The organism is Streptomyces lacaronensis (assembly GCF_047337785.1).
Classification (GTDB): Bacteria; Actinomycetota; Actinomycetes; order Streptomycetales; family Streptomycetaceae; genus Streptomyces; species Streptomyces lycopersici.
Window position 1 is genome coordinate 10589318 of the sequence record NZ_JBLHDK010000003.1, and the last position, 228224, is coordinate 10817541.

Sequence of the window (228224 nt, forward strand, 5' to 3'; positions counted from 1 at the left end):
GTGCTGCGCCTGGCGCGCGAGGGGTACGACGTGGCCTTCTGCCACGCCTCACCCGATCCGGAGCCCGGCGCACTGCTGGCGAAGGAGGTCGAGGAGCTGGGCCGGCGGGCGATGGCCCTGCGGACCGATGTCTCGGACGCGGACGAGGTGCGCCGGTTCATGGTCGCCGTCCAGGAGGAGTTCGGCCCCATCGACGTCACGGTCACCTCCGCGGGCATCGTCCGCGACAATCCGCTGCTGCTCATGAAGGACGAGGAGTGGCACCAGGTCCTGGACACCAACCTCGACGGCACCTACCACGTGTGCCGCGCGGCCGTCTTCGAGATGATGAAGCGCCGACGGGGCTGCATCGTGAACATCTCCTCGGTCGCCGGAGTGCACGGACACCCCACCCAGACCAATTACTCGGCCTCCAAGGCCGGGATCATCGGGTTCACCAAGGCGCTGGCCAAGGAGGTCGGCAGGTACGGCATCCGCGCCAACGTGGTGGCACCCGGATTCATCGAGACCGACATGACCGCCGCGCTGGCCGACAGCGCCCGCGCGGACGCCGCGAAGAAGATCCCGCTGCAGCGCTTCGGACGCCCCGAAGAGGTCGCGGACATGGTCGCGTACCTGGCCTCGGCCGAGTACGTGACCGGAAGCGTGCTGCAGATCGACGGCGGCATCGTCATCTGAGGAAAGGCCGGCCATGCCCCGGAGGGACCGTACGCCCCGCTTCTACTTCTCCCTGCGCAGCCCGTACTCCTGGCTCGCCTACCGCCAACTGCGCGATGAACACCCGGAGGTGGCCGACGCCATCACCTGGCGGCCCTTCTGGGAGCCGGACGCCCGCAGCCTGCTGATGCTGGAAAAGGCGGGCGGCGGCTTCCCGTACGTCGGCATGTCCCGGGCCAAGCACCTCTACATCCTCCAGGACGTGCGCCGGCTGTGCTCCGAGCGCGGGCTCCAGCCCGCGTGGCCGGTCGACCGGGACCCGGTGTGGGAGGTCCCGCATCTGGCCCATCTCGCCGCGGTGGACGAGGGGAAGGGCCCGGAGTTCGTCGAACGCGTCTACCGGGCCCGCTGGGAGGAGGGCAGGGACATCTGCGCGCCCGCCACCATCGCGGAGGTGGCCGCCGAACTGGGGCTGCCCGAGGACCGCCTGGCGGGCGCCGCGGACGACGACGAACTGCGCGAACGCGGGGTCGAGGCGCTGCTGCGGGTCGACGCGGACGGCGTGTTCGGCGTGCCGTTCTTCATCCACGGCTTCCACAAGTTCTGGGGTGTGGACCGGCTCGCCCCGTTCATCGCGTCGGTGACGGGCGCCGCGCCGGGGCGGCCGGCCACCGGACTGCCCGACGCCGGACCGTCGGACACCGCACCGTCCGCCGCGGCGCCGGGCCGGGGCGGAGACCAGGGGCACGCGGGCGGCTGCGGCTGACCGCGACCCGACGATCGGCGAAGAGGAACCGATGAAGGAACAGAACCTTGGCTCGGCGGCGGCGGTCCACTACTGGGCCCGGACCACCAGGGACACCACCGCCATCGTGTACGAGTCCACCCGGATCAGCTACGGGACGCTGTCCGCCCGGGTGCGATCGCTGGCGGCGGCCCTGTCCGACGGCGGGGTGCGCACGGGCGACCGGATCGCCTTCCTGGGGCGCAACGGCCCGGTGCTGCTGGAGGCGGCGCTGGCCGCGGCCCACCTCGGAGCGGTCTTCGTGCCGCTCAACGTCCGGCTGGCCGGAAGCGAGGTGGCGTACCTCCTCGGCGACTGCCGCCCCCACACCCTCATCGCCGAGGACGCCAACCGGCCCCTGATCGACGGCATCGCGGACACCGTGCCCGTCCAGCGGTTCCTGCTCGCCGGCAGTGGCCCGGCCGCTTCCGGGGCGCACCCTCGCTGGGAACCACTGCCGATGCCGGAGGTGGCGGAGGCTGTGGAGCCGCCGGAAACCGCGGACGCCGCGCCCCCGGTCGCGGTCCGGCCCACCGACCCCGCGGTCATCATGTACACCTCCGGCACCACAGGGCGGCCCAAGGGCGCGGTGCTCACTCACGGAAACCTGTGGTGGAACCACCTCAACACCGCCGCCGTGATCCGCACCCGGCTGGGCGACCCCACCCTGGTGCTCGCGCCCATGTTCCACATCGCCGGGCTCAGTGGCTTCACCCTGGGCTCCCTCTGTCACGGCGGCACCCTGGTGATCCGGCGTTCCTTCTCTCCCGAGCAGTGCCTGGAGGATCTGGTCGAGCACCGGGTGGCCAATCTCATCGCGGTGCCGACGATGTTCGCGGCCATCGCCGCGACGGCCGGTTTCCCGCGCGCCGACCTCTCCGCGCTGCGCGCCGCGATCGTCGGCGGGGCCCCGGTGCCCCCCACTCTGGTCCGCGACTACCTTGCCCATGGCATCCCCCTGCACCAGGCGTGGGGGATGACCGAGACCGCGCCGCTGGCCAGCCATCTGCCGACCGAGCTGGTGGCCGCCCACCCCGACGCGGCCGGATTCCCGCTGCCCCACACCGAGATACGGCTGGTGGATCCGGCCACCGGCGGTGTGGTCACCGAACCGGAGGCGGCCGCGGAGGTCTGCGTCCGGGGGCCCAATGTCTTCGCGGGCTACTGGAACAACCCGGAGGCGACCGGGCGGGTACTGGACGACGCCGGATGGTTCCGGTCCGGGGACATCGGCCGCGTCGACAAGAACGGTCTGCTGTTCATCGTGGACCGGCTCAAGGACGTCATCATCAGCGGCGGGGAGAACATCTACCCCGCCGAACTGGAGCGGCATCTGGCCGAATACCCGGGCGTGCGCGAGGCGGCCGTGGTGGGGGTGGAGCATCCGCGGTGGGGCGAGAGCCCGGTGGCGGTGCTGTGTCAGGAAGGGGACGGCCGGGCCACCCTGGAGGAGATCCGGGCGTTCATCGGGCAACGGCTGGCCCGGTACAAGCTCCCCACGGCCGTTCACCATCTCGACGTACTGCCCCGGAATGGCAGCGGAAAGGTGGACAAAGCAGCCTTGCGCGCACGGGTCATCGATGGCCGGCGGTCATGACACCCCCCTGACGCGCCGCTGGAACCCCACTCTGCCCGAACACGCGTAAAACACCCCTGGCCACGTAGGTGAATCGGCCCGTGTGGCGTGCATGTAAGCAAAGTGAAAGCGCGTGAAAAGTACCGAGACGTAGACTCCTCGGCACGTGCCCGGAGTTGCCTGAGTCCGGGTGTAAGAGATGTTGGCACGGGGGTTCCACATTGATAGGAAATACGGGCGGAGTTCCGCCCTTGGCGGACACGTTGACGATCGATCCGCTGGAAACGGGGACGCGGCGGGCCGCCGCGATCCAGCGGCTGGACACCGAACTTCTGGTAGCAGCCGCCACGGCCTTGGCCGACCAGGCCACAAGTAGTGTGAACGTCACGATTCCCAGCGATCGACGAGGTTTGTCGGAATTCGGTCCGGCGCTCCACGTCATGGCGAGGGCCGTGCGCCCGGAGGTCGAATTCCGGGTTCTCTTCTCCTCTCGCACTTTCGACGTCGAGGTCCTGCACCGGCTGACCATGGAGCGGGAGAACGTCGCTGTCCGAATTGCCGAGAGTCCACTGCAGGGCGTGGCGATGGCCGACTTCCGCGGCGCGTTGCTGTGGTCGCCGATCGCCCTCAAGGACGGAAGTGTGGCGCTTTTCGACAAATCCGCGGAGATCGGCGCACTGGGATCTCTCTTCCTCGGTGCGTGGGGAAGTGCGATACCGCTCGCCGAATTCCTGAAGCGGCGGGAGCTGGTCCGGCACGAGGACCAGCGGCAAGTCCTGGGGCATCTGCGGGACGGGCACACGGACCGGGTCGCGGCGCAGAAGATGGGCATCTCCTACCGCACCTATCGCCGCCGGGTCGCGGAGATCCTGGAGGGGCTGGGTGCGGAGTCCCGCTTCCAGGCCGGGGTACGGGCCAGCGAGCTCGGGCTGCTGTCGCCCCTGGAGGACGCCCAATGACGGCTCTTCCTCTTCCCGCCGCCCCGATTCCCATCGGCTCTCCTCCGCGGCCGCCCGCCTCATCGCTGAGCCGGGGCCCCGGCCCGGCCGAGGACGCCCGGGCGATCGTGCGCGAGGCCGGGCAGCATGTGTCCATCATCCTCGCGTTGCCCCGAGGGACGCAGCGCGAGGTGCTGCGGTCCCTCCTCCCGGTCCTCCTGGACCAGGCGAAACCGGACGTTCGGGTGCGGATCCTGTGCACCCGCCACACCTATGACCGTCATCTGCTGCACACCATCGGCGGCGACGGCGGCGGGCCGGAGGTGAGACTGGCCCGTCTCGATCCGATCGAGGCGGTCATGGCGGACGGCCGTACGGCCCTGGCCAATCCGCGGGCGGAAACCGGCTCGCAGATCTTCACCACCCAGGAGGTGCTGCCCGTCCAGGCGTTGCACACGCTGTTCAACTCCATCTGGAAGAAGTCGGCCCCGCTCTCGGCGCGGCCCGACTTCAGCGACCGCCGCCGCACCCGGCTGGTCGCCGAGATCCTCGGGATGCTGCGCGTCGGAGCCACCGACGAGGTCGCCGCCCGGGCACTGTCCATCTCCGTGCGGACCTACCGCAGACATGTCGCGGACATCATGGAACGGCTCGACGCGCGGTCGCGCTTCGAGGCCGGGCTGCTCGCCGCCGAGCTGGACATGCTTCCGCCTCCGGTGGAGGGACACTGACGGACCGCACCCGGCCGGTACCACCGGCCGGGTGCGCCATGGCCCCGGGCGTTCGGTGACGCGGCGCTCGGTGCCCGCCTCGACGCTCACCCGGACCGGCACGACGCGCACCGCCTCGAAGGCGTAGGCGGGTCCCGCCCGTCGCTCGCGGAAACGGGCCGTGCCGCCCGGATGGCGCGCGGTCCGCCGGGCGTGTCGTGACGCCGGTACGGGGCACTGAGAGACGATGGGCGTTCCCCGGGCGGCCACGGGAGCGGGCGGCCACGGGAGCGGGCGGAAGGGAGGGCCGCATGGGCCAGCGGGGCAGCATCACGGACGTACGACGGCGGATTCCCCGCACCGACGCGGTCCTGGGTGACCCACGCCTGATCGAGGCGGCACACCGGCTGGGATCCGGGGCGGTGAAGGCGGCCGTGCGGCAGGCCCAGGAGCGGGCGCGGGCCGGTGCCGTCGCGCCGGACGAGGTGGCGGACACGGCGGTGGCCCTGCTGCCCCGCACGGCCGGTGGACTGCGGCCGGTCATCAACGCCACCGGGGTGGTGCTGCACACCAACCTCGGCCGGGCGCCGCTGTCGGCGGCGGCCCGGCGGGCGGTGCACGAGGCCGCAGGGCCCACGGACGTCGAGCTGGATCTGCGCACCGGGGTCCGGGCCCGCCGCGGGCGGACCGCGCTGGCCGCGCTGCGCGAGCGGGTGCCGTCGGCCGCCGCCGCACATGTGGTGAACAACGGCGCGGCGGCGCTGGCCCTGGTGGCGACGGCGCTCGCCGCCGGGAAGGAGATCGTCATCAGCCGGGGCGAAATGGTGGAGATCGGGGACGGCTTCCGCCTGCCGGACCTGCTGGTGTCCACCGGAGCCCGGCTGCGCGAGGTGGGAACCACCAACCGCACCTCCGTCGCCGACTACGCCGCCGCGATCGGCCCGGAGACGGCCTTCGTACTGAAGGTGCACCCCTCCAACTTCCGCGTCACGGGCTTCACCCGAGCCGCCGGGACCGGGGAACTGGCGGCCCTCGGCGTTCCGGTGGTCGTCGACATCGGTTCCGGGCTGCTCGCCCCCCACCCTCTGCTGCCCGACGAGCCCGATGCCGAGACCCGGCTCCGGGCCGGAGCGTCCCTGGTCACCGCCAGCGGCGACAAGCTGCTCGGCGGACCGCAGTGCGGACTGCTGCTCGGACAGGAGGAGCTGGTGCGCACCGTGTCCCGGCATCCGCTCGCCCGTGCGCTGCGCGTGGACAAGCTGACGCTGGCCGCGTTGGAGGCGACGCTGACCGGGCCCGAGACCCCGACCGCCGTGGCGCTGGCCGCCGACCCGGCGGGGCTCCGCCACCGTGCCGAGCGGCTCGCCTCCGCCCTGGGCGTCGACGGCATCGATGTGCGGGCCGTCGAGAGCGTCGCGTCGGTGGGCGGTGGCGGCGCGCCCGGGGTGCCGCTGGCCAGCGCCGCGCTGTCGCTGCCCGAGCGGTACGCCGCGGCCCTGCGGACCGGTCCGGTCCCCGTGGTGGGGCGGCTCGAGGCGGGCCGGTGCCTGCTCGACCTGCGCGCGGTACCGCGGGAGGACGACGAGCGGCTGGCCGATGCCGTGCGGTCGGTCAGCGGTCCGGCCGCCATGGATCCGGCCACGGAGAGGTAGGGCCATGCGGGTACTGGCCACCGCCGGGCACGTCGACCACGGCAAGTCGGCGCTGGTACGGGCGCTGACCGGGATGGAGCCCGACCGTTTCGAGGAGGAGCGGCGCCGCGGCCTGACCCTCGACCTCGGGTTCGTCTGGACCCGCCTGGACCCGGACGGAAACCCGGACGGCGAAGGCCCGGAGGGAGACCCGGCTGGAAGCCCGGACGGAGACGGCGGCTCCGGCGGCGAGCACCTCGCCTTCGTGGACGTACCAGGACACGAGCGCTTCGTCGCCACCATGCTGGCCGGTGTCGGGCCCGTGCCCGCCGTTCTGTTCGTGGTCGCCGCGGACCAGGGCTGGCAGCCGCAGTCGCAGGAGCACCTGGAGATCCTGGACGCGCTCGGGGTGCGGCACGCCGTGCTCGCGGTGAGCCGCGGTGACCTGGCCGACCCCGAGCCGGTGCGGGCGGACGCCGTCGAGCGCATGGCGGCCACGTCCCTGGGCACCGTGCCGTCCGTCGCGGTGAGCGCGGTGACCGGCGCGGGGCTTGCCGAACTGCGCCGGGAACTGGCCCGGTTGGGCCGCTCGCTGCCCGTTCCGCCCGCCGGTGCGGACGTACGGCTGTGGCTGGACCGCGCCTTCACCGTGCGCGGTCAGGGCACGGTCGTCACCGGCACCCTGGCGGCGGGCACCCTGCGCGCCGGTGACCGGCTGGTGGCGGGGGACGGCGAAACCGCGCTGCGGGTGCGCGGGCTCCAGTGCCTGCGGGAGGACCGGTCCGAGGTCAGCGGGGTGGCGCGGGTGGCGGTCAATGTGCACGGCGCGCCCGACGGCGTGCTGGGCCGGGGGCAGGTACTGCTGACGCCCGACCGCTGGCTGCTCACCGGCCTGATCGACGTCCGGGTCCGCGGAGTACCGGCGCGGGACCTGCCCCGGACGGTCACCCTGCACATCGGCACCGCCGCCGTGCCCGTGACCATCCGCCCGCTGGGCGAGGACACGGCCAGGCTCACCCTGCCCCGGGAGCTGCCGCTGCGGGTGGGCGACCGGGCGGTCCTGCGGGAACCGGGCGGGCGGCGCCCGCCGTGCGCGGTGACCGTCCTGGACGTACGGCCGCCCCGGCTCACCCGGCGAGGCGCGGCCCGGGCGAGGGCGGCCGAGCTGGCGGACATGACCGGCGCGCCCGACGCCGCGGCGGAACTGCGGCGGCGCGGGCTCGTCCGCCGCTCGGAGCTGGCGGCCATGGGGCTGCCCGCCCCCACCGCGCCGGTGGCCGGGGACTGGCTGGCCGACGCGGCCCACTGGGCCGCGCTGCGGGACCGCCTGGAGGCCGAGGTCGAACGCCATGCGGCGCGCCACCCGCTGGAGCCCGGTCTGCCCCCGGAGGCGGCTCGCCGCCTGCTCGGCCTGCCCGACCGGTCGCTGGTCGACGCCCTCGCCGCGGCCTCGGAGAAGGTGCGCGGCCGTCAGGGGCGGCTGTACGGCGGCGCGGACGTCCGGCCCACCCTGCCGCCACGCGTCCAGGCGGCCGTGGACGACGTACGTCGAGATCTGTTGCGGACACCGTTCCGCGCCCCCGAGGCCGACCGGCTGACCGAACTGGGGCTGACGCGCCGGACGGTCGCCGCCGCCGTCGCGGCGGGCGCGCTGCTGCGGGTCGGCGACGGCATCCTGCTGCTTCCGGGCGCGGACATCCGGGCCGCGGCCGTGCTCCGCGGCCTTCCGCAGCCGTTCACGCTCAGCCAGGCGCGCCGGGCCCTCGACACGACACGCCGGGTGGCCGTACCGCTGCTGGAGTACCTCGACGCCCAGGGGCTCACCGAACGCGTGGACGACCGGCACCGGCGCTGCCGGGCCGGTACGGAGAGCGGAGGCGGACGGGAATCGAACCCGCCTGCCCGAGATCCTCGGGCACCTCGGTTTTGAAGACCGGGAGGGCCACCAGGCACCCACACGCCTCCCTCGCCCGCTCAAGGCTACCCGCCGCCGACCACCGACGACCGAGAGGACCGGCATGACCGCGACCCGCGAAACACCCGTACGGCTCACCCAGTTCGCCCACGGCGGCGGCTGCGCCTGCAAGATTCCGCCCGGTGAACTGGAGGACGTGCTCAGCGGACTGGCCGGGCCGACGCCGGCCGCGAGCGACAGCCCGCTGCTCGTCGGGCTGGCCACCGGCGACGACGCCGCGGTGGTCGCCCTGCCCGCCCCGGCCGGCGGCCCGGCCCAGGCGGTGGTGTCCACCGCGGACTTCTTCACCCCCGTCGTGGACGACCCGTACGACTGGGGGCGCATCGCCGCGGCCAACGCCCTGTCGGACGTGTACGCGATGGGCGGCCGACCGGTGCTCGCCGTCAACCTCCTGGCCTGGCCGCGCGATGTCCTGCCGTTCGACCTGGCCCGCGAGGTGCTGCGCGGCGGGCTCGACATCGCCGCCGAGGCGGGCTGCCACGTGGGCGGTGGGCACAGCGTGGACGATCCCGAGCCCAAGTACGGCATGGCCGTCACCGGCCTCGCCGATCCGGCGCGCCTGCTGCGCAACGACGCGGGACGGCCGGGCATGCCGCTGTCGCTGACCAAGCCCCTCGGCCTGGGGGTGCTGAACAACCGCCACAAGGCCACCGGCGAACGGTTCGAGCAGGCGGTGGCCACGATGGTGGCGCTCAACCGGGACGCGTCGGCCGCGGCCCTGGAGGTCGGTGCCACCTGCGCCACCGACATCACCGGCTTCGGCCTCCTCGGCCATCTGCACAAGCTGGCGCGGGCCTCGGACGTGACCGCGGTGGTCGACACCGCCGCCGTGCCGTACCTCGACGGGGCACGGGAGGCGGTCCGGGACGGGTACGTCAGCGGCGGCACCCGGCGGAACCTGGAGTGGGTGGCGCCGTTCACCGACTTCGGGGACACCGCCACCGGCACCAGGCTGCTCCTGGCCGACGCCCAGACCTCCGGCGGGCTGCTCGTGGCGGGCGAGGTGCCCGGAGCGCCGGTGGTGGGAGAACTGGTCCCGAAGCGGGAGCACTCCCTCGTCCTGAGGTGAGACGTCCTCGGGCGAGACTGTCCTCAGGCGATCTCCGTGGTGGCTCAGAGTTCCGTGCCGGTGTGTTCGTCGATGCCCGCCCGCGTCCGGTACGCCCGCACCAGCTCCACGGCGGCCGGACCCCTCGGCCGGCGGCCCGGCCGGATGTCGACGGCGAACGCCTTCGTCTCCTGGATGTGGGTGTTGGGGTCGAGGGACATGTGCAGCAGCTCGTTCGCCGCGTCTCCCGTGCTGTAGCCGTTCGGCCCCCAGTGGTAGGGCAGGCCGACCTGGTGCAGGGTGCGCCCGTGCACCGTCAGGGGCGCTACGCGCTCGGTGACCAGGACCCGCGCCTCGATCACCCCGCGGGCGCTGACGACCGTCGCCCAGCCGGTGTGCTCGAGGCCGCGTTCGGCGGCGAGTTCGGGGGAGACCTCGCAGAAGAACTCCGGCTGGAGCTCCGCCAGGTAGGGCTGCCAGCGGGACATGCCGCCCGCGGTGTGGTGTTCGGTGAGCCGGTAGGTGGTGGCGACGAACGGGAACACCTCCGAGCCGGGCTCGCCGCCGCCCGGCTGGTAGCGGTTGTCCGGGCGTGACGGCATCAGGTGCCGTACCGGATTGCGCCATTGGGCGTACAGCAGGTTGGGGAAGGGCGAGTCCTGCGGCTCGTAGTGGGTGGGCAAGGGGCCGTCGGTGAGGCCCGACGGCACGTACAGCCACGCCTTGCCGTCGGCCTGCATGATGAACGGGTCCGTCCCCGACAGCGCCGCTCCGGCCGTCGCGTCCGGCGGCGGCCGGTGGGAGGGCGCCTTGTCGGGGACGAAGTCGGGCACGTCATGGCCGGTCCACCGGGCCCGCTCCTCGTCCCACCACACCAGGGCCTTGCGTTCGCTCCACGGCCTGCCGTCCGGGTCGGCCGAGGCCCGGTTGTAGAGGATGCGGCGGTTGGCGGGCCAGGCCCAGCCCCACTCGGCCGCCACCCAGTTCTGCCGTGTCCCGGGCTTGCGGCGGGCGGCCTGGTTGACGCCGTCGGCGTGGACGCCGCAGTAGATCCAGCAGCCGCAGGACGTGGAGCCGTCCCCGGCCAGCTGCTCGTAGGACGAGAGCGGGTGGCCCTCGGCGTCATGGCCGTTGATCTCGGCGAGGACCGCCTCCGCCTCCGGTTCGGCGTGCTCGCCCCTGGTGGGGTAGTCCCAGGTCAGATCGAGCACCGGCCGGTCCATCGGATCGGCCGACCCGGCCAGCTTCGCCCGGATCCTCCGGCCCAGGTGGTACATGAACCACAGATCGCTGCGCGCCTCGCCGGGCGGTTCGACGGCTTGGTGGTGCCACTGCAACAGCCGCTGGGTGTTGGTGAAGCTGCCGTCCTTCTCGGTGTGCGCGGCGGCCGGCAGGAAGAACACCTCGGTGGCGATGTCCTCGGTGCGCAGCTCGCCGGTCTCGATCTCCGGGCCGTCCTTCCACCAGGTGGCGGACTCGATGAGGGAGAAGTCACGGACCACCAGCCAGTCCAGGTTGGCCATGCCCAGCCGCTGCATCTTGGTGTTGGCCGAGCCCACGGCGGGGTTCTCGCCCATCAGGAAGTAGCCCTTGCAGACCCCGTCCACCTGGGCCATGACCGTCTCGTAGGTGGAGTGGGAGCCGGTCAGCCGCGGCAGGTAGTCGAAGCAGAAGTCGTTCTCCGGCCGCGCGGCCTCGCCCCAGTAGGACTTGAGCAGGCTGACCAGGTAGGACCGCATGTTCCCCCAGTAGCCCTTGCGGGCCGCTTCGACCTGCACGAAGGTGTCGAGATCCTGCATCTGGTGGGCGTGCGGCATCGGGATGTAGCCGGGCAGCAGGTTGAACAGGGTGGGGATGTCCGTCGAGCCCTGGATGGAGGCGTGCCCCCGCAGGGCGAGGATGCCGCCGCCGGGCCGGCCGATGTTGCCGAGCAGGCTCTGCAGGACGGAGGCCGCGCGGATGTACTGCACGCCGACCGTGTGCTGGGTCCAGCCGACGGCGTAGGCGAAGGCGGTGGTGCGGTCGCGTCCGGAGTTCTCCGTGACGAGCTCGCACACCTCGCGGAAGAGTTCCTGCGGGACGCCGCAGATCTTCTCCACCATCTCGGGCGTGTAGCGGGCGTAGTGCCGCTTGAGCACCTGGAAGACGCAGCGGGGATGGCTGAGCGTCTCGTCCCGCTCGGGCTCGCCCTCGCCGACCTCGGCGCCACCGGCACCGTGCGCCTCACCGCGCGCGGCCTCCGTCACCGACCGTCCGCCGCCGGTGCGCTTGTCGTACTCCGCGTCGCGCTCACCGGAGGCCGCCTGCACCTCCATGCCCTCGTACTGCCAGCTGCCGTTGTCGTAGGCGCGGGTTTCGGGGTCGAGGCCGGAGAAGACGCCGTCGAGGTCCTCGGTGTCCCGGAAGTCCTCGCGCAGCACGACGGGGCCGTTGGTGTACGCCACCACATAGTCGCGGAAGTACGCGTCGTTCCGCAGGACGTGGTTGATGATCCCGCCGAGGAAGGCGATGTCCGAGCCCGCGCGCAGCGGCACGTGCAGATCGGCGAGCGCGCTGGTGCGGGTGAAGCGCGGGTCGACGTGGATCACCTTCGCGCCACGGGCCTTGGCCTCCATCACCCACTGGAACCCGACCGGATGGCACTCGGCCATGTTCGAGCCCTGGATGACGACGCAGTCGGAGTTCTGGAGGTCCTGCTGGAAGGTGGTCGCGCCGCCGCGGCCGAACGAGGTTCCCAGACCGGGAACGGTGGAGGAGTGTCAAACCCGCGCCTGGTTCTCGATCTGCACGGCGCCCAGGGCGGTGAACAACTTCTTGATCAGGTAGTTCTCTTCGTTGTCGAGCGTGGCCCCGCCCAGACTGGCGAAGCCGAGCGTGCGCCGGGTGCGGGTCTCGTCGACCTCCCACTGCCAGCCCGCCCGGCGCGCCTCGATCACCCGATCGGCGATCATGTCCATGGCCGTGTCGAGGTCCAGGCGCTCCCACGCGGTGCCGTGCGGGCGCCGGTAGAGCACGTGGTGCTCGCGGGCGCCGCCGGTGGTGAGCTGGAGACTGGCCGAGCCCTTGGGGCACAGCCGGCCGCGGGAGACGGGGGAGTCGGGGTCGCCCTCGATCTGGGTGACGCGGCCGTCCTCCACATAGACGTTCTGGCCACACCCCACCGCGCAGTACGGACAGATCGACTTCACCACCCGCTCCGCCGAGGCGGTCCTGGCGGTGGGCCGCGCACCGGCGCTCATGGCGGCGGACCCGCGGCCCAGCGGGTCCGTCCCCGTGAGCTGGCGGTAGACCGGCCAGGAGGCGATCCATGTGCGTACGCCCATGTCGTCTGCCCTTCCGTGCCCTTGCGGTGGCGCTCGGCGCCCTGTCGGGTACCCGGTTTTCCCTCTCCCTCACCCGGGCATTCCTACCGGCGGTGTGCCCGCTCGCGGACCGCTGGGTCTGCCCGTAATGTCCACTTGGCCTCGGTCTGGATAGTACGACGGGAGTGATCGGATGGCTATCGGGAGCGGTGATCCCCATGGCCGCTGACGGCCGCCCGGGTGTCCTCGTCTTCGACGTCAACGAGACACTCACCGACATGACCCCGCTCGCCGCGCGCCTGGAGGACATCGGTCTGCCCGGCCATCTGCTGCCGGTGTGGTTCGCCGGTGTCCTGCGCGACGGCATCGCCCTGTCCCTCGCGGGCGGTCGCGCGACGTTCGCCGAGGTCGCCGGGGACGTCCTGCGCACACTCATCGCCCGGCACGAGCCCGGGGGAGCGGACCCGGCGGCGGCCGTGGACCACGTGCTCAGCGGCCTGCCGGAGCTGCCCGTCCAGCCGGATGTCCCCGAGGGCGTACGGGCGCTGCACGCGGCCGGACACCGCCTGGTCACCCTGACGAACGGCTCGGCGGACACCACGCGTGCGGTACTGGACCGGGCCGGGTGCGCCGACTGCTTCGAGGCCCACCTGGATGTCCAGGGCGCCGGCGGCCAGTGGAAGCCCGCTCCCGCCGCGTACGCGTACGCGCTGCGTGCGGTCGGCGTGCCGGCCGGCGCGGCGACGATGGTGGCGGTGCACCCGTGGGACATCGACGGCGCCGCCCGTGCCGGTCTCTCCACCGTCTGGCTGCGGCGCGCTCCGGTCCCCTACCCGTCGGCGGCGCGGCCCGCCGACCGGCAGGCGACCGGGGTCGCGGATCTGGCCCGGCGCCTGGGAACCGCCCCGCCCGGCTGACCCGCGAAAGGGCGTTGCGGGAGCCGGACAGCGGGTACGGCGGGGAGTGGCGCTCCCCGGGTGCTCGCCGCCAGGGTTCTGCGGACCAGCCGGCCGCGCAGGTCGGCCGGTTCCGGCCCCTCTTCCGGATCTCGTGGATACGATTTCGGGAAGGCCGAGTTGGGGGAGTGCTGGATGGAACCGTTGACGGGCATGGTGCTCTCAACCGTCGGTACGGTCGCTTCGGGCGCGCTGTCCGGGGCAGGCGGCGAGATGGGCAGACGGACCTCCGAAAGGCTCTACGGACTGCTGAGGCGAGCGCGTGCCGAGGACGCGGGGCCCACCGCCGACCCGGATGGGTGCGACGGGCACCACCTCACCCTGCCCATGAGCGAGTCGGAGCAGACCGCGGCCGCGCAGCGCCTTCTGGACGTCGCCCGCAGGTCACCCGAGTTCGCCCGCGAGGTGAGGGAGTGGGTGCGGGAGGCATCGTGGCTGGCCCCCCGCGCCGTGCCTGCCGTGGCGGACGACGCCTCCCGCCCCCAGATGCTGCCACCGGCCACCGCGGCGTTCACGGACCGGGAGGACGTGATCGCCGAGATCACGGCCCTGCTGGACGAGGCGGGCCGCCCGCCGGGTGCTCCAACGGTGGTCGCCCTCACCGGGCCCGGCGGCATGGGCAAGACCGCCACCGCCGTCCGGTGCGCCTACGAGCTGCGCGATCGATTCCCCGATGGGGTCCTCTTCGTCGATCTGGCCGGTGCGTCCGCCGGCACGGCGCTGTCGCCTTCCGATGTGCTGGCCCGGTTCCTGGAGCGGCTCGGGGTGCCACCGGCCATGGTGCCGGGTGATGAAGCACGCCAACGGGACCTGTATCGCGACTGCACGGCCGACCGGCGCCTGATCATCGTGCTGGACAACGTCCATGACGACGCACAGGCCATCGCGCTGCTGCCGGCCGCCCCGGAATGCCTCGTGATCGTGACGAGCCGGCACCGGCCGGGCCGGCTGGTGGCCGACCATGGGGCTCACCCGCTCACCTTGCGGCCGCTGTCCACCGTCGACTCCGTCCGTTTGCTGCGGCGCCTTGCCGAGCGCGGCCGGTCGGCGGCCGCCGACGCGGTCGTGCAGACGGTGGCGGAGGCCACCGGCGGGGTCCCGCTCGCGCTGTGCACCACGGGCGCCAGTCTCGCCGTCCGCGAACATCTGACCTGGGAACGCGCGGCGCGGCAACTATCCGACCGGATCCACGGCCCCGACCAGGGACACGCCGCCATGCATGACGCGGAGCACCATGCCTCGGGCGCACCCGTCGACCCTGTCCGGCTGGTGCAGGAGGTCACGTACGGTGAACTGACGCCCGAGTGCGCCGCGTTCTACCGCGCGATCGCCGTGTGGGCCTGGCCGACCGTGACCGTCCTGTGTGCCGCGCACTGTGCCGATGTCCCGGTGGACCGGGCGCGGGAGATGCTGGAGGAGCTCGCCCGGGTCCACCTGCTGGAGGAAGTCGACGAGGAACGCTACCGCTTCCACGACCTGACGCGGGCCCACGCGCGTGGGCGGGCGATCGAGGAAGACGGGCACGGCCGCATGGCCGCCGCCGTGCGACGGACGACCGTCGCGCACCTACGGTTCGCGGCGGAGGCCGACTTCCGGGTGATGCCGCTGCGTTGGCGGCTCGGCCCTGCCTATCGGGGGCTCCGTCTGCCGGAAGAGCGCGATCCGGCGGACGGCAAACGCGCGCTGGCAAGCCTGCGCCGCGAGCGTGAGAATCTCGCGGCCGTCATCCATGCCGCCGCGCACCACGGCTTCGACGACCTCGTCTGGCAACTGTGCGAGGCGATGTGGGGGCTGCATCTGCTCCTTGGATTCCACGCGCAGTGGATCGACACACACCTGCTCGGGGTCGACGCGGCCCGGCGCAGCGCGGCGGACTTCGGTGACCCGCGCGCCCAGGGTCGGATGCTGACGCAACTCGCCTTCGGCTACATGGGCCTCGGCCGGGGCGACGATGCCGCGACGGCGCTCGCACGGGCCGCGGCGGCGGACCGCGACTGCGGGCACCACCGCGGACAGGCGACCGCCGTCGAGGCGCTGGGGCTCCTCCACCGCAAGCAGTGGGAGTACGCGGAGGCCCAGGAGTGCTTCGAGGAGGCACAGCGGATTCTCGGGCGCATCCCGGAGGGCGGCGACGGCTGGAAGGACGTGCCCCGCGCCACGGCCATCCTCGAACACCACATAGGCCGCACCCAGGCCCTGCAGCGAGACGTCGCCCCCGCCTTCGCCCGGCTGAACAACGCGCTGGCACTGTTCCGCCGACTACCCGGCGGCGACCCGTACAACGAGGGCCGCGTCTACATGAGTCCGGGCGAGGCGCACCTGGACGCGGGAGACACGGATCTGGCGCTCGTCTGCCTGGACCAGGCCGTCAAGGTCATGGAGACGGCGGGGGCGGGGCTGCAACTGGCCGACGCCACCGAACTGCGGGCCCGCTGTCATCGCCTCGCCGGCCGTCCCGGCCAGGAGGCGGAGGAATTGCGCACCGCCGCTGCGTACTACGAGGACAACGGCGACCGGGCCGGTCAGGACAGGGTCCGGGCGCGGCTGGGCGAACTCGGGGCATGACGTCCCGGAATACGGCGCGGGGACGGGTCACGCCGAAGGCGTCCTGACGCGTTCGATGGTGACCCGGTGTGCCGTGGAGCCGGTGCGTACGGTGAGCACAGGAGCGGCCTGCTCCAGCGTCCGCCCGCTCACGATCCAGGCGTAGAGAGCCGAGGCGTAGGCGGCCGGATCGCACAGGTCGGGTCGTCCGTCCGGACCGGCGGCGGCGGACAGCCGCACCAGTTCCCCGGTGCGGGTGCCCACGACGCAGCGGTCCGGGCCGTCGATGTAGGCGGCGAGCCCGCAGTGCGGATACCACGCGAGCGCTTCCGAGGTCCAGGCGCCGGCCGGTCCGAGCCGAGGGTCGTCGTGGGCCGCGTGCCGGACGACGATGTCCGCGATCCGCAGCCGCCCGCTCTCCCGTGTCTCCTCGTCGACCACCGTATGGACGCTGTCGTCCTCGTGCGTCAGGCTCTCGTACGGGTCGGGCTCGTCGCCGGCGACGCAGTGGCGCACCACTCCGACCTCCGGTGGATCGGTCGTGACCGTCCGCGTGAGCACGCGGACCGGCACGGTCCGGTGGGCGGGCAGGTAGGGCGGCAGCGGCAGTGGGTCCAGCAGGGCAGAGCGGCCTTCGGGCTCCGAGGCGCCCATGAGGTCGTAGAACAGGCGCCGAAGGAGCGCGGCCGACTCTCCCGGCGACGAACTGGCCTGCTCCGCCAGCTCCTTGTACCGGTTCCGTTCGTGGCACTGGATGGCCCGGTCGATCTGTGCGCGCAGGCTTTCGCCGCGTACCAGGAGCGGGGCGGTCCGCCCGAGGGCGGCGACCGGGGAGAGCGGGTCCAGATCCTCCTGGGGAAACGCGCCGAGGAGGACGGGTCTGCCGATGGACGCCGCGTAGTACGTGACGCTGGAATGATCGCCCAGGACGCAGTCGGCCGCGATCAGCGCCTGTCTCCATCCGTCGAGTGGCGGGATCGCCTCCAGACCGGCCCGGCGAGCGGTGTCGAGCCAGGCGCGGACCTGTCCGGGACCATGGCCGTGCCAGATGTTCGGATGCAGGACGGCGGTGATCCGGTACTCGTCGGCCGGCAGTTCCGTGGCCAGGCTGGACAACAGCCAAGGCAGCACATCGTCCGTGTCCGCCCCGCCGGCCGCCGCCCCTCCGGTTCCTCCGGCCTCGGCACCGCCACCGAACAGCGAACGCGTCGCCCAGGTCGAGCTGACGACGATCAGCCGCTGCCCCGGTCCCACGCCCAGGGCCCGGCGGAAGCGGTCACGCTGAGGAAGAGCGGCGAGGATGCGGTCGAAACACGGATCCCCCGCGAGCACGGCGGTGGGAACGACCTCCGGGCAGGAGGTACGCAGCCGCTCCACCTGCTCGGGGTGCGACAGGACGGTGGCGGTTGCCAGCGGACTCCCGTCCTCCAGCAGCCATTCCGGCGACAGCCCGAAGACCGGCGTTGGGCGTTGGGCGTTGGGCGTTCGGCGTTCGGCGTTCGGCGTTCGGCGTTCGGCGTTCGGCGTTGCCAACCTCTTATTGTAGCCGATCCCGTGCGACAATACGGCCAATTTCGCCTGTATTTGACTCAGTTCACCGCCATAGCTCGCGGCCACCGCCAAGTCGAACGTCGTGTCCTTGGCCTGCGTCCAGGGGAGTATCGGCAGCCCTGCCCCCGCCAAGAGCTCGGGCACCCCGGCCAGGAACGGGGAAGACCCGGTGCATGTGGCGAACAGCTGCACACGGATATCGTCGTGGAACAGGGGAAGCACATCCAACAGGCGTGTCGCAGACGTCACGTTGTGTACGACGAGCAAGACCCGTCGGCAGCCCGCACGAGTGACCCACCGCCCGGCGTCCTCGCCCACTGGTACCCGCACCCGTGCCGCCGCCCCACCCGTCACCACCGTTGGCCCGTTTCCCCTTGACTGGATCGAATCCGCCTCACCTGGCGTTTGGCCAGATGCTATCCAGACGTCACAGGGCTCGAACACAGTGCATAGCGATCGGAGGGCAGGCTCGCTCTCTCACTTCCGCCCGCGGTTCAGTTCCCTGCGCGCCGTACGGCCAGTGCGCATGCGACGGCCCCGGCGGCCGCTCCGGCGGCCGCCAGCAGCCCGTGGTGCTGGGAGGCCCACAGCTGGACGCTGTGGGTCGTTGCCTGGTCGTCGAAGGCCCCGTGCGTTCCGTGGTCGCGGCCGTCGGTGTCGTCGGCGGGGGCCCAGAGGTTCGTCGGCTGGTCCGGGTCGCGCGGCCGGTCCGTCTGCTGGGAGGAGTAGCCGGTGCGGGCGAGGTACCGGTCGAGCAGCCCCGCGGCGAACTTGTTCCCGATCAGTGTCGCGGCGGTCGAGCCACTCACCCAGTACTCACGTCGTCTCGGGTGATCGGCTGCGTACAGGATCCCCTTCGCGGCGACGTCCGGCTGGTAGATCGGCGGCATGGGCTGGGGGTGCCGGGGCAGCCGGGAGAGCACCCAGCTGAACTGGGGCGTGTTGACGCCGGGCAGGTGCACCATGGTGACCCGTACCCGGCTGTGATCGTGCAGGAGCTCGCAGCGCAGGGATTCGTGGAAGCCCTGGATGGCGTGTTTGGCCGCGCAGTAGGCGGCCTGCAGGGGGATGCCGCGATGAGCGAGGGCGGAGCCGACCTGCACGATGGTGCCGCGGTCCCTGGGCACCATGCGGCGCAGGGCCGCCTGGGTGCCATGGACGAATCCCAGGTACGTCACGCGGGTGACCCGCTCGAACTCTTCCGCCTCGATCTCCTGGACGGGTGCGAAGACCGTGGTGAAGGCGGCGTTCACCCAGACGTCGATCGGCCCCAGTTCCTGTTCCACCCGAGTGGCCGCGGCGTCGACGGCCGCGGCGTCGGAGACGTCGACGCTGATGGGCAGCGCATGGCCACCGGCCGACCGCACCTCGTCCGCGGCCGCTTCCAGCCCGCGAGCGCCCCGTGCCAGCAGGGCGACCGCGGCGCCCCGGGCGGCGAAGGCGTGAGCGGTCGCGCGGCCGATGCCGGCACTGGCACCGGTCACGACGACGATCTGACGCCCGTGAGCCCCCGGCCGTTCGCCCGATTCGTTCACCGTGCCCGTGCCCGTGCCCGTGCCCCGGCCCTGCCCTCCGTCATCCCGGGAGAAACGGCCAGGTACAGCCCGGCCAGGAGGGTCGGCACCGCCACGGCCCGGGCCTGTGGAGCCGTGGCCGCCCGCTCGTAGCGGGCCCTGAGGTCCATCAGCTCAGGGAGTTCTTCGACGCGGGAGCCATGAGTGGTCATGGTGACGAACCTCCTTTCGACGACACCTGCACCGGGTTGCCCACGGCGAGGGGGCTCAATCATCGTGGCTGTGCCCAAAGCGGGAAGAGGAGGTGATCGCCCGGCCGGGACCGCCCCCGTACGGCATGCTCGCCGGGCTTCTCCTGCTGATCGCGGCGCCGCCCTGGTGGGGCCGCGCGGCGAGATGGTGTGGCTGTGCGCACCCCGTTGGAACAGCGACGCGGTGTTCTCGACCCTGATCGGCGGACCGGGGGAGTACCTCCTGGGTCCCGAGGACCACCGGAACGTCTGGCCCCGGAGCCCACTGGGCCCGGCCGGAACTGGTCGCCGAGATCGCTTTCACGGAGTGGACCCGCGACGGACGCCTGCGCCATCCCCGCTGCAAGGGTGCCCGCCGCACGGCTGTCCCGCTCCGCGGTGAGGGCCGGTGCTCCCCCAGATGGTGCGACCACGGCGGGAGTGGCTGCCACTCTGCTGCGTGGGACAGATCGTGGATTGCAAGGTCAGTAAGTCGGATAGCCTGAGAAAATGTTGACCGAAGTCACCGCGATCCGGTACGTCACGCCCTTGCGTGAGGGCGGATCGCTGCCGGGCATCGTCGAGGCCGACGATTTGGGCACCTACGTCATGAAGTTCACCGGCGCCGGGCAGGGCCGCAAGACCCTCGTCGCCGAGGTCGTCTGTGGTCAGCTGGGCCGCCGGCTGGGGCTGCGGGTGCCGGATCTGGTGCGGATCCAGCTGGACCCGGTGATCGGTCTGAGCGAACCGGACCAGGAGGTGCAGGAGCTGCTCAAGGCCAGTGGCGGGCTCAACCTGGGCATGGACTACCTCCCCGGGTCGCTCGGCTTCGATCCGCTCGCCTTCGAGGTGGGCGCGGAGGAGGCCGGGCGGGTCGTGTGGTTCGACGCGCTCATCGGCAATGTGGACCGCTCCTGGCGCAACCCCAACATGCTGGTGTGGCACGGGCGGTTGTGGCTCATCGACCACGGCGCCACGATGATCTGGCACCACGGCTGGCGCGGGCTGGACAAGGCCGCCACCAAGCCGTACGACGCCTCCGACCACGTCCTCGCGCCGTTCGCACCGGACGTCGCCGCGGCCGGCCGGGCCCTGGCGCCGCGGATCACCGAGGAGCTGCTCACCGAGGTGGTGGCGGACGTCCCCGACGAATGGCTGACCGACGAGCCGGGCTTCGACGGCCCGGACGCGGTGCGCCGCGCCTATGTCGAGGTGCTGCTGGAGCGGGCGGCCACGGTGGGGCAGAGGATCACGCTCGGGGAGCGCGCCGGTGAGGGGCCGTCCAAGGCCCCCGAGTGGCTGCGGGTGTGGGTCGACGGAAAGGCGTCGCAGTGAGCGGGTTCCACAACGGCCGGGATGTCTTCGAATACGCCGTGCTGCGGGTCGTGCCCCGGGTCGAGCGGGGTGAGCAGATCAACGCGGGTGTGGTCGTCTACTGCCGCGCCACCTCCTTCGTGGCGGCCCGGATCCATCTGGACGAGGACCGGCTGCGCGCCCTGGACCCCTCGGCGGACGTGCCCGCGGTACGGGCCGCGCTGCGCGCGGTCGAGTGTGTCTGCTGTGGGGGAGAACGGGCCGGTCAGGCGGCCGGGGAGGACGCGGGACGGCGCTTCCGCTGGCTCGTGGCGCCGCGCTCCACGGTCGTCCAGCCGGGGCCGGTGCACACGGGTCTGACGGCGGACGCGGAGGCGGAGGTCGAGCGGTTGCTCGACCTGCTGGTGCGGTGACGCATCGGCTCAAAGCGCGCGGAGGTGAGCGAGCACATACGGGTGGTCGTTGACAGGCGGTGGCGGGCCTCATAGCGTCTCGTGCGCAGGAGAGACTAAGCGGTTGCTCACTCCCGGGGCCGGGACGGTGAGCCGCCATCGATGCGAGGAGAACCCGCATGTCCACCACCGAGCAGCGCGTTGCCATCGTGACCGGCGCGGCCCGCGGCATCGGCGCGGCGACCGCCGTGCGCCTGGCCGAGGAGGGCCGCGTCGTCGCCGTGCTCGACCTCGACGAGGGGGCCTGTGCGGCCACCGTGGAGAAGATCACCGAGGCGGGCGGCAAGGCCATCGCCGTGGGCTGCGATGTGTCGGACGCCGAGCAGGTCGAGGCCGCCGTCGCGCGTGTCGCCGAGGAGCTCGGCGCGCCGACGATCCTCGTCAACAACGCGGGTGTGCTCCGCGACAATCTGCTGTTCAAGATGAGCGAGTCCGACTGGGACACCGTGCTGAACGTGCATCTGCGGGGCGCGTTCCTGATGTCGCGCGCCTGCCAGAAGCACATGGTGGACGCGGGCTTCGGCCGGATCGTCAACCTCTCCAGCAGCTCGGCGCTGGGCAACCGCGGCCAGGTCAACTACTCCGCGGCCAAGGCCGGAATGCAGGGCTTCACCAAGACCCTCGCCATCGAGCTCGGCAAGTTCGGCGTCACCGCCAACGCCGTGGCGCCCGGCTTCATCGCCACCGACATGACCGCCGCGACCGCCGAGCGCGTCGGCATGGGCTTCGAGGACTTCCAGAAGGCGGCCGCGAGCCAGATCCCGGTGCAGCGCGTCGGGGAGCCCGCCGACATCGCCAACGCGATCGCCTTCTTCACCGGCGAGGCGGCCGGTTTCGTCTCCGGCCAGGTCATGTACGTGGCCGGCGGCCCGCTCAACTGATCAGGAGTCACGCACCACATGACCGCGCAGATAGAGGAGAGCGGCAAGGCCGCGCTCATCACCGGGGCGAGCCGGGGGATCGGCTACGCCATAGCCGAGGCGATGGTGGCCCGTGGCGACAAGGTGTGCATCACCGGGCGCAACGAGGACGCGCTCAAGGAGGCCGTGGAGCGGCTCGGGGCCGACCGTGCGATCTACGTCGCCGGGAAGGCCCATGACCAGGCGCACCAGGCGGCCGCCGTCGAGCGGACGATGGAGGCGTTCGGCCGGGTCGACCACCTGGTGAACAACGCCGGCACCAACCCGGTCTACTCGCCCATCGCCGATCTCGACCTCGATGTGCTCCGTAAGGTCTTCGAGACCAATGTCGTCTCGGCACTGGGTTTCGCCCAGCGGACCTGGAAGGCCTGGCAGCAGGAGAACGGCGGCACCATCGTCAACATCGCCTCGCTCGCCGGGATGTCGTCCTCGCCGTTCATCGCGGCGTACGGCGTCAGCAAGGCCGCCATGATCAACCTCACGGTGCAGCTCGCCCAGGAGTTCGCCCCGCGGGTGCGGGTCAACGCCATCTCCCCGGCGGTGGTGAAGACCAAGTTCGCCACCGCCCTGTACGAGGGGCGGGAGGACGAGGCCGCGGCGGCCTACCCGCTGAAGCGGCTCGGCGTGCCGGAGGACATCGGGGGCGCGGCCGCGTTCCTCACCTCCGACCAGTCGGCGTGGGTCACCGGCCAGACGCTCGTGGTGGACGGCGGCATCCTCCTGGGCGCCGGGCTCGGCTGACCAGCGCCCGGTCCGGGGCCGCGCCGCCCTGGTCCGGCCCGCGCCGCTGGGGCGGCCCGGGCGCGTGTGAGGCGTTGTCAGTGGCCGCCGGTAGGTTCTGTGCCCGTAAGACGGAAACACCGACCGGAGGTTGAAGACGTGCCCTATGTGCTGCCCGAGTCCTGGCGCGGGGTCCTCGGCGAGGAGCTGGAGAAGCCCTATTTCAAGGAGCTCACCGAGTTCGTCGAGGAGGAGCGGGCCAAGGGGCCGGTGTACCCACCGCGCGAGGAGGTGTTCGCCGCTCTGGAGGCCACGCCGTTCGACCAGGTGAAGGTGCTCGTCCTCGGGCAGGACCCGTACCACGGCGAGGGCCAGGGCCACGGTCTGTGCTTCTCGGTGCGGCCGGGCGTCAAAACCCCGCCGTCGCTGCGGAACATCTTCAAGGAGATGAAGGACGAGCTCGGCCACCCGGTGCCCGACAACGGCTATCTGATGCCCTGGGCCGAGCAGGGTGTGCTGCTGCTCAACGCGGTACTGACGGTCCGGGGCGGCGAGGCCAACTCCCACAAGAGCAAGGGGTGGGAGAAGTTCACCGACGCGGTGATCCGCGCGGTGGCCTCGCGCCCCGATCCGGCCGTCTTCGTGCTCTGGGGGAACTACGCCCAGAAGAAGCTGCCGCTCATCGACGCGTCGCGGCACGCGGTGGTGAAGGGGGCGCACCCGTCCCCGCTGTCGGCGAAGAAGTTCTTCGGGTCGCGCCCCTTCACCCAGATCGACGAGGCGGTCAAGGCCCAGGGCCACACCCCGATCGACTGGCGGATCCCGGACCTCGGCGCCTGACCGGACCCTAGAGCGTGTAGTCGAAGCTGTAGGGGATCTCGGACTCCCCCTGGACGGCGGAGAAGGTGCCCGATCCGGTGAGCCCGGTCAGCTCGCCGGTGCCGGATCCGGGCACCACCTCGAAGGTGCAGCGGACGGTGGCGTCCGCGCCCCAGCTGCCGTGCTGCACCACGACGAAGCTGCCCGCACGCCCGTCCAGGGTGCCGGTCAGCAGCTCGTAGCCGCAGCAGACGCCGGTCTTGTCGGACAGATAGGTGATGGCGTACTGACAGCTGGTCCGCGGTGCCTCGATGCCGCCCGAGAAGGCGTTCGTGACCACGGCCCGGGCCAGCTTGGCGCCGCCCTCGGCGCCCTCGGTCTCATCCAGGGCGCTCTCCTGCCAGTCGGCGTAGGTGAAGTGGCCGGTGGTGTGCGTGGTCATGAGGGGTCCTTTCCGGGGCCGGGATCGGCTGCGAACGCCACTCTGGCCGCCGTACCTGACATCTTCTGTCAGGTACGGCGCCCACAATGGACCGCATGCGCGCCGACCGCCTTCTCTCACTGCTCCTGCTGCTGCAGAACCGGGGCCGGATGACCGCGCCCGAGCTCGCCGCCGAGCTGGAGGTCTCGGTGCGCACCGTCTACCGCGATGTGGAGGCGCTGAGCGCCTCCGGGGTGCCGGTCTACGCCGACCGGGGCCCGGCCGGGGGCTTTCGGCTGCTCGACGGCTACCGCACCCGGCTGACCGGGTTCACCGGCGACGAGGCCGACTCGCTCTTCCTCGCCGGGATGCCGGGCCCGGCCGCCGAGCTGGGGCTGGGCGCCGACCTCACCACGGCCCAGCTCAAGCTGCGGGCCGCGCTCCCGGCCGAGCTGGGGGAGCGGTCCCGGCGGATCCAGGAGCGCTTCCACCTCGACGCGCCGGGCTGGTTCCGGGACGCCGAGCCGGTGCCCCATCTGGCGGCGGCCGCCGAGGCCGTATGGGAGCGGCGCGTCCTGCGGGTGCACTACCGCCGCTGGCGCGGCGAGGTGCGGCGCGAGCTGTGCCCGCTGGGCCTCGTCCTCAAGGGCGGCATCTGGTACCTGGTGGCGAGGGTCGAGGATTCCGTACGCAGCTACCGGGTGTCGCGGATCCTCGACGCCGAGGTGCTGGAGGAGGTCTTCGAGCGGCCCGCCGGATTCGACCTCGCCGCCTCCTGGGCGGAGTCGTCCCGTCGGCTGGAGTCCATGCGCTTCCAGGGCGAGGCCGAACTTCTGCTCTCCGAGCGCGGGGCGAAGCTGCTCCCGATGCAGTTCGGGGCGGTGGGCGCGGAGGCGGTGGCCACGGCGGGCCCGCCCGACGACCAGGGGCGACGGCGTGTCGTCCTCCCCGTGGAGTCGCTCCCGGTCGCGGTCCACGACATGCTGCGGCTGGGCACCGACGCCGAGGTGCTGGGCCCGCCCGAGCTGCGGGCGGCCGTCGCCCGCGCCGTCGCCGAACTGGTCCGCCGCTACGGCGCGCCGGGCGATACCCCAGATGCCCCGCCGCGCCACGACACGCCGGGCGGCGCCGGTGCGAGCGGCTAGGGTCTGTCGTCAAAGGGGCGCCCGGCCGCGAGCAGGGGGCACCTCCCAGCGGTAGCTGGGGGAGTCTGGTGCCGGTCGATCGCAAGGCGGAGCGTCGCCCTCGTACCGGGCGTACTCGGGTGATGCGACAACGCGGCGAGCGGCCGTGCCAGGCGTCGGGAGCAGGGCGCCCCCTTTGACGACAGACCCTGGCGTCGTCCGAAAGACGGGAGGCGGCGATGGCGGAAGCGCGGCAGCAGGCGCCGGAGGGCGATGTCGTACTGACCCGGATCGGGCAGGCGGTCATGCTGCACCGGGGCGGCGACCGGGAGGAGGCGCGCAATCGCCTCGCCGCGCTGTGGCGGGAGATCGAACGGGACGGCGCCCCGTTCCACCGCTGCGCCCTCGCCCACTATCTGGCCGACACCCAGGACGACCCGCTCGACGAGCTGATCTGGGACCTGCGGGCGCTCGCCGCCGCCGACGGACTCACCGGAGCCCTGGCGCCGCGGGCGTTCCTGCCCTCCCTCCACCTCAATGTGGCCGCGGGGCATCTGAAGCTGGGCCAGGAGGAGGCGGCCCGGGGTCAGCTGGCACTGGCACGCGAGGCCGCCGGCGCACTCGGCGAGGATCCGTACGGCGACGGGGTGCGGGCGGCCATCCTGCGGCTGACGCTGGTCCTGGAGGGCGCCGTCGAGGACTGAAGGTCCGGCTAAGCCGCCTCCGCCAGCTCCTCCCAGCGGTCGGCGAGCGCCTTCAGCTCGACGACGAACCGTTCACGTTCCGCCTCGTCGAAGGACTCCAGGAGGATCTTGTCGAGCCTGCGCGCCCGGTGGTTCGCCTCCTGAAGGGCCTCTTTGCCCGCGTCCGTCAGATAGAGCAGTTTGCGGCGGCCGTCGGCGGCCGCGGTCTTCCGGGCGAGCAGACCACGGTTCTCCAGCCGGCGAGCCACATCGGCCATGGTGGAGGTGTCCAGGGCGACGGCGGCGGCCATGGAACGCTGGTCCTGGCCGGGATGGGCTTCCACGGTCTGCAGCACCGCGAACTGAGGGCCGGTGAGGACTGGGTCCACCTCCCGTGCCCACACGGCGAGATACGCCTGGTAGAGACGGCGGACCTGATAGCCGGGCGCGGCTGTCAGGGCAGTGGGGGCCTCCGGCCCGGTTTGGGCGGGCGGGGTGGGATCAGTCATAGAACCTACTTAAGCACGCACGGTTGACGCCGAGGGACATCGGGGGCGGACGCCGGCGCCGCTCCCGGCAGGGCGGAAGACCTGGCCGCCGAGCAGACTTCCGGCGTCGGGCACGACGGGCGGCAGCCCGAGCTCCGTCAGGATGCGGAACGCGGTGGAGGTGGCCGCCGACAGCACGGGCAGCCCCGCCTCGTCTTCTACGGGCTGGATCGACGCCAGCGACGGCATCTGCACGCAGGCCGACAGCACCAGCGCGTCGGCCCGGCTCAGGTTCAGGCGGCGCCAGTGGTGGCGTAGATCGGCGGGGTCCAGACGGGCCACCGCCAGATTGTCCGGGACTTCGAGGCTGAGCGCGTCGACCACCTCGATCCCGGCGTCCTCGATGTAGTCGACCACCTTGGCGGTGAGCTCCTTCATATACGGCGTGATGATCGCGACCCGGCGGGCGCCGAGCGCCTCGACGCCGCTGAGCAGGGCGCCGGCGCTGGAGACCACGGGCGCCCGGGATCCCTCGGCCCGCAGCGCGGAGGTGATGCCGGCCTCCGCCACACAGTGGTGTCCCGGCCCCTGCGCCATGATGGCGACCAGGCAGGCGGTGGCGACGACGTCGGGCCGCGCGTCGGCCAGTTCCAGGGCGGCCCGCTGGGTCTGCGCGTTCATATCGCGCAGCTCGTCCGGGGTGACGTGCTTCATCCGCATCCGGCTGCTGTGGAAGACGAAGCGGTCGTCGGCCGCGATGGAGTGCCGCGCGTTGAGCATCCGGGGAAGCTCGGTCTCCATCGTCAGATTGGAGCTGGGCACGATCAGCCCGATGTGATGGTCTGCCATGGGGGTGTTCCTCCGAAACGGGGCAGCGGGCACCGGTCAGGCGGCCGGGGAGAGGATGGTCCGCAGCGCCTCGCGGAGCGTCGCGGTGGCGATTGCCGGGGCGTCCCAGAAGATCATGTGGCCGGCGCCGGGAATCTTGTGCAGTGGCGCCGGCGGGTTGCTCTCGGCGGCCTCCCGCGCTCCCTCCGCCGTCACGACGGGACTGTCGGCTCCGTAGAGCAGGTGGGCCGGTCCGGACACCCGGGGCCACCAGTCGAAGAAGTCCTCGTGTTCGAAGCCGTGGTGCGTGGCCACGATGGCCTCCTCGGCGCAACTGGACAGCCAGCGGGCCCGCAGTTCCTGTTCCCGCCGCGGCCAGGTGGGCCAGGAGACGGCCACCTCGTCGGCGTCCGTTCCGCGCCGGGCCTCGGAGAGTTGCCGCAGGAACACCTCCCGGGGGGTGGGGTAGGGGCCGCGATCCGGGCCGCTCATCGGCGGATCGGCCAGCACGGTGCCGCGCAGGGGCACCTTGGCGCGCACCGCGACGGCCGTCGCGATCCGCGCGCCCATCGAGTGGCCCAGGAGCAGCGGATGGTCGAGGCCGAGGTGGGTGATGAGGGCTTCGGTGTCCTCGGCGTACTCCTCGAGCCCGTAGCCGTCGCCCTCGTCGGACAGACCCCGGCCGCGTACGTCCAGTACCACCGGCCTGACCAGGTCGGTCAGTTCGCGGGCCACGAAGTCCATGGTGACCGCGGGACTGGTGATACCGGGCAGGACGACCAGCGGCGGCAGGTCGCCGCCGTAGTCGAGGGCGTGCAGCCGCACCCCTCCGGAGCGCGCCCACCGGCTCGTGGCCGGCACATCGGCCAGATCGGCGAGCGCGCTCTGCAGGACCGAACGCGGTGTCATGTGCTGTCTCCTCGTCGATGGGAACGCCGGGCCGCTCGGGGCGCCGCCGGGGCGGGAACGGAGGTGATGTAGCCGACGGCGTCCTCGAGGGTGACGACGTCGCCGTACTTGGCCTGGATGTCGAAGAGCGCCGCGTCCGCCGGCCCCTCGGCCCGGTCGCCCACGCAGGCACGGGGCACCAGCACCGGGAAGCCCGACTGGACGGCGTCGACCGCGGTGGCCCGCACACAGCCGCTCGTGGTGGCGCCGCACACCACGACAGTGTCGCGGCCCAGGCCGGTCAGGGTCGCGGCGAGGCTCGTGCCGAAGAAGGCCGAGGCCCCCTTCTTCACCACCAGCTGATCGTGTCCCGGCCGCATGGGCAGCCGCGGGTCGATGGCCACGGCATCGCTGCCCTCGACCAAGGCGCGCAGACCGGGAGCCTTGCGCAGCCAGGCGACCGCGTCACCGGACGCCTCGGCCTCGGTGTAGGCGATCGCGGTGAAGATCACCGGCACATCCGCGGGCCGGGCCGCCTCGATCAGGCGCGTGGTGGCGGCCACGACCTCGGAGAGATCGGCACCCGAGGGATACGAGTCCTCGGTGAAACCCCGGGTCAGGTCCACCACGACGATCGCCGGACGGCTGCCGCGCCGCACCGCGGCACCGAAGCCGGCCCGCTGGTAGGTGCGGTTGGTGGTGAGGCCGTACAGTCCGCCGCTCATCGGCGCCTCCCCAGCAGCCAGCCCTGAGAGAGCCCGAACAGGAACGCGGCCGCGACCGGGCCGTACTTCTTCAGCAGCGGGCCCGCGATCAGCACCATTCCGTTGAGCTCACCGGGCACCTCGGCGGGCGCGCCTGCCGCGGGACTGGACGCGGCGGGCGCCGCGCCGGAGGCGGGGGACGCCTCCGCGCCGTCCTGCTGAAGGAGGAGGTTGCCGAGGTTCTGGGCGAACTGCTGGAGGATCCTGTCGGACACGGCCCCGATGGCTCCCTTGCCGAACTGGGCGATCTTGCCCCGGATCACCAGGTCGGTGGAGAGGTTCAGCTGGGCGCCGTCCTCGGCCGGGACGACCTCCAGGGAGACCTCGGCCTCGGCGTCGCCGCTGCCGTGGGTGTCGGCGCCGCTGGCGTGGACACGCAGCCTCCGCTTCTCGGCGTCGACCTCCAGGAAGCGCACGGTGCCGGCGTAGGCGGCCGAGATCGGGCCCACCTTGATCTTCACCGCGCCACGCCAGGCGTCGCCGTCACGGCCTTCGAGAGCGGCGCCGGGCATACAGGACGCCACCCTTTGGACGTCGCCGAGCAGCGCGAACACCGCGTCGGGCCCGGCTTGGACGGAGACGGTATTGATCAGTTGCATGAGTCCTCCTCGGCGCCCATGGCCCGCTGGGAGCGCCGGGCGGTCGCGCAGGCGTCGATCGCCTCGACGATGGTCTGGTAGCCGGTGCACCGGCACAGGTTCGCGGCGACGACCTCCCGGATGTCCTCCTTGGTCGCCTCCGGCCGCTCCGCGAGGAAGCCCTGGGCCAGCATCAGGAAGCCGGGGGTGCAGAAGCCGCACTGCAGGCCGTGGTGGGCGGTGAAGGCCCGCTGGAGATCGCTGAGCTCGCCGGTGCCGGAGTCGGCGAGGGATTCGACGGTGGTGATCCGCGCTCCCTCCGCCTGGGCGGCGAACATCAGACAGGCCCGGACCGGGAGCCCGTCGACGAGCACGGTGCAGGCGCCGCAGATCCCGTGCTCGCAGCCGACGTGGGTGCCGGTCAGCCGCAGATCGTGGCGGAGCACATCCACCAGGGTGCGGCGCGGCGCCGTGATCACCTCGTAGGACGTGCCGTTGACGTCGAGCGTGATGAGCTGGACGTCGTCGCCGAGGCCGGTGGTGTCGTTCATGGTGTCTGCTCCGGTGTGCGGGGGGTCAGGGCACGGTGGACCGTCTCCGGGGTGATGGGCGTGTTGTCCAGTTCGACGCCGGTGGGCCGCAGTGCGTCGTTGACGGCGTTGAGTACGGCGGCGGGGGCCCCGATGGTGCCGCCCTCGCCGGCGCCCTTGGCTCCCGTCGCGGTGAAGGCGCAAGGGGTCTCCAGATGGTGGATCACCACCTCCGGGATCTCATGGGCGGTGGGCACCTTGTAGTCCATGAAGCTGGTGGCCGACGGTTCGCCCTGGGCGTCGTAGGTGATCTGCTCGAAGAGCGCCCCCGAGATGCCCTGCGCGATGCCGCCCCGGCACTGCCCCTCCACCACCTGCGGATTGACGGCGACGCCGCAGTCCTCGACGCAGAAGTAGGCGAGGATTTCCACCTGCCCGGTCCCCCCGTGCAGTTCCACCACCACCCCGTGGGTGGCATTGGAGAAGGTGCCGTCGTTGTGGACGTCGAAGACGGCGGTGGCGGTGAGGCCCGGGTCGATGTCCTTGGGCAGCAGATGTGCCTTGAGATAGGCGGTGTCGGCCAGGTGCTCGTAGGTGAGTGCGACATCCGGGTCGTCGCGTCGGCGGACCCGGCCCCGGTCCAGTTCGGTCTCCTCCGGGGGGATGCCCCACTCGTCGGCGGCGATGGCGCGAAGCTTGTCGCCGAGCTTGCCCGCCGCCAGACGTACGGCACTGCCGCCGACCGCGATCGAGCGGCTGGCGAAGGTGCCCCAGCCGTAGGTGATGCGGTCGGTGTCGCCCTGGTGAAGTTTGACCTTGGCGATGTCGAGGCCGAGCGTATCCGCGACGATCTGCGCCATGGTCGTCTCATGGCTCTGCCCGTGGCTGATGGTGCCGGTGGTGGCGGTGACCGCGCCGCTGGTGTCCATGCGGACCTCGGCGAGGTCGAACCCGGGCACGACCTCCATCTTGCGTTGGGCGAAGGCGGCGGAGCCGTAGCCGGTGCGCTCGCTGAAGCAGCTGTAGCCGATCCCGATGTGCCGGCCCTCGGCCGTGGCCGCGGCCTGCCGGTCGTACCAGCCCGCCTCGTGCACTGCCCGCTCGCACAGGTCGAGGGATTCCAGATAGGAGCCGGGGTCGTAGGTGATGTTGTTGACGCCGGTGTACGGGAAGTCGGTGATGACGTTGCGGCGCCGGATCTCCACCGGGTCCAGGCGCAGTTCGCGGGCGGCGCGCTCCATGAGCCGCTCGATGGCCATGACGTAACTCGGGCGGCTCACGCCCCGGTAGGGGGCGGTGGGCGCCTTGTTGGTGGTGATCGCCCGGCCGCGCACCCGGTAGGCGGGGACCTTGTAGACGCCGGGCATCTCGGCGGAGGCCATCAGCGGCTCGATACCGGCGGTGAACGGATAGCAGGAGTAGGCGCCCATGTCGCACACCACGTCCGCGTCGAGGCCGAGGATCCGGCCGTCGGTGTCGAAGGCGGCGCGTGCGGTGTAGTGCTGTTCCCGGGCGAGGAACGAGGCGGACAGGGCGTCCTTGCGGTCCTCGATCCACTTGACGGGCCGGCCGAGCCGCAGCGCGGCCGCCGCGGTGGCGATCTCCTCGCGGCCGACCACGCACTTGAGGCCGAAACCGCCACCCATGTCCGGGACGATCACGCGCACCGCGCGCTCGTCCAGCCGCAGGCAGCGGGAGGCCACGGTCCGCACCTGATGCGGGGTCTGGGTGCAGGTGTGCAGCACGAGCTGCTCCTCCCGGGCGTCCCACTGCGCCACCGCGCCACGCGTCTCCAGCGGCAGGGCGTTCTGCCGGCCGGTTCGCACATCGACGTGGACCACGCAGGGAGCCTGGTCGAAGGTCTCGTCGATCCCCTCGGTGGCGAACAGGCCGACGTCGACCAGGGTGTTGTCGGCGGCCTCCGCATGCACCCGCGGAGCGCCTGGGGCAAGGGCCTGTTCCTCGCGGGTGATGGGCGGGAGGGGCGCGTACGTCACCTTGGCGGCCTCCAGGCCGTCCTCGGCGAGGTAGGGGTCGCGGGCGACGACCACGGCGACGGGCTCGCCGACATAGCGGACCCGGTCGCGGGCGAGGACGGGCATGGCGGTCGGTACGAACTCCGAGAGCGGGCGGTCGAGTTGGGCGGTGATGTCACCCAGCTCCAGGTCGGCGGCGGTGAACGCGGCGACGACACCCGGGAGCTGACGCACTCGCGCCAGATCGATCTCGGTGATCGTCCCATGAGCGACCGTGCTGCGGACGAACTGCGCGTGCAGCATGCCGGGCAGCTCGATGTCGTCGACGAAACGGCCACGTCCGGACAGCAGCCGGGGATCCTCCCGGCGCGCCACCGACCTGCCGACCAGCCGGTCGTCCCTGGCGGACGTCATCGTGACATCGCCTCCTCACAGGCTCGCTCGATCAGATCGCGGATGAGGTGCTTGCGGTAGTCGCCGCTGCCGTGTCCGTCACTCGGCGGATCCACGGCGGAGGCCGCCGCCTCCGCGCAGTCCCGGAACGAGCCGCCGGCCGCCAGCACGGCCTCCGCCTCGGGCACGCGTACCGGCATCGCGGCGACACCGCCCAGAGCCACCCGGCCGCCGCGGACGTCCTCGCCGTCGGCCGCCAGATCGACCGCGGCGGAGACGATGGCGAAGTCCCCACGACGCTCGGCGAACTCGGTGAGCGCCGCGTGCGGCGCGGGGCGGGGGAAGACGATCTCCACGAGGATCTCGTCGGGGTCCAGGGCGGTGGTGTAGTAGCCGAAGAAGAACTCACCGGCCGGGATGCGACGCCGCCCGCGCGGGCCGTGGGCCACGAATGCGGCGTCGAGCAGCACGGCCAGCAGACACCACTCGGCGGTCGAGTCGGCGTGCGCGATACTGCCGCCCACGGTGCCGCGGGTCCGGATCGGCAGATGGCCGATCCATCGCATGGCGTCGCGGATGACCTCGAAACCCGCCCCGAGCCGGTCCGCGGGCGCGGTCTCCACCGTGTGATGGGTGGTGAGCGCCCCGATGTGCAGCCCGCCGTCGGCCTCGACCCCGAGGTGGTCGAGTTCGCGCAGGCCGGCGATGTCGACCAGGTGCCCCGGGCGGGCCAGCCGGAAGTTCATCATCGCGACCAGGCTCTGGCCGCCGGCGATGACCTTGGCTTCGTCGGACAGTTCGGCCAGGAGTGCCGTGGCGCCCTCGACGTCGCGCGCTCGGTGGTACTGGAAGGGAGCGGGCTTCATGTTTCTCCTGTCGTTTTCGAAGGCCGGTCCGGGCGGTCCGGTTCCGCCCGGGCGGTCCGGTCGGGCGGGCTATCCCTCAGCGCACCGGCTGACCGACGGCCGGCTCCGGGGACGCGGGGGCGGGCACCGCGGTCGGGTCGTCCTCGTCGAGGTCGCGTCCCTTTGTCTCGGGCGCAGCGAACGCCGTCCAGACGACGGCCCCCAGGACGGCCGCGGCCAGCACCCCGAAGGTCAGCGGCAGCCCCAGCAGCGGCCACATCACCGAGCCGAACAGCATCGGGGCGAAGCCGGTGAGCGCCCGGCTGAACGAGGACGCCCAGCCGAAACCGCTGGCCCGCAGCGTTGTCGGGTAGAGCTCGGAGGCGTAGGCGTACATGGCGGGGATGGTCAGCTGCATCAGGAAGCCGAAGACGCCGATGGCCACGATGGAACCCGTCGGCATGCGCATCACCAGCGCGAACACCACCAGTGCGAGCGAGGCGACCGGGGCCGAGACCCCTATGAGCCACTTCCGGCCGACCGCGTCCACCAGCACCGTGGAGGTCAGGACGCCGACGATGCCGACCGCGCTCATCAGCGTGGTGCTCATGAAGGCGGCCGTGTCGCCGAGGCCCTCCTCCTTGAGGATGGACGGCAGCCAGCTCAGGGCCGCGTAGTACACCAGCATGACGGTGGCGAACAGCAGCCAGGCGGCGGAGGTGATGCGCGGGCTGAACTTCCTGACCGCGCGCAGCTGTTCGAGCGCGGCGCGGGGGCCGTACCCGCCGGCCTCGGGCACCGGGGCGGGAATGACGTACGGCTCGACGGGCGCACCCGTGCGGGCGACCAGATCGTCGATGACGGCCCGCGCCTCGGCCTCCCTGCCCTTCTTGCTGAGGTAGACGGGCGACTCCGGCACACCCCTCCGCACCCAGAACAGCAGCAGCGCCGGAACGCTCATCACGCTGAGCATCCACCGCCAGTTGCCTTCGAGGGACAGCATGGCCGTCGAGACCAGACCGCACAGGGTCACGCCGATCGGCCACCAGGCGTCCAGCGCGGTCAGTACGCGTCCGCGGTACTTCGTCGGGGAGAACTCCGCCACCAGGGCGTAGTCGACGGGAACACAACCGCCCAGTCCGACACCCGCGATGAAGCGCAGGGCGAGGAAGATCCCGTAGTTCGGGGCCAGGGCACCGGCCACCGAGAACACCGCGAAGATCAGCAAGGTGACGCTGAAGGACTTCTTGCGTCCGATGCGGTCGGCGATCGCGCCCCAGGTCACCGCGCCCACGGCCATGCCCACCAGGTTGGCGGTGGCCACCAGACCTCGCTGGGAGAGGGAGAGGTGGAAGTGGTCGCCCAACAGCGGCATCAGGAAGCCGTTGAGGGCGATGTCATAGGCGTCGAAGAGGTAGCCGAGGCCGCCGATGATGAAGATCCTGCCCTGGACCCCCCATCTCCATGGGAGGTCCTGGACGATGTGGTCGCCTGTTTTCACTGTCGCTCCACGGGGTGTTCGGGGATGTGCCCGCGCGGGGCGACACCGAGGTGGATGAGCGGGAAGCGGCCCCGAAGGGGGCGGGTGATGAGCGGGAGAGGGAGGGGAGGGTCCGGTCAGCGGGCGAAGCGGTAGTCGAAGGCGCCCAGGTCCGGGTCGTCGAGCGGGCTGCCGCTCCACAGCCAGTGGTAGGAGACGTCGGATTCGCCGTCGAAGCCGCGCCGCAGCAGGGCGTCCCTGGCCTCCTGCTGCGGGCCGTCGGGATAGTGGTAGAAGGTCTTGTTCTGCAGTGAGGCGTCCTGGACCATGCCGGCGTGCTTGGCTCGCCGGTCCACGTAGCGTCGTAGCGCGCCCTCGACGCCGTCGGCGTTGACACGGCCCAGTTCCTCGGCCAGTACGGCGGCGTCCTCCATGGCCTGGGAGGCGCCCTGGGCCTGGTAGGGCAGCATGGCGTGGCAGGCGTCGCCCAGGAGGGCCATCCGGCCGTCCATCCAGACCGGGTCGCGCCGGCGGTGGTAGAGGGCGAAGGAGAGCACGTCCTCCTTGGCCTTGGACAGCATCGCCGCCACCCGATCGTCCCAGCCCTCGTAGGCGTTCACCAGGTCTTCCGCGGTGGCCGAGCCGGTCCATTTCTCGGCGATCTCGTCCGTGCACGGGACGCAGCCGACGACGTTGAGGTACTCGCCGCCACGGATCATGTAGTGGACCAGGTGCCGGTCGGGGCCGTACCAGATGGTGCTCTGGAAGCGGTCCATCAAGAAGCGCGTGGCCGGGTCGGCGGCGATGAGGTCGCCGGGGACGAGGGCCCGGAAGGCCATCTCGCCGGAGAACAGCAGGGTGTCCGGGAGGCCCATGAGGTCACGGACCCGGGAACGGATGCCGTCGGCGCCGATCAGCACGTCGGCCTCGAAGCGCCGGCCGTCATCGGTCACGGCCGCGGGGCGGCGGGGGTCGCTACGGTCCAGTGCGCCGACCCGGCTGGAGGTGTGCAGTGCGACCACCGGGCCTGGGCCGGTCGGATCGACGCAGGCATCGGTGAGGACACCGTGCAGATCGGCCCGGTGGTAGTGCCAGTACGGCGCGTTGTACTGCTGCTTGCAGTGGTCACCGAGCTGGGTCAGCCCGATGACGCTGCCGTCCTTCCACCGGCGCCGCACCTGGTCCTGGGGCTCGGTGCGGATGGCCTCCAGTTGCCTGCGCAGCCCCAGCCCGAGCAGGACCCGGCTCGCGTTGGGCGCTGTTTGGATACCCGCGCCGATCTCGCCGAACCGCGGTGCCTGCTCCAGCACGGTCACGTGATGCCCGCGCTGCCGCAGCGACAGCGCGGCGGTCATTCCGCCGAGCCCGCCGCCGACGATGACGACGTCGAGGGATTGGGTGGATGCCATCTTCTCTCCAGATGCAGGTGCGGCGGCGGGATCAGTAGTCGACGAGCCGGCCCGCGGTGACGACGTCCTGGTCGTCGACGGAGACGGTGCAGCCGCGCATGGCGATGTCGACGTGCGCGTACGATTCGCGCTCGAGTACGGGGTGAGGTCCGGTGGACCACAGGAAGTTCCCGGCGAACGCCCGCGCGTCCATGCCCATCAGCTCTTCCTTGCCGTACAGGGCGGTGGCGAACCAGTCGGCGGTGCGCATCAGGCCCCAGCCCATATGGGACAGGCTGCGTCCCCATTCGTCGTCCGCGTCGTCGAAGAAGGTGTTCAGCAGGTGGGCCTCGGCGCCACCGGACACCTTCTCGATGTTTCCGCCCGCGATCTCCAGAGTGACCGGCTGACGTACGTACTCCTTGAACGGCAGCAGGATGTCGCCCTCGGAGAGCACGATCCGGCCCTCGGAGAACCGCGGCCAGCACAGGACCATGGTGCTCGGCCAGTGGTCCCAGCGGCCCGGGTCGTCGGCGAAGCCCACCTGGAACTCCGGCTTGGCGCCCGGCAGTTCGACGGTCAGGTCGGTGCCGGCCTCGGAGGTCACCCGCATGACGGACGCGCTCTTCAGCAGGTTGACGCCCTTGACCACTTCCGCCTTGTCCTCCGGCTTGGGCAGATTGCGGACGAGTACGTCGGGGGCGTCGCACACGAAGAGGATGCGGGTGCCCGTCCGCATGATCTCCTGCTGGAGCGGGGCGTGGATGAAGCCCTCCCGGGTGAGGTCCACGACGAGGTCGGCGGCCTTGAGCAGGTCCTGCGCGGCGGTGTCGCCGAGCACCGCGCTCAGGCCGGGTCCGGCACCGGTGCGGGTGCTGTCCGAAGGCGACGGATTGCCGCCGGGGACGGTGGCGGCGATGACATGCGCGCCGCAGGCTTTGGCCGCGCCGAAGGCGGCCGCCACGTAGTCGCCTCGGCTGGTGGGCTCGGACAGGACGACGACGTGCTCATCGGGCTTGAGCTTGCACAGCTTCAGCTCCTGGGTGAACGCGTCGAGCAGGTCAACGGAGGTGAGGTCGAGCATGTCTCGCTCCTGGGGAGGGGGAAGGTGGCAGACGGCGATCGCACGGTCCGGGCAGGCGTAGGGGTATAGATCCAGCCATGCGGCCAGGTGGCTTCATGGGGAGACGCGGGTCTCACGGACGCCGCCGACGCAATTAATCCGAACGCGTACGATCTGGGTCTGGCAAGGGGTTCGGCCGAACTTTTTTGTGATCAACCCGCCTCCCGGGGTGGCTGCGGAGGGCGGAACAACGCTGCTGACCTTGTATTTTCCCCAGGTGTCGGCCGTCTTTCCCGGCTTCACGAAGATGAACGAAAGATGGTTGCGGCTGACGCGATGCCTTGCGCCGAGAGTTCGTACGTGCTCGGATGGTTTCTGTTCACATCCGGATTGCGCGCCCCGGGCTGCCTGGCGATGGCTGGTTCTCGGCGGCGCGCCGCCTCCAAGGAGGGCTCCGATGGTCATCCCCCGCGTCCCTCGGCGCACCGTCGTCGCGATGTATGTCGCCCAGTCGCGCTACCGCACCTGCCCGGCGTCCTCGCGGGAACACATGAGGGCCGGCCGCAGGGCATCGGCCCTGCGGCCCCGTCTGAAACAGCGCCACTAGTCGCCGGTGACGCCGTCGATCCGCTCGCGGATGAGGTCGGCGTGGCCGTTGTGGCGGGCGTACTCCTCGATCATGTGGAGGTAGATCCAGCGCAGGTTGTAGTCCCCGCGGGCGGGACGGCTGACCACGTCGTCCAGGGAGCGGCCCGCGGCGGCCTCCTTGGCCTTGGCGATCTCCTCCCGCCAGATGGCGAAGGCGGCGTCCGGGGTGTCCTCGTCGGTGAGGTGGAAGTCCCCGTCCGGGTCCTCCTCGCTGTACCAGATCGGCGCTATGTCCTGCTGGGCGAGCACCCGGCGGAACCAGCTCCGCTCGACCTCGGCCATGTGCCGTACGAGGCCGAGCAGGGTCAGCCCGGACGGCGGCGCCGACGCCTCGCGCAGCTGCTTGTCGTCCAGCCCCTCGCACTTGAGGGCGAGGGTCGCGCGGTGGAAGTCCAGCCACCCCTCCAGGCTGGTACGTTCATCGGCGGTCCGGGGCGGATCGGGACGTTCTGTTGTTGTCATGGCGGTCATGATGGCGGCGCCGTCGCCCGGCCCGCCACGCGTTATTCGTCCAGCATCCCGCGCAGCAGCTCCCCGAACCCGGTGCGCAGCGCCGCGCGGTCGGGTACGGCGTCGTGGTCGGCGCCCGCGGCGCAGCTGAACATCAGCCCCTCGCACCAGGCCACCAGCGACCGCGCGTGCCGCCGGGGCTCGGTGGAGCCCAGCGCCGTCATCATCGCCTCGAGCGGCTCCCGGAAGCCGCGCCCCGTGGCGTCGTAGAACTCCCGCAGCTCGGGGCGGCGGGTCGCCTCCAGCGCGAGCTCGTAGCGGGCGATCAGCAGATCGCGCTGGGTGGTGAGCGAGCGGTGCAGGGCGAGCGCGAGCGCGTCGGCCAGCGCCGCGACCGGATCGGTTCCGTCCGGTGCCGCGCCGGCGGGGCCCGGCATCTCGTCGGGCGCCAGCACCTCCGCCTCCCGCTGGGCCAGCCGCCGGACCGCCGCCTTGAGCAGGGCGGCGCGGGTCCGGGCGTGGTTGGAGGTCGAGCCGAGCGGCAGCCCGGCCGCCTCGTCCACCGCGCGGTGCGTCAGCCCCCGCATCCCGCGCTCGGCCAGCAGCGCCAGCGCGGTGTCGGCGATCAGCTCGGCGCGGGACGCTCCGGACGCGGAGGCGGACGGGGCGGCGCCGGAAGCGGAGGCGGACGGGGCGGCACCGGAAGCGGAGGCGGGTCGATCAGCGGTCATGGGGTCAACCTAAGCCCATCCGCCACTCGCACTACGGATGTAGTAACGTAAAGGAGTACTACACCTGTAGTGTCCTTGGAGGAGTCATGCGGCAGCCCCGTGCCGTCGTCATCGGTGCCGGAGTCGGCGGGCTCACCGCCGCCGCGGCCCTGCACCGCCGCGGCTGGTCCATCACCGTCCTGGAGCGGGCCGCCCGCCTCGAGCCGGTCGGCGCCGGAATCTCGCTCGCCCCCAACTCCCAGCGCGCCCTGGACGCCATCGACCTCGGCGACGACGTGCGCGCGCTCGCCGCCTGGCAGGGCGGCGGCGGACTGCGCACCCCCGGCGGCCGCTGGCTCTCCCGGATGGACAGCGCCACGACGGCCGAGCGCTTCGGCGGCCCGCTGGTCCTCCTCCACCGGGCCACCCTCGTCGACCTGCTCGTCTCCCGGCTGCCCCAGGGCGTGGTCCGCACCGGGACCGCCGCCCGGCTGGCCGACCCCGGCGCCGCCGGCCGCCCGGCCCGGGTCACCACCGAGGACGGCGACCACGAAGCGGACCTCGTCATCGGCGCCGACGGCATCGACTCGGCCGTCCGCCGCACGCTCTTCCCGGACCACCCCGGGCCCCGCTACGCCGGATTCACCACCTGGCGTGTCGTCATCCCCGCCCCCGACCGGCCGTTCGAGCCCCATGAGACCTGGGGGAGGGGCCGGATCTGGGGCACCCAGCCGCTGAGGGACGGCCGGGTCTACGCCTACGCGGCGGCCGTCGCCCCGCCCGGCGGCCGGGCCCCGGACGACGAGCGGTCCGAACTGCTGCGGCTCTACGGCGAGTGGCACAGCCCCATTCCCGACGTCCTCGCCGCCGTCGCGCCCCAGGACGTGCTGCGCCATGACATCCGGTACATGGCCGAGCCCCTGCCCGCCTACCACCGGGGCCGGGTCGCCCTCCTCGGCGACGCCGCCCACGCGATGGCCCCCACCATGGGGCAGGGCGGCAACCAGGCCATCGAGGACGCCGTCGTCCTCGCCCACCATCTGGCCGCCGAGATCATCGACCCCTCCGCCGCGCTGGCCGCCTACACCCGAGACCGGCTGCCCCGCACGATGGACGTGGTGCGCCGCTCGGCGCGCACCGCCCGCATGATCACCCTCACCAGTGCCCCCGCCGTCGCCCTCCGCGACGCCGCGATCGCCGCCGTCGGCCGCCTCGCCCCCGGTCTTGCCCTCCGCTCCTTCGACGGCATCGCCGACTGGCGTCCGCCCACCCCCACGTATCCTGCGGGGGCACAGCGGAAGGCATGATCGGAAGAGACCGGGGAGAACACATGAGGGTCGGCTGTGTCGGGCTCGGCGACATCGCGCAGAAGGCGTATCTGCCCGTGCTGATGGCCCGCCCCGGCCTGGAGCCGCATCTCCACACCCGTACCCCCGCCACCCTCCGGCGGGTCGCCGACACCTATCGGGTCCCGGACGCCCAGCGCCACGCCGACCTGGACTCGCTGCTCGCGGCCGGGCTCGACGCGGCCTTCGTGCACGCCCCGACCGACACCCACGCCGACCTCGTCACCCGGCTGATCGAGGCCGGGGTGCCCACGTACGTGGACAAGCCGCTCGCGTACCACCTCGCCGACAGCGAGCGGCTCGCGCGGCTCGCCGAGGAGCGCGGGGTGAGCCTCATGGTCGGCTTCAACCGGCGTTACGCACCCGGCTACGCCCAGTGCCTGGACCATCCGCGCGATCTGATCCTGCTCCAGAAGAACCGCGTCGGCCTCGCCGAGGACCCGCGCACCCTGGTCCTGGACGACTTCATCCACGTGGTGGACACGCTGCGCTTCCTCGCGCCCGGGCCGGTGGACCACATCGATGTGCGCGCCAGGGTCCGCGGCGGGCTGATACACCATGTGCTGCTGCAGCTGTCCGGGGACGGGTTCACCGCGCTCGGCGTGATGAACCGGATGAGCGGCTCCGCCGAGGAGGTCCTGGAGGTCTCCGGCCAGGACACCAAGCGGCAGGTGCTCAACCTCGCCGAGGTGGTCGACCACAAGGGTCAGCCGAGCGTGCGCCGCCGGGGCGACTGGGTGCCGGTGGCGCGTCAGCGCGGGATCGAGCAGATCACCGACGCCTTCCTGGACGCGGTGCGCTCCGGGCGGCGGATCGGCGCCGAGGACGCGCTGCGCACCCATGAGCTGTGCGAACGGGTCGTCAGGGACGCCCTGGAGTCGGCTGGTCCGTCCGCTGGTCTGCCGGTCGCCCCGGCCTCCGGTCCGACGGGCGGTCCGTCCGCCGTCTGAGCGCCCGGCCCCCCTCGGCCGCGCAGAAGACGGCGAGCGCCGTCATCCCCCCGTACACCGGCCAGGGCCCGATCCGCACATACGGGCTGGTGCCCTGCCCCAGCGGCACCGTGTAGACGGTGGCCGCGCTGGTGCCGGTGGACATCCGGGGGCCCACCGGCTCGCCGCGCGGCCCGAACACCGCGCTCTCCCCGGTCAGCGTGGCGTGCACCATCGGCCGCCAGGTCTCGGCGGCCCGCAACGCGGCCAGCGAGGCGTGCTGCTCGGGCGCCCAGCTCCCCTGGAAGGTCGAGGTCGAGGACTGGACGACGAGCATCCGCGCCCCCTCCCGCGCCAGGGTCCGGCTCATGTCCGGGAACGCCGACTCGAAGCACACCAGCGGCCCGATCCGCAGGGAACCGGGGAGGTTCATCACCACCGGCTCGGTGCCCCGGTGGCGGTCCTCACCGGCCGCCTTGCCCACCGAGGTGGCCCAGCCCAGCAGCGGCCGGGCCGGGATGTACTCCCCGAAGGGGACCAGCCGCATCTTGTCGTAGCGCTGCCCCACAGGACCGTTCGGCCCGATCAGCACCGAGCTCTTGTAGATGCCGGGCATATCGCCGCGCCGCGCGTCCACGTTGACCAGCAGATCCGCGCCGACCGTCCGGGACAGCGCGGCCAGCCGCCCGCGCAGCTCCGGATGGGTGGTCAGATCCTGGGCGACGCTGCTCTCGCCCCACACCACCAGGTCGACATCGCGGCCGGCCAGCTGCCGGGTCAGCTCCGCGCTGCGCTCGAAGCGCGGCCCCGGCCCCTGGATGACCCCCGGCTGCACCACCGCGATCCGCGCCGTCCCGGGCTCCTTGGCCTGGGGCACCCAGGCCCATGCCCCGGCCGCCGCGGCGCCGCACGCGGCGAGCCCGGCCAGCGCCACCGTACGGGCCCGGGCCACCGCGATCAGCACGGTCACCGCCACATTCACCAGGACCAGCAGAAATCCGAGCAGCCAGACCCCGCCCACCGAGGCCAGCCGCAGCGCGGGCGCCACCTGCCACTGGCTCGCGCCCAGCAGCCCCCAGGGCCCGCCGAGATACTCCCAGGACCGGGCCAGCTCGGCCATCAGCCAGACGGATGGCAGCAGTACCAGCGCCGCCGCCACCCGCCCGGACCCCGGGTGGCCGTGCAGCAGCCGGTGCGTCAGCCACCCCCAGGGCACCCACAACAGCCCCAGCAGCAGTGCCAGAAGCACGATGAACACATGCAGGCTCGGCATCAGCCAGTGGTGTACCGCGAGCAGGAACCCGGCGCCGCCCAGCCACCCGTCCCGCATCGCCCGGCGGCCGGTGGGCGCCGAGCGCATCAGCAGCAACCAGGGCACCAGGGCCACATACGCCCACCACCACAGCGAGGGCGCCGGAAAGGCCAGTGCGGGCAGCGCGCCCGCCGGCAGCGCCATCGCGCCCCGCCACCACGGGGAGGCCAGCCGCCGCCCCCACAGATCCTCGCCGCCGACCGGCCTCCGCACCTCGGATGCCCCCCTCCTGTTGGCACAGGGCCAGTGTGCGGGAGTCAGCCGATCATGAACAGGGCGGGGGCGTACCGGAGCGTGCTTCATGCCGATTCCGGGAGATCGTGTTCCGGGAGGTCTCGTTCGGGGAGGTCTTGTTCGGCCCAGATGAGCTTGCCGCCCTCGGTGTAGCGGGTGCCCCAGCGGCGGGTCAGCTGGGCGACGAGGAACAGCCCCCGGCCGCCCTCGTCGGTGGTGCGGGCATGGCGCAGCCGCGGCGAGGTGCTGCTGGTGTCGGTGACCTCGCAGATCAGCACGTCGTGCCGGATCAGCCGCAGCCGGATCGGGCCGGTTCCGTGGCGGATGGCGTTGGTGACCAGCTCGCTGACGATCAGTTCCGTGGTGGTCATCAGCTCGTCAAGACCCCACTCGGCGAGCTGGCGTATCGCCAGCGAGCGTGCGCTGGCCACGACGGCCGGATCGGAGGGCAGGTCCCAGGAGACGACGTGGCCGGTGCCCAGACCGTGGGTACGGGCCAGCAGCAGGGCCACGTCGTCGGTCTGCGGGGAGGTCAGCAGGGTGTCGACGACCGTGCGGCAGAGCTCCTCCAGCGGCATTACGGCCTGGCCGAGGGCGTTGCTCAGCCGGCTGAGACCGACGTCGATGTCCTGGTCGCAGGTCTCGATGAGCCCGTCGGTGTAGAGGGCGATCAGGCTTCCGGCGGGCAGCTCCAGCTCCGCCGACTCGAACGGCAGCGACCCCAGGCCCAGCGGGGGACCGGCGGGCAGCGCGGGGAAGGTGACCTCGCCCGAGGGGTCCACGATCGCGGGGGTCGGGTGGCCCGCCCGCGCCATCGTGCACCGTCGGGTGACCGGGTCGTAGATCGCGTACAGACAGGTGGCGCCCATCACAGCGGCCGCCACGCCCTCCTGCCCGGCCTCCTCCTCGGTGAGCCGGATGACCAGGTCGTCGAGGTGGGCCAGCAGCTCCTCGGGCGGCAGGTCCATGTCGGCGAGCGTGTGCACGGCCGTCCGCAGCCGCCCCATGGTGGCCGCGGCGTTGATGCCGTGACCGACCACATCGCCGACCACCAGCGCCACCCGGGCGCCGGACAGCGGGATCACATCGAACCAGTCGCCGCCGACCCCGTTGCGCGCGTCCGTGGGCAGGTAGCGCGAGGCCACCTCGACGGCCTGGCCGCCGCTCAGGGCGTGCGGCAGCAGACTCCGCTGGAGGGCCAGCGCGGTGGCGCGCTCACGGCTGTAGCGGCTGGCGTTGTCGATGTTCACGGCGGCCCGCGCGACCAGCTCCTCGGCGAGCAGCAGATCGTCCTCCTCGAACGGATCCGGATGGTCGGAGCGGACGAACGAGGCCACGCCCAGGACGGCGCCGCGGGCGCAGATCGGGACCACGATCAACGAGCGCATCCCGAATTCGCGCACCTTCCGCGTCCGGTCCGGGTCCTCGCCGCTCCACGCTTCCAGGGCGACGTCCAGCTCCGGATCCAGCACCGCCTCTCCCTCGAGGAAGCTGCAGGCGAAGGGCGACGCCGGGGAGATGGTGATCGGATCACCGCGCGCCGCGATGGACTCGGGGCAGCCCTGGTGGATGGACGCCTGGCCGGCGCGCCGGAAGGGTGGGATGGCCCGGGGATGCCGCGCCGAGGGCTCCTCGCCGCGCAGGACGGACTCCAGCAGATCCACGGTGACGAAGTCGGCGAGCCTGGGCACCGCGAAGTCGGCCACCTCCTGCGCGGTGCGCATGACGTCCAGCGTGCTGCCGATCTGCTCGCTGGCCTCGTTGAGCAGCGCCAGCCGCTCCCGGGCCCGCCAGCGGTCGGTGACGTCGATGACCATGTGGCACACGGCCACCGGGCGGCCCTCGGCGTTGTCCAGCCGGAAGAACGAGGTCGAGTACGCGTGCTCGCGGTGGGGCTCGGCCATCGTCCAGCCCCGGTACTCGTAGTCGATCACCGGCTCGCCGGTCTTCAGCACCTCCCGCAGCTGCGCCTCGAGCGCCTCGGTGTCCAGCCCCGGCAGGCACTCCGCCATCCGGCGCCCTATCCGCTGCTCACGGGGCAGCCCGCCGTAGCGCTCCAGCGTGTCGTTGAGCCACACATACCGCAGATCCGGGCTGAGCACGGCGATCCCGACCGGCGACCGGGTGAGGAACGCCTGGAGCAGTGAGCCGCTGAGCACCCAGGTCGGGATGGAGCCCACATCGATCCCGGAGACCAGCCAGGAGACCTCGCCGTCCGGGTCGCGCATGGCGGAGATCCGCAGCCCCACCTCGATCCGGCGGCCGTCCCGGTGCCGGAGCCGGCCCAGACCGCCCCAGCCGTCGTGCTCCTGGCACCACGAGCCGATCGCCTCGGCCTCCGCCGCGTCCTCCGGCGCCGCCAGCAGCATCCTGGCCGACTGCTTCATCGCATCCGCCGCCGGATAGCCGAGAAGTCTCTCCGCCGCCGGGGTCCAGCCGATGATGGTCCCCGTGGCGTCGATCAGCGCCGAGGCCGCATCCGCCATGTCGAACGGGACATGCGTCTCGGTCGGCGCGATTCCCTGGGGGATGGCCATCGCACCCGTCCTATCCGCGGATACATTTCCCTTAATACTATGACTCCTGCGGCTCCCTGATGGTGAGCCGTGCGACCACGAGCGCGGCGCCCCGCCGATCGCGTACACCGCGCGGCCGTGCCGGTGGTGGCGCGGCAGGAACCCGGCGGGCGCGAAGCACAGCGCCGTCAGCCACACCGAGATCGGCACCCCCAGCCAGTCCAGGGTCGCGTTAAGAAGTCCGGCAAGTCCGCCGAGTACGCCTCCAGCGCGTTCCGGTTCCGGGCAGGGGAAGCTGACCCCCGGGCACGAGCGGCACGATCGCGCCCGCGCCCAGCGCAACCTCGAGGTGAGGAAGTCAAACCCTGTTGCCCCACAGGGAGCGGTCGTCGACATTGGCCCGGGTCACCAGCGGGGCGGGCAGCTGGTCCTCCAGATTGCCGCCGGGCAGCCGGACGATGGTGCTGCCGTGGCCGGTCGGCCCGGCCCTGAAGGGCTTCTTGGGGGCATGGGGTCTCCGGCATTCAGGGCGAATACCCCATATCAACACAGAACGGTCGACAAGGAGGGGAAGGCCGACCCTTGACAACCCTCCGGTGTACGCCTGAGGATCACCGCGTGAACTTGTCAGACAGCCAGACAGGTGGTTCCGGATTCGCCGCCCCGCGTCGCGTCAGCGCGATGGAAGCGGTTCTCCACCACCTCCGGGAAGCGATCGAGCGCGGCGATTACGCGGTGGGGGACAAACTCCCCTCCGAGGCCGAGCTCTGCCGACGCCTGGAGGTGAGCCGGCCGGTGCTCCGCGAGGCCCTCAGGGCCTTGCAGACCATGGGGCTGACCGCCTCACGCACCGGCAAGGGCACCTTCGTCATCTCCAGCGGTCCGGTGGAGGACCCCACCTTCGGCGACTACGCCGCGAGCGACCTGCTGGAGGTGCGCCGGCACATCGAGATCCCGGTGGCGGGCTACGCGGCCCAGCGCCGCTCCGCCGAGGACCTCGACCACCTGTCCCATCTGCTGGAGCGGATGGAGCGGGAGACCGACACCACCGCGTGGGTGGCGATGGACACGCTGTTCCATCTCGCCGTGGCCCAGGCGGCCCGGAACCCGGTCTTCCGGCGGGTCATCGAGGAGATCCGCGATGCCCTGGCCCGGCAGTCGGCATTTCTCAACGAACTCGGCGGCCGCCGCGAGCAGTCGAACCGGGAACACCGGGCGATCGTCGAGGCGCTCGCCGACGGGTCCGAACACGACGCGGTGGAGGCCATGTCCCACCACCTCGAACGCGTGGAGACCACCCTGACCTCCATCGTGCGGCCCGCTGCGGCGGACAGCCGGACGACAGCACCGACGGAAGGCGGACAGCAGGCGTGAGCGAGCAGTCCCTCCGGCAAGAAGACCGCCAACAGCACCAGGCCGGGACCCCCGCGCATGTGGACGCGGGCGACGCCGGTTACAGCAAGTCCCTCAAGGCCCGGCACGTCAACATGATCGCCATCGGCGGCGCCATCGGCACCGGCCTCTTCCTCGGCGCCGGCGGGCGGCTCAAGGACGCCGGGCCGTCGCTGGCCCTGGCGTACGCGGTCTGCGGCGTCTTCGCCTTCCTGGTCGTGCGGGCCCTGGGCGAGCTGGTGCTGCACCGGCCCTCCTCCGGCGCGTTCGTCTCCTACGCCCGTGAGTTCCTCGGCGAGAAGGGCGCCTTCGTCGCGGGCTGGATGTACTTCCTGAACTGGGCCACCACCGGGATCGCCGACATCACGGCCGTGGCGACGTACACCCACTACTGGGGGATGTTCACCGAGATTCCGCAGTGGGTGATCGCCCTGATCGCGCTCGCCGTCGTGCTCACGGTCAATCTGATCTCGGTGAAGATCTTCGGTGAGCTGGAGTTCTGGTTCGCGATCATCAAGGTCGGCGCGCTCGTCGTCTTCATGGCGATCGGCATCTTCCTGCTGGTCACCCGCGAGCAGGTGGCCGGTGGCAGCACCGGGCCCAGCCTGATCACCGAGCACGGCGGCGTCTTCCCGCATGGTGTGCTGCCGATGCTGCTGGTCATCCAGGGCGTCGTCTTCGCCTACGCCTCCGTGGAACTGGTCGGCGTGGCCGCGGGCGAGACCGAGAACCCCGAGAAGATCATGCCCAAGGCGATCAACTCCATCATGTGGCGTGTGGGCCTGTTCTACGTCGGCTCCGTGGTGCTGCTCTCGATGCTGCTGCCCTCCGGCTCCTACTCGGGCGACGAGAGCCCGTTCGTCACCGTGCTGTCCAAGATCGGCGTGCCGGCGGCCGGTGGCGTGATGAACCTCGTCGTGCTCACCGCCGCGATGTCCAGCCTCAACTCCGGGCTGTACTCCACCGGCCGGATCCTGCGCTCGATGGCGATGTCCGGCTCCGCGCCCAGGTTCACCGGCGCCATGAGCCGCACCCATGTGCCCTACGGAGGCATCCTGCTCACCTCCTTCTTCTGTGTGCTGGGCGTGGGCCTGAACTATGTGATGCCGAGCAAGGCGTTCGAGATCGTGCTCAACTTCGCCGCCATCGGCATCCTCTCGACCTGGGCCATGATCATGCTCTGTCATCTGCTGTTCTGGCGGCGCGCCCAGGCCGGCCAGATCAGCCGCCCCGGCTACCGGCTCCCCGGCTCTCCGTACACCGAGATCGTCACCCTGGGCTTCCTCGCCTCCGTACTCGTCCTGATGTGGGCGGACGGCGGCGCCAGCCGACTGACCGTCATGGCGCTTCCGGCGATCCTGGCGGTGCTGGTCATCGGCTGGTACGCGGCCCGCAGCCGGATGAAGGACCCCTCGTGAGCCCATATTGAGGAATCGTTTCTCCACGCGGCCGTACCACCCCCGGACGCCCTCTCCCTCCACCACCACCCGGAGGAATCCCACCCCGTGAACACCCCCGACCACGAGAGCACCACCATGAACACCCCCCTCGGACGGACCGACGACGCGACCCGCCGCACCCCGGCCGAGCCCCCCGCCATCCGTGAACCCCGCCATGTGCCGCTCGCCCATGTGGTGCGCGGCGGGGCCATCGAGGGCGTCCACCACGGCTCGGTCGTCGTCCTGGCCGCCGACGGCCGGGTCGCCTTCCGGGCCGGCGACATCGACGTGGCCTTCTACCCGCGCTCCGCGCTCAAGCCCGTCCAGGCCGTCGCCCTGCTGCGGGCCGGGCTGCCGCTGGACGGGGAGCTGCTGTCGCTCACCGCCGCCAGCCACTCCGGCCAGCCGCGCCATCTGGACGGCGCCCGCCGCATCCTCGACCGGGCCGGGCTCACCGAGGCCGACCTGCGCAACACCCCGGACCTGCCGTACGGCGCCGCCGAGCGCGAAGCCTGGCTGCGCGACGGCGGCGAGCCCACCCGGCTCGCCCAGAACTGCTCCGGCAAGCACGCCGCGATGCTGCTCACCGCCCAGCTGCGCGGCTGGCCGCTGAAGGACTACCTCGACCCGGCCCATCCGCTGCAACGGATGATCGCCGAGACCGTGGCGGACCTCACCGGGCAGGGCATCGCCCGGGTCTCGGTCGACGGCTGCGGCGCGCCGCTGTTCTCCGTCTCCCTGCGCGGGCTCGCGACGGCCGCCGCCCGGATCGCCTCCGGCGCCATGGACACCCCCGAGGGGCGGGTGGCGGCCGCCCTGCGCGCCCACCCGGACATGGCGTCCGGCACCGACCGGGACGTGGCCCGGCTGATGCGCGCCGTACCGGGCCTGATCGCCAAGGACGGTTTCGAGGGCGTGCAGATCGCGGCGCTGCCCGACGGCCGGGCCGTCGCCGTGAAGATCGCCGACGGCGCGGACCGCGCCCGGATGCCGGTGACCGCCGCGGCGCTGGCCCACTGCGGGATCGACCCCGGTGCCCTCGCCGAGTTCGCCACCACACCCGTGTACGGCGGCGGGGCCGCCGTCGGCGGTGTGCACCCCACCGACGTCCTGGCCCCGCCCACCGCCTGACCCCGCCCACCCTCACGATTGAACCGAGGAAGACCGCACACCATGAGCGCCACCGGCCAACGCCGCGAACACGACCTGCTCGGCGACCGCGACGTCCCCGCCGACGCCTACTGGGGCATCCACACCCTGCGCGCCGGCGAGAACTTCCCCATCACCGGCACCTCCATCTCCGCCTATCCGCACCTGATCAGCGCCCTGGCCGCCGTCAAGGAGGCCGCCGCCCGCGCCAACGAGGATCTCGGGCTGCTCACCTCGAAGAAGGCCGACGCCATCGCGGCCGCCTGCCAGGAGATACGCCGGGGCGCCCTGCACGACCAGTTCACCGTCGATGTGATCCAGGGCGGCGCCGGGACCTCGACCAACATGAACGCCAACGAGGTGATCGCCAACCGGGCGCTGGAACTCCTCGGCCACGAGAAGGGTGACTACGCCCACCTCCACCCCAACGAGGACGTCAACCTCAGCCAGTCCACCAACGACGTCTACCCGACCGCCGTCAACGTCTCCACGATCATCGCCGTCCGGGAGCTCCACACGGCCATGGAGACGCTGCGCCAGGCGTTCGCCGCCAAGGCCGAGGAGTTCCGCGACGTCCTGAAGATGGGGCGCACCCAGCTCCAGGACGCGGTGCCCATGACGCTGGGCCAGGAGTTCTCGGCGTACGCCGTGATGCTGGAGGAGGACCAGAGCCGGCTGCTGGAGGCCGCCACCCTGGTGCACGAGATCAACCTCGGCGCGACCGCCATCGGCACCGGCCTCAACGCCCCCAAGGGCTACGCCGAGGCCGCCCGCCGCCATCTCGAGGCCATCACCGGACTGCCGCTGGTCACCGCCGCCAACCTGGTGGAGGCCACACAGGACTGCGGCGCGTTCGTCCATCTGTCGGGCGTCCTCAAGCGCATCGCCGTCAAGCTCTCCAAGAGCTGCAACGACCTGCGGCTGCTCTCCTCGGGCCCGCGGGCCGGGCTCAACGAGATCAACCTGCCCCCGGTGCAGGCCGGTTCCAGCATCATGCCCGGCAAGGTCAACCCGGTGATCCCCGAGGTGGTCAACCAGGTCGCCTTCGAGGTGATCGGCAACGACGTCGCCATCACGATGGCCGCCGAGGCCGGACAGCTCCAGCTCAACGCCTTCGAGCCGATCATCCTGCACTCCCTCTCGGAGAGCGTCACCCATCTGCGCGCCGCCTGTCTGGTGCTGGCCGAGCGGTGCGTCGCGGGCATCACCGCCAACACCGAGCGGCTGCGCACCTCAGTGGAGAACTCCATCGGCCTGGTCACCGCGCTCAACCCGTACATCGGCTACGGCGCGGCCACCAGCATCGCCAAGGAGGCCCTCGCCACGGGCCGCGGCGTGGCCGAACTCGTCCTGGAGAAGGGCTTGCTGCCCGCCGACCGCCTGGCCGAGGTGCTCCGGCCGGAGGAGGTGGCCGGTCAGCCCTCAGGGCTCCGTTCGTAGTCGGACGACCCCCGGGGCCGAGCTGTGGGGGAGCAGTTCGGTGGGGTGGTCCGGGCCCGCCACGTCGATGCGGACGCTGTCGGCGATGCGGTAGGGGCGGTGTGCCAGCACCGCCCCTACGCGTCCGCGCAGCCGGGACATCGCGGCCCGTACGGTCACCGTCCGCGTGGGGTCCCCGAACAGGTCATGGGCCAGCTGGGCCGCCGTGCGCCCCTCGGGGTGCATGGCGAGCACCAGCAGCACCTCGGCCTGGCGGGCGCTGAGTTCATGGGTCCAGGTGCCCGAGGGGCCCGAGAACGTCAGGGTCCAGCGGTGCGGATGGCGCACGTCCAGCAGCAGATCGCCGCAGCCGGCCGGACCGCCCCCTTCGGAGGTGTCGCCGTCCAGCACCCGCAGCAGATGGCCGCCGGGCAGCGGCTCCACCGCGCACGCGCCGAGCGCCGGGAGCCACACCGGCCCATCGCACGGCGCCTTCGGCAGCGACAGCCGGCGCTCGCGCGGGGTCACCCCGGTGACCGCGGCGATCCAGCCGTGCTGATCGACCACCACGGCCTTGCCGTGGATCCGTGCCAGCAGCGGCGCGGCGACCGCGCGCAGGCCCTCCAGCTCCCGGCTGTGGGCGAGGCGCAGCTCGCCCTCGGCCCACCGGGCGGTCGCGGTGACCAGGGAGAGCACCGTCGGATGAGCGGTCCCAGCGGGGCCGCTGACGTCGATGACGCCCAGCAGCCGTCCGTCGCGCGGGTCGTGGACCGGGGCGGCGGCGCAGCTCCAGGTGTGGAAGGCGCTCACGAAGTGCTCCGCCGAATGCACCCGTACGGGGGACTTGACGGCGAGCGCGGTGCCGATTCCGCTGGTCCCGACGACGTCCTCGGCCCAGTGCGAACCCTCCACGAGCGCGATGCCGTCGGCCTGCCGACGCACCCCCCGATGGCCGTCGATCCACAGGATCCGGCCCTCCGCATCGGCGATGATCATGATGTGCGCGGCCGCCTCCGCCGCCTCCAGCAGCCCGTCCCGCAGGGTGGGCAGCACCTCGGCCAGCCGGGTCTGCCGCCTCCGGCGCTCCAGTTCGTCCAGGCCCAGCGGCCGTGGCGCGCGGCCGTGATCGGGGTCGAGGCCCAGGCGCAGCATCCGGTCCCAGGAGGCGCCGATCACCGGGCGGGCGGGCAGCGGAAGCCGTCCCCGGCTCAGCGCCGCCTCGCGGATCACCGCCATGAGACGGGCCGATTCGGCGGGGCTCAGCGCGGCCAGGGGACTGGCGTCGCGTGGGTGCTGGGTAGACATGGATGGCAGCCTTCAGCCTCTGCTGGGCGGGGCTTCGTTGCTCCGCGATTGTAGTGAAGAGGTGCGGCGGGGGCTGCGGTCGTGAAGCCGGGAGAGACGGCGGCGACGATATGCGAAGCCCACGGGGGCATGGCTCCTACAGGGCGGGCACGGCCAGTTCGGCCCGGATGGTCTTGCCCGTGGCGGTCTGCCGGGTGCCCCAGCTCTCGGTGAGCCGGGCCATCAGCAGCAGTCCGCGGCCGCCCTCGTCGAAGGCGCGGGCCCGGCGCGGATGCGGCGCGGTGGCGCTGCCGTCGGAGACCTCGCAGATCAGGGCCCGGTCATGGATCAGACGCGGCCTGATGGGCGGGGGCCAGCGAGCAGCGGCGGGAGACCGGGTCGTAGACCGCGTACAGACAGGTGGCGCCGACCTGCGCGTTGGTCACCCCCACGGCCTCCGCCGCGTCCACGGCCTCCCCGAGTCCGCACCCTCGTTGTCGTTCTCGCTCTCGTCCGACGGATGGTTGATCAGATCGTCCAGATGGGTGAGCAGCTCATCGGGGGCGAGATCGACGTCGGCGAGGGTGCGTACCGCCGTCCGCAGCCGCCCCATGGCCCCCGACGCCGGTACGCCATGGCCCACCACATCGCCGACGACCAGGGCGACCCGCGCGCCCGACAGCCGGATGACGTCGAACCAGTCGCCGCCCACCCCGGACCGTGAGTCGGCCGGCCGATAGCTGGAGGCGACCTTCACGGCGGCGCTCGGCGGGAGGGTGCGCGGCAGCAGACTGCGCCGGAGGGCCAGCGCGGTGTGCCGCTCGTGGGTGTACCGCCGGGCGTTGTCGACGCAGACGGCGGCCCTGGCCGTCATCTCCTCGGCGAGCAGCAGATCGTCCTGCTCGAACGGCTGGGGGCGGCGATGCCGGGAGAAGGTGGCCACGCCGAGGGTGGTGCCGCGGGCCCGCATCGGGACGGCCATCGTCGAATGGAGCCCGAACCGGCGGATCGAGCGCGGTGCGGACACCCATGTACGGGTGTCCTGGGACGAGGCGATCGCCCTCCTGGTCCTCGGCCAGGACGGCTCCGCTCCCAAGACCCCGCGGTGGGCCGAGGCGATCTGCGGCATCCCCGCCGCCCGGATCGCCGAACTCGCCCGTGAGCCGACCCGGCACCGGACCATGATCTCCCTCAGCTGGTCCCCGCAACGCGCCCACCGCGGTGAGCAGCCCCTGTGGGCGGGGATCGCCCTGGCCTGCCTGCTCGGCCAGATCGGGCTGCCCGGCGGCGGCTTCGGCCATGGGCACGGAGTCACCGCCGGCGTCGGCGCCGGCACCCGCCCGTACCGGCTGCCCACCCTCGACCAGGGCACCAACCCCGTCCCGGTGGCAACCCCTTCCACCACCACCAGGACCTGGCTCGGCTGCGCCGCGCCTTCGGCCGCCCGGACACGGTCGTCGTCCATGAGCCGTACGGGACGGCCACCGCCCGCCACGCCGATGTGGTGCTGCCCGCCACCACCACCCTGGAACGCGACGACATCGGCGGCGCGAGCCAGGACGCGGCGCTCATCGCCATGCACCGCGTCGCCGACCCGGTCGGCGAGGCCCGCGACGACAACACCACACCCTCTGCGCCGGTTTCCGCGCCGACCCCGGCGCCCGTCCGCTGGCCACCCCGAGCGGCCGCATCGAGCTGGCCTCGGCGACCATCGCCTCGTACGGCGCCGTGAGCCGGTCCGGCTGCATCCGCGGGACGCCGGGACGCCGGGGCGCTGGGACGCCGGGGTGCTGGGGCTGGGCGACGGCGATGTGGTGCGGATCCGCGGCGCCGTCGGAAGCTGCCTGGCCGGAGTGCGGATCAGCGACGCGGTACGCCCCGGGGTGGCCCAACTCGCCACCGGCGCCTGGTGGGACCCCTCGGCCCCCGAGGTGGCCACCTGCGTCCACGGCAACCCCAACGCCGTCACCCACGACATCGGCACCTCGCGGCTGACCCAGGGCTGCACCGGACAGCTCACCCGCGTCGCCCTCGAACGCCACGACGGCCCCCTGCCCCCGGTCCGCGCCCACGGGTAGCTGTCGGCGTCTGCTGGTACTCTCCCGGATCACGGCGAAACGAACAGAAGTTCTGCAAGGGGTGGGGTTTATGGCCATGGTCGTACATGGGGGACATGGCAGGGGTGCCCGTGCGGCCGGTGCCGTGCTCACCGCCGTACTGCTCTGCGGCGGCGCGGTCGGCTGCGGATCGTCCGGGGCGGACGGGAAGCCCGAGGGCAAGGCGGGGGAGAAGTCCTCGGAGCGGGTGCGGCCGGCCCCGGCGGCGGCCGTGCGCGCGGCCGCCGAGAAGAGCGAGAAGCTCACCTCGTTCCGCTACCGGATGAGCGGCCGCACCCCCGCGGACGGGCGGATCGAGGGCGAGGCGGCGATGAGCACCAAGCCGGTCGCCGTCAGCATGAAGATGCGCGCGGTCGGCCAGGGCGCCGACGCGGCGGTGGAGATCCGGATGGTCGACGGGGCGATGTACCTCGACGGGGGCAAGGAGGCCGCCGCCGGGCTGGACGGCAAGACCTGGCTCAAGCTGGACCTCGGGGCGCTGGGCGAGAAGGCCGCCGGCGCGCTCGCCGGCGGTTCGCTCTCCCGCCAGGCCGACAAGAACCCGGCCGACGAGTCGGCCTTCCTCTCCGGCGCCGACGATGTGAAGCGGGTCGGCGAGGAGACCGTCGACGGAGTGCGCACGACGCACTACCGGGGTGCCATCAGCCTCCGCCAGATGCGCGCGAGCCTGAAGGACGAGGACGCGGCGACCCGCGAGCGCCGGGAGAAGAACCTCAAGGCGTACGAGGGAATGGGGATCGACCGGCTGTCCATGGACATGTGGATCGACCCGGACGGCCACACCAAGCGGTTCCGCGTCCGAGGCGAGGGGGACAAGGGCCCGCTCGACATGACCATCACCTTCTCGGCCCTCAACGAGCCGGTCACGGTGAAGGCGCCGCCGGCGAACCAGACCATGGACCTCTCCGAGCTGGCGCGGGGGGCCGAGGGCTGACCCGGCGGGGCGGCCTCACCTGTGGGCGGCGCGGCGGGCTCAGGCACCCGGTGTGCCCGCCCCGGCCGTGAGGGCCGAGTCGTCCTCCACCCGTGCGCCGGGCAGCCGGTGCCGGGCGGCGATGAGGGCCGCGTCCACATCCCGCGTCCCGGTGGAGACGCACAGGGTGTAGGCGAGGTCGTCCATCCGCTGCCGTACCTCGGCGCCGCCCGATTCGGCGTGCAGCGTCCGCAGCGTCTCGTACTGCTCGATGAGGTTCTGAAGTACGACCGGGTGGGCCATCAGCACGGCAAGTGGTCCTTTCTCAGCCGACGGGTTGACGCCAGGCGTGTACCCCCGTGGCCGGGCGCCATGTACGTGTTCCACGTAACAGACCGCAGGGGGGATCGGACGCCGCGGGTCAGAGGTCGCGCCGCTCCAGGGGCTGGTTGGCCGGGCCCTGGAGCACCCGGCCGTCAGTGCCGAAGCGGGAGCCGTGGCAGGGGCACTCCCAGGCCCGCTCGGCGGCGTTGAACGCCACGAGACAGCCCAGATGGGTGCACCGGGCCGAGACCGCGTGAGCTGTGCCGTCCCCGTCCCGGTAGACGGCGCAGCGCCGCCCCTCCAGGCGGACCACGGCCCCGGTGCCCGGGGCGATCCGGTCGACCGAGGCGGCGCCCGGGGTGCTCAGCCGGTCGCCGACGAAATGCTTCCCGACGTGGAACTGGTGGCCGAGCAGCGCCGGGGCCTCGCGCAGCGCGGTCCCCAGCCGCCGGGGGTCGTACAGCCCGGCCCACTCCGGCCGCTCACCGCCGATGAGCGCGGTGAGCAGCCGGCCCGCCATGATGCCGCCGCTCAGGCCCCAGCCCGCGAAGCCCGTCGCGACATAGGTGTGGCGCGCGCCGGGGTGGAAGGGGCCGACCAGCGGCACGGTGTCGGTCGGGTCGTTGTCCTGGGCGGCCCAGCGGTGGGTGATCTCCACGCCGGGGAAGCGCTCCCGGGTCCAGTCCGCCAGCCGCTCGAACCGCTCGGCGGTGTCCCCGGTGCCGGGGGTGAAGCTCTCTCCGGTCACGATCAGCAGCCGCTGCCCGTCGCCGTACGGCGCGGTGCGCACCGACCGGGTGCGCTGGTCCGGGGTGATGTACGCGCCCCGCGGATCCCGGTCGGCGGGAAGGGGACCGGCCACCACGAGTTCGCGGCGCGGCGAGAGCCGGGCGAACAGCAGCGCCCGGTCGAACACCGGGTAGTGGGTGGCGATCACCACGTCCCCCGCCGTCACCACCGCCCCGCCCTCCGTGGTGACCCGGCAGGGGGCGCCCTCCTCCAGGCCGGTGGCGCGGGTGTGCTCATGGATCCGCCCGCCGCGGGCGCGCAGATCCTCGGCGAGCCCGAGGAGGTAGGTACGCGGATGGAACTGCGCCCCTCCCTCGACCCGGACCGCGCCCGCGACCGGGAAGGGCAGCCCGGTCTCCGTCACATACGAGGCGGCCAGCCCCGCCTCGCTCGCGGCGTCCGCCTCGGCGCGCATGGTGTCCGCGCGCGCCGGGTCCTCGGTGTAGGTGAAGGCCGGGACGCGCTCCAGATCGCAGTCGATACCGAGCTCGGCGGCGATCGCCACCGCCCGCTCGACGGCCTCGGACTGCGACCGCGCGTACATCCGCGCGCCCTCCGGCCCGCGGGTGTGCCGCAGCCGGTCGTAGATGAGCGAATGCAGCGCCGTGAGCTTGGCCGTGGTGTGGCCGGTGACGCCCGCGGCGATCCGGTCCGCCTCCAGCACCGCCACCCGGTGCCCGGCGCGGGCCAGCTCCCACGCGGTGCTCAGGCCCGCGATCCCGGCGCCGATCACGGCGACATCGACCTCCAGGTCCTCGGTGAGGGCCGGGTGGGCGGTGCCGGGCGGGGCGGTGTCCATCCAGTACGACTCGGGGGCGCCGGGAAGTTTCGTCATCGTCCCCGAGTGCCCACCGGCGCCCGCCTGAAGCGGATGGGGCGGGTGCGGCGGGCGAACCGGCCGCCGGCTACACCGGGCCCTCGGCCGCGATCAGCGCCGAGGCGGCCCGGGAGTGCAGCGAGTCCAGGGTGGTGAGCTGCTGCCCGGCCCGCTCCAGCAGCTCCGCGAGGCGGCCCGTCTGCAGCCGGGTGTCATGGACGGCCACCGCGAGCAGTGAGCGCCACAGCAGCGCCTTGCCCCCCACACCCATCCGGAGCGCCTCCAGCCCCACCAGCGTGTTCACCCCGGTGCGCCGCCGCGGCCGGCTGCCCGGCGTCAGCCGCGCCGTGCGCTCGGCCGCCCGCGAAGCGCGGAGCTTGCCGCGGCGGACGGGGACGTCGAGCGAGGCCATGCACCACAGCAGCGACCTGCGGTCCTGGACGAACTCCGCGGTGAGCCCCGCCAGCTCGCCGCCGTAGGCCGAGCGCCGGTGTCTGCGATGCATCCGGCGGGCCAGCCCGACCGCTGCCGTGGCGGCCACCAGATGGTCGTTGAGGTAGATCCCGAGCCACGGCGGCGCGTGGATGCCGCCGGAGCGGGTCGCGGCCGGTACAGCCATGGTCGTCCTCCCGACGCCGGGCCCCGAGCAGCGCTGTCAGGACCCCGACGGGTACCCGCCGGAAGGACTCCGAAGAGACGGCCGCCGCGGAGCCGCTGCGCGGACCGCGATCCGCCGCGAGGGGGCCCGGCCCGGGGGTGCCCCGGACCGGGCCACACCTTGGCCGGACGGGCGGAACGAGTCAACGCGGCCCCGGCGCGCGCATGGCGTGCAGCGGTCCGCGGTGCAGCGGCGTCGTGCGCCACCGCGCGGTGAAGACGCGTTCCGCGAGGGAGCAGGTGACCACCAGGTGGTGCGGGGTCTCCAGGAACGCGATGTCCACGGTCAGCGTGTCCAGGTCCGTCCAGCCCCCGCTCACCGCCGTCGGAACCGGCGCCTCCGGCCCGGCGTGCACCCGCCACCCCGCGCCGTCGAAGCCCAGGTCCAGCCGGCCCGCCCGCTCGGCCAGCGAGACGGCCCAGCCGCCGGAGCCGTCCTCGGCCACGGTGACCCCGGTCAGGGTCGGCTGGTCCGCGCAGACGCCGCCTTCGGGGGCGAACTCCGCACCCGACCAGGCGTCTGGGTCCGTGAGCGGCGCGGGCTTCGCCGCCAGCGGCGGCAGGGCGAGCCGGGACAGCCGCCGCTCCAGCGCGGCGTCCTCGTCCTCGCGGCCGGTGAGCGGCGCGTCGCCGAACGCGGGCAGCAGATGCTCCCAGACCGCGTCCAGGACGGCCTGCATCCGCTCGGTGTCCGCCGTGGTCGCGATCACCACATCGTGCTCGGGCAGCACCAGGCAGAACTGCCCGTACGCCCCGTCGCCCCGGTATCCGTGCCGGGACATCCAGAACTGGAGCCCGTACCCCCGCCGCCAGTCCGGCCCCGAGCCGCCTGCCATGGGCTCCTCGGTCGGGATCCACAGCCGGGTCGCGTCCTCGACCCAGGAGGCCGGAAGCAGCCGTTCGCCCTCCCACTCACCGCCCCCCAGATACAGCAGCCCCAGCCGGGCGATCGCGTCGGTGGCCGCGAACAGCCCGCTGAAGCCGAGGTCGCGCCCGGCCGGCACCTGGAGCCAGGCCGTCTCGCCGATGCCCAGCGGATCGAACAGACGCGGCCGCAGATACTCCGTCAGCGACTGCCCGGTCACCCGCTGGACGATCGCGGCGAGCGTGTACGTGGCGGGCTGGTTGTACGCGAAGACGGTGCCCGGCGCGCGATCCGGCGGCACCCGCAGGAAGCCGCGCACGGGCTCCTCCGGGTCCAGCCCGAACGCCCGCTCCAGCGTCTCCCCGAGGTGTCCGCTGGCCATGGACGCGACATGGCGTACGAGCATGGCGCGGCTGCCCGGGTCGGTGATCTCCGCCTCGAATTCGGGGAAGTACGAGATCACGGGAGCGTCGAGGTCCAGCAGCCCCTCGGCGGCGGCCAGCCCCGCCGCCGTGGAGGTGAAGCTCTTGCTGAGGGAGTAGAGCAGATGCGGCCGCTCGGCGGTGTACGGCGCCCACCAGCCGGAGGCGATCAGCCGGCCGTGGCGCAGGATCATCAGACTGTGCGGCTCGATGTCCGGCGCGCCCTCGATGGCGTCGAGGAAGGCGTGGACGCCCCGCGCGTCCACACCCTCGGCGGCGGGGGTGCTGGTGGGCAGCGGATGAGCACTCATCAGACGGGTCCTCGTGGGGTCAGGGATGGGCTGCGCCAACCCTCCCCGGCGCGGCGGCGGGTGTCCAGAGGGTTTTGTGCCGCTTGGCCGGGCGGAGGGCGCGGCTGTGGCGGGCAGAGGGCTCGTTGAGAGGATCGGCGGTGACGGATCGCCGGTGATCCGCGAACGCACCAGACTCCGGAAGGAACGAACACCTCGTGACCGACTCCGTGACCGATCGCGTGACCGACGACGACGCCGTGCTGACGCGCGTCGAGGGCCGCGCCGGACATCTCACCCTCAACCGGCCCCGCGCCCTCAACGCCCTCACCCATCCGATGGTGACCCGGATCGCCGAGGCCCTCACCGCCTGGGAGCGGGACCCGGCCGTAGCGGTCGTGGTGATCGACGGGGCGGGGGAGCGCGGGCTGTGCGCGGGCGGCGACATCCGCCTGATCCACCAGGACGTGACCTCGGGCGGTGGCGCGGTCTCGCGGGCGTTCTGGCGCGACGAGTACACGCTCAACCTCCGGATCGCCCGCTACCCCAAGCCCTATGTGGCCCTGATGGACGGCATCGTGATGGGCGGCGGCGTCGGGATCTCGGCCCACGGCGGTGTGCGGATCGTCACCGAGCGCTCCCGGGTGGCCATGCCCGAGACCACGATCGGCTTCGTACCGGACGTCGGCGGCACCCATCTGCTGGCCCGCGCACCGGGCGAACTGGGCACGCATCTGGCGCTCACGGGAGCGTCGGTGGGCGCCGCCGACGCCCTGCGCTGCGGGCTGGCCGACCATGTCGTCCCCTCCGGGCAGCTGCCCGCGCTGACCCGGGACCTGGCCGCGGAGCCGGTGGCGGACGTCCTGCCCCGGTATGCCGTCCAGGCTCCGGCCGGGACCCTGGACGGCCACCGGGAGTGGATCGACCAGTGCTATGCGGCGGATACCGTCGAGGAGATCGTGGACCGGCTGATGGCCGTCGGCGAACCGGCCGCCAAGGAGACCGCCGAGGCCCTCCTCGCCAAGTCGCCCACCGCGCTGAAGGTCACGCTGGCCGCCGTCCGCGGGGCCCGGGCGCTCGGCTCGCTGGAGCGGGTCATGGAGCAGGAGTACCGCGTCTCCTGCGCGGCGCTGTCCCGCCCGGACCTCATCGAGGGCATCCGCGCCCAGGTGATCGACAAGGACCGCCGCCCCCGCTGGACCCCGGCGGCCCTCGCCGAGGTCACGGACGCGGAGGTGGCCGGTTTCTTCGTGCCGCCCGCCGACGGTGATCTTCGCCTCGGCGACGCACCGTAGCCGGAGGCTCCGTCGGCGTCGATGGGCGCACCCTTCGGCGTCGACGGTTGAAATAGTGTGCCAAGCGGCACGCCCGTCGATGTCGAGGGTCTCCTCGGCGAGCCACCCCTCCTACACCGGCAACCAGCACGTGGTGGTCGCCGGGCCGGACGCCTGGAGCCGGCTGCCGCACGCCTTCGACGAACTGCTCGACCCGGTCGCCTGACCGGAACGCGGCAGCAGCGCCAACTGGCCCGTGCGATCACGAACGCGCGGGGGATGGCGCTGCTGCCCCACGTCCCGGGCTACGGGATGTCCGCCGCGTGGCAGGGGCTTCGCTTCCGGACCCGGGGTTAAGGGGCGGAGCCCCGCACCGGCTCGGTGGCGTCGGCCGCGGTGTTCAGATCGCGGTCGAGGGTTTCCGGGGACATCCGGGTGGCGACGAGGCTGACCGCCGTGACCAGCGACATATAGATGGCGACCGGTATCCAGGAGCCGGAGAACGCGGTGAGGAGCGCGCTGCAGATCAGCGGTGCGACCCCGCCGCCGATCAGCGAGGAGAACTCCCGGCCCAGCGTGACGCCCGCGTAGCGGTAGCGCTTGCCGAACAGTTCGGGGAAGTAGCTCATCTGGACGCCGACCGAGCCGTGGCAGGCCAGGATGAAGCCGATGACGATGGCCACGATGATCGCCACGTGTGAGCCGGTGTTCAGCGCGATGAAGGTCGGGGCCGGCAGCAGCACCAGCGCGGCGGCGATGGTGGAGTACACCGGGCGCCGTCCGAGGCGGTCGGAGAGCGTGCCGAAGCAGATGGCCGCGAGACCGCCGCACAGGGCCCCGATCAGCAGCACCTGGGGGACGAAGTCCTTGTCGACGCCGACGCTGGACACCAGGTAGGAGGCCATGAACACCTGGTACGTGTAGGACTGGGTGCTGACGCCGAAGTTCATGAACAGCGCCAGCAGCATGGGCTTCCGGCCGTGCTGGAAGACCTCCTTCACCGGTGAGGCGGGCCGTTCCCGCTGCTCCTTGAGTTCGGTGAAGACCGGGCTCTCGTTGAGCTTGCGGCGCAGCACCAGGGCGATCACGGTCACGAGGAGGCTGCTGCCGAAGATCAGCCGCCAGCCCCAGCTCATCAGGGCGTCGTCGGGCAGTCGTTGGGCGAGGATCCAGGCCACCGCGCCCAGGGCGGTGCCCAGCGCGGCGCCGGTCATGACGAGGGAGGACAGTCTGCCGCGGCGCCCTGGGGCCGCGGTCTCGGTGAGCAGGGTGGCGCCGCCTGACTGCTCGGCCCCGGCCCCGAACCCCTGCCCCATGCGGCAGATGAGCAGCAGGATCGGGGCGAGCAGTCCCACCTCGTTGTAGGTGGGCAGCAGTCCGATGGCGAGGGTGGAGCCGCCCATCAGGAGCAGGGTCGCCACCAGTACCCACTTGCGGCCGAGGCGGTCGCCGTAGCGGGAGAAGAAGAGCCCGCCGAGCGGGCGGGCGGCGAAGCCCACGGCGTAGGTGCTGAAGCTGGCCAGGATGCCCACGGACGGTGAGGCGTTGGGGAAGAACAGATCGCTGAAGATCAGCGCCGAGGCGGTGCCGTAGATGACGAAGTCGTACTGCTCGAGCGCGGTGCCGATGAGACCGGCCAGGGCGGCGCGGCGCACCGCGCTGGGGTCGGCGGGTGGTTCGGCGGGGGTGGAAGGGTCGGAGGGGGAGGTGGCCGGTGACGGGGGACGCGCGGTGGCGGGGGTGGGATTGCTGTCCATGATCCATGCCTCCTTGAACGGATCGACGCAGCGGAGCGGTGAAGGGGAGCAGGGGAAAGGGGACGGGGGAAGTGGAGAGATGGGGAGGTGGGGAAGGTAGGGGACGGGGTCAGCGGTGGGCGGGGGTCCGGAGGGCCCCGGCGGCGTCGGCTGCCGCGGCGGCGGGGCCGTGGCGGACGATGAGGTCGATCAGCTCGGATACCCGGGCGGCGAAGTCCGGGTGGTCTCTCAGTCCGTCGCCGAGCAGCCCGCTGTCCAGGACGGCCTCGACGAAGGACGGCCCGGAGGCGGTGGCGCTCCGCGCGGCGATGGTGGCGAGCGTCTCCCGGGCGGGGTCCGCCATCGCGGTGGCGTGGGGGCCGGGGGAGAAGCCGGGGCGCGGTGCCACGCAGCACAGGTACGCGGCGACGGTGAGCGCGAGATGGTGGGGCATGCGTCCGGCGCGCAGGTGGAACAGGGCGGGTTCGGGGACCCGTTGGCGTAGTTTGACCGAGCCGTCGGAGCCGACCTGCCGGGTGCGGTGGCCCAGGGCGGTGTTGGCCCAGCGGTCGAAGAGCTGTCCGATGTAGTGGTCGAGGTCGATGTCGGTGGGCACGGTGAGGGTCGGCAGATAGTCGTCGTGGAGCGCCGCGCGGGCGGCTTCGGCGATGAACGGCCGGGCGGTGGCGTCCGGGATGGTCTCCCGTCCGTCCAGCGCGCCGAGGTAGGCGATGAGGGAGTGGGTGCCGTTGAGCAGGCGCAGCTTCAGCAGTTCGTAGGGTTCGACGTCGTCGGTGAAGAGCGCCCCGCCGGTTTCCCAGCGCGGGCGTCCGGCGGCGAAGCGGTCCTCCATGACCCACATGCTGAAGGGTTCGGCCGGTACCGGGACGGTGTCGCGTACGCCGAGGTGGGTGGCGACGGCGTCGCGGTAGGTGTCGGTGGTGGCGGGGACGATCCGGTCGACCATGGAGCTGGGGAAGGTCACCGCGGATTCCAGCCAGGGCGTGAGGTCGTCGCGTTCGGCCGCCGGGAGGGCCTGGGTGAACTCGTGGACGAGCCGCCTGGTCTGGGTTCCGTTGCCGACGAGGTTGTCGCAGCTGAGCACGGTGACGGGCGGGCCTCCGGTGCGCATGCGGCGCTGGAGGCCGCAGACGATCTGGCCGATGGTGGTCTGTGGTGGCGTATGGCCGCGCAGGTCGGCCTGGACGGCGGGGGCGTCGAGGTCGAGGCCGCCGGTGCGGGGGGAGAAGGTGTAGCCGTGTTCGGTGACGGTCAGGGTGATGACGGCCGTGGTGGGGGCCGCGAGGGCGTGGAGGAGGTCGTCGGGCTGCTCGGTGGCCACCAGGGCGCCGGTGTGCACGGCGGGGACGGTGACGCGGGTGTCGTCGGGGGAGATCTCCACGACGGCGTAGGTCATCTCCTGGTCGCGCATGGCCCGCGCCACGGTGGCGGAGTGGCTGGCCACGCCGAGGATGCCCCAGGGGCCGTCGGTGTGGCGCAGGGCGGCGGCGGTGTGGACGGCCTGGTGGGCGCGGTGGAAGTTGCCGAGGCCCAGGTGGACGATGCCGGTTTCGGCGGGCGGGTGGGGGCGGGTGAGGGCGGCCGCGGGGGCGGTGGCGCGGCGGAGGCGGGGGAGGGTGTGGGGCATCGGTGTCACCAGTCCGTCATCGAGCCGTCGAGCCGTCGCGCGACCGGCAGATAGGCGGGTTCGTAGGGGTGGCGGGCGGCGAGTTCCTCGTCGATCTCGACGCCGATGCCGGGTGCTTCGCCGGGGTGGAGGTGGCCGTCGGTGTAGGACCAGGCGTGCCGGAACACCTCGTGGACCAGGGGTTCGTAGCCCATGTACTCCTGGATGGCGAAGTTGGGGGTGGCCAGGCCGAGGTGGAGTGAGGCGCCGAGGGCGACGGGTGAGATGTCCGAGGGGCCGTGCGGTCCGAGCCGCACCTGCCAGAGGTCGGCGAGGGTGGCGATGCGCCGCAGATGGCTGATGCCGCCCGCGTGGCTCACACAGGTGCGGATGAAGTCGATCAGCTGCTCGGTGATCAGCGTCTGGCACTCCCAGACGGTGTTGAACACCTCGCCGATGGCCAGCGGGACGGTGGTGTGGTGGCGGATGTGCCGCAGCACCTCCTGGTTCTCGGCGGGGGTGACGTCCTCCAGCCAGAAGAGGTCCGCCGGTTCCAGGGCGCGGCCGAGCCGGGCGGCCTCGCCGGGGGTGAGCCGGTGGTGGGAGTCGTGGAGCAGTTTCAGCTCGGGGCCCACGTGTTCGCGTATCCGGGTGAGGACGCGGGGGATGTGGCGGAGGTAGGCGTCGGTGTCCCAGGTCTCCTCGACGGGGGCGGCGCCCCGGCCGGCCGGTTCGTATCCGGTGCCGCTCCTGCTGACGCCGTAGACCATCTCCAGGCCGGGGACGCCGCTTTGGGCCCGTACGGCGCGGAAGCCGCGGTCCCGCCGCACCTCGATGGACTCCAGCAGTTGGGGGAGGTCCCAGCCGGTGGCGTGGGTGTAGGCGAGGATCCGGTCGCGGACCGCGCCGCCCAGCAGCTGGTAGACGGGCTGTCCGGTGGTCTTGCCCTTGATGTCCCACAGCGCGATGTCCACCGCGCCGATGGCGGTCATGGTCACCGGTCCGCGCCGCCAGTAGGCCCCGCGGTAGAGGTACTGCCAGGTGTCCTCGATGCGGGCCGGGTCGCGGCCGATCAGGAGGGGTGCGAGGTGGTCGCGGAGATAGGAGGCGACGGCGAGTTCGCGGCCGTTGAGGGTGGCGTCGCCCCAGCCGGTGACGCCGTCCGCGGTGGTGATTTTGAGGAGGACGAAGTTGCGGCCAGGGCTGGTGACGAGGACGTCGACGGCGGTGATGGTGTCGTTCGTCGTCACGAGGCCACCGCCACCACGTTGTGGAGCGGTTCGCCCGCGGCGAGCCGGCGGATGTTGGCGGTGATGTCGGCGGTGCGGTGGACGAAGGTCTGGCGGGTGAGGCCCGAGGAGTGTGGGGTCATCAGCACGTTGTCCAGCGTGTCGAAGGGGTGCTTGCCGGGGGCGGCGGTGTGCCCGTCGGCCGGGTAGCGGTACCAGACGTCGATCGCGGCGCCGCCGATGGTGCGGTCGCTCAGCGCCTCGTACAGCGCGTCCTCGTCCACGACGGGGCCACGGCCGACGTTGACCAGGACCGCGTCCGGGCGCATCCGGGACAGCTCGGCCGCGCCGATCAGCCCGGTGGTGTCCTCGGTGAGCGGCACGGAGATCACCACGGCGTCGCAGCTCTCCAGCAGGGCGTCGAGCTCCTTGACGGCCCCGGTCCACAGCAGTCCGTGGGCCGCCGCGTCCACGTCCCCGCTCCGGGTGACGGCGGCGCCCCGCGCGCCGAACGCCTGGAACAGCCGCCAGCAGCGGGCCCCGATGTGGCCGAAGCCGACGAACCCGACGGTGGCGGCGGTCAGATCCTCCGCCCAGGGGGCCCGTGGGTCATGGGCGGGGGTGTCCCAGTGTGCTTCCCGGCGCAGCGCGGTGTGCTGGCGCAGAAAGCCACGGCGCATCAGGATCGTGGCGGACACGGTGTATTCGGCGATGGCGTTCTCGTGGTGGAAGGTGTTCGCCACCTGGGTGCCCGGCGCCAGCGCGGCGATGTCGATGTTGTCCGTCCCGGCGCCGGCGGCGTGGACCAGCCGGAGCCGGGTGGCGGCCGCGGCCATGGCGGCGGTGCACCGGCCCGAGACGAGGACGTCGGCGTCCGCCATGGCGGTTTCGACCGCCTCGGTGTGCCGGGGGTCGGGCCAGTGGACGACCGTGCCGTGGGGGAGGGCGGCCTCGAACTCGGTGCGCAGCGGGGCGAGATTGGGGTCGGCGACCACCACGGTCAGGGGGTCGGCGGTCATGGGGCGTCCTTGGTGGCGGGGACGGTGGGAACGGCGGGCGTGCCGGGTGCGGTGGTCGTGGCGGGGCCGGTGGAGTCGCGCACGATGAGCTGCGTGGGCAGCCGGTGCGTACGCGGGATCTGCCGCTCGCCCGCGAGGATCTGCCCCAGCGTCTGCAGGCTGAGCGCCCCGGCACGGGCCATCGGCACGGCGACGCTGGTCAGGGACGGCTGGGAGACCTCGGCGAAGGGGATGTCGTCGAATCCGATGACGCTGAGGTCCCCGGGCACGTTCAGCCCCAGCGCCCGGGCGCCGGTCAGCACGCCGAACGCCATCAGGTCGTTGTGGGCGATGACGGCGGAGGCGCCCGAGGCCATGACGCTCGCGGCGGCGGCGGTACCGCCCGCCACCGTCTCGGACTGCCAGCCCAGCAACTCCAGGTCCAGCCCGGCGCGTTCGGTCTCGGCGCGGATGAGGTCCACGCGGTGGGCGTTGGACCAGGAGCGCCGCATGCCCTGGACGTAGGCGATCCGCCGGTGTCCGAGGGCGGCGAGGTACTCCACGGCCTGGCGCATGCCGTGGGCGGCGTCGGCGAGCACACAGTCGGTGCCGGACGTTTCGCGGTTGACCAGCACGGCGGGGGTGCGGCCGCAGATGTCGAGCACGTCGTCCGCGTCGAGCCGGGGAGAGCACACGACCAGGCCGTCCGCCCGCTCCTTCAGGTGTGCGAGGACCTCGCGCTCACGGTCCGGGTCGAGGTCGGTGTCGGCGAGGACGACGGTCTGCCTGCGGTGTCGGCACTCGCCCTGTGCGGCCTTGACGAAGGCCCCGAAGACGGGGTTGGCGATATCGGGGACGACGAGCGCGACGGTGGCGGTCTCGGCTCGGGCCGCGGTGGCGCTCTCGGCGGTGCGCGCCACGGGTGGTTCGTACCCCAGCTCCTGCGCGACGGTCAGCACCTTGCGCAGGGTCTGGGGGCCGAGCCGGCCGGGGTCGCTGAACGCCCGGGACGCCGTGGACAGCGCCACGTTGGCGCCCTTGGCGACATCGGTCAGGGTGGGGGCCATGGCAGCCCGTTACCGGTGTGACGAGGTGGGGTGGATGAACGGCATGTGGCATGGTCTTCACCGTTGCGCAACCTTGTCAATGCTTGCCAAAACATTGGCAAGGCCGGTCGGCGCCGAGGTCTTCCGTGGTCCGGCGGAGTCCTCCCCGGCTCAACGGGTGCATGCGTGCGCGTGTATGCACATAATGGCGGCATGGAGTCGCATCACCACGGACACCGGCGCCACCACCGCCGGCACCAGCTCGCGCATCTGCTGACACCGCACTCCCACGAGTCGGCGCGGAAGGTCGACTCCGCGCTGGAGTCCTCGGCCGAGGGCATGCGCGCCCTGTGGCTCTCCCTCGCCGTCCTGGGCGCCACCGCGGTCCTCCAGGCCGCGGTCGTCGTGCTGTCCGGCTCGGTGGCGCTGCTGGGCGACACCGTCCACAACGCCGCCGACGCGCTGACCGCGCTGCCGCTCGGCGTGGCGTTCGTCCTGGGGCGCCGCGCGGCGAACCGCCGGTTCACCTACGGCTACGGCCGGGCCGAGGATCTGGCCGGGATCGTCATCGTCCTGACCATCGCCGCCTCGGCGGCCCTGGCCGCGTACGAGGCCGTGGAGCGGCTGCTGGACCCGCGCGCCATGTCCCACCCGGGCGTCGTCGCGGTCGCCGCGGTCCTCGGCTTCATCGGCAACGAATGGGTGGCCCGGCACCGGATCCGGGTCGGGCGGCGGATCGGCTCGGCGGCCCTGGTCGCCGACGGGCTGCACGCACGTACCGACGGCTTCACCTCCCTGGCGGTGCTGGTGGGCGCGGGCGGCGCGGCGCTCGGCTGGCAGCGCGCGGACCCGATCGTCGGCCTGGCCATCACCGCCGCCATCCTGCTCGTCCTCAAGGACGCGGCCCGCGAGGTGTTCCGGCGGCTGATGGACTCCGTCGACCCTGCGGTGATCGACGCGGGCGAGGCCGCCCTGCGCGAGGTCCACGGAGTGCTCGGTGTGACCGAGCTCCGGATGCGCTGGATCGGCCACCGGTTGCGCGCCGAGGTCACGGTCGAGGTGGACGGCGGCCTGGACCTGCGGGCGGCGCACGATGTGGCGGTCGGGGCCGAACACGCCCTCCGCCACGCGGTGCCCCGGCTGACCGCCGCCCTGGTGCACACCGATCCGGCCCCCGGGCCGGGCGCGGAGGATCCGCATCGGCTGCTGGCCCACCACGCCGGGTGAGGAGATCCCGCCGGCGTCCTCTGCCGAGGCTCAGTCGTGCGGCGGGGCCCCGGTGACCATGTGGTCCGCGTGGTTGACGGCCTCGGTGACCAGCCGGCGCAGATGGCCGTCGTGGAGGGAGTACACCGAGCGGCGGCCCTCCTTGCGCACCTGGACCAGCCCGGCCAGCCGGAGCTTGGCCAGATGCTGGCTCACCGCCGGGCGCGCCGCCCCGCTGGCCTCGGTGAGGGTGTTGACATCGGCCTCGCCCCGGGCCAGGGACCACACCAGATGCAGCCGGGTCGGGTCGGACAGCAGCGAGAAGACATTGGCGGCCGTGGCGAACTGCGCCGCGCCGCTGGGATGCGCATGCGACCGGGTCGCAGTTGAGGAGGGTTCGCTGACCGGCATGTCCCCATCGTAGAGCGGCGGGCGAAGGGCGGACCCCGCCCGGCCCGCACGGTGTCGAGCGGGAAGACCGGCACGGTGCCGAGCGGGAAGACCGGCCGAAGCGCGGCCGGTGGCCGAAACCCGGCACCATACTGGAGCACATGCGCTACGCCGTCCCCCGCCAACTCCCGCTGGCGCGCGCCCTCGGGCCGGTCACCGGCTCACACCCGCGCCGCCGGACCGAGTACGGTCACGACACAGGCCGGGGCTGAGCGATGGGGGACACGGTGAACACTCCTGCCGGGCCGGGGGAGTTGCGGCGGCGTCTGGGGGTCTTCGACGCGGTCGTGGTCGGCCTGGGGTCGATGATCGGCGCGGGCGTCTTCGGGGCGCTGGGGCCCGCGGCGCGGGAGGCGGGGACGGGGCTGCTGCTCGGCCTGGTGGCCGCCGGGGTGGTGGCGTACTGCAACGCCACCTCCTCCGCGCGGCTGGCCGCCCGCTATCCGCGGTCCGGTGGCACCTATGTCTACGGCCGTGAGCGGCTGGGCGACTTCTGGGGGTATCTGGCCGGCTGGGGGTTCGTGGTCGGCAAGACCGCCTCCTGCGCGGCGATGGCCCTGACCGTCGGCTCCTATGTCTGGCCCGCCCAGGCACACGCGGTGGCGGTGGCGGCCGTGGTGGCGCTGACGGCGGTCGACTACGTGGGGGTGCACAAGGCCGCCTGGCTGACCCGGGCGATCGTGGCCGTCGTGCTCGCGGTCCTGGCCGCCGTGGTCGTCGCCCTCCTCACCTCCGGGGAGGCGGACGCCGCACGGCTGGAGATCGGCGGCGACGCCACCCTCGGCGGGGTGCTGCGCGCGGGCGGCCTGCTGTTCTTCGCCTTCGCCGGATACGCCCGGATCGCCACCCTCGGCGAGGAGGTCCGCGACCCGGCGCGCACCATCCCCCGCGCCATCCCCCTCGCGCTCGGCATCACCCTGGCCGTCTACGCGGCGGTCGCGATCGCCACGCTGACCGTGCTGGGCAGCGGCGGGCTGGGCGCGGCGGGCGCCCCACTGGCCGACGCCGTGCGCGCCGCCGGGCTCCCGGGGCTGTCGCCGGTGGTGCGGGCGGGCGCCGCGGTGGCCGCGCTGGGGTCGCTGCTCGCGCTCATCCTGGGTGTCTCCCGGACCACTCTGGCCATGGCCCGCGACCGGCACCTGCCGCCCGCGCTGGCCGCCGTGCACCCACGATTCGCGGTGCCGCACCGCGCCGAGCTGGCCGTGGGCGCGGTGGTGGCGGTCCTGGCGGCGACGGCGGATCTGCGCGGCGCGATCGGGTTCTCCTCGTTCGGGGTGCTGGCCTACTACGCCGTCGCCAACGCCTCCGCCTGGACCCTCACCCCCGCCGAGGGCCGCCCACCGCGGATCGTGCCGGGGCTCGGCCTGGCCGGCTGTCTGCTGCTGGCCTTCGCCCTGCCGGTCTCCTCGGTGGTCTCCGGCGCGGCGGTGCTGGCCCTGGGCGCCGCGGCCTACGGTGTGCGGCGCGCGGTGGCCGCGTAGGCGATCCGGCGCCGGTGCCGTGCGCCTGGCCCGGGAGGCGTCCCTTGCCGCCGCTCTGAGCAGGGCATATGCCGGTTTGTGAGGAAACCCACCCCGGTTGGATTCCACGTCCGGGAGATCCGTCTGTGAGCATGGGGCGTCGCTGACGTACGGCAATCCGTGTCAGCCGGGCCCCGGATACGGGCCCTCTCCGCTTCTGCCCCGTACCCGGAAACCCGCCTGCCCTTGCCATGACCACCTCCTTGCCGCCCCTCATACCCACCCCCCGCTCCCCGGAGCGGGGCACACGCACGCCGTGGCGCAGTCTGCGCCACCGCGCCATGCGGTGGTGGTCGGCGGCGAACCTGGTGTCCAATGTCGGCACCTGGATGCAGCTGACCGTGCAGAACCTGCTGGTGCTGCACATCACCGGCTCCGCCGCCACCACCGGGCTCTCCCTCTCCGTGCAGGCCGCCCCCGGGCTGCTCATGGGGCTGCTCGGCGGAGCGGCGGTGGACGCCTGGCCGCGCAAGCTCACCGCGGCCGTCAGCCAGGCGGTGCTGGGCCTCGTCGCCTTCGTCACGGCCGCCCTGGTCGCGTTTGACCTGCTCAACGTGGTCTCGCTGATGGTCCTCGCCGCGGTGACCGGTCTCGTCGCCACCGTGGACGCGCCCGCCTGCGCCCTGCTCGGCAACGATCTGGTGCCGCCCGACGACGTCCCCTCGGCGATCGCCCTGGGCTCCGTCGTCAGCAGCGCCGGCCGGCTCATCGGCGTGGCCTGCGCGGGGGTCGCGGTGGGGACGCTCGGCACCGCGTCCGCCTACGCCGCCAACGGGCTGTCGTTCCTGTGCGTCGCGGCCGTCATCCCCTTCCTGCGCCCCCACCCGGGCGCGGCCACCATCGCGGAACCGCCCGCCGCGCGCCGGGACCGGCTCTCCGGCGCCGGTGCCCGCGACGGGCTGGCCTTCTTCGTCAAGCGGCCGCGTCTGGTCGCCCTCACCGTGATCACGGCGGTGAGCGCCGTCTTCGGCCGGAACTACGGACTGACCCTGGCGGTCCTGGTCACCGGCCCGCTGGCCGGCAGCTCCGAGGACTTCGGGACCGTGGCCACCGTCCTGGCCGTGGGCGGGATCGCGGGCGCGGTCCTCGCCGGGCGGATGCAGCGGCCGTCGGTGCGGATGGTGGGCGCGCTCGCCGCCGCCGGGGCGCTGCTCCAGGCGCTGGCCGGGCTGTCGCCGGGGCTGATTCCGCTGCTGGTGCTGGTGGCCCCGATGGCGGTGGCCGAGTCGGTCTCCGACACGGCCGGTACCACGGTGCTCCAGACCGATCCGCCGGCCGGGATGCGCGGCCGGGTGCTCGGCGTGTGGCGCACCGTGCAGACGGGCTGGGGCCTGGCCGGTCCGCCCCTGCTGGGCCTGCTCATGGAGTGGGCGGGGCCGCGCGGCGCCCTGGTGGCCGGTGGGCTGATCATCGCGGCGGTCATCGGCGCGGGCACGCTGGTGCACGCCCGCCGCACCGCTTCCCGCCGCGTGCCGGCCACCGTCGTTGCCGCCGAGCCCGCCGCGGCGGAACGCGCTGCCGCGCCCGTGTCGCACGAGGACCTTTCCCCCATCGGTTGACCTGGTCGGGGAGGGGACGGGGGATGTGCCCTGGTTGCTTCCTTTCGCCGCGGGTACTGGGGTGGGGCCCCAACGCGAAGGAAGGGAGGGGCCATGGAGCGATCCGATGCCGTCGTCCCCGTCCGTACCTGGGCGCACTCCGTGGTCACCGGTGGAGCCGGATTCGTCGGTTCGCATCTGTGCGCGGCGCTTCTCGACCAGGGCACGGCCGTGACCTGTGTTGACGATTTCTGCACCGGAAACCCGGACAACGTCGCCCACCTGATGGACCGGCCCGGCTTCACCCTCCAGCACGCCGATGTCACCGAGCCGTTCGAGGTGAAGCGGCCCGCCGATCTCGTCCTGCACTTCGCTTCCCCCGCCTCCCCGGCCGACTATCTGCGGCTGCCACTGCACACCCTGGAGACCGGCAGCCTCGGCACCCGCAACGCCCTGGCCCTGGCCCGCCACCACGAGGCGCGCTTCATCCTGGCCTCCACCTCCGAGGCGTACGGCGACCCGCAGCAGCATCCGCAGAACGAGCGGTACTGGGGCAATGTCAACCCGGTCGGACCGCGCAGCGTCTACGACGAGGCCAAACGCTTCGGCGAGGCCTTGACCTGCGCCGAGGCCGGGACGAACGGCACGGACACCGGCATCGTGCGGCTGTTCAACACCTACGGACCGCGGATGCGCGGACACGACGGGCGGGCCGTGCCCACCTTCATCCGGCAGGCGCTGGCCGATGAGCCCCTCACGGTCACCGGCGACGGCAGCCAGACGCGCTCGCTCGCCTACATCGACGACACCGTGCGCGGCATCCTCGCCATGGCCGGCTCCGACCTCCTCGGACCGGTCAACATCGGCAACGCGGACGAGATCACCATGCTGGACCTCGCCCACAAGATCATCGAACTGGCCGGTTCGCGCTCCACCGTCGAGTTCATCGGCCGTCCCACCGACGACCCCGCCGTCCGCTGCCCGGACATCACCCTCGCCCGCGGCAAGCTCCAGTGGGCGCCGGTCGTCCCCGCCGACGAGGGGCTGGCCCGCACCATCGACTGGTTCCGGCGCCAGGCCGCCTGACCCGCTCCCCCAACCGTCCGCACACCCCCTTCCGCAGCGGCCCCGGGCCGCCGAAAGGTCACGCCCATGCGCATCCTCGGCATCAACGCCCTCTTCCACGACCCGGCCGCCGCCCTGGTCGTCGACGGCCGTACCGTCGCCGCCGCCGAGGAGGAGCGGTTCTCCCGGCGCAAACACGGCAAGCGACCGGTGCCGTTCTCCGCCTGGGAGCTCCCGGAGAAGGCGGCGGCCTGGTGCCTGGAGCAGGCGGGGCTGCGCCCTGAGGACCTGGACGCCGTCGCCTACTCCTTCGACCCCGCCCTCGCCCGCCCCGCCGCGTCCATGGGCCTGGACGACCCCTGGGACCACCTGCGGCTCACCTACGCCCGCGAGGCGCCCGGCTTCCTGCGCACCGCCCTGCCCGGACTGGACCCGGACGCGGTGCGGTTCGTGCCCCACCACATGGCGCACGCCGCCTCCAGCGCGCTCGCCGCGCCCGGCGCCGACACCAGCTCGGTCCTCGTCCTCGACGGACGCGGGGAGGCCACCTCCCATCTCGCGGCGCGCCGCGTCGGCGACCGGCTGGAGCCGCTCCACGGCCAGGAACTGCCCCACTCCCTGGGGCTGGTCTACGAGGAACTCACCGAGCACCTGGGCTTCCTGCGCTCCAGCGACGAGTACAAGGTGATGGCCCTCGCCTCCTACGGCACCCCGCGGATGCTGGACGAGCTGCGGCGGTATGTGTACGCCACCGGCGACGGCGGTTTCCACGCCACCGGAGTGCCCTGGGCCGAGCTGTGCCCCGCGCTGCGCCCCGGCGAGGCGTGGTCGCAGCCGCACGCCGATCTCGCGGCGAGCGCCCAGGCGTGTCTGGAGGAGACGCTGCTGGACCTGGTGCGCTGGCTGCACGGGCGCACCCATGACCGGGTGCTGACCCTGGCCGGGGGAGTGGCGCTGAACTGCGTGGCCAACTCCCGTATCGCCCGCGAGGGGCCTTATCGCCGGGTCTGGGTCCAGCCCGCCGCCGGGGACGCGGGCACCGCGCTCGGCGGCGCCCTGCACCTGTGCGCGCGGGGCGGCGACCGGCCCGAGCCGATGGCCGGGGCCGACCTCGGGCGCCGCTGGTCGGACGCCGAGCTGGAGGCGTGGCTGAAGACGGCCGCGGTGCCCTACGAACGCCCGGCCGATGTGGCCGAGACGGTGGCCGAGGCGCTCGCGGACGACGCGATCGTCGCCTGGTTCCAGGGGCGCTCCGAGTACGGGCCCCGGGCGCTCGGCCACCGCTCGCTGCTCGCCCACCCCGGCCGCTCGGGAAACCTCGAGCGGCTCAATGACGTCAAGGGGCGGGAGCAGTTCCGGCCGGTCGCCCCGATGGTGCGCGCCGAGCGCGCGGCCGAGATCTTCGACGGCCCGCTGCCCAGCCCGTACATGCTCTTCGTGCACGAGGTCGCGCCGGAGTGGCGGGACCGTATCCCGGCCGTGGTGCACGTGGACGGCACGGCCCGCATCCAGACCGTCGACTCCGCCGGCGAACCGCTGGTGGCTCGCCTGCTGAGCGCGTTCGAACGGCGCACCGGGCTGCCGGTGGTGGTCAACACCAGCCTCAACACCTCGGGCCGGCCGATGGTCGACGATCCGCGCGACGCCCTGGAGTGCTTCGGCTCGGCCCCCGTCGACCTGCTGGCGATCGGGCCGTTCGTGATCCGCCGGGGCGCCTTCTTCGCGGGCGGCCGTCCGGACACGGCCGCGCCCGAGGGGATCTGACGCGGGGTGCCGTACCGCACACGAGCCGCACCTACCCGCGCCCATCGCACACGAGCCGCACCGACCCCCGCCATGGGAGGAGCCAGGTATGACGGACACCGGAGAGCGGACCGACGGACCCGAGTACGCCGTGGTCATCCCGACGCTGGGCCGCCCCAGTCTCTCCGTGACCCTGCGGGCGCTCGCCAACGCCAAGGGTCCCGTGCCCCGGCGGGTCGTCCTCGTGGACGACCGGCCGCTGGAGGACTGCACCCCGCTGCCGGCCGACATCCCCACCGAGCTCGCACCCCTGGTGGAGATCGCGTCCGGCTGCGCCGCCGGGCCCGCCGCCGCGCGCAACATCGGCTGGCGGGCCGCCCCCGAGCCCTGGACGGTCTTTCTCGACGACGATGTGGTGCCCGGTCCCACCTGGGCGGATGACCTCGCCGCCGATCTGGCGGCGGCCGTTCCCGGCACCGGCGGGGTCCAGGCGCGGATCACCGTTCCGCTGCCCGAGGACCGCAGGCCCACCGACTGGGAGCGCAACACCGCGGGGCTGGCCTCCGCCCGCTGGATCACCGCCGACATGGCGTACCGGAGGGCCGCGCTGGCCGCGGTCGGGGGCTTCGACGAGCGGTTTCCGCGCGCCTTCCGCGAGGACGCCGACCTGGCGCTGCGGGTCATGGCAGCCGGGTGGCGGCTGGAGCGGGGATCGCGGGCCACGGTCCATCCGGTGCGCCCGGCGGACCGCTGGGTGTCGGTGCGCACCCAGGCGGGGAACGCGGACGACGTGCTGATGGCCAAGGTCCACGGCCGCGGCTGGTGGGCCCGGGCCGGCGCCCCGCGCGGCCGGCTGCCGCGCCATCTGGCCATCGCGGCGGCCGGTGCCGCCGCCCTGACCGGCGCCCTGGCGGGGCGGCGGCGGGCGGCCGCGGCGGGCGCGGCCCTGTGGCTGGCCGGGACCGCCGAATTCGCCCTGGCCCGGATCAGGCCCGGCCCGCGCACCCCGGACGAACTCGCCACGATGGCCGTGACCAGCGCCGTCATCCCGCCCGCGGCCACCGCGCACTGGCTGGCGGGGCTGGTGCGGCACCGCTCGGCCGCCGCGTTCTGGCGGTCGGCGGCCAGGCGGACCAGGACCCTCGGGCATGGGTAGCGCTTTGTCGCGTTTGGTGATTGACCGTCCGGGCTACTCGGTGCCCGTGTTCGCTACACCTGCACCAAAGGCCCCATCCGTACCGGGAGGGGTGCCGTGGCTGTTCACCCCGGGTGACCGGCCCGGCCGACCCCGCGTACCCGTCCGGCGGGGACTTCCGGGCGCGGTGCTCTTCGACCGGGACGGCACACTGATCCAGGACGTCCCCTACAACGGCGACCCCGCCCGGGTGCGGCTCATGCCGCACGCCAGGGCCGCGGTCGAGGCGGTACGGGAGTGGGGCGTCCCGGTCGGGGTGGTCAGCAACCAGTCGGGCGTGGCCCGCGGTCTGCTCACCCTCGGCGCGGTGGAGGCCGTTCGGCGGCGGGTCGAGGAACTGCTCGGACCCTTCGACATCTGGGCCGTGTGCCCCCACGGCCCCGCCGACCGCTGTGGGTGCCGCAAGCCCGCCCCCGGGCTGATCCACGCCGCGTGCGCGGCGCTGGGCACCGATCCGCGCCGGGCCGTCGTCCTCGGCGACATCGGCGCGGACCTGGCGGCGGCCCGCGCGGCGGGCGCCCGAGGCGTCCTCGTCCCCAACGCGGTGACCCGCCCGGAGGAGATCGCGGACGCCGCGCGGACCGCACCGGACCTCCTGACGGCCGTACGGGGGCTGCCCGCCGGGGCGGGAGACGCCCCATGAGCGCCCGCCACACCGGTCCGCGCACCCTCGTCGTGCGGCTCGACAGCGCGGGAGACGTGCTGCTGGCCGGGCCCGCCGTACGGGCGGTGGCCGCCGGGTCGGCGTACACCGCGATGCTGTGCGGCCCGCTCGGCGAGCCCGCCGCCCGGATGCTGCCCGGCGTCGACGAGGTGCTGGTCCATGACGCGCCCTGGGTGGGCTTCGAGGCCCCGCCGGTGCGCCGCGAGCTCATCGACGCCCTCGTGGACTGCCTGGCCGCCCGCCGCTTCGACCGCGCGCTGATCCTCTCCTCGTACCACCAGAGCCCGCTGCCCGCCGCACTGCTGCTGAAGCTGGCCGGAATCCCCTGGACCGCCGCCGACAGCGAGCACTACCCCGGCACCCTGCTGGACCTGCGCCACCGGCGCGCACCCCACCGCCACGAGGCGCGGGCCGCGCTCGACCTGGCCGAGGCGTCCGGCTTCGCCCTCCCGCCCGGCGACGGGGGCGCGCTGGCCCTGACCGCGCTGCCCGACACCGCCCCGCTCACCGGCACCGACCCCTATGTGGTGGTCCACCCCGGCGCCGCCGTGCCCGCCCGCGCCTGGAGCCCCGCGCGGGCCGCCCGGGCGGTGGCCGCGCTGGAGGAGGCGGGCCACCGCGTGGTGGTCACCGGCGGCCCGGCCGAGAAGGAGCTGACGGCCGACATCGCCGACGGCATCGCCCTCGACCTCGGCGGTCGCACCTCCTTCCCCGAACTGGCCGGAGTGCTCGCGGGCGCCGACGTGGTGGTCACCGGCAACACCGGGCCCTCCCACCTGGCCGCCGCCGTCGGCACCCCGGTCGTCTGCCTCTTCGCGCCCGTCGTACCCGCCGAGCGCTGGGCCCCCTACCGGGTGCCGCACCGGCTGCTGGGCCGCCAGGACGCGGCGTGCGCGGGCAGCCGCGCCCGGGTCTGCCCCGTGCCGGGCCACCCCTGCCTGGACTCCGTCACCGACGCCCAGGTGCTCGCCGCCGTGGCCGCGCTGCTGGCGCCGGACGGAGCCGACATGGCCGCGCCGGGTGCCGGGCGGAGCCGACGTGGCCGCGCCGGCGGTGCCGGGCGGAGCCGACGTGGCCGCGCCGGCGGCGCCGGGCGGAGCCGACGACGACCGTAAGGAGCTCGAATGAACGTCCTCCTGTGGCATGTGCACGGCTCCTGGACCACGGCCTTCGTCCAGGGCCCGCACCGCTACCTGGTCCCCGTCCTCCCCGGCCGGGGCCCGGACGGGCGCGGCCGGGCCCGCACCTACACCTGGCCCGACACGGTCACCGAGGTCACCCCGGAGGAGCTGCGGGACGCCCCCGTGGACCTGATCGTCCTCCAGCGGCCCCACGAGGCCGAGCTGGCGAGGCGCTGGCTCGGCGGCCGCCGCCCCGGGCGCGATGTGCCCGCCGTCTACCTGGAGCACAACGCGCCGGAGGGAGACGTCCCCGGCACCCGCCACCCCTGCGCCGACCGCGACGACCTCACCCTCGTCCACGTCACCCACTTCAACCGGCTCTTCTGGGACAGCGGCCGCGCCCCCACCACCGTCATCGAGCACGGCATCGTCGACCCCGGCCACCGCTACACCGGGGAGCTGACCCGCGCCGCCGTCGTCGTCAACGAACCGATCCGGCGCGGCCGCCACACCGGCACCGATCTGCTGCCCGCCCTCAGCGAGGCCGCCCCGCTGGACGTCTTCGGCATGGCGACCGAAGGCCTCGCCGACCACCTCGGCCTGCCCCCCGACCGCTGCCGCGCCCACGACCTCCCCCAGGCCGAGCTGCACACCGCCATGGCGCGCCGCCGGGTGTATCTGCACCCCGTGCGCTGGACCTCGCTCGGGCTCTCCCTCCTGGAAGCCATGCACTTGGGGCTGCCCGTCGTCGCCCTGGCCACCACCGAGGCCGTCGAGGCGGTGCCGGCCGGGGCCGGGGTGATCTCCACCCGCCCCGACGTCCTCGCCCGCGCGGCCCGCCGCTATCTGCGGGACCCCGACGCCGCCGCCGAGGACGGGGCACGGGCCCGCCGGGCGGCACTCGACGCCTACGGACTCAAACGCTTCCTCGACGACTGGGAGCGGCTGATGGAGGAGGTGACCCGATGATTCCGCGCCACGGACCGCCCGAGCACCTGGACATCGCACTCGTCTCGGAGCACGCGAGCCCGCTCGCCGTGCTCGGCGGGGTGGACGCCGGCGGCCAGAACGTCCATGTCGCCCGGCTCGCCGCGGCCCTCGCCGACCGCGGCCACCGCGTCCGCGTCTACACCCGCCGCGACGCCCCCCACCTGCCCGTGACCGTCCGCCCGCACCCGGGCGTCGAGGTGCGGCACGTCCCCGCGGGCCCCGCCCGGCGGCTGCCCAAGGACGACCTCCTGCCCTACATGCGGCGGTTCGGCGCCTATCTGGAAAGCGAATGGCGTGGCGCGCCACCCGATCTGGTGCACTCCCACTTCTGGATGTCCGGCGTCGCCTCGCTCCAGGCCACCCGCGCCCTCGGACTGCCGCTCGCGCACACCTACCACGCACTGGGCACCGTCAAGCGGCGCCACCAGAAGGACGCCGACACCAGCCCCGCCGACCGCGTCCCCTGGGAGACCGCCATCGGGGAGGGCTGCGACCGGATCGTGGCCACCTGCCGCGACGAACTCGGCGAACTGGCCGCCATGGGGCTGGACCCCGGGCGGATCACCGTCGTGCCCTGCGGAGTCGACCCGCGGCTGTTCACCCCCGCCGGGCCGACGGCGCCCCGCCCGGCCCGCCGGGCCCTGCTCGCCCAGATCGGGCGGCTCGTACCGCGCAAGGGGGCCGCCGTCTCCATCGCGGCGCTCACCCTGCTGCCGGACGCCGAACTCGTCATCGCAGGAGGACCGCCGTCCGCCCAGCTGAGCGACGACCCCGAGGCACGGCGGCTGCGTCGGCTCGCCGACCGCCTCGGCGTCGCCGACCGGGTCCGGCTCACCGGCGGACTGCCGCCGGAGCGGATGCCCGAACTGCTGCGCGCCGCCGACCTCGTGCTGTGCCCCGCCGACTACGAACCCTTCGGGATCGTCCCCCTGGAGGCCATGAGCTGCGGAACGCCCGTCGTCGCCTCCGCCGTCGGCGGACAGCGCGACACCGTCGCCGATCCCGGCACCGGCCGGCTGGTCCCGCCCCGCGACCCGGCCGCCCTCGCCGAGGCCGCCGCCGCGCTCCTCGCCCGCCCGGCGACGCGCGCGGCCTGCGGCGAGGCGGGGCGCCGGCGGGTGCTGACCCGCTACAGCTGGAACCGCGTGGCCGCCGCCACGGAGGCCGCCTACCAGGACGTCCTCACCCCGCACCCGGCACCCGTTACGGAGGCGGCATGAGCACCCGCGATCGTCCCCAGTCCCGACCCCTGCCCCGGGAAGCGGGGGTAGCGGGCACCGGCTCCCGCGCCCGTCGTCCGTCCCCAACCGGGTACGGGCCCGCGGGGACGGCCACGGCCGACCCGCTGCGCGCCGCCCACGCCCACTGCCAGTCGCTCCAGGACGCGCTGGTGGCCCTGCGCGACCAGGGTCTGGAACAGGTGGCCGAGTGGGGGCGCCACCTCGCCGCCACCCTCCCCGTCGGCGGCCGGCTGCTGGCCGCGGGCAACGGCGGCAGCGCCGCCCAGGCCCAGCACCTCACCGCCGAACTCGTCGGGCGCTATCAGCGGGAGCGGTCGGCGTACTCGGCCATCGCCCTGCACGCCGACACCTCCGCCGTCACCGCCATCGGCAACGACTACGGCTTCGAGGAGCTGTACGCCCGTCAGGTGGCCGCGCACGGCAGGCCCGGCGATGTGCTGATGCTGATGTCCACCTCCGGACGCAGCCCCAATCTGCTGGCCGCCGCCGACACCGGCCGGGCCGCCGGACTGTCTGTGTGGGCCATGACCGGCCCCCGGCCCAACCCGCTGGCCTTCCGCGCCGACGATGCCCTGTGCATCGGCTCCGGCTCCACCGCGACCGTCCAGGAGGCGCATCTGGTCGCCCTGCATCTGCTGTGCGACACCTTCGACCACGAGATCGGGGTGGTGGACGGGGCCGCGTCCGTGGACGGGGTGGTGAGGCCGTATCCGTCCTTGTGAGGGCCATGAGGGCTCCGAGGGCCACGAGGGGCCCGTGCCATGGACATCCATCCCCCGATCGGAGGTGAGAGCATGACCGCCGCCCCGCGACCGCTCGTCGTCGTCGGAGACGTCCTGCTGGACCAGGACATCGACGGCGAGGCCACCCGCCTGGCGCCGGACGCACCGGCACCCGTCGTCGATGTGGACGTGGACCGAAGCCGCCCCGGAGGAGCGGGACTCGCCGCCATGCTCGCCGCGCGCCAGGGGCGCGAGGTCGTCCTGGTCACGGCGCTGGGCGACGACACCGCGAGCCAGACCGTACGGAACGCGCTGACCCCGGGCGTGAAGCTGGTGGAGCTGCCGCTGGACGGCACTCTTCCGGTCAAGACCCGCATCCGCGCCGGGGGCCGCCCGCTGGTCCGGGTCGACCGCGGCGGCGGCACCCCCGGGAACCCCGGCCCGGACGCCCTGGCCGCGCTCCGGGACGCCCTCGCCGTGCTGGTGGCCGACTACGGCCGCGGTACGGCCGCCGCGCTGCGGCAGCAACTCGGTGCCGCCGCCCGCCGGGTGCCCCTGGTCTGGGATCCGCATCCGCGCGGTGAGCAGCCCGTGCCCGGCGCACGGCTCGCCACGCCCAGCGCCGCCGAGGCACGCGCCCTGCTCGGGTCGGCCCGCCACGCCCTGTCCGGCGACGCCGACTCGCTGCACGCGCACGGTGGCAGGGGCGCCCGCCTCGCCGAGCGCTGGCGGGCCGCGGCGGTCGCCGTGACCCTCGGCGAACGCGGCGCCGTGCTGGCCCTCCCGCACAGCGAGAACCCCATGTACATGCCCGCGCCCCACCGGGCCCAGGGCGACCCCTGCGGCGCCGGGGACTGCTTCGCCGCCACCGTGGCCGGGGCGCTGGCCGACGGGGCGCTCCCGGAGGAGGCGGTGCAGCTCGCCGTCGCCGAGGCGGCCGAGTTCGTCACGGCGGGCGGCGCCGGGAACCCCGCGCTGTGGGATCTCCCCGGCGGCCCCGGGACCCACCCCACCGAGCCCCGCCGCCCCGCCGACGCCCACGCACTGGCCGAGGCCGTCCGCGCCCGCGGCGGCACGGTCGTCGCCACCGGCGGCTGCTTCGACCTGCTGCACGCCGGACACGTCGGGCTGCTACAGAACGCCCGCCGGATCGGCGACTGCCTCATCGTCTGCGTCAACTCCGACGCCTCCGTGGGCCGCCTCAAGGGGCCCGGCAGGCCCATCAACCCGGTGGCCGACCGGATCCGCGTCCTGTCCGGACTCGGCTGTGTGGACGCCGTCGCCGTCTTCGACGAGGACACCCCCGAAACGCTGCTACGGCAGCTGCGCCCCGATGTGTGGGTCAAGGGCGGCGACTACAGCGCGGACGCCCTGCCCGAGACCGCCGTACTGCGCGACTGGGGCGGCCAGGCCCTCGTCCTGCCCTACCTGGCCGGCCGCTCCACCACCGAACTGGCCCTCCGAGCCGCCCTCGGCCCCCACACTTCCACCCAGCCCGCCACGTCACCCCTCCACCCCCGCCAATGACCGGCCGCTCTGCCGCCGACGGCCCCGGCAGGCCTGACCGCCCCGCGTTCGGGGGTTCCGGCCGCCTTGCCGGTGGCAGTCCCCGCAGTTCTGCCGCCGGTAGCCCTGCCGTCGGCAGTGCCGGGTGCTCTGCCGCCGGTAGCTCGGGCCGCCCTGCCGGTGGCAGCTCCGGTCGCCCTGCTGCCGACGGCCCTGGCAGCCCCACCGCCGACCGCCCGCGGCTGCTGGTCCTGCGGGCCCTCGGGCTCGGCGATCTGCTGACCGCCGTCCCCGCCCTGCGCGCGCTGCGGCGGGCCCATCCCGGCCACGAACTGCTGCTCGCCGCGCCCGCCCGGCAGGCCCACGCCGCGGCCGCCGCGGGAGCCGTCGACCGGGTGATCCCCACCTCGGCCCCTGGCCGGGCCGTCCCCGGCCGGATCGACTGGAGCGGGCCGCCGCCCGATGTCGCGGTGGACCTCCACGGCAACGGCCCGGCCAGCCACCGCCCGCTGTCCCGGCTGCGCCCCGCCCGGCTGCTGGCCTACGCCCATCCCCCGGAGCGGACCGCCGGGCCTCCGTGGCGCGAGGACGAGCACGAGCGGGACCGCTGGTGCCGTCTGCTCTCCTGGTACGGCATCCCTGCCGACCCCCAGGACCTGCGCATCCCCGGACCCGAGCGCCCCTCGCCCGCGCCGGGCGCCGTGGTGGTCCACCCCGGCGCGGACGCGGCGGCGCGTCGGTGGCCCGGCGCGCGGTTCGCCGCCGTGGGCGCCGCGCTGCGCGCCGCCGGCCACCGGATCGTCATCACCGCAGGCGCCGGGGAGGCCGGGCTGGCCCATGACGTGGCGCGGCGCGCCGGGCTGCCCGGGTCGGCCGTGCTGGGCGGCGACACCGACCCGCCGTTCGCCGAACTTGCGGCGCTGGTGGCGCAGGCGCGAGCGGTGATCGTCGGCGACACCGGACTGGCGCACCTGGCGACCGCCGTGGGCACACCGTCCGTCGTCCTCTTCGGCCCGGTGGCCCCCCGGCTGTGGGGCCCGCCGCCCGGCCCGCTTCACCGGACGCTCTGGCACCCGGACAACGACGCCGCCCGCCCCGGTGACGCCCACGGAAACGTCCCGGACGAGCGGCTGTTGCGGATCACGGTGCCGGAGGTCCTGGAGGCCCTCACCCGGCTCCCCGACCCCGCTCTCCGCCCCGCGCGGCCCACACTCACCGGCGCCGGAGGCTGACCTCGCACCCAACCACTGGCTGGCCCGGCGGGGCGATGTCGATCATTGACCACGGCCGCACGAAGCCGAGCGCCGTACTGCCGCCGTCACAGATGCGGCCGCGTGAGCAGACCACCGGCCCGGCCGGGGCGGGCGGGGAGCAGCTGCTGCCGCGATGTGGTCACGGCCGCCGTGGTCGCTCCGCGTCGGCGCCGGCATCGTCGGGGCCGAGCTGCGGGCCAGGGGGCCCAGCACCGGCTCCCTGCACGCACCCGTAAGGCGTTCACCGAGCGGCGGGCGACGCTCTCGGCCGGGTGCCCGCGCTCGTGACACCGCTACGGTCCCGCTGCCGTCACCGGCGCGGGCGCGGGCCTCTCGGGGTGTCCTTACGGGGGCATCCGATGGGTCTCGTCCCGTAGCCGCAGCCCGTGCTCGACCCGGGCGGGGACCACGGCCCGGTGGCGGGGGCCGAAACCGGACCACCGGTCTCGAGCCGACCATCGGCTCCGGCTCCGACTCCGGCTCCGACTCCGGCCCCGGCCCCGGCTCCGGCTCCGTCGCCGGGAACATCCGTGCCGCCGCCGTCACCGACGCGGGCGCGGGCGTCGAAGGGCCGGGCCCTTACTGGTGCCGACCCTGCTCCGCCACCGTCACTCGCGCGCGCCCAGGGCCCCCACGGTCACCCCACATAGCGCCGGGCCGTCGACACCCGCTGGGTCTCGTCCAGCAGGCGCAGCCCTCGTTCGACCCGGGCCGGGACCACGGACCGGTGGGCGAGTGTGCCGGGCAGGCCCGCCAGGGCCTGGGTGAAGGCTCGTAGGCTCGCCCGGTCGCGGGGGACCGTGCGGGCCAGGAAGAGGGTGCGGCGGGCGGCGGAGGTGAGGGGGCGGCGCTGCCAGGTGAACCACAGGGTGTTGCGCAGACCGCGCACCCGCCGGGCCGTGGCGTCGCGGGCGTTCGACGGCGCGTGGTGGATGACCGACTCGGGCGCGAACACCAGCCACCAGCCGAGGTCCGCGAGGTCGGCGGCGAGCAGCTCCTCCTCGCCGCCGAGCCACAGCCGGGGCGAGAACCCGCCCACCGAACGGAAGGCGGCGGTGCGCATGCAGGTCGCGGCGGCGAGGATGGAGCCCAGCGCGGGGCCCGGCAGCCACCGCGGGCCCGGCACCGGCGAGGAGCGCAGCTCCGCCACGATGGGGTCCTCGGTGCCCTCGGGCTCGACGAGGATCCGGGCCGTCACCGACGCCAGCCCCGGATAGCGGTCCAGCAGGTCCGCGGCCGCCGCCAGCGACCCCGGCGCCCACCAGGAGTCGTCGTCGCAGAAGGCGACGTAGGGCGTCCGCACCTGCCGTACGGCCACGTTCCGGCCCACGGCGCCGAGGTTGCGGCCCGGGCGCAACAGTGTCACCTGCGGATGGAGCCGGGCCACCGCCTCGGCGGTGCCGTCCGTGGAGCCGTTGTCGGTGACGATCACGGGCGGCCGCTCGGGCAGTTCGGCCAGCCGGTCCAGGGTGTGCAGCAGCTCGTCCCGCCGGTCGCGGGTGATGACGACGACCGTCGTACGGCCGTCGGCGGTTCCTGCGTCCTGGGCTTGGTCCCGGTCATTGGTCATGGGTGGCGGCCTGCCTCTCCTCCCGCCGGGGTTCGTCGTCCGTCTGCTGCCCGTCCACGCGCCGGGCGGCCTCCTCGACCCACGGCGGCAGCGGTCGGCGCTGCCACAGCGCGGCCGGCAGCCGGGCGAGCAGACCGCTCAGCGCGGTCCGCGCCACTGGGTCCCGCGCTGCCTCGGTGAGCAGCCCGGCGGTGCGCCGGGCGGCGAGCGGCAGCGGGCGGCGCAGCCAGCAGCAGATCAGCTCGTTGCGCCGCATCACGGCGGCGCGGTCCTTGCGTGGCGAGGGGGCCGGATGGTGGTGGGCGACCACCTCGGGGCAGTACGAGACACCCCAGCCCATCGCGGCGAGGTCATACGCGAGCAGCGTCTCCTCGCCGCCGAAGAAGATCAGCGGATGGAACCCGCCCGCCTCCAGGAAGGCGCCACGGCGCACCACGGCCCCGCAGGCGAGGAAGCCGAACACCTCGGGGCCGGGAAGGTCCCCGGCCCGGCCGGCGGGGGAGGCGGCCAGCATCGCGTTGAGCGGATCGGGCCGCTCCTCCGGGCCGACCCGCACCTGGGCCGCCAGCAGCCCCAGCCGCGGATGGCCGTTCAGCAGGGTGGCGGCCCGCGCCAGGGACCCCGGTGCCCACCAGGAGTCGTCGTCGCTGAAGGCCACGTAGGGTGTGCCGATGGCGCGTACGCCGTCGTTGCGGGCGAGCGCGCCGCGGTTGGTCCCGTGTGCCAGGACCCGCACCTGGGGAAAGCGCTCGGCGACCATGGCCCTGGTGTGATCCGTCGAGCCGTTGTCCACGACCACGACCGGTGGCCGCTCCGGCAGGGCTGTGAGGTGTTCCAGGGCGGTGGCGAGTCTCTCGGCGCGGTCGCGGGTGGCGAGGACCACACCGACGGCGGGGCCTGGCGCGTTCATGGCCACCAGGTACCCGGCGCCCCGGCCGTTAAGCGGTACGCCGACCCGCCGGGCCTTTATGCGATGCTCGACCGGGCGTCCATACCGGCGCGCCGCCGTTGAGAGTGATCTATGTCATGTTCGACACCGCCGTCCCGCGGGTACGGTGCTGACAGCTATCGCGCAAGAGGAGCGGCTCGTTTGTCCCTGGACCTGTCATCCGTCATAGCGGCGACCACGCAGTGGCTGATCAGGGCCTATCCGGCGGCCGACGGCGCGATGAACGCCGCGCTCGCAGAGGCGCAGGCGCGACAGGCCGTGACCGTCGCCGCCTGGCTGCGCTACCCGACCACCACCGACGCCGCCCTGGTGACCATGGCCGGACCGGGCGGCTCCTACCGGCTGGACTGGCTCGTGGACGCCGAGCCGTACGAGATCCGCGGCCCCGACGGCGTCTGGCGCACCTGGGTGGACGAGGTCGTGGCGAGCTGGGCGGCGGCCCTGCTCACCTGCTCCACCCTCGCGGCCGAGGCGGTGGCGGCGCTCGCCGACTGTGAGCACGCCGCCGGGTCGCCCAGGGAGTTCCGGCGGCTCACCGAGCCCGACGCCCACGACTGGCAGGCCGCGCCGCTGATGCGCCATCCGGACCTGATGGCGTGCGTCGTGGACCTGCACCGTCCCCAGCTGCTGGAACGCCTGCGGCTGCTGCGCAGCGACGACCAGACGCCCACCAGCGCGGCCTGACGGCGTCGGCACGCTACGGGCCGGCCTCACAGCGTCTGGAGCACGCCTTGCGCGTTCACGGTGACGCGCTCGCCGCGGGGGCAGTGGACCACCTCGGACGGGAAGTCCGGCTGCCGGGTCTCCTCCAGGAACGCGGAGAGCGGGGAGCTGAAGGCGGCGTAGTCGTCGTAGTGCACCGGCAGCACCCGCTCCGGCCGTACGGCCTTGACCAGACCGGCCCCCTGGAGCGCGTCCATGGTCACGATCAGCCCGCCAGGAAGCCGGGTGCCGCCCAGGTGGACCACGGCCAGATGCACATCCGGGTAGCGCCGGGCGATCTCGTGGATGCCCGGGAACAACAGCGTGTCGCCGGTGATGTACACCCGCAGCCGTGGAGCCGCCCCCGGCGCGCCGAAGTCCAGCAGGCTCCCCATCACCGGTGGCAGCAGCCGCTGCCACCGGCCCGGGGCGTGCCTGCCGGGCAGCGCGGTGATCCGGACCTGGCTGCGGTCGTTCACCAGGACATGATCGTGCCAGGTGGGCAGCCCGGTCGCCCGGCTGAACCCATGGACGCCCTGAAGCCGCCGGGAGGCGTGCGGGGTGGTGATGATGGGCAGTGAGCGGTCCAGCCGTCGGCGCGCCACCCGGTCCCAGTGGTCGCCGTGCAGATGCGAGAGCACCACGGCGTCCAGGTCGGACGGGATCTCCGAGACGGTCAGGGCGGGTTCGGACAGCCGCCGGGACATCAGCCCCTTGCCCAGATAGGCGTACTGGCCCCGGTGCAGGAAGTTGGGGTCGGTGAGCAGTGTCAGCGCGCCGTAGCGGATGAGGAGCGTGGCGTTGCCGACGAAGAGGAACTCGGCGGCGCCGTCCGGGGGAGGAGCGGGAGGAATGCGGGGAGGGGGAGGAGTCATGTTCCGGCCACCGCCTCCCGCGGCTCCGTCCGGCCGGGGCTGAACATCGTGGCGGCCGCGGCCTCGTGCGGCGACTTCAGCGTCACGCGCTGCCGCCGCGCCCGGTTCAGCAGCTCGGTCAGCCGATCGGGGGCCAGCCGGGGTTCCTCGCCGGCCGCGGCCGGCAGCGCGTGCCACACCAGCGCCCTGCCCTCCACCCCGATCCGCAGCGACTCCAGCTCGAGGACCGTGCTGAGCCCCGAGCGACGCCGCGGCCGGCCGTTGGCCTTCAGCCGCCCGGCCTTCTCGCCCGGCCGGCCCCCGCAGACCTTGTAGCGGCGGACGGGCACCTCGAGGTCGGCCATGACGGTCAGGAGCGCCTCGCGGTCCTCCACGATCTGCGCGGCGACGTCCTCCAGACCGCCGCCGAAGGGCGACTCCCGGTGCTCGCGCGCCGTCCGGCGGGCCAGTTGCATTCCGGCGGTCGCCCCGGCCAGGTGGTCGTCGAGGTAGATGCCGGGCATGCGGGGGGATGTCGATGTCCTGGGCTCGCTCATGATCGTCCTTTGGGATCCGGCACGGTCGTATCGGGCCACGCGCTCCATGGAGTGCCCAGCTCCGGCCGCCTCAACCAGCCCCGCGGCCCGTCGCCATCGCCCGCCCGCCCGCCCGGCGGGCGGACGGCGGCGCGGCCTCAGCCCTCCGGAGTCACCCGCCGCCGGTAGTGCGGGCACCGGGTGAGGTCGTCGTGCTCACAGCCGAGGACGCATTCGACGAGCGCCGGCGAGTCCCGCGCGGTGGCGATGCGGGAGCGGAGCGCCTCCGCCTCACGCCGCAGGATGTCCCGGCGGACGGCCGGCTCGGTGGCGGCGGTAAGGGCGCGGATGGCGTCCAGGCCGAGCCCGGCTTCCTTGGCGCGCACGATGACGGCCACCCTGACGAGGTCGGCCTCGTCGTAGCGCCGCCGCCCAGCGGTGTCACGCGCTGGGCGCAGCAGACCCATGGTCTCCCGGTGCCGCAGCACATGAGTGGCCGGCCCGAACCGCTGCGCGACCTGGCCGATGGCCATGGCCGCCATGGCGCCGCTTGACTTCATGTCGACATCACGTCGCGGTCTCGCGGTCAAGTCCAAGGAGAAGCACAGCGAGCGGGGCGTACGGAAAGGGGCCACCGGTGCCCTCATCGCGCGGCTGGACCGCGCCGAGCGGTCGTCCGAGGCCGAACGGTTGCGCGCCAGGACCTGCGAGCCCCTGGCGATCGAGCCGGGCGCCCGGGCCGGAGGCCGATAGCTCAGGCCCCCACGACCCCGTCCACGCCCTCGCGCAGGAAGTCCGCGTGCCCATTGTGGCGGCCGTACTCCAGCAGCACATGCACCAGCACCATCCGCAGTGACACCTCCTCGCCCCACCGGGGCTGATGGCCCGCCAGGTCGAGTGAGTCCGCCTCCCGCTCGATCCGGCGGGAGGTCTCGACCTCCGCCTCCCAGGCCGCGAACGCCTCGGCTCCGGTCGCCTCGCTCACGTCGTACGCCGCCTGGAAGTCGATCACCGGGGACCAGACCATCGGCGCGTCGTTGTCCTCGAAGACCCGCCGGAACCAGGCCCGTTCCACCTCGGCCATGTGTCGCACCAGGCCCAGCAGCGTCAGCGTCGAGGGCGGCATCGACCGCTGCCGCAACTCCTCGTCCGTCAGCCCCTCGCACTTCATGGCGAGTGTCGCCCGCTGGTAGTCGAGGAAGGTGCGCAGGGTTTCGCGCTCGTCGCCGAAGTGGGGTGGTTCCGGGCGGCTGTCGGCGGTCATGGTCGTTCGTCCTCCTCGACGGCTGGGCGGCGGGTCCTTGAGCGGCGCTGCTCGGCCTCATAGGACCACGGCCGTCGGGACCCGGCCGCACCGGGGCATGGCCGAAACGCCGGGAAGGCTCCCCGGCCCGGGGCCGTACCGGGCCGGGGAAGGCGGTCAGTCCTCGTCCTCGAAGGCGTCGCCGATCTCGTCGACCACCTCCGCGGCGACCATCCCGCCGACGACGCCGACCGCGACACCCGCCGCGACGCCTCCGACGATCGTCGCGGTGCTCGGGCCGGAGCGCCGCCCGCCGTCGTGGTGCCCATCGTGGTGGTGGTCCGCGGGCCCGTAGCCGTGACCGTGCCCGTCATGCTCACCGTGGCCGTAAGAGCCGTGGGCGCCGTACGAGCCATGCGAGCCGTAAGAGCCATAGGTGGCGCGCCGCTCGACGAGCCGGCGGATCCAGGCGTCGACCTCGGCGTTCCAGTCGCGGTGCTCGACGCCCTCATGGCCGACGGGGAAGAGCGTGAGGGCGTCCTCCCCCGAGGAGAAGAGCCCGCCGCGCTTGTCGGCCTCCAGGACGACGTCCATGCCGCCCGGGTTCGCCAGGAACGTCACCTCCAGCTCCTTGATGGCGTGGGCGTACTGGGGAGCCGGGGTGAGCTCGATCTCCTGGTAGAACGGCAGCCGCTGCCCGGTGCCGCCCACATGGCCCAGCTCCAGATCGGCGGACTTGAACCCGAACCCGAGCTGCCCCAGCGCTTCCAAAATGGCTTCCTGGACCGGCAGCGGGGCCACGGTCAGCTGGTCGAGGTCGCCCTTGTCCTTCGCGCCCGCGACCTCCAGCCCGGTGCGGACGCCGAGGATGATGCCCAGCGGCTGCCCGTACAGCTCGGTGATCGGCGTCTCCCAGGGGAGGTGGGCGGTGAACGGGAGGCTGCGGTGCTCGCCCTCGGCGAGCCGGAAGCCGCCGCCGACGGTGAAGCGGTCGAAGAAGACGACCCCCTCCCGCTCCTCGTCGCCGTGCTCGTCCTCCACCCGGGCCACGAGCTCCAGCGTGATCTGCTCGATCTCGAAGTCCGCCGTCCCGCCCCGGAGATGGACCTGACCGGTCAGCGGGCCGCCGGGGCGTACCGGGCCGGGGTCCAGCACCGTGTCCACGGTGGGCCCGCCGACACCGAGCGAGCCGAGCAGTCGTTTGAACACCATGGGGGCGTCCACTCCTTCAATGTGCGTACTGTCGCGTGTGCGTAGGGGGTTACGGATGCGTGGGGGGTTACGGGTGTGAATGGGGCTACGGGTGCGAATGGGGTTACGTGCTTCTACATGCGTGTAGAAGCATAGGGGGTGCGTGCCATGTCGAGACGGCCCATCCCGGCGCGTTGGCGGCGGAAGTCCGAAAATGATCACTCGTGGTGCCGTGCCGAGTGCCCTTCGGGCGAGGCGTCGACGCGCAAGGTGTCGGCCACCGTGTCGGCGAAGGCCCTGGCCAGCGGCGGGAGCGCGTCCCAGCGGCGTGCCGCCCAGCCGACCGGCAGCGGCGGCAGCGCGGGGATCGGGAGGAGCCGCAGCGGCCCGTCGCCCCCGGGCACCGGCAGCCCCGGCAGGGCGGGCACCACGGCACGTCCCAGGCCGAGTTCGGCCAGCAGCAGGGCCGTGTCCCAGTCGGCGACGCCGGTGTCGGAACCGGCCCGTACGCCCAGCTCGGCCAGGGCCGCGTGGAGTTGCCCGCCGGAGGTGGAGTTCGGCGGCAGCCGTACCAGGGGGATCTCGGCGAGGTCGGATGCCTCCACCCGCGACCTGGCCGCGAGCGGATCCCCGGCCCGCAGGGCGAGCACCCATGGGAGTTCGGCCACCGGCCGCTGCTCGACACCGCGCACCGGCCCGCCGAGAGTGATCCAGGCCAGATCCAGGTTGCCGGCGATGAGGGCGCCGAGACAGCCACGGCTGGAACTCTCGGTCTGGAACTCCAGGTTGACCTTCGGATAGCGACGGCGGAAGGAGACGATCGCCTCGGCCATGAAGTGCCGCACGGTGGTGCTGCCGGTGGTGATCCGCACCGAACCGCTCTCCCCGTGCACCAGGTCCCCCAGGCGGCGCAGCGCCAGATCGAGCCCGGCGATCCCGTCGGCGGCGGCCTCGCACAGAATGCGTCCCGCCGGGGTGGGCACGACCCCGCGCGCCTGGCGCTCCAGCAGGCTGACGCCGGTCTCGCGCTCCAGCCGCTTCACCCGCTGGCTCACCGCCGACTGTGTGCAGGTCAGCTCCCGGGCCACGGCGCTGAGGCTGCCGGCCCGGCACACGGCCACGAACACTCGCAGATCGTCCAGAGTCATAACCCCCAAGGTAGAGCTTGGAGTTGGCGAGCAATTCCCAGGATTGACTGGGGTGGCCGGTGGTCGCGACGATCGTCGCAGGGCTCAGGCGGCAACCCGTACGGCGCTCGCACGAGGATCCGGACCGGGTGGGGGCGCGGTGCGGGTGCCGACCTGCCAAGCACCGAAAGGACACGACCTGTGCCTGCCGCTCCCCCTCCCGCCGCCGACCGGGCCGTCACTCTCCTGCGCCGCCTCGGCGCCGCGCGCATCGCCCACCCCGGCGGCAGCACCCTCCTCGCCCACCTCCAGCGCGTACGCGCCCGGCTCGCCGCCTGGGGAGCCCGCCCCGAGCTCCAACTCGCCGGGCTGTGCCACGCGTTCTACGGCACCGACGGCTTCCCCGTCACCCTGCTGCCCCTCGGCCGCCGCGGCGAACTCGTGGCGGTGATCGGCGCGGAGGCCGAAGCCATCGTGTACCTCTACGCGAGCTGCGACCGAAAGGCCACCTGCCCGGCGCTCGGCGACACCGACGCGGTCTTCCACGACCGCTTCACCGGCCGTGCGCACACCCCCGAACCCCGGCTGCTCCGGGACTTCGCCGAGCTTTCGGCCGCCAATGAGCTCGACCGCGCCCGCCTCGACCCCGCCCTGCGGGAGCGGCGCGGCCCCGAACTCCTCGCCCTGTTCACCCGCTGCCGCCCGCTGCTCAGCCGCCCGGCCTGGCTGGACGGCCATGCGACCCTCGCGCCGTCCCCGCTCGCGCGCGACTGAAGTCCCTCGCGGCTGAAGTGCCTCGCGACTGAAGTCCCTCGCGACTGAAGTGCCTGCTCAGCGGGCGCGGCCCGCGGGCGCGGGCGTGATATCGCCGGGAGCACCGGACCGCAAAACGGCGCGCCGAACCGTTCACCTTTTCGGCTCGTTCTCGTCGTCGGCGCGCACCGGACGGGATTTTGTGATCACGAATTGCCGGAAGCGTTCGCGCACGGTAATGGCTTGGTCAACTTTGTGGAGAGGGTGAAACGATCTAGGAATTCCCCGTGAAGGAGATGACCGGATCAATGTCTTGACCGGAATCACGCCGAGCGCGGAAACTCAAACCGCACTCACGCATCAGGAGCCGCAAGCGACGTTCCGAATCCTGCGATACCGGTTTCGCGGGGGCGTGCGACCGGGGGAAGTACAAGGAGAAAATGTGTGCGCGGCGGGAAATCGGCGCGCGCGATCTTCACTTCCCCTCCTCATCTCTTGATGCGCTGAAGAGAATGGAGGGGGAATGCCGACGCCCGCGGGCTATCCCGGTGTCTACATCGAAGAGCTTCCCAGCAGTGTCCGTACCATCGCCTCGGTCACCACCTCGGTGACCGCCTTCGTGGGCCACACCCGGCGGGGCCCGCTGAACACCCCGGTCCGCGTCACCAGCTTCGCCGACTTCGAGCGCCGTTTCGGGGGCCTCACCTCGCAGAGCGCGGTCGGCTACGCGGTGCACCAGTTCTTCGGCAACGGCGGCACCGTGGCGGTCGTCGTCCGCGTGACCAAGGCCGGGACCGGCAAGGCCGCTTGCGTCACCCTCGAATCCACCGAGGGCCACAGCGAATGCCCCGTGCTGGAGGTGCACGCCAAGGAGCCCGGCCACTGGGGCTCGGGCCTGCGGCTGGCCGTCGACTACGACACCCCGTGCCCGGAGGAGACCTTCAACCTCCATGTGCTCGACGCCCGGGGCGCCTCCCGCGAGTCCTTCACCAACCTGTCCATGGACCCCGGCCACGGTCGCCACGCCGAGACCGTGATCAACGCCGGGTCCGCACTGATCCGGGTCAAGGCGGTCGGCGAGGGCCGGCCGGACCCCTCCGGTACGGTCTCCAAGCCGTTCGCGGAGGAACTCCCCGACCTCGAGGTCGAGCTGACGGTCAAGATCGGCGAGGTGGAGCGCGCGTTCACCCTCTACGACCCGGGCTGCGACGGCGAGGCCCCGTGCGACGTCACCGAGCTGGCCCTGCTCCTGGAGCGCAAGCTGCGCGCACTGCCCGACGCCCCCGGCAAGCACGCCTTCGCGGGCACCGAGGTCACCGCGTTCGGCCGCCGCCTCCAGGTCGTCGCCGGTTCCATCGACCCCGACGACGTGGTGCGCTTCCTGGGCGAATGCGCCAATGACCTGGGCCTGGAGGCATCGGTCAACCCGCCCGTCTTCCCGCTGTCCGGCGGCCAGGACGGCGCCCCGCCCGGCCCCCGCGACCTCATCGGCAGCGAGGCGGACAAGACCGGCCTCCAGGCGCTGCGCGACATCGAGGACGTCAACCTGCTGTCGCTGCCCGAGCTCGCCGGATACGAGTCCGTGGGCGACATGGTCACCGTGCTGTCGGCGGCCGACCGGCTGTGCCGGGAGCGGCGGGTCTTCCTGCTGGTCGACGCGCCCTCCGCCTGGGGCAGCGTGGACGCGGCCCGCGCCGGGATCGGCGCCTTCGAGCCGGTCCGCAGCGACCACGCCGCGCTGTACTTCCCGCAGCTGCGGCTCACCGACCCGCTCACCGGGCGGCTGCGCGCCTTCCCGCCCTCCGGGGCGCTCGCGGGCGTCATGGCCCGTACGGACGCCGAGCGCGGAGTGTGGAAGGCACCGGCCGGGACCGAGGCCCGGCTGGCCGGGGTGTACTCGCTCGCCGTCCAGCTGACCGACCGCGAGAACGGGCTGCTCAACCCGCTGGGCATCAACTGCCTGCGCACCTTCCCGGTGGTGGGCCCGCTGGTCTGGGGCGCCCGCACGCTGCGCGGCGCCGACGCGCAGAACAGCGAATGGAAGTACGTACCGGTACGGCGGCTGGCGCTGCATATCGAGGAGAGCCTGCGCCGCGGACTGCAATGGGTCGTTTTCGAACCCAATACGGAGCAGTTGTGGCAGCAGATCCGGCTGAACGCTTCCGGCTATCTCCACACGCTGTTCGAGAAGGGCGCGTTCAAGGGCGGCACTCCGCGACAGGCGTACTTCGTCAAGTGCGACAAGGACACCACGACGGACGAGGACATCGCCAACGGCATGGTGAATGTCGTGGTCGGTATTGCGCCGGTCAAGCCCGCGGAGTTCGTGATCGTCAAGATCCAGCAGATGGCCGGACAGTTCGAGATTTAGGAATGTGATGGCTGAGTTCCAGGTCAACGCCCATCGCTTCGACCCGTACAAGAACTTCAAGTTTCTGGTCCTCTGGGACGGTCGTACGGTCGCGGGCATCAGCAAGATCAGTCCGCTCAAGCGCACCACCGAGGTCGTCAAACACCGCAACGGCGGCGACCCCAGCTCACCCCGCAAGTCCCCGGGCCGGTCCGAGTTCGAGGGGATCACCCTGGAGCGCGGCGTCACCCACGACCCCGAGTTCGACCGCTGGGCCAACAAGGTCTGGCAGGTCGGCGCGGGGCTCGGCTCCGAGGTCTCGCTCGCCGACTTCCGCAAGGACATCGTCATCCAGGTCCTCAACGAGGCGGGCCAGGTGGCCGTCTCGCACAAGCTCTACCGGACCTGGCCGAGCGAGTACCAGGTGCTCGGCGAGCTGGACGCCAACGCCAACGCGGTCGCGATCCAGAGCCTGAAGCTGGAGTGCGAGGGCTGGGAGCGGGACTACGAGGTGCCGGAGCCGGAAGAGCCCTCGTTCACGCATCCCGCGTAGGCGGGGGACGACGGCGGCCATCGGGACGCGACGGCGGGCAGGTCACGGGTACGGGGAACGGCACGGTACGGGGAGCGGCACGGTACGGGGAGCGGACGGCCTGAGAGATGGGGAACACGGGGCCCGCGGAACTGCTGGCCATCTGGGAGGCGGGGCTGGCGCACCACGGCCCTGGCCGCGCCCTGCTGCTGCACCGGGCGGCCCGCCCGGAGACCGCGGCGGACGAACTGCTGGCGCTGCCGGTGGGCGAGCGCGAGGCGGATCTGTACGCCCTGCGGCGCGCGCTCTTCGGCGAGCGGATGCAGATCCGGGCCGAGTGCGGTGCGTGCGGCGAGGCCATGGAGTTCGACCTCGACGCACGCGACCTGGGCGTGCGCCCGGGGGAGCAGGACGGCCCGCTCCGGGTGGAGGAGGGCGAGTGGGCGGTCGAGCTCCGGCTGCCCACCGTCGCCGACGTGGAGGCCGCCGCGCAGGCGGCGGCCGAAGCGGGCGGGCCCTTGGGCGCGAACGGGAACCTGGACGCGGCCTCGGACTCGTACGGGAACGTGGACGCGGTCTCGGACGCGTACGGGAGCCTGGGCGCGGCGTCGGACTCGTGCGGCGGCGAGGCCGAACAGGAGCCCGCCGCCGCCCGCGCCCGCCGAGCCCTGCTCGCCCGCTGCATCGTCTCCGTGCACCGTTCGGGGCGGCCCATGACCGCCGACCGCCTCCCCGCGGCCGAACTGCCGGAGCCGGTGCAGCGTCGCCTCGCCGAGGCCGCCGAACGCGCCGACCCGGCGGCCGATGTGACGCTCAACGTCGCCTGCCCCGAATGCGGCGAGGCCACCCGGGCCGAGCTGGATATCGCCTCCTACCTCTGGGCCGAACTCGACCACTGGGCCCGGGACCTGCTCCTCGACGTCCACCTGCTCGCCACCGCATATGGCTGGAGCGAGCCTCAGATCCTGGCGCTCAGCCCACTGCGGCGCCGTTACTACCTGGAGCTCTGCGCAGATGGCTGACTACTTCGACCGGCTGCTCGCGCGGCACGCCCCCGTCCCCGTGCCCGTGTCCGGGCCGGCTGCGGGCGGCGGCGTGGGCGACCGCCCGGTCCGGGTACGGCCGCGGCTGCCCGGCCCGTACGAGCGGATCGAGGCGCTGCGGGGGGAATCGCCGCTGCCGGAGGAGCCCGCGCCCGTACGGATGTCCCCGCCCCCGGCAGCCGACCGCTACCAGGAGGTGGTCCGGCACGACCGCGAGGTAAGGACCGACCGGCACACTGTCGTACGCGCCGAGCCCACACCGTACGAGGACGTGGAGCGGCACGCCGAACTCCCGGCACAGGCACCGCTGTTGCTCCCCAGCGCACAGATCACCGCCAGCCCGCAACCGGACGCCCCCGACGCCCCTGCCGCCCGGCGGGGCGCCACGGCATCCCCGGCCCCCCACGCCACACCGGCTGCCGCCGGGCACTCGCCCGGCTTGCCGTCCGCGGGCATGCGGTCCGCGGTGGCCGCCGCGCCGCCGCCCCGCGTGGCCGACCCCGCCCTGGGCCGCGAGGCCGCACGGCTCCCCGCCGGACGGCGCCGCGCCCGGTCCGCCCAGCGCACGGTGCACGTCCAGATCGGGCGGCTGGAGGTCACCGCCGCCCCGCCCGCCGCCGACCGCACCACGGGCGCCCGCGCCGGAGCGACGGGACGGCGCGCGCCCGCGCTGAGCCTGGAGGACTACCTGGCACGCGGCGAGAGGAGGGACTGACACCATGAGCAACGGACTCGCCTTCGCGACCGTCACCCAGGCCCTCGCGCTGCTAATCGCGAACAATCTGCGGCCCGAGATCGACATCGCGGTCACGGTGGACACCCGGAGACCCCCGGCGGAGCCGCCCACCGAACCGACCATCAACATCTTCCTCTACCAGGTCACCCCGAACGCCTCGCTGCGCGCCACCGACCTGCCCACCCGCGCCTCGGACGGCACCCTGCTCAAGCGACCGGCCGCGGCCATGGATCTGCACTACCTGATCAGTGCGTACGGCGAGGAGTCCGAACTGGTCGGGCAACGCCTGATCGGCACGGTGGTGCGTATCCTGCACGAGCTCCCGATGCTGCCGAAGGACGTGATCGAGGAGGCCGCCCGGCGCTCGTACCTGACGGGCAGCGATCTGGTGGAGGCGGTGCAGCGGGTGCGCTTCACCCCGACACAGATGGACGTGGACGAGACCTCCAAGCTCTGGGGGATGCTCTACCAGACGCCGTATGTGCTGTCGGTCTGCTACCAGGGCTCGTTGGTCCTGATCGAGGGACGCGAGCGCCCGGTCCCGGCGAAGCCGGTGGAACGGCCCACGGTGCGGGTGCTGCCCTTCGGCGCCCCGGGAGCGCCGGAGCCACCCACCCTGCCGGGGGCGGAGAGCCCCGAGGAACCCGCAGAGACGGAGGCGCCGTCGGAGGCGTCGACGGAGAACGAGACTCCCTCGCCCGTCCAGCGCGCCAAGAAGCGCCCCGCCGCCGCGAAGACGGCCGCGGCCAAGACCGCTGAAGCCGCCACGACCGCCAAGGCGGCCGCCACCAAATCGGCCGCGACCAAGACCACGAAGTCCGCCGCCGCCAAGTCCGCCGCCTCGCCCGCCCGTACACGTAAAGCCACGCCCCGGCGCCGCGGCGGCCGCTCCGAGGACACGGAGAGCTGAGGCCCACGGTGGGGGAGAAGGGGGCGGACGACACCATGGGCACGAGAAACGGCCGCGCGTCGGCGGCCGACGAGGCCAGTGCGAGCGCGGACGCCATCGCGGACGCCATCGCGGCCGAGGACGGACAGGCCCTGGCCGCCGCCGTCCAGGCCGTACTGGCCCGCGTCGACGCCCACGCCCGCCGCGCCACCGCCAACGGCTCCCGCCCCGGCGCCACCCGGCCGGGCGCCACCCGCCACGATGTCGCCCGGCCCGGCGCCGCCACCACCGACGAGCCCATCGCTCCGGCCGACGACGGCCAAGGCCACGACCGCCATACGTGCCAAGGACCCACGTCCCGGACAACGACCGTGGCCGACGCCACACCGGGCCCGCCGGGCGAGCCCGAGACCGCGACCTCGGGCGGCCTCTCAGCCACCGCCGCCCGACCGCCCCACTCGCCCCGCACGGAGGACCACGAGCAAGCGATTCCCGGCCCCGCCACGCTCGACGCGCTCGTGGCCTGTTTCGGCCTCAGCGCCTTCGAGCGCCAGCTCGTCGTGCTGACGGCGGCCGCCGAGCTGGACCCCACCGCCGCCGCGCGATGTGCCGCCGCAAGCGGCGATCCGGCCCGTGCGTACCCCACCTTCTCGCTCGCCCTCGCCGCGCTCGACGAGCCGCACTGGAGCGCGCTCACCCCCGTGTCCCCGCTCCGCCGCTGGCGGCTCATAGACCTCGACGACGAGACCCGGCTCACCACCTCCCGCCTCCGGATCGACGAGCGCATCCTGCACTTCCTGGCCGGATCGCCCTACCTCGACGCCCGGCTGCACGGACTGCTGCGCCGTGCGCGACCCCCGCGGACCCTGCCCCCCTCGTACGAACGGGCGGCGGACCAGGTGGCCGCGGGCTGGAACGAGTCGCGTCCGGCGGCCCCGCTGCGGGTGGAGCTCGTCGGCGGCGACCTGACCACCCGTACCGACATCGCCGCCGAGGCCGCCCGCCGTACCGGGCTCGCGCTGTACGTCATGGCCTCGGACGACGTCCCCACCGACGCGACCGAACGCGACCGCCTCGCCCGGCTCTGGCAGCGCGAGGCCGTGCTGCTGCCCGCGGCGCTCCTGCTGGAGGTCGACGAGATGGACCGGGAACAGACCGCCGCCACGGACGCGTTCATCGACGCCGCCGCCGTGCCCCTCGTCGTCTCCAGCGAGGACCCGCGCCGGACCGGCCGCCCGCGCGGCGAGCGCGTCGCCGTGCCCGGGCTGGACGACAGCGAACAACTCGCCCTCTGGGCGGACGCCTTCGCCGACATCCCGCGGATCGAGAAGGCCCATCTGCGGTCGCTGGTCGCACAGTTCCAGCTGCCGCCGCACATCATCCGCTCCGCGGCCGCCGCCGTACGCCGTGACCTCCCCGGCACGGACACGGGCACGGACACGGGCACGGGCACGGGCACGGACTCGGGCACGGACGCACTCGACCCCGCCGAACTCGCCTGGCGCGCAGGGCTCATCGAGGCCCGCATCGGCCTGGACGAGCTGGGCCGGCGGATCGAACCCGAGGCCGCCTGGGACGACCTGGTGCTCGCCGATCACCAGGCGCGGATCCTGCGCGAGATCGTCGCCCACGTACGGCAGCGCGCCACCGTCCACCAGGAGTGGGGCTTCGCCGCGACACTCCGCCGCGGCCTGGGCGTCACCGCCCTCTTCGCGGGCGGCTCCGGCACCGGCAAGACCCTCGCAGCCGAGGTGATGGCCAAGGAGCTGGGCCTGGACCTGTTCGTCATCGACCTCTCCCAGGTGGTCAGCAAATACATCGGCGAGACCGAGAAGAACCTGCGCAAGGTCTTCGACGCCGCCGAGCGCGGAGGCGCACTGCTGCTCTTCGACGAGGCGGACGCGCTGTTCGGCAAGCGCAGCGAGGTCAAGGACAGCCACGACCGGTACGCCAACCTGGAGGTCAGCTATCTGCTGATGCGCATGGAGGCGTACCGGGGCCTGGCCATCCTCACCACCAACATGAAGAAGGCCCTCGACCCGGCCTTCATGCGCCGGATCCGTTTCGTCGTGGACTTCCCCTTCCCCGGCGAGGGCGAGCGCGCCGAGATCTGGCGCCGAGTGCTCCCCGCCCGGGCGCCGATGAAGGACATCGACCCCGAACGCCTCGCCCAACTCACCGTGGCGGGCGGCTCGATTCGCAATATCGCGCTCTCCGGGGCCTTCCTCGCCGCCGAGGAGGGCGACCGCCTCCAGATGCGCCACATGCTGGCGGCGGCGCGCACCGAGTACCAGAAGCTGGACCGTTCGCTCACACCCTCGGAGGTCACCGGATGGGTCTGAACGACCGGATGGGTCCGAACGAGCAGCCGAGCGCCATCCAGGTGGACATCGCCGAACTGGCGCTGACCGGCTTCGGCGCCGGTATCGACCCGGACCGGGTCTCGGCGGCGTTCCAGGCCGAGCTGGCCCGGCTGGTGCGGGAGCGCGGCGTACCGCTGGCGGCGACCGGGGAGGGCACGGCGATCGAGGCCCTGTCCGGCCTGCCCCCGCTCCCCGCCACCACCTCCCCGGCCCGGCTGGGCGAGGCCCTGGCCCGGGCCGTGCACGCGGGCCTGTCCGGAAGGGGGCGGGAGGCGACATGAGCAACGCACCGTCCACCACCCAGGACGACCGCGCGTCCCAGTCCGCCAAGCGCCGCAAGCGCAAGGAACGGACCGGCAAGGCCCGTGCGCCCGAACCCAAGGACATCGTCAGCGGCGCCGGACAGCCCCTCGACCCGAGCGTCCGGCGCGACCTCGAAGAACAGCTCGGCCACGACCTCGGCCAGGTCCGCCTGCACACCGACCGCGACGCGGGCCACCTCACCGAACTGCTGGGCGCGGACGCGGTGGCGGTCGGCCAGGACATCTTCTTCCGCGAGAACACCTACCGCCCCGGTACGACGGAGGGCCGCCGCCTCCTCGCCCACGAACTGCTCCACACCGTCCAGAACCCCCACGGCCTCGGCACCCTGCGCGCGGGCCGCGACCTGGGCGCGGTGAGCCTGCCCCAGGACGCGATGGAGCGCGAGGCGGAGGGCACGGCGCGGGACCTGACGCGCGGCGGGCAGCCGGACACCGAGACGGAGCCGCAGACGTCCGCGACCCCGGGCTGGCTCCGTTACGCCACGGTCGACGCCGACCGCAACCGCATGGAGAAGCTCGACCCGGCGACCCTGGTCGACCGCCTCGCGGGCAGCGTCGTCCGCTCCCTGCGCGGCGACCCCGAGGACCGCTCCAAGCGCACCCGTATGCAACTGGCGCGGATGCCGGACGAGGTGCAGGACGCCGTCCTCGACCGGCTGGAGACCAGGCTCCTGAGCTCGGAGCACGAGCGGGTGCTCGACTTCGTCGACGAGATCGAGGCGGACGACAACCTGGAGCGGGAGTCGCTGGCCGCCCCGGACGTCGAGCCGGACCCGGTCGAGGAGTTGCTGTTCGAGCGCGAGACCCAGCGGCGGGGGGCGGCGGAGCGCCGCGAGGAGGAGCAGCGCCCGGCGCCCGCGCCGGGTCCGGAGAAGGACGAGCCCGCGGGGGAGGGCGCGCCGGGCAGTACACCGCGGAACGGCGGAGGCGCGCCCGGGAAGGAGGGCCGGGGAGGGAGCCCGGAGCAGCGGCCGGGCGCCGACGCGGGACGCGAGGGCGGAAGCCCTTCGTCGGGTGGGAAGTCCGGCGGTTCGGCGTCAGCGACTGCCCCGCGGTCCCAGCAGCCGTCGTCGTCCTCGGCCTCGGGCGGGAAGTCCGGAGGCGGGCAGCAGGATGGCGAGAAGAAGGCCGAGAGCCCCGGGAAGGGCAAGGAGGGGGAGGGGAAGGAAGGGCAGGAGCAGCAGGGCGTCGCGACGCCGAGCAAGGAGGAGTCGGCGGCCAAGAACCGTCCGGGCGCGGTCGATTCGCTCGTGGCGGGTCAGCAGCTGAAGCAGCAGGACAAGCGGGGCGCGGACAAGCCCACCGGTTCGCCGACGGCTTCGGGTGCGGACACCCAGTCGCCCGGCGTGTTCTCCACGCTCGACGGCGTACGCGCCCAGGATCTCGACGGTCCGGAGGAGCGGGCCGAGGAGGACCCGTTCGGCTCCGGCAGTGAGTCGGAGGTCGAGGTCGGGGGCGCGGAGAAGAGCGCCTGGGACATCAAGCTCCAGCCGGAGGACTTCCTGCCGGAGCAGGATCTCGACGTGTCCGGCGTATCGACCGCGGATACGCTCGACCCCGCATCGTCCGCCGACGCCCCTGTCCCGTCCTTCCCCGCCCCTCCGCTGACCAAGGCCGACAAGGTGCAGGCCGAGCGGGACGCGGAGGACGCCGAGGACGAGGCGGAGGAGGCCGAACCCGAGGAGGACGCCGCCGACTCGGCCGCCGACGCCGAGCCCTCGGCGGAGGCGGACGACGGCGCCGCGGCCACGGGCGACGGGCCTGACGGTCTCGCGGTGGAGCAGGCCGCCGAGAGCCGACCGGGACCGGCCGGGACACGCGATCCGAAGAGCGGCGCCGACCCCAAGGACGGGCCCGTCGTCGCCCAGACGACGGTGCAGGAGGCCGCGGGCAGGTCCGAGGACGGCGGCGAAGCCACGGAACAGGCCGCGAAGGAGGAGAAGGGCACCTCAGCGGCGGGTGACGCGTCCGGCGGTGCGCAGGACAAGGCGTCCCAGCAGGCGGTGGGCGGTCAGGCGGCGCAGGAGCCCGCGGCCAAGGAGGAGCGGAAGAAGGCGGACGCGGCGCCCGCGGCCAAGAGCGAACCCACGGCGGACGCCAAGTCCCCCTCACCCGCGCGGGACACCCAGGTCACGGGCGGATCCAACGCTGATACGCCCGGCGGGGCGAGCAGCGGGGCGCAGAGCGAGCAGGGCGCGCCGACGGAGCGTACCGAGGCCCCGGCGGCGGAGCCGGCACCGCCCGCACCGGAAGAGAAGAAGTCCGCCGAGCCCGACCAGGCCCCTGAGCCTGCGGCCGCGCCTGCGACTGCGACCGCGAAGGAGGCCCCGGCGCCCAAGGCCGCACCGGGCGCCAAGGCCGCGGCGCCCAAGTCGGCACCGTCCGCCAAGGCGCCGCGCGGTGGCGGTGGCGGTGGATCCCGAGCCGGTGGCGGGGGAGGCGGTGGCGGCGGCAGGGCGTCCGCCTCCGCCAAGGGCAAGAAGAAGGACTCCGGACCGGCCCCGAACCTCTCCCAAGTGTCCCCGGAAGCGGGCCTGTCCACCGCCGCGAGGCTCAAGCCCCATGTGGCGTTGCAGGCCATGACGGGCGTGAGCGGATCGGTCAACCGCACCGTCGGCGACGAACACAAGGCGCTCGCCGCCGCCCCGCCCTCGATGCAGCGCCCGGCGGGCGCCCCGCAGACCCTCCAGGGCAAGCCGAAAACCGACGCCCCGGCCCAGTACTCGCAGGATCCGGCCCAGAAGTCCGAGGCGCCGGAGAAGGAAGACGCCAAGGTCACGGGCGCCAAGGAGCCCGAGGGCCAGATCGAGGCGGAGAAGGCCGAGGAGCCCGGCGGCTGGGACACCTTCAAGATGGCCCTGGGCTTCATCGGCGGCAAGATCGTGAACGGGGTCGCGAGCCTCTTCGGCGCCGACAAGCCCGTGGTGGACCCGCAGGCGCTGGCTGCCAAGTTCGCGGGGCTGCCGACCAAGGACGAAGCGCTCAAGCAGGCCCAGGCGGGCAACGCGCCGGGCGTGCGGATGCGGGGTTCCGCCGACCAGACGGCCGGTGAGCAGGGTTCGGCCGTCGACACCAAGGGCCAGGAGACCGTCGCGACGGGCCGCGACGACGCGGGCCGGGGGATGGGCGAGGATCAGGTCTACCCCAACGCTCCCAAGGAGCAGATGTCGGCCAAGGTCCCAGGGCAGCGGGGCGGCGGGGGCGGCGGTGCGCCCGGGGGCGGCGCGACGACGGGCGCCGTGCCTCCCGAGGCCGCGTCGGAAGTGGCCGAGCACGAACGTGGACCGCAGTTCCAGGCGGCGTTCACCGACGGCCAGAAGAGCATGTCCGAGGGGCGGCAGACCAAGGACCGCGACTTCCGGGACGGTCAGCAGCAGCACAAGCGGCAGGTCGACGCCGAGGTCGCGGCCAATACGAAGAGCCAGGCGAGCGAGCGCGAGAAGGCGATGACCGAGGTCACCGCCAAGCGTCAGGACTGGCGCACGGAGCAGGACAAGGAGCTTCAGTCACTCGGCGACAAGAAGACCGACCGCCACGAGAAGATCCGCAAGGACGTCAAGGACAAGGAAGAGCAGACCGACAAGGACGTCGACAAGGAGAAGGACGACAGCGACAAGAAGATCCAGGACAAGGGCGACCAGGCCGAACACGACGCCGAGAAGAAGCGCGACGACAGCGTCGAGGAATCGGGCAACTGGGTCAGCAAGGCCTTTGACTGGATCAAGGACAAGGTCATCGAGATCAAGAACGCGATCGTCCGCGTCATCAGGGAGGCGCGGGACGCGGTCATCGGGTTCATCAAGAACTTCAAGGAGACCGTCGAGCGCTGGATCAACGACGCCCGTAAGGCGATCGTCGACGCGATCAAGAACTTCATCAATGACCTGATCGAGTTCGCCAAGGCGATGGTGCGGGCCGTCATCGACCTGGCCAAGCGCATCCGCAACTTCATCACCGGCCTGATCAACGCCGCGATCGCCCTCGTCAACAAGCTCGCCACCATGCTCAAGCAGGCCATCACCGACCTGCTGAACGCCCTCGGCAAGCTGCTGAGCAGCATCCTTGACGTCCTGAAGAAGATGCTGCTGGACGTGGTCAAGGCCGTCGTGGACGCGGTGAAGGCGGTCCTGGACTTCGCCTCCAAGCTGCTGGGCGCGCTCGGGGAGTTCATGCTCATCGCGGTCGACTTCCTCTCCGACCCCGGCGGCTGGCTGAGCGGTGCGAAGAACTCGGCGGTGGACGGTGCGAAGAACCACCTCTTCCGCGAGGTCAAGTCGGCCGTCAAGGACTGGTTCCAGTCCAAGATCCAGGAAATCATCGGCGTCCCCAAGGCCATCCTGGACAAGCTGCTCAAGGGCGGCTTCACACTGGAGCAGATCGTCAAGGAGACGTGGGACGCGATCGTCCCCCAACTCCCCCTGATCATCGGCGAGATCGTCATCACCAAGGTCGTCGCCAAGCTGATCCCGGGAGCGGGCTGGGTGATGGCCGTCATCGACGCCATCCGCACGGCCATCGGCGCGCTCGGCGCGATCCTGCGCGCGGTGGGCGCGGTCCTCGACTGGCTGAAGCTCGTCCGGATGGGCGGCGCGGGCATCCTCTTCGCGAAGGCCGTCGCGGCGGGCATCGTGGCGCTCCTCGAATTGGCCTACCAGGCGCTGCTGTCGGGGATCGGCAAGTACGTCGCGAAGGTGGGCCGGCGCTTCAAGAACATCGCGGCGAAGCTGGGCCAGGGGAAGGGCGGCAAGGGCGGAGCGGGCGGGAAGGGCGGGGCGGACGAGGGGGGCTCGGACGGTCGGGGCGGCAAGCCGAAGCCCGACGAAAGGCCGCAAGAGCCGACCCCACCCAGGGCAAGCGCCCCCACAACGCGCCCGACAACGACAACGTCCCCGAAGCCGAAGCCCACAACGCCATCGCACCCGCAAACCAAACCCACCAGGCCGGGAACCCCCGGCAAACCCAAGCCGACACCCACCGACACCAAGACCCCAGCCCCCACCACGAAGGATAAAAACGGCAAGCCCAAGCCCGAGGAAGACCGCCCGGACACCCGCCCGACCCCATCCCCGAAACCCAGGCCCAAGCCGGAACCCCCGGCCAAGCCGAAGCCCGAGCCGCAGACAAAGCCCAATCCCAAGGACGACAAAACCCCGGGCAGCCCCAAGGACGACATGGGCCCCGAGAACAGGCCGAAGAACGACGACAAGCCCTCGACCAAGGACCCCAAGGACCAGGACCCCACCAAGCCCAAGCACGACAAGGACGACCCGAAGAAACCCAAGCCGGACAAGGACGGCGACAAGCCCACCAGGCCGAAGGAAGGCGACGGCAAGAAGCCCAAGCCGGACAAGGACGGCGACAAGCCAGGTCCCCGAAAGACCAGACCCGACAAGGACGGCCCCGGCAGGCGGCCCAACAAGAAGGGCCCCAACAAGCGCAAGCCCCATCCCGACAAGAGCGGCCCGGGCAGGCCCAAGTCCAAGCCGGACAAGGACAAGCAGAAGAAGGAAGAGGAAGAGTCCAAAGAGGAGAGGCTGGACGAGATTGTCAGGCGTATCCGCCGAATCCTGAGGAAGCGCCTTGAGCCAGGAATGCCGCAGACGGCTCATCTGCAGATGCTTGCCGCCCTTCGTCAGTATTACCGGCTTACGAGCCTAACCAAGGAAGGGAAGCCCAGGTTCAAGATCAGGGCAACGCTCAACCCTGAAGAGGACGTACTCAATGGATTCTCAGAGGAGATGAAGGATTACCTGAACGAACACAGCCTGCCGGACCCGCAAATCACTCCTCAGCCGAGGATGGGTACACGTCCTGGTGACGAAACCGAGGCAGTATATGTGAACGCAAAATGGGCCGGTAGGAACGGGCAGGCGCCCAGCGGGCAGTACACCGAAGGCTGGACATACGTGGATGACCATGGCCTCAACAGCCCGGGAAAGCCCCAGTGGGACCGGATGCACCTCATTCCCAGGCAGCTTGGAGGGCCTGCCAAGACATCGAACTTCGTGCCAGCGCTCAACGCGATCAATGGACCCTTCTATGACAGCTTCGAGAAGTTTGCGGCCATGACGTTCGGGTCAATAAACAAAAACCCAGAGAATGTGGGTTGGTATAAGGTGCACTTGGCGCGCTGGGAAGGAAGCTCCCCGTACAGTTATCCGGGGAGAAGGGTCGCCCCGGAGAAATATGCTGCGGGAGAGTATCCGCCCGGGTTCCCCAAGACCATTACGGCATCGTGGGGTCTATATGGCAGAAAGCCGGATGCAAGTGGAAGAAATCCTTCCGACTGGGACAAGTTCGATGCGATCGCCAGTGCAACCCTACCTATTCCCGCACCGCCCGTGCCCGGTAGTAGACCGGCTCCGGTCAACATCAACACCGCGAGTGAGCGTGAGCTCAAAACGGCCCTGCGGGAGACGCCCAACTTCATCGACGCAGTCCAGGAAGTGAGGGACACGGAATACGCTAAAGGGCTCCCGCATCGTTCGCAACCCTTTAGCGACATCGCAGATATGCACAATAAGCTGAAAGCGTGGAGATCGTCCAAGGGTATGTCCTTGTATACGCTCGACGAGGCGATGAAGCGGGTCGAAGAGCGCCACAGGGCCGGACACTTCACGTTTTCTTAGACGGCGATACGTGGAGGAGATCAATGTCATCGCTTACGCGGAACGAGCAGTTGCACTTGGATTCTCTCAAGGAAATCGAAAATTGCCGCCTCCTGGAATCACGGTGCAGTGGCGCAGATCTGGATAGGCCGCTCGGCGGCATCTTGCCAGAGGAGTACGATGAAGCATGGGAGGGAGTACGCTTCAGCGAGAGCATGTTGGACTGTTATCTACGTTTCTACGAGCTCGGCGCCGCATGGAGAGCCGTAGGCGATCTACCGGATGTCAAGGGCGAGTTCAGTCTCATCAACTTTCACGACGCACTTCAGGCAAGCGATCCCGGAGTGGGTAGCGCAAAAACAGACTTTCATCGCGAATTCTTGTCACAGCTCTGCCCCATCGATCGAACTCCCAGGTTCGGTGCGGGAATCCAGACCTACATCCGTCTGCAGGCGGATGTCGATGCGCTTGAACTCTGGTACAGCGACATCGCATACATCGAGCAGCCGCCTTACCCGTCGGGATTCATTAAACTTGACATCGGGTATTGCGAATACCTCGAAATGCTGCTCCTTACCAAGGGTGCATATGGCTGGCAGTATCTGTTCGCGGATATCTCGCTGAGCAGGGGGGATTTTTCGGAGAACGCAAACAATCTCAAGAACATGCTCCAGGTATTTCCGGAGCTCTTTCCGGACCGCGACTATTCTTCCCTTCGTGCCCGCCTGGAGGCCCGCCTGTGACCCGCTACCCCGATATCCCCAAACCCATCCGATCCGGGATCGTCCTCGTCGACCCCGAGCGGGGGACGCCGCAGAGGATCATCGTGCTGCAGTTCAATCCGGACACACTGGAGCGGTCGTTGGCCCCGCAATCCGCCGGAGACCAAGCCGACAGCGGCGGAGGCGGCAGCGGAAGCGGGGACAAAAATGAGGCGCTTCGCCTCAAAGGCCCCGCCCAGGAGACGTGGAAGTTCACCGCGGAGATCGACGCGACCGATCAGTTCGAGGTGGCCGCGCCCGACGGGATACACCCGCAGCTCGCGACGCTCGAAATGCTCGTGCAGCCGACCACGGCCAAACTGCGGGAGGCCATGCGGCTGTCCAAGAAGGGGACCATCGAGATCAGCCCGATCGAGATGCCACTGACCCTCTTCACCTGGGGGAGTAAGCGGGTCATGCCCGTGCGGATCACGGAACTCTCGATCAACGAATCGGCGTTCGACGTCAACCTCAACCCCATCCGCGCATCCCTCAGCATCGGGCTGAAGGTGCTCACCGTCAGCGATCTGCCCGCCGGCCACCGTGGTGCCGAGCTCTATCTGGCGCATCTCGCGCAGAAGGAGCGGCTCGCGGCGGCGGCGCGTGGTGGGGCGTTGAGCGCGTTGGGGTTGAACAGTGGGGACATCGGGCTGGGGAGGGTGTAGAAGCGGATGACCGGGTCACAGCCACAGCCGTACGAGAGTGCGCTCGACGCGATTCCGGGGTCGCACCCCTATCCCCGCTCCAGCCGCTACCACGACGCCGAGATCGGGATCCACGTCCAACCCGACGGCACGCCCGTACGCTACGTCAGGCGACGGCTGCTGCCGCCCCTCGGCGAGGTGGGCGAGGACACCGCCACTCACACCGTCAGCAGCGGCGAGCGCCCCGACCACCTCGGTCAGCGCTATTTCGGCGACCCCGCCGCCTGGTGGCGGATCGCCGACGCCAACCCCGTGCTCGACCCCCGCGAGCTGACCGCCGAGCCGGGCGAGGAGATAGAGGTCCCGAACGGGTTCCCGGGCGGAGGCGGTGGGCGCCATGGCTGATGAGCCCGTCGGGCAGGGGCCCATCCACCTCGAATTACGGATGGGGCCCAGGCTCACCCGGCCCGTGCCCCCCGAGGTCACCGAGGCGCTGCTGTCCGCGCAGATCACCACGACCGCGGGTGAACGCAGCGGTTTCCAGATGGCGTTCGACCTCACCAAGAAGGGCGCGATCATCGATCGGCTGCTTCCCGAGGGGTTCTTCGACCCGCGCACCCGCGTCATCGTCACGGCCGCGGTCAAGGGCACGCCGATCGTCCTCCTCGACGGGCTCATCGTGCGCCATGAGGTGGGGGCCAGCAATCAGCCCGGCCAGACCACCCTCACCGTCACCGGCGAGGATCTCACCCTCCTCATGGACCTCGAGGAGCGGACCGACCGCTATCCCAACCTCCCGCCCTTCAAGCGCGTCGGCCGCATCCTGGCGAAGTACACCGATTACGGGATCGAGGCGGACGTCATCGAGGAGAAGATCCTCCAACCGCCCAACGCGCAGCGCCGCGTGGACTACCAGACCGGCACCGACCTCCAGTACGTCACCGGTCTCGCCCAGGCGAACGGCTATGTCTTCTACCTCATCCCGGGGCCCGTCGCCGGGGTCTCCACCGCCTACTGGGGGCCCGAGAAGCGCGTCGGCACAGCCCAGCACGCCCTCACCGTCAACATGGACGTCAACTCCACCGTCGACCAGCTGACGTTCGCCTACGACGGGACCGCCCGCGAGGAGCCCCAGGCCCGCTGGCAGGACCCCACCACCCGTACCTCCACCCTCCTCGCCCAGCCCGACATCAGCCCCCTCCGGCCGCCCCTCGGCAAACGGGCCACCCCGGCCCTCAAGCGCAAGACGCTCTCCGGCACCGCCAAGAAGGACCGGGCGCAGGCCGAGGCCGAGGCCCTGGCGAGGGCCGCCACCACCGCCGACGCCATCTCCGGTTCCGGCTCGCTCGACGTCAACCGGCACGGGTACATCCTCCAGCCACGCCAGCTCGTCGGCGTCCGGGGCGCCGGGGTCACCTACGACGGGGAGTACTACGTCAAGACCGTCACCCACCATCTGCGGCCCGGCTCGTTCCAGCAGAACTTCACCCTCACCCGCGAAGGGCTCATCGCCCGCAGCGGCGTCGTCCGGCCCTAGACCGCAGAGGCAGAGGCAGAGGCAGACAACGACAGAGCAGGAGCCCCTATGGCGGCAACGCCCAACAACCGCTTCCTCGGCAAGTTCCGGGGCCGGGTGCGGGACAACCAGGACCCGCTCGGAATCGGCCGGATCACCGTCGAGGTGCCCGATGTCCTCGGCGATGAGCCGTCGACCTGGGCCATGCCCTGCTTCCCCTTCACCGGGGACCAGCAGCGGCCCGCCGGGAGTTACGTCGTGCCGTCGGTCGGGGCCGGGGTGTGGGTGGAGTTCGAGCAGGGGGACCCCAGCTTCCCCATCTGGACGGGGTGCTGGTTCGGGGCCAGGGAACAGCTCCCGGAGGACGCGCGGACCGATCCGGCGACCGCGCACCCCGTGGTGATCCAGACCCCGGGGAAGCACAAGATCGTGATGTCCGACGTTCCGGCCGAGGGCATTTTGCTGCAGGCGCCCGGCGGCGCGTCCATACGGATCGACGCGACCGGAGTGCACATCAACAACGGCCAGGGGGCTTCCGTTTCCCTGGTCGGTGACCAAGTCGACCTGAATCAGGGCCGGTTGACCGTGCCCAAGAAGCGATAGCCAGCAGCGAACGGGGAGGGACAAGCGACGTGTCCGGGAATTCCGGGAACCTCGTCAGCCATACCGCCGTGATCAGTTGCCCGCACGGCGGACGCGTACGGGCGGCGTCCGTTCCGTCGTCCGGTGTACGGCTCGACGGGCAGCCCGTGCCGACCGCCGACGACGTCTTCACGGTCGTGGGCTGCCCGTACACCGTCGACCGCGTCCCGCTGCCGTGCACCACCGTCCGGTGGACTCCGGACCGCGACACGGTGCTGATCGACGGCGTGCCCGTCCTGCTCGACACCTCCTCGGCACAGTGCTTCAGCGCGGGGCTCGTGCCGCAGGGGCCACCCGTCGTCTCCGCCGCGCGGCAAGGAGTCATGTGCGGATGAGGACACGGACCGGCAGGACACACACCGTACGGACCGATATCGCCTTCCCGTTCCGGATCGACCGGCGCGGGCGCACCGCGCACGCCGGCCACGACGACCACATACGCGATCTCATCGAGCAGTTGCTCTTCACCAGCCCCGGCGAACGCGTGATGCGGCCCGACTTCGGCTGCGGTCTGCTCGACCTCGTCTTCACGCCCAACAGCCCCGAACTGGCCTCCGCCGTCGAGCTGTCCGTCCAGGCGTCGCTGCAGCGCTGGCTCGGCGAGCTGATCGAGGTGGAGTCCCTGGACGTGGTCAGCGAGGAGAACGCCGTACGCGTCCATCTGCGGTATGTGGTGCGCGCCACCGCCGGCCTGCGCGACGAGGTGTTCGAGGGGAGGGGCGCCGCATGAGCGTGTCTTGGCGCGCTGCGCGGGCTGGACTGAGGAGCCGCGCAGCGACGAAGGAGCGAGCAGTGTCGAAGGAAGCCCGCGCATGGAAGCGCGCCAGGACTGAGCGGGAGGGAGGGGCATGAGCACCGCGTCACGGCGCGATCGCGTCAGGGCCGCCCACCTCAACGGGGTGGACGCCGTCGAGGTCGGCGACGACGGCACCACCCTCACCGTCACCTTCCTCGGCAAGGCCCCGCACGGCCTGTGCGCGGAGAACGTACGCGTCGACGGCGGCCGCCGGATCACCGGCATCGAGGTCCTGGAGATCTCCGTCGAGCGCGAGGAGGACCCCGAGCTCGACGACAAGCTGTACGTCACCGTGGACCGGGCCGGGGACACGTCCGCCTACCGGCTCTCCATCGTCGACACCGACCCCTACGGGCGGCCCGGCACCGAGCCCTTCCCCGGCTTCGACCAGCGGTACTTCCACTCCGTATTCCACTTCCGGCCCGACTGCCCCACCCCCTTCGACTGCGAGGACCAGGAAGAGCGCGACCTCCCCGCCACCTTCCGGCCCGTGCACGCCCCCGCTCCCGCCCCCGTCATCGACTACACCGCCCGCGACTACGACACCCTCCGCCAGGTCGTCCTGGACCGGCTCCGCCTCACCACCCCCGACTGGGTCGAGCGCAGCGCCGCCGACCTCGGCACCACCCTGGTCGAGCTGCTCGCCTACGCCGCCGACCAGATCAGCTACCAGCAGGACGCGGTGGCCACCGAGGCGTATCTCGACACCGCCCGCCGCCGGGTGTCCGTACGCCGCCACGTACGGCTCATCGACTATCCGATGCACGACGGCTGCAACGCCCGCGCCTTCGTCACCGTGGAGACGGTCGAGCCGCTGACGCTGAACCCGGGGGAGTACCGCTTCGCCGCCGTGGACATCCGTACGCTCGGCCCGCTGGACCGGCCGGACATCGGGGCCGTGCTGGACGACCGGGAGCTGGCCGTGCTCGATGAGCGCGGATCGGTGGAGGTGTTCGAGCCCGTCGTCACCGACCGACCCCTTCACCTGCGGCCGGAGCACCACCGCATCCGTCTGTGGACCTGGGGCGGCGAGATGTGCTCGCTGCCCGTGGGCGCCACTTCCGCGACGCTGCGCGACGCGTGGGCCGACGAGGAGTGCCAGGCCCGCGCGCTCGATCTGCGCCCCGGTGATCTGCTGCTCTTCGAGGAGGTGCGGGGGCCGCGCTCCGGGACGCCCGGCGACGCCGATCCGTCGCACCGGCAGGCCGTGCGGCTGCTCTCCGTCACCCCCGCCGTCGACCGGCTCGCCGAACAGCCGGTGCTGGAGGTGACCTGGGCGCGGGAGGACGCGCTGGCCTTCCCGCTGTGCCTGGCCACCCGGGGCGGCACGGACTGCGCGCCCATCGAGGACGTCAGCGTGGCGCGCGGCAATGTGGTGCTGGTCGACCACGGCCGCTCGCTGACCTTCTGCTGCGGCACACCGGAGACCCTCACCGTGCCGCCCGTCCCCGCCGTCGCCGGGTCCTGTGACCCACCCGCCTTCGGCTGCTTCGACAAGGACGCCGGAAACGCGCCCGCGCGGCTCATCGACTCCCTGCTGGACCGGGCCCGCCACGGGCGGCAACTGGCCCCCGACGACGTACGGGAGCTGTTCACCACCGTCGGCCCGGAGGCCACCGGCCGGGCCGGGATCGGCCTGGAGTCGGCCGGGCAGCGGCGCGAGAAGGTCGTGCCCGGCACCGCGTACGCCCAGGCCGAGGCGTTGCGGACGCTTCTCGCCCAGTCCGTCTACCCCGGGATCGTGCCGCGCTTCCGGCCCGTACTGCACCAGGCCCCCGTCACCCAGGCCGTGCCCTTCCCCGATCCGCGCCATATCGCGGCCGGGCAGGCCGAGCATCTGGCCGCCATCCCGGGGCGGGTGCGGCAGCGGCTGACGGAGCTGTGGCGCAGCGCCCGCGACCGCGACGGGCTCTCGGACGAGGAAATCGCCGAGCTGGCCGTCCTGTTCGGACCGCGCGTCCTGGAGCGCCTCGAACTCGCCCGCCACCCCGTCCGCGCGCTGCGCGAGCTGCTGCACCGCTGCGACCGGCTGCTCGACGCCAAGCTGGGGCGCCTGGCCGCACTGACCGCCAGAGCACGGGCGGGCACCGTCCTGGACGGGCGCATCGCCTGGGAGATCGCGCACAGTTGGGGCCGGGCGTACGCCGCCGGGCTGCGCCCCGAGGATCCGGTGCTGCACGGTCCGGCCGCCGCGCTCGTCCAGGACCCACGGGCCGCCCTCCCCGCCGTAACGATCGAGGACGGCGACGAGACCTGGACACCGCGCCGCGATCTGCTCACCTCCCGCCCCCGGGACCGCCACTTCGTCGGCGAGCTGGAGGACGACGGCCGTATCGCGCTGCGCTTCGGCGACGGCCGGTACGGCGCCGTGCCGAGGCCCGGGGCGCGCCTCGCGGTCCACTACCGGACCGGAGGTGGCACGGCGGGCAACGTCGGCCCCGAGGCCATCAACCACCTGGTGCTGTGCCGGGATCCGGAAGCGGCGGACACCGGAGCGCCCCTGCCCGTGGCCGGGGTGCGCAATCCGCTGCCCGCCGTCGGTGGCGCCGAGCCCGAGCCGGTCGAACAGGTACGCCGGCTCGCCCCGCTCGATCTGAAGCGCACCCGGCACCGGGCCATCACCGCCGAGGACTACGCGGCGCTCGCCTCCGAACTGCCCGGGGTGCGGCGCGCGGCGGCCGAGATCCGCTGGACCGGCAGTGTGCGGGAGGCGCATATCGCCATCGACGCGTACGGGACCGGGGCACCGCCCCCCGCCCTCCTCGACTCGGTCGCGCACGCCCTGGAGGGCTACCGCCGGATCGGACACGACCTGGTGGTCGGCCCGGCCCGCGCCGTGCCACTGGACATCGCGATCGAGGTGTGCGCCGCGCCCGGACACCAGCACGGGCAGATCCTCGCCGAGCTGTACCGGGCGCTGGGCAGCCGCCGGTTCTCCGGCGGGCGGCTCGGCTTCTTCCACCCCGACGCGCTGACCTTCGGCGAACCGGTGCGGCTCAGCCGCCTGGTGGCCGTCGCGGCGGCGGTGCCGGGGGTGCGACGCGCCGATGTCACCCGGCTGCGACGGCTGTGGCACGAGGGGCTGGAGGGGCCGAAGGAGCCCGATGACGGCACCTCGTACGAGACGTCACACGGCGAGGCGCTGGAGGAGGGCATCCTGCGCATCGGCCCCCTGGAGATCGCCCAATGCGACAACGACCCCGACCGGCCCGAGAACGGCCGCCTGGTCATCGAGCTGAAGGGGACCCGATGAGCGACCACCCCGACCACGTCCACCCCGGCGGCTGTGGCCGCGGTTGCGGCGGCCACGACGAGCGCCGGGCCGCCCCCGGCACCCCGCACAACCCGCCCGGCCGCACCGCCCTGGACTATCGCGTCGGCGACTACGGCTCGTTCCTGGCCGCCATGCTCGACCGGCTCGCCTCGCCCGCCTATCCCGCGCTGCGCGGCCTGACCGTACGCACTCCGGACGACCCGGCCATCGGGTTGCTGGACGCCTGGGCGGTCTTGGGCGACCTGCTGACCTTCCACTCCGAGCGGATCGCCGACGAGGGCTATCTGCGCACCGCCCACGACCCCCGCTCGCTCGCCCTCCTGGGGCGGCTGGTGGGGCATGTGCCACGGCCGGGTGTGGCCGCCGACACCCATCTCGCGTACACCCTGGACCGGGATCCGCGCGCCGAGGACGTCGTGGTGACCATTCCGCGCGGGGCCATCAGCCACAGCGTACCGGCGGCCTCCGACGAGGAGTCGCAGACCTTTGAGACGAGCGAGGACCTGGCGGCCCGCTGGGCGTGGAACGAACTGGCGGTGCGCCGCCGCCGGCCCGCCCTGATCGGCCCCGACGACCTGCGGCGCCGCTCGGAACTGCTGGTGTCCGGAACCTCGCTCGGACTGACCGTCGGCGACAAGCTGCTCTTCGTCTTCGGCGGGACGGCGGAGTCCGGGGGCGGCGGCCCGAGGCCGCTGCTGCCGGTGGCACGGGTGACCGTCGACCGCGACGAGGACGTGACGGCGATCGGGCTGCCGGAGTCCGCCCCGCCGTCGCTCAAGGAGCTGGTGGACGAGGTACGGCGGTGGATCACCGACCCGGAGGCGGACGAGGACCCGGACGACCGGGGGGACGCCGAGCCCACGCCGGACCATCCCGATCCGCGTCCCGTCAGCCGTCTGATCGAGGAGTTCGACGCGCAGGTCCTGGCGCCGCTGCGGGGCGATCTGGACGGGATCACCACACCAGGGCAGCTCGCCCGGCGGCTCGCCGAACCGCATGACCGGCTGGCGGAGGCGCAGGTGCTGGCCGCCCCGTACGAGGAGGTCGCCGCCTGGTTCGAGCGGCTGGAGGCGGTGATCGGCGAACTGCGCGAGCGGGCGGGGGAGTTGGACGCCGACGGGTCCGGTGAGGTGCGGCTGCGGTCCCAGCTCGCCGAGGACCGGCCACCCGCGACCGACGGCACCACCGAAACCGACGCCCCCGTCACCGGGGCCCACGGCCTCGCCACCGGGCCCGCCCACGGCGCCGCCGCCGTGCGCGCGCTCGGCGCCGTCCTGCCCGCCCTGCGCACCCGCGTCGTACGGCCCCCGTCCGGCGCCCACGCCGCGGCGGCGCACGATCCACGGCGGCTCTTCGGGCCGGGGTCCGACCTGGCCGCCGGGCTGCTGTCGGCCCTCGACCCGAGGGTGGAGAGCGGGATGTACGCGGCGTGGCGCCGCGCCGCCCCGGCCGCCACCGCCCCGCCGGGGACCGTCCCGCTGCTGCGCGAGCTGCTGGCGATGCGGGTGACGGCCGCGCCCTTCGGGGCGATGGCGCCGCTCAAGCCGGTGCAGGACGACCGGGGCCGGGTCATCCGGCAGACCGACTGGCCGCTGACCGGCGGTGAGCTGACCGCCGTACGGATCGTGTACGACACGGCGGTCAAGGCGCCGGTGAAGGCGGAGTTCCAGCACATCGAGACCGGGACGTCATGGCAGCGCAGCGAGAACCTGCCGCAGACCGCCGAGTTCGAGCTCGGTCCGGGACGGGTGCAGCTGTCCACCCGGGTAGGCCAGGACCACGACCTGGGCTGGCTCCGGGGCCGTCCCACCGACTCGCAGGAGCCCGGTGTCACCGCCACCCTGCTGCCCGGACTGCCCACGCTCACCCTGTTCGTCTCCCGGCCCGCCGAGGACGGGCGGGTACATGTGGTCGTGGACAACGGAGAGACCAAGCAGTGGATGCTCAGCCGCGGCGAACCCCCGAAACAGATCGGCTACGGCGCCTATGAACTGACGCTGCGCTTCACCCCCGGCAGTGAGCCCCCGGCCGTCGAGATCGGCATCGCCACCGTGCCCGAGCCCGCCAACCGCTATGTGCTGCCGCTGGATTCGGTGCAGAACTCCGTCACGGTCGGCAGCTGGGTGGCCATCGAGCGCCCCCGCAAGGGGTCCGGCGAGCCGGACGGCATCCCGGGCGACAACAAGCTCGCCTCCGTCACCACCCGCGTCGTCGCCGTGCGCACCGCCGCGTACACCAACTACGGCATCACCGGCCGCGGCACCCAGCTGACCCTCGCCGACCCGTGGCTCGACGAACACGATGTGCTGCTCTCCGCGATCCGCGACACCACCGTGCACGCGGGCGGTGAGCCGCTGCGCCCGGCGGACGAGCCGCTGGGCGAGGACGTCCACGGCAACGAGATCGAGCTCGCCGAGCTGTACGACGGGCTGCGGCCCGGCCGCCGGATCGTCGTCTCCGGCGAGCGCACCGACATCCCGGGTCCGGCCGGTCCGGGCGGCCCGACCGGGGTCCGGGGCACGGAGCTCGCGGTGATCGCCGCCGTGGACCAGCGCGTCGACCCGGACCTGCCCGGCGACCATGTGCACACCACCCTCACCCTCACCGCCGATCTGGCCTACCGCTACCGCCGTGAGACGGTCCGCGTCCAGGGCAATGTCGTGCCCGCCACGCACGGCGAGAGTCGTGACGAGGCCATCGGCAGCGGCGACCCGGCCGTGGCCGGCCAGACCTTCACGCTGTGGCAGTCGCCGCTGACCTGGCTCCCCGCGGACAACCCCCTGGGCGCCATCCCCGCCCTCGAGATCCGCGTCGACGGGCTGCTGTGGCACCGGGTGGACAGCCTCGCCGGACGCGGGCCGCGCGAGCGCGTCTATGTCACCGGGACCACCGGCGACGGGCGGACCACGGTGACCTTCGGCGACGGGGTGCACGGCGCCCGGCTGCCCGGTGGCCACGAGAACGTACGGGCCCGCTACCGCTTCGGCACCGGCGAGGCCGCCAACGTGCCCGCGGACCGGATCACCCAGGCCCTGACCCGGCCCCTCGGCGTCACCGCGGTCACCAATCCGCAGCCCGCCACCGGCGGTGCGGACGGCGACGGTCCTGGCCTGACCCGCCGCACCATCCCGCTCGCGGTCTCCGCGCTCGACCGGCTGGTCTCCCTCCAGGACTACGAGGACTTCGCCCGCTCCCGCGCGGGCATCGGCCGGGCCGCCGCCCGCGAACTCTTCGACGGGCGGCGCAGGGTGCTCCATGTGACCGTGGCCGGGGTGGACGACGCGCCGATCGGCGCGGACGCCGAGGTGCTGCGCGCCCTGCGCACCTCGCTGGCCGCCTACGGGGACACCCGGCTGCCGGTCCGGGTGGATGTGCGGGAGCTGGTGCTGCTGGTGCTGGTGGCACGGGTGAAGGTGGCGCCGGACCACTCCTGGGGGCTGGTCGAACCCCGGCTGCGCCAGGCCCTGCTGCGCGAACTGGGCTATCCGGGGCGTGAGTTGGGGCAACCGGCCGCGCTCTCCGAGGTGCTGGCCACCGCCCAGTCGGTGCCCGGTGTGGACTATGTGGACGTGGACGCCTTCACCGGTGTCCCGGCCTCCAGCACCCCGGGGGAACTGGCCGACCTGGCCGCCCGGCTCACCGAGCCCGGCGCCGTGGTCCCCGCCCGGTCCGCCGAGTACGCCGAGGACACCTACCGGGTCACCGCCACGGACGGCGAGACACTCACCGACATCGCCGGACGCCATGGCATCCCGCTCGCCGAACTGCTGCGCCTCAACCCCGACATCACCGACACCCGCCGCCTCTCCAGGGGCCGTTCGGTGTCCGTCTTCCGCGGTATCCGCCCGGCGCGGCTCGCGATGTTCTCACCCGATGTCCCGGACACGCTGATCCTCACGGAGGTCACCTCATGAGCAGGGAGCCGGACGGGCTCGCCGAACTGCTTCCGCAGTGGCATCGCCTCAGGGACACCGAGGCGGGCGAGCCCCTGCGCGCCCTGCTCGCCGTGATCGCCGAGCAGGTCGATCGCGTACGCGACGGGGTGCAGCACCAGTACGACGACTGGTTCGTGGAGACCGCCACCGCATGGGTGCTGCCGTATCTCGGCGATCTGGTGGGCTACCGCCCGCTGCCCGGTTACGAGCGGGTGCCGGCCACCGGACTGCGCGACGGCGGGCCGCCGGACGCGTCCCTGGCGCGGCTGGCCGAGGCGCTGGCGCCGCGCCGGGACGTGGCCGCCACCGTGGCCCACCGGCGGCGCAAGGGCACGCTCGCGCTGCTGGAGGAGCTCTCCGCGTCGGTGGCCGGATGGCCCGCCCGCGCCGTGGAGCTCTCCCGGCTCACCGCGCACCAGCAGCCGGTCAAGCTCTACGGCGGGACCGGCGGCGCGGCGGCGGACCTGCGCAGGCTCTCCCGGGGCCGGCTCGCCGATCTGCGGGACGGGGCGGCGCTGGACCTGGCGGGCGGGCCGTTCGGGACGGTGGCGCTCTCGGTGGACGTACGGCGCGCGGGCTCCCGCCGCAGACAGGGCGGCCACACCCCGGCGGGGGTCGGGCTGTTCGTGTGGCGGCTGAAGCCGTACCACGTGACCAGGGCGCCCGCGTACTGCGTCGACCGGGCCCGCAACCTCTACACGTTCTCGATCCTCGGCAATGACACCCCGCTGGTGACCCGCCCCGAACCCGAGCCGTCCGCCGCGCGCCCCCTGCCTTCGGCGGGGGGACCCCCGGCATCCATCGACAACGTGCCCGCGTACATCCGCCGCCGTCAGCTCGCGGACCACCTTCTCGACTATTACGGTCCGGGCAAGAGCTTCACCGTCTGGCGGGACGGCCACGACGAGCCCGTGCAGCCGTCGGACATCGTGGTGGCCGATCTGACGGACTGGCGCTACCGCGCGGGGCGCGGCCAGGTGGTCATCGACCCCGAACTCGGCCGGATCGCCTTCGGCTCGCGCACCGCGCCCCGCCACGGCGTCTGGGTCACCTACCACTACGCGTCCCCCGACGACATGGGCGGCGGGGAGTACGACCGGGACGACCGCGAGACCTCCCCGGCCGCTGAGGTCTACCGGGTCGGGCCGGGGTGTGCGTACCAGCGGATCATGGACGCGTACCGGCAGTGGCAGCACGACCGGCGGAGTGGGCGATGCGGCCCCGAGGGCATCATCGAGATCACCCACAGCGGCGCCTACCAGGAGCAGCTGGACTTCGACCTGGACCCGGACGACCGGCTCGAACTGCGCGCCGCCGAGGGCACCCGGCCGGTGATCCGGCTGCTGGACTGGTACAGCAACCGCCCCGACGCGCTCAACATCCGGGCGCGGGAGGAGCACGGGAACACCGGTGGCGAGGCGCCGCGCATCGTGCTGGACGGGCTGCTGATCGCGGGGCGCGGCCTCAACGTCACCGGGCCGGTCGGCGCCGTGGTGCTGCGCCACTGCACCCTCGTCCCCGGCTGGTCCCTGGAGCCGGAGTGCGAGCCGCGCTCGCCCGACGAGCCCAGCCTGGTCCTGGAGCGCACCACCGCCTGCGTCCAGATCGAGCGCAGCGTCCTCGGCACCATCGAGGTGATCGGCGAGGAGGTGCACACCGACCCGCTCGCCCTCCATATCCGCGACTCCATCTTGGACGCCACCGGACACGACCGCCCGGCGCTGTCCGCCCCGGACTGCCGCCACGCCCACGCCGTACTGCACGCCCACCGCACCACCGTCATCGGCGAAGTGCACACCCACGCCGTGCTGATCGGCGAGAACAGCCTCTTCACCGGGCGGATGCACGTGGCCAGGCGCGGTGTCGGATGTCTGCGGTTCAGCTATGTGCCGCCGGGCTCGCGCACCCCGCGCCGCCACCGCTGCCAGCCGGACCTGGTGGGGGCCGAGGAGGCGTGGCGGGTGCGGCCGCTGTTCAGCGGCGAGCGCTACGGCACCCCGGTGTACGGGCAGTTGGCGGCCGGATGCGCGGAGGAGATCCGCCGGGGCGCCGAGGACGGTGCCGAGATGGGCGCCTTCCACGACCTGTACCAGCCGCAGCGCGAGGACAGCCTGCGGGCGCGGCTCGCGGAGTACGCGCCGGCGGGCACGGACGCGGGAGTCATCGCCGTGACGTGAGCCGATGTGACACCGACACCGATGCCTCAGCCCGCTCGTGCGAGCCGCGCCCGCCAGACTTCCGAACCTTCCGAGGGGGACCCCTTCCATGCACGCCGATCTCTCCCGACTCACCTTCCGGCCCGACCGGCGCTACTCCGCCGTCGTCGCCCAGCAGGGCCGCGTACAGCTCGACGCCGACGCCAACGAGCAGACCGCGATCCAGCTCCACCAGGCCCGTACGCTCGCCGCCGACCTGATCGGGCAGCACGGCGGCCCGTCCGGGGAGGCCGGTTTCCACATCCGGTTCAAGGGCGGCAGCCGCGATCTGGACGACCTGATCATCGAGGGCGGCCGCTACTACGTGGACGGCATCCTGTGCGACGCGACCCGGCCGCTGCCCGGGGTGGCGGCCGACGACGAGGCGGTGGACCAGCCATCCGGCGAGGAGGGCGAGGCCGACGCGCCCGAGCCGGACGAGCCGCCCGCCACCTGGACCTACTGGGATCAGCCGGACGCCTACCGGGATCCGGAGCGGCCGGGCGACCGGCTGCCGGAGCAGCGCCCGTTCCTGGTCGCCCTGAAGGTGTGGGAGCGGTCGGTGACCGCCGCCGAGGACCCGGCGCTGCGCGAAGTGGCCCTCGGCTCGGCGATGCCGGACACGGCGGCCCGGGTCAAGGTGGTCTGGCAGGTGCTGCCGGTGGAGAGCTCGGCCCTGGAGCTGGAGAACCCGGGAGGGGCGAGCAAGGAGCAGGTCGGCAAGGCGTTCGAGGCGTGGGCGCGGAAGGCCACGGCGCCCGGGTCCCGGCTGGCGGCGCGCGCCGAGCGGCCGGAACACGCGGACCAGGACCCCTGCCTGGTCCGCCCGGACGCCCGCTACCGGGGACCGGAGAACCAGCTGTACCGCGTGGAGATCCACGAGGGCGGCACGGCGAAGGAGGCCACCTTCAAATGGTCCCGGGAGAACGGCTCGGTGGTCTTCCCGGTGGATGAACTCGACGGCACCTGGGTGGAGTTGGCGTCGCTGGGCAGCGACGACAAGCTGGATCTGGGCGTCGGGGACCTGGTGGAGTTCGTGGACACCGCCTACACCAGCCGGGGCGAACCGCTGCCGCTGCTGCGGGTGGAGGAGGCCGACCTGCCGGGGCGGCGGGTGCGGCTGTCCGGTGAGCCCGAGCCGGGTGTCGGACGCCGCCCCGAGCTGCGGCCGTTCCTGCGCCGCTGGGACCACCGGGAGACCACGCGGCGCCCCCGCAAGGGCGCGGCGGCGCGGCTGAAGCGCGGTGCGCTGGGGGTCGAGGAGGGCCGCTGGCTGCCCCTGGAGGACGGAGTCGAGGTGTACTTCGCCCCCGACGGCGCCTACCGCTCCGGGGACCACTGGCTGATCCCGGCCCGTACCGCCACGGGCAGCGTGGAGTGGCCGGTGAACGCGGCCCGCAAACCGCTCCTCCAGTCCCCGGCCGGGATCCAGGCGCACTACGCGCCCCTGGCGTGGGTGACCGCCGAGCAGGCGGAGCTCGATCTGCGGATGGTGTTCGGGCCGCTGGCGGTGCCCGCCCCGGCCGCGGACGCGTCGGCGCTCGCGGCGGAGGCCGAAGCGGCGGCGCAGACCAGGGCCGGGGAGGACGCCGAACCGGAAGCGTAGTCCCGGTCCGGAGCCGATTGAGTTCCGGACCCGTGGCATCCGTACATCACCATGCCTCATCCCTAAGGAGCACATCACCATGGCCACGCCGCTCACCGCCGACCGTCTGCTCAAGGCGCTTCGCGACGAGGGACTGGAAGTCCATGAGTACCGCGACTGGCGGACTCACAACCGCAACAGCAAGGGCCCCTGGGGGCCGGTCAACGGAGTGATGATCCATCACACCGTCACCAAGGGCACGGACTCCTCCGTGGAGCTGTGTTACGAGGGGCACTCCTCGCTGCCGGGGCCGCTGTGCCACGGCGTCATCGACAAGTCGGGCGCGGTCCACCTGGTCGGCAACGGCCGTGCCAACCACGCGGGCCTGGGCGACGGCGACGTGCTCAGAGCCGTCGTCAACGAATCCGCGCTGCCCTCCGACAACGAGGCCGACACCGACGGCAACCGCCACTTCTACGGCTTCGAGTGCGTCAACCTCGGCGACGGCGAGGACCCCTGGCCGGAGGCGCAGAAGCTGGCGATCGAGAAGGTGTCCGCGGCCATCTGCCGTGCCCACGGCTGGACCCAGCGCTCGGTGATCGGTCATCTGGAGTGGCAGCCGGGCAAGGTCGACCCGCGTGGCTTCACGATGGACAGCATGCGCAGCCGCGTCGCCAAGCGGCTCGGCGCCAAGCCGGACGGCCCGGCCCCCGAGCCACCGGCGTCCTACGAGCCGTTCCCGGGCGCCGACTTCTTCCGGAACGGCCGCGAGAGCAAGGTCATCACGGCGATGGGCAAGCGGCTGGTGGCCGAGGGCTGCGGACGCTACGAGGAGGGCCCGAGCCCGGAGTGGACCGAGGCGGACCGCAAGTCCTACGCGGCCTGGCAGCGCAAGCTGGGCTACTCCGGCGATGACGCGGACGGCGTCCCCGGCAAGACCAGCTGGGACAAGCTGCGCGTGCCGAACGTCTAGTGGCTCGTCGCGCGGCGTTGGGTGGGTAATCGACGTCCCGTCTGGTGATCAGGAGACTGCCTCCAGGACCTGATCTTGGAGGTGGTCGTGGGACGTCGACCGAGTGTGTTCGTCCGCGTGGCTGAAGGTTGAGAGGGCCGAACTCGTCGACGCATATCACCCGGCCGTCGGCCGGCGGGGTGTCGTACAGGGCCAGCAAGGGCAGGGCTTGGCGTCCAGTAGGCAAGCCCCGCCGGCTGCGGGCCACCTACAACCGGTACGGCGGCGTGATGCACATGCTTGCCGCCCTCGACCTGGCCACTGGCAAGATCTACTACAGGATCCGGCAGCGCAAACGGTGGCGAGAGTTCCTCGGCCTGCTCAAGACCCTGCGCTCTCGCTGGCCTGGGGAGAAGCTGTACGTCGTCTTGGACAGCTTCTCCCCCCACAAGCACGCCGAGGTCCGCAGCTGGGCCGCTGACAGCGACGTCGAGCTGGTCTTCCTGCCGACCTACGGATCCTGGCTGAACTGGATCGAATCGGAGTTCGCGGCCCTGCGCTACTTCGCCCTCAACGGCACCGACCACCGCACCCACGAGGAGCAGAACGCCGCCATCGCCGCCTACATCCGCTGGCGCAACGCCCGCGCCGAGCCCAAGACCCACTTCGCCCCTGACTCGCCAATCCGCCTGTGGACCGCATACCCGTCCAAGGCTGCATGACAAGTGGTCCGGTCAGTTCTCGATCAACGCCCTGCGGGGAATGCTGCGCGCCGGCCGAAGCCGACCATGACGAGCGCCATGAGCGTGAGAGCGATCATCCCGGCTGGAAGAACCGGTGCGCCCACGCCATCAACGACCACAGCCCCCACAGCACCACCCGCAAAGATCGCCATGTTGAAGGATGTCGTCAGCATCGCGTTCGCCGCATCGGCGTTCTCGCCCGCGGCCTCCCCCATGGCCGTCTGCAACTGCGTCGCCGAGCCGCCGAACGCGAGGCCCCACAGGACGATCGCAAGCAGCACGAGCACAGTGGACTGCTGCGCGGCGGCAAGAAACGCTGGGGCGACTATGAACAGGGTCACGCTCGCCAGGGTGAGCCTGCGAAGTGCGCGGTCGACGAACACGCCGGTGATCCAGATACCTCCGAGTGCAGCGACGCCGAAGACGAGAAGTGTGACGTCGGGCCGGAGCGCGAGACGCATCTGCTGCAGATAGGAAGCGATGTAGGTGTAGAGCAGGTTGTGCGCGAGCATCCAGACGAATACGACGGCGAGGATGGTCGCCACGCCGGGAATGCCCAGCACTCGGCTGAGCGGAGCGCGTGTCTGTGTCGACTGCCCCGGGGCGTCGGGCACGAGGAACTTCGCGAAGATCATGACGATGACGCTGAGCAGTGACATCGCGGCGAAGGACCAGCGCCACCCGACCGTCGAGCCCAGCCAGGCGCCAAGGGGGGTTCCGACGCAGAGTGCGACCGGGGTTCCGGTCATGGCGATGGCAAGGGCGCGCCCGGCGTGCTCAGGTGCGGCGATACGCCGGGCGTATCCGGCAAGCATGCCCCATAGCAGACCAGAGAAGGCTCCCCCGACGAACCGGGCGACGAGAGCGACGGTGAACGACGGCGATACCGCGGTGACGGCGTTCGCGACAAGGAACCCGAGCAGGCCCGCAAGGAGGAGCGGCTTCCGCCGTGCCCCGCGCGTCAGCGCGATCGCGGGTATCGCCGAGAGGACCGTTCCGATCGCGTAGGCGCTCACGAGCTGGCCGGCGCCGCCTTCGGAGACGTCGATTCCGGCAGCGAGCTGCGGGAGCAGCCCCGCCGGCAGCGTCTCGGTCATGATCACGACGAATCCGGTACACGCCATCACCACCAGCGCCGGAACGGGGAACGACTCGTGCGCTCGCTCGCGGACCGGCGTGGAACACGTTGTGGTCATCGGGGCGGACCTCCACTAGTTATGGATTAAACGATCCGATATTGACAGGGGGTGCTGTGCGCGTCAAACTGGATCAGTCAGTCCGTAATAGAGGAGGTTCGCCGTGCCCCCCGTCGGCCGTCCCCGCACCTTCGACATGGAAGCCGTCCTGGAGGCCGCGATGCTGCTGTTCTGGGAACAGGGCTACGAAGCGACATCGCTGGCCCAGCTCCGCGAGACCACAGGGCTGTCCTCCGCGAGTCTGTACGGCGCCTTCGGCTCGAAGGAGGGACTGTTCGAGAAGGCCGTTGAGCACTACATCGCCGGACCGGGCAGCGTCACCGATGTCGTGGCCGACGAGGCGGTAAGTCCCCACGAGGCCATCGCCCGGCTCCTCCACGGGTCGATCAACATGCAGACCGACACGTCCCACCCTCGCGGATGCCTCGTCGCCCTCTCGGGGACGGTCCGGGCGCCGGGAGCGGGCGAAGCCGGAGCGCGAAAGGTCGTAGCGGCGCGCCGCGCAGCGGACCGAGCACGCATCAGGGCGTGCATCGTACGCGGCATCGCCTCAGGAGAACTCGCCGAAGACACCGACGTGGACGGCGTCACGTCAATGATCCACGGCTTCTTGCTCGGTATTTCGACACAGGTATGTGACGGCACATCAGCACGGCACCTGCACGCCGCGGCCGACGCCGTGCTCGCGAACTGGGACACGCGGGGAAGCTGACGCTCACGCGCACCACACCTCGACATCGGTCCACGCACAGCCCCCGGAACCGCACGACTTCAGGCGAAATGAATCGCGTGCACAACCGGCGGCGCCCTGGCCTGCTGACTGCCGGGCAACCCGTCGATTACCCGGCCAACGATGCGAGCCGAGCCACTGGCCACAACGGCTTTTCGAGGCCACAACGGCTTCGCCAAGCCGCCGTATCGCGTTCCCCGCCCCGGGGCGGAGCGAGGAGAGGTCAGCCGTCCTCGCTCCTGGCCCCGGGGCAGCCCGCGTCCAGCAGCGGGTCGATACCCGCCCGGAGGAAGCGCAGCAGGGTGTCGTCCGGTGTGGCGGCCAGCGCCGGTGAGCGGATGGCCAGGCGCAGCAGGGTGATGCCCATCAGCCACGCCGCCATCAACTCGGCCCGCAGCTCGGCGTCCTCGCCCTCCAGACGCCGCGCGAACCCCTCCGAGAACACCTCGGTGATCTCCTCGCGGAACCGCCCGAGGGTCTCCTCCCGGCTGGAGGAGCGCAGCTTGGTCAGCAGCGGATGCGGGGCCTCCTCCTCGGTGGGCCCCGTGGAGACCACATCGCAGATCCACGCCGACACCTCGTCCAGCGGCAGATGGCGCAGCGGCTCGAACATTCCGGTGCTGGTCGACACGGCGTCGAACAGCGCCTCCTTTGAGCCGAAATAGCGGTAGACCAGGGCGGCGTCCACCCCCGCGTCCTTGGCGATGTCGCGCACGCTGCAGCCGTCGTAGCCGTATCTGGCGAACCGCAGCGCGGCGGCTCCCAGCAGGGCGCTGCGCGTGCCCGCCGCGTCGTATCTGCGGGCACGGCGGGGGTGGCCGTCGCACTCTCGTGAGTCGCTTGCCCGGTTCACCTGTCGTACCTCCGCCTGGACCGTGCCGTACATGCTGCCGGTTCAGCCTCGCATGTCCAGAAGTCATCCACTGTTGTCATCAGTTGTTGACCAAGCTGTGGACCGGCGCGTTATGTTTTGTCAACGCGTGGTGACTTTGGTCGCCGAATCGCGCGGTCCAGGCCGGACGACGGTGTCCGGCCTGCTCGTATCCCGACCGGGTGGCCCTGCGCCGCCCTCGCCACGCACCCGCATCTGACCCCCAGCAGAAGTGGTGATCCCCTGTGCAGATACGACGCGTCGCGGTGGTGGGCACCGGCTATGTCGGACTGACCACCGGCGCCTGTCTGGCCAGCCTCGGCCATCGAGTGGTGTGCGCGGACACCGACCACCAGAAGGTCGAACGGCTCCGGCGCGGACAGGTCGACATCCTCGAGCCCCGGCTGCCCGAACTCGTCCGGGAGGGACTGGACTCCGGGCGGCTCGCGTTCGTCCGCGACACCCGGGCCGCGGTCGCCGACGCCGATGTGGTGTTCCTGTGCCTGCCGACCCCGATGGGCGTCGGTGGCGCCGCCGACCTCGCCGCCGTCGAGGCCGTGGCGGACCAGATCCGCGACGCGCTGCCGCGCGGCAGCGTGGTGGTCAACAAGTCCACCGTGCCCGTGGGCACCGCCGATCGCGTCGCCGCGCTGCTGGACCGCCCCGACGTGGCCGTGGTCAGCAACCCGGAGTTCCTCCGCGAGGGGTACGCGGTGCGCGACTTCCTCCACCCCGACCGCATCGTGGTCGGCGCCGCGGACCGGGACGCGGCGCGACGGGTGGCGGACCTGTACGCCGGGCTGGACGCCCCGCTGGTGCTCACCGACGCCGCGGGCGCCGAACTCGCCAAGTACGCGGCCAACTTCTTCCTGGCCATGAAGCTCTCCTTCGCCAACAACCTCGCCACGCTGTGCGAGCGCTTCGGCGCCGATGTGGACGATGTGCTCACGGGCATCGGCCACGACCCCCGCATCGGCTCGGCGTTCCTCAAACCGGGCCCCGGCTGGGGCGGCTCCTGCCTGCCCAAGGACACCCACGCCCTACTGACGATCTGCCAGGAATCGGGCGTGGACTTCCCGTTGCTGGGCGCCACCATCGAGACCAACGTCGAACACCAGCGGCGGCTCGTCGAGCGCGTGGTGGCCGGATGCACCCCGGGCGACGGCTCGCTGCGCGGCGTACGGCTGGGCGTGCTGGGCCTCGCCTTCAAGGCGGGCACCTCCGATCTGCGCGACTCACCGGCACTGGCCATCGCCCGGCTGCTCAAGGAGCGGGGCGCCGAACTCCACGCCTACGACCCCGCGCTCAGCGAGACCCGCCCCGACCTCAGCGATCTGCTCACCCTCGCGGACACCCCCGAGGAGGCCCTCCAAGGAGCGCGCGCCTGTCTCGTCCTGACCGAGTGGCCGGAGTTCCGAGACCTCGACTGGGAGCACATCGCCGGACTGCTCGGATCCCCGCACGTCTACGACTTCCGCAACCTCCTGGACCCGGACCGGCTCCGCCGCGCCGGACTCACCTGCCAGGGCATCGGCCGCACGCCCGCGATGGCGAGCTGACCGCCCCGCCCGCCCCTTCCTCGCCGTACGAGACCCTTCCCACAGAAAGGCCCCTGCGTTGCGGGTACTGTTCACTACGCTCGGCAGCCCCTCCCACGGCCGCGCCCAGCTTCCCCTGGCCCGGGCCCTCGCGGCGGCCGGCCATGAGGTGCTGGTGGCCACCACCCCGGTCCTCGCCCCCGTCTTCGCATCGGACGATGTGCGGGTGACCACGTGCCTCGACGACCTCTCCCCGGCGACCTTCCTCGGCCCCGCGATGGCCGAGGAGGCCGGCCCGGCCGGTCCGCCGGACATGGCCCGGATGGACGATGCGGAGCGGCAGGCTTTCCTGCTGCGCGTCGTCACCAAGGTCCTGTCCGGCCCGATGGCCACAACGCTCTTCGACGCCCTGCTCCCCGTGGCACGCGACTTCCGGCCCGGCCTCATCCTGCGGGACGGCATGGACCTCGGCTCCTGCCTCATCGCCGAAACCCTCGGCATACCGCAGCTGCCCACCCCTTCCGGGAGCAGCAACACCTTCAACCCGGACAAGGTGCTGCCGCACCTCAACGCCCTGCGGCAGCAGCACGGGCTGTCCACCTCGGAAGACCCGCTGTCGGTGGTCCCGCACGGGCGGATCGACTACGTACCCCCGGCCTTCTCCTTCGCCCAGCACCTGCCGACGTCCTGGGCCTACCGGCAGACGGTGGACGTGGACCGCGGCGCCGTGCTGCCGCGCTGGGTCGCCGAACTGCCCACCGACCGCCCGCTGGTGTTTGCCGCCATCGGCACCGCGATCCCCATGCTCCGCGACAAGGCGCGCGAGGCGGACGCCTCCGCGCCGGCCATGCCGATGCCGGATCCGGTGCAGACGCTGCGGACCATGATCCAGGGGGTGTCGCGGCTGGAGGAGTGCAGTGTCGTCCTCGCCACGTCCGGCATCCCCGTGGACACCGACGGGGTGCCGCCGCATGTGCACATCACCGAGCGGCTGCCCCAGCCACTGCTGCTGGAATCCGTGGACCTCTTCCTCACCCACGGCGGCTTCAACAGCATCCGCGAATCGATGCGCACGGCGACACCGATGGCGGTGCTGCCCCAGTTCGGCGATCAGCCCGGCAACGCACAGCGGGTCGAGGAACTCCGGCTCGGCAAGCACATCACCGACACCACCGCGGACGGTATCGCCGCCGGCTGCCGTGAGGTGCTGGCCGACGAAGGCTGCCGCGCCGTGGCCCGCCGGGCGCGGTTGGAGATGCTGGCGCTGCCGGAGATCGACAGCGCCGTCCCCGACCTGGAGAAGCTCGCCCGATAACACCCCGACGCCGGAGCCCGGGCCCCCGGCGCCCGGGCTCCGGGCCCGCTCCTCCCCACGGGTTTCCAGCCCCCCGCTACGTCCCCCACGCGCGGCAGAGAAGGTTCGCAGGTACGTATGTCGTCCTCATCCACCACCACCGAGCCCACCGAGCCCCAGACCCCCGCCCGGCTGACCCACCGCCAGGTCGTCACCGTGCTGTCCGGGCTGGTGCTCGGCATGTTCCTCGCCGCGCTGGACCAGACCGTGGTCTCCTCGGCGCTGCGCACCATCGCCGACGATCTGCACGGACTCACCGCCCAGGCGTGGGTGACCACCGCCTATCTCGTCACCGGCACCATCGTCACCCCGCTGTACGGAAAGCTCTCCGACATCTACGGCCGCCGACCGGTCTATCTGGCCGCGATCGTGCTGTTCACCTTCGGGTCGCTGCTGTGCGGATTCGCCACGTCCATCCATCAGCTCGCGGCCTTCCGGGCGGTGCAGGGCCTCGGCGGTGGCGGGCTGATGTCCCTCGCCATGACGATCATCGCCGACATCACCTCGCCACGGGAGCGCGGCCGCTACCAGGGCTACATCACGGCGGTGTTCGCCGGGTCCAGTGTTATCGGCCCCCTGGTGGGCGGGGTGTTCGCCGGGCGCGCCACTCTGCTGGGGATCGACGGATGGCGCTGGATCTTCCTGGTCAACGTGCCGCTGGCGGCCCTCGCCATCGTGGTGATCCTGCGGGTGTTGCACATACCCCACCAGCCCGTACGGCACCGGCTGGACTACGGCGGGGCGCTGACGCTGGCGGTCGGCATCGTGCCGCTGCTCGTCGTGGCCGAACAGGGGCGGAGCTGGGGCTGGGCCTCGCCCCGGGCGCTGGCGATGTACGCGGTGGGCGTGGTCGGGCTGATCTGCTTCGTACTGTTGGAGCGGCGGATGGCGGATGCCGCGCTGCTGCCGGTCAGGCTGTTCCGCATCCGCGCGTTCCGACTGGGCACCGTGCTGCACTTCACCGTGGGCATCACCATGTTCGGCGCCATGACGACACTTCCGCTCTATCTCCAGCTGGCCAAGGGCATGAGCCCGATGGGGGCGGGCCTGGCCACGCTGCCCACCATGGCGGCGAATGTCACGGTGACCCTGGTGGTGGGCCGGCTGATGTCACGGACGGGCCGGTTCAAGGTCCATCTGGTGGCGGGCGTCGGCTCCCTCACCGTCGCCATGCTGGTGTTCGCCACGCTGAGGGACGACAGCCCGCTGTGGTACGTGGCCATCGGCATGGTGTTCATGGGGGCGGGTCTCGGTGCGGCGATGCAGACGATCACCACGCTCGCCCAGTCCGAGGTGCCCCGGCAGGACATGGGGGCGGCCACCGCGTCGGTGAACTTCTTCCGGTCCAACGGCGGCACGGTGGGCGCCGCCGCCTTCCTGTCCATCCTCTTCTCCCTGGCCGGTACGCGGATCAGCGACCGCCTGGCGGTGGCCTCCCAGGACGCGTCGTTCCGCGGGCTCGCCGGGGAACCGGCGAACGCGGAGGCGCTGAAGGGCGTCGTACGGCCCGACGGCGTGGTGAACCTGGAGGACTCGGCCTTCCTCCACCGCCTCGACCCGGCCGTGGCGCAGCCGTTCCTGGAGGGCTATGTCAGCGCCCTGCGCGTGGTCTTCCTCACCGGGGCCGCGGTGGGCCTGATCGCCTTCGTGATCGCCGCCTGGCGGGTTCCGAACACCCAGCTCTCCGCCGACTGACTGACGCGGTCGGCGGGAGCGGGCGGGACACCGAGGCGACGGCGAGCGGACCACCGCACGGCCCGGGTGAAGCCGGGGACTACCAGGGCGCCGGAGTGCCGTCCCAGGAGAAGAACCCGCCGGTGGGCCCGGTGTCCGGGAGGAGGGCGAGCCGGACCGCGCCCGCCGCGCCCTCGGCCGGATCCCCGTCGCTCCCGGCGGCGCGGGCGTTCAGATCTGTCCTGCGCAGCCCGGGGGCCAGTGCGTTGACCTTGAAGCCTTCGGAAGCCAGGGCCTGTGCGGTATAGAGGGTCAGGGCGTTCAGAGCCGTCTTGGAGGAGCGATAGGCCGCGCCCGACCCGGCGGACACGGCGAACTGGTGCTCCGGGTCCGCGCTCCAGGTCAGCGAGCCGGTGCCGCTGGAGACATTGACGATCCGGGGCGCGTCCGAGCGGCGCAGGGCCGGGAGGAAGGCGTTGGTGACGGCGAGGACGCCGAAGACGTTGGTCTCATAGGTCCGGCGGAAGTCCTCGAGATCGGCCTCGGGCGCCGTGCTGCCGCCCACCATGATCCCCGCGTTGTTGACCAGGATGTCCAGCCGTTCCAGCCGGGCCGCGGCCGTGGCGACGCTGTCGGCGTCGGTCACGTCGAGCACCATCAGCCGGGCGTCGCCGCCGATCTCCTCGACGGCCCGCCGCCCCCGCTCGGCGTCGCGCGAGCCCACGTACACCGTGAGCCCCTCGGCGGCGAGCTGGCGTGCGATTTCCTTGCCGATGCCCTTGTTGGCACCGGTGACCAGTGCTGTGCGATCGTTCATGGCACCAAGGGTTCCCCGGCCACGTTCACCCTGCCAGGGACAACCTGTCCCAGGCAGTATCCGTCAGCCGAAGGAGGCAGCATGGCGAGGCACGAGCTGGCCCGCTTCCTGCGGGACCGCCGCGAGGGGCTGCGCCCCCAGGACATCGGCCTGCCCGCCGACCCCCACCGCCGTACCCCAGGGCTGCGGCGGGAGGAGGTGGCGGAGCTGGCCCATATGTCGGTGGACTACTACACCCGCCTGGAGCAGGCCCGTGGTCCCCGGCCCTCGCCGCGCATCCTGGACGGGCTGGCGGGGGCGCTGCGGCTGGCGCCCGCGGAGCGCAGCCATCTGTTCCGGCTCGCGGGGACGAGCGCGCCCCCGGGCGCGCGGGCGGTGCGGCGGGTCCGCCCGCATGTGGCCCAGATGCTGCGGCGGCTGCCGGACACCGCGGCGATCGTCACCGACGCCGCCTACGACGTGATCGCCTGGAACCCGCTGGCGCAGGCCCTGCTGGGCGACGACCTCGGCCGGGACAGCAACCTCGCCCGCCGTCGCTTCCTCGGCCGGGGCCACGTGTACGACAGCTCCAGCGCCGAGGAGTTCGGTCACATCGTGGTCGCCCGGCTGCGCCGGGCCGCCGACCGCTACCCCCGGGACGCGGCGCTCACCGCGCTGCTGGGCGAACTGCGCACCGGCAGCGAGGAGTTCCGGCGGATCTGGGAGGAGCGTCCGGTCCACGCCCCCGGACACCGGACCAAGACCGTCGACCACCCCACGGCCGGAACACTCCGGCTGAACTGCGACGTCCTGCTCGTCCCCGAGGACGACCAGGAGGTGGTCCTGATCACGGCCGACCCCGGATCCCCCTCCGCCCGTACGATCCGCGGCCTCGCGGCCGCCGTGGGACCGTGATGGCGCGGCGTGCGGCCGCCCGCGTCTAGCTCCAGCTCGGCGACTGCGCGTTCCGCTCGCCGAACGGCACCGGCCGGCCGGTGAGCGCGTCGAGGAGCACACGGTCGCCGACCGGCCGCTTCAGCTTCACCGTCACCTCCTCGCTCAACAGCTCGGAGGTGCAGGGACCGTCCTCGGCCCCCACGACGGAACCGGACAGCACCACGCTGCCGCCAGTCTCCAGCACGTCCACGGCCGCGCCGTCGTCACAGGATCCGTGGCCGGCCCGTACGGTGATGGACCGGCCGTCCCCGGCCACCTTGACCAGCTTCAGCGGCGCGGGCCCATGAGGAGACCCCGCGCGGGTGGGCCCGATCGGCGGCTGGGGGAGCTTCGACGGGCCGAGCGCGGCCCGCTTGAGCGGGGTGTCGTAGCCCTCGAGGGAGAACAGCCAGGCCGGGACGGTCGCCGGGCCCCGGCTGGTGGCCACGGTCATCTCGCCCATCCTCGCGCCGGTCACGGTGAGGTGTGGGCCGTCGTCGCGGCCGCGGCCCACGCTCTCGTACGCCGTTCGCGCCCCCATCAGCGGGAGTATCAGCGAGCCCCCGCTCCGCCACCGCACCTGCCCGCCCTCGTGCGGGGTGGCGGGGAGTTCGCCACGCAGAACGACGTTCCGGGTGGTGTAGGCCCGCCGGTCGGCTTGGGTGCGGAAGCCGTTCGCGGGGAGCTGGACCGCGTCCCCCATCGGGTGGTAGCCCGTGCGCCACGCCTCGGCGGCGCGGGAGCCGTCCCAGGCGTCGGCCACCATCCGCGCCCGGGATTCCGGTTCCTTGTCCTTGGCCTTCACCGTCTCGCCGCCGCAGCCGGTGAGGGCACCGGCCGCGGCGGCGGACAGGATGAGCGCGATGGATGCGTCGAGCGTGCGCGTGCGCGTGTGGTTCGTGTGCATGGTTCCCCCAGGAACGGACGGCGACGGTGAAGCGGCGCGGTGTGTGTGGGGGGAGTCGGTACCGCTCTGTGACGCGCCGGCGCCGGGCTGGGTTCCGTGCCGTCCGCGCGCTTCGCGCCGTCCGTGCCGTCAGTTCCGTGAATTGCCGAACAACAGCCGGTACACGACGAGGAGAACGAAGGCGCCACCGATCGCCGCGCCCCAGGTGGCGGGGTCGAAGAACTCCTTCTGGACCGGGCGGTCGAAGAACTTCGCGGAGATCCAGCCGCCCACGAAAGCCCCCGCGATGCCGATGGCCGTGGTGCCGACCAGCCCGCCCGGGTCGCGCCCGGGGAGGAGGATCTTGGCGATGACTCCGGCCAGCAGGCCGAGGATGATCCAGCTCACGATACCCACGTTGTTCGTCCCCTTCGTCGTGCTGTTGTGCTGTCGTGCCGTGTGCCGGGGTGAGTGAGCCCGGTCGATGACGTGTTCAGCCGGTTGCGCAGGTGTACGGGCGTCAACGAAGACGCGGCCCGCTCGGCGGTGGTTGCGAGCGGCTTGATCTTCCGGATGCCCGGGGAGCGGTGCGCCATGCCTGGGCCGGATGTGAGGGCCGTGCGGGGATCCGGTCAGCCGTAGGACAGGTTGGAGCAGGGGTCGTCGTCGGCGGAGCGGGCATCGTCGGCCACGTGGGAGGACGGCGTGGACGGTGCGGAGGGCGTGGGGGGCGTGGAGGCGTCGGGGGAGGGCGCGGTGAGGTATGTGCGTCCCAGGGTGAGGCTGATGCCCGGGGTGGTGGCGGGGCGCAGCCCGGCGCCGGGGAAGAGCCGGGCCACGGTCTGTGCCCGGTCCCGCTCACCGGGGCCGTAGCCGACCACGGTGGTGGCGTGGTCCTGGGTGTCGGCGTTCGTGGCGCCGGTCACGGTGAAGCCATGCGTCCTGAGCGTGTCCGCGGCGCGTGCGGCGAGGCCCGGGGTGGTGGTGCCGTTGTAGACGGTGACGCTGATGCCCGCGCCCGACACGGCGGACGTGGCGCTTGGCGTGGCGGGGTCCCGGGGCTCGTCCTTCTTTCCGCCGGCCGCCTTCCCGTCGATGGTGCGGTCGGCCCTGATGTCCGCCCAGAGCCCGTCGGCGTCGGGCTGGACGACGGCGACGCGTTCGCCCTGGTAGCGCCAGGGGATGGTGACGAACTTGGTGTTGTGCAGATCGATGTCCTTCATCGACATGGCGAAGGACATCAGCTTCTTCGCGGAGCCGAGCCCCGGATCCACGGTCATGGACTTGGTGGCCGCGTCCGCCAGCGGATACAGCGTGGTGGGGTCGATTCCCTGGCTCTTCACCTTCTTGAGCAGGGCGGAGATGAACGCCTGCTGCCGCCGTATGCGCCCGATGTCGGAGCCGTCGCCGATCCCGTGGCGGATGCGCACGTAGTCCAGCGCCTTCTGCCCGGAGACCGTCTGGACCCCCTTGCTGAAGATGCGCTTGCCGCGGGTGGACCGGCTGGGGCTCAGATCGCGTTCGTAGACGTCCTGGGGCACGCACACCTGGACCCCGCCGACCGCGGAGGTCATCCGGGAGAAGCCCTCGAAGTCGATGACGACGGTGTGGTCCATGCGCAGCCCGGTCAGCTTCTCGACGGTGTTCTGGGTGCAGGCCGGATTGCCCCGGGCGGTCTCGCCCACGGAGAACGCCGAGTTGAACATGGCGTTCCGTTGCGTCCTGGTCCATGAGCCGTCGGGCAGCCGGCACGGCGGGATGTCGACCAGCGTGTCGCGCGGTATCGACACCCCGACCGCGTGCTTGCCATCGGCGTAGACGTGCAGCAGCAAGGCGGTGTCCGAACGGCCCACGTCTCCGGTGCCGCCGCCCAGCTTGCTGTTGTCGCCCGACCGGGTGTCCGAGCCGATGACCAGCACGTTCCGACCGGCGGCGTTTCCCTCCGGCCGGCTGTCGGAGAGGCCGTCCGACCCGAAGGTGGTGATGTTCCCGTTCAGCTTGAAGTAGAGCCAGCCCACTCCGCCGCCGAGCAGCACGAGGAACGACACCACGATCACCAGAGCGATCCGCAGCGGGCGGCGCCCCTTGCGCTGCCGCTCCGCGTCCGTCCGTTCCGCGGCAGCGCTCCCCGTCGTCTCCCCGTCTCTGCCTGTCATGCGCGTCCTTCGTCCGGCGGCTGTTCGGAAGAGAAGACGATCGATGCTGGCCTCAGGTTCTATCAATGCGCAAGGGCATGTTCCCTGGCGTGTGGTAGAACACGTCCCCGCGGTGCCGGAGGGGCGGGGCGGTCAGCGGGCCAGGGAGACGGCGAACGGCCGGAATCCATGGCGGCGCAGCACATGGGGGACCAGCAGTACGAGGGCCTCGGTGGCACGGGCGGTGGTGATGTCACCCAGATCCTCGATCCACTCGGGCTTCCAGCCGAGGTCGCCGAGGAGGCCCGCGGTGATGGCCTTGGCGTCCGCGTCGTCGCCGGAGAGATAGACGCTGGGCGGGGTGGACAGCTCGGCGGGGGCGGTCATGACCGGGAAGAGCATGGTGTTGAGGGTCTTGACCACCCGGGTCGCGGGCAGGGCTCCCTGGAGCCGCTGGGCCAGGCTGCTGCCGGGATAGCACAGGTCCGAGGGGAGCCCGTCGGGCGTGTGCCGGGTGGCGTTGGAGACGTCGATGAGGACCTTGCCCGCCAGTTCGGTGTGCAGGGCGGAGAGGCGTTCCAGGGCGGTGTCGCCCGGGGTGGCGTTGATGACGATGTCGGTGGTGGCGGCGGTGGTGCGCTGGTCGGCGTGGCGCATCTCCGGAACGGCGCCGGTCTCGTCGGCCGGGGTCTCCCGGGGCCGGTGCCGGTGGCCGAGGGTGATCTGGTGGCCGGCGGCGGCGAGTGCGCGGGCGAGGCCGCTGCCGACGCGTCCGGTGCCGAGGATGCCGATGCTGGTCATACGGGTGAACTCCTTGCCGGGGGCGGGTGGTCAGGCGATGGGCGACAGGACGGAGACGGCCTCGGCGTGGATGCCGGGGGCGGTGGCCAGGAAGTCGGCGCCGGCCAGGTCCCAGGGGTTGCCCCGGGTGTCGGTGACGGTGCCACCGGCCTCGGCGACCAGCAGCGCGCCGGCCACCAGACCGGAGCGCACATCGGAGAACTGCCAGAACGCGTCCATGCGCCCGGCGGCCACATGGATCAGCTGGAGGGTGGCGGGCACGGAGACCCGGACGACGAGGCCGTGGACCAGCATCCGGGTGACCGACGCGCCGATCCGGTGGAAGGTGTGCTCGTCCTCGCCCGGCCGGGCCTGGCCGGTGCCGACCAGGGCCGCGGCCAGGTCCGTCTTGGCCGACACCCGCAGGGGCGCGCCGTTCAACGTCGCGCCGCACCCGGTCACCGCCGTGTAGAAGTCGCCGGTCAGCGGCAGATGGACGACGGTGAGCACCGGGTGGTTGTCGCGGACGAGGGTGGCGGTCACGGCCCAGTCGGACATGCCGTGCACATGGTTGATGTTGCCCTCGGCCGGGTCGACGATCCACCACTCGCCCGGCGGCAGCGCACCGCCCTCCAACTCGTCCTCGGCCCAGCGCGCGCCCGGCCTGGCGGCCATCAGCGGCCCCCTCAGGACGTCGAGCACCGCGTCGTCGTTGGCGTGGATCTCCGCGACGATCTCGTCGAGCTCCACCCCGCGGGCGTGTGGGGTATGGCGCTTCCGCAGCAGGTCACCGGCGGTGCGGACGGCCGCGGTGACCCGGGCGAGCAAGGCGGCGTCGAGGCCGGTTTCGGATGTGGTGGTGCCGGTGGGCATGGACATGAGTGCTCCCGCGATGGTGAAGGAGGGGGAGGCTTGGCGCGCGCTTCGCCGTCTGTGCCTCGACCGTAGGCACCCTCGACGATGACGGCAATTGCACATATGGCACTGCTGGGTTTACCCGGGCGCAACGGAAGACGGCGGGCCGGCAAACGACGCCCGGGCCGAAGCGTTCGCTTCGGCCCGGGCGGTTCGCCAGGTGGCGGCGTGGTCAGCCGATGGCGGGGACGGGTTGGCGGGGCGATCCCGCCGGCTCCTCGGGAACGAGGTCGTCGGTGGCCGTGTCATCGGGGTTGAAGGGCAGGTCGCCACGGAGCACCGCCCGGGTCCGGGCCTCGTCCAGCTGCCCCTCCCAGCGGGCCACGGCCAGAGTGGCGACACCATTGCCCACCAGGCTGGTCAGGGCCCGCGCCTCGGACATGAACCGGTCGATGCCGAAGATCAGCGCGAGGGCCGCCACCGGAACATGGGGGACGGCGCTGAGCGTGGCGGCCAGGGCGACGAAGCCCGAACCGGTCACCCCCGCCGCGCCCTTGGAGGTGAGCAGCATGACGGCGAGCATGGTCAGCTGCTGGGTGAGGCTGAGGTCGATCCCCACGGCCTGGGCGAGGAACACCGAACCCATGGTGAGGTAGATGGCGGTTCCGTCGAGGTTGAAGGAGTACCCGGCGGGCAGGGTGATGCCCACGACCGGTTTCGAGGCGCCGGCGTGCTCCAGCTTGGCCATCATGCGCGGCAGCACCGGTTCGGTGGACGAGGTGCCGAGTACGATCAGCAGCTCCTCCTTGATGTAGCGGAGGAACGGCAGCAGGCGCAGTCCGCCCAGGCGCATCACCGTGCCGAGGACCACCAGGACGAAGAAGAGCGCGGTCAGCCAGAACGAGCCGACCAGCAGGGCAAGATGGCGCAGGGTGCTCAGGCCGTAGTTGCCGATGGTGAAGGCCATCGAGCCGAAGGCGCCGATCGGTGCCAGCCGCATGATCCAGCGGATGAGCCGGAACAGCACCGTGGAGAGCTTCTCCACGCCCGCGGCGATGCTCGCCCCGGCCTCGCCACTGGCCTGCAGACCGAAGCCGAACAGGACCGCCACCAACAGCACCGGCAGGATCTCCTCGCCGGTCAGCGCGCTCACGAGGGTGTCCGGGATGGTGCTGAGGACGAAGTCCGTGAAGCTCTCATGGCCCTGGGTCGCCTCGGCCGGGAGGCTGTCGGTGCTGAGGGTGGAGACATCGACGTGCAGTCCGCTGCCGGGCCGTACGACGTTGACCACGACCAGCCCGATGACCAGGGCGATGGTGGTCAGGATCTCGAAGTAGACCAGGGCCTTGAGGCTCACCCGGCCGACCGTTCTGCGGTCGCTCATGGCGGCGATGCCGTGGACGACCGTACAGAAGATGATCGGCGCGATCATCATCCTCACCAGCGCGACGAAACCGTCTCCCAGCGGTTTCAGCTCCGCCCCGAAGGAGGGCCACAGCGAACCGACGACGACCCCGGCGAGGACCGCGAGCAGGCACTGGACATAGAGGCGGGACAGCAGCAGGCGGATGCGGCCGGGCCGGTCGGGGGCGGCGACGGTGCCCGGCGCTGCGGCGTTGCGGCTCATACGGGGCGTCCTTCCGGGACGGGAACGAGAAGTTCGGCTCGGGCGATGCGCCGGGCGGCGCGGTGCAGGAGCACCGTGGGGGACGCGCCGTCCGGTGCGGGGACGGCTCGGGCGGTGATGACGCCCGCGGGGGTGCCCAGCCGCAGCGTGCCATCGGCGGTCTGCCGCGTGACGCGGTGGGCGAGGGTGCCGGGGGTCGCGGCGGCCGTCGCCAGGGCGACGGCGGAGGTGAGGCCGATCGCCGGATGCGGGGCGTGCATGGAGACCATGCGCACCGCCATGTCGTACCGGTCCTGAGTGACCAGGTGACCGTGGGTGGTGCGGTATGTTACGGGGCCGCCGACGACACCGACCTTGGGCACCGCATGGCTGACCGGGGCGTCCTCGCGGACCAGCCCCATCGCGAGCGCCGCCTTGCGGCGCAGCACGGTGAGCGCGGGCACCACGGTGGCGAACGCGGCCAGGGATTCGGAGCCGTCGAGGCCGAACGCCTTGGCGTCGAAGAGCGCGGCGGGCGCGCCCGCGTCCACGAGCGAGGCTTCGACGGGGCCGTCCGGCCCGGTCAGGGTGTCCAGGGGGCGGCCGGTGGGCAGGGCGCGGCCGGTGGTGGACCCGGCCGGGTCCTGGAACCCCAGCAGGACCGGCACCCCGAGCGCGTCGGTGCCGGGCACCACGGCGGTGCCCTCGTCGGGCGCGGTCAGGCCGGGGGTGGGGATGGTGCCGGTGAGGCGGGCCCCGGTGTTCACATTGAGCATGCGGACGGTGGTGGTGTCCGAGGTGACCGGCACCAGACCGCGGTGGACGGCGTACAGCGCGACCGCGGTGGCGCAGTTGCCGCAGTTGCTGGTCCACTCCACCCGCTCATCGCCGATGCCCACCTGCGCGAACGCGTAGCAGACATCCACGCCCGCCACGTCCGACAGCTGGACGATCGCGGCCTTGGAGGTGGTGGACGAGGCGCCGCCCACCCCGTCGATCTGGCGGGGGTCGGCCGCGTTGAAGGCGGCGAGCAGCAGGGTGTCGGCATCCACTCCGGTGGCTACCACGTCGTGGTGGTCGAAGATCCAGCACTTGCTGGTACCCCCGCGGATCATCTCGCCCTGCAGACGCAACACAACGGACTCCCCATGGCCGTGGAATCGACACCCCGCCGACGGCTCCTCCGTGGGCGGTGGCATCTACGGTGTGTTACCGCAGCGTGAAGTACAATCTCGGAAATCTGCAGGGGTATTAAGCAGAACTGAAGGCTTGAGGTGATGTCGTGCTGGACGTCCGGCGCATTCTGCTCTTCGCCGAGGTGGCCCGGCGCGGCTCCGTGACGGCCACCGCCCGCGCCCTGAACTACACGCCATCAGCGGTGTCCCAGCAGGTCAGCCGACTGGAGACGGAGGCCGGCCAGCCGCTGCTGGACCGCCACGCACGGGGCGTCACCCTCACCGACGCCGGGCGCGCCCTGGCCGACCGCGGGGAGCGGATCGCCCGTGAGCTGAAGGCCGCGGAGAGTGAGCTCGCCGACTTCGCGGGGCTCCGCGCGGGCACTCTGCGCATCGGCACCTTCCCCACCGTCGGCGCCTCGCTGCTGCCGCCCGCCGTCATCGCCTTCCGTGAAACCCACCCGGACGTACGGCTGACCGTGCGCAGCGCCCGTATCGCGGGCCTGTGGTCGATGCTGGAGAGCCGGGAGATCGAGATGTCGCTGATGTGGGACTACGACTGGTGCCGCATCGACCGCGAGGACGTGGACATCACCCCGCTCCTCGACGATCCGCCCGCCCTCCTCGTCGGCGACCGCCACCCGCTGGCCACCCGTACCGACGCCACCCTCGCCGATCTCGCCGACGATTCGTGGATCACCCGTGCCGACCGCCATCCGGTGGCCGAGGCCCTGGTGCGCAGCTGCCGGGCGGTCGGCTTCGAACCGCAGATCGCCTATGAGGCACACGACTACCAGGAGGCGCAAGGCCTGGTGGCCGCCGGTCTGGGCGTGGCGCTGGCCCCGACCCTGGCCCTGGAGGGCATCCGCCCCGGCGTCAGCGTGCTGCCGCTGCGCCCGCCCGCGCCGGTGCGCCGGATCCTGCTCGTGCGCATGGCCGACCACGCCCTCACCCCCGCCGCCGGGGCGTTCCTCGGCTCGCTGCGGGAGAGCGCCGCGGCCCGGCGGACCGACGCGCCGGACGCGGGCGGGCGAGCGGTGGTGCCGGATCCGCGCTCCGGCTCATGACGGGCTCTCTCATGACGGGTTCTCACAGCGAGGAGATCACCCGCCTGCGGTCCTCCATGGCCCGGCGGGCGAGCCGGGAGGCGGGGGCGAGACGGTCGTACTCATGGATGGCCCCGCTGTGCAGATGCAGTTCGGTGGGGATGTCGGCGTCGGCGAGCCGCTGGGCGTAGGTGACGGCCTCGGCGCGGAAGATGTCGAGCTCTCCCACCTCGACATAGGCCGGTGCCAGACCCTCGACGGTGGCGACGCGCGCGGGCGCCACCTGCGGCGGGACGTCGTCGGTGCCGAACGCCGCGCCCAGCAGGGCATGCCAGCCGGTCCAGTTGTCGTTCCAGGTCCAGGCCACATAGGGGGTCAGCCGTGGATCCGGGGTGAGAGTGCGGTCGTCCAGCATGGGATACAGCAGGGCCTGGCGGGCGAGCGGAACGCCCCGGTCACGGGCGAGGATCGCCACGCCCGCGGCGAGCCCGCCCCCGGCGCTGTCGCCCATGACGGCGATGCGGCGGGGATCGACCCTCAGTTCGGGCGCCTGCTCGCCCAGCCAGCTCAGCGCGGCGAACACATCCTCAACGGGGCCGGTACCGGTGGCCGCGTCGGGGGCCAGACGGTAGTCCACGGACAGGAACGGCACCCCGGTGGCCTGGACATACCCGGCGACCACGGAGTCATAGAGATCGACACTTCCGGCGATCATCCCGCCGCCATGGGCGTAGACGACCGCGGAACCCGGCGCGGATTCGGCCTTCTCGTACCAGCGGACGAGGATCTCCGCCCCGTCCGCGGACCGCACCTTGTGCGAGGACGCCTTCACCAGCGGATAGCCGGACGGGTACGCCGGGAGCAGTGAGGCCATCCACCGCATCGAGGCCGTGCCCCTGGCGCGCAGCGTCCGCCAGTCGTCGCGCTCGGGCGGAGGAGCGGGGTCGCTCTGCTCTGCGAGGGCCTGGAGAACCGCGGCGAGCTCAGGGTCGAGGGTGAAGGCCATGGTCGACTCCGTTCCAGGACGGCGGGGCCGCTGCCCCAACTGTCCTCACAGACTGCCGAGTTGCACTCGAGGCCCGGTACAGAGACTGGTGACGGCCTGCGGACCGCTACGGGGTGTCCGGCGGATCTTTGCCCCTCGGTCGTCCGCGAGTGCTGAGGAGGTTCGAGGGGGCCGGGCTCGAGGGGCTCGGCCCCGAGCACCGGTGTCCCGGCCGGAACGAGTCCGGCCGGGACACCGCGCTGTCGCCTCACGGGGCTTGTGGATCAGTCCCGCTGAGCGTCCTTGGGAAGCTGGCGCCACTTCACCTCGGTGGTGGTGTCGTACGTCCAGTCGAGCATCTTCTTCGCGTCCGGATAGCGGTCCGCGTCGTTGAGGATGACTCCCACGACCGTCTTGTCGCCGCGCTCGGCGGCGAACACCAGGCAGGGACCGGCAGGAGTGGTGGTCCCGGTCTTGACGCCGATCGCGCCCTGGTAGGAACCCAGCAACGTGTTGGTGTTGTCCCAGGAGTAGTACCGGGTGCGGCCGTTGGCCGCCGGTGCCTCCTGCTTGGTGGACACCGACTTGACAACCGTGTCGAACGTCGCGTTCTCCATGGCGCGCCGGGTCAGCTGCGCCAGGTCATGGGGCGTCGAGTAGTTGTCGGCGTCGGCCGAGACACCGTCGAAGGAGTCGTACTTGGTGTTGGTCAGCCCCAAGTCCTGCGCCTTCGCGTTCATCTTGGAGATGAACGACTTGGTCCGCTCGGCGGTGGTGTCGCCGGTGCCGAACGTGTCGGCCAGCGCCATCGCCGCGTCGCAGCCCGACGGCAGCATCAACCCGTACAGCAGCTGGTTGACGGTGAGTTTGTCACCGGTCTGCAGGTCCGCCGTGCTGGCACCGGACTTGGTCACATAGTCGCGGTACTCCTGCTTGATGGTGACCTGCTTGTTGAGGTCCAGGCCTCGGGTCTCGAGCACCACGAGGGCAGTCATGATCTTCGTGGTGCTCGCCATCGGACGCCTGGTGTCGGCGTCCTTGGCCATCAGCTCCTTGTTGGAACCGGTGTCGAGCAGGTACGCGCCCTTGGCGCTGACCTCCGGTGGCGGTTCGGCCGAAGCCTGGGCCATTGCCACCGGGACCGCGATCGCTACGGCCACCGTGGACGCGACCGCCGCGACTCTCCAGCGGCGGGTCACGGTTCCACGACGTTTATGCATTCGCCCTCCGTTTCGCTTGTTGAGGTGTGTTTCGGGCGAGCGCATCGTCTCACCAGGTGAAAATCGGCCATGCTTCGGGGTGGCGGACACGCGGTGTCCTTGGGGAAACAACTAGTGTCCGGACCAGCGCTGTTGGCCCGATGGCGGGTTCGGGGCGGCCACCTGCGGCCCTGAGCGCGCGCCCGCTGATCCGCGGTCTGCCACACTCATGGTGCTCACCTGATCACCTCGCACCACCTGTTGCCACTGCTGATCGGCAAGCCGGGTGGGCTGCTCGTGGAGATGGCCGACGGCACCGCCGTGTACAGCGCCGACCGGTACCGCATCTCGGGCTTCTACGACCTGGTGAAGACCGCGGTGAACCGGCCGGCCTTCTCCCGGGGCCATGAGCTCGCGCCGCACGGGGCGACGGCGGTCGCCATCACACCGGGCCGGCTGCGCTCGGAGATGACGCTGGACGCGTACGGGTCGGCGAGGGCAACTGGCGCGACGCGTTGCTCCCGGACCGTGGCGAGGGCCGCCCGACCGCCCCCGGAGCCTTCGCGTCCTCCGAGTCGCCGCGCTACATCGGCCGCGCCATCGCGGCCCTGGCGGCCGACCCCGGCCGGGCGAGGGGGAACCAGCGATCGGTGAGCTCCGCCGAGCTCGCCCGGGAGTACGGATTCACCGACACCGACGGCCCGCAGCCCGACAGCTGGTCCGCGACCTGAAACGGCCGAGGCCGGGGCGCGGCCTCCCTCGACCGAGGGCGGCCGCCCAGCAAGCGCCCCTCCGCCCGGCGCTCAGCCGCTCAGCGGGGGTGGGCGGTCGCGCAGCGTACGCAGGTGGTCGCCGAGGGGCGCGCCTCCAGGCGCTCCGCCGGGATCGGCTCGCCGCACACTTCGCACCGCCCGTAGTCGCCGTGGTCCAGCCGTTCCAGCGCCTCGTCCAGGGCGGTCAGATGATCGCGGGCCTGGGCCAGCAAGGCGGCGACATGGGCTCGCTCGAAGGCGGTGCTCGACCCCTCCGGGTCGTGCTCGTCATCTACCGCCACCAGGGCGTTCGACGCGACGATCGCGTCGAATTCACGGTTCAGGGCAGCGATCCGGCCGCTGGTCTCGGCACGCTCGGCCGCCAGTCGTGCGCGGATGGCTTCGCGCCCGGCCGGAGGGGAAGCGGCAGCACCGGATGAATCGCTCATGCCCGGCATAACCTCGGCGCGCCCGGTCCGCATTCCGGCTGCCATCCCTCCCGGAGGTCTTGACGTCTCCCGGGCCCGATGCAATGGATGGGAGCGCTCCCAATCGACCGTGCGTCCCCGTACGGACGCCATCGCGCGCTCACTCCTTGGAGTCATGATGAGACGGACGAGATCCTTGGCCGCCTTGCTGGCCTTATTGGTCAGCCTCTTCGGGATCGCGGGTCTCGGCCGGACCGCCCACGCCGAGCCGGCCCGCCCGCAGCCCCCCGTGGCCGCCGGCCTGCACATCGGCGACGGCCGCCTGCTGGAGGGCAACGGCAACGACTTCGTCATGCGCGGTGTCAACCACGCCCACACCTGGTATCCGGGCGAGACGCGGTCGCTGGCCGACATCAAGGCCCTGGGCGCCAACACCGTCCGGGTCGTCCTCTCCAACGGACACCGCTGGACCAGGAACGGCCCCGAGGACGTGGCCGCCATCGTCGCCCAGTGCAAGGCCAACCGGCTCATCTGCGTACTGGAAGTGCACGACACCACCGGCTACGGCGAGGACGCCGCGGCCGCCACGCTCGACCAGGCGGCCGACTACTGGATCGGCCTCAAGAGCGTGCTCACCGGCGAGGAGAACTACGTCATCATCAACATCGGCAACGAACCGTGGGGCAACACCGACCCGGCCGGCTGGACCGCACCCACCGTCGCCGCCGTCCAGAAGCTGCGCAACGCCGGGTTCCAGCACACCATCATGGTGGACGCCCCCAACTGGGGGCAGGACCTGCAGAACGTGATGCGCACCAACGCGCGGACCGTCTACGAGGCCGACTCCACCGGCAACCTGATCTTCTCGATCCATATGTACAGCGTCTATGACACGGCGCAGGAGATCACCGACTATCTGAACGCCTTCGTGAGCGCCAGGCTGCCCATCCTCATCGGCGAGTTCGGCGGCCCCGCCGACCAGTGGGGCGATCCGGACGAGAACACCATGATGGCCACCGCCCAGCGGCTGAAGCTGGGCTATCTGGCCTGGTCCTGGAGCGGCAACACCGATCCCATCCTGGACCTGGCCACCGACTTCGACCCGGCCAGGCTCACCGACTGGGGCAAGCGCGTCTTCAACGGCCCCGACGGCATCGCCGAGACCTCCCGCGAGGCCACCGTCTACGGCGGCGGCTCCGGCACCGGCTAGCACCGGGAACAGCACCGGGAACGCGGGGCGATGGTGAAATGTTAAACTAACTCGCGCACCCCGTGCCCGGCGCCGGCCAGATCCCCCCGTGCTGGCCGGCGCCGTTCCCGTCGGTGCGGGGATCGGCGCGAGGCTCAGTGCAGGGTCTCCATCGCGTCCCGGCTGAACGGGGCGAGCTCGCTCACCCGGCCGGTCAGGACCTTGTCGGCCCACTCGGGGTCGGCGAGCAGCGCGCGGCCGACCGCGACGAGGTCGAATTCGTCCCGCTCCAGAGGCTCCAGGAGCCGGTCGATGGAGTCCACGGCCGCGTTGGATCCGGAGAGGGAGCCGGGGTGGAAGACGCTGTCCAAGCCGACCGAGCCGACGGTGATCACCGGCTTGCCGGTGACCTTCTTCGTCCATCCGGCGATGTTCAGATCCGATCCCGTGTCGGGGAACTCGGGCTGCCAGTAGCGCCGCCCGGAGGCGTGGAACGCGTCGACCCCGGCCTCCGCGAGCGGTGTGAGCACGGTTTCCAGCTCCTTGGGGTTCTCGGCGAGCCGGACGTCGTAGTTGTCGGACTTCCACTGGGAGAACCGGAGGACGACGGGGAAGTCGGGCGCGACCCGCTCGCGGATGGCGGTCACGAGGTCGGCGGCGAACGTGGTCCGGGAGACCGGATCGCCGCCGTAGGTGTCGGTGCGCCGGTTGGTGCGCTCCCAGAGGAACTGGTCGATGAGATAGCCGTGCGCGCCGTGCAGCTCCACGCCGTCGAAGCCGATCTCCTCGGCCGCCCGCGCGGCCTTCGCGAAGGCGCCGATGACGTCGTCGATGTCGGCGAGGGTCATCGTCTGACCCGCTCCGGGCGTGCCGTCCAGTGCGATCCCGGACGGGCCGACGGACGGGGCGTCGGGGAACGGCGGCGCTCCCGCGGTGCGCTGTATGCCCACGTGCCAGAGCTGGGGCATGATCGCGCCACCGTGGGTGTGCACGGCGTCGACGACCTTTTGCCATCCGGCCAGTTGCTCCCCGCCGTGGAACCGGGGGACGCCGTCGATGTAACCGGCGGACCGGTGGTCGACGGTGGTGCCCTCGGTGATGATCAGGCCGGTCCCCGCCGCCGCCCGTCGCGCGTAGTACGCGGCGACATCCTCACCGGGGATGCCGTCGGGGGAGTGCCCACGGGTCATGGGCGCCATGGCGATCCGGTTCGGCAGCTTGGCCGAACCCAGTGTGAACGGGCGGGACAGTGCCGTGGCCAGGCGGGTGTTCACTGTGTCGCTCTCCAGACGTGTCGTGCCGAGGAGGCTTCCCCCGGAGCCTCGAAAGTGTGAGTCTGAAAGGTACAGTTTTCGCGGCGTAAACTGCAACCGTGTCGATTGCTTTTTAGGGGAGGGCGGAACGGCACCGTCGAGTAGGCTGTGCCCCGATCCGCGGGCGGAGGTGGAGAAGGTGTTGGACATCCGGTTCTCCCGTGCGCTCCAGGTGATGCTGTTCCTCGCCATGGCCGCCGACAACGGGTCCGGGCCGCAGAGCTCCGCCGAACTGGCCCACAAACTCAACGCCAACCCGAGCCTGGTCCGGAAACTCCTCGTCCCGCTGACGGACGAGGGGCTGGTCGTCTGCGTCAAGGGCCGTACCGGTGGGGCGCGGCTGGGGCGGCCGGCCGACCGGATCACCCTGGCCGAGATCTACCGCTGTGCCGTCGGCGACAAGCCCCTGTTCGCCACCTCGCCGGGGGCGGAGCCCGTGTGCCCGGTGACCGCGCACGCCGGTGAGTACTTCGCCACGCTCACCGCCGAGGCCGAGGAAGCGGTCCTCGAATCGCTGGGCGACCGCACGCTCGCGGACGGCGTGGGTGAACTGCGCCGCCTCTGCACGGGCCATGCCCGGCAGGGCTGAGTGGATGAGCGACCCTACCGGTCCGGAAGGCCATCGCCCCCGTCCGGCTCGGACATGGCCGCGCGGCGCAGATGTTCGGCGAGTGCCGCGGTGGCGGTGGACGACGCCCGGGCCTTCGTGCCCCAGGCCAGCAGATGGTGGCGGCGTGCCCAGGGATCGCGGAGGTCGCACACGTCGAGCGGGTGGTTCGGGGCGATGGCACGGCGTGGCACCACGGCGAGTCCGACACCGGCGGCCGCGAGGGAGACCAGGGTGTTGAGGTGGGCGACGGTGGTGCGGTAGCGCACCGCCGGAGCGTGCGGACCGAGGTTCTTCTCGATCGAGCGTCGCAGCGAGGACCCGGCGTCGAGCCCCACGAGCGGATGCTCGGCCACCTCGCTGTAGGTCACCTCGGTGCGTCCCGCGAGGATCCCGCCGCACTGGCCGATCACCACCAGCGAGTCGTCGCCGAGGGGTTCCATGGTGAGACCGCAGTCGCGGGCCTCGCGGTCGAGGACGACGCCCAGGTCCGCCTCCCCGTCGGCCAGCATCCGCACGGTCCGTGGGGTGCGGCTCTCGGACACCTCGACGTCGACGTCCGGGTGTGCGCGGAGGAACGAGACCAGGGCCCGTGGCACCAGGCGGTGCATCGCGGAGCCACCGCCCAGCAGGGTCAGCGGGGCGGTCGGCGGCCGGGCGTAGCTCGCCACGGCGCTTTCCAGGCGCGCCGTCCGGTCGAGCACGTCCCGTGCGTGGCGGGCCAGTGCCGTCCCCGCCGGAGTGGGGCGCACGCCCCGCCGGCCGCGGATCAGCAGGTCCACGCCCGCGTGGTGCTCGAGCGAGCGCACCCGCGCACTGGCCGACGGGAGGCTCAGATGCATCCGACGAGCGCCCGCCGTGATCGAGCCCTCCGCCACGATGTGAAGGAAGAGCCGCAGGTCGTCCAGGTCATACCGCACCCTGATGAGCCTAAGGCAGAGCCTTGGGCCGGCTACGCGGATCACGCATTGTGGGGCCACGGGCCATGGGGCGATGCTCTGCGGGTGTCCGAGACAGTGCTTGTTCTGCTGGCGGGTGTGGCCGCCGGGGCGTTGAACGCCATCGGGGGCGGGGGCACCTTCGTGGCGCTCCCCGCCCTGGTGGCGGCCGGTCTGTCCCCCGTGACGGCGAACGCGTCCTCGACCGTGGCCCTCGTTCCCGGGAGCGTGGCGAGCGCGTGGGTGTACCGGCGCGATCTGGCCCCGGTCGGGGACACGTCCACGCGGGCCCTGACGGCGGTCAGTGTGATCGGTGGCGGGCTCGGTGCCGGTCTGCTGCTGGCGCTGCCCGCGGTGTCGTTCGACGCCGCGGTGCCCTGGCTGCTCGCGTTCGCCACGGTGGTCCTCGCCTTCGGGCGCCGCGTCTCCCGCGCGGTGAGCGAGGCGAGGGGCCACGCGGTCGGCATGAGCCCCCGGGCCGTCCTGGCCGGCCAGTTCCTCCTCGCCGTGTACGGCGGATACTTCGGCGGTGCCGTGGGCATCATGATGCTGGCCGTGTGGAGCATCGGCCTCGGTCTCGACACCTCGACCGGCAACCCGATGCGGGTCGCCCAGATCACGGCCATCTACCTCAGCGCGACCGGGCTGTTCCTCATCGCCTCGGACGCGCTGGGCGCACCGCGTCTGCTCGCCGCCATGCTGGCCGGGGCGGTGGCCGGTGGTGTGGCCGGGGCGCGGATCGCCCGCCGTCTGCCCGCGTGGCTGCTGCGGGGCGTCATCCTGACCACCGCCGTGACCATGACCGTCCTGTATTTTCTGCGCGGCTGAGGACGCGGCCCGTTACGACATCGTGTCCGCCGCCCGTTACGACATCGTGTCGGCCACCACGGACGCCGCGTCCGCGATCAGCTTGTTGTCGAACGGGGTGTCCTTGTCACCGCGGTACGACATGATCGCCATGACGAGGGGAGCGGCGTCGGGCCGCCACACCACGGCGATGTCGTTGCGGGCGCCGTAGTAGCTGCCGCTTCCGGTCTTGTCGCCGACCTGCCAGCCCTTGGGCATTCCGGCCCTGATGAGCTCGTCCCCGGTGGTGTTGGTCCGCAGCCACTTCGTGAGCTGGGCGCGCTCTCCCTTGTCGAGGACATCGCCGAGGACGAACGCCCGGAGGTCCTTGGCCATCGCCCGCGGGGTGCTGGTGTCATGCGCCTCGCCCGGCACCCATCGGCTCAACTCCGGCTCGATGCGCTCCATTTGGATGACGTCGTCGCCCAACTTCTCAAGGGTGGCGTCGAGGCCCTTGGGCCCGCCGAGCTCGTCGAAGAGCAGATTGGCCGCGGTGTTGTCGCTGTAGCGGACGGCGGCGTCGCACAGCGCGCCCAGGCTCATCCCGGTGTCCACGTGCTTCTCGGTCACGGGGGAGTTGTCGACCAGATCGTCCTTGGAGTACCGGATCACCCGGTCCAGCCCGCTCAGCTTGTACTTCCGCAGCACGGCGCCGGCGGCCAGCGCCTTGAACGTGGAGGCGAAGGCGAACCGCTCGCCATCTCGGTACGCCACCTCGTGTCCGGTGCCGGTGTCGATCGCGTAGACCCCCAGATGCGCGTCGTAGGAGCGCTCCAGCTTCTTGAACTCGCCGGTGACCGCCTTGGCGTCCGCGCCCGTACTCGCCGTACTGGCCCTCTCGGCGGAGGTGGACGAGGAGCTCGACGGCCCTGACGCGTCCGCGGAATCCCCTTCGCTGCAGGCAGTCAGCGGGACGAGCAGCGCGAGCGTGGCAAGCGCGCTGACAGCGGTGTGCCGGGCACGGGTGAATCGCATGGTCCGAACCTCCGGTTGGGTCCCCGTCACGCGGGGCGCACACGGGATGGGATGACCGGGGCCCCTCTTCCGGGGCGTGGTCATGGCGTTGGGAACACCCTCGCCGTCGGGTGGCTATGCGGTCCAATACGTTCATGCGCTTCTTCATGCTGATCTGGCATAGAGTGCGGGGGTGGATCTGGTGGGAGTGTGCCGGGCGTTCGTCAGCGTGAGCGAGCGGGGAAGTTTCACCGTCGGGGCGGCCGCCGCCCGGATGTCACAGTCGGTGGCCAGCCGTCGCGTGGCCGCGCTGGAGGAGCGCTTCGGGGAGCAGCTCTTCGAGCGCACCTCGCGGCGGGCCGTCCTCACCCCGTTCGGGCGGGAGATGCTGCCGGTGGCCAGACAGCTCGTACAGGCGGCCGATGTGCTGCTGCACGAGGCGGAGGCGGCCAAGCGCAAGCCGTGGCGGCTCGCGGTGCCCGGCATCTGCTCCACGGCGGGTCTCGCCCACCTCGTCGCCGAGGCGCGAGGGCATGGGGTCACCCTGGATCTCCGCGTGGCGGCGCCCGCGCGGCGCCTGGAGCTCATCCACGCACAGCAGGTGCGGGCCGCCCTGCTCGCGGTGCCCGCGGACGAGGCCACGTGGTCGGTGCCGCTCGGGCTCGCCGGAGTGCGGGATCCCGGTGTGCGGCGGGTCTATCTCGAGACGTTGCGGGTCGGCCGGTCCGCTCGGGGTCCGGCCCGCCGGATATGGATCCAGCCGGAGGACGATGTGCCGCACATCCGCGACCCGCTCACCCGGCTGCGCGACGCGGTCGGTCTGCGGCCCGCGCAACTCGTGTCCGCCACCGACCTGACGACCGCCGCCGCCGAAGTCCTCTGCACCCGCGACCTGTTGCTGTGTTCGCCCGCCCAGGCCGAGGAACTCGCCCTGAAGTGGCGGCCCATCGGTGAGCTCCCGCTCAGCCGGGGGTTCGCCCTCGCCGCCGCGGCGGACGGCAATCCCCAGCACCTCGAAGGGCGTCTGGGTGGCGCCATCGCCCGCTGCCTCAACGCGGGCACCGGGGTATCGCGTACCCAGGCGGACACCGCGGAAGGAGCCGGGGCATGAGCACCGAGGCGCTGCTGAGCGATCTGCGCGGGCAGTTGCGCGACGGCGGTCTGCACGGCTGTCTGCTCGTACGGGACCTCCACACCGGGGACGAGCTGGGGATCGACCCGGACACCCAACTGCCCTCCGCCTCCCTGGTCAAGGTCCCGCTCGCACTGGCCACGCTGGAGCGCATCCGGCGTGGCGAGCTCGACGGCGCCACGATGCTCGATGTGCCACCCGGGCGGATCACCACGCCCGGCCCCACCGGGCTGAGCCGGTTCCGCCACCCCGTCCGGATCGCGATCGACGATCTGCTCTATCTGAGCACCTGTGTGAGCGATGGAACGGCGGCCGACGCGCTGTTCGACCTCACCCCGCACGCCCAGGTGGCCGAGATCCTCCATGAGCTCGGGCTGCGTGGCATCACCGTCCGGCACGGTATGCGCGAACTGAGCGAAACCCCCGTGGAGCGCTTCGACGCCGCACAGGTGCATCTCGCCCACGCCTTGGCCATCGACGCGGGCACCAGTGGCCGCGGCCATCGGGTGCCGCAACTCGACACCACCCGCGCCAACACCGGCAGCGCACGCGCCTGGGTGGAGCTGCTCCAGGCACTGTGGACACCGTCGAAGATCCACCCCGAAGTGGCACTGCGCGTACGCGACCTCATGGCCCACAACGTGCTGCGGCACCGGCTCGCCCCGGACTTCAGCTCCGACGCCACCACCTGGTCCTCCAAGACCGGCACCCTCCTCAACCTCCGTCATGAGATCGGGATCGTCGAGCACTCCGACGGCCAGGTGTTCGCCGTCGCCGTGCTCACCGAGTCGCTGGTGCCCGCCAATGTCCAGCCCGGCGCCGAGGCCCTGATGGCGCAGGTGGCCCGCACCCTGCGGGACCACCTCCGGCAGCTCTAGACCGGGGGTGGTGACCAGCCCCCGGCGGCCGGTCACCAGCCCTGGCCGACCACGGTCAGAGCGTGCGGCCGAAGAGGTCGAGCAGGGCCTCCCAGTGGCGTTCTGCGGCCTGGGCGTCGTAGGCGGAGGTGTCGGCCTGGGTGTAGCCGTGCTGAGCGCCCGTGTAGACCTCGGTGCGGTGGCGGACCCCGGCCTCGTTGAGGGCCTTGTCCAGGCGCTCGATCTGCTCGGGAGGAAGGGCTTGATCCTGGTCGGCGTGTCCGAAGTACAGCTCGGCGGTGACCTGCCCGGCCACCGTGTGCGGGCTGTCCGGCGCCTCCGTGGCCAAGTAGGCACCGTGGAAACCGGCCGCCGCGGCGACCCGGCCGGGGTGCGCTCCGGCGGTCCGCAGGGCGAGCCCGGCGCCCAAGCAGTAGCCGGTGAGGCCCACGGGCCCGTCGGTGGCTTGCGCGCAGGAGGCCAGCCAGTCGAGATAGGTACCGGCGTCGCGCATGGCACGCTCGGGAGTGAGCTCCTGCGCGATCGAGGCGATGTGCTCGAAGACCGCCGAACGCGCCGTCGGGTCGAGGAAGTCGGGCAGCTCCACCACGGGAGCTCGCCCGTGGCGGTAGAACACGTTGGGCACCAGCACGGTGTAACCGGCCGCGGCCAGACGGTCGGCCATCCCGCGCAGATGGGGCCGGAGGCCGAACGCGTCCATGTACAGCAGAACGGCCGGGTGGCGGTCGGTGTCGTCGGGATGGGCCAGATAGGCATCGGCGATGCCGTCCTGGGTGGGGATGTCCACGGCTGTTCCGCGTACTGCGGCCATGTGGGGGTTCCTTTCCTCGATGCGTACCGGACGGCGCGCGAGCACCGCCGAGCAAGATCTCCGGCCTCCGCGGCCCATCGTGCCATTCGCTGTCGGCGCGTCGGACGCCACGCTCGCCGATGGCCGATTCGCTCCCTCCCCGGAGGCACCCCTCGGGCAGGGCGGGCCCCGGAGGCACCCCTCGGGCAGCTAGGGACTGTCTCCAGTTGTGATCATTGGGCTTTCAGGATGCTGCTGATCCAGATGGTCGCTGCGCGGAGATGGAGTCCGGCGAGGTAGCTCTCGGGCGTCTTGTCGTAGCGGGTCGCGATGCCTCGCCAGTCCTTCATCCTGTTGATGGCCCGCTCGACCGTGTTGCGGTCGCGGTAGAGATCGGCATTGTGGGTGACGGGCCTGCCGCCCCGGCTGCCTTTCTTCCTGCGGTTGGCGGCCTGGTCCCTCTTCTCCGGGATGACTGCCTTGATGCGGCGTTTGCGCAGATGGGCTCGGTTGGCGCGGGAGGAGTAGGCCTTATCACCGGCCACGGCAGCCGGCCGGGTGCGGGGACGGCCGACCGGCAGACGGACCCGTACCTTGCTCAGAACCGGGATGAACTGCGGGCTGTCGGCGGCCTGTCCGGCGGTCAGAAGGAGCGCCATCGGCCGGCACCGCCGGTCGGCAGCCAGGTGGATCTTGCTGGTCAGCCCGCCGCGCGACCGTCCGAGCAGGGCGGCCTTCAGCCGGGCCCGCCGTCGCAAGCGGATGCGCCGGCGTTCGGCCCGGACCGGATCGCTTTCGCCGTCCTGCCCGCCTTGTCCCTGCGATGCTCCCCCTTTTGCGAGGCTGCCTCCTCGAGTGCGGCCAGAGTCTGTTCGCTGACCCGCATGCCGGCGGCGTCGTGATGGGCCCGCGCGGTGGTGGAGTCCACGCTGACCAGGGACATGTCGATCTCGTCCCTGCGGGCGGCCTCGGCGATCGCTTCGTCCAGCAGGGTCTGGAAGACGCCCGCGTCCCGCCATCGCATGAAGCGGTTGTAGACGGTCTGCCAGGCGCCGAACCGCTCGGGCATCTCTCTCCACTGGCTGCCGGTGCGGAACCGCCAGATCACCCCCTCGAACTGCTCACGCAGCCGCTCGGGGTACGGGCCGAACCTGCCGACCGGCAGGAACGGCTCGATGAACTCCCACTCAAGGTCGGTGAGTTGCGCACGCGTCACAGCACAGTCTTATCGGACCGGCCCCCACCCCGGGGCTTGATCACAACCGGAGACAGTCCCTAGAGGCACCCCTCGGGCAGGGCGGCCCCACCGGCGCGGAGGTGTCCGATCGCCGCGGCGATCGAAAAGCAGTCGAAGAGCGCCGAATGCTCCTTGCCGGCCGCGGGTTTGGGCAGGCCGAGCGCTTCCCACAGCCGACCGGAATTGGTCGAGGCCGTTACCGGCGCGATGGTGTTCAGCCATGGCCGGATGTTCAGGAAGGGGGTGGTGAGAAAGCCGTTCTTGACCTCCTCGCCGCGGGCGCGGGCCCACCCCACGTTCTCCCCGAGGACGACCATGTCATTGCCGTAGGAGAGGACGGACTGCCCCCGGCAGAAGGCCAGGAAGTCGCCGATCGCCTCGGCGGGGGCGACTCCCTCGCGGTCCACGGTCTGCTGGTCGATGCCGGTGAGGCCGGTGAAGAACGGGGACAGCCGAGGATTGACCACCGGTCTGACCAGCGCCTCGTATTCCTCGACAACGGAGTAGGCGTCAGCGGAAGAGTCGGTGCTGATGCGCAGCGCGCCGATCTGGACGATTTCGCGAAGCTGCCCCGGTTCCGACCAGTCCTGCTCGAGCGCTCCCGACCATGTGGTGAACTCAAGGTCGAACACGACAAACGTCGACAAACGGTCTCTCCTCGATATGCGGTGGGGGCGAATGAACCGTACGAGTCGCCGCGCAGGAGGCTACTCCTCCGCGCACGGCCATTGACGCCGAAGGTCGCCAGTCCTACCGTCAGGTTCGATTTCACGGTCAACGTACGAGATATCGAACACATACGCAATGGCATGGCCCTGACATTCACACGAGGAAGGGCACCACCATGAAAATTCCTTCGGGTCTCACCAGAATGAGAAGAGCGCTGCTGTCGGTGGGTGCGACGGCGACCCTCGTCCTCGGGCTCCTGGCCGGCGGTACGGGCACGTCCCAGGCCGCGGCCTCCCTGCCGTGCGACATCTATGCCGCGGCCGGTACGCCCTGCGTGGCCGCGCACAGCACCACCCGGGCCCTCTACGCCTCCTTCAACGGCCCGCTCTACCAGCTGAAACGCGCCTCCGACAACGCCGTGACCGACGTGGGAACGCTGGCGGCGGGCGGCTACGCCGACGCCGCCCGGCAGGACTCCTTCTGCGCCGGAACCACATGCGTCATCAACGTCATCTACGACCAGTCACCGCGCCACAACCACCTGCCCATCGAACCGGCCGGCACCGCGGGCCCCGCCAACTCCGGTGTCCCCGCCGACGCGTTACCCGTGACCGCGGGCGGCCACCAGGTCTACGGCGCGTCGTTCTCCGGCCGCATGGGCTACCGCCACACCGCGGCCTCCGGTGTCGCCGTCAACGGTCAGCCCGAGGGGATGTACATGGTCACCTCCGGCACCCATGTCAATGGCCTGTGCTGCTTCGACTACGGCAACGCCGAGGTGCGGATCGCCGACACCGGCAACGGCCACATGGACGCCATCAACTTCGGCACGGAGTGCTGGTTCCCGCCGTGCGGCGGATCCGGGCCCTGGGTACAGGCGGACCTGGAGAACGGCCTGTTCCAGTCGGACAGCGGCTACAGCGAGAACCCCTCGAACACCGGCAACTCCGCGCCCTTCGTCACCGCCCTGCTGAAGAACAACGGACAGAACTACTTCGCCCTCAAGGACGGCAGTGCCCAGTCCGGCAGGCTCACCACCCAGTACGCGGGTCCTGAGCCGTCCAGGCCGGGCTACTCACCAATGCACCAGGAGGGCTCGATCGTCCTCGGCACCGGCGGCGACAACAGCAACGGGTCCATCGGCTCGTTCTTCGAGGGGGTGATGACCAGCGGCCTCCCGACCGACGCGGCCGACGACGCGGTGCAGGCCAACGTCGTCTCCGTGGGCTACGGCGCGCCCAGCCCGGTGGCGGGCGGCACTCTCAACGCCGGCTCGACGACGTCCCTGCGCGCCACCACCCCCGGCTACACCGACCGCTACGTCCGTCACCAGGCCAACAGCGCCGTCACCTCCGTGGTGTCCTCCGGCAGCTCAGCGCTCGACAAGGGCGACGCGTCCTGGATCGTGCGCCGTGGCCTCGCCAACGCCTCCTGCGTGTCGTTCGAGTCGCGCAACTACCCCGGAGACTTCCTGCGCCACTACGACTACCAGCTGCTACGGCAGCCGATGGACGGCACCGCCGTCTTCCGGGCCGACGCCACCTTCTGCCCCCAGGCCGGCAAGAACGGCCAGGGCACCTCGTTCGCGTCCTACAACTACCCCGACCGGTTCATCCGCCACTACGAGAACAAGGTCTACATCGCCTCCAACGGAGGGTCCAACCCCTTCGACAGCGCCACGTCCTGGGCCGACGACGTGAGTTGGCGGGTGTCCACGCCCTGGACGCCGTAGCAGGCCGCAGGACGACCCGGTCCGCCGTAAGGACGGTCCCGGGGAGCCCTCAGTCGCGCAGGCTCATGCCGCCACAGACGGACCACACCTGGCCGTTGACCCACTCGGCGTCGTCCGAGAGGAGAAAAGCCACGGTGCCCGCCACGTCCGCGGGCTCGCCCAGCCGCGGACTGCGGGCGATCTTCAGCGCCATGGCCTGCAGCCGCTGGTCGTCCCGCTGCTTCTGGGTGTCGCCCATGACCAGTCCGGGCGCCACGGCGTTGCAGCGGATGCCCTCCTTGCCCCAGCGGGAGGCGATATGGCGGGTCAGCGCGTTGATCCCGGCTTTGGAGGCGGCATACGCGGGACGCCGGGGCTCCCCTCCCCAGGCCGCGCCGGAGGAGGTGTTCACGATCACGCCACCGCCCTGGGCCAGCAGCCGCGGGATGACCGCCCGGCAGGTGAGGGCGTAGCCCAGCAGATTCACCTCATGGGTGCGCCGCCACACGGCCGGGTCCATCTCCAGCAGATCGGCGTCCCGGCCCAGGTGCTCGTCCGAGAGGTCGGCGCCGACGTTGTAGAGCCCGTCGACCCCGCCGAGTTCGGCGGCGGCCCGGTCGATCAGCGCGCCGATCGACTCCTCGTCGGCGAGGTCGAACGGGACGGCGACCGCGGTGCCGCCGGCCTCGGCGACGCGCTGGGCGGTGGCCTTCGCGCCCGTGAGGTCGATGTCGCCGACGACGACCGAGGCACCTTCCTCCGCGAGCCGCTCGGCCGTGGCGGCGCCGATACCGGTGGCGCCACCCGCGATGACGATCCTCTTGCCCTGAAGTCCCCTCATGCCTCTCTCCCACCGACAGAGGTCCGGAACCGACAAAAGCACGCGTCATCATTCCACGACGAAGCTCGATAGTCTCCTGCCCGGACGGCCGTGTGCGGGATCCGTGTGCGGGATCCGTGTGCGGGGTGGCCGGTGGCCGCCCCGCACCGGTGTCTCAGGAGAAAGTGCCGAGCTCGACCCGGTCGGGGTCGGGTCCGCCGCGCGCCCCGGTGTCGAGCGCGTCGACGGCGGCGACCTCATGGGGTGTCAGGGAGAAGTCGAAGATCCCGATGTTCTCCGCGATGCGATGGGGGTTGACCGACTTCGGGATGGCGCACAGGTCGTGCTCGACCTGCCAGCGCAGGATGATCTGGGCCGGGCTCTTGCCGTACTTCTCGGCGAGTCCGGTGATGGTGGGCTCCCGGAGCGGATCCCTGACCTTGTCCGCGCCCTCGCCCCCGTAGCGGTTCACCCCGCCGATGGGCGACCAGGACTGGGTGAGGATGCCATGGCGGACGTCGAACGCGCGCAGTTCGGGCTGGCTGAAGTTCGGGTGCAGCTCGACCTGGTTCACGGCGGGCACCACCTCGGTGCGTGCCATGAGATGGGTCAGCTGTCCGGGGGTGTGGTTGCATACGCCGATGGCCCGCACCCGGCCGTCGGCCAGCAGCTTCTCGGCCGCCTTGTACGAGGCCACCGTGGTGTCGTACGCGGACGGGACCGGCCAGTGCAGCAGATACAGGTCGAGGTGGTCCAGGCCCAGCTTGGTGAGGCTGGTGTCGAAGGCCCGGAGGGTGGAGTCGTAGCCGTAGTCCGTCAGCCACAGCTTGGTGATGACGAAGATGTCCTCGCGGCCGATGCCCGAGCGGGCGATGCCCTCACCGACCTCCTTCTCGTTGCCGTAGGCGGCCGCGGTGTCGATCAGGCGGTAGCCGCATGCGATCGCGGTCGTCACCGCGGGGACGGTCTCGTCGGGCGGGCTCTGGTAGACACCGAGGCCGAGGGCGGGCATCCGCACGCCGTTGTTCAGGGTCAGAAGCGGGGCTGGTCCATTCATACGGGATCCTTGGGTGAGTCGGAGACCGGCGGGCCCACCGCCGGTGCCGTCCCCGGCACCGGGCAGAGCCCGCTCGTACTGCGACAGGGGTTCCCAAAGACGGGCCGCTCGCTCGCTCCGCACCCCGAACGTCACCACGTTGGCGCGATCAGGGAGCCGTGCCCGGCCTCCGAGGCCGCCACTCCATCCTCGTAGTGCGGGGGATCACGGTGACGAGCTGTTCTCGCCGGCCGTCATGTCCTGTGTGCCGATCACCGACAGAAGCTCCAGCTGGGCGGCGCCCTCGGTACCGGGCGGGGCGCTGAACCACAGCAGCCGCTGGTGGCCGTCCTCGCTGAAAAGGGAGTGGCAGTCCAGTTCGATGACGCCCAGCGAGGGGTGGACGACGCGCTTGTGGTCGGTCCGCCGGAGGGCCACGTCATGGGTGTCCCAGAGGGCGGCGAACTCCTCGCTGCGGCGGCGGAGCGCCGCCACCATCCGCCGTACCTCGGAGTCGCCGCCGCGCCGGGCGGCGACGGCCTGGAGATCGGCCACGAAGACCCGGGAGTGGTGGGCGTGGTCCTCGGGCGGGTAGAGCCCACGGGCGTCCGGATCGGTGAACCAGCGGTAGACGAGGCTCGCCGCGGGGCCGCGCACCGCCGGGGGACGGCCGATCAGCGCCGCGGCCAGCTCGTTCTGCACCAGCGTCTGGTGCAGATCGGTGATGACCTGGGCGGGGGTGGTGGTGAGCCGGTCCAGCAGGCCGAGCAGGGCCGGCTGGACCTGCGCGGCCGGGCCGTGCGTCGCCGGGGGAACGGGCCGGTCGGCGAGATGGAACAGATGGTCGCGCTCGTCGCCGTTCAGCCGCAGCGCGCGGGCGAGCGCGGTCAGCACCTGGGCGGAGGGCTGGGCGCCGCGACCGCGCTCCAGCTCGGTGTAGTAGTCCGCGGACAGCCCGGCCAGCTGGGCGACCTCCTCGCGCCGCAGACCGGGCACCCGGCGCCGCGGACCCGCGGGCAGACCGACGTCGGCCGGGCGGATGCGGTCGCGCCGGGACTTCAGGAACGCGGCGAATTCGGAGTGGTTCACGCCCCCCATGGTCGCTTGTACCGGTGAGCTGAGCCAGGGGCTGACAACCCCTGGGTGGAGAGAGCCGTGGCTGCCCCGGCGATTCCGGCCCAAGCTGGAAACACCGAAGGGGCACGGCGGCGAACGACGCCGGCGCCCCCGGGACACGGCCCGTACGCCGTGGCATCCGCCCGCCGGCACATGCCCCAGGAGTCTCCATGCCGCCCCAGGAAACCGCGCCCCAGCACCCCGCCGACCGGCCCCGCGTCGCCATCGTCACCGGAGGCTCCCGCGGCATCGGCCACGAGGCGGTGAAGCGGCTGGCCGCCGACGGATACGCCGTCGTGATCGGCTACGCGGGTCACCGCGAACCGGCCGAGGCCGCCGCGAAGGACATCACCGCCACCGGTGGCCGGGCCGTCGCCGTCCAGGCCGACGTCGCCGACGAACAGCAGGTGGCCGCGCTCTTCGACACCGCGGAGTCCGAGTTCGGCGGTGTCGACGTCGTCGTCCACGCGGCCGGCCGGATGTATCTGGCCCCCATCGCCGAGCTGGACCTCGCCGAGCTGGACACGCTGCACCGCACCAACATCCGCGGCACCTTCGTCGTCGCCCAGCAGGCCGCCCGCAGGATCCGCGGCGGCGGGGCGCTCATCACCTTCTCCACGTCCATCGTGGGCCTGGCCCTCCCCGCCTACGGCGCGTACAGCGCCAGCAAGGGAGCGGTCGAGGCGCTCACCATGATCCTGGCGCGCGAGTTGCGCGGGCGGGACATCACCGTCAACACCGTGGCCCCCGGCCCCACCGCCACCGATCTGTTCCTCGACGGCAAGGACGAGGAGACCATCGCCCGGATGGCGGCCCAGCCCCCGCTGGAGCGCCTGGGCACCCCCGCCGACATCGCCGAGGTCGTGGCCTTCCTCGCCTCCCCGGCCGGCCACTGGGTCAACGGTCAGCGCGTCCGCGCCAACGGCGGCATCATCTGACCGCCGCCGCACACCCCCTTCCCTCCCCCCTGCTCTCGCCGTAAGGACCCCATGCCCTCCGACACACCCACGACCATCCTGGTCACCGGCGCCTCCAGTGGCTTCGGGGCGCTGACCGCACGCGCCCTGGCCCGCGCCGGCCACACGGTCTACGCCGGGATCCGGCAGCCGGACACCCGCAACGCCTCCGCGGTGGCCGAGCTGACCCGCTACGCCACCGACCACGACGTCGACCTGCGAGCCGTGGAGCTCGACGTCACCTCGCAGGACTCCGCCGACGCCGCCATCGCCCGCGTTCTGGCCGGCCGGAACCGGCTGGACGTGATCGTCCACAACGCCGGACACATGGCCACCGGCCCGGCGGAGGCCTTCACCCCCGAGCAACTGGCCCATCTGTACGACGTCAACGTCCTGGGCACCCAGCGCGTCAACCGTGCGGCGCTGCCGCATCTGCGGGCCCGGGGCGAGGGGTTGCTGGTGTGGATCGGCAGCTCCAGCACCCGCGGCGGCTGCCCGCCCTTCATCGGGCCCTACTTCGCCGCGAAGGCCGCCATGGACGCCCTGGCCGTCAGCTACGCCGCCGAGGTGGTTCGCTTCGGCATCGACACCGCGATCGTCGTCCCCGGCGCCTTCACCTCGGGCACCAACCACTTCCGCCACGCGGGCGCGCCCGCCGACCCCGACCGCGCCGCCGCCTACGACGAGCGCTACGGCACCCTGCTGGCCGATCTGGACCAGCGGCTGGCCGCGCTGATTCCGCCGGACGCGGACGCCGCGCACGTCGCCGACGCCGTCGTACGCCTGGTGGCCCTGCCGGCCGGCGCCCGCCCGCTGCGCACCCACATAGACCCCAGCCGCGACGGCAGCGAAGTCGTCTCCGCGGTCGCCGACCGCGTCCGCGCCGAGTTCTTCCGCCGGGCGGGGCTGGACGATCTGCTCACCACGGGCAGCTCACTGTAATCACACCCGAATCGCACCCACGAACACACCGAAACCCCACAGACGAAAGAGAACGACCGTGCCCTTCGCGAACTTCAAGGTCCCTGCCGGATCCCTCGACGAGAAGCAGAAGGAGGAGATCGTCACCCGTGCCACCGAGCTGTACGTCGACATCTACGGTGAGCGCGCCCGCGCCACCACCCTGGTCCTGGTCGAGGAGGTCACCGACGGCGGCTGGGGCATCGGCGGCAATGTCCTGACCCTCGCCATGCTCCAGCAGCCACCCGGCAACTGACACCACCGGACCCCTCTCCCCCGGGAGGATGCCGGGTCAGGGCGGGTTGGTGGCTTCGCGCGCTAGCCCGCCGTGGCCGGGGCGGGACTGAACGTGACGGGCAGCGAATCCAGGCAGCGGTACCAGAACGAGTCCACCCATCTCAGCTCGTCGGGCGCGACCGCCAGCGTCAGGTCCGGAACCCGGTCCAGCAGCACCTCGATCGCCGTCTCCGCGATGATCCTGGCCGTCTCGGCACCGCCCGCCGGGCAGCCGTAGTCGCCGCCGCTGAAGGCGACATGGGAGTGGTTCCCGGCGTGGCCGACGGGGGTGTCGGGCCACAGCAGCGGATCGGCGTTGGCGGCGGCCAGGCCGAGGACGACGAGGTCGCCGGCGTGGACGCGCCGACCGCCGAGGTCGGTGTCGCGGGTGGCGTACCGACCGATGAGGTTCTGCAGCGGGGAGTCCGCCCACAGCACCTCGTTCATGGCCTCGCCGATGCTGCGGCGGTTGCCCGAGAGGGTCATGGCGAAGCGCTCGTCGGTGAGCATCAGCCGGAGGGTGTTGCCGATCCAGTACGAGGTCAGCGGCAGCGCCGCCGCCATCAGCACCATGACGTCCGCGGTGTGCTGCTCCTCGGTGAGGTCCGGGGTGTTCAGGATGAACTGCGAGGTGAGGTCGGGGCCCGGTTCCTCACGCTTGGCCCGCACCAGCTCGGTCACGTACGCGGCGACCCGCTGCTGACCGGCGATGGCCTCCTCGTTGGAGAGGAACGACACGGTCAGCCCCGCCGCCAGGGCCTCCAGCCCGGCCTCGTCCGCGGACAGGCCGAACAACTCGGCCGTGGCGAGGGTGGGCACCGAGTAGATGTAGTCGTACACCAGATCCGCCCTGCCGCTCGCGACGAACTTGTCAATCAGCTGATCTGCGAACCGCTCGCAGTGGCCGCGCAGCACGAAGGGGTCGATCGTGGCGAGGGCCTCGCCGACCGCCGTCGCGCGCCGCTGGTGCTCCTCGCCCTCCGTGAAGGTCATCATCGGGCTGTACGCCACCCACGGCATCAGCGGCCAGTCCGGCGGCACGCTGTCCCAGCCGTTCCAGCGGCGCGGGTCCCGGCCGAACGTCTCGGTGTCGGACAGCACCTGACGGGTCTCGCGGTAACCGAGTACGAACCAGGCGTCGATGTCGCCTTCGAGGAGGACCGGGGCGACCGGTCCGCCGTCCTGCCGTATCCGCTGGTAGGTCTCGTCCGGGCGGCGCCGGAAGTCCGGACCGTACAGCCGCGCGGCGTGGGCGGGGCAGCCCGGGGGCGGCGCGTCAGGCGTGTCAGGCACCTCAGGCACGTGTTGCGGGGCCGGTGTGTCCTGGCTGTCCTGGTCGTCCTGGAGGTTCGTCACCAATGGTCTTCCTCGGAGCGGCGGGCCTACGGAGATGCCGGGAGGCTAACAGCATCCGCTGCGGCAGGCGGGCCCGTCGCGCAGTGCGGGGCTGCCGTGAATGCGTGAATACTTCCGTGAATCCGACGAGAGAAATGCGATTGCGGGTTCCGGACACTGTCGGGGATCGGGTGGCCGTCGCCGCACCGGAGAGGGTGGCCGTTGACGCGCGTTGACGCGTCGGAATTCCTCGTTCAATGCGGCACACGACCCATTCCGTTTTTATCGAAAAGGGCAGTCCAGCAGTCGCGAGGCGATTTTCCGTACCGGGTCGGAGGTGTCATGCCTAGCCGGATACCGTTCTGACCAGCTGCGGGATCTTGGCGTGCGCACTTCATCACGCGATACGGTGCGCCCGGGATTTCACCGGGGGCATCCGCTCCCCGTCCCGGTCAAAAATTGGGGGGACTGGTGCAGATACGCAAGGTCGTTTTAGCGGCGAGCGGCGCGGTTTTCGCGTTCGCCCTGACGATTCCGGCGGCCGCGTCCGCCGATACGCACAGCACCGTCACACGCAGCGTGGACACCGCGGTGTCCACGCACAAGAGTGCCGCGTCCCGCTCATCCGCGGAGTCCGCCGAGAAATACTGGACCCCGCAGCGTATGCGCAGAGCCGTCGAGGCCGACACGCCCGCCGACGCCAAGGCGTCGCGGGAGGCGGCCGTCGACGCGGCGGCCGAACCCGCTCAGCTCGCGAAACCGCGGAAGGCCACATCGAAGAAGGCCCGCGGGGTGCGGATCGCCACCTCGATCGTGCAGGGCAAGGTCTTCTTCCACAATCCGACCAACGGCGGCGACTACGCCTGCTCCGCCGCGGCGGTCAACAATCCCACGAAGAACATGGTGTTCACCGCTGGGCACTGCGTCCACGGTGGCGCGGGTGGCACCTGGGCCACCAACTGAGTGTTCGTACCGGCGTACTACAACGGCTCGCGACCGTACGGAACCTGGTCCGCCAAGACGCTGACCACGTTCAACGGCTGGATCAACAACAGCGACCTGAACTACGACATCGGCGCGGTCAACGTCTGGGACAACGGCGCCGGCAAGCTGGTCAACACCGTCGGCGGCATGGGGCTCGGCTACAACTACGGGTACTCCAACACCGTGACCGTCTGGGGCTATCCGGCCGCCTTCGGCTACGACGGCGAGCTGCCCTACGCGTGCCAGAACATCCCCACGTGGCAGGACGGCTCCCGGGTGCAGAACGGCTGCACCATGGTCGAGGGCGCGAGCGGCGGCCCCTGGCTGCGGGACTACAACGAGACCACCGGCCTGGGAACCGAGATCGGCGTCACCAGCACCCGGACCGATCCGCCCGCCTACATCGACAGCCCCTACTTCGACAACAAGATCCAGACGATCTACGACAACACCGCCAACGGCTGAGCACCACACACACGGCAGTCGGCCGGGGTCCCGCGCTCAGGGGCCCCGGCCTCCGGCGTCCGCAGCGCCCCATCGTCCGCAGCGCCCCATCGGACCCCTCGTACGGCAGGCGGGCGGCAATCGCCGCCGTAGGTGCGTAGGGTGGCGCGGGTGCGAATAGCTGTGTCCTCCGGCCGGCGCGCCGGTTATCGACGTTGGCCGGGGCGGATCGTGATTGCCGCGCTGGCGCTGTGGTTCCTCTTCTCCGTCTCCCAGGACGTGTGGGAACGGCTGGTCCTCGACCCGGACCTCGACACGCAGGCGTTCGCCGGGGACTGGGTGCCGATCGGTTCCGGAGCCCTGGCCGGGGCGATGGCCGTGCTGGCCGTCGTGCGCGATGTCCGATGGGTCCCGCGGGCCGCGCTGGTGGCCTGTGCCGGAACCTTCGCGGCCACGGTGGCCTACCACCTGCTGCCGGTGAACATGGTGACCAGCGAGTCCAGCGGCACCGAACTCATTGGCCTGCTGTTCCTCCTCGCCGTGGCGGTGCGCCGCTGCACGCCCTGGTGGGCCCTGGTGTCCGTGGCGGCGATGAGCGTCAGCGTGTTCTCCATCCCGCTCCTGCGGGACTCCGATCCCGGTGACTTCTCCGAGAACACCGCGCTGTTGCTGGCGCTGGCCTTCGTCTGCGGACTGGTGCTGCGGCTCCACGACGTCCAGCAGGAGCGCACCGGACAGCTGGTACGGCAGGAGGAACGGCTCGCGCTGGCCCGGGACCTGCATGACACCGTGGCCCACCAGGTGACCGCGATCGTGGTGCAGCTCCAGGCCGTGCGCCATGTCACCGGGCGGGGCACCCCCGACCCGCGGGCGCTGAACGAGATGCTCGAGGCCGTCGAGAACGCGGGCGGCGAGGCGCTGACATCGATGCGGCGCCTGGTGGGTTCGATGCGCGGTGACGAGACCCCGCGGCATCCGGAGAACCTGGGCGAGGTCCTGACCCGCATCGTGGACGAAGCACGGGGGACGGGGCTGCCGGTCCGGCTGGACCTCGGGCGGGATCTGCCGGAGGACGTACCGGCCGAGGTCATCGGAGGGCTGAGCCGCGTCCTTCAGGAGGCCCTGACCAACGCCCGGCGCTATGCGCGCGGAGTGCGGTCGGTGGATGTGTCCGCCCGGGTGGCGGCACGCCATGCCGAACTGGTCGTGGAGGACGACGGACACGGCTCACCGTCCGGACACCGCGGCAGCCTCGGCCGGCTCGGCGGCGGCTTCGGCATCATGGGCATGCGGGAGCGGATCGAACTGCTCGGCGGCGCCTTCGAGGCGGGCCACCGCGCCGAAGGCGGATGGCGGGTCCGCGCCTCCGTACCGCTGCGTCCCGACGAGGCCGCGCGCACCCCGCGGGCGCGCGGGCGGCACGCCGTACGAACCGGGTTGCGGCTACGGGAGGGCAGGACGGCATGACCATACGCATCCTGGTCGCGGACGATCAGCATCTGGTGCGGGCCGGGTTCCGCATGGTGCTTTCGGCCGAGCCCGACATGGAGGTGGTGGCCGAGGCCGCAGACGGGGCCGCGGCCCTGTCCCTGGCCCGCGAGACCCAGCCGGACGTGTGCCTCGTGGACATCCGGATGCCCCCGCCCGACGGTCTGGAGGTCACCCGCCGGCTGGCCGGCGGCGGTCGGCCCGGAGCCCCGAAGGTGGTCGTGGTCACCACCTTCGACCTCGATGAGTATGTGTACACGGCGCTGTCGAACGGAGCGTCCGGGTTCCTCCTGAAGGACGCCGGTCCGGCGCTGCTGACCGAGGCCGTGCGGGCGGCCGTCCGCGGCGACGCGATGGTCGCCCCGCAGATCACCCTCCGGCTGCTCCAGCACTTCACCAAGAGCCGGCGGCGCGCCGCACATGAGCCGGCCGAGCCGCTGACCGACCGCGAGGAGGAGGTCATCCAGGGCATCGCCCGCGGACTGACCAACCCGGAGATCGCCGCCGAGCTGTACATCGCGCCCAGCACGGTCAAGACGCATCTCGGCTCGGTCCAGGCGAAGCTGGGCCTGCGCAACAGGGTCGAGATCGCGGCCTGGGCCTTCCGCACGGGGCGCGCGGAGTAGCGGCCCCGCGACGATCTCCCCCGATCGGGGGATGCCGCTCCGGATGGTCGGGGGATCCGCGCGGGGGTGGCCGGGCGGGAGGCTCATGGGTGTCGCCATCAGCGGCGGCGCCCTCCGCCACGAGGGCCGTCCACCGAGCGCTCACCGAGGATCGGCATGCACGCACACCAGCCCCCTTCCGCCCCGGAGTCCTACGCGGCCCACGCCACCGACCTGACGAAGGTGTACGGCACGGGGGACACCCGTGTGGTGGCCCTCGACGCGGTCACGGTCGGCTTCGGCAAGGGGCGGTTCACCGCGATCATGGGTCCGTCCGGGTCGGGGAAGTCCACCCTGATGCACTGCATGGCCGGGCTCGACTCGCCGTCCTTCGGCTCGGTCCGCCTCGGTGACACGGAGATCGCCTCCCTGAACGACCGTCAGCTCACCCGGCTGCGCCGCGACCGTATCGGCTTCGTCTTCCAGGCGTTCAACCTGCTGCCCACCCTGAGCGCCCTGGAGAACATCACCCTCCCCATGGACATCGCGGGCCGCAAACCGGAGCGGGCCTGGCTGGAGAGCATCATCCAGACCGTCGGCCTGGCCGACCGGCTCGGCCACCGGCCCGCCCAGCTCTCCGGCGGCCAGCAGCAGCGCGTCGCGGTCGCCCGCGCGCTGGCCGGGCGGCCCGACATCGTCTTCGCCGACGAGCCCACCGGCAACCTCGACTCCCGCAGCGGCGCCGAGATCCTCGACTTCCTGCGCGGCTCCGCGAGCGCGCTGGGCCAGACCGTCGTGATGGTCACTCATGACCCCGTCGCCGCCTCCTACGCGGACCGCGTGGTGTTCCTCGCGGACGGCCGCATCGTCGACGAACTCCACGCGCCGACGGCCGAGGCCGTCCTGGAGCGCATGGGCAGCCTGACCCCGGCGCACGCCTGACGCCCGCGCACGCCTGACCCCCGCGTACGCCCGTACGCCCGTACGTCCGACGCCCGCGCCACGTACGCCCGGCGCCCGCCCCGCTCCCCGAGCACTTCACACCCGGCACCCTCCCGGAAGGCCGCCCCGTGTTCCGTACCGCCCTGCGCAACGTCCTCGCGCACAAGGCCCGCCTGCTGATGACCATGCTCGCCGTCCTGCTCGGCGTCGCGTTCGTCGTGGGCACCCTCGTCTTCACCGACACCGTCGGCAACGCCTACAAGGAGCGCTTCCTCACCACCCTGCGCGATGTCTCGGTCCAGGCCACACCGCCCTACGACGAGAAGGCCGGCGAGCGCGGAACGGTGGATGAGGACACCCTGCGGCGCCTCCAGCGGCTGCCCGGCGTGGCCTCCGTCACCGGCTCCGTCGAGGGGGTCGCCGCCGTGGCCGCGAAGGACGGCCACCCCCTCGGCGAGGACCATGTGACCGCGGGGGGCAACTACTTCCCCCAGGCCGACGGCAAGGACACCCGCCACCCCCTGACCGCCGGGCGCGCCCCCACCGGGCCCGACGAGGTGCTGCTGGACACCGCCACCGCGGACCAGGGCGGCTACCGGGTCGGCGACACCGTCCGGCTGGCCGTCGACGGACCGGTGCTGCACAAGAAGCTCGTCGGCATCGTCCGCACCGACGACACCCACGGCTCCGGCGGCACCCTGGCGCTCTTCGACGACGCCACCGCCCAGAAGCTGTTCCTGAAGTCCGGCCGGTACGACGGACTCACCCTCGAGGCCGGCCGCGGCACCTCCGAGGCGAAGCTCGCGGCCGAAGTCCGCCCTCTGCTGCCCGAGGACTCCGACATCAGCACCGGGGCGCAGTTGCGCGAGCGGCAGCGGACCGAGGCCGCCGAGGGGACGAAGGGGCTCAGCCAGGTGCTGCTCGTCTTCGCGGCCATCGCCCTGTTCGTCGGCATCTTCGTCATCGGCAACACCTTCACCATGCTCGTCACCCAGCGTTCGCGGGAGATGGCCCTGATGCGGGCCGTCGGCGCCGAGCGCCGTCAGGTGACCCGCTCCGTGCTCATCGAGGCCGGTCTGCTGGGGCTGTGCGCGGGCGCCGCGGGGTTCCTCCTCGGCATCGGCGTGGCCATGGGCATCCGGCAGTTGTTCGCGTCCACCGGATCCGGCTTCCCGGACGGGCCGCTGGTCGTGTCGCCCAGTACCGTACTGATCTCGTTCCTGGTGGGCGTGGTCGTCACCATGCTCGCCGCCTATGTGCCCGCCCGCCGCGCCGCCGCCGTGCCTCCCGTGGCCGCCATGTCCGCGATGCACATACCCCCGCCTGCCCGCGGCCTCCGCAGGCGCAACGCGATCGGCGTGGCCCTGATCGCGATCGGTGTGCTCGGCGTGGTGTTCACGGCGTCCAGCGGCGAGCAGGGGAGGACCATCGTGCTCCTCCCGGCCGCCCTGCTGCTCATCGGCATCATCGTGGTGACGCCGGCGCTCTCCGGCCCGGCCGTCGACCTGGCCGGACCCCTGCTGCGCCGCTTCGGCGTCCCGGGCACGCTCGCGCCGCGCAACGCCCGGCGGAATCCCCGGCGCACCGCCTCCACGGCCTCGGCGCTGATGATCGGGCTGTCCCTGGTCACCGGGCTCACGGTGGTCGCGGTGTCCGCCACGACATCGCTGCACGAGCGGGCCGAGAACTCCGTCGTCGCCGACTTCGAGATCTCGTCGAAGAACAGCGGCCACCTGCCCGCGTCGGTCCACGACACCCTGGCGAAGTCCTCGGCCGTGACCTCCTCCAGTCCGCGGCGCCAGGGCGCCGTGCGGATCGGCGGCGACGAGGTGACCCTGACCGGTGTGAACCCCCGGACCATCGGCGACCTCCTCGACCCGAGCTTCGTCTCGGGCTCGTTCGCGGCCCTGGGCTCGGGCGGAGGCAGGAGCCTGCTGATCGACACCTCCATCGCCGACATCTACGGATGGACCACGGGACAGCGGGTTCCGGTGGTCTACGACGACGGCAGCCGGGGCTCACTGGAGATCGGTGGCGTCTACCACGACGACGAATACCTCCCGTCCACCATGATGCCGCTGGCCACGCTGCAGCCCCATCTGAAGGAGATCGAGGACGCCTCGGTCCTGGTGCGCACCAAGGCCGGTGACGGCGACGCCGCACGGCGATCCCTCCAGCGCACGCTCGACCAGAACCCCGTGATCCAGGTGCGGAACACCGACGACCTGGCCGAGGCGGCCGGTGGCGAGGCCATCACACTGCTCCTCAACGTCCTCTACGGGCTGCTGGCCATGGCGGTGGTGATCGCGGTCCTGGGAGTCGTCAACACCCTCGCGATGTCCGTGTTCGAGCGCACCCGTGAGATCGGGATGCTGCGCGCGGTGGGGCTCCAGCCCGAGCAGACGAAGCGGATGATCCGTCTGGAGTCCGTCCTCATCTCGCTGTTCGGTGCCCTTCTGGGCATCGGCGCGGGCATCTTCCTCGGCTGGGCCGCGGGCAAGCTCGTCTCCGACAGCATCCAGGGGTACGAGATGGTCGTCCCCTGGGGCCGTATCGCCGTGGCCCTCGCGGGCGCCGCGCTCGTCGGAGTGGTCGCCGGACTCTGGCCCGCCCGCCGGGCGGCCCGGCTGAACATCCTCACGGCCCTCAAGGCGGACTGAGGCGCGGCTCAGGGGGTGCCGTAGGCCGCCACCATGATGGCCCGCACCACCGTGTTCATCTCCTGGCCCTTGGCGTCGGTGGAGTTGACGCTGTAGACGAGGGTGCGCGAGCCGTCGCGGGTGGAGACGATGCCGGTGTTGTAGCCCCAGCGGCTGCCCGACTTCCCCCACACCTCACGGCCGCCCAGCTTCTTCATCGAGAGGCCGACCGAGTAGGCGGCCGGGTCGCCGGTGGTGAAGTCGGCCACCTTCGGCAGCGTGAACATCTCCCGCAGCAGCGGGCCGCGCACGACCCGCCCCTGGAACAGGGCCCTGGTGAACCGCTCCAGGTCCGCCGTGGTCGAGATGAGGTCCCCGGCCGCCCAGCCGTCCGTCGGCCCCCACACCGACACATCGCGCAGCCCGGTCGTGCCGTCGTCCAGCCGCATCGTCTGGTAGCCGTGGTTGTGCTCCCCGGCGATGTGCGGATCCGTCCCCGGGAGGTAGGTGTCGCGCAGCCCCAGGGGCTTCAGGATCCGGTGGGTCACCTGGTGTTCGTATGTGTCGCCCGTGATCCGCTCGATGACCAGGGCGGCGACGGTGTAGCCGATGTTCAGATAGTGCTGCTTCTCTCCGGGCGCGAACTCGCGCTTCTTCGCGGTCGCCGAGCGGACCATCTCCTCGGGGTCATGGATCCGGAAGCGGTCGGCGTACCGCTCCTCGACCGTGTCCCCGGGGAGATCGGCGGCCGGGATGCCGTGCGTGTGATTGAGCAGCTGCCGTACGGTGACCTTCCCGTACGACGCCGGGATCAGCTCCGGCAGATACGAGCGAGCGGTGCGGTCCAGGTCGAGTCTGCCCTCGGCGGCCAGCTGGAGGGCGACCGCGGCCGTGAAGACCTTGGTCACCGAACCGGCGCGGAAGCGGCCGGCCGGATCGGCCGGCCGGTTGGTCGTCAGGTCGTGCACGCCCGAACTGCCTCTCCAGACGCCCTCGGTGCCCCCGACGCGTACCAGCGCGGCCGTGGCATCGCTCGTCGGCAGATTCGCGATGGCGGCCTCCAGCTCGGGAATCCCGGTCCGCTCGGAGGCCGTGGGCGACGAGGTGTCCGCGGGCGACGAGGTGGCCGCCAGGGCCGGCGGCACCGCCGGGCCCGCCACGACGCCCAGGACGAGCGCCGCGGCCAGCAGGGTGTGACTGGTGCTCTTCATGGTCAACTCCGGTGAGATGAGCCGTTGTTCTCGGTGGCTCCATCCTGGTGACCGGCGGCCTCGCGCGGATCGCCCGCCCGAGCGGTGTTCCGGGGGTCAGTTCCTCGCCGACGCGGGGGAGGAGCCGGGCCGGGACGCTCCCCCGGGCGGGGGATCCCCGGCCGTGATCAGGCCCGTCTCGTAGGCGCAGATCACCGCCTGGATCCGGTCCCGCAGCCCCAGCTTGGCGAGCACGTTGCCCACATGGGTCTTGACCGTGTGATCGCTGACGACCAGCTGCGCGGCGATCTCGGCGTTCGACAGCCCCCGCGCGAGCAGCAGCAGCGTCTCCCGCTCCCGTCCGGTCAGCGCGTCCAGCCGGGGGTCGGGCCGCCGTGGCCGGGCGGTGGCCCGGGTGTACTGTTCCACCAGACGCCGGGCCACCGACGGCGCGAGCAGCGAGTCGCCCCGCGCCACCACCCGTACCGCGTGCACCAGATCGTCCCTGCGCACATCCTTGAGCAGGAAGCCGCTCGCGCCCGCGTGCAGCGCCTCATAGACATACTCGTCGGAGTCGAAGGTCGTCAGCATCACCGTCCGGCAGGCGCCGGAGGCGGCGATCCCGCGGCATGCCTCGATACCGTCCACACGTGGCATCCGGATGTCCAGCAGGGCCACATCGGGCGTGTGCCGCCGCACCGCCTCGACGGCCTCGGCCCCGTCGCCCGCCTCCGCGACCACCTCGATGTCCGGCTGGGCGTCGAGGATCATGGCGAAGCCGCTGCGCACCAGCTCCTGGTCGTCGGCCACCACCACACGGATCGTCAACGCGCCACCTCCGCCGCGGAGGGTACGGGGAGATGGACCCGTACCTCGAAGCCCCGGCCGTCCGGGCCCTGCCCGGTGACCGCCGTACCGCCGTGCGCCGCCGCCCGCTCGCGGACCCCGATCAGACCGTGGCCGCCACCGGAACCGGGCCGCGGTCCGCGTCCGTCGTCCAGCACCCGGATGTCCACCGCGCCTTCGCCATAGCTGAGTTGGACGGAAACACCGCGGGCCGCCGCGTGCTTGACCACGTTGGTCAGGGCCTCCTGGACGATCCGGAAGACGCTCGCCCCGGTGGCCTCCGGCAGCGGCCGCACGGCCCCCGTCGACTCGTACGTCACCTCGAGGCCACTCGCCCGTATCCGGTCGAGCAGCTCGGGCAGACCGGCCGGGCCCGGCTGCGGCTCACGCGGGGCGCGGCCCGGCTCGGCGCCCTCGCGCAGCACACCCAGCATCCGGCGCAGCTGGGCCATGGCGTCCCGGCCCGTGGCGGAGATGGCGTCGAAGGCGGCCTCGGCCCGCTCCGGGGCCGTCCGCACCGCCACCGGACCGGCCTCCGCCTGCACGATCATCAGGCTCACCGCATGGGAGAGGATGTCGTGCATCTCCCGTGCGATCCGCGCCCGTTCGCGCGCGGCGGCCCGCTCCGCCTCGATCCGGTGCTCCCGCTGCCGGGCATCGGTCAGCCGGCCGAAGACATAGGCCGCCGCGAACACGAAGAGGGAGAAGGTCAGCTCACGCGCGGTCCGGGTGTTCAGCCACACCGACACCGGTACGGCGACCGTCAGCAGACCCCCGGCGACCAGGCGCTTCCACGGCGGTGAGACGGCGGCGATCGTGTAGATGATGACGAGCCCGGTGTACGGCAGCGGCTGCCCGGGCCCCTCCACCGCCAGCTTGTACAGCGCGCTGGTCGCGATGATCGCGGTCAGCACGGCGAGGGGAGCGCGGCGGCGCCAGATCAGGGGGACGACGGTGAGCGTGGTCAGCCCGTAGGCGGGCAAGGTCGCAGGCTCCAGATCGGGCGGGCGTGGCACCACGAACGGCATCGTCATGGCCGCCTGGACCAGGAGCGCGATCCCGATGTCCACGGCCTGGGGATGGGCTGCTCCCAGCGCCCGGCCCCGCTCCCACCACCCCCGCATGAGAGTGGATGGTAACGGCTATGCCCTTGATCGTGACGGCGACGCCCTTGACGGTGAGGGCTATGCCGCCTCCAGCAGGACGCGTGCGGCCGCTTTCGCCTGATGCGCGGGTTCGGCGCTGCCGGTGATCGCCGCGGTGGTGATGGCGCCTTCGGCCAGCAGGGCCAAGTGGTCGCCCAGCGCGGCCGGTTTGCCCGCGGCCGCCGTCAGCTCGGCGAGGTACCGGAAGAAGGCCTCCTTGTGCGCCCGGGCCGTCTCGGCGACGGCCGAGGAGGTGGCGCCGAGTTCCCCGAAGGAGTTGCTGAAGGCGCAGCCGCGGAAGTCCGGCTCGCCGAACCACTCGTGGAGCCAGTCGAAGACCGCGAGGACGCTCTCCTCGGGGGTGGCCCGAGAGTCGGCGTACGCGGCCAGCTTCTGGCGCCAGCGGACGTCGCGCCGCCGCAGATACGCCTGTATGAGCTCCCCCTTGGACGGGAAGAGCTGGTACAGCCGCTTGAGGGAGACGCCTGACGCGGAGCGGATCTCGTCCATGCCCACCGCCTGGATGCCCCGTCCGTAGAACAGGGTCTCGGCCGCGTCGAGGATCCGGAGCTCCGCGGTCTCGGGACTGATCATGTCATCGCTCTCCTGGTGTCCGGGGCCTGTCGGCGGCCGAGGTCTCAGAGGCCGAGGTCGCTCAGCCCGGGGTGGTCGTCGGGGCGGCGCCCGAGCGGCCAGTGGTACAGGCGCTCCGACTCCTCGATGGGGAGGTCGTTGATGCAGGCGTAGCGCAGGCGCATCAGACCGTTGTCGTCGAACTCCCAGTTCTCGTTGCCGTAGGAGCGGAACCAGTTGCCGGAGTCGTCGTGGGATTCGTAGGCGAAGCGTACGGCGATGCGGTTGCCGTCGAAGGCCCACAGCTCCTTGATGAGCCGGTAGTCCAGCTCCCTCGCCCACTTGCGGGTGAGGAAGGCGACGATCTCCTCGCGCCCGGTGGCGAACTCCGCGCGGTTCCGCCAGCGCGAGTCGACGGTGTAGGCCAGGGCGACCTTCTCCGGGTCACGGGAGTTCCAGCCGTCCTCCGCCAGCCGGACCTTCTCGATGGCGGTCTCGTGGGTGAACGGGGGGAACGGAGGACGTGCGGCGTCGGTCATGTCGACTCCTCGAGTCGTGGAGGGAGAGGGGAGAACGAGCATTCTCCCCGTCGGGCACGACACTAGGAGAACGATGGTTCTCGCACAAGTGCCGCCCCTCCGCCGACCCGCCGCGGACCCGGTCACAGGGGGTGGTGATCACGCTTTCCGATGGCGGTGGGTACCGTGCGAGCGGGAACTACCGTGCTCGACGACAAGGCAGGGGACCGGCGTGTTGATCGACGATCTGCGGCAGGAGCTGCCGGACGGCCGGATGGTCGAGGACCCCGGTGTCGCCGCCGGGTTCGTCCACGACGAGGCGGAGTGGGCGCCGTACGGCACACCCCGCGTGGTGGTGCGGCCACGTACGGCGCCGGAGGTGCGCTCCGTGGTGCGGGCCTGCGTACGGCACGGCGTTCCACTGGTCACCCGGGGCGCCGGCACCGGTCTCTCCGGCGGTGCCAACGCCGTCGAGGGCTGTGTGGTGCTCTCCACCGAGGCCATGGACACCATCCACGAGATCGACCCCGTGGAGCGCCTCGCGGTCGTCGGACCCGGGGTGGTCAACGACCATCTGCGGGCCGCCTGCGCCGAGCGGGGGCTGTGGTACCCACCGGACCCCGCGAGCGCGCCCTGGTCCACCATCGGCGGCAATGTGGCCACCAACGCGGGCGGGCTGTGCTGTGTGAAGTACGGCGTCACCCGCGACTATGTGCTCGGCCTGGAAGTGGTGACCGGCACCGGTGAGCTGGTGCGGCTCGGCCGCAGGACCGCCAAGGGCGTCGCCGGGTACGACCTGGCGGGGCTGATGGTCGGCTCCGAGGGCACCCTGGGAGTGATCACCGAGGTCACGGTGCGGCTGCGGCCGCGGCGCGAGGCGGAGCGCACGGTCGCCGGATACTTCTCCTCCGTCGTGGCGGCGGGACGCGCGGTCGCCGCGATCGGGGCCGCGGGGCTCACCCCGTCCGCGCTGGAGCTCATCGACCGGCACTGCCTGGCGGCCGTCGACAAGTGGAAGAACATGGGCCTGTCCGTCGACGCGGACGTGGTGCTCCTCGGGCGTACGGACGCCCCGGGCCCGGCGGGCGCGCAGGAGGCCGAGCGGATGCTCGCCTGTTTCGAGGAGGCGGGGGCGACCTGGGCCGCGCAGTCCACGGACCAGGAGGAGGCCGACGCGCTGTTCGCGGCCAGGCGGCTCGCCTACCCGGCGCTGGAGCGGCTGGGCCCGGTGCTCACCGAGGACGTGTGCGTGCCCAAGGCGGCCGTACCGGAGATGCTGGCGCGCATCGAGCGCGCCGCCACCCGCCATGACACGCTCATCGCCAACATCGCCCACGCCGGTGACGGCAACCTCCATCCGCTGCTCATCACCCAGCCCGGCGACACGGCGGCCCGGGAGCGGGCCCAGGCCGCGTTCCACGAGATCATCGCGGACGCCATCGACCTCGGCGGCACGGTCACCGGTGAACACGGTGTGGGCCTGCTGAAGCGGGACGGTCTGGAGCGGGAGCTCGCCCCGGCCGTTCTGGACATGCACCGCGCGGTCAAGACGGCCCTCGACCCGCACGGCATCCTCAACCCGGGCAAGGTCATCGCCCGCGGCTGAGCGCGTGGCGAGGGACGTCGCGGACCGCGCACACCGACGACACCCGTAAACCCCGAGAGACAAGAGACACCCATGCCACACACCGACGTTCCACAGCAGGCCGGCGGCCACGCCCGCGCACTGGACGGCACCCTCCTCGCCTACCAGCGCCAAGGCACCGGGGCACCGCTGGTACTCCTGGCGGGCCAGGCCAACAACCACCACTGGTGGGACGGCATACGGACGGACTTCCACGCCACGCACTCCACCCTCACCATGGACTGGCGCGGTACGGGGGAGAGCGGAAAGCCCGACCACCCCTACGCGACACGGGACTTCGCCGACGATGTGATCGCCGTCCTCGACCATCTGGGCATCGAGTCCGCCGATCTGTACGGGACCTCCATGGGAGGACGGGTCGCCCAGTGGACCGCCGCCCGCCACCCGGACCGGATCCGGCGGCTCGTCCTCGGCTGCACCTCACCCGGCGGGCCACGGGCGACGGAGCGCGACATGGCGGTACGGCGCTCCCTGGCCCAGACCGACGCGCGGGCGGCGAGGGAGGCGCTGATCGACCTCATGTACACCCCGGCCTGGCGGTCCGGGCACCCCGGGCCGTATACGACCCTCGGCGACCCCGGCATGCCCCCGCACGCCCGGCGGCACCATCTGGTGGCGAGCAATGAACACGACGCCTGGGACGTCCTCCCGCTGATCGCCGCGCCCACGCTGATCCTGCACGGCGCGGACGACCGGCTCACCCCGGCGGCCAACGCACCGCTGCTCGCCTCCCGCATCCCCCGGGCGCGGACGCACATTTTCGAGGGTGCAAGGCACGGCTACTTCGAGGAGTGCCGCCCGGAAGCGGGGGCGATCGTGTCGTCGTTCCTCACCGACTGACATGCGGAGTGGGGGTCGGCGGTGCGCTGGTCCTGGCGTATCGCCGTGGTGGTGCCGCGCGGTGCGATGTGGGCGCGCAGGGACACCACCGTCAGCAGGGCCAGGGCCGTGCCCACGAGCGGCACCGTGAAGGCGGCGCTCGCGCCGAAGCCGTCCGCCACCTGTCCGCCCGCGGTCACCGCGGCGGCCTGCCCCAGCGCGACCGAACCGGTCAGCCAGGTGAACGCCTCCGTCCGGGCGGCGGCCGGGACCAGCGCGTCCACCAGGGTGTACCCGGTGATCAGAGCCGGTGCGACGCACAGGCCCGCCAGCAGTCCCAGCCCGCCCAGTGGCAGTGGCGCGGACACCGCCCACAGCGTCGAGCAGATCAGCGTCAGCGCGGCGTAGGCGGTCAGCAGCCGCCGTCGGGGGGAGGTGCGCCAGGCGATGGCGCCGCAGGCCACGCCCGCGAGCATGTTGCCCGCCGCGAACACGCCGTACAGCACACCGTTCAGGCCCGGTTGACCCTGCTCCTGGGTGAGGGCGGTCAGGGCGACCTGCATCCCGCCGAAGACCGAGCCGATGCCCAGGAAGGCCACGGCCAGGACCCGTACGCCCGGCACGGACAGGGCCGAGGCGTGCGGCTCCCGTGTGTCCGCCCGCGCCGGGCTCGGCGGTGGCTCGGTACGGCGTCGGGCCGCGAAGAGCAGCCCGCCCACCAGCGTCAGCGCGGCCTCCGCGATCAGGCCGGAGGCCGGGTGCACGGCGGTGCTCAAGGCGGTGGCGAGGACGGGGCCGATGACGAACGTGAGCTCGTCCGTCACGGACTCGAACGCGGCCGCGGTCGCCAGCAGCGGATGGCGTCCCGGGCGCGGCCCGGTTCCGCCCGGCGCGCCGTTCCCGAGGGCGGCCGCCCAGCGGGCCCGCACCATGGGCCCGACCTGCGGGACGGAGGCGCCCGTGGGCACCGCGGCGGCGATCAGCGCCCACAGCGGCGCGTGGGCCAGTGCGAGCGCCGTCAGCAGGGCCGCGGCCGCCGCGTGGAGCAGCACACCCGGCACCAGGACCGCGTGCTGCCCGTGGCGGTCGGCCAGTTTGCCGCTCTGGGGCGCGAACAGCGCCATGGAGACGCCGGTGACGGCCGCGACCGCACCGGCGACACCGTACGACCCGGTGGTGTGGCGCAGCAGGAGCACGATGCCGATCGTCAGCATCGCGAACGGCTGCCGGGCGGCGAACCCGGGCAGCAGGAAGGTCCACGCCCCCGGGGTGCGCAGCAGTTGCCGGTAGCCGACGCGCTGTACGGGGGGAGGGGTGTCGCTGGAGACCGCGGATGCCACGGCCGACGCCTTTCCGCCGCCTGGTAGCGCACCCGGGCCGGCGTGGCGGAGTGCGCCGAGAACTGTCCTCTCGCGCTGGACCGGGGTAGATACCGGGTCCGCGCCGATCAGGGGGCTTGAAGGACCGCGGCCGCCGAGCGGTCGCGCCAGCTCTGCGTCAGGCAGAGTGGTTCGTTGCTTGCCGGCTCATCGTACAGGGGGAGCCGCCACCTCGCCGGTGGCGGCCTGTCCCGTCCGCGGTCAGGTGCCGGGCAGCGGCCGGACGGTGAGGATCTGCTGGGCGTGGCCGACCGGGCCGCGCAGATCGTGCAGCACGGTGCTGGTGATGCCCTGGCCGGTACCGCCGAAGGTGACCGTGGTGTCCAGCCCGGTCCAGCGGCCCTCGGGCTGCCGGTGGAGGTGGATGGTCAGGTCGACGTTGGGGAACATCCAGGCCGTGGGCGACTGCCGTACGGCGATGCCGTTGGCGGTGTCCACGAGCGCGATGTACGAGGCCAGCGGGGTGCTGGTCTGTCCGGCCACCAGGTCGAGCGGGGTGGAGACCCAGAGGGTCGCACGACCCGGCTCGCGCGGTGCGAGCGGACGGGAGTCCAGGGAGGCGATGTACCCGCCGGGCCACAGCGAGGCCATCGCCCAGGGGTCGAGCTTCTCGGGAGGGGTGAGCCGGTCCCCGGCGCCACCGGCCACGGACGCGGTGTCCACGGCGGCGAGGAGCCAGGCGCGGGCCCGGACCACGGGACGGTCGGCGATGAGCACCACGGCCTCGAGGAGTTCGATGGTGCGGCCGGGGCGGATGGTCTCCACCCGGATCTCGCACTCGTCGAGGGCGAGGCGCCCGAGGATGTCGAAGCTGATCCGGCTGAGCAGCAGCCCGGTGTGCGGACGGGTGGCGAGGTGGCGGTCGATGGCGTGGACGATGAGCCCGCCGAGCGGGCTGAAGTGCTGTTCGTCGGTGCTCCAGGCGCCACTGACATGGGAGGTGGGCTTGTAGCGGTACTCGTCGATCGGCTCGTAGTAACTGTCGGTCGTCAACGGGGGCTTCTCCTCGAGGGGAACATCGCAGACACTTACTCAAGATCCTTGAGTATCTGCCCTTGATCAAGGGTTGCGTCATCCCGTAAGTTGAAATAACAACGGGTGGCATGAACCTGTTCAGCCGCAGTACCGCCCGCCGCGCGATCACCAGCGCCGCACCGGCGGCCCCCACTACGCGGGCGACATCCGGCGCCGTCGCTCTGCCGGATCCCGGCCTCGCGGCTCTCACCGGAGAGTGGATCGTCGACCCGGCGCACAGCCGGATCGGTTTCTCCGTCCGGCACGCCATGGTGAGCACGGTGCGTGGTGCCTTCACCGAGTTCGAGAGCCGACTCTACTTCGACGGCCGTGACCCGCGCCGTTCCCGGGCCGAGGTCCTGCTGTCCACGGCCAGTGTCCAGACCGGTGTCGAGCAGCGCGACGACCACTTGATGGGCCGGGATTTCCTGGACGCCAGAAATTTCCCACACATCCGGTTCATCAGCACCGCCGTGGAGGTCGCGGGCCCGGACGTCTACCGCATGGCCGGGGACCTCACGATCAGAGACGTCACCCGCCCCGTCGTCCTGGAGCTCACCTACATCGGACATGTCACGGACCCCTTCGGCTACCAGCGGGCGGGCTTCGACGGCACGACCACCATCAACCGCTCCGAATGGGGGCTGACCTACAACGCCAGGCTGGCCGAGGGCGGCGCCCTGGTGAGTGAGAAGGTCCGCCTCCAGTTCGACATCGCCGCCATCCGCACCGCCCCCACCGCCTGACCGGGCCCGGACCAGGGCGCCCTCTCGTTCTGCGAGGAGGTTGCCGAGGGGGGACCGGGCGGCGACCGGCAGGGGAACCGGCGCCGTCACATCGGCTTCGCGGCCGTGGTGGTGAGATCCAGATTGTCCTCCACCCACAGACGCAGATTCCTGAGCGGGACGGACGCGCTGTGGCCCAGAGAGGAGAGCTCGTACTCCACATGGAGCGGAACGGCCGGGTAGACGGTCCGCTCCACCAGCCCGGCGTCCTCGAGACGCCGCAGTGTCTGGGTGAGCACCTTGGGGCTGACCCCCTGAAGTCGGCGCTGCAGCGCGCCGAATCGGAGGGGGCCGTCCTCCAGGGCGCCGATGGCCAGCGCCGACCATTTGTTCGCCAGCAGATCCAGCATGGCGCGGCACGGGCACTGGGCCTCGTACACATCATGATGGGCGTGCTGGCCTGTGTGGCATCGCGTACTCATGGAGGAAGCCTTCCGGGCCGCTTCGTACTACCCAAAAGGTAGCAGTGTCCCTTGTGGGTAACCAGGTCCCAGAGGTTAGCGTGCGAGCGCGTCCGGAGAGCGGGCGTGAGAGATACGGATGAGCTCAGGAGGTACACGTGTCCAGGTCCATGATGCGTGCGGTGGTACAGGACGCGCCCGGCGGCCCGGAGGTGCTGCGCGTCGCGGAGGTCGCGCGGCCGGAGCCGCTGCCCACCGAGGTGCTGGTGCGGGTGCATGCCGCCGGCGTCAACCCCGTCGACTGGAAGACCCGTCAGGGCGGCGGTATGGCGGGCGTGCTGGGCGAGCCGCCGTTCACCCTGGGCTGGGACGTCTCCGGTGTGGTCGAGGAAGTCGGGTTCGGGGTGACCACGCTGGCCCCCGGCGACGAGGTGTACGGGATGCCGTGGTTCCCCCGTCAGGCGGGCGGCTACGCGGAGTTCGTGACGGCCCCCTCCCGCCAATTCGCCCGTAAGCCCGCCACGTTGGGCCATGAGGCGGCGGCCGCCGTGCCGCTGGCGGCGCTGACGGCCTGGCAGATCCTGGTGGACACCGCCGAGGTGGAGGCCGGTCAGCGGGTGCTGGTGCATGCCGCCGCCGGTGGTGTCGGCCACTTCGCCGTCCAGTTCGCACGGCATCTGGGGGCGACGGTCGTGGGGACCGCCCGGGCGAGCCGCCACGAGTGGCTCGGCCGGCTCGGGGCGGCGGAGCTGATCGACTACACCGAGCAGCGCTTCGAGGACACGGTCGAGAACATCGATGTGGTGATCGATCTGCTGGGAGAGGAGCACGACGCCACCAGCACCCGTTCCCTGGAGGTGCTCAAGAAGGGGGGACTGCTGGTCGCCGTCCCCGGTGGCGTCAGCCCCGAGCTGCGGGAGGCCGCGGACGCCCGCGCCGTGCGCACCAGCCCCTTCCTCGTCGAGCCGGACGGCGCCGCCCTGACCACCATCGCCGGGCTGATCGACCGGGGCGCGGTGGAGGTCGAGGTCGAGGACGTCTTCCCGCTGGAGGAGGCCGCCCGCGCCCACCGCCAGGGGGAGGACGGCCACACCCGCGGCAAGCTGGTGCTCCGCACCGGTGCCTGACCGTCCCCGGCCGACGGCCGACGCCCGAGGCCACGTCGCACCACCCATCACACCAGCCCGAGGAGACGCGCATGTTCTATGAGATCCGCCGCTACCAGACCAGGCCCGGCCGCCGGGAGGAATGGGTCATCTTCATGGAGGAGGTGGTGATCCCCTTCCAGACGTCGCAGGGGATGAACGTCATCGCCTCGTTCATCGACGAGGAGGACCCCGACGGCTATGTGTGGATGCGGCGCTTCGCCGACGAGGCGGAGCGGGTGCGGCTCTACGAGGCCGTCTACCAGAGCGAGCGGTGGCAGCAGGAGATCGGCCCCCGGGTCGACGAACTGCTCTTCCGGGAGAAGATCCAGGTCACGCGGGCCGTGCCCACGCCCGCGTCCGGGCTCCGCTGACCGCGCCGGGAGTCACCCGGAGACGGTCCGGGCGGGGGTGGGCGCTGCGGCCTCCGCTCCGCCACGGCCGCTGCCCCGGCGGATGAAGTAGACGCCGGCGGTGGCGAGCAGCGAGGCCGCGGAGAGTGCGTAGAGGCCGCCGTTGGTGCTGCCCGTCGTCTCCTCCAGATAGCCGAAGAGGGTGGGGGAGACGAAGCCGCCGAGGTTGCCGAGGGAGTTGACGACGGCGAGCCCCGCGGCCGTGACCTTGAGGTCGAGCGTGGACTGGGCCAGCGGCCAGAAGAGGTTGGCGGCGCATTTGCTGCCGACGGCGGCCAGGGTGACGGCCGCGAGCCCGAACCACGGGGAGCCCAGGGTGGCGAGGAAGGTGCCGATGGCGGACAGCACCAGCACGACGGCGAGGTAGGGCCGACGGTCCGGCACCCGGTCGGTGTGGCGGCTCATCGTGTACATCGCGATGACCGCGCAGATCCACGGAACGGCCGTGAGCAGCCCGATCTGGAAGGACGAGAGCCCGCCGATGTCGTCCACCAGGCTCGGCAGCCAGAAGGTGATCGCGTATCCGGTGAGCGCCATGGCGAAGAACACCCCGGTCAGCAGCGCCACCTGGGGGTGGATCACCAGCCGCAGCCTGGACACCTGGGGCTCGCGGCTGCGCGCCTCGCGGTCCCGCTCGACCGCCGCGCTGAGGGCGTCCTTCTCCTCGCTGCTCAGCCAGCGGGCGTCCCTGATCCGCGAGACGAGGAAGAAGGCGGCGACGAGGCCCACGGTGATGGAGAGGGCGCCTTCCAGCGCGAACATCCAGCGCCAGCCGGCGAATCCGCCCAGGCCGTGCATTTCCAGCAGCGCGCCGCTGATGGGGCCGGTGACGATGTAGGCGGTGGCCGAGCCGCCGAGGAAGATGGCGCTGGCCCGGCCGCGGGCGGAGTCCGGCAGCCAGGTGGTCAGGTAGTACATCACGCCGGGGAAGAACCCCGCCTCCGCGATGCCCAGCAGGAACCGCAGGACGTAGAAGGAGGTGGCACCCGTCATGAAGCACATGAGGACGGTCACCGCGCCCCAGCTGATCATGATCCGGGTGAGCCAGACGCGGGCGCCGAAGCGCTCCATCAGCATATTGCTGGGGACTTCGAGCAGGGCGTAGCCGATGAAGAACAGCCCGGCGCCGAGCCCGTAGGCCGCGCTTCCGATGCCGATGTCGGCCTTGAGGTCGTCCTGGACGAAGCCGACGTTGGTGCGGTCCATCTGGTTGACCACGAGCATGATGACCAGGATGGGCATCACACGTCGCAGAAACTTGGTCACGGACCGTTGGACGAGCTCCGAGGAGGCGGCCGGGTCGCGGTCGGGGGCGGGGGGATTCACCATGGCGGCTCTCCTCGCTTCGTTCATGCACATGAACCCACTGGCGGTGGGGTGCAGACCTTACGATCGCCCGTTCGCTCGGTCAATGACTCCGGAAGCAACAATTCCACGCGGAATCACGTGGGTTGTTACGGGTGTTTTGGCTGCTCGTCGGCGGGGCAGCCCCTTGATAGGGTTCACACACCTACCCTCGGTTCACCTATATGAATGGACGTCGATGTCTGACGGAGTGCCCCTGCGCATCACGGATGTCACCATCACCCCCGTCGCCTTCCGCGACCCGGCCCTGCTCAACTCCGTCGGCGTCCACGAGCCCTTCGCGCTCCGCTCGATCGTGCAGATCCACACCGACGCGGGCCTGACCGGGCTCGGCGAGACCTACGCGGACGAGCTCCACCTGGAGCGCCTGGCGGCCGTCGGGCAGGAGATCGTCGGCCTGGACGCCTTCGCCACCGAGGAGCTGCACCAGCGCGTCCAGCGGGTCATCGCCCGCGTGGGCGGCTCCGGCGGCTCCGGGCTCACCGGCATGATCACCACCAGCAGCACCGTCGACCGCGTCGTCTCCCCGTTCGAGGTGGCGTTCCTGGACATCCAGGGCAAGGCCATCGGCCGCCCGGTCAGCGACCTGCTCGGCGGCGCCGTGCGGTCCGCCGTCCCGTTCAGCGCGTACCTCTTCTACAAGTGGGCCGCCCACCCCGGCCAGGAGCCCGACGAGTGGGGCGAGGCCCTCGACCCCGACGCCATCGTGGCGCAGGCCCGCCGGATGGTGGACGACTACGGCTTCACCGCGATCAAGCTGAAGGGCGGCGTCCGGCCCCCCGAGGAGGAGATCGAGGCGATCCGGGCGCTGCGCCGCGCCTTCCCCGACCATCCGCTGCGCCTGGACCCCAATGCCGTCTGGACGACGGAGACCTCGGTGAAGGTCGGGCGCGCGCTCGAGGGCGTGCTGGAGTACCTGGAGGACCCCACCCCCGGGATCGGCGGCATGGCCGCGGTCGCCCGTGAGGTCCCCATGCCGCTGGCCACCAACATGTGCGTGGTCGCCTTCGACGAGCTGGCCCCCGCGGTGGCCGCCGACGCCGTCCAGGTCGTCCTCTCCGACCACCACTACTGGGGCGGGCTGCGCCGCTCCAAGCTGCTCTCCGGCATCTGCGACACCTTCGGCATGGGCCTGTCCATGCACTCCAACTCGCACCTGGGCATCAGCCTGGCCGCGATGACCCACCTGGCCGCGGCCACCCCGAACCTCACCTACGCCTGTGACACCCACTGGCCGTGGAAGAGCGAGGACGTGATCGTGGACGGCGCGCTGACCTTCGTGGACGGCGCGGTGCCCGTGCCGGGCGCCCCCGGCCTCGGCGTGGAGCTGGACCCCGACGCCCTGGCGCGCCTGCATGAGCAATACGTACGGTGCGGGCTGCGCAACCGCGATGACACCGGGTACATGCGGCGCTTCGACCCGTCCTTCCAGGCGGACCTCGCCCGCTGGTAGACCGCGGCCACCGTGGCTCACCTCGCGCGATACCTCGATTGAAGGAGGCCGACCTCGGTCACCTGAAGTACCCGGATTTCGGCTAAGCGTACGAAGCTGCAGGCCAGGACCGCTTCTTAGCCTCTGAGGGACGGAAAAGACGCCGAACCCCCGGAAGTGCCGAGTCTTGTCTGCTACTGCTCCTCGCGTACGGATCACCCCTGACCGGACCGACCGCCGCCGCCGGCGCATGGTGGGCGCGGCGGTCGCGGCCGGACTGACCCTGGGCGCCCTGGCCGCACCCGCGGCGAGCGCCGCGGACCACCACGCGCGGCACGGCGCCGGGACGGCCGCTCCCAAGGCCGACACCGGCTCGCCGGTGCGGGTGAACCAGGTCGGCTATCTGACCCACGGCCCCAAGAAGGGCACCGTGGTCACCCCCGCCACCAAGCCGCTGACCTGGACACTCCGGGCCGCCGACGGCACCGAGCGGGCGAGCGGCACCACCACCCCCGCGGGCGTGGACCCCAGCTCCCGGCAAAACGTCCAGACCTTCGACCTCAGCAAGGTCACGGACGCGGGCGAGGGGTACACCGTCACCATCGACGGGAAGAAGAGCGAGCCGTTCGTCATCGGTGACCACCTCTACGGCTCGCTGCGGAGCGACGCGCTCGCGTACTTCTACCACAACCGCAGCGGCATCAAGATCGACGCGGACCTCGTGGGTTCCAAGTACGCTCGTCCCGCCGGCCATGACAAGGCGGCCCCGCACCGGGGCGACACCGACGTCCCGTGCGTCAAGGGGGTGTGCGACTACCGCCGGAATGTCGCCGGTGGCTGGTACGACGCCGGTGACCAGGGCAAGTACGTCGTCAACGGCGGTATCTCGGTGGCCCAGCTGATGTCCGCGTACGAGCGCACCCGCACCACCAAGGGCGTCGACGCCGCGTCGCTGGGCGACGGTCGGCTCCGGGTGCCCGAGCGCGGCAACGGCGTCCCGGACATCCTGGACGAGGCCCGCTGGGAGATGGAATTCCTCCTGCGCATGCAGGTGCCGAAGGGCGAGCCGCTCGCCGGTATGGCGTTCCATAAGGTGCACGACAAGCAGTGGACCGGTTTCCCGACCCGGCCGGACCAGGACCGGCTCCAGCGCGAGCTGCACAAGCCGTCCACCGCGGCCACGCTCAACCTGGCGGCGTCCGCCGCGCAGAGCGCCCGGCTGTTCAAGTCCTACGACCCGGAGTTCGCCGCCCGCTGTCTGCACGCGGCCCTGGCCGCGTGGGACGCGGCCAAGGCACATCCGAAGATCTACGCCGGCGACAAGGACTCCACGGGCGGCGGTGCCTACGGCGACCGGTACGTCGGCGACGAGTTCTACTGGGCGGCCGCCGAGCTGTTCATCACCACCGGCGACCACGGCTACGCCAAGGCGGTGCTCGACTCGCCGCTGCACCGCGACGCGGGCGCGCTCTTCCCGCGCGGCGGCGGCATGTCGTGGGCCTCGACCGCGGGCCTCGGAGCGCTCGACCTGGCCACCGTCCCCAACAAGCTCACCGAGCCGCAGCGCGCCGAGGTGCGTGCGATGGTGACGAAGGCCGCCGACCGCTACGCCGCGGACTCCGCCAGGTCGGCCTACGGCGTGCCGTACGCGCCGAAGGACGGCAAGTACGAGTGGGGCTCCAACAGCCAGGTGCTCAACAACATGATCGTGCTCGCCACCGCCCACGACCTGACAGGCAAGGACCGCTACCTCGACGCGGTGCTCCGCGGCATGGACTATCTGCTGGGCGGCAACCCGCTCAACCAGTCCTATGTCACCGGCCACGGCGAACGGGACTCGCACAACCAGCACCACCGCTTCTGGGCCCACCAGCGCGACCACCGGCTGCCGCATCCGGCGCCCGGCTCGCTGGCGGGCGGCCCGAACTCCGGGCTCCAGGACCCGGTGGCCAAGAAGAAGCTGAAGGGCTGCGCCCCGGCGATGTGCTACACCGACAGCCTGATGGCGTTCTCCACCAACGAGATCACCATCAACTGGAACGCCCCGCTGGCCTGGATCGCCTCGTACGTCGACGGTCTGGGCGGCGGACACCCCTAGGGTGCCCTGGAACACGCCGCCGCCCACCCGCGCTCGGGCGCGGGTGGGCGGCGGACCAGGGGAGCGGGGAGGTCAGTCGGCGCCGAACTCCATCGCGGCGCGGTCGAGCAGCTTGTCCTGCCCGGACACCTGCCCGTCCGAGGCGATCGCCTCGGAGGCGCCCTGCGGCATCGCGCCGATCAGGCCGGTGGAGGCCGCCTGCGCGGCGCCGATCAGCGCCGGATGCGAGCTGCCGACCATGCCGAGACCGGCGTACTGCTCCAGCTTGGCGCGCGAGTCGGCGATGTCGAGGTTGCGCATGGTCAGCTGGCCGATGCGGTCCACGGGACCGAAGGCGGAGTCCTCGGTCCGCTCCATGGAGAGCTTCTCCGGGTGGTAGCTGAACGCCGGTCCGGAGGTGTCCAGGATGGAGTAGTCCTCACCGCGCCGCAGCCGCAGGGTCACCTCGCCGGTGATCGCCGCGCCGACCCAGCGCTGCAGCGACTCGCGCACCATCAGCGCCTGCGGGTCCAGCCAGCGGCCCTCGTACATCAGCCGGCCGAGGCGGCGCCCCTCGGTGTGGTAGGTGGCGACCGTGTCCTCGTTGTGGATCGCGTTGACCAGCCGCTCGTACGCCGCGTGCAGCAGCGCCATGCCGGGTGCCTCGTAGATGCCCCGGCTCTTGGCCTCGATCACGCGGTTCTCGATCTGGTCGGACATGCCCATGCCGTGCCGGCCGCCGATGGCGTTGGCCTCCAGCACCAGATCGACGGCGGAGGCGAACTCCTTGCCGTTGATCGTCACCGGGCGGCCCTGCTCGAAGCCGATCGTGACGTCCTCGGCCGCTATCTCGACCGACGGGTCCCAGAACCGCACGCCCATGATCGGCTGGACGATCTCGATACCGGTGTCGAGGTGCTCGAGCGACTTGGCCTCGTGGGTGGCGCCCCAGATGTTGGCGTCGGTGGAGTACGCCTTCTCCGTGCTGTCCCGGTAGGGCAGGTCATGGGCGAGCAGCCACTCCGACATCTCCTTGCGGCCGCCGAGCTCGCTGACGAAGTCGGCGTCCAGCCACGGCTTGTAGATCCGCAGCGAGGGGTTGGCCAGCAGGCCGTAGCGGTAGAACCGCTCGATGTCATTGCCCTTGAAGGTGGAGCCGTCGCCCCAGATCTGCACATCGTCCTCGAGCATGGCGCGCACCAGCAGGGTGCCGGTGACCGCACGCCCGAGCGGGGTGGTGTTGAAGTAGCTGCGGCCGCCGGAGCGGATGTGGAACGCCCCGCAGGCGAGGGCCGCGAGCCCCTCCTCCACCAGGGCCGCCCGGCAGTCCACCAGACGGGCGACCTCCGCGCCGTACGTCGTGGCGCGCCCGGGGACCGAGGCGATGTCGGGCTCGTCGTACTGGCCGATGTCGGCGGTGTAGGTGCAGGGCACCGCGCCCTTGTCGCGCATCCACGCGACCGCTACCGAGGTGTCGAGGCCGCCGGAGAAGGCGATCCCGACGCGTTCGCCGACAGGGAGGGAGGTGAGAACTTTGGACACAGCAGGAGTATGCAGTCTTACGCATGATCATGCAAGGCCTCCTGGTGATGGCCTTGATCCACACCTCGCTCCCCGGCGCGAAGATGGGGTCACGAGGAGGTCAGATACGCCTCCACCTCACTGACCTGGGCCGCCGGCCAGCCGGTGTTGCCGGTGACGTCGAGCCTCAGGTACCGCACATTCGTGCTGTCGGGCAGGGCGACGGTGACCTTGTTGCCGGACGCCGGGTCGAAGCGGTAGCCCTGCGAGCCCACCAGAGTCGAGTACGCGGAGCCGTCGGTGCTGCCCAGCACGGACAGGGTCTGGGTGCGGGCGCCCCACGCCGACGAGGGCGGCAGCTTCAGCACCAGCCGGCGGACCGCCTGACCGGAGCCGAGGTCCACGGTCAGGGCCTGCGGAAAGGCGTTGTTGGCCGACTCCCAGTAGGTGTCCGCGTCGCCGTCGACCGCCTTGCCGGGGGTGTAGACGTCCCAAGAGCCGGTCGCGGTGGCCGGGCGGCCCTTGGCGAGGTTGCGGCCCGGCTCCGGATCCGGGTTGCCCTGGCCGGGCCGGGGCCAGCTGGAGCAGTCCGACCAGGTGCTGCTCCAGCCGGAGTTGCCGCCGCCGTCGGTGAGGCTGAAGGTGCCGGAGCCGGACGGGAAGGGGCAGTTGTAGACGCCCGCCGCGCCCACGCTGGACGCCGTGACATCGCTGAACTTCGCCGCCCCCTGCGCCTCGGCCTGGACGACGACCGTTCCGGGGTTGGTCACGGTCGCGCCGGACACATTGACGTTCTTGACCGGGTAGCCCCTGCCGCCGCCGGACACGAACTCGAAGGCGCTGTACGGGCTGTCGGTGATGGTCGTGTTGGTGATGTTGACGGTGGCCTCGATCGCGCTGTCGTAGGAGTCGACGCGCAGGGCGCCCATCGGGTGGTTCCAGTTGGGGTTCATGGCGCCCGCGCGGACCAGCGTGTTGCCGTCGACCGTGATCGTGCCCGCCAGCGGGTGGAACGGGTCCATGAACTTCTGGTTGGAGATGGCGATACCGCTGCCGAGGGCGTTGGTGTCGGAGATGAGGTTGTTCTTGACCGTGATGTCCGTACCGCCGTAGATCGCGATGCCATTGGCGAGGTTCGGCTGCGAGATGGTGTTGCCCTCGAAGCTGCTGTTGGTGTCCGGCGAGTTCAGCGACCACATGGCGAGCGCGTCATCGCCCTGGTTGCGCAGGAAGTTGTTCCGCACGCGTACGTTCTTGGCGGTGCCGTTGAGGTTGAGGCCGTCGGCCGTCATGTCCAGGAAGCGGTTGTTCTCGACCACCAGGTCGTCGTTGTCGCCCATCAGCCACAGACCGACCTTCAGGTGCTGCAGCCACATGCCGGACACGCTGGAGCCCGGGCCGAGCGAGCCGTTGACGAAGTTGTCGGGGTTGGAGTCGACGCGCTCGGTGACCTCACCGAGGACCGCGAAGTCCTTGATGTGCACGTTGCCGGAGGAGCTGGACTGGTCGATGAACCGCGAGGTGTGCACCACCGAGTGCCAGCCGCCGGCGCCCTGGAGGGTGACGTTCTGGACGCCGTTCAGCGAGGAGGTGAGTTTGTAGTCACCCGGCGGGATCCAGACCACTCCGCCCCGGGCGGCGGCGATGGCGTCCCGGAACGCCTGGGTGGAGTCGCCCTGCCCGCTGGGGTCGGCACCCTTGGAGGTGACGGACACCGATCCGGCGGGCTGGGAGGTGGCCGCCGCGACCTGCTCGAAGTCGGCCACGTCCACGGTGACCTGGGTGTTCGCCGCCTCGAAGGCGATCTTGTCACCGGCCTGGACGTTCTGGCCGAGCAGCAGCCGGGCGTTGTCGTAGAGGTGGTGGGTCTTCGACCCCGCGATCCAGCCGGTGTCCACGTACGAGTACATGGAGGTGACCGCGATGGTCTTGGCCAGCTTGGTGCCGTTGACATAGATGTTCAGCGTGCCCGACTGGCCGTCGGGCACGCTGTAGGCCACGTTCACCGCGTTGGCCGCGCGCGGCGCGGTGAACTCCACGCGCTGCCCGGAGGCGAGGCGGACGGCCTGGCGCCCGGACGCCTCGGAGGCGAGGGTGCCCTGGGTGAAGTCGGGGCCGATCTTCGTCCCCGTGGTGGTGGCCGACTCGGCCTCGGCCGAGGTGAACGGCAGGGAGGCGCCCGCCGCCGCGTGCGCGGCCGTGGGGGTCAGCGTGACGAGCGTGCCGGCCGCGAGGGCGACGGCCACGCCGATCGCCGACAGGCGTTTGGTGGATGCCGATGCGGTACTGCTGCGGTGCATGTGCTGATCCCTTCGTGGTGGGGGTGGTGGGATAGCGCGGTGCGGGGGTGGCCGCTCAGCGGAGCAGCCAGGCCGCCGTGTCCTGCGGAAGCCGGCCCCGGTGGTCCAGCGGGCCGCTGCTGAGCAGAAGCCGGGAGGTGCCCTCCAGCTCGGCGGGGGTGTCCGCGAGGTTGACCACGCAGACCAGGCCGTCCGTACGGGCGAAGGCCAGGACACCGTCGGCCGACGGGAGCCAGGTCAGCGGCCCGTCGCCGAAACCGGGGGTGGCGCGGCGGATGCGGATCGCCGCGCGGTAGAGGCCGAGCATCGAGCCCGGGTCCGCCGTCTGCAGATCGGCCGCGTACGCCGACCAGTGCGCGGGCTGCGGCAGCCACGGCTCCTCGCGCGAGCCGAAACCGGCGTACGGCGCCTCCGCCACCCACGGCAGCGGCACCCGGCAGCCGTCGCGGCCCGGGTCGGTGCCACCGGAGCGGAAGTGCATCGGGTCCTGGATGCGGTCGCGGGGGATGTCGGCCTCGGGCAGGCCCAGTTCCTCGCCCTGGTAGACATAGACCGCGCCGGGCAGGGCCAGCGACAGCAGGGCGGCGGCCCGCGCCCGCCGGTTGCCGAGGGCCAGGTCGGTGGGGGTGCCGAAGACCTTGGTGGCGAAGTCGAAACCGGTGTCCTCGCGCCCGTAGCGGGTGACCGTGCGGGTCACATCGTGGTTGCACAGCACCCAGGTGGCCGGGGCGCCCACCGGAGCGTGTTCGGCGAGCGTCTCGTCGATCGACGTCCGCAGCCGCCGGGCGTCCCAGGGGCAGGTCAGAAAGGAGAAGTTGAAGGCGGTGTGCAGCTCGTCGGGGCGCAGATAGCGGGCGAAGCGCTCGCTGTCGGGCAGCCACACCTCGCCGACGAAGAGACCGCCGTACTCGTCGGCCACGCCGCGCCAGGAGCGGTAGATGTCATGGAGCTCGTCGAGGTCGACGTACGGATGGGGATCGCGGCCCTCGACGAAGTCGGGCAGCCGGGGATCCTTGGCCAGCAGGGCGGCCGAGTCGATGCGCACCCCCGCGACACCCCGCTCGAACCAGAAGCGCAGGATGTCCTCGTGTTCCTGGCGTACGGCCGGGTGGGCCCAGTTGAGGTCCGGCTGCTCGGGGGCGAACAGATGCAGATACCAGTGGCCGTCGGGCAGCCGGGTCCACGCCGGGCCGCCGAACTCCGACGTCCAGTCGTTGGGCGGCAGTTCACCATGGTCGCCGCGGCCGGGGCGGACATGGAAGAGCTCGCGTTCGGCGCCGCCGGCGAGGGCTCCACGCCACCAGGGATGCTGGTCGGAGACGTGGTTCGGCACGATGTCGACGATGGTGCGGATGCCCAGCTCGCGGGCCTCGGCGATGAGCTTCTCCGCCTCGGCCAGGGTGCCGAAGGCCGGGTCGACGGCGCGGTAGTCGGCGACGTCATAGCCGCCGTCCTTCATGGGTGACTGGTACCAGGGGCTGAACCACAGCGCGTCGACGCCGAGTTCGGCGAGGTACGGCAGCCTGGCGCGGACGCCGGCGAGGTCGCCGGTGCCATCGCCGTCCCCGTCGGCGAAGCTGCGTACGTACACCTGGTAGATGACGGCGGAGCGCCACCAGTCGTTCGGTGTCCGGGCAGGGGTGGGCTGGGCCACGGTGGGAGCCTTTCTGTCGAGGGGGCGGTGTCAGCCCTTCGTGCTGCCCGCGCTGATCCCGGCGATGATGTGCCGCTGGAAGACGAGGAACAGCGCGACCATCGGGATGCTGGCGATGACCATCGCGGCGATGAGCACGGTCAGCTGGATGTTCTGCGACAGCTGGACGAGTGCCACGCTGATCGGCTGCTTGCCGGTGTCGGAGAAGACCATCAGCGGCCACAGGAAGTCCTGCCACACCGCCACCAGCGCGAAGATCGACACAACGCCGAGCACCGGACGCGACATGGGCAGCACGATCGACCACAGGGTGCGCAGCCTTCCGGCGCCGTCGATCTCGGCGGCCTCCAGGACGTCGCGCGGGATCTGGTCGAAGAACCGCTTGAGGAGATAGAGGTTGAAGGCGTTGGCGACGGCCGGCAGCCAGATCGCGAGCGGGTCGTTGAGCAGACTGGTGTGGATCAGCGGCAGGTCGGCGACGGTCAGGTACTTCGGCACGACCAGCGCCTGGGCCGGGACCATCAGCGTGGCCAGGATGCCACCGAGGATCACCTTGCCGAAGGCGGGCTTCAGCCTGGACAGGGCGTAGGCGGCGGCCGTGCAGAGGACCAGCTGGAACAGCCAGGCGCCGGCCGCCTGGACCACCGTGTTCCACAGGTGCTGCGGAAGCTGCATCAGGTCCCAGGCGTCGCTGTAGCCGCTGAGGTGCCACTGCTTCGGGGCGATGGTGGGCGGGGTCCGCGCCACCTCGTCCGGCGACTTCATCGCACCGGTCACCATCCAGTAGACGGGGAAGAGGAAGGCGATGGCGAAGAGCACCACCACGGCGGTGAAGACCGTCCAGTAGACGGCCCGGCCACGGGGGCGGGCCAGGGCGGCGGGGGAGACGAGGGTCCGGGTGCTCATGCGTCGTCCTCCCCGGAGCGGGTGAGCCGCAGATAGAGGGCGGAGAAGGCGCCGAGCAGCACGAGCAGCATCACGCTCAGCGCGCAGGCGCCACCGAAGTCGTTGTAGAGGAAGGCGTACTTGTAGATCAGGTAGAGGACGGTGACCGTGGCGTTCTCCGGGCCACCGCCGGTGATCACGAACGGCTCGGTGAAGACCTGCATGGTCGCGATGATCTGCAGCAGCATCAGCATGAGGATCACGAACCGCGTCTGGGGGATCGTGACGTGGCGGACGCGCTGGAGCAGGGTCGCACCGTCCAGTTCCGCCGCCTCGTACAGCTCACCAGGGATGGACTGCAGCGCCGCCAGGTAGATCAGGACGGTGCCGCCCATATTGGCCCAGGTGGCCACGATGACGAGAGAGACCAGGGCGGTGTCGGCGCCGTTGGACCAGTTCGAGGTGGGCAGGTGCAAAAAGCGCAGCGCCTCGTTGGCCAGCCCGGCGCCCGGGTCGTAGAACCACTTCCACAGCAGGGCGCTGACCACCGGTGGAATCATCACCGGCAGATAGACCACGACTCTGAAGAACGCCTTGGCGTGCCGGAGTTCATTGAGCACGAGGGCGAGCAGGAACGGGATCGCGAAGCCGATGAGCAGCGCCAGCAGGGTGAAGGTGAGGGTGTTCCGCCAGGCCGCGGTGAACTCCGGATCGTGCAGGACACGGGTGAAGTTGGCGGTGCCTACCCATTCGGGGGACGAGCCGGGCGTGTACTTCTGGAAGGCGATCACGACCGCACGGATCGCCGGATACCAGGAGAACAGCGCGAAGCAGATCAGGCCGCCGAGGAGGAAGCCATACGCCCGGACCTGATCGGCGAGACGGCGCCGCCCCCGGCCCCCCGCCGGGGGCGGCACCTGCACGGGGTGGACGGCGATCGCCTCGGCGGGCGGCCGCGCAGCGGTCTCGGTCATCGGGTCAGCCCCGGGCCAGAATGTTGTCGATCTTTCCGGAGGCTTCCTTCAGAAGCTGGTCGACATCGGCGTCCTTCTTGGTGAGGACGGCGGAGACGGCCCCGTCGAGCACGGAGTAGATCTGCTGGGCGTGCGGCGGCTCGATCTTCATCCGCAGCTTCTGGTTGCCGTCGAGAAAGGTCTGGTAGTTGCCCACGGGGACATTGGCGTTGGCCTTCTTGATCCGCTGGTCCCTGGCGTCGGCGGCGCCGGTGAACAGCCGCGGCTCGGGCAGGCCCACCGGGGCGTCTCGCTTCTTGGCGCGGACGTAGTCGCCGAGGAAGCCCGTGCCCGGGGTGAGGAACATGTGGTCGAGCCACTTGAGGCCGGCCCGGATCTGGGCGGGTGTGTCCTTCTTCTGGAACATATAGCCGTCGCCGCCGATGAGCGTGCCCTGGCCACCGGGCATGGGGGCGATGGCGAGGTCCTTGTAGTCGCCGCCCTTCTCCTTCACCAGGATCGGGAGGTTGTCGGGCGCGGCCAGGTACATGCCGAGCTTGCCGGAGCCCATCAGCTGCTGGGCGTCGTTGATGACCAGGAGCTGCTTGCTGCCCATCGAGTCGTCCACCCAGCGCATGTCGTGCAGGTTCCGCAGGACGGCCCGCGCCTCGGGGGTGTCGATGGTGGCCTTCTTACCGTCCGCGCTGACGACGTCGCCGCCCTGTGAGTACAGCTCGGCCGTGAAGTGCCAGCCGCCCTGGTTCTGTGCGCTGTAGTCCGCGTAGCCGATCGTGCCACCGCCCAGCTTGGCGATCCTCTTGGCGTCGGCGCGGACCTCCTCCCAGGTCATCGGCGGTTTGTCGGGGTCGAGTCCGGCCTTCTCGAAGAGCTTGCGGTTGTAGATCAGACCCATCGAGTAGCCGGTGCGGGGGATGCCGTAGATCTTGCCGTCGACCGTGTAGATGTCGCGCAGCTGCTTCTGGAGGGTCGGGTAGCTCTTCAACTCCTTGACGTACGGAGTGAGATCGGCCGCCTGGTTGACGTCGACGACATGTCCGGCGTCGGTGAAGTACGTGTAGAAGACGTTCTCCATCTGGCCCCCGGCCAGCTTGGCGTCGAACGTCTTCGGGTCCTGGCAGGGGAACGCGTCGTGCGCGACGACGTCGATGTCCGGGTTCTGCTTCTCGAAGGAGGCGATGTCCTCCTCGAAGAACCTGCGGTCGACCTTGGCGCTCTTGGGCGGCATGCAGTTGACCGTGATACGGGTCTTTCCGCCCGCCGATCCGTCGCCCGACCCGCCGCAGGCGGTGAGGGCGAGGGAGAACGTGCTGAGCGCGATGAGAGTACGACGGAACCCGGTGCTTCTCATGGGTGGACCCCTCTGTACAGGAGCAGGGAAGCACCACGGCCGCGAGCGGGGCGCACACAACCGTGAGTGCGCCGCACACTCAAGCACCGACGACATCGGCCCGCAAGATGTCGCGTAGATTCTGTAATTATTCAACTGCACTGCGAATCCAGTGGATTGAGCCGGTCGATCGCCTGCCGACCACCCCTTTGATCACCCTTCGACGGTCCTCCGCTTTCTCACTCCCGTGGCGCCTGGGCGGTGGAGCCGCGCACCACCAGCTCCGGTTCGAACAGCAGCTCCTCGGCGGGCACGGCCACCCCGCCGATCCGCGCGTTCAGCACCTCCACCGCCGCCCTGCCCATGGCCTCGATGGGCTGGCGGACGGTGGTCAGCGGAGGCTCGGTGCAGTTCATGAACGCGGAGTCGTCGTAGCCGACCACGGACACCTGCGACGGCACGCCGAACCCCTTGCGGCGCGCCGCTCGTATCGCGCCCAGGGCCAGCGGGTCGCTGGCGCAGATGATGCCCGTGACGCCCTGGTCGATCAGCCGGGAGGCCGCGGCGTGGCCGCCCTCGATCGAGAAGATCGCCCGGGCCACGAACTCATCCGGAAGGTGACCGGCGATCGCCCGCGCGGCGGCCAGCTTGCGCGCCGACGGCATGTGGTCACCGGGCCCGAGCACCAGCCCGATCCGCTCGTGGCCGAGGGAGGCCAGGTGCCGCCACGCCTGCTCCACGGCCACGGCGTCGTCGCAGGAGACGGCCGGGAAGCCGAGGTGCTCGATGGCCGCGTTGACCAGCACCACGGGGATGTTGCGCTCGGCGAGCTGCCGGTAGTGGTCATGCGGCGCGTCGGCTTGCGCGTACAGCCCGCCCGCGAACACCACCCCGGAGACCTGCTGTTGTAGCAGCAGGGCCACGTAATCGGCCTCCGAGACCCCGCCCTTGGTCTGGGTGCACAGCACCGGAGTCAGTCCCAGCTGGGCCAGCGCCCCGCCGATGACCTCGGCGAACGCCGGGAAGATGGGGTTCTGCAACTCGGGCAGCACCAGCCCCACCAGCCGGGCCCGGTCGCCCCGCAGCTGCGTGGGCCGCTCATAGCCGAGGACGTCCAGCGCGGACAGCACCGCCTGCCGGGTGGCTTCGGAGACCCCGGGCTTGCCGTTGAGGACCCGGCTGACCGTGGCCTCGCTGACACCGACCTTCTTCGCCACTTCAGCAAGTCGTCGCGTCATGCGCGCAAGCGTAGCGCAAGAATTGCAAGCCGCTTGCGTAAGGGGGGCGTAGAGGGTGCGATATCAGGAGCCGAGCCGGCCGCCGGTCAGCCGCGCCAGCGGGCGGCGACGACGAGCCGTGCGCCTGCGCAGGACGACCGCGGTGGTGGCGGCCGCCGCGGCGGCACCGGCGACGGCTGCCAGGACCTTTCGTGCCTTGACCACCATCCAGGCCGAACCCGCCGCCGCGGCGGCCTTCTTGGGCGCCTCAGCGGCCACGGCACGACCGGTGGTCACGGCCTTCCCGGCGGCCACTTGAGCCTTGTCGGCGGCGACATGAGCCTTGTCAGCGGCGACATGAGCGGTGTGCGCCGCGGTCGTCGCCGCGCCGGACGCGGCGGTCTTCGCGGTGGTCTCAGCCTTGCCCGCGGTGTGCTTGGCCTTTTCCGCCGTGCCCTTGGCCTTGGTGGCGGTGGCCTTCGCGTTCAGGCTGGTGCTCTGGGTAGGGTGTGCGTTGTTCTTCTCGGTCATGTTCACCGCGTTACCACTCGACCCGACAGCAAACCCGCGCTCTGCTCGGGGTGGCGAGGACCCCGATGGCCCTCGGATCATTCGGTGTCCGTCCCGCCCAAGCCGCGCCGCTGCTGGAACAGCACAAACCCTCCGGCCAGGGCGAACAGACAGACGCCGATGATGATGCCCACGGCGGGCCACGCGGATCCGCCGTCGGAGGTCGCGGCCTTCGACGGCTCCTCGCCGTCCGAACTCGGCGCCTCGCGCTCCGGTTTCGGGGAGGGCGAGGCCGGGGGCGAGGCGTCCGGCGCCACCCCGGACGCCTCGCCCTCGGCCTCCGACTCGAACGTCAGCGTGACGTTCTTCGCCAGGGCGCGGGAGTCGGAGGCGCTCACCTCGGTGTGGGCCAGGGCGGGGGCCGCCGTGGCGAGGACGAGTGCCGAGGTGGCGACGGCCAGGGCGCCGATCCGCCGCGGGCGGCACGGCAGACGATGTGCTTTCACGGTATCTCTCCTCATCCAAGGGGCGGACACCCAAGCCCTCCTCACCGGTCACCCGGCGCGCTCACCAGGTGCGTTCCACATTCCCCGTACGTACGGCCCGGGCGCGATGTTCATCGTCGCCCAGGCCCGAGGCCCGCTTGCCACGCGTCGCCCGGCGGTCAGGTGGTGGGCATGTCGAGGGCCGTTCCGTACATACGGGACACCCGGATCCTGATCACGACCCGCCGGTCGGCCACCAACTGCTCCAGGAAGGCCGTCTCGTCGTGTGGATCGGCGAAACCGGGCGTCATGGACAGCAGTTCCCGCCCGACCGCGTCCCCGGGGACGGCCGTCACTTCCGACACCTCCGCTTCGCCCTCGGCGACAGCGAACGACCATCCGTCCGGGGCGCCCACATGCACGGCGGCACGAGGGTCGCGGCGCAGCTGACGCACCTTGAGCCGGTCGGCGGTCGAGGAGATGCGCAGCACGCGCTCCTCGGGGCTCCACTGGTGGATCACGGTCGAAAGATGGGGGTGGCCGCTGCGCTTGACGGTGGCGAGCACACTGAACCGATGGTCCCGCAGTGTCCGCGACAGCTCCTCCTCGGTGAGCACCCGGGGCGCGGGCCCGGCACCGGGCTTCGTCTCGGCGCCGTTCGCCGGGCTCTTGTTCTCGGTCGTCGTCATGAGAGTGAACCTTTCGCTGGTGGTGGTGGCGGAGGAGGGGATCAGGCGGTGGTGACCGGTGTGGCGGGTGGATTGGCGTTCCGCGGCATGGCGGGGGGCTTCCGCGCAGGTTCTCGCAGTACGGTGAACGCCACCGCGAAGGCCGCCACGATGAGCCCCGTTCCGATGGCGAAGGCCAGGTGGTAGCCGCCGGTCAGCGCCTCGGCCCGACCCTCGCCCCGGGCGAGCAGAGCGTCCGTGCGGGAGGCGGCCAGGGTGGACAGCACCGCGACGCCCAGTGCCATGCCGATCTGCTGGGTGGTGTTGAACAGCCCGGAGACAAGCCCGGCGTCGTCCTCCTTGGCGCCGGACATTCCAAGGCTGGTCAGCGCCGGGAGCGCCAGCCCGAAACCGGCGGCGAGCAGCATCACCGGGAGGAGGTCGGGGACGTACCGGGCGTGCACGGGGACGCGGACGAGCAGACCGAGAACACTGGTCAGGAGGGCCAGCCCGGTCAGCAGCACCGCGCGGTCGCCGAAGCGGGCGCTGAGCCGCGCGGAGACGCCGAGGGACACCGCGCCGATGGCGATGGCGGCCGGGAGCATGGCCAGACCGGTTCTGGTGGCGTCGTACCCCAGCACATTGCGCAGATAGAGGGCGACGAGGATCTGGAACGAGAAGAGCGCGGCCACCATCAGGAGCTGGACCAGATTGGCCCCCGCCACCCCGCGCGACCGCAGGATCCGCGGGGGCGTCAGCGGGGTGCGGGCGGTGGCCTGGCGGACCAGGAACAGGGCGATCAGGAGGATCGAGACGGCGCCGAGGACGAGTGTGTGCGCCGCCGTCCAGCCGTAGTCCGCCACTTTGACCACGGTGTAGATGCCCAGCATCAGCCCGGCCGTGACGAGCAGGGCGCCGAGGACATCGGCGCCGGCCGCGAGGCCCGGCCCGCGGTCGGCGGGCAGGACGGGTAGGGCGACCGCGAGCGTCAGCAGCCCGATCGGCAGATTGATCAGGAAGATCCAGTGCCAGCTGAGCGCGTCGGTGAGGAGGCCGCCGAGCACCTGGCCGATCGAGGCTCCGGCGGCGCCGGTGAAGCTGAACACGGCGATCGCCTTTGACCGTTCGGCGGGTTCGCTGAACAGCGTGACGAGGATGCCCAGGCTGACCGCCGAGGCCATCGCGCTGCCGACCCCCTGGAGGAAACGTGCGGCGATCAGCGTCGCGGGGGCGGTGGCCACGGCCGCGAGCAGTGAGGCCGCGGTGAACACCGCGGTGCCGGCCAGGAATACGCGCTTGCGGCCGATGAGATCGCCGATGCGGCCGCCGAGCAGCAGCAGGCCGCCGAACGCGATCAGGTAGGCGTTGACGACCCAGCTGAGCCCGGCGGGGGAGAACCGCAGATCGCTCTGGATGGCGGGCATGGCCACGGTCACGATGCTGCCGTCGAGGGTCACCATCAGCATGCCGGTGGCGATGACCCCGAGGGCCAGTTGGCGTGAAGGGGGAACGTGGGGAGACGCCGGGTCGGAAGAGATGGCGGACATGCGGGCACTCCTGTCAGTAGGCGCGACAGGAGTGACCGTAGCAGATGGTTTTGTTGCAGACTATTTGTTTCGGCCCTGCTTGAGCGGCCGCGTGACGGGCCGTGCGGATGTCTCCGTTCTACTTCTCGCGCTGCCGCGCCCTCCGGGCCGGGCGGGGGCTCTCCGCGGGCGTGGCCAGATGCCCCTCGGACAGCCTGGTCAACGCCCTTACCAGAGCGGCGCGTTGGGTCTCGGGGAGTGCTGTCAGCGCCTCGCGGTGGACGCGGTCCACGATCTCCTGGCTCCGCTTCGCGATCCGCGCACCCTCCTCGGTGACCGCGATGATCCGCGCCCGGCGATCGTGGGTGGAGGCACGCCGCTCCGCGAGGCCCGCCCTCTCCAGGGCGTCCACCGTCACCACCATCGTGGTCTTGTCCATATCGCCGAGCTCGGCGAGCTGCGCCTGAGTGCGCTCCTGCTCCAGGGCGTGGACCAGCACACAGTGCATCCGCGACGTCAGCCCGATCTCGGCGAGCGCGGCCGACATCTGGGTGCGGAGGACGTGGCTGGTGTGGTCGAGGAGGAACGACAGGTCGGGTTCGGTCCTGGTGGGCGCCATGGCGGTCATGCGGCCCAGGGTAACAATTCGATCCGTACTGGATTATCCGGAACAGTCCATCTGGAGAGCCGGATGGCCAGGGGCCCGGAGGACCGGGGCGGGTCAGCCGTTGCGGTAGAGAGTGGTGAGCAGCTCGACCGCGGTCTGGGTGGCGGGGTGCGGGTCGTCCCGCCACCAGGCGAGGCGTACCGCGATCGGCTCGGCGTCGCGGACCGGCCGGTAGGCGATTCCGGGCCTCGGATACTGGTTGGCGGTGGACTCCGCCGTCATGCCGACGCAGCGGCCCGCGGAGATCACGGTGAGCCAGTCCTCCACGTCGTGGGTCTCCTCCGTGGCCGGCCGGGAGTCGGGCGGCCACAGCTCCGCGGTGGTGGTGCCGGTCCTGCGGTCGACCAGCAGGGTGCGCCCGCTGAGGTCGGCCAGCCGGACCGAGCGGCGCCTGGCGAGCGGGTCGTCGGCGGCCACGGCGCACAGCCGCCGCTCCAGCCCGACGATGGCGGAGTCGAAGCGGCGCTCGTCGAGCGGTCTGCGCACCACGGCCAGGTCACAGGCGCCCTCCGTCAGGCCCGCGGTGGCGGAATTGACGCGGACGAGGTGCAGCTCCGTCTCGGGATACGCCTGGGCCCAGCGGCGCTGGAAGGCGGGGGTGTGGCGGCCGAGCGCGGACCAGGCGTAGCCGATCCGCAGATGGGCGTGGCCCGATACGGCCTCCCGGATCAGCCCGTCCACCTCGGCCAGCACCCGCCGGGCGTGTGCCACCACGCGCAGTCCGGTGCCCGTCGGGGTCACCTCGCGGGAAGTGCGCCGCAACAGCCGTGCGCCCAGGGCGCGTTCGAGCGCGGCCACGGCCCGGGACACGGCGGCCTGGGAGACGCCGAGCGCGATGGCGGCGTCGGTGAAGGTGCCCTCGTCGACGATCGTGACGAGGCAGCGCAGTTGCCGCAGCTCCATATCCATACGTCCAGCGTATAGATGGAGCGCCGAACGCATTTTGCGCATGCATGGGCCGGGCGCACGATCGACGCATGCGACTCGCCCCCGCGTCACGCACCCCGGCCCCACGAGCGACGGAGATCGCGCACCGGACCGCTCCGACCCCTGCCGACTCCGACCCGGGGCCAGGCCTGGATCCGAGCCTGGAGCGGGGCCCCGCCCCCGACCTTGATCAGCGGCCGACCGGACGGCGGTTCGCCGGGGTGGCCACGATGATCGGCAGTGGGCTGTCCAACCAGACCGGCGCCGCGATCGGATCCCAGGCCTTCCCCGTCATGGGCCCGGTCGGGGTCGTCGCCGTCCGTCAGTACGTGGCCGCGATCGTCCTGCTGGCCGTCGGCAGGCCCCGGCTGCGGAGCTTCACCTGGTGGCAGTGGCGGCCGGTGGTGGGGCTCGCCGTGGTGTTCGGCACCATGAATCTGTCCCTGTACAGCGCCATCGACCGCATCGGCCTCGGCCTGGCGGTGACCCTGGAGTTCCTCGGCCCGCTGTGCATCGCGCTCGCCGGCTCACGGCGCCGCGTGGACGCCTGCTGTGCGCTCGTCGCGGCGGCCGCCGTGGTGACCCTCATGCGCCCGCGCCCCTCGGCCGACTATCCGGGCATGGGGCTTGGGTTGCTGGCCGCCGTGTGCTGGGCGTCGTACATCCTGCTCAACCGCACCGTGGGGCGGCGGGTCCCCGGCGCCCAGGGGTCTGCGGCGGCCGCGGGGATCTCCGCGCTGATGTTCCTGCCGGTCGGGATCGCTGTCGCCGTCCACCAGCCGCCGACCGTGAGCGCCGCGGCGTACGCCATCATCGCGGGCGCCCTCTCCTCGGCCGTGCCGTACCTCGCGGACCTGTTCACCTTGCGCCGTGTGCCCGCCCAGGCGTTCGGGCTCTTCATGAGCGTCAACCCCGTCCTGGCCGCACTGGTCGGCTGGGTCGGCCTGGGGCAGGACCTGGGGTGGACGGAGTGGATCAGTGTGGGCGCCATCGTCGCGGCCAACGCGCTGAGCATCCTCACCCGGCGCGGGTGACCAGCGGGGGGTGGCCCGGCGCCTCGGATGGCCTGGACCCGGGGGCGGAGGCGCGCTCCGCCCCCAGGTCGCCGCTCAGGTCGCCCCGGGGCGCCGCTCAGGTCGCCGCTGCGGTCGCCCCAGGGCGCCGCTGCGGTCGCCCAGTTCGCCGCTCAGGCCGTGGCCTCGAACAGCGCCTCCGCGGCGGCGATCGCCTCGGCCAGGGCGGTGGGCTCCGGCCGCAGCCCCGCCACGATCGTGTCGATGGCACGCAGATCGGCCCGCTGGAGGAGCCGCTTCTCGTTGGTCACCCACTCACCGCGCGCCGCCAGCACCGCGTGCGCCGTCTGGAGGGCGGCGGTCGCCACCGCCCCCGCGACCTCGGTGGCCTGGCCACGTGCCACGTACGCGGCCGAGGCGTACCGCAGGGTCAAGGCCGCGCGCCCGTGCCACACCGGGGGCGCCGCCTCACGCAGCGCCCCCGGGTAGTCGGGCCGGGGCAGAGTGCCCCGCAGCACCTGGTTGAGGGCCAGTTCGGCCACCACCAGATAGCTGGGGATGCCCGCGAGGTGGAACATCAGCGGCTCCCAGTGGAAGCGGCCCTGCCGCGACTCGGCGAGTTCGTGTTCCACCACATCGAGGTCGCGGTAATGGATGTCCACGCGCCGTCCGTCGATCGTCAGCCAGGCGCCCCCGTTGAAGACACCGCCGCCCCACTCGCCGAGCTCGGAGACCTCGCCCTCCCAGCCGACGGCCCGCAGCGTGGCCGGGTCGAAGCCGCCCCGGTAGTACAGGGCCAGGTCCCAGTCGCTCTCCGGGGTGTGGGTGCCCTCCGCACGCGAGCCCCCGAGGGTGACGGCGCGCACGGCGGGCAGGGCGGCGAGTCGCTCGGCGACATCGTCGAGGAACATGTCGTCGGTCATGAGGAACGTGTCGTCGGTCATACGGATCCGATCGTGTGAAGTGGATGACGGGTGCCGCGGGCACACCGAACACACGCCGGAGCACGGGCTCTGACGGCGGTGTTCATACGGATCGGTGTGCCGGGTCATCACTCCATGCCGCCGACCTTACCGCCCCCGCCAGGGAACCCATGGCGGTGGAACACCGATGGACGTCGGGGCGGCACGGGCTCGGCCGGCACCCGGGCGATCCACAGGAAGCTGATGGTCCGGTCGCCTGCTGGACGGTCATCGGGAGCCCCGGACCTCTGTCCTCGTCGCTGTCATAGGACGAGCATCCGATACGTGAAGCGCTTGAGGTCAAGCGCGCCGATCGGCCTTCGCGGGGACGGCGGACGCGGGAGTGGGCGCGCCGGGGCGCTTCCCGGCCGTGGCGATGGGGATGTCCCGCATGAGGAGCAGCGCCCCGAGGGCGAGGAGCCCGGCCGCGCCGCCGCTCCAGGCGACGGTGGAGCCGATGGCCGTGGCGGTGGGCGCGGCCGCGCCGGAGTGGCCGATCAGGGACTGGGCGCCGGCCAGGCCGACCGCGCCACCGAGCTGCTTGGTGAGCGCGGAGCCCGCTGTAGCGGTGCCCATGTCGGCACGCGGAACGGCGTTCTGGGTGGCGATGGTGAGCCCGCCCATGGCCGGTCCGGCGCCGAGTCCGACGAGCAGCAGCAGGACGGACGTCAGCGCGAGGGGCGTCGTGGCCCGCAGGGCGACGAAGGCGGCGGTACCGGCGGTGAGCAGCCCCGCGCCGATCAGGAGGATCGGTTTGACGTGCCCGCTGTGCAGCACGGTGGCGGCGGTGAGCCGGTTGCCCAGGGTCATGCCGATGAGCAGGGGGAGCAGCAGCAGACCGGAGGCGGTGGCCGAGTGGCCGCGGATGTGCTGGAAGTACAGCGGCAGGAAGATCCCCACCGGCAGCGCGGCGACCTGGAAGAAGAAGCCGGCGGTCAGCAGGGCGGTGTAGGTGCGGTGCCGGAACAGCCGCAGGGGCAGGACGGGGACGGCGGCCCGCCGCTCGACCGGTATGAGCGTGGCGAGCAGCGCCAGACCGCCGAGCAGACAGCCCAGCACGGCCGGGTCCGTCCAGGAGGGCGCGTGTCCGGCGGTCGCGTTCCCCTTGAGGCTGAGGCCGGTCAGCGCGAGGGAGAGCCCGGCAGCGAGCAGGAGGATCCCCGCCACGTCGAGCCGGCCGGACGGCGGGGTGGCGGGACGGCGGTCGGGCAGGGCCAGGGCGATGACGGCGCCCGCGGCCAGCCCGAGCGGGAGGTTGAGCCAGAACGCCCAGCGCCAGCCGATGTGGTCGGCGATCAACCCGCCGAGGAGCGGGCCGCCCACCATGCCCAGGATCATCATGGCGGCCATCGCCGTCTGCATCCGGATCAGCCCTTGGGGGCGGGACGGCGGATGGAGGTCGCGGACCAGTGCCATGCCGAGGGTCAGCAGGGATCCCGCGCCCAGGCCCTGGAGCGCGCGGGAGAGGATCAGGGCGGGCATCGAGGCGGACAGGGCGCAGGCGATGGAGCCGGCCAGGAAGACGGCGAGCCCGCCGATCAGCAGCCGGCGGCGGCCGTGGAGGTCGGAGAACCGGCCGTAGACCGGCACGCTGACCGATGAGGTCAGCAGATAGGCGGTGACGAGCCAGACGTACCAGGTGTCCCCTCCGCCGATCTGCTCGACGATGCGGGGCAGCGCGGTGCCGACCACGGTGCCGTCCAGCATGGCCAGGAAGGCACAGCCCAGCAGGGCGAGGGTGACCAGGGTCCGGCGGCGTGGCGGGAGCGCTTCGTACGCGTCGGGTCCGGTCACCGGGCCTCCCCGGGCGCCGCGAGCGCGCCGTGCAGGAACAGGTCCACGACTTCCTCGGTGGTCAGCGGGTCGGGGGCGCCGAGGCGCCCGGCCGACATCAGCGTCAGCTGGAAGGCGTCGGCGAGCCGTTCCGGGGCGAGCCGCAGGCGGTCCCGGTCGGGTTCGAACAGCGCGGCCAGCGCCGCGCGCGGCCGGACCAGGCTCGCCTCGCGGTCCGGGAGGCGGCCGTCCTTGCCGGGCTTGGGCGCCATGCGCTCAAGCCGCCCGGCCGCCGCGAGCGCTCCGGCGACCGCGCCGATGCGGCCCATGTGCCCACGCACCACATCGGCCGCCTCGGCGAGCCGGTCCGCCAGCGGCTGGTCCAGGGCGATCGACTCCAGATGGGCCACGGTGTCATCGGGCCGTACGGCCTCGGCCATACAGGCCGCGAGCAGGGCGTCCTTGTCCTCGAAGACCCGGAAGATCGTGCCTTCGCCGATGCCCGCGGCCCGGGCGATCTTCGCGGTCGTCACGGAGGCGCCGTATTCGACGACGAGGGGGAGCGCCGCGGCGACGATCATCGCGCGGCGCTGATCGGGATCCATGGCCGGTGCGCGGCGGCGGGGCGGGGTGGAGGGGTTCTCTGCCTTCTCTGTCATGTGGGACACGGTACGGAGTGAGTACTCACTCCGTCAATGCGCGGCATGCGGCCACAACGGGAGCGACGGTGAGACCTTCGGCTGCGACGCCGCGGTCAGCGCGCGGCGAGCAGGGTCCGGCGCAGGGCGCGGCCCGCTTCGGACGCGGGATGGTTGCGCGAGGCGGTGAGGCCGAGACCGTGGAGCGGCGGCGGATCGGCGAGATCGACCTGGGTGAGGCCGGGCTGCGAGGCGATGGTCTCCTCGGCCACGAAGGCGAGCCCGAGACGCCGCCGGACCATGGTCAGGGCGGTGGTGGTGTCCACGACCTCCAGTGCCACGGTGCGCTGGACCCCCGCGGTGCCGAAGAGGCTGTCGACGATGGTGCGGTCGCCCCACCCCGTGGGGAAGTCGATGAAGCGGCGGTCGGCGAGGTCGGCGTAGGTCACGCCGTGGGTCTCGGCGAGGGGGTCGTCGGCGCGGCAGGCCAGCCCGAGGCGTATCCGCGCCACATCATCGATGATCAGATCCGGGCCGAGGACGGCGGGGCCGTGCGGGGGTACGGGCAGCAGCATGAGGTCGAACCTGCCCTCGCGCAGGGCGGTGGCGTGCCCGGCCAGCGGACCGGTCGAGTGGCGCAGCCGCACCACGACATCGGGATGCTCGGCCTGAAACGCGCTCAGCGCCCCGATCAGGTCGAACGAGCCGGTGGACAGGACCGTCCCGAGCGTGACCGTACCGCTGAGCCCCCCGGTGAGACGGCCCATGTCATCGCGCGCCCGCTGCGCCTCCGCGAGCAGGACCCGGGCCCGCGCCAGCAGTGTGCGCCCCGCGGCGGTCAGTTCCAGGGTGCGGTGCGAGCGGTCGAAGAGCGCGGTCCGGAACTCCTGCTCGAGCCGGGCCACGGCGGCGGAGGCCGCCGACTGGACGACGTGTTCCCGCTGGGCGCCGCGGGTGAAGCTGCGCTCCTCGGCCACCGCGACGAAGTACGCCAGCTGCCGGAGCTCCACTGCCATCTCCACTCGCGATGCCGCACAGCACACATCATCGTTGGACACGATACCTATGGGCCCGCCACCGTGGAGGGGAAGCGGAACGCCCCGGCCGGACGGCCCGGTTCGGCGCCGCAGCCCCAACTTCCCCCTGCGCCGACGCACTTCACCACGGAAGGCATCCATCGCCATGAGCGTCTCAGCCATCCAGATCGGGCTCCACCCCGATGCCATCGACTACGAGGCGCCGGAGTTCGCCGCCTTCGAGGGTCTGACTCGGGAGAGGTTGCGCGCCGCCAACGACGACAACCTCGCCCTGCTGCGCGACGCCGGATACGAGGCGGACGGATGTCAGATCGACTTCGGGGAGACCGCTCTCGACACCCTCCGCGCCACGCTCGGCCGCAAGCGCTACGACGCGGTTCTCATCGGCGCCGGGGTGCGGCTCACCGCGGCAACACGCTGCTCTTCGAATCCATCGTCAACCTCGTCCACACCGCGCTGCCCCAGGCGCGGTTCATCTTCAACCACTCCGCCGCGGCCACCCCCGACGACATCCGTCGCCACTACCCCGACCCGGCTTCCGCCGTGCCCCTCGACATCCCCCGCGACCTCGAGGAGACCGCGGTGAAGAACCCCGGGAACGCCGCCCGCCCCGAAGCCGCCCACGGCCCGAGGGAGACGCGGTGACGGCCCCGGCCCGGCCCGACGAGGAGGCGAACCCGGACCTCCACCCCACGGATGTGCTCGTCGTCGGCGGTGGGCCGACCGGAATGACCCTGGCCGGGGATCTGGCGCGGGCCGGACGCGCGGTCACCGTGCTGGAACGCCGGCCGGCGATCCATCCGTCCAGCCGTGCCTTCGTCACCATGCCCCGCACCCTGGAAGTCCTCGACAGCCGCGGTCTGGCCGACGGTCTCCTGGCCGAGGCGAACACCACCGAAGCCGTCCACCTGTTCGCGGGCGCCACGCTCGACCTGACACATCTGCCCTCCCGCCACCGATACGGGATGATCAGGCCGCAGACCAACGTGGACCAGGCGCTCGAACGCTACGCCCGCGACCAGGGCGCCCAGGTGCTGCGCGGCATCGAGGTCACCGGCCTCGTACAGGACGCCGACGCGGTCACCGTCACCGCCCGCCCCAACGGCGGCGGACCCGCCTCCACGTGGCGAGCCCAATACGTCGTGGGGGCGGACGGGGCACACAGCACCGTCCGCGACCTCCTCGGCGCCGACTTCCCCGGCAAGACGGTCCTGACCTCCGTGGTGCTGGCCGATGTCCGCCTCACCGACGGCCCGGCGGGAAACGGGCTCACCCTGGGCAACACCCCCGAGGTCTTCGGCTTCCTCGTGCCGTACGGGAAGGCGCGCCCCGGCTGGTACCGGTCGATGACCTGGGACCGCCGCCACCAACTGCCCGACAGCGCAGCCGTGGAGGAGGCGGAGGTCACCCGGGTACTGGCCGAGGCCATGGGGCGCGACGTCGGGGTCCGTGAGATCGGCTGGCACTCCCGGTTCCACTGCGAGGAACGCCAGGTCCGCTCCTACCGGCACGGCCGGGTCTTCCTCGCCGGGGACGCCGCCCACGTGCACTCCCCGATGGGCGGCCAGGGCATGAACACCGGTATCCAGGACGCGGCCAACCTCGCCTGGAAACTCGACCTCGCCCTCGGCGGCGCCGACCCGGCCATCCTGGACACCTACCACCGGGAGCGCCACCCCGTCGGCCGCCGTGTCCTGTTCCAGAGCGGTGCCATGATGCGAGCCGTCACCCTCGGGCCGCGCCCGGCGCGGTGGCTGCGCGACCATCTGGCCCCGGCCCTGCTGGGCGTCGGCCGGGTGCGCGACACCATCGCCGGAAGCTTCACCGGCGTCACCCTGCGCTATCCGCGCGGACGGCGCCGAAACGCGCTGGTGGGCACCCGCGCTACCGAAGTCCCCCTCGCTGAAGGCCGGTTGACCGAACAGCAGCGGTCCGGTGGCTTTCTGCTGATCCGCGAGAGGGGCGGGTCACGTGTCGACACCACGGTGGCCCAGGCCGAGCGCACCGACTCCGGCCCCGCCCTGCTGGTCCGCCCCGACGGCTATATCGCCTGGGCGGGACCCGGTGTCCGTGGGGACGGCCCCGACGGCTGGCACACCATATGGCGGGCCTGGACCGGCCCGGCCGCCGAACCGGTCCGCGCCGGGGGCTGAACAGGAGATGGAGGGATGGCGCCGGGCGGGTGGCCCGGCGCCGATGCCCTCATCCGTTCCCCGCCGCCCGCCCGGCGGACAGGGCGTCGGGCAGGGCAGGGGCGGCCGGTTCCTCGGGCTGTCCCTTGCGGAAGAACCGGAGCAGCGACGGGCCGCCCCGGAAGCACCACAGCGCGATGACCGGATCGCAGATCGCACAGCCCAGCGACGAGCCATGGGCGAAGGGGACGATGGGGTTGCCCTTGATGTGGTGCACGATGTCCCACGCGGTGTGCAGCAGCCAGCCGACGCCGATGAAGGTCCACGACTCCAGGCCACGGTAGGCCACATAGGTGGCGACCACGGTGAAGGCGAACTCCCAGCCGTCCAGGCCGCCGCCGCTGAGGTAGGCGGCGCCCGCTCCGCCCACCATGATCGCGTTGAAGCGCCGGCGGTGGGGTTCGCGGATCAGGGACATCAGGAGCGCGTAGAGGACACCGATGAAGACGGGAGCGATGTATTGGATCATGCGGAAGAACTTCCTGGGGTGACGGAACGCTGGCCGCCCGGCGCGGCGACGGTTCATCACGCTAGATCCGCCCCCGGCCGCCCCACAGGGCCATTCCTGACACGTTCCAACGGATAATCGCCGGGGCCGGATCACCGCCGGGTCCGATTCATCGTGGTGGCCACGGCCTCCGCCCGGCCCGCTCAGGCCCCGATCACATCAGCCGCCACAGATGGTCACTGCCACAGATGGTCATCGGTTCCGTTGTCGTCGTACTGCACCACCTGGGCGCTGTTGGCCGTGGAGGACGAGGTCGAGGAGGAACGCCTCGCCGGTGCGGCGGTGGTGCCACATCGCGACGTCGGTCGAGGGGCATCGTGCGGCTCCTGTCGGTGGGGTGCCGAGGAAGACGGGTGGTGCCTGACGTCGTTGTCGCGCATCACGGCACGCCACCGCCGCGCTGTCCACAAGTTCGACAGGCCGACTGCCCCGGTGGGCTCTATGCTGAGCGCGATGTCCGCACCTCAGGGCCAGGGCCCCACCTTCCGTGCACTCGTCGTCCAGGCGCTGTCCTCCGTCGAGCGCGGCTACGATCTGCTGTCCCCGAAGTTCGACCACACCGGGTACCGGACATCGGCCTCGGTGCTGGACTCCGTGACCGGCGTCCTGCGCCCGCTCGGGCCCTTCGGCAGTGGCCTCGACGTGTGCTGCGGAACCGGTGCGGGCATGGGTGTGCTGCGCCAGGTGTGCCGGGAGCGGATCACCGGCGTCGACTTCAGCGCGGGCATGCTGGCCGTGGGCCGGGCTCGGGCGCGGGCGGTGCCGGACACCCCGCGCACGGACTGGGTACGCGCCGACGCGCGCAGCCTCCCGTTCGGGCCGGTCTTCGACCTGGCGGTGAGCTTCGGGGCGTTCGGCCATTTCCTGCCGCGCGAGCGGCCCGGGCTCTTCGCCCAGGTCCACTCCGTACTCCGCCCGGGCGGCCGGTTCGCCTTCCCGATCGTGGCACCGGCCCGCCCGGGGTCCCGGCCCTACTGGTCGCTCCTGGCGTTCGACACCGCGATGCGGGTGCGCAACGCGGTGTGGCGGCCGCCCTTTGTGATGTACTACCGGACCTTTCGGCTCGGGGATGTGTGGAAGGAGCTGATCGGGGCCGGGTTCGAGGTCGAACTGCGCCCGCTGGAGGACCTCGGCCGCCGGGCGGACGGCAGCCCGCGCTGCCGGTTGGTGGTGGCCACCCGGCCGGTGTGAGCGGGCCGCACGCCACGGAGCCGTCGCCCGACATGACGTCCCCGCCGTGCGGGAGCCGTCGTCCGGCGCGACGTCCCCGCCGTGCGGGAGCCGTTGCCCGGCGCGACGTCCATGCCCTGCGCGGCGCGCGGGAACGCCTCGGTGGCCATGTGCTCCTCGGCCACTCCTATGCCCGCCGCCCGCCGTCGACCGACAGCGCGATCCCGGTGACGTAGGACGCGGCGTCCGAGCAGAGCCAGACCGCCGCGGCCGCGGCCTCCTGAGGGGTGGCCAGTCGGCCGAGCGGTGTGATCGCCTCCTGCATGGCGAGCATGTCGGTGCCCTCCGCCACCCTCTCGAGCCCGGGAGTGCGGGTCGGGCCGGGGCACACGGCGTTGACCCGGATGTCGCGCGGCGCGTAGTCGACCGCGGCGACCTTGGTGAGCCCGACGATGCCGTGCTTGGCGGCCACGTAGGCGGGAGCGGACGGGATCGCGTACAGGCCGCCGTTGGAGGCGATGTTGACGATCGCGCCGCCGCCTTCGAGCAGTGGCAGCTCGTACTTCATGCACAGGAAGGTGCCGGCCAGGTTGACGTGGACCACGCGCTCGAACTCGTCCAGGGGCATCCGGTCGAGCTGCCGGTGGTGCGAGGCCAGACCGGCGTTGTTCACGGCGAAATCGAGTCCACCGTAGGCCGCGACCGTGCGCTCGACGGCCGCCCGCACGGAGTGTTCGTCGGCGATGTCGACGGCGCCGGACAGCGCTTCCCCGCCGTCCTTCCTGATCATTTCGGTGGTCTCGGCCGCCGTGCTCTCGTCGATGTCGAGCACGGCGACCGCGGCGCCGGACCGGGCGAACTCCAGCGCCGTCGCGCGGCCGATCCCACTGCCGGCGCCGGTGACCAGACCCACCTTCCGGGTCATGTCGCTCATACCAGCGGCTCGTGGTTCGCCCAGGCGACCTTGTACGGGTGCCGCGACTGCCAGTGCTCGATGACCTCGTGCATACCGGGCGCGGTGAACGCCTTTGCCAGCGCCTCGGTGTCGGCCACGGCCACCTGCACGATCGCGGTCGCGATCAGCGCCGGAATGGCCTCCTCGCCGGGGATGGGAAGGTGGCGCCGGGTCACCACCGACCGTACAAGACCGGAGTCGAGCATGACTCGTTCGATGTCCGTAAGGTATTGGTCGAGTTCGGTCTCGTGAGGCGGCTGATCGAAGGAGACGATCATCGTGTGGTAGATCATGCCTCGATTCTTGGGGTCGTACGCCGCCGGTGTCCAAGACCGGTTCGGAATCCGGCGATAACCTGGAGGCATGATCGAACTGGAGACCCGCGAGCTCGAGTACTTCCTGGCGGTCGCCGACGAACTGCACTTCGGCCGGGCCGCCGTCCGGCTCTCGATCGCCCAGCCGGCGCTGTCGAAGGCGATCCGGCGGATCGAGACCCGGCTCGGTGTCCCGCTGTTCCTCCGCTCCAGCCGGCGCGTCGAGCTCACCCCGGCCGGGGAAGCGTTGCGGGAACACGGGCGGCATGCGCTCAACGCGGTCGGCGCCGCCGTCCGGAACGCCCGGCGCGCCGGGGACACCCAGGCCCATCTGCGGCTCGTGATCAAGCCCGGTGGCGACGCCGGTCTGCTGTCCGGGATCCTGGCCGGGTACGCCCACCAGCCCGACGCCCGCCGGGTGGACATCCTGTTCAGCGGCCCCGCCGACCGCTCCGACTTCCTGCGCGACGGCCGGGCCGATGTCGGCCTGCTCTACGCGCCGTTCGACGATCTCGACGGCCTGGCCCACGAGACGCTGCACACCGAGGACCGCGTGGTCATCGTCCCGTCAGGGCACCGACTGGCCGGGCGCGCCGCGGTACACCTGTCCGATCTGGAGGGCGAGACGCTGCCGCGCTGGAAAGGGGTCCCCGGAGGCGACGGCACCGGGCCCGAGGTCGCCGACGTGGTCCAGATGCTCCACATGATCACGGTGAGCCGGATGATCGGGGTGCTGCCCCGCTCGTTGGTCGAACCGGCCCCGGACGGCCTGGTCTGCGTCCCGGTGACCGACGCGCCGCCCAGCCGCCTCGTGCTCGCCTGGAACGAGCAGGACCGCCGGCCGCTGGTCGCGTCGTTCGTGGCCGCCGCGCTCACCGCTCAGGTCCGTTCCGATGCTCCCCGAGGGTCACACACGACGGCAACCGATGCGGTGGTGGCGGCGACCTGAGGCTGACAACCTGTCAGCTATCCAAGGGAGTTCACAGTGCGCTCATTCCTCGCGCGCCTGGCCACCGTGCTGGCCGCCTTGGCCGCGCTGGTCGCCGCGCCCGGTGTCGCGACGGCCGCCCCGTCGCGGGTCGCCGACGACTGGAACCCGCCCGCGAACCTCGTACAGCCGCTGGGCGAGGTGTGGAACCATGTCGAGTCGACCTATCCGGATCTCTACGGCTTCCGCAACTACGGCTGGGACCAGGTCATGGCCAACAGGGGAAGCGTCAACTACTGCGTCCGCTGGGAGTCCGACGCCCCGGTCAGCGCCGCACTGCGTGACCAGATCCACGCCGCGCTGAAGAAGCAGTTCGCCAAGTGGACGGCGGCGATGGTGGAGAACGGCAAGGGTCACAACGCCTGGCCGTACACCAACGTCCCGGTCAACATCGTCGGCTGGGCGGTGAAGAACCGCTCGACGCTCCAGTGGACCGACAATTCGGTCGACATCTACGCCGGAAACCTCGACGGCGACGGCGCCCCGCAGTGTTCCCCCCACTGCGGCCGCTTCTTCCACCAGGACGGCGACTACTCGCGCTGCCCCGGCGGTGCGGCCCGCCACTATGACCAGTCGCTGTGGCTGACCAAGGGGTTCCAGGGCGGGGCCGGTGGCGACTGGGGCCAGCGCGTGGGACAGGAGTACTTCACCGGTGCGCTGAATCAGGAGAACATCCACATCTATCTGCATGAAGTCGGCCACACCTTCGGCCTCGACGACTTCTACGACTGGACCCCGACCGGCCAGTGCTGCTTCCTCATGAATGCGGGCAGCGCCACGCAGATCACGGAGTTCGACAAGTGGATGCTCCGTGACTTCTGGCGCCATCTGAAGAGCCGCTACGGCCTCTGAGCGCTTCCCCTGCCCGGCTGGGCAGGGGAAGTCGGCCCGCTCAGAGATCGCATTCGCCGCGCCAGGTGAGGCTGGTGATGGTGGCGTGGTCACCGATGGTCAACTTGTAGTCACCGGGGCCGGGGTTGAAGTGGAGGCACCTGTCGTACGTCCGTCCGTTGAAGACCCAGGTGGCCTGGATGTGATCGTGGCCCGGCTGACGGGTGCCGTTGTTGAAGATCGTGCTGCCGACGATGCTGGTCTGGTGGGAGCCCCTCCAGTCGCCGGTCGTCTTGATCACGGCCGGACCGTCGGTGCCCGTGTTGCTGTCGAACACGCAGACGTTCCCTGAAGGGCAGTCCTACGAGGAAATCGGACCCACCCGGAACCAGCCGAACTCCGCCGCACCGCCCGTGCCACTGGCCCCCATGCCACCTGTGCCACTGGCCGCCACGCCACCCGCGCCGCCCGTCGCCGGACCGGTGGCGAAGAGCCCCAGCGTCGCCCCGATCCACTTGCCCGCCGTCGCCGGGAACGGCGCCCCGAGCGGTGTGAACCCCCGTCCGTCCACGTCGGCCGCGAACTGGCACACCGCACCCGGCCGCACACTCACCCGGAGCCGTACGGCCGGACGCCCCCTCCGCAGTGGCACCGGCGTGACGGCGTCCACCTCGGTGGCGTCCTGCGCCGCGGTGCGGCATACGAGGACGATCCGGTCACCGTCGTGGCGCAGGCCCACCCAGGCGTAGGTCTCGCCCAGGACCACCAGCCCGGCCCGGGACCCCGCCGTCGCGGTGGACAGTTTCATCGAAGTCGTCGCGGTGAACGACTCGGCGGGCAGCCGCTGTCCCAGCACATTGGGCAGCAGCCGGAGGTCATGGGCGACCGGGCTCGGACGGCAGACCAGCGCGAGCCGACTCGGGAGGCGGCGCAGTGACCACCACGCCGGATCGGCGTTCGCCTGCCACATCCACTGCTTCCCCAACTCCGCCCCGGTGAAGTCGTCGCTGGTGGCCGGTGCGGTCACCTCCGTCCGCCCGTTGACCCGCGGCTTGGTGTGCACCAGTACCGGCGCGCCCCGGCCGCTGCCGTCGTCGGTGCCCATCACCGGCCAGCCGTCCGCGCGCCACCGCATCGGCTGGAGGTGTACCACCCGTCCGTAGGCCCCGCGGTCCTGGAAGTGCAGGAACCAGTCCTCGCCGCCCTCGGTGGTCACCCATGCGCCCTGGTGCGGCCCGTTGACGGGGGTGTCGCCCTGGGCGAGCACGATGCGGTCCTCGTACGGGCCCCAGATGGAGCGGGAGCGGAACGCCGACTGCCAGCCGTTGGTGACGCCTCCGGCCGGGGCGAAGATCCAGTACCAGCCGTCCCGCTTGTAGAGCTTCGGGCCCTCCAGTGTGGTGTAGCCGGGGAGGTCATCGCCGTTGATCACGATCCGGCCCTCGTCGAGCAGAGCGGTCCCGTCCGGGCTCATACGGTGCAGGGTGAGCCGGTTGTTGACGCCGCTGCGGCTCTTCGCCCACGCGTGGACCAGATACGCCTGCCCGTCGTCGTCCCACAGCGGACACGGGTCGATCAGCCCCTTGCCCGGCTTGACCGGACGCGGTGTGCTCCACGGTCCTCGCGGGTCGGTGGCGGTCACCACGAAGATCCCGAAGTCGGGATCGGGATAGAAGATCCAGAACTTGCCGTCGTGATGGCGCAGCGCCGGGGCCCACACCCCTTCGCCATGCCTGGGCTCGCTGAAGTGGTCCTTGGGCGGCAACTCGGTCAGGGCGTGTCCGATGACGGTCCAGTTGACCAGGTCGGCCGACCGCAGCACGGGCAGTCCTGGAACGCGGTTGAAGGTGGAGGCCACCAGATAGAAATACGGGCCCACCCGGATCGCGTCGGGGTCGGACCAGTCGGCGTTGAGCACCGGGTTCTGATACCGGCCGTCGCCCAGGTCGGCCACCCACGGCAGGTCCGCCCGGGTCGACTCCGGCTCGCCTCGCGTCACCGCGCCACCTGCCCCAAGTGGCCCGTCGGGCCGTGGTGTTGCCGAGGCCGGGGTGGCGCCGCCGATGGCGCCGAGCACCGTCGATCCGGCGACCGCGCCGAGGCCGGTCCGTAGCACCTGCCTGCGACCGTGTTCGCTCACTGTTCCCTCCGGGGCGGCTCATGGGTGTGGTGCGTCCGTCGGTAAGCGCTTGCTGGCGGAGTCTGTCAGCGCGTCGTGGCGTGGGCAAGACGGTGAGAATCCGCCACCGGACGTTTGGCCCGCCCCGGCAACCTCCTGGTGCGCGGTGGCGACAGTCGCACGGCAGGAGTCGTCGAGCAGTGGGAGTGAGGGACCATGGAAGCCGAACGTCGAGGGGTGGGGCGCGGTGGGCGCCGTGTGCTCGGGGCGGCCGTCGGGGCTCTGGCCTTGGCCGGGGCGGTCGCCCTGCCGGGGCAGGGGGCGTTCGCCGAGGGCGGGCGGGGAATGGCCGCCGCGTCCTGGAAAGCCGATGTCGCCGACGGTTTCGCGTCGGTGGACGCGCTGGGGCAGAACGGTACGTACGGGGGCCGGGACGGCCGTACGGTCACCGTGCGCACGCTCGCCGATCTCGAGAAGTACGCGACCGCGCCCGAGCCGTACGTCATCGTCGTGGCCGCGGCGATCACCATGGACCCCAAGGGCAAGGAGATCAAGGTCGCCTCGGACAAGACGATCGTGGGCTCGGGCACGTCGGGCCAGATCGTGGGCGGTGGGTTCTTCCTGGGCCAGGGCGTGCACAACGTCATCCTCAGGAATCTGACGATCCGCGACTCCTACGAGGGCACCTGGAACGACAAGGAGCACGACTGGGACGCCATCCAGATGGACGGCGCCCACCATGTGTGGATCGATCACAACGATCTGCGGCATATGGCCGACGGGCTGATCGACAGCCGTAAGGACACCACTTACCTCACGGTGTCCTGGAACCGGCTCCAGCAGAACAACAAGAGCTTCGGAATCGGCTGGACGGAGAACACCACGGCCGACATCACGATCCACCACAACTGGTTCCGCGAGAGCGAGCAGCGCAACCCGTCCGCCGACAACATCGCCCACGCACATCTCTACAACAACTACCTGCAAGACGACCCCGGCACGGACATCAACTCCTCCTACGGCAACTACGCCCGGGGGAATACCAGAATGGTGCTGGAGAACAGCTACTTCCAGGGCTTCGAGAACCCCGTCATCAAGGACGCCACCGCCACCCTGGTCCAGCGCGGCAACGTCTTCGTCAACACCTCCGGCCGCAACGAGAGCGGTGGCACCGCGTTCGACCCGAAGGCGTACTACTCCTACTCCCTCGACCCCGCCGACCGGGTGCCGTCCATCGTGAGCTCCGGCTCGGGCCCCACCTCGGCCATCGGCGCCACCGGCTGACGCGGCGCCGTCCTCACGGGGTGTCGGAGCCGTCGTAGCCGGGGAGGGCCAGCGCCGAATGCACGTCCCGGCCGGAGCTGGCGCTGCCGAGCACGGCGGACGGCTCGCGCAGCGCCTCGTTGCGCCGGGCCAGGTCCTCGGCGGTGCGAGGGGAAATGCCGGCGCTTCCTTCACCGGCGAGGGCCTGGTTCCGCTCGGCGAACGACCGCAGGGTGCGCTCGTACCCCTCGAAGGCGTCGTCGTGGTGGGCGTGTGCGGCCAGTTCACCGGCGAGGACGTACGCGCCGACCAGCGCCAGACTCGAGCCCTGGCCGGAGAAGAACGACGGCGCGTAGGCGGCGTCGCCGACCAGGGCGACCCGGCCCGTGGACCACCGTGGCATATGGATCTGGCTGACCACGTCGAAGAAGAGGTCGTCGCTGTCGCGCATGGCGGCGACCATGCGCGGGACCTCCCATCCGTATCCGGAGAACACCTCGGCCACGAGGCCGCGCTGGGCGGTGGGGTCGCGGAAGGCGTCGAAGGGCGGTTCGGGGCGCAGGAAGCTGAGGAAGGCGTGGACCCGGTCGTCGTCGCGGGGCGCGTAGAGGACGGCGGTCCGGCCCGGGACGTTCCAGGTGAGCCCCTCGTGCGCGAGCCCCAGGTGGTTGGGCATGGTGAACCCGGCGAAGCAGTGGTCGAGGTAGCGGTGGTAACCCTCCTCGGGGCCGAAGGCCAGGCTCCTGGTGTGCGAGTGGATGCCATCGGCGCCGATGACCAGGTCGAAGGTGCGCCGGGCGCCGCCGCGGAAGGCCACGTCCACCCCGCCGTCGTGGTCGTGGAGGGTGGCGATGGAGTCGTTGAAGAGGATCTCTACGTCGTCGCGGATGGCGCCGTAGAGGATCTCGGCCAGCTCTCCGCGCGGGATTTCGAGGTCATGGCCCTCCTCGCCGCCGGAGATGGCCTCGGGCCGGAGTGCGGCTATCGGATCGCCTCGCTCGTCGAGGAAGGCGATCCGGCGGATGCCGACGTGGGCGTCCCGGAGCCGGGGGAGCACCCCCATCCGCCGGACGACCTCGACCGCGGTGCCGCGGATGTCGATGGGGTAGCCGCCACCGCGCAGCGCGGCCGCCTTCTCGACGAGGGTGACCGCGAAGCCGTACCGGCGGAGCCAGTAGGCCAGCGCGGGACCGGCGATGCTGGCGCCGGAGACCAGGACCGTACGCCGCGGCGTGATGTTCATGGCGCCCATGGGCGCTCCTCTCCGGCCCTCCCACGGGGAGGGCCCGGTCGCATACCTAACTCAGGTATCCTTTTTCATGGCGTGAAAAGCCCCGGAAGTGCGGGGTCGATGAGAAGACTATATACCTAACTTAGGTAGATGTGGAGGCCGGTCATGACCGCCGAGGGACCGGAGGCCGGGCAGGGCGGCGACGGTGAACACGACCTGCTGGCCATGCTGCCCCGTCTGACGCAGTTCAGCAGTGCCGTGAGCCGGGGCCGGGTGACCGAGCGCGCCATGGAGGCCGCCGGCGTATCCGTGGACCGCCCCGCGATGTCGGTGCTGGTCGCCCTGCATGTGGCGGGCACCCCACTGCGCGTGGGGGAGATCGCCGCGCGGATGCAGGTCGTCGGGCCCCATGTGACCCGGCAAATCAACGAGTTGGCGCGGCGGGGGCTGGTCCACCGGGTCACCGATCCGGACGACCAGCGCGCCCGGCTCATCGAGCCGACCGCCGAGGGAGCGGCCGCGACCGACCGCTATATGCGGACCGTCCTCGGATGGTTCAGCGACGCCCTCGCCGCCTGGAGCCCCCACGACCGCGAGGTCTTCGGCCGCCTGCTCGCGCGCTTCGTCGACGACCTCACCGCCCACCTGGACTCCTTCGACGACGATCGGGCCGTCTGAGCTGACCGGGGCGGTCTGCGCTGCCCGCACGGTCTGGGGTCCTTCTGACGGATCTCCGCGGCGTCGCGACGCGCGGTACGCCCTCTCGCCCCACCGCGCGAAAACCCAAGTAGCTCCGCTACGAGGGTTCCGCGCGGCACGCCGAGAGCACGCTCCCCCAGCTACCGCTGGGAGGTGCCCCCTGACGCCGCTCCTTCTTCCACGGAGATCCGTCAGAAGGACCCTGGGCGAAAGGAGGCAGGGCAGGGCGCAGGTAGGCGTCGATGGCCGCCTGATCGTGAGTGCGGAGGGCGATGTGCCCGTCGGGGCGGACCAGGACGCACTCGCCCTCGGTGGCGGCGTACGCCCGCCGGGCGAGGCCGCCGGTGTCGGTGATCTCGCCGCCGACCTCGCCGTCGATGGTCACGGCGCGGACCGCGGGGTGCGGTGGCCGGGGCCGTACCCCGAATCCGTAGAGGGTCCGGTGCCCGCCGCGCCGCAGGTCGAACAGCCGCACCCGCCGCCCGTCGGCCCGGTGGCAGGGAGCGTCGGGTGCGCGGTCCCCGGCGGTCGGCCCCTCCGCCCCGGCGGGCCCGGCGGGGGCGAGCGGCCCACCACGGTAGGTGTGGCCCATCCGCAGCATCCGCTCGGTGTCCTCTCGCCGTGCTCGCCGATGCCCTGTCCCATGAGGCGGGAGGACAGCCCGAGTACGGCCGCCGCCACCGGAAGCCGCTCGGCCTGGTAGGTGTCCAGGAGGGACTCGTCGGCGCCGTGGAGCACGGCGGCCGGCTTCCAGCCGATGTTGACGGCGTCCTGGACACCGGTGTTCATGCCCTGGCCGCCGGCGGGGGAGCGGACGTGTGCGGCGTCCCCGGCGAGGAAGACCCGGCCCACGCGGTAGCGGTCGACCATACGGACGTTCAGCCGCCGGCGCGAGAGTCATGTCGCCTCGCGCAGCCGCACCGCGTCCGGCCCGATCAACGTGTCCACGAGTCGCTGGAAGGTCTCCAGGGTCGGGGCGCCGGTGTCGCCGGGGGCGACGGGTGCCTGGATCTGGAAGGTGTCGATGGCCGGCAGCGGGCACAGCGCGACCGAACCGCCCTGAGGGCCCTGCCAGATGTGCCAGTGGTCGCGGTCCAGGCCGTCCAGCCGGACATCGCCGAGCAGCATCCGCTCGTCCTCGTCGGTCTCGCCGAGGAACGCGACACCCAGCAGACGCCGGACCGCCCCGGAGCCGCCGTCGGCGCCGATCACATAACGGGCCGTGGCGCGCCCACCGTCGGCGGACACCACCTCGACATGGCCGGTGTGCCGCACCAGATCGGCGACCGGGCTGTTCCACTCCACCGTGGTGCCCAACTGCTCCAGGCGCTCGCGCAGGGTCTCCTCCACTCGCCACTGCGGGATCAGCAGGGTGCGCGCGTACGGACTGTCGGGCGTCGGCTCGGCGCCGCCACTGAGGTCCACGTCCCGGAAGGTGCCGTCGGCGTCGTGGAATCGGACCGGCATGCGGAACCGGCCGAGGGTGATCAGGCGCCCCGCCACCCCGAGGCTGTCCAGGACTTCCAGGCTGCGTGGTTGGAGACCCTTTCCGCGCGAGCCGGTGAAGGGGGCCGCCGCCCTGTTGACGACGCGGACTCTGACGCGGCGTCGGGCGAGTTCGCAGGCGGCGGTGAGCCCGGTCGGACCGGCGCCGACGACCAGCACATCACAGTCGGCGGCGGGGACGGTGGTGTCCATGGTGGCGCTCCAGATGTGGGGACGGCGCGGGGGCGCGGAGGCCGACCTCTCACCGAAGCGGCCCACCGGATCCGCCAGGTGACCCTGCGCCACCCCTGGCTGGCCCGACACGCTCTCGACGCCGAGGACTTCGGGCCGGGCACGCTGGCGATGACGGAGTCCACCCTGGCCCTTCTGGACGGCCACGGACTGGACACCGGCGACATGCTCGACGCCTGGCGGACCCTCCTCGCGTTCGTCCAGGGGCATGCCTTCGCCGAGGCCCGCCGGCACGAGGCCCGCCGGCACGAGGCCCGCCGGGCCGGCACGAGGCCCGACAGCGCCGAGCCGACGAGAGCGGGACCGGCGCGCCCAGGCCGTCGTTCCTGGACAAGGCCGCCGAGAGCGGCGAGTACCCGCTCTCCACGCGCGCCCTGCGGGAGGCCCCCCGGCCCACCGATCCGCGGGACGCCTTCGACCGCCGCCTGGGCCATGTGCTCGACGGCCTGGCCCAGGCGTTCTTCGAGCGCGACCGGCGGTAGCCCCGGGTCCTCTTACCGAGGCGCCCCGCCCGTCTCGACGAGCTCGGCCAGCTTGTCCAGGGCCATGCGCTGCCCCAGCTCGTTGTCGGAGGCCGGAACCGCGTCGGGGATCCCCTCGTGCAGGAGGTGGACGTCGGTACCGCCGCCCTCCGCGTCGGCGAGCGTGGTCGTCATCGTCATCGTGGAGCGCAGGGCGGGGTCCGCGGTCTCGAACTCGAGCACCTCGACCACCTGCTCATCCGGCACCAGCCGGGTGAAGCGGCCGTGGTACGTGTCCGTATGGCCGCCCGACTTGCCGGTGCTCGCCGGGTCGTCGTAGACGAGGGAGACACGGAAGGTGCCCCCTTCGCGGGGGTCGAACTCATGCACCCGGCTGGTCATGCCCTCGGGCACCCGCCAGGCCGCGATGGCGCTCGCGTCGAGGAGCGCCCGGTAGACGGCGGAGCGCGGAGCGTTCACCCGCCGGGAGAGTCGCATGGTGTACATGGGCTCAACCTAGCGGCCCGGTGGCGGGTATGTGATCCGATGGCACCGGAGCCACCGCACGGATGTACGGGCGGCGGCGGAGGTCTAGCGTCCGGAAAGACCTCCGCCGCCGGGACACCCCATCCACGGAGCGTTGTCGAGGGGTGCCGTTCTGGGGGAGCGGGGTCAGCGCTTGACCTTGCGGGTCGCCCGCAGCCACTCCTTGTTCATCGCGGTGATGGAGAACAGCGGGATGCCCTTGGGGCAGGCCGTGGCGCACTCACCGGTGAGGGTGCAGCCGCCGAAGCCCTCGGCGTCCATCTGGGCCACCATGTCCAGCACCCGGGTCTCCCGCTCCGGGGAGCCCTGGGGCAGCACATTGAGATGGTTGACCTTGGCCGAGGTGAACAGCATCGCCGCGCCGTTGGGGCAGGCCGCCACGCAGGCGCCGCAGCCGATGCACTCGGCGTGCTCGAACGCGTAGTCCGCGTCCGCCTTGGGCACCGGAGTGGCGTGTGCCTCGGGCGCGGATCCGGTCGGGGCGGTGATGTAGCCACCGGCCTGGATCACCCGGTCGAACGCGGAGCGGTCCACCACCAGGTCCTTGATGACCGGGAAGGCGGAGGCGCGCCACGGCTCGATGTCGATGGTGTCGCCGTCCTGGAAGGACCGCATGTGGAGCTGGCAGGTGGTGGTGCGCTCCGGACCGTGGGCGTCACCGTTGATCACCAGGCTGCAGGCACCGCAGATGCCCTCACGGCAGTCGTGGTCGAAGGCCACCGGCTCATCGCCCTTGACGATGAGCTCCTCGTTGAGGACGTCGAGCATCTCCAGGAAGGACATGTCCTGGGAGACGCCGTCGAGCTCGTAGGTGGCCATGGCACCGGGGGTGTCGGGGTTCTTCTGGCGCCAGACGCGCAGGGTGAGCTTCATGCGTAGCTCCGCTGAGTGGGATGGACGTACTCGAAGGTCAGCTGCTCCTTGTGGAGCACGGGGGCGGCGCCGGTGTCGGTGAACTCCCAGGCCGCGGCGTAGGAGAACTCCTCGTCCACGCGGGCCGCCTCACCGTCGGGGGTCTGGGACTCCTCGCGGAAGTGGCCACCGCAGGACTCGGCCCGGTGCAGGGCGTCCAGGCACATCAGCTCGGCCAGCTCCAGATAGTCCACGATCCGGTTGGCCTTCTCCAGCGACTGGTTGAACTCCTCACCGGTGCCCGGCACCTTGAGCCGCCGCCAGAACTCCTCACGGATCTGCGGGATGCGGTCCAGCGCCTTGCGCAGCCCCTCGTCGGTGCGGGCCATACCGCAGAACTCCCAGACCAGCTCGCCGATCTCACGGTGGAAGGAGTCGGGGGTGCGGTCGCCGTCCACGGCCAGCAGCCTGGCCAGCCGGTCCTCGGTCTCCCGCACGGCCTCGACGGCCGCCGGGTGCGAGGCGTCGACCTCGTCCTTGTGCGGGTTCCGGGCCAGATAGTCGTTGATGGTCGAGGGCAGGACGAAGTAGCCGTCGGCCAGGCCCTGCATCAGCGCGGAGGCGCCGAGCCGGTTGGCGCCGTGGTCGGAGAAGTTGGCCTCGCCGATCGCGAACAGCCCCGGCACGGTGGTCTGCAGGTCGTAGTCGACCCACAGCCCGCCCATCGTGTAGTGGATCGCGGGGTAGATGCGCATCGGCACCTCGTACGGGTTCTCCGCCGTGATCCGCTCGTACATGTCGAAGAGGTTGCCGTACTTCTCCTCGACCGCCTTGCGCCCCATCCGGGCGATGGCGTCGGCGAAGTCCAGATAGACGCCCTGGCCACCGGGGCCGACGCCACGGCCCTCGTCGCAGACGTTCTTCGCGGCGCGGGAGGCGATGTCGCGCGGCACCAGATTGCCGAACGACGGATAGATCCGCTCCAGATAGTAGTCGCGCTCGTCCTCGGGGATCTCGGCGGGCGGACGGGTGTCGCCCTTCGCCTTGGGCACCCAGATCCGGCCGTCGTTGCGCAGCGACTCGCTCATCAGGGTCAGCTTGGACTGGTGGTCCCCGGAGCGCGGAATGCAGGTCGGGTGGATCTGGGTGAAGCAGGGGTTGGCGAAGTACGCGCCGCGCCGGTGCGCCCGCCAGATGGCGGTCGCGTTGGAGTTCATGGCGTTCGTCGACAGATAGAACACGTTGCCGTAGCCGCCGCTGGCCAGCACCACCGCGTCGGCGAAGTATGTGGAGATCCGGCCGGTCACCAGGTCGCGGGCGACGATGCCACGCGCCCGCCCGTCGACCACGATCAGATCCAGCATCTCGGTGCGGGCGTGCATCTCCACATTGCCCGCCGCGATCTGGCGGGACAGCGCCTGGTAGGCGCCGAGCAGCAACTGCTGGCCCGTCTGGCCGCGGGCGTAGAAGGTGCGGGAGACCTGCACACCGCCGAAGGAGCGGGTGTCCAGCAGACCGCCGTACTCGCGGGCGAAGGGCACGCCCTGGGCCACACACTGGTCGATGATCTCCACCGAGATCTGCGCCAGGCGGTGGACATTGGACTCGCGGGCGCGGAAGTCGCCGCCCTTGACGGTGTCGTAGAACAGCCGGTGGATCGAGTCGCCGTCGTTGCGGTAGTTCTTCGCCGCGTTGATCCCGCCCTGGGCGGCGATGGAGTGGGCCCGGCGCGGCGAGTCCTGGTAGCAGAACTGGACCACGTGGTAGCCCTGCTCGGCCAGGGTGGCGCCGGCGGCGCCACCGGCCAGCCCGGTGCCCACCACGATGATGGTGTGCTTGCGGCGGTTGGCGGGGTTGACCAGCTTGGCCTCGAAGCGGCGGGTGTCCCAGCGCTCGTTGACCGGCCCGGAGGGGGCCTGCTCGTCCTGGATCGGCTCGCCGACGGTGTAGTCGGTGTATTCGCTGTACTCGCTGTACGAGGTCATGGTCAGCTCACCACTCCGGTCATGACACCGACGGGTATGGAGATGAACCCGGCGGTGAGAACGATGGCCAGGGCGTTGGCGATGGCCTTGAGGGCGCGGTCACGGCTGTGGTTGCCCGCGCCGAGGGTCTGCGCGGCGCTCCAGAAGCCGTGCCGGACGTGCATGCCCATGGCCAGCATCGCCACGATGTAGATGACGTTCCCGTACCAGGTGGAGAAGGTGTCCACCACGTTCTGGTACGGATGGCCCTCCTGGAACCCGCCGGAGTGCGTGGTGCCGGTGGTGAGGTCCAGAACGTGCCAGACGATGAACAGGCCCAGGATCACCCCGCCCCAGCGCATGGTCCGGGTGGCATAGCTCATCCGTGGCTTGGTGTGGACGTACTTCTGCGGGCGGGCCTTGATGTCCCGTCGGCTCAGCTGGTAGGCCGACACGGCGTGCAGGACCACCGCGGCCAGAAGGACGATCCGGGCGATCCACAGACCCCACTCATGGTGCAGAACGGGGGCTCCCATGACACGCAGCCAGTGTCCGTACGCGTTGAACTCCCCGGGGCCGAAGAAGATCTTCATGTTCCCGAGCAGGTGGACGCAGAGGTAGCCGATCATGATCAGACCGGTCGCGCCCATGACGATCTTCTTGCCGAGGGTCGATTGCCAGAAATTGAGCGCCATGGACGGCCGCCGCTCCGCCCGCGTCGGACGCTGCTCCGGCCGCGTTGTCAATGCCATGAACACGACGGTAGAACCCGGCGGGTCAAAAGAGCCAAGATATGATTCTGATCATCTCGATAGGCGATGCCTATCGAGGGCCGCTCAGATCCGGCCACGCTTGACATTGTCGTCCACGCGGCCGGGGAAAACCGGTCAGCGGAAGCCCTCGCGGGTGATGGCGAGCGCCTGCCGGAGGAGGTCCACGACGTCGCGCTCGCGGCGTTCGAGAGCCGTCTGTCCGACGACGCGGAAGGCGGCGAGGAGGGTCGCGGCGAGGATCTGGGCCCGCAGGGGCGTGTCCGGTCCGGCGGGCAGGCGCTCCTCGACGGCCACGGAGAGATCGCGTTCGGCGGCGGCGTAGGTGGCGACCAGCTCGGGCAGCAGCGCCGGGTGCAGACGCAGGGTCCGGTAGCGCTCCTCCTGCTCCGGGTCGGCCGCGAACTCGGTGGAGTGCTGCTCGGCGGCGCCGATGACCGCCGCCGTCAGGGATTCCCGCGCCGGGCGGGCGCGGATGAGCTCGACCAGCCGGACCGTACGTGCCCGGTCGTGGTGCAGCAGCGCCTGCTCCTTGCTGGCGAAGTAGTTGGAGAAGGTGCGCCGGGAGACGGCGGCGGCATCGGCGATGGCCTCCACCGTGAGGCTCTCGACGCCGTGCTCGGCGGCGAGGAGTACGGCGGCGTCGTGCAGTGACTGGCGGGTCGCCGCCTTCTTGCGCTCACGCAGGCCGGTAGTCATCGCCGATGAGCATACGGGAGAAGGCTGATTCTTTCCCATTGGGAAATCTTGCACAGTGGGAATGTTTCTGTGAGGCTGAGCCCGCGCCGCCGATCAGTCGCCGGCCGGTCGGCCGCGGCTGGTCAGGCGCCGACCGATCAGCCACCGGTCAACGCCACCCGGATGGCATCCGAGCCCCGCACACCTTCCGACGCCAGAGGCCCGAGGACCCCCTATGCCCACCCCCCAACGCCCGCCCACCGCCACCACCTCCATGGACACCGAGGAGCTGGGATTCGACCCGGACGCCCTGCGGGCGAAGTACCGGGCCGAGCGCGACCGCCGGATCCGCCCCGACGGCAACAAGCAATACCGGCGCATCGCCGGGGAGTTCGGCTCGTACGCCCAGGACCCTTATGTGGAGCCGGGGTTCACCCGGGAGCCGCTGCACGACCGGGTCGAGGTGCTGATCATCGGGGGCGGGTTCGGCGGTCTGCTCGCCGGAGCGCGGCTGCGGCAGGCCGGTGTGCGCGAGATCCGCGTGATCGAGCAGGGCGGCGACTTCGGCGGTACCTGGTACTGGAACCGCTACCCGGGTGTCCAGTGCGATATCGAGTCCTACGTCTATATGCCCCTGCTCGAGGAGGTCGGTTACGTACCACGGTGGCGCTACGCACCCGGTGAGGAGATCAGACAGCACGCACGGGCGATCGGGCGCCACTTCGACCTCTACCGCGATGTCTGCTTCCAGACCCAGGTGACCGAACTCCACTGGGACGACACCGAGTTGGAGTGGACCGTGCACACCGACCGGGACGACCGCATCCGGGCGCGCTATGTGATCATCTCCAGTGGAACACTCAGCCGGGCGAAACTCCCCGGCATCCCCGGGATCGAGACCTTCCAGGGGCATACGTTCCACACGAGCCGCTGGGACTACGACTACACCGGCGGTGACGCGAGCGGCGGTCTGCACAAACTGGCCGACAAGCGCGTGGCCCTCATCGGCACCGGCGCGACCGCCATCCAGGCCGTGCCACATCTGGGGCGCGACGCCGAGCAGCTGTATGTGTTCCAGCGCACTCCGTCCTCGGTCGATGTGCGCGGCAACCGCCCCACCGACGAGGGCTGGGCCGCGTCGCTCACGCCCGGCTGGCAGCGCCGCCGCAGGGACAACTTCCTCGCCGTCGTCACCGGTGGTCAGGCGGACGAGGACCTGGTGGACGACGGCTGGACGAGCACCGCCCGGCTACAGCAGAA

General features: G+C 72.0%; 200 protein-coding genes, 1 tRNA gene and 10 pseudogenes (2 of these 211 running past the window's edge). 107 read left to right on the forward strand and 104 right to left on the reverse strand.

Going from position 1 to position 228224, the window contains the following annotated elements:
• From fabG (ACMTAK_RS45855) to ACMTAK_RS45885, 7 genes and pseudogenes are all read left to right on the forward strand, one after another.
• Window positions 1–678 carry the 3' portion of a 3-oxoacyl-[acyl-carrier-protein] reductase gene (gene fabG / locus ACMTAK_RS45855; RefSeq protein WP_413811632.1) on the forward strand. The gene continues 66 nt to the left of window position 1, outside the view, so only the last 678 of its 744 coding nucleotides appear in the window; the start codon falls outside the window, past its left edge; the stop codon is at window positions 676–678.
• A 13-nt stretch (window positions 679–691) separates the two neighbouring features.
• Entirely contained in the window at window positions 692–1423 is a 732-nt protein-coding gene (locus ACMTAK_RS45860; RefSeq protein ID WP_413811633.1) for a 2-hydroxychromene-2-carboxylate isomerase, read from the forward strand.
• A 31-nt stretch (window positions 1424–1454) separates the two neighbouring features.
• A complete protein-coding gene (locus ACMTAK_RS45865; protein ID WP_413811634.1) occupies window positions 1455–3038 on the forward strand; it encodes a class I adenylate-forming enzyme family protein in 1584 nt (527 codons plus the stop codon).
• A gap of 230 nt (window positions 3039–3268) precedes the next feature.
• Entirely contained in the window at window positions 3269–3976 is a 708-nt protein-coding gene (locus ACMTAK_RS45870) for a helix-turn-helix transcriptional regulator (RefSeq protein ID WP_413811635.1), read from the forward strand.
• A complete protein-coding gene (locus ACMTAK_RS45875; RefSeq protein WP_413811636.1) occupies window positions 3973–4686 on the forward strand; it encodes a helix-turn-helix transcriptional regulator in 714 nt (237 codons plus the stop codon). Before ACMTAK_RS45870 ends, ACMTAK_RS45875 begins: the two co-directional genes overlap by 4 nt.
• A 290-nt stretch (window positions 4687–4976) precedes the next feature.
• On the forward strand, window positions 4977–6317 hold the full coding sequence (gene selA, locus ACMTAK_RS45880) for an L-seryl-tRNA(Sec) selenium transferase (protein ID WP_413811637.1): 1341 nt from the start codon (window positions 4977–4979) through the stop codon (window positions 6315–6317).
• A gap of 4 nt (window positions 6318–6321) precedes the next feature.
• Window positions 6322–8085, forward strand: a pseudogene (locus tag ACMTAK_RS45885) (GTP-binding protein); the annotation flags it as partial.
• Between the two features lie 83 nt (window positions 8086–8168).
• Here the strand turns inward: ACMTAK_RS45885 and ACMTAK_RS45890 are convergent.
• A tRNA-Sec gene (locus tag ACMTAK_RS45890) sits at window positions 8169–8261 on the reverse strand.
• Between the two features lie 53 nt (window positions 8262–8314).
• Between ACMTAK_RS45890 and selD the strand changes: the two genes are divergently transcribed.
• Window positions 8315–9340 (forward strand): selenide, water dikinase SelD, encoded by a 1026-nt coding sequence (gene selD, locus ACMTAK_RS45895; RefSeq protein WP_413811638.1) that lies wholly within the window; start codon window positions 8315–8317, stop codon window positions 9338–9340.
• 44 nt (window positions 9341–9384) lie between these two features.
• On the opposite strand, the gene fdh is transcribed toward selD, so the two are convergent.
• The gene (fdh, locus tag ACMTAK_RS45900; protein WP_413811639.1) at window positions 9385–12642 is read right to left on the reverse strand and encodes a formate dehydrogenase; all 3258 of its coding nucleotides are present in this window, start codon (window positions 12640–12642) and stop codon (window positions 9385–9387) included.
• A 197-nt stretch (window positions 12643–12839) separates the two neighbouring features.
• Here fdh and ACMTAK_RS45905 point away from each other — a divergent pair, with 197 nt between their 5' ends.
• Both ACMTAK_RS45905 and ACMTAK_RS45910 read left to right on the forward strand, forming a co-directional pair.
• Window positions 12840–13538, forward strand: coding sequence for a haloacid dehalogenase type II (locus tag ACMTAK_RS45905; RefSeq protein ID WP_413811640.1), 699 nt, complete (start codon window positions 12840–12842; stop codon window positions 13536–13538).
• 174 nt (window positions 13539–13712) lie between these two features.
• Window positions 13713–16142: an NB-ARC domain-containing protein gene (locus ACMTAK_RS45910; protein WP_413811641.1), complete on the forward strand. Its 2430-nt coding sequence runs from the start codon at window positions 13713–13715 to the stop codon at window positions 16140–16142.
• Window positions 16143–16169: 27 nt separating this feature from the next.
• On the opposite strand, the gene ACMTAK_RS45915 is transcribed toward ACMTAK_RS45910, so the two are convergent.
• The 3 genes from ACMTAK_RS45915 to ACMTAK_RS45925 form a co-directional block, all read right to left on the reverse strand.
• Window positions 16170–17654 (reverse strand): hypothetical protein, encoded by a 1485-nt coding sequence (locus ACMTAK_RS45915; RefSeq protein ID WP_413811642.1) that lies wholly within the window; start codon window positions 17652–17654, stop codon window positions 16170–16172.
• Between the two features lie 512 nt (window positions 17655–18166).
• Entirely contained in the window at window positions 18167–19207 is a 1041-nt protein-coding gene (locus ACMTAK_RS45920; protein WP_413811643.1) for an SDR family oxidoreductase, read from the reverse strand.
• Window positions 19204–19398, reverse strand: a complete 195-nt coding sequence (locus tag ACMTAK_RS45925) for a hypothetical protein (protein ID WP_413811644.1) — start codon at window positions 19396–19398, stop codon at window positions 19204–19206. Before ACMTAK_RS45925 ends, ACMTAK_RS45920 begins: the two co-directional genes overlap by 4 nt.
• On the opposite strand from ACMTAK_RS45925, the pseudogene ACMTAK_RS45930 reads away from it, so the two are divergent.
• The 7 genes and pseudogenes from ACMTAK_RS45930 to ACMTAK_RS45960 all read left to right on the forward strand — a co-directional run.
• Window positions 19397–19657, forward strand: a pseudogene (locus tag ACMTAK_RS45930) (trehalase-like domain-containing protein); the annotation flags it as partial. The gene ACMTAK_RS45925 and the pseudogene ACMTAK_RS45930 sit on opposite strands and share 2 nt — an antisense overlap.
• Before the next feature lie 37 nt (window positions 19658–19694).
• A pseudogene (locus ACMTAK_RS45935) lies at window positions 19695–19796 on the forward strand (ATP dependent DNA ligase); the annotation flags it as partial.
• 130 nt (window positions 19797–19926) lie between these two features.
• Entirely contained in the window at window positions 19927–20751 is an 825-nt protein-coding gene (locus ACMTAK_RS45940) for a HipA family kinase (protein WP_413811645.1), read from the forward strand.
• Window positions 20748–21143 (forward strand): DUF3037 domain-containing protein, encoded by a 396-nt coding sequence (locus tag ACMTAK_RS45945; RefSeq protein WP_413811646.1) that lies wholly within the window; start codon window positions 20748–20750, stop codon window positions 21141–21143. The genes ACMTAK_RS45940 and ACMTAK_RS45945 overlap by 4 nt, the downstream gene beginning before the upstream one ends.
• 158 nt (window positions 21144–21301) lie before the next feature.
• The gene (fabG, locus tag ACMTAK_RS45950) at window positions 21302–22063 is read left to right on the forward strand and encodes a 3-oxoacyl-ACP reductase FabG (RefSeq protein WP_020873750.1); all 762 of its coding nucleotides are present in this window, start codon (window positions 21302–21304) and stop codon (window positions 22061–22063) included.
• Window positions 22064–22081: 18 nt separating this feature from the next.
• Window positions 22082–22843: an SDR family oxidoreductase gene (locus tag ACMTAK_RS45955; RefSeq protein ID WP_413811647.1), complete on the forward strand. Its 762-nt coding sequence runs from the start codon at window positions 22082–22084 to the stop codon at window positions 22841–22843.
• 138 nt (window positions 22844–22981) lie between these two features.
• Window positions 22982–23662: a uracil-DNA glycosylase gene (locus ACMTAK_RS45960; RefSeq protein WP_413811648.1), complete on the forward strand. Its 681-nt coding sequence runs from the start codon at window positions 22982–22984 to the stop codon at window positions 23660–23662.
• A 7-nt stretch (window positions 23663–23669) separates the two neighbouring features.
• Here the strand turns inward: ACMTAK_RS45960 and ACMTAK_RS45965 are convergent, their stop codons facing one another.
• Window positions 23670–24083, reverse strand: a complete 414-nt coding sequence (locus ACMTAK_RS45965; RefSeq protein WP_413811649.1) for a DUF3224 domain-containing protein — start codon at window positions 24081–24083, stop codon at window positions 23670–23672.
• Between the two features lie 95 nt (window positions 24084–24178).
• Here ACMTAK_RS45965 and ACMTAK_RS45970 point away from each other — a divergent pair, with 95 nt between their 5' ends.
• Together ACMTAK_RS45970 and ACMTAK_RS45975 are read left to right on the forward strand one after the other, a co-directional pair.
• Window positions 24179–25207: a helix-turn-helix transcriptional regulator gene (locus ACMTAK_RS45970; RefSeq protein ID WP_461773834.1), complete on the forward strand. Its 1029-nt coding sequence runs from the start codon at window positions 24179–24181 to the stop codon at window positions 25205–25207.
• Between the two features lie 218 nt (window positions 25208–25425).
• On the forward strand, window positions 25426–25890 hold the full coding sequence (locus tag ACMTAK_RS45975; protein WP_413811651.1) for a hypothetical protein: 465 nt from the start codon (window positions 25426–25428) through the stop codon (window positions 25888–25890).
• A gap of 8 nt (window positions 25891–25898) precedes the next feature.
• On the opposite strand, the gene ACMTAK_RS45980 is transcribed toward ACMTAK_RS45975, so the two are convergent.
• The 13 genes from ACMTAK_RS45980 to ACMTAK_RS46040 form a co-directional block, all read right to left on the reverse strand.
• A complete protein-coding gene (locus ACMTAK_RS45980; protein ID WP_413811652.1) occupies window positions 25899–26378 on the reverse strand; it encodes a MarR family winged helix-turn-helix transcriptional regulator in 480 nt (159 codons plus the stop codon).
• 9 nt (window positions 26379–26387) lie between these two features.
• Complete coding sequence (locus tag ACMTAK_RS45985; protein WP_413811653.1) at window positions 26388–27206, reverse strand: maleate cis-trans isomerase family protein; 819 nt, start codon at window positions 27204–27206, stop codon at window positions 26388–26390.
• A 36-nt stretch (window positions 27207–27242) separates the two neighbouring features.
• Window positions 27243–28094, reverse strand: a complete 852-nt coding sequence (locus ACMTAK_RS45990) for an alpha/beta fold hydrolase (RefSeq protein ID WP_413811654.1) — start codon at window positions 28092–28094, stop codon at window positions 27243–27245.
• Window positions 28091–28798, reverse strand: coding sequence for an isochorismatase family protein (locus tag ACMTAK_RS45995; RefSeq protein ID WP_413811655.1), 708 nt, complete (start codon window positions 28796–28798; stop codon window positions 28091–28093). Before ACMTAK_RS45995 ends, ACMTAK_RS45990 begins: the two co-directional genes overlap by 4 nt.
• Window positions 28795–29436 carry an SRPBCC family protein gene (locus ACMTAK_RS46000; RefSeq protein WP_413811656.1) on the reverse strand — a complete coding sequence of 214 codons (642 nt, stop codon included), beginning with the start codon at window positions 29434–29436 and terminating at the stop codon, window positions 28795–28797. The genes ACMTAK_RS45995 and ACMTAK_RS46000 overlap by 4 nt, the downstream gene beginning before the upstream one ends.
• A complete protein-coding gene (locus ACMTAK_RS46005; RefSeq protein WP_413811657.1) occupies window positions 29427–29966 on the reverse strand; it encodes a (2Fe-2S)-binding protein in 540 nt (179 codons plus the stop codon). The genes ACMTAK_RS46000 and ACMTAK_RS46005 overlap by 10 nt, the downstream gene beginning before the upstream one ends.
• On the reverse strand, window positions 29963–32335 hold the full coding sequence (locus ACMTAK_RS46010; RefSeq protein ID WP_413811658.1) for a xanthine dehydrogenase family protein molybdopterin-binding subunit: 2373 nt from the start codon (window positions 32333–32335) through the stop codon (window positions 29963–29965). The genes ACMTAK_RS46005 and ACMTAK_RS46010 overlap by 4 nt, the downstream gene beginning before the upstream one ends.
• Window positions 32332–33180, reverse strand: a complete 849-nt coding sequence (locus ACMTAK_RS46015) for an FAD binding domain-containing protein (RefSeq protein ID WP_413811659.1) — start codon at window positions 33178–33180, stop codon at window positions 32332–32334. Before ACMTAK_RS46015 ends, ACMTAK_RS46010 begins: the two co-directional genes overlap by 4 nt.
• Window positions 33181–33256: 76 nt before the next feature.
• Window positions 33257–34660 carry an MFS transporter gene (locus ACMTAK_RS46020; protein ID WP_413811660.1) on the reverse strand — a complete coding sequence of 468 codons (1404 nt, stop codon included), beginning with the start codon at window positions 34658–34660 and terminating at the stop codon, window positions 33257–33259.
• Between the two features lie 116 nt (window positions 34661–34776).
• Complete coding sequence (locus ACMTAK_RS46025; protein WP_413811661.1) at window positions 34777–36048, reverse strand: FAD-dependent oxidoreductase; 1272 nt, start codon at window positions 36046–36048, stop codon at window positions 34777–34779.
• A 31-nt stretch (window positions 36049–36079) separates the two neighbouring features.
• Window positions 36080–37111: a hypothetical protein gene (locus tag ACMTAK_RS46030; protein WP_413811662.1), complete on the reverse strand. Its 1032-nt coding sequence runs from the start codon at window positions 37109–37111 to the stop codon at window positions 36080–36082.
• A 582-nt stretch (window positions 37112–37693) separates the two neighbouring features.
• Complete coding sequence (locus tag ACMTAK_RS46035; protein WP_413811663.1) at window positions 37694–38200, reverse strand: DinB family protein; 507 nt, start codon at window positions 38198–38200, stop codon at window positions 37694–37696.
• Between the two features lie 41 nt (window positions 38201–38241).
• Entirely contained in the window at window positions 38242–38919 is a 678-nt protein-coding gene (locus ACMTAK_RS46040) for a TetR/AcrR family transcriptional regulator (RefSeq protein WP_413811664.1), read from the reverse strand.
• A gap of 86 nt (window positions 38920–39005) precedes the next feature.
• Here ACMTAK_RS46040 and ACMTAK_RS46045 point away from each other — a divergent pair, with 86 nt between their 5' ends.
• A complete protein-coding gene (locus ACMTAK_RS46045) occupies window positions 39006–40205 on the forward strand; it encodes an FAD-dependent monooxygenase (RefSeq protein WP_413811665.1) in 1200 nt (399 codons plus the stop codon).
• A gap of 23 nt (window positions 40206–40228) precedes the next feature.
• On the forward strand, window positions 40229–41194 hold the full coding sequence (locus tag ACMTAK_RS46050; RefSeq protein WP_413811666.1) for a Gfo/Idh/MocA family protein: 966 nt from the start codon (window positions 40229–40231) through the stop codon (window positions 41192–41194).
• On the opposite strand, the gene lnt is transcribed toward ACMTAK_RS46050, so the two are convergent.
• From lnt to ACMTAK_RS46065, 3 genes and pseudogenes are all read right to left on the reverse strand, one after another.
• Entirely contained in the window at window positions 41106–42698 is a 1593-nt protein-coding gene (gene lnt / locus ACMTAK_RS46055; protein ID WP_413811667.1) for an apolipoprotein N-acyltransferase, read from the reverse strand. The genes ACMTAK_RS46050 and lnt overlap by 89 nt on opposite strands.
• 86 nt (window positions 42699–42784) lie before the next feature.
• Window positions 42785–45256, reverse strand: a complete 2472-nt coding sequence (locus ACMTAK_RS46060; protein ID WP_413811668.1) for a SpoIIE family protein phosphatase — start codon at window positions 45254–45256, stop codon at window positions 42785–42787.
• A 337-nt stretch (window positions 45257–45593) separates the two neighbouring features.
• A pseudogene (locus ACMTAK_RS46065) lies at window positions 45594–45734 on the reverse strand (sugar ABC transporter substrate-binding protein); the annotation flags it as partial.
• 119 nt (window positions 45735–45853) lie between these two features.
• On the opposite strand from ACMTAK_RS46065, the gene ACMTAK_RS46070 reads away from it, so the two are divergent.
• The 4 genes from ACMTAK_RS46070 to aspA all read left to right on the forward strand — a co-directional run bounded on the left by ACMTAK_RS46070 (window position 45854) and on the right by aspA (window position 50655).
• The gene (locus ACMTAK_RS46070) at window positions 45854–46609 is read left to right on the forward strand and encodes a FadR/GntR family transcriptional regulator (protein WP_413811669.1); all 756 of its coding nucleotides are present in this window, start codon (window positions 45854–45856) and stop codon (window positions 46607–46609) included.
• Window positions 46606–48045, forward strand: coding sequence for an amino acid permease (locus ACMTAK_RS46075; protein WP_413811670.1), 1440 nt, complete (start codon window positions 46606–46608; stop codon window positions 48043–48045). The genes ACMTAK_RS46070 and ACMTAK_RS46075 overlap by 4 nt, the downstream gene beginning before the upstream one ends.
• 117 nt (window positions 48046–48162) lie before the next feature.
• A complete protein-coding gene (locus ACMTAK_RS46080; RefSeq protein WP_413813199.1) occupies window positions 48163–49197 on the forward strand; it encodes an asparaginase in 1035 nt (344 codons plus the stop codon).
• 42 nt (window positions 49198–49239) lie between these two features.
• The gene (gene aspA, locus ACMTAK_RS46085) at window positions 49240–50655 is read left to right on the forward strand and encodes an aspartate ammonia-lyase (protein WP_413811671.1); all 1416 of its coding nucleotides are present in this window, start codon (window positions 49240–49242) and stop codon (window positions 50653–50655) included.
• On the opposite strand, the gene ACMTAK_RS46090 is transcribed toward aspA, so the two are convergent.
• Together ACMTAK_RS46090 and ACMTAK_RS46095 are read right to left on the reverse strand one after the other, a co-directional pair.
• Window positions 50638–51939, reverse strand: coding sequence for a GAF domain-containing protein (locus ACMTAK_RS46090; protein WP_413811672.1), 1302 nt, complete (start codon window positions 51937–51939; stop codon window positions 50638–50640). The two genes, aspA and ACMTAK_RS46090, sit on opposite strands and share 18 nt — an antisense overlap.
• A 136-nt stretch (window positions 51940–52075) precedes the next feature.
• A pseudogene (locus ACMTAK_RS46095) lies at window positions 52076–52954 on the reverse strand (SpoIIE family protein phosphatase); the annotation flags it as partial.
• Between the two features lie 198 nt (window positions 52955–53152).
• Here ACMTAK_RS46095 and ACMTAK_RS46100 point away from each other — a divergent pair.
• From ACMTAK_RS46100 to ACMTAK_RS46110, 3 genes are all read left to right on the forward strand, one after another.
• The gene (locus ACMTAK_RS46100; RefSeq protein ID WP_413811673.1) at window positions 53153–53650 is read left to right on the forward strand and encodes a molybdopterin-dependent oxidoreductase; all 498 of its coding nucleotides are present in this window, start codon (window positions 53153–53155) and stop codon (window positions 53648–53650) included.
• A 10-nt stretch (window positions 53651–53660) separates the two neighbouring features.
• Window positions 53661–53996, forward strand: a complete 336-nt coding sequence (locus ACMTAK_RS46105; RefSeq protein ID WP_413813200.1) for a molybdopterin dinucleotide binding domain-containing protein — start codon at window positions 53661–53663, stop codon at window positions 53994–53996.
• A 70-nt stretch (window positions 53997–54066) separates the two neighbouring features.
• Window positions 54067–54969 (forward strand): SCO4651 family lipoprotein, encoded by a 903-nt coding sequence (locus ACMTAK_RS46110; protein WP_413811674.1) that lies wholly within the window; start codon window positions 54067–54069, stop codon window positions 54967–54969.
• A gap of 39 nt (window positions 54970–55008) precedes the next feature.
• Here ACMTAK_RS46110 and ACMTAK_RS46115 read toward each other — a convergent pair whose 3' ends face one another.
• The 4 genes from ACMTAK_RS46115 to ACMTAK_RS46130 all read right to left on the reverse strand — a co-directional run bounded on the left by ACMTAK_RS46115 (window position 55009) and on the right by ACMTAK_RS46130 (window position 59133).
• On the reverse strand, window positions 55009–55257 hold the full coding sequence (locus ACMTAK_RS46115; protein ID WP_413811675.1) for a DUF5133 domain-containing protein: 249 nt from the start codon (window positions 55255–55257) through the stop codon (window positions 55009–55011).
• A gap of 112 nt (window positions 55258–55369) precedes the next feature.
• Complete coding sequence (locus tag ACMTAK_RS46120; protein ID WP_413811676.1) at window positions 55370–56896, reverse strand: FAD-dependent oxidoreductase; 1527 nt, start codon at window positions 56894–56896, stop codon at window positions 55370–55372.
• A 70-nt stretch (window positions 56897–56966) separates the two neighbouring features.
• Window positions 56967–57497 (reverse strand): hypothetical protein, encoded by a 531-nt coding sequence (locus tag ACMTAK_RS46125; protein ID WP_413811677.1) that lies wholly within the window; start codon window positions 57495–57497, stop codon window positions 56967–56969.
• A gap of 181 nt (window positions 57498–57678) precedes the next feature.
• Window positions 57679–59133: a serine hydrolase domain-containing protein gene (locus ACMTAK_RS46130; protein ID WP_413811678.1), complete on the reverse strand. Its 1455-nt coding sequence runs from the start codon at window positions 59131–59133 to the stop codon at window positions 57679–57681.
• Between the two features lie 197 nt (window positions 59134–59330).
• Between ACMTAK_RS46130 and ACMTAK_RS46135 the strand changes: the two genes are divergently transcribed.
• From ACMTAK_RS46135 to ACMTAK_RS46145, 3 genes are all read left to right on the forward strand, one after another.
• A complete protein-coding gene (locus tag ACMTAK_RS46135) occupies window positions 59331–60407 on the forward strand; it encodes an enoyl-CoA hydratase/isomerase family protein (protein WP_413811679.1) in 1077 nt (358 codons plus the stop codon).
• Between the two features lie 79 nt (window positions 60408–60486).
• Entirely contained in the window at window positions 60487–60612 is a 126-nt protein-coding gene (locus tag ACMTAK_RS46140) for a hypothetical protein (RefSeq protein ID WP_413813293.1), read from the forward strand.
• Window positions 60613–60635: 23 nt separating this feature from the next.
• Window positions 60636–60743, forward strand: coding sequence for a hypothetical protein (locus ACMTAK_RS46145; RefSeq protein ID WP_413813201.1), 108 nt, complete (start codon window positions 60636–60638; stop codon window positions 60741–60743).
• Here the strand turns inward: ACMTAK_RS46145 and ACMTAK_RS46150 are convergent.
• The 5 genes from ACMTAK_RS46150 to ACMTAK_RS46170 all read right to left on the reverse strand — a co-directional run bounded on the left by ACMTAK_RS46150 (window position 60740) and on the right by ACMTAK_RS46170 (window position 67043).
• On the reverse strand, window positions 60740–62143 hold the full coding sequence (locus tag ACMTAK_RS46150; protein ID WP_413811680.1) for an MFS transporter: 1404 nt from the start codon (window positions 62141–62143) through the stop codon (window positions 60740–60742). The two genes, ACMTAK_RS46145 and ACMTAK_RS46150, sit on opposite strands and share 4 nt — an antisense overlap.
• Window positions 62144–62252: 109 nt before the next feature.
• The gene (locus ACMTAK_RS46155) at window positions 62253–63770 is read right to left on the reverse strand and encodes a mannitol dehydrogenase family protein (RefSeq protein ID WP_413811681.1); all 1518 of its coding nucleotides are present in this window, start codon (window positions 63768–63770) and stop codon (window positions 62253–62255) included.
• A gap of 5 nt (window positions 63771–63775) precedes the next feature.
• Window positions 63776–64981 (reverse strand): D-mannonate dehydratase ManD, encoded by a 1206-nt coding sequence (gene manD / locus ACMTAK_RS46160; protein ID WP_413813202.1) that lies wholly within the window; start codon window positions 64979–64981, stop codon window positions 63776–63778.
• Between the two features lie 14 nt (window positions 64982–64995).
• Window positions 64996–65997, reverse strand: coding sequence for a 2-hydroxyacid dehydrogenase (locus ACMTAK_RS46165; protein ID WP_413811682.1), 1002 nt, complete (start codon window positions 65995–65997; stop codon window positions 64996–64998).
• Window positions 65994–67043, reverse strand: a complete 1050-nt coding sequence (locus ACMTAK_RS46170) for a LacI family DNA-binding transcriptional regulator (protein ID WP_413811683.1) — start codon at window positions 67041–67043, stop codon at window positions 65994–65996. Before ACMTAK_RS46170 ends, ACMTAK_RS46165 begins: the two co-directional genes overlap by 4 nt.
• Before the next feature lie 192 nt (window positions 67044–67235).
• Between ACMTAK_RS46170 and ACMTAK_RS46175 the strand changes: the two genes are divergently transcribed.
• Window positions 67236–68249, forward strand: a complete 1014-nt coding sequence (locus ACMTAK_RS46175) for a cation diffusion facilitator family transporter (RefSeq protein WP_413811684.1) — start codon at window positions 67236–67238, stop codon at window positions 68247–68249.
• A gap of 30 nt (window positions 68250–68279) precedes the next feature.
• Here ACMTAK_RS46175 and ACMTAK_RS46180 read toward each other — a convergent pair whose 3' ends face one another.
• Window positions 68280–68639 (reverse strand): ArsR/SmtB family transcription factor, encoded by a 360-nt coding sequence (locus ACMTAK_RS46180; RefSeq protein ID WP_137976599.1) that lies wholly within the window; start codon window positions 68637–68639, stop codon window positions 68280–68282.
• Between the two features lie 254 nt (window positions 68640–68893).
• Here ACMTAK_RS46180 and ACMTAK_RS46185 point away from each other — a divergent pair, with 254 nt between their 5' ends.
• The 12 genes from ACMTAK_RS46185 to ACMTAK_RS46240 all read left to right on the forward strand — a co-directional run bounded on the left by ACMTAK_RS46185 (window position 68894) and on the right by ACMTAK_RS46240 (window position 83215).
• Window positions 68894–70159 carry an APC family permease gene (locus tag ACMTAK_RS46185; RefSeq protein ID WP_413811685.1) on the forward strand — a complete coding sequence of 422 codons (1266 nt, stop codon included), beginning with the start codon at window positions 68894–68896 and terminating at the stop codon, window positions 70157–70159.
• Between the two features lie 230 nt (window positions 70160–70389).
• Window positions 70390–71757, forward strand: a complete 1368-nt coding sequence (locus ACMTAK_RS46190; protein ID WP_413811686.1) for an MFS transporter — start codon at window positions 70390–70392, stop codon at window positions 71755–71757.
• Window positions 71758–71850: 93 nt separating this feature from the next.
• Window positions 71851–72822 carry an NAD-dependent epimerase/dehydratase family protein gene (locus ACMTAK_RS46195; RefSeq protein WP_413811687.1) on the forward strand — a complete coding sequence of 324 codons (972 nt, stop codon included), beginning with the start codon at window positions 71851–71853 and terminating at the stop codon, window positions 72820–72822.
• A gap of 66 nt (window positions 72823–72888) precedes the next feature.
• Complete coding sequence (locus ACMTAK_RS46200; protein WP_413811688.1) at window positions 72889–74565, forward strand: carbamoyltransferase family protein; 1677 nt, start codon at window positions 72889–72891, stop codon at window positions 74563–74565.
• 88 nt (window positions 74566–74653) lie between these two features.
• Complete coding sequence (locus ACMTAK_RS46205) at window positions 74654–75700, forward strand: glycosyltransferase family 2 protein (protein ID WP_413811689.1); 1047 nt, start codon at window positions 74654–74656, stop codon at window positions 75698–75700.
• A 166-nt stretch (window positions 75701–75866) separates the two neighbouring features.
• Entirely contained in the window at window positions 75867–76382 is a 516-nt protein-coding gene (locus ACMTAK_RS46210; protein WP_413811690.1) for a D-glycero-alpha-D-manno-heptose-1,7-bisphosphate 7-phosphatase, read from the forward strand.
• Window positions 76379–77518: a glycosyltransferase family 9 protein gene (locus tag ACMTAK_RS46215; protein ID WP_413811691.1), complete on the forward strand. Its 1140-nt coding sequence runs from the start codon at window positions 76379–76381 to the stop codon at window positions 77516–77518. Before ACMTAK_RS46210 ends, ACMTAK_RS46215 begins: the two co-directional genes overlap by 4 nt.
• Before the next feature lie 9 nt (window positions 77519–77527).
• Window positions 77528–78493, forward strand: a complete 966-nt coding sequence (locus ACMTAK_RS46220) for a glycosyltransferase (RefSeq protein WP_413811692.1) — start codon at window positions 77528–77530, stop codon at window positions 78491–78493.
• Complete coding sequence (locus ACMTAK_RS46225; protein ID WP_413811693.1) at window positions 78490–79734, forward strand: glycosyltransferase; 1245 nt, start codon at window positions 78490–78492, stop codon at window positions 79732–79734. The genes ACMTAK_RS46220 and ACMTAK_RS46225 overlap by 4 nt, the downstream gene beginning before the upstream one ends.
• On the forward strand, window positions 79731–80477 hold the full coding sequence (locus tag ACMTAK_RS46230; protein ID WP_413811694.1) for a D-sedoheptulose-7-phosphate isomerase: 747 nt from the start codon (window positions 79731–79733) through the stop codon (window positions 80475–80477). Before ACMTAK_RS46225 ends, ACMTAK_RS46230 begins: the two co-directional genes overlap by 4 nt.
• Window positions 80478–80549: 72 nt before the next feature.
• On the forward strand, window positions 80550–82004 hold the full coding sequence (rfaE2, locus tag ACMTAK_RS46235; protein WP_413811695.1) for a D-glycero-beta-D-manno-heptose 1-phosphate adenylyltransferase: 1455 nt from the start codon (window positions 80550–80552) through the stop codon (window positions 82002–82004).
• Entirely contained in the window at window positions 82001–83215 is a 1215-nt protein-coding gene (locus ACMTAK_RS46240) for a glycosyltransferase family 9 protein (RefSeq protein ID WP_413811696.1), read from the forward strand. Before rfaE2 ends, ACMTAK_RS46240 begins: the two co-directional genes overlap by 4 nt.
• A gap of 658 nt (window positions 83216–83873) precedes the next feature.
• On the opposite strand, the gene ACMTAK_RS46245 is transcribed toward ACMTAK_RS46240, so the two are convergent.
• Both ACMTAK_RS46245 and ACMTAK_RS46250 read right to left on the reverse strand, forming a co-directional pair.
• Window positions 83874–84806, reverse strand: a complete 933-nt coding sequence (locus tag ACMTAK_RS46245) for a glycosyltransferase family 2 protein (protein ID WP_413811697.1) — start codon at window positions 84804–84806, stop codon at window positions 83874–83876.
• Window positions 84796–85716, reverse strand: a complete 921-nt coding sequence (locus ACMTAK_RS46250; RefSeq protein WP_413811698.1) for a glycosyltransferase family 2 protein — start codon at window positions 85714–85716, stop codon at window positions 84796–84798. Before ACMTAK_RS46250 ends, ACMTAK_RS46245 begins: the two co-directional genes overlap by 11 nt.
• Window positions 85717–85896: 180 nt before the next feature.
• Here ACMTAK_RS46250 and ACMTAK_RS46255 point away from each other — a divergent pair, with 180 nt between their 5' ends.
• Window positions 85897–86439 (forward strand): hypothetical protein, encoded by a 543-nt coding sequence (locus tag ACMTAK_RS46255; protein WP_413811699.1) that lies wholly within the window; start codon window positions 85897–85899, stop codon window positions 86437–86439.
• A gap of 26 nt (window positions 86440–86465) precedes the next feature.
• On the opposite strand, the gene ACMTAK_RS46260 is transcribed toward ACMTAK_RS46255, so the two are convergent.
• The 3 genes from ACMTAK_RS46260 to ACMTAK_RS46270 all read right to left on the reverse strand — a co-directional run bounded on the left by ACMTAK_RS46260 (window position 86466) and on the right by ACMTAK_RS46270 (window position 88407).
• The gene (locus ACMTAK_RS46260; protein WP_413811700.1) at window positions 86466–87332 is read right to left on the reverse strand and encodes an MBL fold metallo-hydrolase; all 867 of its coding nucleotides are present in this window, start codon (window positions 87330–87332) and stop codon (window positions 86466–86468) included.
• The gene (locus ACMTAK_RS46265) at window positions 87329–87868 is read right to left on the reverse strand and encodes a hypothetical protein (protein WP_413811701.1); all 540 of its coding nucleotides are present in this window, start codon (window positions 87866–87868) and stop codon (window positions 87329–87331) included. The genes ACMTAK_RS46260 and ACMTAK_RS46265 overlap by 4 nt, the downstream gene beginning before the upstream one ends.
• 137 nt (window positions 87869–88005) lie before the next feature.
• Complete coding sequence (locus tag ACMTAK_RS46270) at window positions 88006–88407, reverse strand: MerR family transcriptional regulator (protein ID WP_413811702.1); 402 nt, start codon at window positions 88405–88407, stop codon at window positions 88006–88008.
• Here ACMTAK_RS46270 and ACMTAK_RS46275 point away from each other — a divergent pair.
• Window positions 88406–88600, forward strand: coding sequence for a hypothetical protein (locus tag ACMTAK_RS46275; protein WP_413811703.1), 195 nt, complete (start codon window positions 88406–88408; stop codon window positions 88598–88600). The two genes, ACMTAK_RS46270 and ACMTAK_RS46275, sit on opposite strands and share 2 nt — an antisense overlap.
• A gap of 1 nt (window position 88601) precedes the next feature.
• Here ACMTAK_RS46275 and ACMTAK_RS46280 read toward each other — a convergent pair whose 3' ends face one another.
• The 3 genes from ACMTAK_RS46280 to ACMTAK_RS46290 form a co-directional block, all read right to left on the reverse strand.
• Window positions 88602–89111 (reverse strand): DinB family protein, encoded by a 510-nt coding sequence (locus ACMTAK_RS46280; protein ID WP_413811704.1) that lies wholly within the window; start codon window positions 89109–89111, stop codon window positions 88602–88604.
• Between the two features lie 156 nt (window positions 89112–89267).
• Entirely contained in the window at window positions 89268–90302 is a 1035-nt protein-coding gene (locus ACMTAK_RS46285; RefSeq protein ID WP_413811705.1) for a sporulation protein, read from the reverse strand.
• A gap of 197 nt (window positions 90303–90499) precedes the next feature.
• A complete protein-coding gene (locus ACMTAK_RS46290) occupies window positions 90500–91429 on the reverse strand; it encodes a LysR family transcriptional regulator (protein ID WP_413811706.1) in 930 nt (309 codons plus the stop codon).
• A 180-nt stretch (window positions 91430–91609) separates the two neighbouring features.
• On the opposite strand from ACMTAK_RS46290, the gene ACMTAK_RS46295 reads away from it, so the two are divergent.
• From ACMTAK_RS46295 to ACMTAK_RS46400, 22 genes are all read left to right on the forward strand, one after another.
• On the forward strand, window positions 91610–92182 hold the full coding sequence (locus ACMTAK_RS46295) for a DUF6817 domain-containing protein (RefSeq protein WP_413811707.1): 573 nt from the start codon (window positions 91610–91612) through the stop codon (window positions 92180–92182).
• A 502-nt stretch (window positions 92183–92684) separates the two neighbouring features.
• Window positions 92685–94532 carry a phage tail sheath family protein gene (locus tag ACMTAK_RS46300; RefSeq protein WP_413811708.1) on the forward strand — a complete coding sequence of 616 codons (1848 nt, stop codon included), beginning with the start codon at window positions 92685–92687 and terminating at the stop codon, window positions 94530–94532.
• A gap of 7 nt (window positions 94533–94539) precedes the next feature.
• Window positions 94540–95064, forward strand: a complete 525-nt coding sequence (locus tag ACMTAK_RS46305; protein WP_059144851.1) for a phage tail protein — start codon at window positions 94540–94542, stop codon at window positions 95062–95064.
• A gap of 107 nt (window positions 95065–95171) precedes the next feature.
• Window positions 95172–96065 carry a T4 family baseplate hub assembly chaperone gene (locus ACMTAK_RS46310; RefSeq protein ID WP_413811709.1) on the forward strand — a complete coding sequence of 298 codons (894 nt, stop codon included), beginning with the start codon at window positions 95172–95174 and terminating at the stop codon, window positions 96063–96065.
• Complete coding sequence (locus tag ACMTAK_RS46315; protein ID WP_413811710.1) at window positions 96058–96801, forward strand: hypothetical protein; 744 nt, start codon at window positions 96058–96060, stop codon at window positions 96799–96801. Before ACMTAK_RS46310 ends, ACMTAK_RS46315 begins: the two co-directional genes overlap by 8 nt.
• A gap of 4 nt (window positions 96802–96805) precedes the next feature.
• Window positions 96806–97732 (forward strand): Pvc16 family protein, encoded by a 927-nt coding sequence (locus ACMTAK_RS46320; RefSeq protein WP_413811711.1) that lies wholly within the window; start codon window positions 96806–96808, stop codon window positions 97730–97732.
• 35 nt (window positions 97733–97767) lie between these two features.
• Complete coding sequence (locus tag ACMTAK_RS46325) at window positions 97768–100053, forward strand: ATP-binding protein (protein WP_413811712.1); 2286 nt, start codon at window positions 97768–97770, stop codon at window positions 100051–100053.
• Complete coding sequence (locus ACMTAK_RS46330) at window positions 100044–100355, forward strand: hypothetical protein (protein WP_413811713.1); 312 nt, start codon at window positions 100044–100046, stop codon at window positions 100353–100355. Before ACMTAK_RS46325 ends, ACMTAK_RS46330 begins: the two co-directional genes overlap by 10 nt.
• A complete protein-coding gene (locus tag ACMTAK_RS46335; RefSeq protein ID WP_413811714.1) occupies window positions 100352–107026 on the forward strand; it encodes an eCIS core domain-containing protein in 6675 nt (2224 codons plus the stop codon). Before ACMTAK_RS46330 ends, ACMTAK_RS46335 begins: the two co-directional genes overlap by 4 nt.
• Window positions 107027–107082: 56 nt before the next feature.
• On the forward strand, window positions 107083–107748 hold the full coding sequence (locus ACMTAK_RS46340) for a hypothetical protein (protein WP_413811715.1): 666 nt from the start codon (window positions 107083–107085) through the stop codon (window positions 107746–107748).
• A complete protein-coding gene (locus ACMTAK_RS46345) occupies window positions 107745–108431 on the forward strand; it encodes a hypothetical protein (RefSeq protein ID WP_125755359.1) in 687 nt (228 codons plus the stop codon). Before ACMTAK_RS46340 ends, ACMTAK_RS46345 begins: the two co-directional genes overlap by 4 nt.
• A gap of 6 nt (window positions 108432–108437) precedes the next feature.
• The gene (locus tag ACMTAK_RS46350; RefSeq protein ID WP_413811716.1) at window positions 108438–108815 is read left to right on the forward strand and encodes a hypothetical protein; all 378 of its coding nucleotides are present in this window, start codon (window positions 108438–108440) and stop codon (window positions 108813–108815) included.
• Window positions 108808–109947, forward strand: coding sequence for a hypothetical protein (locus tag ACMTAK_RS46355; protein ID WP_413811717.1), 1140 nt, complete (start codon window positions 108808–108810; stop codon window positions 109945–109947). The genes ACMTAK_RS46350 and ACMTAK_RS46355 overlap by 8 nt, the downstream gene beginning before the upstream one ends.
• 48 nt (window positions 109948–109995) lie before the next feature.
• Window positions 109996–110529: a phage baseplate assembly protein V gene (locus tag ACMTAK_RS46360; protein ID WP_210947799.1), complete on the forward strand. Its 534-nt coding sequence runs from the start codon at window positions 109996–109998 to the stop codon at window positions 110527–110529.
• Window positions 110530–110558: 29 nt separating this feature from the next.
• Window positions 110559–110903: a hypothetical protein gene (locus ACMTAK_RS46365; protein WP_413811718.1), complete on the forward strand. Its 345-nt coding sequence runs from the start codon at window positions 110559–110561 to the stop codon at window positions 110901–110903.
• Window positions 110900–111298, forward strand: coding sequence for a GPW/gp25 family protein (locus ACMTAK_RS46370; protein WP_413811719.1), 399 nt, complete (start codon window positions 110900–110902; stop codon window positions 111296–111298). Before ACMTAK_RS46365 ends, ACMTAK_RS46370 begins: the two co-directional genes overlap by 4 nt.
• 118 nt (window positions 111299–111416) lie before the next feature.
• Window positions 111417–114617: a putative baseplate assembly protein gene (locus ACMTAK_RS46375; protein WP_413811720.1), complete on the forward strand. Its 3201-nt coding sequence runs from the start codon at window positions 111417–111419 to the stop codon at window positions 114615–114617.
• A complete protein-coding gene (locus ACMTAK_RS46380; RefSeq protein WP_413811721.1) occupies window positions 114614–118552 on the forward strand; it encodes a putative baseplate assembly protein in 3939 nt (1312 codons plus the stop codon). Before ACMTAK_RS46375 ends, ACMTAK_RS46380 begins: the two co-directional genes overlap by 4 nt.
• A complete protein-coding gene (locus ACMTAK_RS46385) occupies window positions 118549–120750 on the forward strand; it encodes a hypothetical protein (protein WP_413811722.1) in 2202 nt (733 codons plus the stop codon). Before ACMTAK_RS46380 ends, ACMTAK_RS46385 begins: the two co-directional genes overlap by 4 nt.
• Window positions 120751–120838: 88 nt before the next feature.
• Window positions 120839–122374, forward strand: a complete 1536-nt coding sequence (locus ACMTAK_RS46390) for a DUF6519 domain-containing protein (RefSeq protein WP_413811723.1) — start codon at window positions 120839–120841, stop codon at window positions 122372–122374.
• Between the two features lie 79 nt (window positions 122375–122453).
• Window positions 122454–123326 carry a peptidoglycan-binding protein gene (locus ACMTAK_RS46395; protein WP_413811724.1) on the forward strand — a complete coding sequence of 291 codons (873 nt, stop codon included), beginning with the start codon at window positions 122454–122456 and terminating at the stop codon, window positions 123324–123326.
• Between the two features lie 179 nt (window positions 123327–123505).
• Window positions 123506–124027, forward strand: a complete 522-nt coding sequence (locus ACMTAK_RS46400) for an IS630 family transposase (protein ID WP_413811725.1) — start codon at window positions 123506–123508, stop codon at window positions 124025–124027.
• 23 nt (window positions 124028–124050) lie between these two features.
• Here the strand turns inward: ACMTAK_RS46400 and ACMTAK_RS46405 are convergent, their stop codons facing one another.
• A complete protein-coding gene (locus ACMTAK_RS46405) occupies window positions 124051–125244 on the reverse strand; it encodes an MFS transporter (RefSeq protein WP_413811726.1) in 1194 nt (397 codons plus the stop codon).
• 136 nt (window positions 125245–125380) lie between these two features.
• Between ACMTAK_RS46405 and ACMTAK_RS46410 the strand changes: the two genes are divergently transcribed.
• Window positions 125381–125956 (forward strand): TetR/AcrR family transcriptional regulator, encoded by a 576-nt coding sequence (locus tag ACMTAK_RS46410; protein ID WP_413811727.1) that lies wholly within the window; start codon window positions 125381–125383, stop codon window positions 125954–125956.
• 241 nt (window positions 125957–126197) lie between these two features.
• Here the strand turns inward: ACMTAK_RS46410 and ACMTAK_RS46415 are convergent, their stop codons facing one another.
• Window positions 126198–126827, reverse strand: coding sequence for a TetR/AcrR family transcriptional regulator (locus ACMTAK_RS46415; protein WP_413811728.1), 630 nt, complete (start codon window positions 126825–126827; stop codon window positions 126198–126200).
• 263 nt (window positions 126828–127090) lie between these two features.
• Here ACMTAK_RS46415 and ACMTAK_RS46420 point away from each other — a divergent pair, with 263 nt between their 5' ends.
• The 3 genes from ACMTAK_RS46420 (at window position 127091) to ACMTAK_RS46430 (ending at window position 131432) form a co-directional block, all read left to right on the forward strand.
• Window positions 127091–128404 carry a UDP-glucose dehydrogenase family protein gene (locus ACMTAK_RS46420; protein WP_413811729.1) on the forward strand — a complete coding sequence of 438 codons (1314 nt, stop codon included), beginning with the start codon at window positions 127091–127093 and terminating at the stop codon, window positions 128402–128404.
• Between the two features lie 58 nt (window positions 128405–128462).
• Window positions 128463–129698: a glycosyltransferase gene (locus tag ACMTAK_RS46425; RefSeq protein ID WP_413811730.1), complete on the forward strand. Its 1236-nt coding sequence runs from the start codon at window positions 128463–128465 to the stop codon at window positions 129696–129698.
• Between the two features lie 117 nt (window positions 129699–129815).
• The gene (locus ACMTAK_RS46430; RefSeq protein ID WP_413811731.1) at window positions 129816–131432 is read left to right on the forward strand and encodes an MDR family MFS transporter; all 1617 of its coding nucleotides are present in this window, start codon (window positions 129816–129818) and stop codon (window positions 131430–131432) included.
• Window positions 131433–131511: 79 nt separating this feature from the next.
• Here the strand turns inward: ACMTAK_RS46430 and ACMTAK_RS46435 are convergent, their stop codons facing one another.
• Window positions 131512–132228: an SDR family oxidoreductase gene (locus ACMTAK_RS46435; RefSeq protein WP_413811732.1), complete on the reverse strand. Its 717-nt coding sequence runs from the start codon at window positions 132226–132228 to the stop codon at window positions 131512–131514.
• Window positions 132229–132309: 81 nt separating this feature from the next.
• Here ACMTAK_RS46435 and ACMTAK_RS46440 point away from each other — a divergent pair, with 81 nt between their 5' ends.
• Complete coding sequence (locus ACMTAK_RS46440; protein ID WP_413811733.1) at window positions 132310–133122, forward strand: helix-turn-helix transcriptional regulator; 813 nt, start codon at window positions 132310–132312, stop codon at window positions 133120–133122.
• A gap of 25 nt (window positions 133123–133147) precedes the next feature.
• Here ACMTAK_RS46440 and ACMTAK_RS46445 read toward each other — a convergent pair whose 3' ends face one another.
• From ACMTAK_RS46445 to ACMTAK_RS46475, 7 genes are all read right to left on the reverse strand, one after another.
• The gene (locus ACMTAK_RS46445; protein ID WP_413811734.1) at window positions 133148–134050 is read right to left on the reverse strand and encodes a hypothetical protein; all 903 of its coding nucleotides are present in this window, start codon (window positions 134048–134050) and stop codon (window positions 133148–133150) included.
• Window positions 134051–134179: 129 nt separating this feature from the next.
• Window positions 134180–134446, reverse strand: a complete 267-nt coding sequence (locus tag ACMTAK_RS46450) for a GlsB/YeaQ/YmgE family stress response membrane protein (protein ID WP_210945177.1) — start codon at window positions 134444–134446, stop codon at window positions 134180–134182.
• A 215-nt stretch (window positions 134447–134661) separates the two neighbouring features.
• A complete protein-coding gene (locus ACMTAK_RS46455; RefSeq protein ID WP_413811735.1) occupies window positions 134662–136185 on the reverse strand; it encodes an LCP family protein in 1524 nt (507 codons plus the stop codon).
• Between the two features lie 132 nt (window positions 136186–136317).
• The gene (locus tag ACMTAK_RS46460; RefSeq protein ID WP_413811736.1) at window positions 136318–136965 is read right to left on the reverse strand and encodes an NADPH-dependent F420 reductase; all 648 of its coding nucleotides are present in this window, start codon (window positions 136963–136965) and stop codon (window positions 136318–136320) included.
• 30 nt (window positions 136966–136995) lie between these two features.
• Window positions 136996–137823, reverse strand: coding sequence for an inositol monophosphatase family protein (locus tag ACMTAK_RS46465; RefSeq protein ID WP_413811737.1), 828 nt, complete (start codon window positions 137821–137823; stop codon window positions 136996–136998).
• 208 nt (window positions 137824–138031) lie between these two features.
• Window positions 138032–139426 carry a C4-dicarboxylate transporter DctA gene (gene dctA / locus ACMTAK_RS46470; protein WP_413811738.1) on the reverse strand — a complete coding sequence of 465 codons (1395 nt, stop codon included), beginning with the start codon at window positions 139424–139426 and terminating at the stop codon, window positions 138032–138034.
• Complete coding sequence (locus ACMTAK_RS46475) at window positions 139423–140541, reverse strand: PrpF domain-containing protein (RefSeq protein WP_413811739.1); 1119 nt, start codon at window positions 140539–140541, stop codon at window positions 139423–139425. The genes dctA and ACMTAK_RS46475 overlap by 4 nt, the downstream gene beginning before the upstream one ends.
• Window positions 140542–140687: 146 nt before the next feature.
• Between ACMTAK_RS46475 and ACMTAK_RS46480 the strand changes: the two genes are divergently transcribed.
• Window positions 140688–141647, forward strand: a complete 960-nt coding sequence (locus ACMTAK_RS46480; RefSeq protein ID WP_413811740.1) for a LysR family transcriptional regulator — start codon at window positions 140688–140690, stop codon at window positions 141645–141647.
• Window positions 141648–141669: 22 nt separating this feature from the next.
• On the opposite strand, the gene ACMTAK_RS46485 is transcribed toward ACMTAK_RS46480, so the two are convergent.
• Together ACMTAK_RS46485 and ACMTAK_RS46490 are read right to left on the reverse strand one after the other, a co-directional pair.
• Window positions 141670–142632 (reverse strand): alpha/beta hydrolase fold domain-containing protein, encoded by a 963-nt coding sequence (locus tag ACMTAK_RS46485; protein ID WP_413811741.1) that lies wholly within the window; start codon window positions 142630–142632, stop codon window positions 141670–141672.
• Window positions 142633–142895: 263 nt separating this feature from the next.
• Window positions 142896–143831 carry a D-alanyl-D-alanine carboxypeptidase family protein gene (locus ACMTAK_RS46490; RefSeq protein ID WP_413811742.1) on the reverse strand — a complete coding sequence of 312 codons (936 nt, stop codon included), beginning with the start codon at window positions 143829–143831 and terminating at the stop codon, window positions 142896–142898.
• A gap of 216 nt (window positions 143832–144047) precedes the next feature.
• Between ACMTAK_RS46490 and ACMTAK_RS46495 the strand changes: the two are divergent.
• Window positions 144048–144541: pseudogene (locus ACMTAK_RS46495) on the forward strand (short-chain dehydrogenase); the annotation flags it as partial.
• Window positions 144542–144621: 80 nt separating this feature from the next.
• Here the strand turns inward: ACMTAK_RS46495 and ACMTAK_RS46500 are convergent.
• A complete protein-coding gene (locus ACMTAK_RS46500) occupies window positions 144622–145011 on the reverse strand; it encodes a TraR/DksA family transcriptional regulator (RefSeq protein ID WP_413811743.1) in 390 nt (129 codons plus the stop codon).
• 184 nt (window positions 145012–145195) lie between these two features.
• Between ACMTAK_RS46500 and ACMTAK_RS46505 the strand changes: the two genes are divergently transcribed.
• Window positions 145196–146200 carry a glycoside hydrolase family 5 protein gene (locus ACMTAK_RS46505; protein ID WP_413811744.1) on the forward strand — a complete coding sequence of 335 codons (1005 nt, stop codon included), beginning with the start codon at window positions 145196–145198 and terminating at the stop codon, window positions 146198–146200.
• A 134-nt stretch (window positions 146201–146334) separates the two neighbouring features.
• On the opposite strand, the gene ACMTAK_RS46510 is transcribed toward ACMTAK_RS46505, so the two are convergent.
• On the reverse strand, window positions 146335–147453 hold the full coding sequence (locus ACMTAK_RS46510; protein ID WP_413811745.1) for an NADH:flavin oxidoreductase: 1119 nt from the start codon (window positions 147451–147453) through the stop codon (window positions 146335–146337).
• 178 nt (window positions 147454–147631) lie between these two features.
• Here ACMTAK_RS46510 and ACMTAK_RS46515 point away from each other — a divergent pair, with 178 nt between their 5' ends.
• The gene (locus ACMTAK_RS46515) at window positions 147632–148081 is read left to right on the forward strand and encodes an RrF2 family transcriptional regulator (protein WP_413811746.1); all 450 of its coding nucleotides are present in this window, start codon (window positions 147632–147634) and stop codon (window positions 148079–148081) included.
• Window positions 148082–148095: 14 nt separating this feature from the next.
• Here the strand turns inward: ACMTAK_RS46515 and ACMTAK_RS46520 are convergent, their stop codons facing one another.
• Window positions 148096–149019, reverse strand: a complete 924-nt coding sequence (locus ACMTAK_RS46520) for a LysR family transcriptional regulator (RefSeq protein ID WP_413811747.1) — start codon at window positions 149017–149019, stop codon at window positions 148096–148098.
• A gap of 84 nt (window positions 149020–149103) precedes the next feature.
• On the opposite strand from ACMTAK_RS46520, the gene ACMTAK_RS46525 reads away from it, so the two are divergent.
• Window positions 149104–149865 carry a sulfite exporter TauE/SafE family protein gene (locus ACMTAK_RS46525; RefSeq protein ID WP_413811748.1) on the forward strand — a complete coding sequence of 254 codons (762 nt, stop codon included), beginning with the start codon at window positions 149104–149106 and terminating at the stop codon, window positions 149863–149865.
• A gap of 36 nt (window positions 149866–149901) precedes the next feature.
• Here ACMTAK_RS46525 and bla read toward each other — a convergent pair whose 3' ends face one another.
• A complete protein-coding gene (bla, locus tag ACMTAK_RS46530) occupies window positions 149902–150858 on the reverse strand; it encodes a class A beta-lactamase (RefSeq protein WP_413811749.1) in 957 nt (318 codons plus the stop codon).
• Between the two features lie 172 nt (window positions 150859–151030).
• On the opposite strand from bla, the gene ACMTAK_RS46535 reads away from it, so the two are divergent.
• Both ACMTAK_RS46535 and ACMTAK_RS46540 read left to right on the forward strand, forming a co-directional pair.
• On the forward strand, window positions 151031–151948 hold the full coding sequence (locus tag ACMTAK_RS46535) for a LysR family transcriptional regulator (protein ID WP_413811750.1): 918 nt from the start codon (window positions 151031–151033) through the stop codon (window positions 151946–151948).
• Window positions 151945–152847, forward strand: a complete 903-nt coding sequence (locus ACMTAK_RS46540) for a serine hydrolase (protein WP_413811751.1) — start codon at window positions 151945–151947, stop codon at window positions 152845–152847. The genes ACMTAK_RS46535 and ACMTAK_RS46540 overlap by 4 nt, the downstream gene beginning before the upstream one ends.
• A 55-nt stretch (window positions 152848–152902) precedes the next feature.
• Here ACMTAK_RS46540 and ACMTAK_RS46545 read toward each other — a convergent pair whose 3' ends face one another.
• The 3 genes and pseudogenes from ACMTAK_RS46545 to ACMTAK_RS46555 all read right to left on the reverse strand — a co-directional run bounded on the left by ACMTAK_RS46545 (window position 152903) and on the right by ACMTAK_RS46555 (window position 155521).
• Window positions 152903–153658, reverse strand: coding sequence for a dienelactone hydrolase family protein (locus ACMTAK_RS46545; RefSeq protein WP_413811752.1), 756 nt, complete (start codon window positions 153656–153658; stop codon window positions 152903–152905).
• A 212-nt stretch (window positions 153659–153870) separates the two neighbouring features.
• Window positions 153871–154853 (reverse strand): annotated as a pseudogene (locus ACMTAK_RS46550) (IS5 family transposase).
• Window positions 154854–154912: 59 nt separating this feature from the next.
• On the reverse strand, window positions 154913–155521 hold the full coding sequence (locus tag ACMTAK_RS46555; protein ID WP_413811753.1) for an exonuclease domain-containing protein: 609 nt from the start codon (window positions 155519–155521) through the stop codon (window positions 154913–154915).
• A 197-nt stretch (window positions 155522–155718) separates the two neighbouring features.
• On the opposite strand from ACMTAK_RS46555, the gene ACMTAK_RS46560 reads away from it, so the two are divergent.
• Entirely contained in the window at window positions 155719–157275 is a 1557-nt protein-coding gene (locus tag ACMTAK_RS46560; RefSeq protein WP_413811754.1) for an alpha-L-arabinofuranosidase B, read from the forward strand.
• A gap of 49 nt (window positions 157276–157324) precedes the next feature.
• On the opposite strand, the gene ACMTAK_RS46565 is transcribed toward ACMTAK_RS46560, so the two are convergent.
• The 3 genes from ACMTAK_RS46565 to ACMTAK_RS46575 all read right to left on the reverse strand — a co-directional run bounded on the left by ACMTAK_RS46565 (window position 157325) and on the right by ACMTAK_RS46575 (window position 160199).
• On the reverse strand, window positions 157325–158095 hold the full coding sequence (locus ACMTAK_RS46565) for an SDR family NAD(P)-dependent oxidoreductase (RefSeq protein WP_413811755.1): 771 nt from the start codon (window positions 158093–158095) through the stop codon (window positions 157325–157327).
• Between the two features lie 154 nt (window positions 158096–158249).
• Window positions 158250–159131 (reverse strand): aldo/keto reductase, encoded by an 882-nt coding sequence (locus tag ACMTAK_RS46570; RefSeq protein WP_413811756.1) that lies wholly within the window; start codon window positions 159129–159131, stop codon window positions 158250–158252.
• A 204-nt stretch (window positions 159132–159335) separates the two neighbouring features.
• Window positions 159336–160199 carry a helix-turn-helix transcriptional regulator gene (locus ACMTAK_RS46575; protein ID WP_413811757.1) on the reverse strand — a complete coding sequence of 288 codons (864 nt, stop codon included), beginning with the start codon at window positions 160197–160199 and terminating at the stop codon, window positions 159336–159338.
• Between the two features lie 197 nt (window positions 160200–160396).
• On the opposite strand from ACMTAK_RS46575, the gene ACMTAK_RS46580 reads away from it, so the two are divergent.
• From ACMTAK_RS46580 to ACMTAK_RS46590, 3 genes are read left to right on the forward strand one after another with little or no spacing between them, the layout of a single operon-like run.
• Window positions 160397–161164 carry an SDR family oxidoreductase gene (locus ACMTAK_RS46580; RefSeq protein ID WP_413811758.1) on the forward strand — a complete coding sequence of 256 codons (768 nt, stop codon included), beginning with the start codon at window positions 160397–160399 and terminating at the stop codon, window positions 161162–161164.
• A gap of 51 nt (window positions 161165–161215) precedes the next feature.
• Window positions 161216–162124: an SDR family NAD(P)-dependent oxidoreductase gene (locus tag ACMTAK_RS46585; protein WP_413811759.1), complete on the forward strand. Its 909-nt coding sequence runs from the start codon at window positions 161216–161218 to the stop codon at window positions 162122–162124.
• Between the two features lie 58 nt (window positions 162125–162182).
• Window positions 162183–162398 carry a tautomerase family protein gene (locus ACMTAK_RS46590; RefSeq protein WP_037947464.1) on the forward strand — a complete coding sequence of 72 codons (216 nt, stop codon included), beginning with the start codon at window positions 162183–162185 and terminating at the stop codon, window positions 162396–162398.
• Between the two features lie 62 nt (window positions 162399–162460).
• Here ACMTAK_RS46590 and ACMTAK_RS46595 read toward each other — a convergent pair whose 3' ends face one another.
• Entirely contained in the window at window positions 162461–163774 is a 1314-nt protein-coding gene (locus tag ACMTAK_RS46595; protein WP_413811760.1) for a cytochrome P450, read from the reverse strand.
• A 450-nt stretch (window positions 163775–164224) separates the two neighbouring features.
• Here ACMTAK_RS46595 and ACMTAK_RS46600 point away from each other — a divergent pair, with 450 nt between their 5' ends.
• From ACMTAK_RS46600 to ACMTAK_RS46625, 6 genes are all read left to right on the forward strand, one after another.
• Window positions 164225–164716: a hypothetical protein gene (locus tag ACMTAK_RS46600; RefSeq protein ID WP_413811761.1), complete on the forward strand. Its 492-nt coding sequence runs from the start codon at window positions 164225–164227 to the stop codon at window positions 164714–164716.
• Window positions 164717–165202: a trypsin-like serine peptidase gene (locus tag ACMTAK_RS46605; RefSeq protein ID WP_413811762.1), complete on the forward strand. Its 486-nt coding sequence runs from the start codon at window positions 164717–164719 to the stop codon at window positions 165200–165202.
• A 210-nt stretch (window positions 165203–165412) separates the two neighbouring features.
• Window positions 165413–166648 (forward strand): sensor histidine kinase, encoded by a 1236-nt coding sequence (locus tag ACMTAK_RS46610; protein ID WP_413811763.1) that lies wholly within the window; start codon window positions 165413–165415, stop codon window positions 166646–166648.
• Complete coding sequence (locus ACMTAK_RS46615; RefSeq protein WP_413811764.1) at window positions 166645–167295, forward strand: response regulator; 651 nt, start codon at window positions 166645–166647, stop codon at window positions 167293–167295. Before ACMTAK_RS46610 ends, ACMTAK_RS46615 begins: the two co-directional genes overlap by 4 nt.
• Window positions 167296–167451: 156 nt before the next feature.
• A complete protein-coding gene (locus ACMTAK_RS46620) occupies window positions 167452–168216 on the forward strand; it encodes an ABC transporter ATP-binding protein (protein ID WP_413811765.1) in 765 nt (254 codons plus the stop codon).
• Window positions 168217–168344: 128 nt separating this feature from the next.
• Window positions 168345–170876 carry an ABC transporter permease gene (locus tag ACMTAK_RS46625; RefSeq protein ID WP_413811766.1) on the forward strand — a complete coding sequence of 844 codons (2532 nt, stop codon included), beginning with the start codon at window positions 168345–168347 and terminating at the stop codon, window positions 170874–170876.
• A gap of 8 nt (window positions 170877–170884) precedes the next feature.
• Here the strand turns inward: ACMTAK_RS46625 and ACMTAK_RS46630 are convergent, their stop codons facing one another.
• The 5 genes from ACMTAK_RS46630 to ACMTAK_RS46650 all read right to left on the reverse strand — a co-directional run bounded on the left by ACMTAK_RS46630 (window position 170885) and on the right by ACMTAK_RS46650 (window position 175148).
• On the reverse strand, window positions 170885–172066 hold the full coding sequence (locus tag ACMTAK_RS46630; protein ID WP_413811767.1) for a serine hydrolase domain-containing protein: 1182 nt from the start codon (window positions 172064–172066) through the stop codon (window positions 170885–170887).
• A gap of 96 nt (window positions 172067–172162) precedes the next feature.
• Window positions 172163–172873: a response regulator gene (locus tag ACMTAK_RS46635; protein WP_413811768.1), complete on the reverse strand. Its 711-nt coding sequence runs from the start codon at window positions 172871–172873 to the stop codon at window positions 172163–172165.
• Complete coding sequence (locus ACMTAK_RS46640; protein WP_413811769.1) at window positions 172870–174015, reverse strand: sensor histidine kinase; 1146 nt, start codon at window positions 174013–174015, stop codon at window positions 172870–172872. Before ACMTAK_RS46640 ends, ACMTAK_RS46635 begins: the two co-directional genes overlap by 4 nt.
• Before the next feature lie 60 nt (window positions 174016–174075).
• Window positions 174076–174630, reverse strand: coding sequence for a TetR/AcrR family transcriptional regulator (locus tag ACMTAK_RS46645; protein WP_413811770.1), 555 nt, complete (start codon window positions 174628–174630; stop codon window positions 174076–174078).
• Window positions 174631–174674: 44 nt separating this feature from the next.
• The gene (locus tag ACMTAK_RS46650) at window positions 174675–175148 is read right to left on the reverse strand and encodes a nuclear transport factor 2 family protein (RefSeq protein WP_413811771.1); all 474 of its coding nucleotides are present in this window, start codon (window positions 175146–175148) and stop codon (window positions 174675–174677) included.
• A 253-nt stretch (window positions 175149–175401) separates the two neighbouring features.
• On the opposite strand from ACMTAK_RS46650, the gene ACMTAK_RS46655 reads away from it, so the two are divergent.
• Both ACMTAK_RS46655 and ACMTAK_RS46660 read left to right on the forward strand, forming a co-directional pair.
• The gene (locus tag ACMTAK_RS46655) at window positions 175402–176733 is read left to right on the forward strand and encodes an FAD-binding oxidoreductase (RefSeq protein WP_413813203.1); all 1332 of its coding nucleotides are present in this window, start codon (window positions 175402–175404) and stop codon (window positions 176731–176733) included.
• A 72-nt stretch (window positions 176734–176805) separates the two neighbouring features.
• Window positions 176806–177612 (forward strand): alpha/beta fold hydrolase, encoded by an 807-nt coding sequence (locus ACMTAK_RS46660; RefSeq protein WP_413811772.1) that lies wholly within the window; start codon window positions 176806–176808, stop codon window positions 177610–177612.
• Here ACMTAK_RS46660 and ACMTAK_RS46665 read toward each other — a convergent pair.
• Window positions 177552–178931: an MFS transporter gene (locus ACMTAK_RS46665; protein ID WP_413811773.1), complete on the reverse strand. Its 1380-nt coding sequence runs from the start codon at window positions 178929–178931 to the stop codon at window positions 177552–177554. The two genes, ACMTAK_RS46660 and ACMTAK_RS46665, sit on opposite strands and share 61 nt — an antisense overlap.
• 240 nt (window positions 178932–179171) lie before the next feature.
• The gene (locus tag ACMTAK_RS46670) at window positions 179172–179963 is read right to left on the reverse strand and encodes a thioesterase family protein (protein WP_413811774.1); all 792 of its coding nucleotides are present in this window, start codon (window positions 179961–179963) and stop codon (window positions 179172–179174) included.
• 110 nt (window positions 179964–180073) lie between these two features.
• On the opposite strand from ACMTAK_RS46670, the gene ACMTAK_RS46675 reads away from it, so the two are divergent.
• Window positions 180074–180730 carry a YceI family protein gene (locus ACMTAK_RS46675; RefSeq protein ID WP_413811775.1) on the forward strand — a complete coding sequence of 219 codons (657 nt, stop codon included), beginning with the start codon at window positions 180074–180076 and terminating at the stop codon, window positions 180728–180730.
• A gap of 86 nt (window positions 180731–180816) precedes the next feature.
• Here the strand turns inward: ACMTAK_RS46675 and ACMTAK_RS46680 are convergent, their stop codons facing one another.
• Window positions 180817–181191 (reverse strand): winged helix-turn-helix transcriptional regulator, encoded by a 375-nt coding sequence (locus ACMTAK_RS46680; RefSeq protein ID WP_044579634.1) that lies wholly within the window; start codon window positions 181189–181191, stop codon window positions 180817–180819.
• A 137-nt stretch (window positions 181192–181328) separates the two neighbouring features.
• On the opposite strand from ACMTAK_RS46680, the gene ACMTAK_RS46685 reads away from it, so the two are divergent.
• On the forward strand, window positions 181329–182297 hold the full coding sequence (locus tag ACMTAK_RS46685) for an NADP-dependent oxidoreductase (RefSeq protein ID WP_413811776.1): 969 nt from the start codon (window positions 181329–181331) through the stop codon (window positions 182295–182297).
• 71 nt (window positions 182298–182368) lie between these two features.
• Window positions 182369–182689 (forward strand): NIPSNAP family protein, encoded by a 321-nt coding sequence (locus tag ACMTAK_RS46690; protein WP_413811777.1) that lies wholly within the window; start codon window positions 182369–182371, stop codon window positions 182687–182689.
• Between the two features lie 12 nt (window positions 182690–182701).
• Here the strand turns inward: ACMTAK_RS46690 and ACMTAK_RS46695 are convergent, their stop codons facing one another.
• The gene (locus tag ACMTAK_RS46695; RefSeq protein WP_413811778.1) at window positions 182702–184057 is read right to left on the reverse strand and encodes an MFS transporter; all 1356 of its coding nucleotides are present in this window, start codon (window positions 184055–184057) and stop codon (window positions 182702–182704) included.
• 214 nt (window positions 184058–184271) lie between these two features.
• Between ACMTAK_RS46695 and ACMTAK_RS46700 the strand changes: the two genes are divergently transcribed.
• Both ACMTAK_RS46700 and ACMTAK_RS46705 read left to right on the forward strand, forming a co-directional pair.
• Window positions 184272–185546 carry a glucarate dehydratase family protein gene (locus tag ACMTAK_RS46700; protein ID WP_413811779.1) on the forward strand — a complete coding sequence of 425 codons (1275 nt, stop codon included), beginning with the start codon at window positions 184272–184274 and terminating at the stop codon, window positions 185544–185546.
• A gap of 229 nt (window positions 185547–185775) precedes the next feature.
• Window positions 185776–187623: a glycoside hydrolase family 9 protein gene (locus ACMTAK_RS46705; RefSeq protein ID WP_413813204.1), complete on the forward strand. Its 1848-nt coding sequence runs from the start codon at window positions 185776–185778 to the stop codon at window positions 187621–187623.
• A 72-nt stretch (window positions 187624–187695) separates the two neighbouring features.
• Here ACMTAK_RS46705 and argG read toward each other — a convergent pair whose 3' ends face one another.
• The 13 genes from argG to ACMTAK_RS46770 all read right to left on the reverse strand — a co-directional run bounded on the left by argG (window position 187696) and on the right by ACMTAK_RS46770 (window position 202245).
• Window positions 187696–189144 carry an argininosuccinate synthase gene (gene argG, locus ACMTAK_RS46710; RefSeq protein WP_262700191.1) on the reverse strand — a complete coding sequence of 483 codons (1449 nt, stop codon included), beginning with the start codon at window positions 189142–189144 and terminating at the stop codon, window positions 187696–187698.
• A gap of 89 nt (window positions 189145–189233) precedes the next feature.
• On the reverse strand, window positions 189234–191423 hold the full coding sequence (locus ACMTAK_RS46715; protein WP_413811780.1) for a discoidin domain-containing protein: 2190 nt from the start codon (window positions 191421–191423) through the stop codon (window positions 189234–189236).
• A gap of 55 nt (window positions 191424–191478) precedes the next feature.
• Complete coding sequence (locus ACMTAK_RS46720) at window positions 191479–193077, reverse strand: glycoside hydrolase family 13 protein (RefSeq protein ID WP_413811781.1); 1599 nt, start codon at window positions 193075–193077, stop codon at window positions 191479–191481.
• Window positions 193078–193107: 30 nt separating this feature from the next.
• Complete coding sequence (locus tag ACMTAK_RS46725; protein ID WP_413811782.1) at window positions 193108–193983, reverse strand: carbohydrate ABC transporter permease; 876 nt, start codon at window positions 193981–193983, stop codon at window positions 193108–193110.
• Window positions 193980–194936 carry a carbohydrate ABC transporter permease gene (locus ACMTAK_RS46730; protein ID WP_413811783.1) on the reverse strand — a complete coding sequence of 319 codons (957 nt, stop codon included), beginning with the start codon at window positions 194934–194936 and terminating at the stop codon, window positions 193980–193982. Before ACMTAK_RS46730 ends, ACMTAK_RS46725 begins: the two co-directional genes overlap by 4 nt.
• Window positions 194937–194940: 4 nt before the next feature.
• Window positions 194941–196284, reverse strand: a complete 1344-nt coding sequence (locus ACMTAK_RS46735) for an ABC transporter substrate-binding protein (protein ID WP_413811784.1) — start codon at window positions 196282–196284, stop codon at window positions 194941–194943.
• Window positions 196285–196502: 218 nt separating this feature from the next.
• Window positions 196503–197501, reverse strand: a complete 999-nt coding sequence (locus ACMTAK_RS46740; RefSeq protein ID WP_413811785.1) for a LacI family DNA-binding transcriptional regulator — start codon at window positions 197499–197501, stop codon at window positions 196503–196505.
• A 63-nt stretch (window positions 197502–197564) separates the two neighbouring features.
• On the reverse strand, window positions 197565–198011 hold the full coding sequence (locus ACMTAK_RS46745) for a hypothetical protein (RefSeq protein WP_413811786.1): 447 nt from the start codon (window positions 198009–198011) through the stop codon (window positions 197565–197567).
• Window positions 198012–198088: 77 nt separating this feature from the next.
• Window positions 198089–198496 (reverse strand): hypothetical protein, encoded by a 408-nt coding sequence (locus ACMTAK_RS46750; RefSeq protein WP_413811787.1) that lies wholly within the window; start codon window positions 198494–198496, stop codon window positions 198089–198091.
• Window positions 198497–198654: 158 nt separating this feature from the next.
• Window positions 198655–199164: a pyridoxamine 5'-phosphate oxidase family protein gene (locus ACMTAK_RS46755; RefSeq protein ID WP_413811788.1), complete on the reverse strand. Its 510-nt coding sequence runs from the start codon at window positions 199162–199164 to the stop codon at window positions 198655–198657.
• Between the two features lie 41 nt (window positions 199165–199205).
• Window positions 199206–200690, reverse strand: a complete 1485-nt coding sequence (locus ACMTAK_RS46760) for an MFS transporter (protein WP_413811789.1) — start codon at window positions 200688–200690, stop codon at window positions 199206–199208.
• A 118-nt stretch (window positions 200691–200808) separates the two neighbouring features.
• Complete coding sequence (locus ACMTAK_RS46765; protein ID WP_413811790.1) at window positions 200809–201297, reverse strand: MarR family winged helix-turn-helix transcriptional regulator; 489 nt, start codon at window positions 201295–201297, stop codon at window positions 200809–200811.
• A 93-nt stretch (window positions 201298–201390) separates the two neighbouring features.
• Window positions 201391–202245: a LysR family transcriptional regulator gene (locus ACMTAK_RS46770; protein WP_413811791.1), complete on the reverse strand. Its 855-nt coding sequence runs from the start codon at window positions 202243–202245 to the stop codon at window positions 201391–201393.
• Window positions 202246–202313: 68 nt separating this feature from the next.
• Here ACMTAK_RS46770 and ACMTAK_RS46775 point away from each other — a divergent pair, with 68 nt between their 5' ends.
• Window positions 202314–203297, forward strand: coding sequence for an EamA family transporter (locus ACMTAK_RS46775; RefSeq protein ID WP_413811792.1), 984 nt, complete (start codon window positions 202314–202316; stop codon window positions 203295–203297).
• A gap of 152 nt (window positions 203298–203449) precedes the next feature.
• Here ACMTAK_RS46775 and ACMTAK_RS46780 read toward each other — a convergent pair whose 3' ends face one another.
• The 4 genes from ACMTAK_RS46780 to ACMTAK_RS46795 all read right to left on the reverse strand — a co-directional run bounded on the left by ACMTAK_RS46780 (window position 203450) and on the right by ACMTAK_RS46795 (window position 207665).
• Entirely contained in the window at window positions 203450–204220 is a 771-nt protein-coding gene (locus tag ACMTAK_RS46780; protein ID WP_413811793.1) for a nucleotidyltransferase domain-containing protein, read from the reverse strand.
• Between the two features lie 318 nt (window positions 204221–204538).
• Window positions 204539–206032, reverse strand: coding sequence for an MFS transporter (locus tag ACMTAK_RS46785; RefSeq protein WP_413811794.1), 1494 nt, complete (start codon window positions 206030–206032; stop codon window positions 204539–204541).
• Window positions 206029–206670, reverse strand: coding sequence for a TetR/AcrR family transcriptional regulator (locus ACMTAK_RS46790; RefSeq protein ID WP_413099226.1), 642 nt, complete (start codon window positions 206668–206670; stop codon window positions 206029–206031). The genes ACMTAK_RS46785 and ACMTAK_RS46790 overlap by 4 nt, the downstream gene beginning before the upstream one ends.
• 95 nt (window positions 206671–206765) lie before the next feature.
• Window positions 206766–207665 carry a LysR family transcriptional regulator gene (locus ACMTAK_RS46795; protein ID WP_413811795.1) on the reverse strand — a complete coding sequence of 300 codons (900 nt, stop codon included), beginning with the start codon at window positions 207663–207665 and terminating at the stop codon, window positions 206766–206768.
• A 324-nt stretch (window positions 207666–207989) separates the two neighbouring features.
• Between ACMTAK_RS46795 and ACMTAK_RS46800 the strand changes: the two genes are divergently transcribed.
• Together ACMTAK_RS46800 and ACMTAK_RS46805 are read left to right on the forward strand one after the other, a co-directional pair.
• Complete coding sequence (locus ACMTAK_RS46800; protein ID WP_413811796.1) at window positions 207990–208331, forward strand: hypothetical protein; 342 nt, start codon at window positions 207990–207992, stop codon at window positions 208329–208331.
• Window positions 208328–209839 (forward strand): FAD-dependent oxidoreductase, encoded by a 1512-nt coding sequence (locus ACMTAK_RS46805; protein WP_413811797.1) that lies wholly within the window; start codon window positions 208328–208330, stop codon window positions 209837–209839. Before ACMTAK_RS46800 ends, ACMTAK_RS46805 begins: the two co-directional genes overlap by 4 nt.
• Before the next feature lie 49 nt (window positions 209840–209888).
• On the opposite strand, the gene ACMTAK_RS46810 is transcribed toward ACMTAK_RS46805, so the two are convergent.
• Window positions 209889–210344, reverse strand: coding sequence for a DUF6010 family protein (locus ACMTAK_RS46810; protein WP_413813205.1), 456 nt, complete (start codon window positions 210342–210344; stop codon window positions 209889–209891).
• 495 nt (window positions 210345–210839) lie between these two features.
• Here ACMTAK_RS46810 and ACMTAK_RS46815 point away from each other — a divergent pair, with 495 nt between their 5' ends.
• A complete protein-coding gene (locus ACMTAK_RS46815; protein ID WP_413811798.1) occupies window positions 210840–211577 on the forward strand; it encodes a class I SAM-dependent methyltransferase in 738 nt (245 codons plus the stop codon).
• A gap of 166 nt (window positions 211578–211743) precedes the next feature.
• Here the strand turns inward: ACMTAK_RS46815 and ACMTAK_RS46820 are convergent, their stop codons facing one another.
• Window positions 211744–212490: an SDR family NAD(P)-dependent oxidoreductase gene (locus ACMTAK_RS46820; protein ID WP_413811799.1), complete on the reverse strand. Its 747-nt coding sequence runs from the start codon at window positions 212488–212490 to the stop codon at window positions 211744–211746.
• Window positions 212487–212804, reverse strand: a complete 318-nt coding sequence (locus ACMTAK_RS46825) for a hypothetical protein (protein ID WP_044579669.1) — start codon at window positions 212802–212804, stop codon at window positions 212487–212489. Before ACMTAK_RS46825 ends, ACMTAK_RS46820 begins: the two co-directional genes overlap by 4 nt.
• 70 nt (window positions 212805–212874) lie before the next feature.
• Here ACMTAK_RS46825 and ACMTAK_RS46830 point away from each other — a divergent pair, with 70 nt between their 5' ends.
• Window positions 212875–213774 (forward strand): LysR family transcriptional regulator, encoded by a 900-nt coding sequence (locus ACMTAK_RS46830; RefSeq protein WP_413811800.1) that lies wholly within the window; start codon window positions 212875–212877, stop codon window positions 213772–213774.
• Window positions 213775–213810: 36 nt separating this feature from the next.
• Window positions 213811–214665 (forward strand): hypothetical protein, encoded by an 855-nt coding sequence (locus tag ACMTAK_RS46835; protein ID WP_413811801.1) that lies wholly within the window; start codon window positions 213811–213813, stop codon window positions 214663–214665.
• Between the two features lie 40 nt (window positions 214666–214705).
• Here the strand turns inward: ACMTAK_RS46835 and ACMTAK_RS46840 are convergent, their stop codons facing one another.
• The gene (locus ACMTAK_RS46840; RefSeq protein ID WP_413811802.1) at window positions 214706–214981 is read right to left on the reverse strand and encodes a hypothetical protein; all 276 of its coding nucleotides are present in this window, start codon (window positions 214979–214981) and stop codon (window positions 214706–214708) included.
• A 24-nt stretch (window positions 214982–215005) separates the two neighbouring features.
• Window positions 215006–216589: a glycoside hydrolase family 43 protein gene (locus ACMTAK_RS46845; RefSeq protein WP_413813206.1), complete on the reverse strand. Its 1584-nt coding sequence runs from the start codon at window positions 216587–216589 to the stop codon at window positions 215006–215008.
• A 390-nt stretch (window positions 216590–216979) separates the two neighbouring features.
• On the opposite strand from ACMTAK_RS46845, the pseudogene ACMTAK_RS46850 reads away from it, so the two are divergent.
• Window positions 216980–218041: pseudogene (locus ACMTAK_RS46850) on the forward strand (pectate lyase family protein); the annotation flags it as partial.
• Between the two features lie 19 nt (window positions 218042–218060).
• Here the strand turns inward: ACMTAK_RS46850 and ACMTAK_RS46855 are convergent.
• Window positions 218061–219269 (reverse strand): FAD-dependent monooxygenase, encoded by a 1209-nt coding sequence (locus ACMTAK_RS46855; RefSeq protein ID WP_413813207.1) that lies wholly within the window; start codon window positions 219267–219269, stop codon window positions 218061–218063.
• A 153-nt stretch (window positions 219270–219422) separates the two neighbouring features.
• On the opposite strand from ACMTAK_RS46855, the gene ACMTAK_RS46860 reads away from it, so the two are divergent.
• Entirely contained in the window at window positions 219423–219935 is a 513-nt protein-coding gene (locus ACMTAK_RS46860; RefSeq protein WP_413811803.1) for a MarR family winged helix-turn-helix transcriptional regulator, read from the forward strand.
• 118 nt (window positions 219936–220053) lie between these two features.
• On the opposite strand, the gene ACMTAK_RS46865 is transcribed toward ACMTAK_RS46860, so the two are convergent.
• On the reverse strand, window positions 220054–220557 hold the full coding sequence (locus ACMTAK_RS46865) for an aromatic-ring hydroxylase C-terminal domain-containing protein (RefSeq protein WP_413811804.1): 504 nt from the start codon (window positions 220555–220557) through the stop codon (window positions 220054–220056).
• Between the two features lie 122 nt (window positions 220558–220679).
• Window positions 220680–221654: pseudogene (locus ACMTAK_RS46870) on the reverse strand (FAD-dependent monooxygenase); the annotation flags it as partial.
• 78 nt (window positions 221655–221732) lie between these two features.
• On the opposite strand from ACMTAK_RS46870, the pseudogene ACMTAK_RS46875 reads away from it, so the two are divergent.
• Window positions 221733–221906, forward strand: a pseudogene (locus tag ACMTAK_RS46875) (TetR/AcrR family transcriptional regulator C-terminal domain-containing protein); the annotation flags it as partial.
• 281 nt (window positions 221907–222187) lie between these two features.
• Here ACMTAK_RS46875 and ACMTAK_RS46880 read toward each other — a convergent pair.
• The 5 genes from ACMTAK_RS46880 to ACMTAK_RS46900 form a co-directional block, all read right to left on the reverse strand.
• Window positions 222188–222661, reverse strand: a complete 474-nt coding sequence (locus tag ACMTAK_RS46880; RefSeq protein ID WP_413811805.1) for an SRPBCC family protein — start codon at window positions 222659–222661, stop codon at window positions 222188–222190.
• A gap of 165 nt (window positions 222662–222826) precedes the next feature.
• Window positions 222827–223573 carry a succinate dehydrogenase/fumarate reductase iron-sulfur subunit gene (locus ACMTAK_RS46885; protein WP_413811806.1) on the reverse strand — a complete coding sequence of 249 codons (747 nt, stop codon included), beginning with the start codon at window positions 223571–223573 and terminating at the stop codon, window positions 222827–222829.
• Window positions 223570–225537 carry a fumarate reductase/succinate dehydrogenase flavoprotein subunit gene (locus ACMTAK_RS46890; protein ID WP_413811807.1) on the reverse strand — a complete coding sequence of 656 codons (1968 nt, stop codon included), beginning with the start codon at window positions 225535–225537 and terminating at the stop codon, window positions 223570–223572. The genes ACMTAK_RS46885 and ACMTAK_RS46890 overlap by 4 nt, the downstream gene beginning before the upstream one ends.
• 2 nt (window positions 225538–225539) lie before the next feature.
• Window positions 225540–226268 (reverse strand): succinate dehydrogenase, encoded by a 729-nt coding sequence (locus ACMTAK_RS46895; protein ID WP_413811808.1) that lies wholly within the window; start codon window positions 226266–226268, stop codon window positions 225540–225542.
• Between the two features lie 135 nt (window positions 226269–226403).
• Window positions 226404–226985: a TetR/AcrR family transcriptional regulator gene (locus ACMTAK_RS46900; RefSeq protein WP_413811809.1), complete on the reverse strand. Its 582-nt coding sequence runs from the start codon at window positions 226983–226985 to the stop codon at window positions 226404–226406.
• Between the two features lie 214 nt (window positions 226986–227199).
• On the opposite strand from ACMTAK_RS46900, the gene ACMTAK_RS46905 reads away from it, so the two are divergent.
• Window positions 227200–228224, forward strand: the 5' portion of a protein-coding gene (locus ACMTAK_RS46905) for a flavin-containing monooxygenase (protein WP_413811810.1). It continues 802 nt past the right edge of the window; the window shows 1025 of its 1827 coding nt (coding positions 1–1025); its start codon is at window positions 227200–227202; the stop codon falls past the right edge of the window.

Coding starts and splice junctions, on each gene's coding strand:
- ACMTAK_RS46570 (WP_413811756.1), bottom strand. CDS start 159,131: ATGAATGGACCAGCCCCGCTTCTGACCCTGAACAACGGCGTGCGGATG.
- ACMTAK_RS46205 (WP_413811689.1), top strand. CDS start 74,654: ATGACGGACACCGGAGAGCGGACCGACGGACCCGAGTACGCCGTGGTC.
- ACMTAK_RS45965 (WP_413811649.1), bottom strand. CDS start 24,083: ATGACCACGCACACCACCGGCCACTTCACCTACGCCGACTGGCAGGAG.
- selD (WP_413811638.1), top strand. CDS start 8,315: ATGACCGCGACCCGCGAAACACCCGTACGGCTCACCCAGTTCGCCCAC.
- ACMTAK_RS46775 (WP_413811792.1), top strand. CDS start 202,314: ATGCGACTCGCCCCCGCGTCACGCACCCCGGCCCCACGAGCGACGGAG.
- ACMTAK_RS46800 (WP_413811796.1), top strand. CDS start 207,990: ATGTCAGATCGACTTCGGGGAGACCGCTCTCGACACCCTCCGCGCCAC.
- ACMTAK_RS45910 (WP_413811641.1), top strand. CDS start 13,713: ATGGAACCGTTGACGGGCATGGTGCTCTCAACCGTCGGTACGGTCGCT.
- ACMTAK_RS46445 (WP_413811734.1), bottom strand. CDS start 134,050: ATGCACACGAACCACACGCGCACGCGCACGCTCGACGCATCCATCGCG.
- ACMTAK_RS46485 (WP_413811741.1), bottom strand. CDS start 142,632: ATGGCCTTCACCCTCGACCCTGAGCTCGCCGCGGTTCTCCAGGCCCTC.
- ACMTAK_RS46220 (WP_413811692.1), top strand. CDS start 77,528: ATGAACGTCCTCCTGTGGCATGTGCACGGCTCCTGGACCACGGCCTTC.
- ACMTAK_RS46465 (WP_413811737.1), bottom strand. CDS start 137,823: ATGTCCATGCCCACCGGCACCACCACATCCGAAACCGGCCTCGACGCC.
- ACMTAK_RS46790 (WP_413099226.1), bottom strand. CDS start 206,670: ATGACAGAGAAGGCAGAGAACCCCTCCACCCCGCCCCGCCGCCGCGCA.
- ACMTAK_RS46325 (WP_413811712.1), top strand. CDS start 97,768: ATGGGCACGAGAAACGGCCGCGCGTCGGCGGCCGACGAGGCCAGTGCG.
- ACMTAK_RS46015 (WP_413811659.1), bottom strand. CDS start 33,180: ATGAAGCCCGCTCCCTTCCAGTACCACCGAGCGCGCGACGTCGAGGGC.
- ACMTAK_RS46245 (WP_413811697.1), bottom strand. CDS start 84,806: ATGACCAATGACCGGGACCAAGCCCAGGACGCAGGAACCGCCGACGGC.
- ACMTAK_RS46650 (WP_413811771.1), bottom strand. CDS start 175,148: ATGACCGACGCCGCACGTCCTCCGTTCCCCCCGTTCACCCACGAGACC.
- ACMTAK_RS46265 (WP_413811701.1), bottom strand. CDS start 87,868: ATGAGCGAGCCCAGGACATCGACATCCCCCCGCATGCCCGGCATCTAC.
- ACMTAK_RS46030 (WP_413811662.1), bottom strand. CDS start 37,111: ATGCTCGACCTCACCTCCGTTGACCTGCTCGACGCGTTCACCCAGGAG.
- ACMTAK_RS46585 (WP_413811759.1), top strand. CDS start 161,216: ATGCCCTCCGACACACCCACGACCATCCTGGTCACCGGCGCCTCCAGT.
- ACMTAK_RS46010 (WP_413811658.1), bottom strand. CDS start 32,335: ATGACGTCCGCCAGGGACGACCGGCTGGTCGGCAGGTCGGTGGCGCGC.
- ACMTAK_RS46025 (WP_413811661.1), bottom strand. CDS start 36,048: ATGGCATCCACCCAATCCCTCGACGTCGTCATCGTCGGCGGCGGGCTC.
- ACMTAK_RS46680 (WP_044579634.1), bottom strand. CDS start 181,191: ATGAGTACGCGATGCCACACAGGCCAGCACGCCCATCATGATGTGTAC.
- selA (WP_413811637.1), top strand. CDS start 4,977: ATGGGCCAGCGGGGCAGCATCACGGACGTACGACGGCGGATTCCCCGC.
- ACMTAK_RS45925 (WP_413811644.1), bottom strand. CDS start 19,398: ATGACCACTCATGGCTCCCGCGTCGAAGAACTCCCTGAGCTGATGGAC.
- ACMTAK_RS46330 (WP_413811713.1), top strand. CDS start 100,044: ATGGGTCTGAACGACCGGATGGGTCCGAACGAGCAGCCGAGCGCCATC.
- ACMTAK_RS46770 (WP_413811791.1), bottom strand. CDS start 202,245: ATGGATATGGAGCTGCGGCAACTGCGCTGCCTCGTCACGATCGTCGAC.
- ACMTAK_RS45865 (WP_413811634.1), top strand. CDS start 1,455: ATGAAGGAACAGAACCTTGGCTCGGCGGCGGCGGTCCACTACTGGGCC.
- ACMTAK_RS46735 (WP_413811784.1), bottom strand. CDS start 196,284: ATGAGAAGCACCGGGTTCCGTCGTACTCTCATCGCGCTCAGCACGTTC.
- ACMTAK_RS46300 (WP_413811708.1), top strand. CDS start 92,685: ATGCCGACGCCCGCGGGCTATCCCGGTGTCTACATCGAAGAGCTTCCC.
- ACMTAK_RS46900 (WP_413811809.1), bottom strand. CDS start 226,985: ATGACTACCGGCCTGCGTGAGCGCAAGAAGGCGGCGACCCGCCAGTCA.
- ACMTAK_RS45985 (WP_413811653.1), bottom strand. CDS start 27,206: ATGGCAGACCATCACATCGGGCTGATCGTGCCCAGCTCCAATCTGACG.
- ACMTAK_RS46000 (WP_413811656.1), bottom strand. CDS start 29,436: ATGCAACTGATCAATACCGTCTCCGTCCAAGCCGGGCCCGACGCGGTG.
- ACMTAK_RS46230 (WP_413811694.1), top strand. CDS start 79,731: ATGAGCACCCGCGATCGTCCCCAGTCCCGACCCCTGCCCCGGGAAGCG.
- ACMTAK_RS46005 (WP_413811657.1), bottom strand. CDS start 29,966: ATGAACGACACCACCGGCCTCGGCGACGACGTCCAGCTCATCACGCTC.
- ACMTAK_RS46725 (WP_413811782.1), bottom strand. CDS start 193,983: ATGAGCACCCGGACCCTCGTCTCCCCCGCCGCCCTGGCCCGCCCCCGT.
- ACMTAK_RS46860 (WP_413811803.1), top strand. CDS start 219,423: ATGACCGCCGAGGGACCGGAGGCCGGGCAGGGCGGCGACGGTGAACAC.
- ACMTAK_RS46440 (WP_413811733.1), top strand. CDS start 132,310: ATGGCGAGGCACGAGCTGGCCCGCTTCCTGCGGGACCGCCGCGAGGGG.
- ACMTAK_RS46560 (WP_413811754.1), top strand. CDS start 155,719: ATGAAAATTCCTTCGGGTCTCACCAGAATGAGAAGAGCGCTGCTGTCG.
- ACMTAK_RS45990 (WP_413811654.1), bottom strand. CDS start 28,094: ATGACACCGCGTTCGGTCCTGCAGAGCGCGCTCGCCGATCTGGCCGAT.
- ACMTAK_RS46090 (WP_413811672.1), bottom strand. CDS start 51,939: ATGTCTACCCAGCACCCACGCGACGCCAGTCCCCTGGCCGCGCTGAGC.
- ACMTAK_RS46755 (WP_413811788.1), bottom strand. CDS start 199,164: ATGACGACGACCGAGAACAAGAGCCCGGCGAACGGCGCCGAGACGAAG.
- ACMTAK_RS46730 (WP_413811783.1), bottom strand. CDS start 194,936: ATGACCGAGACCGCTGCGCGGCCGCCCGCCGAGGCGATCGCCGTCCAC.
- ACMTAK_RS46125 (WP_413811677.1), bottom strand. CDS start 57,497: ATGGCTGTACCGGCCGCGACCCGCTCCGGCGGCATCCACGCGCCGCCG.
- ACMTAK_RS46825 (WP_044579669.1), bottom strand. CDS start 212,804: ATGATCTACCACACGATGATCGTCTCCTTCGATCAGCCGCCTCACGAG.
- ACMTAK_RS46060 (WP_413811668.1), bottom strand. CDS start 45,256: ATGGCCATCCCCCAGGGAATCGCGCCGACCGAGACGCATGTCCCGTTC.
- ACMTAK_RS46250 (WP_413811698.1), bottom strand. CDS start 85,716: ATGAACGCGCCAGGCCCCGCCGTCGGTGTGGTCCTCGCCACCCGCGAC.
- ACMTAK_RS46765 (WP_413811790.1), bottom strand. CDS start 201,297: ATGACCGCCATGGCGCCCACCAGGACCGAACCCGACCTGTCGTTCCTC.
- ACMTAK_RS46150 (WP_413811680.1), bottom strand. CDS start 62,143: ATGGACAGCAATCCCACCCCCGCCACCGCGCGTCCCCCGTCACCGGCC.
- ACMTAK_RS46225 (WP_413811693.1), top strand. CDS start 78,490: ATGATTCCGCGCCACGGACCGCCCGAGCACCTGGACATCGCACTCGTC.
- ACMTAK_RS46695 (WP_413811778.1), bottom strand. CDS start 184,057: ATGGTGAATCCCCCCGCCCCCGACCGCGACCCGGCCGCCTCCTCGGAG.
- ACMTAK_RS46305 (WP_059144851.1), top strand. CDS start 94,540: ATGGCTGAGTTCCAGGTCAACGCCCATCGCTTCGACCCGTACAAGAAC.
- fabG (WP_020873750.1), top strand. CDS start 21,302: ATGTCCACCACCGAGCAGCGCGTTGCCATCGTGACCGGCGCGGCCCGC.
- ACMTAK_RS46880 (WP_413811805.1), bottom strand. CDS start 222,661: ATGTACACCATGCGACTCTCCCGGCGGGTGAACGCTCCGCGCTCCGCC.
- ACMTAK_RS46410 (WP_413811727.1), top strand. CDS start 125,381: ATGGAAGCCGTCCTGGAGGCCGCGATGCTGCTGTTCTGGGAACAGGGC.
- ACMTAK_RS46855 (WP_413813207.1), bottom strand. CDS start 219,269: ATGAACATCACGCCGCGGCGTACGGTCCTGGTCTCCGGCGCCAGCATC.
- aspA (WP_413811671.1), top strand. CDS start 49,240: ATGAGCGCCACCGGCCAACGCCGCGAACACGACCTGCTCGGCGACCGC.
- ACMTAK_RS46290 (WP_413811706.1), bottom strand. CDS start 91,429: ATGACTCTGGACGATCTGCGAGTGTTCGTGGCCGTGTGCCGGGCCGGC.
- ACMTAK_RS46185 (WP_413811685.1), top strand. CDS start 68,894: ATGGGGGACACGGTGAACACTCCTGCCGGGCCGGGGGAGTTGCGGCGG.
- ACMTAK_RS45940 (WP_413811645.1), top strand. CDS start 19,927: ATGTTGACCGAAGTCACCGCGATCCGGTACGTCACGCCCTTGCGTGAG.
- ACMTAK_RS46690 (WP_413811777.1), top strand. CDS start 182,369: ATGTTCTATGAGATCCGCCGCTACCAGACCAGGCCCGGCCGCCGGGAG.
- ACMTAK_RS46380 (WP_413811721.1), top strand. CDS start 114,614: ATGAGCGACCACCCCGACCACGTCCACCCCGGCGGCTGTGGCCGCGGT.
- ACMTAK_RS46350 (WP_413811716.1), top strand. CDS start 108,438: ATGACCGGGTCACAGCCACAGCCGTACGAGAGTGCGCTCGACGCGATT.
- ACMTAK_RS46200 (WP_413811688.1), top strand. CDS start 72,889: ATGCGCATCCTCGGCATCAACGCCCTCTTCCACGACCCGGCCGCCGCC.
- ACMTAK_RS46310 (WP_413811709.1), top strand. CDS start 95,172: ATGGGGAACACGGGGCCCGCGGAACTGCTGGCCATCTGGGAGGCGGGG.
- ACMTAK_RS46275 (WP_413811703.1), top strand. CDS start 88,406: ATGTCGACATCACGTCGCGGTCTCGCGGTCAAGTCCAAGGAGAAGCAC.
- ACMTAK_RS46315 (WP_413811710.1), top strand. CDS start 96,058: ATGGCTGACTACTTCGACCGGCTGCTCGCGCGGCACGCCCCCGTCCCC.
- ACMTAK_RS46370 (WP_413811719.1), top strand. CDS start 110,900: ATGAGGACACGGACCGGCAGGACACACACCGTACGGACCGATATCGCC.
- ACMTAK_RS46630 (WP_413811767.1), bottom strand. CDS start 172,066: ATGAAGAGCACCAGTCACACCCTGCTGGCCGCGGCGCTCGTCCTGGGC.
- ACMTAK_RS46615 (WP_413811764.1), top strand. CDS start 166,645: ATGACCATACGCATCCTGGTCGCGGACGATCAGCATCTGGTGCGGGCC.
- dctA (WP_413811738.1), bottom strand. CDS start 139,426: ATGAGCCGCAACGCCGCAGCGCCGGGCACCGTCGCCGCCCCCGACCGG.
- ACMTAK_RS46580 (WP_413811758.1), top strand. CDS start 160,397: ATGCCGCCCCAGGAAACCGCGCCCCAGCACCCCGCCGACCGGCCCCGC.
- ACMTAK_RS46240 (WP_413811696.1), top strand. CDS start 82,001: ATGACCGGCCGCTCTGCCGCCGACGGCCCCGGCAGGCCTGACCGCCCC.
- ACMTAK_RS46830 (WP_413811800.1), top strand. CDS start 212,875: ATGATCGAACTGGAGACCCGCGAGCTCGAGTACTTCCTGGCGGTCGCC.
- ACMTAK_RS46745 (WP_413811786.1), bottom strand. CDS start 198,011: ATGACCGAGAAGAACAACGCACACCCTACCCAGAGCACCAGCCTGAAC.
- ACMTAK_RS46035 (WP_413811663.1), bottom strand. CDS start 38,200: ATGACAACAACAGAACGTCCCGATCCGCCCCGGACCGCCGATGAACGT.
- ACMTAK_RS46180 (WP_137976599.1), bottom strand. CDS start 68,639: ATGCCGGTCAGCGAACCCTCCTCAACTGCGACCCGGTCGCATGCGCAT.
- ACMTAK_RS46260 (WP_413811700.1), bottom strand. CDS start 87,332: ATGACTCCTCCCCCTCCCCGCATTCCTCCCGCTCCTCCCCCGGACGGC.
- ACMTAK_RS46390 (WP_413811723.1), top strand. CDS start 120,839: ATGCACGCCGATCTCTCCCGACTCACCTTCCGGCCCGACCGGCGCTAC.
- ACMTAK_RS46540 (WP_413811751.1), top strand. CDS start 151,945: ATGAGCACCGAGGCGCTGCTGAGCGATCTGCGCGGGCAGTTGCGCGAC.
- ACMTAK_RS46565 (WP_413811755.1), bottom strand. CDS start 158,095: ATGAGGGGACTTCAGGGCAAGAGGATCGTCATCGCGGGTGGCGCCACC.
- ACMTAK_RS46170 (WP_413811683.1), bottom strand. CDS start 67,043: ATGGCCCCCACCCTGACCGATGTCGCCAAGGGCGCCAACGTGGCGCTG.
- ACMTAK_RS46195 (WP_413811687.1), top strand. CDS start 71,851: ATGGAGCGATCCGATGCCGTCGTCCCCGTCCGTACCTGGGCGCACTCC.
- ACMTAK_RS46645 (WP_413811770.1), bottom strand. CDS start 174,630: ATGATCAGTCCCGAGACCGCGGAGCTCCGGATCCTCGACGCGGCCGAG.
- ACMTAK_RS46885 (WP_413811806.1), bottom strand. CDS start 223,573: ATGAAGCTCACCCTGCGCGTCTGGCGCCAGAAGAACCCCGACACCCCC.
- ACMTAK_RS46490 (WP_413811742.1), bottom strand. CDS start 143,831: ATGCATAAACGTCGTGGAACCGTGACCCGCCGCTGGAGAGTCGCGGCG.
- ACMTAK_RS46700 (WP_413811779.1), top strand. CDS start 184,272: ATGTCTGACGGAGTGCCCCTGCGCATCACGGATGTCACCATCACCCCC.
- ACMTAK_RS45860 (WP_413811633.1), top strand. CDS start 692: ATGCCCCGGAGGGACCGTACGCCCCGCTTCTACTTCTCCCTGCGCAGC.
- ACMTAK_RS45980 (WP_413811652.1), bottom strand. CDS start 26,378: ATGACTGATCCCACCCCGCCCGCCCAAACCGGGCCGGAGGCCCCCACT.
- ACMTAK_RS46895 (WP_413811808.1), bottom strand. CDS start 226,268: ATGGCATTGACAACGCGGCCGGAGCAGCGTCCGACGCGGGCGGAGCGG.
- ACMTAK_RS46620 (WP_413811765.1), top strand. CDS start 167,452: ATGCACGCACACCAGCCCCCTTCCGCCCCGGAGTCCTACGCGGCCCAC.
- ACMTAK_RS46460 (WP_413811736.1), bottom strand. CDS start 136,965: ATGACCAGCATCGGCATCCTCGGCACCGGACGCGTCGGCAGCGGCCTC.
- ACMTAK_RS45905 (WP_413811640.1), top strand. CDS start 12,840: ATGGCCGCTGACGGCCGCCCGGGTGTCCTCGTCTTCGACGTCAACGAG.
- ACMTAK_RS46760 (WP_413811789.1), bottom strand. CDS start 200,690: ATGTCCGCCATCTCTTCCGACCCGGCGTCTCCCCACGTTCCCCCTTCA.
- ACMTAK_RS46050 (WP_413811666.1), top strand. CDS start 40,229: ATGAGGGTCGGCTGTGTCGGGCTCGGCGACATCGCGCAGAAGGCGTAT.
- ACMTAK_RS46045 (WP_413811665.1), top strand. CDS start 39,006: ATGCGGCAGCCCCGTGCCGTCGTCATCGGTGCCGGAGTCGGCGGGCTC.
- ACMTAK_RS46110 (WP_413811674.1), top strand. CDS start 54,067: ATGGCCATGGTCGTACATGGGGGACATGGCAGGGGTGCCCGTGCGGCC.
- ACMTAK_RS46660 (WP_413811772.1), top strand. CDS start 176,806: ATGCCACACACCGACGTTCCACAGCAGGCCGGCGGCCACGCCCGCGCA.
- ACMTAK_RS46120 (WP_413811676.1), bottom strand. CDS start 56,896: ATGACGAAACTTCCCGGCGCCCCCGAGTCGTACTGGATGGACACCGCC.
- ACMTAK_RS45875 (WP_413811636.1), top strand. CDS start 3,973: ATGACGGCTCTTCCTCTTCCCGCCGCCCCGATTCCCATCGGCTCTCCT.
- ACMTAK_RS45970 (WP_461773834.1), top strand. CDS start 24,179: ATGCGCGCCGACCGCCTTCTCTCACTGCTCCTGCTGCTGCAGAACCGG.
- ACMTAK_RS46780 (WP_413811793.1), bottom strand. CDS start 204,220: ATGACCGACGACACGTTCCTCATGACCGACGACATGTTCCTCGACGAT.
- ACMTAK_RS46640 (WP_413811769.1), bottom strand. CDS start 174,015: ATGCGGGGGTGGTGGGAGCGGGGCCGGGCGCTGGGAGCAGCCCATCCC.
- ACMTAK_RS46175 (WP_413811684.1), top strand. CDS start 67,236: ATGGAGTCGCATCACCACGGACACCGGCGCCACCACCGCCGGCACCAG.
- ACMTAK_RS45955 (WP_413811647.1), top strand. CDS start 22,082: ATGACCGCGCAGATAGAGGAGAGCGGCAAGGCCGCGCTCATCACCGGG.
- ACMTAK_RS46215 (WP_413811691.1), top strand. CDS start 76,379: ATGAGCGCCCGCCACACCGGTCCGCGCACCCTCGTCGTGCGGCTCGAC.
- ACMTAK_RS46285 (WP_413811705.1), bottom strand. CDS start 90,302: ATGGTGTTCAAACGACTGCTCGGCTCGCTCGGTGTCGGCGGGCCCACC.
- ACMTAK_RS46890 (WP_413811807.1), bottom strand. CDS start 225,537: ATGACCTCGTACAGCGAGTACAGCGAATACACCGACTACACCGTCGGC.
- ACMTAK_RS46155 (WP_413811681.1), bottom strand. CDS start 63,770: ATGCCCCACACCCTCCCCCGCCTCCGCCGCGCCACCGCCCCCGCGGCC.
- ACMTAK_RS46335 (WP_413811714.1), top strand. CDS start 100,352: ATGAGCAACGCACCGTCCACCACCCAGGACGACCGCGCGTCCCAGTCC.
- ACMTAK_RS46080 (WP_413813199.1), top strand. CDS start 48,163: ATGAACACCCCCCTCGGACGGACCGACGACGCGACCCGCCGCACCCCG.
- ACMTAK_RS46795 (WP_413811795.1), bottom strand. CDS start 207,665: ATGGCAGTGGAGCTCCGGCAGCTGGCGTACTTCGTCGCGGTGGCCGAG.
- ACMTAK_RS46865 (WP_413811804.1), bottom strand. CDS start 220,557: ATGCTGCGGATGGGCCACACCTACCGTGGTGGGCCGCTCGCCCCCGCC.
- ACMTAK_RS46395 (WP_413811724.1), top strand. CDS start 122,454: ATGGCCACGCCGCTCACCGCCGACCGTCTGCTCAAGGCGCTTCGCGAC.
- ACMTAK_RS46740 (WP_413811785.1), bottom strand. CDS start 197,501: ATGACGCGACGACTTGCTGAAGTGGCGAAGAAGGTCGGTGTCAGCGAG.
- ACMTAK_RS46140 (WP_413813293.1), top strand. CDS start 60,487: ATGTCGAGGGTCTCCTCGGCGAGCCACCCCTCCTACACCGGCAACCAG.
- ACMTAK_RS46430 (WP_413811731.1), top strand. CDS start 129,816: ATGTCGTCCTCATCCACCACCACCGAGCCCACCGAGCCCCAGACCCCC.
- ACMTAK_RS46280 (WP_413811704.1), bottom strand. CDS start 89,111: ATGACCGCCGACAGCCGCCCGGAACCACCCCACTTCGGCGACGAGCGC.
- bla (WP_413811749.1), bottom strand. CDS start 150,858: ATGCGATTCACCCGTGCCCGGCACACCGCTGTCAGCGCGCTTGCCACG.
- ACMTAK_RS46545 (WP_413811752.1), bottom strand. CDS start 153,658: ATGGCCGCAGTACGCGGAACAGCCGTGGACATCCCCACCCAGGACGGC.
- ACMTAK_RS46820 (WP_413811799.1), bottom strand. CDS start 212,490: ATGAGCGACATGACCCGGAAGGTGGGTCTGGTCACCGGCGCCGGCAGT.
- rfaE2 (WP_413811695.1), top strand. CDS start 80,550: ATGACCGCCGCCCCGCGACCGCTCGTCGTCGTCGGAGACGTCCTGCTG.
- ACMTAK_RS46270 (WP_413811702.1), bottom strand. CDS start 88,407: ATGAAGTCAAGCGGCGCCATGGCGGCCATGGCCATCGGCCAGGTCGCG.
- ACMTAK_RS46190 (WP_413811686.1), top strand. CDS start 70,390: ATGACCACCTCCTTGCCGCCCCTCATACCCACCCCCCGCTCCCCGGAG.
- ACMTAK_RS46040 (WP_413811664.1), bottom strand. CDS start 38,919: ATGACCGCTGATCGACCCGCCTCCGCTTCCGGTGCCGCCCCGTCCGCC.
- ACMTAK_RS46360 (WP_210947799.1), top strand. CDS start 109,996: ATGGCGGCAACGCCCAACAACCGCTTCCTCGGCAAGTTCCGGGGCCGG.
- ACMTAK_RS46815 (WP_413811798.1), top strand. CDS start 210,840: ATGTCCGCACCTCAGGGCCAGGGCCCCACCTTCCGTGCACTCGTCGTC.
- ACMTAK_RS46675 (WP_413811775.1), top strand. CDS start 180,074: ATGAACCTGTTCAGCCGCAGTACCGCCCGCCGCGCGATCACCAGCGCC.
- ACMTAK_RS46715 (WP_413811780.1), bottom strand. CDS start 191,423: ATGCACCGCAGCAGTACCGCATCGGCATCCACCAAACGCCTGTCGGCG.
- ACMTAK_RS46165 (WP_413811682.1), bottom strand. CDS start 65,997: ATGACCGCCGACCCCCTGACCGTGGTGGTCGCCGACCCCAATCTCGCC.
- ACMTAK_RS46435 (WP_413811732.1), bottom strand. CDS start 132,228: ATGAACGATCGCACAGCACTGGTCACCGGTGCCAACAAGGGCATCGGC.
- ACMTAK_RS46375 (WP_413811720.1), top strand. CDS start 111,417: ATGAGCACCGCGTCACGGCGCGATCGCGTCAGGGCCGCCCACCTCAAC.
- ACMTAK_RS46355 (WP_413811717.1), top strand. CDS start 108,808: ATGGCTGATGAGCCCGTCGGGCAGGGGCCCATCCACCTCGAATTACGG.
- ACMTAK_RS46320 (WP_413811711.1), top strand. CDS start 96,806: ATGAGCAACGGACTCGCCTTCGCGACCGTCACCCAGGCCCTCGCGCTG.
- ACMTAK_RS46130 (WP_413811678.1), bottom strand. CDS start 59,133: ATGAGTGCTCATCCGCTGCCCACCAGCACCCCCGCCGCCGAGGGTGTG.
- ACMTAK_RS46705 (WP_413813204.1), top strand. CDS start 185,776: ATGGTGGGCGCGGCGGTCGCGGCCGGACTGACCCTGGGCGCCCTGGCC.
- ACMTAK_RS45975 (WP_413811651.1), top strand. CDS start 25,426: ATGGCGGAAGCGCGGCAGCAGGCGCCGGAGGGCGATGTCGTACTGACC.
- ACMTAK_RS46405 (WP_413811726.1), bottom strand. CDS start 125,244: ATGACCACAACGTGTTCCACGCCGGTCCGCGAGCGAGCGCACGAGTCG.
- ACMTAK_RS46655 (WP_413813203.1), top strand. CDS start 175,402: ATGGTCGAGGACCCCGGTGTCGCCGCCGGGTTCGTCCACGACGAGGCG.
- ACMTAK_RS46500 (WP_413811743.1), bottom strand. CDS start 145,011: ATGAGCGATTCATCCGGTGCTGCCGCTTCCCCTCCGGCCGGGCGCGAA.
- ACMTAK_RS46455 (WP_413811735.1), bottom strand. CDS start 136,185: ATGACAGGCAGAGACGGGGAGACGACGGGGAGCGCTGCCGCGGAACGG.
- ACMTAK_RS46385 (WP_413811722.1), top strand. CDS start 118,549: ATGAGCAGGGAGCCGGACGGGCTCGCCGAACTGCTTCCGCAGTGGCAT.
- ACMTAK_RS45995 (WP_413811655.1), bottom strand. CDS start 28,798: ATGAGCGGCGGACTGTACGGCCTCACCACCAACCGCACCTACCAGCGG.